The organism is Mesorhizobium tamadayense, from assembly GCF_003863365.1.
Taxonomy (GTDB): Bacteria; Pseudomonadota; Alphaproteobacteria; order Rhizobiales; family Rhizobiaceae; genus Mesorhizobium; species Mesorhizobium tamadayense.
In genome coordinates this window covers 55,719-286,404 of record NZ_RQXT01000002.1, presented here as the reverse complement: position 1 = coordinate 286,404, position 230,686 = coordinate 55,719, and the positions used below count along the sequence as shown (strand labels likewise).

At 64.3% G+C, this 230,686-nt stretch carries 202 protein-coding genes, 2 other RNA genes and 4 pseudogenes (2 of these 208 only partly in view); 131 read left to right on the top strand and 77 right to left on the bottom strand.

The window, feature by feature from the left end; genetic code table 11:
* The 8 genes from EH240_RS03010 to EH240_RS02975 all read left to right on the top strand — a co-directional run.
* Positions 1-659, top strand: partial view of a sugar phosphate isomerase/epimerase family protein gene (locus EH240_RS03010; protein WP_124995926.1) — the 3' portion only. 256 nt of this gene lie to the left of the window's left edge; only the last 659 of its 915 coding nucleotides appear in the window; its start codon lies beyond the left edge, outside the window; it ends in the stop codon at positions 657-659.
* A gap of 61 nt (positions 660-720) precedes the next feature.
* Positions 721-1,665: a sugar ABC transporter substrate-binding protein gene (locus EH240_RS03005; RefSeq protein WP_124995925.1), complete on the top strand. Its 945-nt coding sequence runs from the start codon at positions 721-723 to the stop codon at positions 1,663-1,665.
* A gap of 43 nt (positions 1,666-1,708) precedes the next feature.
* The gene (locus EH240_RS03000; RefSeq protein WP_167483898.1) at positions 1,709-2,728 is read left to right on the top strand and encodes an ABC transporter permease; all 1,020 of its coding nucleotides are present in this window, start codon (positions 1,709-1,711) and stop codon (positions 2,726-2,728) included.
* 2 nt (positions 2,729-2,730) lie between these two features.
* Positions 2,731-3,507 (top strand): ATP-binding cassette domain-containing protein, encoded by a 777-nt coding sequence (locus tag EH240_RS02995; RefSeq protein WP_124995924.1) that lies wholly within the window; start codon positions 2,731-2,733, stop codon positions 3,505-3,507.
* 4 nt (positions 3,508-3,511) lie between these two features.
* A complete protein-coding gene (locus EH240_RS02990) occupies positions 3,512-4,693 on the top strand; it encodes an aldose 1-epimerase family protein (protein ID WP_124995923.1) in 1,182 nt (393 codons plus the stop codon).
* 76 nt (positions 4,694-4,769) lie between these two features.
* A complete protein-coding gene (locus EH240_RS02985) occupies positions 4,770-5,864 on the top strand; it encodes a fatty acid desaturase family protein (protein ID WP_167483897.1) in 1,095 nt (364 codons plus the stop codon).
* Between the two features lie 48 nt (positions 5,865-5,912).
* Positions 5,913-6,227: a MocE family 2Fe-2S type ferredoxin gene (locus EH240_RS02980; protein WP_124995921.1), complete on the top strand. Its 315-nt coding sequence runs from the start codon at positions 5,913-5,915 to the stop codon at positions 6,225-6,227.
* Between the two features lie 32 nt (positions 6,228-6,259).
* Entirely contained in the window at positions 6,260-7,063 is an 804-nt protein-coding gene (locus EH240_RS02975; protein WP_124995920.1) for a 3-methyl-2-oxobutanoate hydroxymethyltransferase, read from the top strand.
* 21 nt (positions 7,064-7,084) lie between these two features.
* On the opposite strand, the pseudogene EH240_RS02970 reads toward EH240_RS02975, so the two are convergent.
* The 13 genes and pseudogenes from EH240_RS02970 to EH240_RS02910 all read right to left on the bottom strand — a co-directional run bounded on the left by EH240_RS02970 (position 7,085) and on the right by EH240_RS02910 (position 20,062).
* Positions 7,085-8,561: pseudogene (locus EH240_RS02970) on the bottom strand (HAL/PAL/TAL family ammonia-lyase).
* Entirely contained in the window at positions 8,558-9,559 is a 1,002-nt protein-coding gene (locus EH240_RS02965; RefSeq protein WP_124995919.1) for an ornithine cyclodeaminase family protein, read from the bottom strand. The pseudogene EH240_RS02970 and the gene EH240_RS02965 overlap by 4 nt, the downstream one beginning before the upstream one ends.
* Before the next feature lie 284 nt (positions 9,560-9,843).
* Entirely contained in the window at positions 9,844-10,731 is an 888-nt protein-coding gene (locus EH240_RS02960; protein WP_167483902.1) for an amidohydrolase family protein, read from the bottom strand.
* On the bottom strand, positions 10,731-11,849 hold the full coding sequence (locus tag EH240_RS02955; RefSeq protein WP_245435809.1) for a vWA domain-containing protein: 1,119 nt from the start codon (positions 11,847-11,849) through the stop codon (positions 10,731-10,733). The genes EH240_RS02960 and EH240_RS02955 overlap by 1 nt, the downstream gene beginning before the upstream one ends.
* 143 nt (positions 11,850-11,992) lie before the next feature.
* On the bottom strand, positions 11,993-12,874 hold the full coding sequence (locus EH240_RS02950; RefSeq protein WP_124995917.1) for an AAA family ATPase: 882 nt from the start codon (positions 12,872-12,874) through the stop codon (positions 11,993-11,995).
* A 7-nt stretch (positions 12,875-12,881) separates the two neighbouring features.
* Entirely contained in the window at positions 12,882-13,886 is a 1,005-nt protein-coding gene (locus EH240_RS39605; protein ID WP_124995916.1) for a xanthine dehydrogenase family protein molybdopterin-binding subunit, read from the bottom strand.
* Between the two features lies 1 nt (position 13,887).
* The gene (locus EH240_RS39600) at positions 13,888-15,255 is read right to left on the bottom strand and encodes a xanthine dehydrogenase family protein molybdopterin-binding subunit (RefSeq protein ID WP_124995915.1); all 1,368 of its coding nucleotides are present in this window, start codon (positions 15,253-15,255) and stop codon (positions 13,888-13,890) included.
* A gap of 10 nt (positions 15,256-15,265) precedes the next feature.
* The gene (locus EH240_RS02935) at positions 15,266-15,748 is read right to left on the bottom strand and encodes a (2Fe-2S)-binding protein (RefSeq protein ID WP_124995914.1); all 483 of its coding nucleotides are present in this window, start codon (positions 15,746-15,748) and stop codon (positions 15,266-15,268) included.
* Between the two features lie 113 nt (positions 15,749-15,861).
* A complete protein-coding gene (locus EH240_RS02930; RefSeq protein WP_124995913.1) occupies positions 15,862-16,656 on the bottom strand; it encodes an FAD binding domain-containing protein in 795 nt (264 codons plus the stop codon).
* Complete coding sequence (locus EH240_RS02925; RefSeq protein ID WP_124995912.1) at positions 16,653-17,117, bottom strand: SRPBCC family protein; 465 nt, start codon at positions 17,115-17,117, stop codon at positions 16,653-16,655. Before EH240_RS02925 ends, EH240_RS02930 begins: the two co-directional genes overlap by 4 nt.
* A gap of 124 nt (positions 17,118-17,241) precedes the next feature.
* Positions 17,242-18,069: an AraC family transcriptional regulator gene (locus EH240_RS02920; protein WP_124995911.1), complete on the bottom strand. Its 828-nt coding sequence runs from the start codon at positions 18,067-18,069 to the stop codon at positions 17,242-17,244.
* A 174-nt stretch (positions 18,070-18,243) separates the two neighbouring features.
* The gene (locus EH240_RS02915; protein ID WP_124995910.1) at positions 18,244-19,242 is read right to left on the bottom strand and encodes an ABC transporter permease; all 999 of its coding nucleotides are present in this window, start codon (positions 19,240-19,242) and stop codon (positions 18,244-18,246) included.
* A gap of 76 nt (positions 19,243-19,318) precedes the next feature.
* A complete protein-coding gene (locus tag EH240_RS02910) occupies positions 19,319-20,062 on the bottom strand; it encodes an ATP-binding cassette domain-containing protein (protein WP_124995909.1) in 744 nt (247 codons plus the stop codon).
* 451 nt (positions 20,063-20,513) lie between these two features.
* Here EH240_RS02910 and EH240_RS02905 point away from each other — a divergent pair, with 451 nt between their 5' ends.
* Together EH240_RS02905 and EH240_RS02900 are read left to right on the top strand one after the other, a co-directional pair.
* Positions 20,514-21,503 carry a sugar-binding protein gene (locus EH240_RS02905; RefSeq protein ID WP_124995908.1) on the top strand — a complete coding sequence of 330 codons (990 nt, stop codon included), beginning with the start codon at positions 20,514-20,516 and terminating at the stop codon, positions 21,501-21,503.
* A 191-nt stretch (positions 21,504-21,694) separates the two neighbouring features.
* A complete protein-coding gene (locus tag EH240_RS02900) occupies positions 21,695-22,477 on the top strand; it encodes a FadR/GntR family transcriptional regulator (protein WP_124995907.1) in 783 nt (260 codons plus the stop codon).
* Between the two features lie 24 nt (positions 22,478-22,501).
* Here the strand turns inward: EH240_RS02900 and EH240_RS02895 are convergent, their stop codons facing one another.
* Positions 22,502-23,611 (bottom strand): NAD(P)-dependent oxidoreductase, encoded by a 1,110-nt coding sequence (locus tag EH240_RS02895; RefSeq protein ID WP_281035099.1) that lies wholly within the window; start codon positions 23,609-23,611, stop codon positions 22,502-22,504.
* Between EH240_RS02895 and EH240_RS02890 the strand changes: the two genes are divergently transcribed.
* Together EH240_RS02890 and EH240_RS02885 are read left to right on the top strand one after the other, a co-directional pair.
* Entirely contained in the window at positions 23,598-24,494 is an 897-nt protein-coding gene (locus tag EH240_RS02890) for an NAD-dependent epimerase/dehydratase family protein (protein WP_124995905.1), read from the top strand. The two genes, EH240_RS02895 and EH240_RS02890, sit on opposite strands and share 14 nt — an antisense overlap.
* Before the next feature lie 98 nt (positions 24,495-24,592).
* Positions 24,593-25,369, top strand: coding sequence for a FadR/GntR family transcriptional regulator (locus EH240_RS02885; protein WP_124995904.1), 777 nt, complete (start codon positions 24,593-24,595; stop codon positions 25,367-25,369).
* 74 nt (positions 25,370-25,443) lie between these two features.
* On the opposite strand, the gene EH240_RS02880 is transcribed toward EH240_RS02885, so the two are convergent.
* Entirely contained in the window at positions 25,444-25,734 is a 291-nt protein-coding gene (locus EH240_RS02880) for a DUF3175 domain-containing protein (RefSeq protein ID WP_124995903.1), read from the bottom strand.
* Positions 25,735-25,995: 261 nt separating this feature from the next.
* Here EH240_RS02880 and EH240_RS02875 point away from each other — a divergent pair, with 261 nt between their 5' ends.
* From EH240_RS02875 to EH240_RS02845, 7 genes are all read left to right on the top strand, one after another.
* Complete coding sequence (locus EH240_RS02875; RefSeq protein WP_167483896.1) at positions 25,996-27,228, top strand: MFS transporter; 1,233 nt, start codon at positions 25,996-25,998, stop codon at positions 27,226-27,228.
* Between the two features lie 123 nt (positions 27,229-27,351).
* Complete coding sequence (gene gntR, locus EH240_RS02870; RefSeq protein ID WP_124995973.1) at positions 27,352-28,380, top strand: HTH-type transcriptional regulator GntR; 1,029 nt, start codon at positions 27,352-27,354, stop codon at positions 28,378-28,380.
* A 295-nt stretch (positions 28,381-28,675) separates the two neighbouring features.
* A complete protein-coding gene (locus tag EH240_RS02865; protein ID WP_124995902.1) occupies positions 28,676-29,800 on the top strand; it encodes a sugar ABC transporter substrate-binding protein in 1,125 nt (374 codons plus the stop codon).
* Positions 29,801-29,875: 75 nt separating this feature from the next.
* A complete protein-coding gene (locus tag EH240_RS02860) occupies positions 29,876-31,423 on the top strand; it encodes a sugar ABC transporter ATP-binding protein (protein ID WP_124995901.1) in 1,548 nt (515 codons plus the stop codon).
* Complete coding sequence (locus EH240_RS02855; protein ID WP_124995900.1) at positions 31,420-32,400, top strand: ABC transporter permease; 981 nt, start codon at positions 31,420-31,422, stop codon at positions 32,398-32,400. The genes EH240_RS02860 and EH240_RS02855 overlap by 4 nt, the downstream gene beginning before the upstream one ends.
* On the top strand, positions 32,397-33,383 hold the full coding sequence (locus tag EH240_RS02850) for an ABC transporter permease (protein WP_124995899.1): 987 nt from the start codon (positions 32,397-32,399) through the stop codon (positions 33,381-33,383). Before EH240_RS02855 ends, EH240_RS02850 begins: the two co-directional genes overlap by 4 nt.
* Positions 33,384-33,436: 53 nt before the next feature.
* Positions 33,437-33,931, top strand: a complete 495-nt coding sequence (locus EH240_RS02845; protein ID WP_124995972.1) for a gluconokinase — start codon at positions 33,437-33,439, stop codon at positions 33,929-33,931.
* 100 nt (positions 33,932-34,031) lie between these two features.
* On the opposite strand, the gene EH240_RS02840 is transcribed toward EH240_RS02845, so the two are convergent.
* The 10 genes from EH240_RS02840 to EH240_RS02795 all read right to left on the bottom strand — a co-directional run bounded on the left by EH240_RS02840 (position 34,032) and on the right by EH240_RS02795 (position 50,343).
* Positions 34,032-35,198, bottom strand: coding sequence for a hypothetical protein (locus EH240_RS02840; protein ID WP_124995898.1), 1,167 nt, complete (start codon positions 35,196-35,198; stop codon positions 34,032-34,034).
* 199 nt (positions 35,199-35,397) lie between these two features.
* The gene (locus tag EH240_RS02835) at positions 35,398-35,847 is read right to left on the bottom strand and encodes an RrF2 family transcriptional regulator (RefSeq protein WP_027167615.1); all 450 of its coding nucleotides are present in this window, start codon (positions 35,845-35,847) and stop codon (positions 35,398-35,400) included.
* Positions 35,848-36,089: 242 nt separating this feature from the next.
* Positions 36,090-37,076, bottom strand: a complete 987-nt coding sequence (locus tag EH240_RS02830; RefSeq protein WP_124995897.1) for a sulfate ABC transporter substrate-binding protein — start codon at positions 37,074-37,076, stop codon at positions 36,090-36,092.
* Between the two features lie 286 nt (positions 37,077-37,362).
* Complete coding sequence (locus EH240_RS02825; RefSeq protein WP_124995896.1) at positions 37,363-38,406, bottom strand: sulfate/molybdate ABC transporter ATP-binding protein; 1,044 nt, start codon at positions 38,404-38,406, stop codon at positions 37,363-37,365.
* Positions 38,407-38,476: 70 nt separating this feature from the next.
* Entirely contained in the window at positions 38,477-39,361 is an 885-nt protein-coding gene (gene cysW, locus EH240_RS02820; protein WP_124995895.1) for a sulfate ABC transporter permease subunit CysW, read from the bottom strand.
* On the bottom strand, positions 39,354-40,205 hold the full coding sequence (cysT, locus tag EH240_RS02815; RefSeq protein WP_124995894.1) for a sulfate ABC transporter permease subunit CysT: 852 nt from the start codon (positions 40,203-40,205) through the stop codon (positions 39,354-39,356). Before cysT ends, cysW begins: the two co-directional genes overlap by 8 nt.
* 109 nt (positions 40,206-40,314) lie before the next feature.
* Positions 40,315-41,343, bottom strand: a complete 1,029-nt coding sequence (locus EH240_RS02810) for a sulfate ABC transporter substrate-binding protein (protein WP_124995893.1) — start codon at positions 41,341-41,343, stop codon at positions 40,315-40,317.
* 224 nt (positions 41,344-41,567) lie between these two features.
* A complete protein-coding gene (locus tag EH240_RS02805) occupies positions 41,568-42,320 on the bottom strand; it encodes a M15 family metallopeptidase (RefSeq protein ID WP_245435808.1) in 753 nt (250 codons plus the stop codon).
* 223 nt (positions 42,321-42,543) lie between these two features.
* A complete protein-coding gene (gene pbpC, locus EH240_RS02800) occupies positions 42,544-44,634 on the bottom strand; it encodes a penicillin-binding protein 1C (RefSeq protein WP_245435807.1) in 2,091 nt (696 codons plus the stop codon).
* Positions 44,635-44,847: 213 nt separating this feature from the next.
* Positions 44,848-50,343 (bottom strand): alpha-2-macroglobulin family protein, encoded by a 5,496-nt coding sequence (locus tag EH240_RS02795; protein WP_124995891.1) that lies wholly within the window; start codon positions 50,341-50,343, stop codon positions 44,848-44,850.
* A 277-nt stretch (positions 50,344-50,620) separates the two neighbouring features.
* Here EH240_RS02795 and EH240_RS02790 point away from each other — a divergent pair, with 277 nt between their 5' ends.
* The 6 genes from EH240_RS02790 (at position 50,621) to EH240_RS02765 (ending at position 65,155) form a co-directional block, all read left to right on the top strand.
* Positions 50,621-52,549 (top strand): autotransporter assembly complex protein TamA, encoded by a 1,929-nt coding sequence (locus EH240_RS02790; protein WP_124995890.1) that lies wholly within the window; start codon positions 50,621-50,623, stop codon positions 52,547-52,549.
* A 2-nt stretch (positions 52,550-52,551) separates the two neighbouring features.
* Entirely contained in the window at positions 52,552-58,605 is a 6,054-nt protein-coding gene (locus EH240_RS02785) for a translocation/assembly module TamB domain-containing protein (protein ID WP_124995889.1), read from the top strand.
* Between the two features lie 274 nt (positions 58,606-58,879).
* Positions 58,880-60,538, top strand: a complete 1,659-nt coding sequence (locus EH240_RS02780; RefSeq protein WP_124995888.1) for an ABC transporter substrate-binding protein — start codon at positions 58,880-58,882, stop codon at positions 60,536-60,538.
* Positions 60,539-60,687: 149 nt separating this feature from the next.
* Positions 60,688-61,722 (top strand): ABC transporter permease, encoded by a 1,035-nt coding sequence (locus tag EH240_RS02775; protein ID WP_124995887.1) that lies wholly within the window; start codon positions 60,688-60,690, stop codon positions 61,720-61,722.
* 12 nt (positions 61,723-61,734) lie between these two features.
* Entirely contained in the window at positions 61,735-62,892 is a 1,158-nt protein-coding gene (locus EH240_RS02770; RefSeq protein ID WP_124995886.1) for an ABC transporter permease, read from the top strand.
* A 52-nt stretch (positions 62,893-62,944) separates the two neighbouring features.
* On the top strand, positions 62,945-65,155 hold the full coding sequence (locus EH240_RS02765; RefSeq protein ID WP_124995885.1) for a dipeptide ABC transporter ATP-binding protein: 2,211 nt from the start codon (positions 62,945-62,947) through the stop codon (positions 65,153-65,155).
* Between the two features lie 25 nt (positions 65,156-65,180).
* Here the strand turns inward: EH240_RS02765 and EH240_RS02760 are convergent, their stop codons facing one another.
* Positions 65,181-65,771 (bottom strand): transglycosylase SLT domain-containing protein, encoded by a 591-nt coding sequence (locus EH240_RS02760; RefSeq protein WP_124995884.1) that lies wholly within the window; start codon positions 65,769-65,771, stop codon positions 65,181-65,183.
* 213 nt (positions 65,772-65,984) lie between these two features.
* On the opposite strand from EH240_RS02760, the gene EH240_RS02755 reads away from it, so the two are divergent.
* Both EH240_RS02755 and EH240_RS02750 read left to right on the top strand, forming a co-directional pair.
* A complete protein-coding gene (locus EH240_RS02755) occupies positions 65,985-67,523 on the top strand; it encodes a trimethylamine methyltransferase family protein (RefSeq protein ID WP_148101143.1) in 1,539 nt (512 codons plus the stop codon).
* Positions 67,524-67,590: 67 nt separating this feature from the next.
* Positions 67,591-70,017: a GcvT family protein gene (locus tag EH240_RS02750; protein WP_124995882.1), complete on the top strand. Its 2,427-nt coding sequence runs from the start codon at positions 67,591-67,593 to the stop codon at positions 70,015-70,017.
* Positions 70,018-70,042: 25 nt separating this feature from the next.
* On the opposite strand, the gene EH240_RS02745 is transcribed toward EH240_RS02750, so the two are convergent.
* Positions 70,043-70,435, bottom strand: a complete 393-nt coding sequence (locus EH240_RS02745) for a DoxX family protein (RefSeq protein ID WP_124995881.1) — start codon at positions 70,433-70,435, stop codon at positions 70,043-70,045.
* Between the two features lie 202 nt (positions 70,436-70,637).
* On the opposite strand from EH240_RS02745, the gene EH240_RS02740 reads away from it, so the two are divergent.
* Positions 70,638-71,126: a hypothetical protein gene (locus tag EH240_RS02740; protein WP_124995880.1), complete on the top strand. Its 489-nt coding sequence runs from the start codon at positions 70,638-70,640 to the stop codon at positions 71,124-71,126.
* Between the two features lie 146 nt (positions 71,127-71,272).
* Here the strand turns inward: EH240_RS02740 and EH240_RS02735 are convergent, their stop codons facing one another.
* The gene (locus tag EH240_RS02735) at positions 71,273-72,049 is read right to left on the bottom strand and encodes a VOC family protein (protein ID WP_124995879.1); all 777 of its coding nucleotides are present in this window, start codon (positions 72,047-72,049) and stop codon (positions 71,273-71,275) included.
* A 176-nt stretch (positions 72,050-72,225) separates the two neighbouring features.
* Between EH240_RS02735 and EH240_RS02730 the strand changes: the two genes are divergently transcribed.
* The 6 genes from EH240_RS02730 (at position 72,226) to EH240_RS02705 (ending at position 77,504) form a co-directional block, all read left to right on the top strand.
* Positions 72,226-72,948 carry a gamma-glutamylcyclotransferase gene (locus EH240_RS02730; RefSeq protein ID WP_124995878.1) on the top strand — a complete coding sequence of 241 codons (723 nt, stop codon included), beginning with the start codon at positions 72,226-72,228 and terminating at the stop codon, positions 72,946-72,948.
* A gap of 119 nt (positions 72,949-73,067) precedes the next feature.
* Positions 73,068-74,432, top strand: coding sequence for an NAD(P)-dependent oxidoreductase (locus EH240_RS02725; RefSeq protein WP_124995877.1), 1,365 nt, complete (start codon positions 73,068-73,070; stop codon positions 74,430-74,432).
* 2 nt (positions 74,433-74,434) lie between these two features.
* Positions 74,435-75,748: an NAD-dependent dihydropyrimidine dehydrogenase subunit PreA gene (preA, locus tag EH240_RS02720; protein WP_124995970.1), complete on the top strand. Its 1,314-nt coding sequence runs from the start codon at positions 74,435-74,437 to the stop codon at positions 75,746-75,748.
* Between the two features lie 114 nt (positions 75,749-75,862).
* On the top strand, positions 75,863-76,393 hold the full coding sequence (locus tag EH240_RS02715; RefSeq protein WP_124995876.1) for an RrF2 family transcriptional regulator: 531 nt from the start codon (positions 75,863-75,865) through the stop codon (positions 76,391-76,393).
* A 13-nt stretch (positions 76,394-76,406) separates the two neighbouring features.
* Positions 76,407-76,865: a carboxymuconolactone decarboxylase family protein gene (locus EH240_RS02710; protein WP_124995875.1), complete on the top strand. Its 459-nt coding sequence runs from the start codon at positions 76,407-76,409 to the stop codon at positions 76,863-76,865.
* 144 nt (positions 76,866-77,009) lie between these two features.
* Entirely contained in the window at positions 77,010-77,504 is a 495-nt protein-coding gene (locus EH240_RS02705) for a DUF3592 domain-containing protein (protein WP_124995874.1), read from the top strand.
* 27 nt (positions 77,505-77,531) lie between these two features.
* On the opposite strand, the gene EH240_RS02700 is transcribed toward EH240_RS02705, so the two are convergent.
* The gene (locus EH240_RS02700; RefSeq protein WP_124995873.1) at positions 77,532-78,254 is read right to left on the bottom strand and encodes an SDR family oxidoreductase; all 723 of its coding nucleotides are present in this window, start codon (positions 78,252-78,254) and stop codon (positions 77,532-77,534) included.
* Complete coding sequence (locus EH240_RS02695; RefSeq protein ID WP_124995872.1) at positions 78,251-79,096, bottom strand: SDR family NAD(P)-dependent oxidoreductase; 846 nt, start codon at positions 79,094-79,096, stop codon at positions 78,251-78,253. Before EH240_RS02695 ends, EH240_RS02700 begins: the two co-directional genes overlap by 4 nt.
* A gap of 102 nt (positions 79,097-79,198) precedes the next feature.
* Here EH240_RS02695 and EH240_RS02690 point away from each other — a divergent pair, with 102 nt between their 5' ends.
* Positions 79,199-80,071 (top strand): helix-turn-helix transcriptional regulator, encoded by an 873-nt coding sequence (locus EH240_RS02690; RefSeq protein WP_124995871.1) that lies wholly within the window; start codon positions 79,199-79,201, stop codon positions 80,069-80,071.
* Between the two features lie 340 nt (positions 80,072-80,411).
* Here the strand turns inward: EH240_RS02690 and EH240_RS02685 are convergent, their stop codons facing one another.
* Entirely contained in the window at positions 80,412-81,038 is a 627-nt protein-coding gene (locus EH240_RS02685) for a TetR family transcriptional regulator C-terminal domain-containing protein (protein WP_124995969.1), read from the bottom strand.
* Positions 81,039-81,292: 254 nt separating this feature from the next.
* On the opposite strand from EH240_RS02685, the gene aptA reads away from it, so the two are divergent.
* From aptA to EH240_RS38720, 4 genes are all read left to right on the top strand, one after another.
* Positions 81,293-82,621: an omega-aminotransferase AptA gene (aptA, locus tag EH240_RS02680; protein ID WP_124995870.1), complete on the top strand. Its 1,329-nt coding sequence runs from the start codon at positions 81,293-81,295 to the stop codon at positions 82,619-82,621.
* A gap of 70 nt (positions 82,622-82,691) precedes the next feature.
* Positions 82,692-83,942 carry a Zn-dependent hydrolase gene (locus EH240_RS02675; RefSeq protein ID WP_124995869.1) on the top strand — a complete coding sequence of 417 codons (1,251 nt, stop codon included), beginning with the start codon at positions 82,692-82,694 and terminating at the stop codon, positions 83,940-83,942.
* 58 nt (positions 83,943-84,000) lie between these two features.
* Entirely contained in the window at positions 84,001-85,452 is a 1,452-nt protein-coding gene (gene hydA / locus EH240_RS02670; RefSeq protein ID WP_124995868.1) for a dihydropyrimidinase, read from the top strand.
* A gap of 147 nt (positions 85,453-85,599) precedes the next feature.
* Positions 85,600-85,833, top strand: coding sequence for a hypothetical protein (locus EH240_RS38720; protein WP_245435806.1), 234 nt, complete (start codon positions 85,600-85,602; stop codon positions 85,831-85,833).
* Between the two features lie 23 nt (positions 85,834-85,856).
* On the opposite strand, the gene EH240_RS02660 is transcribed toward EH240_RS38720, so the two are convergent.
* A complete protein-coding gene (locus EH240_RS02660) occupies positions 85,857-86,261 on the bottom strand; it encodes a cupin domain-containing protein (RefSeq protein WP_124995866.1) in 405 nt (134 codons plus the stop codon).
* A gap of 117 nt (positions 86,262-86,378) precedes the next feature.
* On the opposite strand from EH240_RS02660, the gene EH240_RS02655 reads away from it, so the two are divergent.
* The 5 genes from EH240_RS02655 to EH240_RS02630 all read left to right on the top strand — a co-directional run bounded on the left by EH240_RS02655 (position 86,379) and on the right by EH240_RS02630 (position 91,191).
* A complete protein-coding gene (locus EH240_RS02655; protein ID WP_124995865.1) occupies positions 86,379-87,170 on the top strand; it encodes an ABC transporter ATP-binding protein in 792 nt (263 codons plus the stop codon).
* A gap of 353 nt (positions 87,171-87,523) precedes the next feature.
* Entirely contained in the window at positions 87,524-88,402 is an 879-nt protein-coding gene (locus EH240_RS02645; protein ID WP_124995863.1) for an ABC transporter permease, read from the top strand.
* Complete coding sequence (locus EH240_RS02640) at positions 88,399-89,553, top strand: ABC transporter permease (protein ID WP_124995862.1); 1,155 nt, start codon at positions 88,399-88,401, stop codon at positions 89,551-89,553. The genes EH240_RS02645 and EH240_RS02640 overlap by 4 nt, the downstream gene beginning before the upstream one ends.
* 40 nt (positions 89,554-89,593) lie before the next feature.
* Positions 89,594-90,565 carry an ABC transporter substrate-binding protein gene (locus EH240_RS02635; RefSeq protein WP_124995861.1) on the top strand — a complete coding sequence of 324 codons (972 nt, stop codon included), beginning with the start codon at positions 89,594-89,596 and terminating at the stop codon, positions 90,563-90,565.
* A 179-nt stretch (positions 90,566-90,744) separates the two neighbouring features.
* Positions 90,745-91,191 carry a CHRD domain-containing protein gene (locus EH240_RS02630; protein ID WP_124995860.1) on the top strand — a complete coding sequence of 149 codons (447 nt, stop codon included), beginning with the start codon at positions 90,745-90,747 and terminating at the stop codon, positions 91,189-91,191.
* A 49-nt stretch (positions 91,192-91,240) separates the two neighbouring features.
* Here EH240_RS02630 and EH240_RS02625 read toward each other — a convergent pair whose 3' ends face one another.
* The 3 genes from EH240_RS02625 to EH240_RS02615 all read right to left on the bottom strand — a co-directional run bounded on the left by EH240_RS02625 (position 91,241) and on the right by EH240_RS02615 (position 95,076).
* Positions 91,241-92,890 carry a thiamine pyrophosphate-binding protein gene (locus EH240_RS02625; protein ID WP_124995859.1) on the bottom strand — a complete coding sequence of 550 codons (1,650 nt, stop codon included), beginning with the start codon at positions 92,888-92,890 and terminating at the stop codon, positions 91,241-91,243.
* Positions 92,887-94,062: a CaiB/BaiF CoA transferase family protein gene (locus EH240_RS02620; RefSeq protein ID WP_124995858.1), complete on the bottom strand. Its 1,176-nt coding sequence runs from the start codon at positions 94,060-94,062 to the stop codon at positions 92,887-92,889. Before EH240_RS02620 ends, EH240_RS02625 begins: the two co-directional genes overlap by 4 nt.
* Before the next feature lie 81 nt (positions 94,063-94,143).
* The gene (locus tag EH240_RS02615) at positions 94,144-95,076 is read right to left on the bottom strand and encodes an alpha/beta fold hydrolase (RefSeq protein WP_124995857.1); all 933 of its coding nucleotides are present in this window, start codon (positions 95,074-95,076) and stop codon (positions 94,144-94,146) included.
* Positions 95,077-95,277: 201 nt separating this feature from the next.
* Between EH240_RS02615 and EH240_RS02610 the strand changes: the two genes are divergently transcribed.
* The 4 genes from EH240_RS02610 to EH240_RS02595 all read left to right on the top strand — a co-directional run bounded on the left by EH240_RS02610 (position 95,278) and on the right by EH240_RS02595 (position 100,132).
* Positions 95,278-96,279 (top strand): ribonuclease T2 family protein, encoded by a 1,002-nt coding sequence (locus EH240_RS02610; RefSeq protein ID WP_124995856.1) that lies wholly within the window; start codon positions 95,278-95,280, stop codon positions 96,277-96,279.
* A gap of 152 nt (positions 96,280-96,431) precedes the next feature.
* A complete protein-coding gene (ettA, locus tag EH240_RS02605; RefSeq protein ID WP_124995855.1) occupies positions 96,432-98,081 on the top strand; it encodes an energy-dependent translational throttle protein EttA in 1,650 nt (549 codons plus the stop codon).
* Between the two features lie 38 nt (positions 98,082-98,119).
* A complete protein-coding gene (gene tam / locus EH240_RS02600; protein WP_124995854.1) occupies positions 98,120-98,887 on the top strand; it encodes a trans-aconitate 2-methyltransferase in 768 nt (255 codons plus the stop codon).
* Positions 98,888-99,010: 123 nt separating this feature from the next.
* A complete protein-coding gene (locus EH240_RS02595) occupies positions 99,011-100,132 on the top strand; it encodes a beta-ketoacyl-ACP synthase III (RefSeq protein ID WP_124995853.1) in 1,122 nt (373 codons plus the stop codon).
* An 11-nt stretch (positions 100,133-100,143) separates the two neighbouring features.
* Here the strand turns inward: EH240_RS02595 and EH240_RS02590 are convergent, their stop codons facing one another.
* Entirely contained in the window at positions 100,144-100,710 is a 567-nt protein-coding gene (locus EH240_RS02590) for a methyltransferase family protein (protein ID WP_124995852.1), read from the bottom strand.
* A 307-nt stretch (positions 100,711-101,017) separates the two neighbouring features.
* On the opposite strand from EH240_RS02590, the gene EH240_RS02585 reads away from it, so the two are divergent.
* Positions 101,018-101,635 (top strand): MOSC domain-containing protein, encoded by a 618-nt coding sequence (locus EH240_RS02585; protein ID WP_124995851.1) that lies wholly within the window; start codon positions 101,018-101,020, stop codon positions 101,633-101,635.
* Between the two features lie 3 nt (positions 101,636-101,638).
* On the opposite strand, the gene EH240_RS02580 is transcribed toward EH240_RS02585, so the two are convergent.
* Entirely contained in the window at positions 101,639-101,953 is a 315-nt protein-coding gene (locus EH240_RS02580) for a DUF2293 domain-containing protein (protein WP_124995850.1), read from the bottom strand.
* The gene (tsaA, locus tag EH240_RS02575) at positions 101,950-102,456 is read right to left on the bottom strand and encodes a tRNA (N6-threonylcarbamoyladenosine(37)-N6)-methyltransferase TrmO (RefSeq protein ID WP_124995849.1); all 507 of its coding nucleotides are present in this window, start codon (positions 102,454-102,456) and stop codon (positions 101,950-101,952) included. Before tsaA ends, EH240_RS02580 begins: the two co-directional genes overlap by 4 nt.
* Before the next feature lie 136 nt (positions 102,457-102,592).
* On the opposite strand from tsaA, the gene EH240_RS02570 reads away from it, so the two are divergent.
* Complete coding sequence (locus EH240_RS02570) at positions 102,593-103,615, top strand: ArsR/SmtB family transcription factor (RefSeq protein ID WP_124995848.1); 1,023 nt, start codon at positions 102,593-102,595, stop codon at positions 103,613-103,615.
* Positions 103,615-104,532, top strand: a complete 918-nt coding sequence (gene metF, locus EH240_RS02565; RefSeq protein WP_124995847.1) for a methylenetetrahydrofolate reductase [NAD(P)H] — start codon at positions 103,615-103,617, stop codon at positions 104,530-104,532. The genes EH240_RS02570 and metF overlap by 1 nt, the downstream gene beginning before the upstream one ends.
* A gap of 360 nt (positions 104,533-104,892) precedes the next feature.
* On the opposite strand, the pseudogene EH240_RS02560 reads toward metF, so the two are convergent.
* Positions 104,893-105,812 (bottom strand): annotated as a pseudogene (locus EH240_RS02560) (DMT family transporter).
* A 213-nt stretch (positions 105,813-106,025) separates the two neighbouring features.
* On the opposite strand from EH240_RS02560, the gene EH240_RS02555 reads away from it, so the two are divergent.
* On the top strand, positions 106,026-107,243 hold the full coding sequence (locus tag EH240_RS02555; RefSeq protein WP_124995846.1) for an alanine racemase: 1,218 nt from the start codon (positions 106,026-106,028) through the stop codon (positions 107,241-107,243).
* Here the strand turns inward: EH240_RS02555 and EH240_RS02550 are convergent.
* Positions 107,240-107,971: an SDR family oxidoreductase gene (locus tag EH240_RS02550; protein WP_124995845.1), complete on the bottom strand. Its 732-nt coding sequence runs from the start codon at positions 107,969-107,971 to the stop codon at positions 107,240-107,242. The two genes, EH240_RS02555 and EH240_RS02550, sit on opposite strands and share 4 nt — an antisense overlap.
* Positions 107,972-108,092: 121 nt before the next feature.
* On the opposite strand from EH240_RS02550, the gene EH240_RS02545 reads away from it, so the two are divergent.
* A complete protein-coding gene (locus EH240_RS02545) occupies positions 108,093-108,989 on the top strand; it encodes a LysR family transcriptional regulator (protein ID WP_124995844.1) in 897 nt (298 codons plus the stop codon).
* A 17-nt stretch (positions 108,990-109,006) separates the two neighbouring features.
* On the opposite strand, the gene EH240_RS02540 is transcribed toward EH240_RS02545, so the two are convergent.
* Both EH240_RS02540 and EH240_RS02535 read right to left on the bottom strand, forming a co-directional pair.
* Positions 109,007-110,185, bottom strand: a complete 1,179-nt coding sequence (locus tag EH240_RS02540) for a lytic murein transglycosylase (protein WP_124995843.1) — start codon at positions 110,183-110,185, stop codon at positions 109,007-109,009.
* Positions 110,186-110,357: 172 nt separating this feature from the next.
* A complete protein-coding gene (locus EH240_RS02535; protein ID WP_124995842.1) occupies positions 110,358-111,149 on the bottom strand; it encodes a glycoside hydrolase family 25 protein in 792 nt (263 codons plus the stop codon).
* 282 nt (positions 111,150-111,431) lie between these two features.
* On the opposite strand from EH240_RS02535, the gene EH240_RS02530 reads away from it, so the two are divergent.
* Positions 111,432-112,817, top strand: coding sequence for a serine hydrolase domain-containing protein (locus EH240_RS02530; RefSeq protein ID WP_124995841.1), 1,386 nt, complete (start codon positions 111,432-111,434; stop codon positions 112,815-112,817).
* Positions 112,818-112,847: 30 nt separating this feature from the next.
* Here EH240_RS02530 and EH240_RS02525 read toward each other — a convergent pair whose 3' ends face one another.
* From EH240_RS02525 to EH240_RS02505, 5 genes are all read right to left on the bottom strand, one after another.
* On the bottom strand, positions 112,848-113,156 hold the full coding sequence (locus EH240_RS02525) for a HigA family addiction module antitoxin (RefSeq protein ID WP_124995840.1): 309 nt from the start codon (positions 113,154-113,156) through the stop codon (positions 112,848-112,850).
* Positions 113,157-113,164: 8 nt separating this feature from the next.
* Positions 113,165-113,461, bottom strand: coding sequence for a type II toxin-antitoxin system RelE/ParE family toxin (locus EH240_RS02520; protein WP_124995839.1), 297 nt, complete (start codon positions 113,459-113,461; stop codon positions 113,165-113,167).
* Positions 113,462-113,591: 130 nt separating this feature from the next.
* A complete protein-coding gene (locus EH240_RS02515) occupies positions 113,592-114,257 on the bottom strand; it encodes a class I SAM-dependent methyltransferase (protein WP_124995838.1) in 666 nt (221 codons plus the stop codon).
* Positions 114,254-115,501: a BtaA family protein gene (locus tag EH240_RS02510; protein WP_124995837.1), complete on the bottom strand. Its 1,248-nt coding sequence runs from the start codon at positions 115,499-115,501 to the stop codon at positions 114,254-114,256. Before EH240_RS02510 ends, EH240_RS02515 begins: the two co-directional genes overlap by 4 nt.
* An 84-nt stretch (positions 115,502-115,585) precedes the next feature.
* Positions 115,586-119,197, bottom strand: a complete 3,612-nt coding sequence (locus EH240_RS02505; RefSeq protein WP_124995968.1) for a hydantoinase B/oxoprolinase family protein — start codon at positions 119,195-119,197, stop codon at positions 115,586-115,588.
* A 189-nt stretch (positions 119,198-119,386) separates the two neighbouring features.
* On the opposite strand from EH240_RS02505, the gene EH240_RS02500 reads away from it, so the two are divergent.
* From EH240_RS02500 to EH240_RS38715, 7 genes are all read left to right on the top strand, one after another.
* A complete protein-coding gene (locus EH240_RS02500; RefSeq protein WP_124995836.1) occupies positions 119,387-119,593 on the top strand; it encodes a hypothetical protein in 207 nt (68 codons plus the stop codon).
* 126 nt (positions 119,594-119,719) lie between these two features.
* Positions 119,720-120,439 (top strand): J domain-containing protein, encoded by a 720-nt coding sequence (locus EH240_RS02495; protein WP_124995835.1) that lies wholly within the window; start codon positions 119,720-119,722, stop codon positions 120,437-120,439.
* The gene (locus tag EH240_RS02490; RefSeq protein WP_124995834.1) at positions 120,436-121,203 is read left to right on the top strand and encodes an N-acetylmuramoyl-L-alanine amidase; all 768 of its coding nucleotides are present in this window, start codon (positions 120,436-120,438) and stop codon (positions 121,201-121,203) included. Before EH240_RS02495 ends, EH240_RS02490 begins: the two co-directional genes overlap by 4 nt.
* Positions 121,204-121,390: 187 nt before the next feature.
* Positions 121,391-122,128 carry a lytic transglycosylase domain-containing protein gene (locus EH240_RS02485; RefSeq protein ID WP_124995833.1) on the top strand — a complete coding sequence of 246 codons (738 nt, stop codon included), beginning with the start codon at positions 121,391-121,393 and terminating at the stop codon, positions 122,126-122,128.
* Between the two features lie 58 nt (positions 122,129-122,186).
* Positions 122,187-122,587: RNase P RNA component class A (rnpB, locus tag EH240_RS02480), an RNA gene on the top strand.
* Positions 122,588-122,747: 160 nt separating this feature from the next.
* The gene (locus EH240_RS02475; RefSeq protein WP_124995832.1) at positions 122,748-123,032 is read left to right on the top strand and encodes a type II toxin-antitoxin system ParD family antitoxin; all 285 of its coding nucleotides are present in this window, start codon (positions 122,748-122,750) and stop codon (positions 123,030-123,032) included.
* Between the two features lie 72 nt (positions 123,033-123,104).
* Positions 123,105-123,314 (top strand): type II toxin-antitoxin system RelE/ParE family toxin, encoded by a 210-nt coding sequence (locus EH240_RS38715; protein ID WP_245435805.1) that lies wholly within the window; start codon positions 123,105-123,107, stop codon positions 123,312-123,314.
* Between the two features lie 28 nt (positions 123,315-123,342).
* Here EH240_RS38715 and EH240_RS02465 read toward each other — a convergent pair whose 3' ends face one another.
* On the bottom strand, positions 123,343-124,458 hold the full coding sequence (locus EH240_RS02465; RefSeq protein WP_124995831.1) for a cystathionine gamma-lyase: 1,116 nt from the start codon (positions 124,456-124,458) through the stop codon (positions 123,343-123,345).
* Between the two features lie 394 nt (positions 124,459-124,852).
* Here EH240_RS02465 and mraZ point away from each other — a divergent pair, with 394 nt between their 5' ends.
* From mraZ to EH240_RS02350, 23 genes are all read left to right on the top strand, one after another.
* Positions 124,853-125,311: a division/cell wall cluster transcriptional repressor MraZ gene (mraZ, locus tag EH240_RS02460; protein WP_124995830.1), complete on the top strand. Its 459-nt coding sequence runs from the start codon at positions 124,853-124,855 to the stop codon at positions 125,309-125,311.
* Entirely contained in the window at positions 125,308-126,324 is a 1,017-nt protein-coding gene (gene rsmH, locus EH240_RS02455; protein ID WP_124995829.1) for a 16S rRNA (cytosine(1402)-N(4))-methyltransferase RsmH, read from the top strand. The genes mraZ and rsmH overlap by 4 nt, the downstream gene beginning before the upstream one ends.
* A gap of 4 nt (positions 126,325-126,328) precedes the next feature.
* A complete protein-coding gene (ftsL, locus tag EH240_RS02450) occupies positions 126,329-126,724 on the top strand; it encodes a cell division protein FtsL (protein ID WP_124995828.1) in 396 nt (131 codons plus the stop codon).
* On the top strand, positions 126,721-128,448 hold the full coding sequence (locus EH240_RS02445) for a peptidoglycan D,D-transpeptidase FtsI family protein (protein ID WP_124995827.1): 1,728 nt from the start codon (positions 126,721-126,723) through the stop codon (positions 128,446-128,448). Before ftsL ends, EH240_RS02445 begins: the two co-directional genes overlap by 4 nt.
* 55 nt (positions 128,449-128,503) lie before the next feature.
* Positions 128,504-129,958 carry a UDP-N-acetylmuramoyl-L-alanyl-D-glutamate--2,6-diaminopimelate ligase gene (locus tag EH240_RS02440; protein WP_124995826.1) on the top strand — a complete coding sequence of 485 codons (1,455 nt, stop codon included), beginning with the start codon at positions 128,504-128,506 and terminating at the stop codon, positions 129,956-129,958.
* On the top strand, positions 129,955-131,388 hold the full coding sequence (locus EH240_RS02435; RefSeq protein WP_124995825.1) for a UDP-N-acetylmuramoylalanyl-D-glutamyl-2,6-diaminopimelate--D-alanyl-D-alanine ligase: 1,434 nt from the start codon (positions 129,955-129,957) through the stop codon (positions 131,386-131,388). The genes EH240_RS02440 and EH240_RS02435 overlap by 4 nt, the downstream gene beginning before the upstream one ends.
* A 26-nt stretch (positions 131,389-131,414) precedes the next feature.
* A complete protein-coding gene (gene mraY / locus EH240_RS02430; protein ID WP_095812511.1) occupies positions 131,415-132,497 on the top strand; it encodes a phospho-N-acetylmuramoyl-pentapeptide-transferase in 1,083 nt (360 codons plus the stop codon).
* 8 nt (positions 132,498-132,505) lie between these two features.
* Positions 132,506-133,906 carry a UDP-N-acetylmuramoyl-L-alanine--D-glutamate ligase gene (gene murD / locus EH240_RS02425; RefSeq protein ID WP_124995824.1) on the top strand — a complete coding sequence of 467 codons (1,401 nt, stop codon included), beginning with the start codon at positions 132,506-132,508 and terminating at the stop codon, positions 133,904-133,906.
* On the top strand, positions 133,906-135,057 hold the full coding sequence (gene ftsW, locus EH240_RS02420; protein ID WP_124995823.1) for a putative lipid II flippase FtsW: 1,152 nt from the start codon (positions 133,906-133,908) through the stop codon (positions 135,055-135,057). The genes murD and ftsW overlap by 1 nt, the downstream gene beginning before the upstream one ends.
* 6 nt (positions 135,058-135,063) lie before the next feature.
* Entirely contained in the window at positions 135,064-136,188 is a 1,125-nt protein-coding gene (gene murG, locus EH240_RS02415) for an undecaprenyldiphospho-muramoylpentapeptide beta-N-acetylglucosaminyltransferase (RefSeq protein WP_124995822.1), read from the top strand.
* Positions 136,185-137,588 carry a UDP-N-acetylmuramate--L-alanine ligase gene (murC, locus tag EH240_RS02410; RefSeq protein ID WP_124995821.1) on the top strand — a complete coding sequence of 468 codons (1,404 nt, stop codon included), beginning with the start codon at positions 136,185-136,187 and terminating at the stop codon, positions 137,586-137,588. Before murG ends, murC begins: the two co-directional genes overlap by 4 nt.
* On the top strand, positions 137,585-138,550 hold the full coding sequence (murB, locus tag EH240_RS02405; protein ID WP_124995820.1) for a UDP-N-acetylmuramate dehydrogenase: 966 nt from the start codon (positions 137,585-137,587) through the stop codon (positions 138,548-138,550). The genes murC and murB overlap by 4 nt, the downstream gene beginning before the upstream one ends.
* 311 nt (positions 138,551-138,861) lie before the next feature.
* Entirely contained in the window at positions 138,862-139,788 is a 927-nt protein-coding gene (locus tag EH240_RS02400; protein WP_124995819.1) for a D-alanine--D-alanine ligase, read from the top strand.
* Positions 139,776-140,714, top strand: coding sequence for a cell division protein FtsQ/DivIB (locus EH240_RS02395; RefSeq protein WP_124995818.1), 939 nt, complete (start codon positions 139,776-139,778; stop codon positions 140,712-140,714). The genes EH240_RS02400 and EH240_RS02395 overlap by 13 nt, the downstream gene beginning before the upstream one ends.
* Positions 140,711-142,018 (top strand): cell division protein FtsA, encoded by a 1,308-nt coding sequence (ftsA, locus tag EH240_RS02390; RefSeq protein ID WP_124995817.1) that lies wholly within the window; start codon positions 140,711-140,713, stop codon positions 142,016-142,018. The genes EH240_RS02395 and ftsA overlap by 4 nt, the downstream gene beginning before the upstream one ends.
* Before the next feature lie 67 nt (positions 142,019-142,085).
* Complete coding sequence (gene ftsZ / locus EH240_RS02385; RefSeq protein WP_124995816.1) at positions 142,086-143,741, top strand: cell division protein FtsZ; 1,656 nt, start codon at positions 142,086-142,088, stop codon at positions 143,739-143,741.
* Between the two features lie 332 nt (positions 143,742-144,073).
* On the top strand, positions 144,074-145,021 hold the full coding sequence (gene lpxC, locus EH240_RS02380) for a UDP-3-O-acyl-N-acetylglucosamine deacetylase (RefSeq protein WP_124995815.1): 948 nt from the start codon (positions 144,074-144,076) through the stop codon (positions 145,019-145,021).
* A 202-nt stretch (positions 145,022-145,223) separates the two neighbouring features.
* Positions 145,224-146,090: an outer membrane protein assembly factor BamD gene (locus EH240_RS02375; protein WP_124995814.1), complete on the top strand. Its 867-nt coding sequence runs from the start codon at positions 145,224-145,226 to the stop codon at positions 146,088-146,090.
* An 8-nt stretch (positions 146,091-146,098) separates the two neighbouring features.
* Complete coding sequence (gene recN / locus EH240_RS02370; protein WP_124995813.1) at positions 146,099-147,772, top strand: DNA repair protein RecN; 1,674 nt, start codon at positions 146,099-146,101, stop codon at positions 147,770-147,772.
* Between the two features lie 286 nt (positions 147,773-148,058).
* Positions 148,059-150,266, top strand: coding sequence for an NAD-dependent DNA ligase LigA (gene ligA, locus EH240_RS02365; RefSeq protein ID WP_124995812.1), 2,208 nt, complete (start codon positions 148,059-148,061; stop codon positions 150,264-150,266).
* On the top strand, positions 150,266-150,952 hold the full coding sequence (locus EH240_RS02360) for a DUF2461 domain-containing protein (RefSeq protein WP_124995811.1): 687 nt from the start codon (positions 150,266-150,268) through the stop codon (positions 150,950-150,952). The genes ligA and EH240_RS02360 overlap by 1 nt, the downstream gene beginning before the upstream one ends.
* A 108-nt stretch (positions 150,953-151,060) precedes the next feature.
* A complete protein-coding gene (locus tag EH240_RS02355; protein WP_124995810.1) occupies positions 151,061-151,789 on the top strand; it encodes an AzlC family ABC transporter permease in 729 nt (242 codons plus the stop codon).
* Entirely contained in the window at positions 151,786-152,082 is a 297-nt protein-coding gene (locus EH240_RS02350; RefSeq protein WP_124995809.1) for an AzlD family protein, read from the top strand. Before EH240_RS02355 ends, EH240_RS02350 begins: the two co-directional genes overlap by 4 nt.
* Before the next feature lie 3 nt (positions 152,083-152,085).
* On the opposite strand, the gene EH240_RS02345 is transcribed toward EH240_RS02350, so the two are convergent.
* From EH240_RS02345 to EH240_RS02330, 3 genes are all read right to left on the bottom strand, one after another.
* Positions 152,086-153,930, bottom strand: coding sequence for an aminopeptidase P family protein (locus EH240_RS02345; protein ID WP_124995808.1), 1,845 nt, complete (start codon positions 153,928-153,930; stop codon positions 152,086-152,088).
* Positions 153,931-154,129: 199 nt separating this feature from the next.
* Positions 154,130-155,002 (bottom strand): 50S ribosomal protein L11 methyltransferase, encoded by an 873-nt coding sequence (locus EH240_RS02335; RefSeq protein ID WP_124995807.1) that lies wholly within the window; start codon positions 155,000-155,002, stop codon positions 154,130-154,132.
* Between the two features lie 78 nt (positions 155,003-155,080).
* Complete coding sequence (locus tag EH240_RS02330; RefSeq protein ID WP_124995806.1) at positions 155,081-155,665, bottom strand: SCO family protein; 585 nt, start codon at positions 155,663-155,665, stop codon at positions 155,081-155,083.
* 236 nt (positions 155,666-155,901) lie between these two features.
* Here EH240_RS02330 and EH240_RS02325 point away from each other — a divergent pair, with 236 nt between their 5' ends.
* The 3 genes from EH240_RS02325 (at position 155,902) to EH240_RS02315 (ending at position 157,942) form a co-directional block, all read left to right on the top strand.
* Positions 155,902-156,387 (top strand): CreA family protein, encoded by a 486-nt coding sequence (locus EH240_RS02325; protein ID WP_124995805.1) that lies wholly within the window; start codon positions 155,902-155,904, stop codon positions 156,385-156,387.
* 176 nt (positions 156,388-156,563) lie between these two features.
* Positions 156,564-157,205: a DapH/DapD/GlmU-related protein gene (locus EH240_RS02320; RefSeq protein ID WP_124995804.1), complete on the top strand. Its 642-nt coding sequence runs from the start codon at positions 156,564-156,566 to the stop codon at positions 157,203-157,205.
* A gap of 311 nt (positions 157,206-157,516) precedes the next feature.
* The gene (locus EH240_RS02315) at positions 157,517-157,942 is read left to right on the top strand and encodes a low affinity iron permease family protein (protein WP_167483895.1); all 426 of its coding nucleotides are present in this window, start codon (positions 157,517-157,519) and stop codon (positions 157,940-157,942) included.
* 119 nt (positions 157,943-158,061) lie between these two features.
* Here EH240_RS02315 and EH240_RS02310 read toward each other — a convergent pair whose 3' ends face one another.
* Positions 158,062-158,928, bottom strand: a complete 867-nt coding sequence (locus tag EH240_RS02310) for an SDR family NAD(P)-dependent oxidoreductase (RefSeq protein WP_124995803.1) — start codon at positions 158,926-158,928, stop codon at positions 158,062-158,064.
* Positions 158,929-159,102: 174 nt separating this feature from the next.
* Here EH240_RS02310 and EH240_RS02305 point away from each other — a divergent pair, with 174 nt between their 5' ends.
* Complete coding sequence (locus EH240_RS02305) at positions 159,103-159,384, top strand: hypothetical protein (RefSeq protein ID WP_124995802.1); 282 nt, start codon at positions 159,103-159,105, stop codon at positions 159,382-159,384.
* Positions 159,385-159,390: 6 nt separating this feature from the next.
* Here EH240_RS02305 and EH240_RS02300 read toward each other — a convergent pair whose 3' ends face one another.
* The gene (locus EH240_RS02300) at positions 159,391-159,966 is read right to left on the bottom strand and encodes a TMEM175 family protein (protein WP_124995801.1); all 576 of its coding nucleotides are present in this window, start codon (positions 159,964-159,966) and stop codon (positions 159,391-159,393) included.
* Between the two features lie 147 nt (positions 159,967-160,113).
* Between EH240_RS02300 and EH240_RS02295 the strand changes: the two genes are divergently transcribed.
* The gene (locus tag EH240_RS02295; RefSeq protein WP_124995800.1) at positions 160,114-161,322 is read left to right on the top strand and encodes an MFS transporter; all 1,209 of its coding nucleotides are present in this window, start codon (positions 160,114-160,116) and stop codon (positions 161,320-161,322) included.
* Between the two features lie 24 nt (positions 161,323-161,346).
* Here the strand turns inward: EH240_RS02295 and EH240_RS02290 are convergent, their stop codons facing one another.
* From EH240_RS02290 to EH240_RS02280, 3 genes are all read right to left on the bottom strand, one after another.
* The gene (locus tag EH240_RS02290) at positions 161,347-162,819 is read right to left on the bottom strand and encodes an MATE family efflux transporter (protein WP_124995799.1); all 1,473 of its coding nucleotides are present in this window, start codon (positions 162,817-162,819) and stop codon (positions 161,347-161,349) included.
* A 104-nt stretch (positions 162,820-162,923) separates the two neighbouring features.
* Positions 162,924-164,405 (bottom strand): esterase-like activity of phytase family protein, encoded by a 1,482-nt coding sequence (locus EH240_RS02285; protein WP_124995798.1) that lies wholly within the window; start codon positions 164,403-164,405, stop codon positions 162,924-162,926.
* Between the two features lie 175 nt (positions 164,406-164,580).
* On the bottom strand, positions 164,581-165,606 hold the full coding sequence (locus EH240_RS02280; RefSeq protein WP_124995797.1) for a LacI family DNA-binding transcriptional regulator: 1,026 nt from the start codon (positions 165,604-165,606) through the stop codon (positions 164,581-164,583).
* Positions 165,607-165,802: 196 nt separating this feature from the next.
* Here EH240_RS02280 and EH240_RS02275 point away from each other — a divergent pair, with 196 nt between their 5' ends.
* The 5 genes from EH240_RS02275 to EH240_RS02255 all read left to right on the top strand — a co-directional run bounded on the left by EH240_RS02275 (position 165,803) and on the right by EH240_RS02255 (position 170,784).
* Positions 165,803-166,834: a Gfo/Idh/MocA family protein gene (locus tag EH240_RS02275; RefSeq protein ID WP_124995796.1), complete on the top strand. Its 1,032-nt coding sequence runs from the start codon at positions 165,803-165,805 to the stop codon at positions 166,832-166,834.
* On the top strand, positions 166,831-167,739 hold the full coding sequence (locus EH240_RS02270) for a sugar phosphate isomerase/epimerase family protein (RefSeq protein WP_124995795.1): 909 nt from the start codon (positions 166,831-166,833) through the stop codon (positions 167,737-167,739). Before EH240_RS02275 ends, EH240_RS02270 begins: the two co-directional genes overlap by 4 nt.
* 101 nt (positions 167,740-167,840) lie before the next feature.
* The gene (locus EH240_RS02265; protein ID WP_124995794.1) at positions 167,841-168,854 is read left to right on the top strand and encodes a substrate-binding domain-containing protein; all 1,014 of its coding nucleotides are present in this window, start codon (positions 167,841-167,843) and stop codon (positions 168,852-168,854) included.
* A gap of 86 nt (positions 168,855-168,940) precedes the next feature.
* Positions 168,941-169,735, top strand: a complete 795-nt coding sequence (locus EH240_RS02260) for an ATP-binding cassette domain-containing protein (RefSeq protein ID WP_124995793.1) — start codon at positions 168,941-168,943, stop codon at positions 169,733-169,735.
* On the top strand, positions 169,735-170,784 hold the full coding sequence (locus EH240_RS02255) for an ABC transporter permease (protein ID WP_124995792.1): 1,050 nt from the start codon (positions 169,735-169,737) through the stop codon (positions 170,782-170,784). The genes EH240_RS02260 and EH240_RS02255 overlap by 1 nt, the downstream gene beginning before the upstream one ends.
* A 9-nt stretch (positions 170,785-170,793) precedes the next feature.
* On the opposite strand, the gene EH240_RS02250 is transcribed toward EH240_RS02255, so the two are convergent.
* Positions 170,794-173,490: an ATP-dependent helicase gene (locus EH240_RS02250; protein WP_124995791.1), complete on the bottom strand. Its 2,697-nt coding sequence runs from the start codon at positions 173,488-173,490 to the stop codon at positions 170,794-170,796.
* A gap of 181 nt (positions 173,491-173,671) precedes the next feature.
* Between EH240_RS02250 and EH240_RS02245 the strand changes: the two genes are divergently transcribed.
* On the top strand, positions 173,672-175,990 hold the full coding sequence (locus tag EH240_RS02245; RefSeq protein WP_124995790.1) for a glucose/quinate/shikimate family membrane-bound PQQ-dependent dehydrogenase: 2,319 nt from the start codon (positions 173,672-173,674) through the stop codon (positions 175,988-175,990).
* A 465-nt stretch (positions 175,991-176,455) separates the two neighbouring features.
* Positions 176,456-177,343, top strand: coding sequence for a dienelactone hydrolase family protein (locus tag EH240_RS02240; protein WP_124995789.1), 888 nt, complete (start codon positions 176,456-176,458; stop codon positions 177,341-177,343).
* 317 nt (positions 177,344-177,660) lie between these two features.
* On the opposite strand, the gene EH240_RS02235 is transcribed toward EH240_RS02240, so the two are convergent.
* A complete protein-coding gene (locus EH240_RS02235; RefSeq protein ID WP_124995788.1) occupies positions 177,661-178,578 on the bottom strand; it encodes an EamA family transporter in 918 nt (305 codons plus the stop codon).
* A gap of 90 nt (positions 178,579-178,668) precedes the next feature.
* Here EH240_RS02235 and EH240_RS02230 point away from each other — a divergent pair, with 90 nt between their 5' ends.
* On the top strand, positions 178,669-179,145 hold the full coding sequence (locus tag EH240_RS02230; protein ID WP_124995787.1) for an Lrp/AsnC family transcriptional regulator: 477 nt from the start codon (positions 178,669-178,671) through the stop codon (positions 179,143-179,145).
* On the opposite strand, the gene EH240_RS02225 is transcribed toward EH240_RS02230, so the two are convergent.
* Entirely contained in the window at positions 179,142-179,339 is a 198-nt protein-coding gene (locus EH240_RS02225) for a hypothetical protein (protein ID WP_027168755.1), read from the bottom strand. The genes EH240_RS02230 and EH240_RS02225 overlap by 4 nt on opposite strands.
* A 143-nt stretch (positions 179,340-179,482) precedes the next feature.
* On the bottom strand, positions 179,483-179,968 hold the full coding sequence (locus EH240_RS02220) for a thioesterase family protein (RefSeq protein ID WP_124995786.1): 486 nt from the start codon (positions 179,966-179,968) through the stop codon (positions 179,483-179,485).
* 165 nt (positions 179,969-180,133) lie between these two features.
* Here EH240_RS02220 and EH240_RS02215 point away from each other — a divergent pair, with 165 nt between their 5' ends.
* Positions 180,134-181,549: an FAD-binding oxidoreductase gene (locus EH240_RS02215; protein WP_124995785.1), complete on the top strand. Its 1,416-nt coding sequence runs from the start codon at positions 180,134-180,136 to the stop codon at positions 181,547-181,549.
* Between the two features lie 16 nt (positions 181,550-181,565).
* Here the strand turns inward: EH240_RS02215 and EH240_RS02210 are convergent, their stop codons facing one another.
* A complete protein-coding gene (locus EH240_RS02210) occupies positions 181,566-182,534 on the bottom strand; it encodes a Dyp-type peroxidase (protein ID WP_124995784.1) in 969 nt (322 codons plus the stop codon).
* A gap of 211 nt (positions 182,535-182,745) precedes the next feature.
* Here EH240_RS02210 and tolA point away from each other — a divergent pair, with 211 nt between their 5' ends.
* Positions 182,746-186,705, top strand: a complete 3,960-nt coding sequence (gene tolA, locus EH240_RS02205) for a cell envelope integrity protein TolA (RefSeq protein ID WP_124995783.1) — start codon at positions 182,746-182,748, stop codon at positions 186,703-186,705.
* A gap of 108 nt (positions 186,706-186,813) precedes the next feature.
* On the opposite strand, the gene EH240_RS02200 is transcribed toward tolA, so the two are convergent.
* Positions 186,814-187,245, bottom strand: coding sequence for a MarR family winged helix-turn-helix transcriptional regulator (locus EH240_RS02200; RefSeq protein ID WP_124995782.1), 432 nt, complete (start codon positions 187,243-187,245; stop codon positions 186,814-186,816).
* 198 nt (positions 187,246-187,443) lie between these two features.
* On the opposite strand from EH240_RS02200, the gene EH240_RS02195 reads away from it, so the two are divergent.
* Entirely contained in the window at positions 187,444-189,246 is a 1,803-nt protein-coding gene (locus EH240_RS02195; protein ID WP_124995781.1) for a chloride channel protein, read from the top strand.
* Positions 189,247-189,252: 6 nt separating this feature from the next.
* Here EH240_RS02195 and EH240_RS02190 read toward each other — a convergent pair whose 3' ends face one another.
* The 4 genes from EH240_RS02190 to EH240_RS02175 all read right to left on the bottom strand — a co-directional run bounded on the left by EH240_RS02190 (position 189,253) and on the right by EH240_RS02175 (position 191,031).
* Positions 189,253-189,480, bottom strand: a complete 228-nt coding sequence (locus tag EH240_RS02190) for a ribbon-helix-helix domain-containing protein (RefSeq protein WP_124995780.1) — start codon at positions 189,478-189,480, stop codon at positions 189,253-189,255.
* 7 nt (positions 189,481-189,487) lie between these two features.
* Entirely contained in the window at positions 189,488-189,685 is a 198-nt protein-coding gene (locus tag EH240_RS02185; protein ID WP_124995779.1) for a DUF4169 family protein, read from the bottom strand.
* 9 nt (positions 189,686-189,694) lie between these two features.
* A complete protein-coding gene (locus tag EH240_RS02180) occupies positions 189,695-190,231 on the bottom strand; it encodes an SspB family protein (protein ID WP_124995778.1) in 537 nt (178 codons plus the stop codon).
* A gap of 116 nt (positions 190,232-190,347) precedes the next feature.
* Positions 190,348-191,031, bottom strand: coding sequence for a TetR/AcrR family transcriptional regulator (locus EH240_RS02175; RefSeq protein ID WP_124995777.1), 684 nt, complete (start codon positions 191,029-191,031; stop codon positions 190,348-190,350).
* Between the two features lie 207 nt (positions 191,032-191,238).
* On the opposite strand from EH240_RS02175, the gene EH240_RS02170 reads away from it, so the two are divergent.
* Positions 191,239-192,444, top strand: a complete 1,206-nt coding sequence (locus EH240_RS02170; RefSeq protein WP_124995776.1) for a multidrug effflux MFS transporter — start codon at positions 191,239-191,241, stop codon at positions 192,442-192,444.
* 46 nt (positions 192,445-192,490) lie between these two features.
* On the opposite strand, the pseudogene EH240_RS02165 reads toward EH240_RS02170, so the two are convergent.
* Positions 192,491-193,049: pseudogene (locus tag EH240_RS02165) on the bottom strand (AAA family ATPase).
* Positions 193,050-193,148: 99 nt separating this feature from the next.
* Positions 193,149-193,510, bottom strand: a transfer-messenger RNA (tmRNA) gene (gene ssrA, locus EH240_RS02160).
* Between the two features lie 169 nt (positions 193,511-193,679).
* Here ssrA and EH240_RS02155 point away from each other — a divergent pair.
* From EH240_RS02155 to EH240_RS02130, 6 genes are all read left to right on the top strand, one after another.
* On the top strand, positions 193,680-193,991 hold the full coding sequence (locus EH240_RS02155) for a DUF2853 family protein (RefSeq protein ID WP_124995775.1): 312 nt from the start codon (positions 193,680-193,682) through the stop codon (positions 193,989-193,991).
* Between the two features lie 272 nt (positions 193,992-194,263).
* Positions 194,264-195,058: a thymidylate synthase gene (locus EH240_RS02150; protein ID WP_124995774.1), complete on the top strand. Its 795-nt coding sequence runs from the start codon at positions 194,264-194,266 to the stop codon at positions 195,056-195,058.
* Positions 195,059-195,291: 233 nt separating this feature from the next.
* Positions 195,292-196,089: a molybdate ABC transporter substrate-binding protein gene (gene modA / locus EH240_RS02145; protein ID WP_124995773.1), complete on the top strand. Its 798-nt coding sequence runs from the start codon at positions 195,292-195,294 to the stop codon at positions 196,087-196,089.
* A 19-nt stretch (positions 196,090-196,108) separates the two neighbouring features.
* Positions 196,109-196,813, top strand: a complete 705-nt coding sequence (gene modB / locus EH240_RS02140; RefSeq protein ID WP_124995772.1) for a molybdate ABC transporter permease subunit — start codon at positions 196,109-196,111, stop codon at positions 196,811-196,813.
* Positions 196,810-197,922 (top strand): molybdenum ABC transporter ATP-binding protein, encoded by a 1,113-nt coding sequence (gene modC / locus EH240_RS02135; protein ID WP_124995771.1) that lies wholly within the window; start codon positions 196,810-196,812, stop codon positions 197,920-197,922. Before modB ends, modC begins: the two co-directional genes overlap by 4 nt.
* A gap of 85 nt (positions 197,923-198,007) precedes the next feature.
* Positions 198,008-198,349, top strand: coding sequence for a winged helix-turn-helix domain-containing protein (locus tag EH240_RS02130; protein ID WP_124995770.1), 342 nt, complete (start codon positions 198,008-198,010; stop codon positions 198,347-198,349).
* 111 nt (positions 198,350-198,460) lie between these two features.
* On the opposite strand, the gene cobF is transcribed toward EH240_RS02130, so the two are convergent.
* The gene (gene cobF, locus EH240_RS02125) at positions 198,461-199,225 is read right to left on the bottom strand and encodes a precorrin-6A synthase (deacetylating) (RefSeq protein ID WP_124995769.1); all 765 of its coding nucleotides are present in this window, start codon (positions 199,223-199,225) and stop codon (positions 198,461-198,463) included.
* 152 nt (positions 199,226-199,377) lie between these two features.
* Here cobF and EH240_RS02120 point away from each other — a divergent pair, with 152 nt between their 5' ends.
* From EH240_RS02120 to EH240_RS02095, 6 genes are all read left to right on the top strand, one after another.
* Positions 199,378-200,385, top strand: coding sequence for a DUF4424 domain-containing protein (locus EH240_RS02120; protein ID WP_124995768.1), 1,008 nt, complete (start codon positions 199,378-199,380; stop codon positions 200,383-200,385).
* Positions 200,385-200,903: a dihydrofolate reductase gene (locus EH240_RS02115; RefSeq protein ID WP_124995767.1), complete on the top strand. Its 519-nt coding sequence runs from the start codon at positions 200,385-200,387 to the stop codon at positions 200,901-200,903. The genes EH240_RS02120 and EH240_RS02115 overlap by 1 nt, the downstream gene beginning before the upstream one ends.
* 247 nt (positions 200,904-201,150) lie before the next feature.
* Positions 201,151-202,248, top strand: coding sequence for an FtsH protease activity modulator HflK (gene hflK / locus EH240_RS02110; protein WP_124995766.1), 1,098 nt, complete (start codon positions 201,151-201,153; stop codon positions 202,246-202,248).
* Positions 202,248-203,237, top strand: coding sequence for a protease modulator HflC (hflC, locus tag EH240_RS02105; protein ID WP_124995765.1), 990 nt, complete (start codon positions 202,248-202,250; stop codon positions 203,235-203,237). The genes hflK and hflC overlap by 1 nt, the downstream gene beginning before the upstream one ends.
* 6 nt (positions 203,238-203,243) lie before the next feature.
* Positions 203,244-203,429, top strand: a complete 186-nt coding sequence (locus tag EH240_RS02100; protein WP_124995764.1) for a DUF2065 domain-containing protein — start codon at positions 203,244-203,246, stop codon at positions 203,427-203,429.
* A gap of 143 nt (positions 203,430-203,572) precedes the next feature.
* Complete coding sequence (locus EH240_RS02095; protein WP_124995763.1) at positions 203,573-205,084, top strand: DegQ family serine endoprotease; 1,512 nt, start codon at positions 203,573-203,575, stop codon at positions 205,082-205,084.
* 44 nt (positions 205,085-205,128) lie between these two features.
* On the opposite strand, the gene EH240_RS02090 is transcribed toward EH240_RS02095, so the two are convergent.
* Together EH240_RS02090 and serB are read right to left on the bottom strand one after the other, a co-directional pair.
* Positions 205,129-205,701, bottom strand: a complete 573-nt coding sequence (locus EH240_RS02090; protein ID WP_124995762.1) for a GNAT family N-acetyltransferase — start codon at positions 205,699-205,701, stop codon at positions 205,129-205,131.
* Positions 205,698-206,585, bottom strand: coding sequence for a phosphoserine phosphatase SerB (gene serB, locus EH240_RS02085; RefSeq protein WP_124995761.1), 888 nt, complete (start codon positions 206,583-206,585; stop codon positions 205,698-205,700). The genes EH240_RS02090 and serB overlap by 4 nt, the downstream gene beginning before the upstream one ends.
* Here serB and miaA point away from each other — a divergent pair.
* On the top strand, positions 206,575-207,519 hold the full coding sequence (miaA, locus tag EH240_RS02080) for a tRNA (adenosine(37)-N6)-dimethylallyltransferase MiaA (protein WP_124995966.1): 945 nt from the start codon (positions 206,575-206,577) through the stop codon (positions 207,517-207,519). The genes serB and miaA overlap by 11 nt on opposite strands.
* Before the next feature lie 125 nt (positions 207,520-207,644).
* Positions 207,645-208,436, top strand: a complete 792-nt coding sequence (locus EH240_RS02075) for a GGDEF domain-containing protein (RefSeq protein WP_124995760.1) — start codon at positions 207,645-207,647, stop codon at positions 208,434-208,436.
* Between the two features lie 215 nt (positions 208,437-208,651).
* On the opposite strand, the gene EH240_RS02070 is transcribed toward EH240_RS02075, so the two are convergent.
* Positions 208,652-210,481: an ATP-binding protein gene (locus EH240_RS02070; protein ID WP_124995759.1), complete on the bottom strand. Its 1,830-nt coding sequence runs from the start codon at positions 210,479-210,481 to the stop codon at positions 208,652-208,654.
* A gap of 150 nt (positions 210,482-210,631) precedes the next feature.
* Between EH240_RS02070 and EH240_RS02065 the strand changes: the two genes are divergently transcribed.
* The 11 genes from EH240_RS02065 to EH240_RS02015 all read left to right on the top strand — a co-directional run bounded on the left by EH240_RS02065 (position 210,632) and on the right by EH240_RS02015 (position 221,914).
* Entirely contained in the window at positions 210,632-211,198 is a 567-nt protein-coding gene (locus EH240_RS02065) for a helix-turn-helix domain-containing protein (RefSeq protein ID WP_124995758.1), read from the top strand.
* Between the two features lie 4 nt (positions 211,199-211,202).
* Positions 211,203-211,511 (top strand): hypothetical protein, encoded by a 309-nt coding sequence (locus EH240_RS02060; RefSeq protein WP_124995757.1) that lies wholly within the window; start codon positions 211,203-211,205, stop codon positions 211,509-211,511.
* Positions 211,512-211,549: 38 nt separating this feature from the next.
* Positions 211,550-212,077, top strand: a complete 528-nt coding sequence (locus tag EH240_RS02055) for a GNAT family N-acetyltransferase (RefSeq protein WP_124995756.1) — start codon at positions 211,550-211,552, stop codon at positions 212,075-212,077.
* Positions 212,078-212,403: 326 nt separating this feature from the next.
* Entirely contained in the window at positions 212,404-214,185 is a 1,782-nt protein-coding gene (locus EH240_RS02050; protein ID WP_124995755.1) for an acetolactate synthase 3 large subunit, read from the top strand.
* Between the two features lie 133 nt (positions 214,186-214,318).
* Positions 214,319-214,891 (top strand): acetolactate synthase small subunit, encoded by a 573-nt coding sequence (gene ilvN, locus EH240_RS02045; protein WP_124995754.1) that lies wholly within the window; start codon positions 214,319-214,321, stop codon positions 214,889-214,891.
* 119 nt (positions 214,892-215,010) lie between these two features.
* Positions 215,011-215,607 (top strand): LysE family translocator, encoded by a 597-nt coding sequence (locus EH240_RS02040; protein ID WP_124995753.1) that lies wholly within the window; start codon positions 215,011-215,013, stop codon positions 215,605-215,607.
* A 213-nt stretch (positions 215,608-215,820) separates the two neighbouring features.
* Positions 215,821-217,056: an efflux RND transporter periplasmic adaptor subunit gene (locus tag EH240_RS02035; protein WP_124995752.1), complete on the top strand. Its 1,236-nt coding sequence runs from the start codon at positions 215,821-215,823 to the stop codon at positions 217,054-217,056.
* A complete protein-coding gene (locus EH240_RS02030; protein WP_124995751.1) occupies positions 217,053-220,217 on the top strand; it encodes an efflux RND transporter permease subunit in 3,165 nt (1,054 codons plus the stop codon). Before EH240_RS02035 ends, EH240_RS02030 begins: the two co-directional genes overlap by 4 nt.
* Before the next feature lie 64 nt (positions 220,218-220,281).
* Entirely contained in the window at positions 220,282-220,887 is a 606-nt protein-coding gene (gene nthA / locus EH240_RS02025) for a nitrile hydratase subunit alpha (protein ID WP_124995750.1), read from the top strand.
* A 30-nt stretch (positions 220,888-220,917) separates the two neighbouring features.
* Positions 220,918-221,577 (top strand): nitrile hydratase subunit beta, encoded by a 660-nt coding sequence (nthB, locus tag EH240_RS02020; protein ID WP_124995749.1) that lies wholly within the window; start codon positions 220,918-220,920, stop codon positions 221,575-221,577.
* A complete protein-coding gene (locus EH240_RS02015; protein WP_124995748.1) occupies positions 221,564-221,914 on the top strand; it encodes a nitrile hydratase accessory protein in 351 nt (116 codons plus the stop codon). Before nthB ends, EH240_RS02015 begins: the two co-directional genes overlap by 14 nt.
* Positions 221,915-221,935: 21 nt before the next feature.
* On the opposite strand, the gene EH240_RS02010 is transcribed toward EH240_RS02015, so the two are convergent.
* On the bottom strand, positions 221,936-222,265 hold the full coding sequence (locus EH240_RS02010) for a hypothetical protein (RefSeq protein WP_124995747.1): 330 nt from the start codon (positions 222,263-222,265) through the stop codon (positions 221,936-221,938).
* 261 nt (positions 222,266-222,526) lie between these two features.
* On the opposite strand from EH240_RS02010, the gene EH240_RS02005 reads away from it, so the two are divergent.
* Complete coding sequence (locus EH240_RS02005; protein ID WP_124995746.1) at positions 222,527-223,654, top strand: ATP-dependent DNA helicase; 1,128 nt, start codon at positions 222,527-222,529, stop codon at positions 223,652-223,654.
* Here the strand turns inward: EH240_RS02005 and EH240_RS02000 are convergent.
* Positions 223,617-224,054 (bottom strand): SpoIIAA family protein, encoded by a 438-nt coding sequence (locus tag EH240_RS02000; RefSeq protein ID WP_124995745.1) that lies wholly within the window; start codon positions 224,052-224,054, stop codon positions 223,617-223,619. The two genes, EH240_RS02005 and EH240_RS02000, sit on opposite strands and share 38 nt — an antisense overlap.
* Before the next feature lie 215 nt (positions 224,055-224,269).
* Between EH240_RS02000 and EH240_RS01995 the strand changes: the two genes are divergently transcribed.
* Both EH240_RS01995 and EH240_RS01990 read left to right on the top strand, forming a co-directional pair.
* Entirely contained in the window at positions 224,270-225,010 is a 741-nt protein-coding gene (locus EH240_RS01995; protein WP_124995744.1) for a pyridoxine 5'-phosphate synthase, read from the top strand.
* A gap of 103 nt (positions 225,011-225,113) precedes the next feature.
* Positions 225,114-227,033 (top strand): potassium transporter Kup, encoded by a 1,920-nt coding sequence (locus tag EH240_RS01990; RefSeq protein WP_124995743.1) that lies wholly within the window; start codon positions 225,114-225,116, stop codon positions 227,031-227,033.
* A 47-nt stretch (positions 227,034-227,080) separates the two neighbouring features.
* Here EH240_RS01990 and EH240_RS01985 read toward each other — a convergent pair whose 3' ends face one another.
* Positions 227,081-227,992, bottom strand: a complete 912-nt coding sequence (locus tag EH240_RS01985) for an SDR family oxidoreductase (protein ID WP_124995742.1) — start codon at positions 227,990-227,992, stop codon at positions 227,081-227,083.
* Between the two features lie 169 nt (positions 227,993-228,161).
* On the opposite strand from EH240_RS01985, the gene EH240_RS01980 reads away from it, so the two are divergent.
* Together EH240_RS01980 and EH240_RS01975 are read left to right on the top strand one after the other, a co-directional pair.
* A complete protein-coding gene (locus EH240_RS01980; RefSeq protein WP_124995741.1) occupies positions 228,162-228,572 on the top strand; it encodes a winged helix-turn-helix transcriptional regulator in 411 nt (136 codons plus the stop codon).
* Between the two features lie 92 nt (positions 228,573-228,664).
* Positions 228,665-229,959, top strand: a pseudogene (locus EH240_RS01975) (FAD-dependent oxidoreductase).
* On the opposite strand, the gene EH240_RS01970 reads toward EH240_RS01975, so the two are convergent.
* Positions 229,847-230,566 carry a glutathione S-transferase family protein gene (locus EH240_RS01970; RefSeq protein ID WP_167483894.1) on the bottom strand — a complete coding sequence of 240 codons (720 nt, stop codon included), beginning with the start codon at positions 230,564-230,566 and terminating at the stop codon, positions 229,847-229,849. The pseudogene EH240_RS01975 and the gene EH240_RS01970 sit on opposite strands and share 113 nt — an antisense overlap.
* A 1-nt stretch (position 230,567) precedes the next feature.
* Positions 230,568-230,686, bottom strand: partial view of a Rieske (2Fe-2S) protein gene (locus EH240_RS01965; RefSeq protein ID WP_124995739.1) — the 3' end only. The gene runs 187 nt beyond the window's last position; the window shows 119 of its 306 coding nt (coding positions 188-306); the start codon falls outside the window, past its right edge; it ends in the stop codon at positions 230,568-230,570.

Below are 230,686 nucleotides of genomic sequence, written 5' to 3'. Positions count from 1 at the left end.
TCGGCTACCTCAAGGAGATCATCCGCAATGCCCGCCATTTCGGCAGCCCTTACGTGATCTCGGAGACCGGCACCTACAACACCGAGTCCGACTGGGTGCATCACCCCAAGAACAAGACCGAGGAAGGTTTTGAGGAATGCCGCAAGGTGATCGCCGACCTTGCCCAGACGGCTTACGACCACGGCGCGGTCTTCCTGCTCGAGACCTATGTCAACAACGTCGTCGGCTCGGTCGAGGAGACGGTGAAGATGTTCGCGCAGGTCGACCATCCCGGCCTCGGTTTGCTGATGGATCCGACCAACTATTTCGAGACGCACAACATCGACCGGATGGACCAGATCCTGAACCAGGTATTCGACACGCTGACCGACAAGATCAAAATTGCGCATGCCAAGGACGTGAAGCGCTCGGGCGGCGACAAGTCGGAGAAGCACGCCGACATCGGCGACGAGGACGCACTGGAGAGCCACACTTTCCGCGGCGTCGGCGAGATCGAGCTGCCGGCGCCCGGCCTCGGCTCGCTGAACTACGACCTCTATCTGCGGCGGCTCGCTGAGAAGCACCCGAACATCCCCGTCATCATCGAGCATCTGTCAGAGGACGACGTGCCGCGCGCCAAGAAGTTCCTCGACGGGAAGTTCCGCGCCAACGGCCTTTGACGGTCGCCCTCGTGCCGCCGGTCCGCGGCGGCGCGACCCAAAATCCACGGGAGGAATGAAAATGCTGAAATTCGCAATGAAACTGGCGGCTGCCGCAACCTTGCTCGCCGGCGTCGCGCTAGGCTCGCCGGCATCCGCGCAAGACGGCCAGAAGATCTTTTATCTCCTGTCGCATGGCGGCCCGTCGGACGCATTCTGGATCGACTGGAATGCCGGCGCCACCAAGGCCTGCGACCAGCTCAAGGTCACCTGCAAGATCTCCTTCAGCGGCGGCGACATGGCGGCGCAGAAGGAAGCGTTCAATTCGGCGCTTGCCGCCAAGCCCGACGGCATCGCCACCACCTCGGCGCAGCCCGGCCTGTGGACGCAAGAGGTAAAGGCGGCGAAGGCGGCCGGCATTCCGATCGTGTTCTTCAACACGGACGATCCGCCGACCGGACGGCAGGCCTATGTCGGTGCCGACCTCAAGGAAGCCGGCGCCATCTGGGCCAAGTACCTCGTCGACCACAAGATGGTGAAGCACGGCGACAAGGTGTTCCTGCCGGTCGAGGTGCCCGGCGCCAGCTACCAGCAGTTGGAGACCGAAGGCATCGCCGGCGTCTTCGGTCCGCTCGGCATCAAATTTGACGTGGTCGACTGCGGCACCGATCCGGCCGGCATCATCGCCAAGATGACCGACTATATGGTCGCCAACAATCCGCCGGCGATCATCGCGCTGGGCGACTCGGTGGCGGCAAGCGTGAAGCGGGTCTTCGACGGCGCCGGCATTCCGGCCGGCAAGGTCCCGGTCGTCGGCTGGGGCAATTCGAAGGAGACCGCCGAAGCGGTCAAGGACGGGTTCGTCAATGCCGCCGCCTGGCAGTATCCGTCGGCGCAGGGCTTCATGCCGGTCGCGCTGCTCGGACTTGCGGCTTCGGGCGAGCCGATCGGCTACGACATCCACACTTTCGGGCTCTACGACGCCTCCAGCGTCGAACCGATCCTGAAGCTCTACGACAAGAAGTGAGAACTGGTGCCCGCCGTTCACGCGGCGGGCACCACGCAGAAGCATGGTTCAGCAAGTCATGGCGGTCACAGCGGAAGACGGCGTACGAAGCGCGAAAGGCAGGTCGAGCCTGATGCGCTCGCCGCAATTCTCCTCCTTTGTCATTCTTGTCGTCCTGCTCGCGGTGTTCGCGGTCGCCGACGGCAATTTTCTGTCGCCGCTCAACATCTCCAACATGATGGCGTTCCTGCCGGAGCTCGGCATCATCGCCCTCGGCATGACGCTGCTCTTGACCGCAGGCGAATTCGACCTGTCGGTCGGCGCGGTCTTCGCGTTGGCGCCGGTGGTGGTCATGCTGCTGGCGCAGAACGCCGGCGTCGATATCGGCGTCGCGCTGCTTGTAGGACTTCTGCTCTGCATCGCGATCGGCGCGATCAATGGCGTGATCGTCACCAAGATCGGCATCTCGTCCTTCCTGGTGACGCTGTCGATGCTTTTGATCGTGCGGGGCGCGGCGCTCTATATCACACAGGGGTTTCCGCTGAAGTCCTGGGACCAGCCGGGCTTCTTCGTCACGCTGCTTGCCGGCAGCGTCAACATCGGCTCGTTCCGCTTCTATACCTCGCTGTGGTGGTTCATCGCCCTGTCGCTGCTTGCGGTCTATGTGCTGCGCTACGCCAAACTCGGCAACTGGATCAGCGCCATCGGCTCCAACCGCAACGCGGCGGTGGCGCGCGGCGTGCCGGCCGACGCCGTCAAGATTTGGCTGTTCATCGCAACCTCGGTACTTGCCGGGCTCGCCGGCATGATCAGCGCCTTCCGCATCTCGGCGGCATCGCCCGTAGCGGGCACCGGCTACGAGCTTGAAGTGATCGCCATGGTGGTGGTCGGCGGCACGGCGCTGACCGGCGGGCGCGGCACGATCCTCGGCACCATCGTCGGGGCACTGATGCTGCGCACCATCCGCAACGGCATCGTGCTCGTCGGCGTGCCGGGGCTGGCCTACAACATCTTCGTCGGCGTGATCATCCTCGCCATGCTCATCCTGCACGCTTTGCTGCAGAAAAACGCCGCAAGGAGCTGACGATGATGCAGGAAGTGCTGCGGCTGCAGAATCTGCAAAAATCCTTCGGCAGCGTGCGGGCGCTGAAGAATGCCTCGCTGACGCTGAGCGAAGGCGAGGTGGTGGCGCTGCTCGGCGACAACGGCGCCGGCAAGTCGACGCTGATCAAGGCGATCTCAGGCGTCTTCCCGATCGATCGCGGCGACGTCTATGTGCGCGGCGAGAAGGTCTCGATCCGGTCGACGCGCGAGGCGATGGATCTCGGCATCGAGACCATCCACCAGGACACCTCGCTGGCGCCGGATCTCAGCATCGCGCGCAACCTGTTCCTTGGCCGCGAGCCGGTCAATCTCAAATGGCTCGGCGTCTTCGCGCCGCTCGACCTCGCCAAGCTGCGCGATGCCGCCTCGACGCTGCTGAAGCGGGTCGGCATCTCGAAGAAGCTCGACGCCGACGCGCTGGTCAGCACGCTGTCCGGCGGCGAGCGGCAGTCGATCGCCATCTCGCGCGCCATGCAGTTCGCCGCCAAAGTGATCATCCTCGACGAGCCGACCAACAATCTCGGCGTCGAGGAGACGCATGGCGTGCTGCGCTTCGTCAAGGAAATGCGCGAGGCCGGGCACTCGGTGCTTTTGATCACCCACAACATCCATCACGTGTTCGAGGTCGCCGACCGCATCGTCGTCATGCGCCGGGGCGAGATCGTCGCCGAGCAGACGGTTGCCGACACCGACCTTCTGACCGTCGAAAGCTTGATAACCGGCGCCGACATGTCGGCCCTGATGAAAAGGGCGCAGTGACGGCATGGTGAAGCTTTACGGCCAGACGCTTTCGCGACGACAGGTTTCCGAGCGGTCCGGCATGCTGTCGCAGTTCGGCGGGGTACGGCTGATGACGCTTGGCGACGGCGTCGAGCGCGGCATCCGCATGCTCGAGTTCCGCACCGGCTCGGGCTTGCGCTTCACCGCGCTGGTCGACCGCGCTCTCGACATCGCCGATTGCGAATACAAGGGGCAGGCGATCGGCTGGCATTCGCCGAGCGGCTTCCGCCATCCGGGGTTGCATGACTATGAGGGCGAGGATGGCTTTGCGTGGGGGCGGTCCTTCTCGGGCCTGCTCGTCACCTGCGGCCTCGACCATATACTCGGCCGCAACGTGGTGCCAGCCGAGAACTACAACTATCCGGGCCGCAAGACGGTGACGCATTCGCTGCATGGGCGCATCGGCACCATTCCGGCGCGGCTCACCGGCTATGGCGAGAGCTGGGACGGCGACCGCTGCGTCCTGTGGGCCGAAGGCATCGTCCAGCAGGCAACCGTGTTCGGCGAGGATTTGCATCTCATCCGCCGGATCGAGGCCGATGTCGGGGGCAGCGAGATCCGGGTTTCGGACCGCGTCGTCAATCACGGTTTCCACCGCACCCCGCATATGTATTTCTACCACGTCAATGTCGGGCATCCTTTGCTCGACGAGGGCTCGCGCTATCTGGCGCCGATCCGTGACGTGGTGTGGGCCGCGCATGCCGGCGAGCACTACGAGGCGCAGAAGGTCGGTTATCGCAGCGTTCCGGCGCCGCGGCTCGGCTTCAGCGAGCAGGTCTGGCAGCACGAGCTCGGCGCCGACGACAAGGGCGAGGTGCCGGTGGCCATCGTCAATGACCGCCTTGGTCTCGGCTTCGAGGTCGTCACCCGCAAGGATCAGTTGCCCTGCTGCTACCAGTGGCAGAATTTCCAGGCCGGCCAGTACGCGCTCGGCATCGAGCCCTCGACGCACCATGTGCTCGGCGACCTTGCGGCGCGCGAGCGCGGCGAGATGATCTGGCTGGAGCATGGCGAAGCCCGTGCATATGACGCGGTGTTCCGCATTCTCGACGGCAGGGAGGCGATCGCCGACGCCGAAGACAGGATCGCGGCCATCGCCCGCCAACCCGAGCAGGATTATCCTCAGCCGTCCGGCAAGTTTCCAAGACTGGCGGGCAGGGCATGAGCGCGACAATTATCCATAGCGAGCCCTCCGGCCGGCGGACCGGATTGCCAGCGGTGCGCGAAGATTGGAGGCAAATGTGACGACGACGGCAAAGAAGCGCGATTACAGCCTTGTCGGCGAAAGCACTCGGCTCGCGATCGAGACCGGGCTTGCCTCGGCCGAGTGGTATCACACCGACGTGCCGCGCAAGACCATGAAAGAACTGATGCAGCGTTCCGACGGGCCGGCGATCCGCGACACCATCATCTGGATCGTCGCGATCCTGGGCTCAGCTGCCGGCATCATCTGGTTCTGGGGCACGTGGTGGGTCGTGCCGTTCCTGTTCGTCTATGGCGTGCTCTACGGCTCGTCGAGCGACTCGCGCTGGCACGAATGCGGCCACGGCACGGCGTTTCGCACACGCTGGATGAGCGATGTCGTCTACCACATCGCCTCCTTCATGCTGATGCGCAATCCCGTGCAATGGCGCTGGAGCCATGCGCGCCACCACACCGACACCATCATCGTCGGCCGCGATGCCGAGATCGCCGTCATGCGGCCGCCGGACCTCATCAAGGCGGCATTGGCCTTCACCGGCATCCTCGACTTCCGCTATTCGCTGCCGACGCTGGTGCGCCAGGCCTTCGGCAAGCTGTCAGACGACGAGAAGAGCTATATCCCGGAGATGGAGTACGGGAAGGCGGTTGTGGCGGCGCGCTGGCACATGGTCGTGTATGCCGCGACGATCGCTGTCGCGATCGCGCTTGGGTCATGGATACCGCTGGTGCTGATCGGCCTGCCGCGTCTCTACGGCACCTGGCACATGGTGATGACCGGCCTGCTGCAGCATATCGGGCTCGCCGACAACGTCACCGACCACCGGCTCAACACGCGCACTGTCTACATGAACCCGATCAGCCGGTTCATCTACTGGAACATGAACTACCACGTGGAGCACCACATGTTCCCGATGGTGCCCTATCACGCGCTGCCGAAGCTGCATGAGTTGATCAAGCATGACCTGCCGGAACCGAATCCGTCGATATGGCATGCCTATCGCGAAGTCTGGCCGGTGCTGCTCAGGCAGCTGAAATATGAGGACTACTACCTCAAGCGGGAACTGCCGCCGACGGCCAAGCCTTATCGCGGCGAGTTCCACGAGGTCGACATGACGGCGGCTGCCGCGGAATAGGGTTTGTGCGCCGCGTAGCAGCGGCACGAACCGGTCAGGAGAAAGCAGATGGCGGATTGGGTCGAAGCGTGCGCTGTGGACGATGTGGATGAGGAGGATGTGATCCGCTTCGACCATGGCGGCCGCACCTTCGCGATCTACCGCTCGCCGGACGACGAGTTCTTCGCCACGGACGGGTTCTGCACGCATGAGCAGGCGCATCTGGCCGATGGGCTGGTCATGGACGACATCATCGAATGCCCCAAGCACAATGGCCGCTTCAACTACAAGACCGGCCAGGCCAAGGGCGCGCCGGTCTGTGTCAACCTCAAGACCTATCCGGTCAAGGTCGAAGCCGGCAAGGTGATGATCGATATCGGCTGAAAGCGCTCAGCCAAAACCACAGGGATGTACCGATGAGCCGAAAGAGACCGACCGTAGCCGATCTGCGCGCCATGAAGGGCAAGCGGCAGCTGACCATGCTGCGCGTGCTGACGCTGGAAGAAGCGGAAGCCGCCGAGCGCGCCGGCATCGACATCGTCTCGGTGCCGCCGGAACTGGTGCTCAATCCGCAATACCGCGATGCAGCACCCAGCCTCTTCACCATGCCGGGCGACAATTTCTTCGAGATCGGCACCGCGGACGATTTTGTCCGCTGGTCGTTCCGGCTCTACAAGGCCGGCGCCGACGCGGTCTATTGCAGCGCCGGCTATGCCACCATCAAGCGCATGGCCGATGATGCTATTCCCGTCATCGGTCATGTCGGGCTCATTCCTTCCCGCGCGACCTGGACCGGCGGTTTCAAGGCTGTCGGCAAGACCGCCGACACTGCCATGCAAGTGTTCGAGGCGGTGAAGCAGCTGGAGTCGGCAGGCGCGATCGGCGCCGAGATAGAGGTGGTGCCGGTCGAGGTGGCGAAGGCGATCTCCGAGCGCACCTCGCTGATCATGCTGTCGATGGGCGCGGGCACGGGCTGCGATGCCCAATATCTGTTTGCCGAAGATATCCTCGGCACCAATCGCGGTCACATGCCTCGGCATTCAAAAGTCTATCGCAACTTCGCCGCCGAATACGACCGGCTGCAGCAGGAACGCATCGCGGCGTTTTCCGAATACGTCGCCGACGTCAACAGCGGCGCCTATCCGGAAGACAGGCATGTCGTGCATATGGATCCCGACGAGCTCACCCTCTTCATGAAGAAGGTGGACGGAAAGGTCTGAAAGAGCAGCGTTGGCCCGCCGTTAGGCCCGCCAGGTCCCATCGGCGAGCACGGCGTGGAGCGCGTCGGCATTGGGGCCGAGCGGCCGGTCTTCCTTGAGCGTCGGCACATGCGTGCGCACAGCCGCGTGAATCACGCCGGTCGCCGGCGCCAGCGTGAGGCCTTCGCGCAAATCGACGGCCTGTGCCGCCGCCATCAGCTCGAAAGCGATCAGGCGCCGCCACAGCGCGATCATCTCGGCGCATTTGGCGACGGCAAGCGGCGTCTGTGTGGCGTGATCCTCGACGCCCTCGGACACGGGCAGGAAGTCGAGCATCACAGGATTGGCCTTGTGGCGGATGGCGGCCAGCATCGCCGTCACCGTCTTCTGCAGCGGCACGAAGCCGGCGGAGGCGCCGCCGATCGGTGACAGATATTTCGGCAGGCCGTGGCGGGTTGAACCGGTGAGCTGGATGAAGCGGGCGGCGGAGGCCGCCGCGCATTGAGCGATCGCCAGGCCCAGCGTCTCGAAGGCCAGAGCCAGCGAGGCGGTGTGGAAATTGCCGGTCGACAAAACCTGCACGTCATCAACGAGCACCAGCGGGTTGTCGGCGGCGGCGTTGAGCTCGATCTCGACGGCGAGCCGCGCATGGTCGATCGCCTGGATCAGCGCGCCGTGGATCGAGGGCATGCAGCGGATCGACAGCGGATCCTGGATGGTGGTCGGCGCAAGCTGGTTGTCACGGGCGAGCAACTCGCGCAGCGCCTTGGCCGCAACCTGCTGGCAGGCCGCGGGCCGCGCCTGGTGTTGGCGCGGATCGAGGATGGCGCGGTTGGCGCCGAGGGCCTCCATAGTCAATGCACCGGCCTGCTGCTGCTGTTCGAGCGCTGACAGCGCGTCAACCAGCGCCAGCGCACCCGCCCCGGTGGAAACAGCCGAGGCGTTGATCAGCGACAGGCCGTCCTTCGGCGCCAGGCGGACCGGGGCGAGGCGCGCCATCGTCAGCGCCCGAAGGCATGCGCCTGCTCTGATAGTCGGCGTCGCCTTCGCCGATCAGCGTATGGGCGATCGCCGTCATCAGCACCAGGTCGCCGGCGCCGATCGAGCCGAGCGAAGGCATGACCGGATGGACGCCGGCGTTGAGCAGATCGACGAGCGCGGCGAAGACATGCGGCGACAGGCCGGAGCCGCCGGCTGAAAGCATGGCGATGCGGGCGAACATTGCCGCGCGCACGAGCTGGGCAGGCAATGCGTTTCCCACCGCGGCGCCGCGGCCGTCGAGAAGCTGGCGCTGGAAGGCGCCGGCATCGCCTTCGACAGCCGTGCCGAGATTGGCGCCCAAGCCGGTGTTCAGCCCGTAGATCTGCTGGCCGCCAGCGGCAGCCTCGTCGAGCACCTTGCGCGCCTTGCCCAGCCGCTCGACGACCGTGGGCGTGACCTCGATCTTGCATGCATCGCGCGCGACGGCCGCCACATCCTCGATGCTGACGCCGGCGCCGGTGAGAACGAGCGGGCTCATGCGAAGCGCAGCCTCTGGCCGACGCCTTGTTCCGCGGCCTTGGCCAGCATCGCCGTGCCCAGCGCGATATCGGAAAGCGAGAGGCCGCGGTGCCAGAACAGGATCGTCTCGCCGTCGCTTTGCCGGCCCGCTTTGACGCCGGCCGCGATCTGGCCGAGCTCGGCATGCAGCGTCGCCTCGCTCAGCCGTCCTGTCTCGACATGGGCGCGCAGCGAGCCGAACTTGCCGCCCTTGCACTGCCCCCAGTCGTCGACGACGATCTTTTGCATGATGTCGGTGAGCGAAAGCTCCACCGCGCTCATCGTGCCATAAGGCACCACCAGCGCGCCCCGCTTGATCCATTCGGTCTTGAGCAGCGGCTGCGGTTCCGGCAGCCGCGAGGCCTCGACGACGATGTCGGCGCCTTCGACGCAGCTCTTCCAGTCGGCCGCGGCCATGACCGGCTTGCCGAGGTCGGCAGCCAGCTTCGCGGCGAAAGCGTTGCGGCTTTCCGGCCGGCGCGAATGGACGCGGATCTCGTCGAAGTCGAAGAGGTGATCGAGGAGGCGCACGTTCCAGTAGGCGGTGCCGCGCGTGCCGATATGGCCGAGCACCTTCGACGATTTTTTCGCCAGATGTTTCGCGCCGATGGCGGTCACCGCGCCGGTGCGCATGTCGGTGATGACGGTGGCGTCGAGGATGGCGCGCGGCGTCCCGGTGCGCGGATCGAAGAGGTTGAGGATGCCGAATTCGGACGGCAGGCCGTGCAGGTAGTTGTCGACGTAGTCGCCGACGATCTTCACGCCGGCCGCATCGAGCGGCGCCACATAGCCGCGTAGCACGTTGAAGTGGCCGTGGAAGGACGGGTCGGGCTCAAGATGGACGCGCGGCTCGATCACCGTCTGGCCGTTGCCTTGCGCGATAAGCCCAGCCTCGACGGCGCCGATGATCTCGGCGTCGGTCATCGCCAGCGCCTCGATATCGAGGGCGTTGAGGTAGTCGATATAGATGGGCTTCATGCATTTCCCTCGGCCGGCCCGCGCTCATCCATAACAGGCGGCGAGGCGACACGGAAGTTTGTTGGATAAGCTCTAGACTGGTTCCGCCTTATGCTGTTCAACCAGCGCGTCATGACCAGAATTTCCGACAACGAGGCCGTGTCCCAGCCCATGCCGATAGCGGCGCGCCAGGCTCGGCGCTGATCGTCCGTTAGGGTATTTGGAAATCAAGCGGTATTCCGCTCTAATGGTCAATATGAGCGGAATATCGCACTCTGATGAGGCGGCTTGTTGGCGAGCGCCCGTCAAACCGGCCGGTAAACACGCTCTGCGGTATTCCAGAGGATGTCCGCCTCCGCCGCAGGTCCGTGCCTCGCCACCGCCGCGCGGTGCGCCTTGATCAGCTCGGCGTGGCTGGTCCAGAGCTTCTCGATCGGGAAGTTCGAGCCGAACATCAGATGGTCGCTGCCGAGGATATCGATCGCGTTGTCGATGATGTAGGCGATCAATGCCGGGTCGTTGCGGTGCACGAAAGTGCCGAGCCCCGACAGCTTGGCGTAGAAATTGGGCGCCGCCGAGAGCGTGCGCAGGCCGGCCTTCCATGCCTCGGTCGTTTCCGGTTCCATGCCGGTCAGCATGCCGGCGTGGGTGAGGATGAAATTGGTTTCGGGGTTCTCGCCGACCAGCGTCAGGCCGTCCTTCATCTGCGCCGGGAAGAGCTGCAGGTCGAAGGACAGGCCGTAATCCCTCAGCCGCGCCACATTGGCCCGCACCTTGGGATCGATCACCTGGTCGGCCGAAGCGGCGAAGCGGAAGGCGGGGGTCTCATGCCAGTGCAGCTGCACGCGCACGCCGCGCAGCAGCTTGTATTTCATCAGCCGGTCGATCTGCGGCCGGACGTCGTCGACCGTCATGTCGGCATAGCCGACGATGGCGTGCGGCCAGCCGGTCTCTTCCGCCGTCTTCTGCAGGAAAGCGACTTCCTTCTCGAAATCCTCCTTGGCCCAGTTGGTCTGGACATAGACCGCCTTCTCGACGCCGGAGCCTTTCTGGTCGTCGAGAAACTCGCCGATCGGATAGTCGCGGCGGATCGGCTCGTAGTGGCCGAAGATGCGCGGCACCATCGGCCCGACCAGCCAGGGCTGGTCCTGCTGGCGCCAGATGTGGAAATGCGCGTCGATCACTTTCTGCATCACGCTACCCTTTTCCAGATGGTTTCGGCCGCCGGAGCGGGGCGGGCGAGCGACAGAATGAAATCAGAGAGACTCCTCGCCGACGAACCGTCGACCAGGTCGTCGAGCACCGGCAGGATGGCACGCAGTGCCGTCGTTGCCGGCCGGAAGCGCGGGTCGCCGGCGAGCGGCGTCGCCAGCGACAGCCGGAAGGCGCGGGCGCTGAGGCGGCGCATCGCGGTTTCGAGGTCGGAATGGTCGCCGCGTTCCAGCGCATCCGACAGGATCACCACCGCCGCGCCGCGCGCGAAGGCCGAGAAGCGCGGCACCGAGAGAAAGGCAAGCAGCGCCGGCCCCATGCGGGTGCCGCCGTCCCAGTCGTCGACCAGGGCTGCCGCGCGGGCCAGCGCCTGGTCGCGATTACGGACGCGCAGCGCCGAGGTGATGCGGGTGAGCCGGGTGCCGAAGGTGAAGATTTCGGCACGGTCGGCGCCTTGCACTGCAGCATGCGCCAGCTTGAGGTAGTCGGCAGTGTGCAGCTTCATAGAGCCGGAAACATCGATGAGCAGCAGGAGCTTGCGCGGCACGGTCTGCCGGCGGCGCAGCAGCGGCGAGGGAATGTCGCCATCGGCGCTGACGATTTCGCTGAGCGAGCGCCTGAGGTCGAGCGTGCCTCGCGAGCGGGTGCGCGCGGTGCGGAAGGAGCGGCGGGCGGGCAGGGCGGACGCCAGCCGGCGGCGGAATGAACTAAGGCCATCGGTGTCTTGCCGGAAATCGCGACTGCTCAGTTGCTCGAGCGCCGAGGACAGCTCGCCGCCTTTCTCCTGGCGAACGGCCTGGCTTTCTTCTTCACGCGTCCCGCGATCATCCTTGACGCGGATCTCATCATCCTCTTCGCCTTCGACCGAAGGCTTGGCGCCGCCATAGAAAAAGCCTTGGAAATGCGCCTCGAATTCGCCGCGGCGATCCGGCGGGGGCGCGAGCGTCGCAAGCGCCGCTTCGCGGATGTCGTTCATCGAGCGCGGCCCAAGCAGCGTCACCGCCTGCATGAAGGCGGTCACTTGCTCCGGCGCGATGGCAAAGCCGTGCCGGCGCAGCAGCCTGGCGAAGGCGAGAAAGGGCGCGGCGGCGCGGGGCAAGCTCTCCTCTCCCCGTCCACGGGGAGAGGATGCCGGGAGGCGGGGCGGCGCCAAGCTTTGCCCAGTATGGCGCTGCCCCTCATCCGCCCCTTCGGGGCACCTTCTCCCCGTGAACGGGGAGAAGGGATTGTTGAGATCACGCATCACGCCAATGCCTCCTCGACAATCCTCCCCAGCTCCGGCGCGATCGAGGACAGGTCCTCCTCGTCCTTGATCAGCACGCCGATGGCGCGGCGGAAGGCTTCCGGCCATGGGCTGCCTCCCTTTTCGAGGATGGTCGCGGCATTCGCCCATTCGACGGCTTCGGCGATGCCCGGCGGCTTCGCCAGCGGGCGGGCGCGGATTTCCTGCACGGCATTCGCCACCGCGCGCGCGGTGGCTTCCGCCACGTCGCCCGCGCGCAGCATGATGATCTCGGCCTCGCGCGCGGCATCGGGATAGCCGATCCAGTGGTAGACGCAGCGCCGGCGCAGCGCCTCGGCCAGCTCGCGGGTGCGGTTCGAGGTCAGGATGACGATGGGCTGCGTTGCGGCGCGGATCGTGCCGCGTTCCGGAATGCTGATCTGGAAGTCGGAGAGGAATTCGAGCAGCAGCGCTTCGAACTCATGGTCGGAACGGTCGATCTCGTCGACCAGAAGCACGCGCCGGTCCGGCGCGCGCAAAACCTGTAGCAGCGGACGGGCGATCAAAAAACGGTCGTCATAGATGTCGATCTCGTGCTCGCCGGCATGGCGGATGGCTAGCAGCTGGCGCTGGTAGTTCCACTCGTAGAGCGCATGCGCGGCGTCGATGCCCTCGTAGCATTGCAGCCGCACCAACTCGCGGCCGAGCAATTCGGCGACCGCCTTGGCGGCTTCGGTCTTGCCGACGCCCGGCGCGCCTTCGAGCAGCAGCGGCTTGCCCAATCGTATCGCCAGGAAGATCGCGGTGGCGAGGCTGTCGTCCGCCAGGTAGCGCGAGGCGGCAAGGCTCGCGGCCACCGCCTCCGGTGAGGCGGCGATCTGTTCTGTGTTGACGCGGGTCATCTTCCGCTCAGCCCGCGGCCTGCGCCTTCAGCGCGCGCAGGATGCGCTCCGGCGTGATCGGCAGCGCGTCGATGCGCACGCCGACGGCGTCGAAGACGGCGTTGGCGATCGCCGGGATCTGCGGGTTGGCGCACATCTCGCCCGGCCCCTTGGCGCCGAACGGGCCGTCGGCGGAGGGACGCTCCAGCACGATGATCTCGGTCTCGGCAAGATCGCCTAGCCCCGGCATCAGATACTGGTTGAAGTCGGTGCCGCCATGGTCGCGGTTCGGATAGTAGGGCTCGGTCGTCTCATAGAGCGCGTGGCTGATGCCCATCCAGGAGCCGCCGACGAGCTGCTGCTCGACCATCTTCGGGTTCAGCGCGCGGCCGATCTCGAAGACGTTTTTCACTGTCAACACCGTCACCTCGCCGGTCTCGTCGTCGACCTCGACCTCGGCCACCGTGCAGGCATGGGCGTAGCAGGTCGAGGGCTTCATCGCGCCGGTCTCTTTCTCCGGATAGGAGCGCGGAATCAAGAACATGCCGCGCCCCGAGATCGAGCGGCCGCGCTTGAAGTGGGCCGACAGCGCGACATCGAAGATCGACATCGATTTCTGCGGCGCGCCCTTCACCAATATGTTGCCCTGGCCGTCGGTCTCAAGGTCCGAGGCGTTCACCTCCAGCTCCTCTGCCGCGACTTCCAGCATCACCTGGCGGGCTTCCCTAGCCGCCTGGATGACGGCGTTGCCGGCGCGGTGCGTGCCGCGCGAGGCGAAGGTGCCCATGCAGTGCGGGCCGGTATCGGTGTCGGCGGTGTCGACGACGACGCGGTCGGTCGGCACGCCGATCGTCTCGGCGCAGATCTGCGCCATGATCTGCTTCATGCCCTGGCCGAGATCGACGCTGGACAGCGTCACCATGAAATTGCCGGTCGGCGTCGAATGGACCAGCGCCTGGGTCGGGTCGCCGCCAAGGTTCATGCCGGTCGGATAGTTGATAGCGGCGACGCCGCGTCCGCGCCGTATCGCCATCTCACTCTCCCTTTCCGTAGGAGGATATCGCCATGTATTTTTCCGCCACCGGCCAGTTGGCGGCGCGCGAGGCTTCCTGCATGCACTCGATCAGCGCGGCACCCTCGGTCGGCTGGCGATGCGCCTTCATGTCGCCGTCGCGGTAGGCGTTGATGAAGTGGAATTCGAGCGGGTCCATGCCGATCAGCCGCGCCAGCTTGTCCATCTGCACCTCCAGCGCGAAATCGCCGATGGTTACGCCGAAGCCGCGCATGGCGGAGGAGGGGGTGCGGTTGGTGTAGACGCAGTAGGTGTCGATCCAGACATTGGGGATCGTGTAGGGCCCGGGATAATGCGCGGCACCCTTCTGCGCGCCGTAGGGCGAGTGGCGCGAATACGCGCCGGCGTCGGTGTAGCCCGTCACCTTGCGGGCAACGATGCGGCCGTCCTTCATGACGCCGTCCTTGATGACGACCTTCTCGGCCGCACGGGGTGACGAAACCTGCATCTCCTCCTCGCGGCTATAGATAAAACAGACCGGGCGTCCGGTTAGCTTCGCAGCGAGGATGGCGATCGGCTCGACGATGACGTCGACCTTGCCGCCGAATCCGCCGCCGACCGTGCCGCCGACGAAATGCAGCTTGCTGCCCGGCATCTGCAGGATGATCGAGGCGTTGTCGAGGGTGAAGAACATCGCCTGCGTGTTGGTGTAGCAGGTGAAGCGGTCATTGCCCTCGGGCGCGACCACGCAACCCGTCGTCTCGGTCGGCGCGTGCTCGATCGGCGAGGACTGGTAGCTCTGTTCGAGGATGTGGTCCGCCTGAGCGAAGCCTGCCTCGACGTCGCCGAAGCGCACCTTGCGGCACTCACCGCTGTCATAGAGGTAATAGTTCTGGCCGTGATATTCGTTGACGATCGGGGCGCCGGGCTTCAGCGCTTCCTCCATGTCGAAGACGGCCGGCAGCACCTCGTAGTCGACCTTGACCTTGGCGGCGGCTTCCTGCGCCGCCCGCTCGGTCTCGGCCAGCACGGCAACAACCGCCTCGCCCTTCCAGCGCACCTTGCCGTCGGCAAGTACCGTCTCGTCCTCGGGGCCGATCTGGATCAGGATCAGGATGGTGTAGACGTTGTGCGGTACGTCCTTGGCGGTCAACACCCTGACCACACCCGGATGCTTTTCCGCCTCGGAGGTGTCGATCGAGCGGATGCGGGCATGGTGATGCGGGCTGCGCACCATCTTCAGATGCAGCATGCCGGGAAAATTGCGGTCGGCGAAATAGGCGGTCTTGCCGGTGACATGTCCAGGGGAATCGAGCCGCGGCCGCGGCTGGCCGATCTCGTTGAGGCCGTCTTTGCGGACATCGGCGAAATAGCTCTTGCGCAGTTCCATGGCTTTGTCCTCAGGCGGCGTTCTGCGAATTGGCGCGCGCGGCAGTCAGCACCGCCTGGATGATCGGCTCGTAGCCGGTGCAGCGGCAGACGTTGCCGGAGAGCGCTTCGACCACATCCTCGCGGCTGGGGTTCGGCATGCGGTCGAGCAGCACCTTGGCGGCCATGATCATGCCGGGCGTGCAGAAACCGCATTGCGTTGCGAAGGCATCGAGAAAGGCGCGCTGCAGCGGATGCAGCATGCCGCCTTCGGCAAGTCCTGCGGTCGTTTTGATGTCGGCGCCGTTGCAGGTCTCGGCCAGCGTCAGGCAGGAGAGCCTCAACTCGCCGTCGATGATGACCGAGCAGGCGCCGCAGGTGCCCTGATGGCAGCCGCCTTTCGGCGAGGTGTCGCCGATCTTGTCCCTGAGCGCATGGAGCAGCGTCGTGCCGCTCTCGACAAATTCGGCCTTTTCCGAGCCGTTGAGCGTGAATTGGACAGGTACCTTCGCCATTCTTCCTCCTTGCGCGCCTGCCCGGATGAACCGGATAGACGCGCGTCCCCCACGGACTTGCTTTCGTGCTTGTCGTTATCCCAAAAGCGCTGCGCACTTTTGGGCGACAAGCATCAACCGAGGAGCAGCCGGCCGAGATGGACCGGCAGCACCTCCGCGCGATACCAGGCGCTGGCGATCGGGTCGGTGACCGGTGTGATGCCTTCGCCGGCAACGGCAAGCGCCGGCGCGATCTCCTCGGGCGTGAGCTTGCATCCGAGCAGCGCCTTCTCCGCCGCCTTGGCCCGTATCGGCCGATCGGCCATGCAGCCAAGCGCGATGCGTGCGGCGGTCACGGCGCCGTCCGCCGTGCGCTGCAGGAGCGCTGCGATGCTCAGCACCGAGACGCCTTTCGGCTTGACCCGCGACACTTTGAGGAAGCGGAAGGTTTCTGCCTTGGGCAACGAAAAGCCCACAGCGGTGACGACAGCGCGGCCGGTGTCACGGCCCGCCAGGAAAGTCTCGATCGGCATTTCGCCGTCCTCGGTCGCAACCGAGGCATCCAGCGCGAGCAGCGCCACGGCGAAGTCGCCGTAGGGGGCGGGGGCAAACAGATTGCCGCCGACGGTCGCCATGTTGCGGATCGCCGGGCCGCCGACGGCTCGCGCGGCAGGCGCGATCATGCCAAGCTCGGGATGGCGGGCGATCGCCGCCATGGTGACCGAGGCGCCGATCCGCGCCTTGCCGCCAGAAATGGTGATTTGCGACAGGCTCGGCTCGGTGACGCGCACGAGGCTGGAAACAGAGACGTCACCCTCGTTGGCGGCGCGAACGACCAACGTGCCGCCGCCGAGATAGCGCGTACCCGACGCCTGCAGAGCCGAATTGGCGTCTTTCACCGTCGAGAAGGTCTGCAGCGCAAGGCTCATGACGCGCTCCTCCGATCCTCAGTCTGACCGGCAAAATGGCTCTTCAGGGCATTGAAGCCGCCCTGGAAGACATTGGCGCCCATGCCTTCGGCCAGCTTGTCGGCTTCCTCGGGAGCTGCGTCGAAGCTCGCGGTCCATTCGGCATAGGTGCGGTTGCCGTCGGTCACGCGGCGCAATTGCAGCGTTGCCTTGTGGTTGGTGATCGGCTGAGGCGTCTCGAGGATCGCGTAGCTGACCAGGAAATTCTCGTCGGAGAAGTCGAGCAGTTTCTCGCGCAGCCGCGCACCGCTGACCAATTGGAAGTTGCGCACGCAGCCGATCGTGGCGGCGTCCTTGCCGTCCTCGATGTGGCTTTCCACCATGCGCGGATGCCAGCTCGGCAGGCCGTTGAAGTCGCGGATACGCGCCCAGACCTGCTCGACCGGCGCGTCGATGACGCTGGAGATGCTGACTTTCGCCATAAGCTCGTTCCCTCGCAAAAGATGGGACAAGGCTAGGACGGCCGGTGATCCGGCGCTTATCAATGCGTCTAGCGGGCCTATCAATCAGTCGGAAAAACAGCTGGCTGCTCGGCCCTCGAGGCGCTCAGGACACTGCGCGAGCCGCTTCGCGGTAGAGCGTCGGCGGCACGCCGACATGGTCGCGGAAGAAACGCGAGAAATTGCCCTGGGTGGTGAAGCCGAGATTGCAGGCGACGGAGATCAGCGGCTCCTGCGACCATTGCAGCTGGCGCACGGCTTCCTCCATGCGCAGCGTGTTCCAGTAGACGTTCGGCGTCAGGTTGGTCTGTTCCTTGAACAGCGCGAAGAAATGCGGACGGGACAAGCCGACACTGCGCGCCACGTCGTCGAAGGAGATGCGCTCGCAGACATTGGCCTTCATCAACTGGATCGCCTTGCGGACACGGAAATCGAGCATCGTGTTCACGCGGGCACGCGCTGCGTGGGGCGCCGACGCATCGGCCGCATCGAGCACGCTGTCGATGAAACGCTCGATCTCATAATTGGCGACGTCGTCGATGCTCTCATTGTCGGTCAGGTGATCGAGCAGGTTCGCCGCAGCCTGATGCAGCCACGGCTCCAGCGTGATTGCCGCTTGCGCGAACAGCGGCGCCGACGAGGGCAGATCGCGGCGCCGGCGCGCCCAGTCGGGATCGATGTAGAAGGCGAGGAAAAGGCCCGGTCTGCCGTCATGCGATAGGGCATGGCTGTGCGGTTGAAAGGAGTTGATACCGGCGGCGGTCCCCGGTCCCAACCGCACCGTCTCGCGGCCGATGGTCATTTCGCCGGCCGTGCCTTCCAGCCAGATGATGAGATGCGCCTCGCCATGGGCATGGGTGACGAAGTCGTTGGCGACATTCAGGACAGAAACATGTCCGAACCGGCCCCAGTAGAGCCTGATCGCTTCCGTCATCGGTATCCTCCCGCAAGCGACTGGCCACCCTTCGCCTGCCCGGGGATTGTGCGGTCGGGGTCTGGTCCCGTCAAGGCGTGCAGGAAAGACGGGTGCTTCGCACCGACTGTCCGGGCGGATTTTCAGACTGAGCGATAGGCACCAATCGGGCCAGAGCCAAATCGCAATCCGTTCTCAGTCACTGCGCCGGAAGTTGCGGATGCGGTCGAACAGCACGGCCAGAAGGATGGCGCCGCCGATGAAGGTGCCTTGCCAGAAAGCATTGATGCCGAGCAGGCCGAGACTGTTGCGGATCACCTCGATGAGAGCAGCACCCACGATGGCGCCGAAGGCGGTGCCGACGCCGCCGGCGAGATTGGCGCCGCCGATGACGGTGGCGGCGATCACCTGCAGTTCCATGCCGTTGCCGAGATTGGTGGTGACGGCCCCGAGCCAGCCGGTCTGGATGATGCCGGCGAGACCAGCCGACAGCGCCGAGATCATGTAGACCGCGACCTTGATCTGGCGCACCGGAACACCGGTCAGCGTCGCCGCATGTTCGTTGCCGCCGATAGCGAAGATGTGGCGGCCGAATTTCGTCCAGCGCAGGATGAAGCCGGTGATCAGCGCCAGCAGGATCATGTAGAGCACCGGATTGGCGATGCCGAACACCCAGGCGCCGCCGCCGAGCGCGAGCAGCTTGTCGTGATCGGGTCCGAACTGGAAGACGACGGTGTTGTTGGAGGCGACCATGGCGAGGCTGCGGGCGACCGACAGCATGCCGAGCGTCACCACAAAGGGCGGAAAGCCGAGATAGGCGATGAGAATCCCGTTGAAGGCGCCGATGATCAGCGCCGTCGCGACCGCGGCGGCAATACCGATCTCGATGCTGTAACCGGCATGCATGGTGACGGCCAATATCATCGAACACAGGCAAAGCACCGAGCCGACCGAAAGGTCGATGCCGCCGGTGATGATGACGAAGGTCATGCCGAGCGCGATGATGGCGACGAAGGTGACGTTGCGAGTGATGTTGTAGAGGTTCTTCGGGGTGGCGAAGGAATCGGTGGCAAACGACAGGAACAGGCAGGCGAGGATGACCGCAATCACCACCCAGAAGGTCTGGGTGGCAAACAGCCGCGACATAAAGGTGTGCTGCTTCTGCGCGATCGTCTGGTCAAGGGTGACTGCCATTATCGACCTCTCACGCCGGTGGCCAAAAGCGCCGGCACGGCGAATTCAAAGCTTCGAAATTCCGGACCCGCCACTCTCATGATACCTGCTCGATGGCGCCGGTGATCAGGCCCGTGACCTCCTCGGGCGAGCTCGAGGCGATCGCCTTGTCGGCGACCTTCCTGCCGCGCCGCATGACGATGACGCGATCGGCGACGTCGAAGACGTCCGGCATGCGGTGGCTGATGAGCACCACGGCGATGCCCTGGTCCCGCAAGTGGCGGATCAGGTTGAGCACTTCGGCGACCTGCCTGACCGAGATAGCCGCCGTCGGCTCGTCCATCAGCACGATCTTGGCCTGCGACAGCATGGTGCGGGCAATTGCCACCGCCTGGCGCTGGCCGCCCGACATCTGCTTGACGAGGTCGCGCGGCCGCGTCTCGGATTTCAGCTCGGCAAAGATCTGGCCGGCGCGCTTGTACATGGCGGCATAGTCGAGAATGCGGAAAGGGCCGACGCCGCGGCGCAGCTCGCGGCCGAGATAGACATTGGCGGCGGCCGTCAGATTGTTGCAGAGCGCCAGATCCTGATGGACGATCTCGATGCCGTGCTGGCGGGCTTCCACTGGTTTGTGAAGGATCAGATCCTTGCCATCCATGTGCATGGTGCCGTGGCTCGGTCGGAAATTGCCGGCGATCATCTTGACCAGCGTCGACTTGCCGGCGCCGTTGTCGCCCATCAGCCCGACGACCTGGCCGGCCTCCAGCGTGAACGAAACATCGTTCACCGCCTGGATGGCGCCGAAATGCTTCGAGATGTTGGTGAGTTCGAGAACCGCCACCAGCCTTCATGCCTCCCCGTTTTCGAGCCTGCGGCGCTGCCGCGGCCTCGCTCTCCCGGCTCCTCCCGGGACACAGCGATGTTCATGCCATTTACGCAATGGCCGTCCGGGCGTCAATCAATTGTCGGATGAATTGAAAAGGATTTTATCCAAAAATCTGTTTTGTAGGACAAATAGGATTGACGTTGGCGGCCCGCCGAGATTAGCTAAGTATCGGAGGAAGATTAAGCCGATCCCTCGATCCCGGTTCGCCGGGCGGTGTCGGCGAAGGTTAATCGGTCGAGGGCCTGGCGGCGGCTGTGTCCGCCTCACCGGCTCGGGCCGCATCTGGAAATGCTTATCGGCCTGGCCTGGCGGCACGAGCGCTCGCGAAGCGATCCTCTGTCATCCGGCACCGGGCTGATCTGTGTGGCGGGCACGTCGTGCCCGTCTGTTTCAAGGGAGGACTGAAATGAGGAAATCACTTTTGCTCGCCGCTGCCGCCGTCATGGCGTTTGGCGCCGGGCCGGCTTTGGCCAAGAAACAGCTCGTCATCGTCGTGAAAGGTCTCGACAATCCGTTCTTCGAGGCTATCCACCAGGGCTGCGAGAAGTGGAACAAGGAAAACGCCAGCTCGGAATATGAGTGCTTCTACACCGGCCCGGCATCGACCTCGGACGAAGCCGGCGAGGCCCAGATCGTGCAGGACATGCTGAGCAAGCCGGATACGGTCGCCATGGCGATCTCGCCGTCCAACGCTCCGCTGATCGCGCAGACGATCAAGAGCGCCAATCCGTCGATCCCGATCATGACCGTCGACGCCGACCTTGCCAAGGAAGATGCAGCGCTGCGCAAGACCTATCTCGGCACCGACAACTATCTGATGGGTCACAAGATCGGTGAGTACATCAAGAAGGCCAAGCCGAACGGCGGCACGGTCTGCCTGATCGAAGGCAACCCCGCAGCCGACAACATCCTGCGCCGCGCCCAAGGCACGCGCGACGCGCTCAGCGGCAAGGAAGGACTTGCGGCGCTGGCCGGCGAAGGCGGCTGGACCGAGGTGGCGGGATGCCCGGTGTTCACCAATGACGATGGCGCCAAGGGCGTGCAGGCGATGACCGACATCCTTGCCGCCAATCCCAAGCTCGATGCTTTCGCAATCGAGGGTGGTTGGCCGCTGTTCGGCGCGCCGCAGCCTTACCGCGACCTGTTCAAGCCGATGGCCGACAAGATCGCCAGCAACGAGTTCGTCATCGGCGCCGCCGACACGATCGGCGACGAAGTGGCTATCGCCAAGGATGGCCTGGTGACGGCTCTGGTCGGCCAGCGCCCGTTCGAGATGGGCTACAAGGCGCCGTCGGTGATGATTGACCTGGTCGAGGGCAAGAAGGTCGACGACCCGGTCTTCACCGGCCTTGACGAATGCACCAAGGATACGGTCGACACCTGCATCCAGAAGTAGGCTTCGATCGCGGGGTGCTCGCTTGTGGGCGCCCCGCCTCATCGTTTCAAGATAACGGATGAAGCAGCATTGTCGGGGCGTGAGGCTCCGGCTTTGACGCGCCCATGGCGTGTATTTTTCGGCGAAGCGACCGGCGGGCACGAAAGCAACAGACGGTTCCCCGCACAGTTTATCGCCACATTGGAACGTCGATGTCGGACGAGAAAGCAAGGAAGCGATCCGCCAGGGCAGGGGCGCCAGCCGCCAGCCCGGCCGCAACTGTTCGCCGGCCTGACATGGCATGGGTTCCAGGTTCAAGCGTCCATGCCTCGCTGGCCGGCGAAATCGGGCTGCGGATCGTGCGCGGCGATTATCCGCCTGGAACCATTCTGCCCAACGAAGCCAAATGGTCGGAAACCTTCAATGTCAGCCGCTCGGCGGTGCGCGAGGCGATCAAGATGCTGATGGCGAAAAGCCTTCTGGCATCACGCCCGAAGATCGGCAGCTGGGTCGAGCCGAAGGAACGCTGGAACCTGCTCGACCGCGACGTGCTTGCCTGGTACGCGACGTCGCCCGATCGCGAGGTTTTCCTCAAGACCGTGCAGGAATTCCGTCACATCATCGAGCCGGAGGCCAGCGCCTTCGCCGCCTTGCGGCGGAGCGAGGAGCAGATGGCCGAGATCAGCCAGGCCTGCCGGGAGATGGGCCAAGCCACGAGCCTGCAGGAGCGCACCCGGGCCGACACACGCTTCCACCTCGCCATCCTGAGAGCTTCGGGCAACGACCTCCTGGTACCGCTCGGCGTGCTGATCGAATCGGCGCTCGATCACCTATTCATCTTCGTCACGCGCGAGCACAGCGACCAGCGGCGGGCTCAGTCACTGCACGAAGCAATCGAGCGGAACATCCGACTGCAGCGCCCGGCAGCCGCCAGGAGCGCGGTGCACAAGCTGCTCGCCAACACCGACGAGGTGATCGAGCTGTCGCGGCGGTAAGGCCAGGCCGGCCTTTCGGGGCCTTCAGATCTTCTGCTTCACGCCGTCCTTGGTCGGCATCAGGTCGACGCCGTTGAGCTTGCCGATATGGGTGGCCAGCATCGGCACATACTGCTCGGCCGGCCCGGCGGCGAAGGCAGTCGCGAATGAGTTCTTGGTGGCGTTGCCCAGCGGGTTGGCAATGCCGGCAGCACCAGCCATCGACTCCAGATAGGTCAAATCCTTGAAGGCATTGGCGATGGAGAATTTGTGCGCGTCGCGGTCGCCCTCCAGCGTCCAGCGCATGAAGGTCTGGTAGAAGCCGCAATCCATGCGCCCGTTGCGGATTACGCTGTCGAAGCGCGGCGGCGAGATGCCGACCTTCTCAGCCAGCGCCAGCGCCTCCGAATAGATCGCCGCGTAGCCAAGCGAAATGAAGTTGTTGAGCAGCTTCATGCGATGGCCGTCGCCGGTATCGCCGATATGGACGATGCGGCCGGCCCAGGTTTCGAGGACCGGCTTCAGCCGTGCGAACACCGCGTCGGGCGCGCCGACCATGGCGTCCAACGTGCCTTCCCACGCCTCCTTCGGCGTGCGGCTGAGCGGCGCGTCGACATAGTCGACGCCGAGTGCCTTGAGCTCGGCTGCGAGCGCTACTGTGGAGACCGGATCGGATGTCGAGCAATCGACGACAACCGAGCCTTTCTTCAGGCCTTCCTTCAGCCCGCCGGGACCGCGGATGATCGCCTCCACCTCGCGCGAGCCGGTGACGCAGATGAAGACGATGTCGGAGGCAGCCGCCACCTCGCGCGACGTTGATGCTTCCTTGGCGCCGCGGCCCAACAGGTCTTCCGCCGGCTTGCGGTTCTTGCGGCCGAGGAAGGTGAGCGGATAGCCTTTGTCGACAATGTTCTTGGCAATGCCGTGTCCCATGAGGCCAAGACCGATGAAACCGATGTTTTCGCGGGCAGCGGTGGTGGTCATGTCGTTTCGTCCCTGTCTTTCTTGATGATTGGCGCCGGCGCGGCCGGCCGGTGGCCGATTGCCGGAAAAGGTTTTCGCGGATCGCGGTTGGCAGGCGATTGTGGAATGCCATATTGTCTGACAATACACATAGTTTCCGAGCAATGTGGAGAGCAAAATGACGAAGCGCATCATGTTCACCGGCGGCAGCGGCAAGGCCGGCCGCCACGTCGTTCAGTATCTGGTCGAGCATGGCTGTCAGGTGCTCAACATCGACACCAAGCCGCTCGACAACCCGAAGGTGCGCACGCTGATCACCGACATCACCGACAGCGGCCAGGTGTTCAACGCGCTGTCGAGCTATGCGGGGCTGCACGAATTCGACCCGTCGCTGCGGGCGCAGCCGGTCGACGCGGTGGTGCATTTCGCCGCCATCCCGCGCATCATGATCACGCCCGACAACGAGGTGTTCCGCATCAATGCGATGGGCACCTACAACGTCATCGAGGCGGCGGTGAAGCTCGGTATCCGCAAGGTGATCATCGCTTCCAGCGAGACGACCTACGGCCTGGTCTTCGCCAACGAGCCGCGCAACCCGACGCATTTTCCGCTCGACGAGGACTATGACGTCGATCCGATGGACAGCTATGCGCTGTCGAAGATCGTCAACGAGAAGACGGCGCGCGCTTTCGCGCTGCGCAGCGGATTCGACATCTACGCGCTGCGCATCGGCAACGTCATCGAGCCGCATGAATATGCGCTGTTTCCGAAATGGTTCGCCGATCCGGGTTTCCGCAAGCGCATCGCCTGGAGCTACATCGACGCCCGCGATCTCGGCCAGATCACCTTGCGCGCCATCGAGAAGGATGGGCTGGGCTATCAGGTGTTCAACGCCGCCAACGACGACACCTCATCCGACCTGCCGACGGCAGAGCTCTTGAAGCGCTTCTATGCCGGCGTGCCGGTCAAAGCCGAGCTCGGTGAATTCGAGACGCTGCTGTCGAACCGCAAGGCGCGTGACGTGCTGGGCTTCCGGCCCGAGCACAGTTGGCGCAAATACGTCAAGGCGGCGTGAGGGGCCAAATCCCGGCTGAGCTGTGCACATCCACGCGCGTTGCGGCAAAGCTGGCTTGCCGTGCTTGACAGCTTCCGAAAACCGGACTTTCTGGACATATGCGGGATGCAAAGCCGAACAGCGAACAAAGGCCGACGAAAACGGCATCCGCCGAGCGTTCGGCCGGCGTTCGGCGACCCAACGCGCCGCGCATCCCGGGCTCCAGCGTGCACGCGTCGCTGGCGAGCGAGATCGGCCTTAGGATCGTGCGTGGCGATTATCCGCCTGGAACCATCCTGCCCAACGAAGCGAAATGGTCGGAAACGTTCAGTGTCAGCCGCTCGGCGGTGCGCGAGGCGATCAAGATGCTGATGGCCAAGAGCCTTCTGGCATCGCGCCCGAAGATCGGCAGCTGGGTCGAGCCGAAGGAACGCTGGAACCTGCTCGATCGCGACGTGCTCGCCTGGTACGCGACCTCGCCGGATCGCGAGGTGTTTCTGAGGACGGTGCAGGAATTCCGCCACATCATCGAGCCGGAGGCGACGGCCTTCGCGGCGATGCGGCGCACCGACGAGCAGATGGCCGAGATCAGCCAGGCCTGCCGCGAGATGGGCGAGGCGACCAGCCTGCAGGAGCGTACCCGCGCCGACACGCGCTTCCACCTCGCCATCCTCCGGGCCTCAGGCAACGACCTGCTGGTGCCGCTCGGCGTCCTGATCGAGTCCGCCTTCGACCATCTCTTCGCCTACACAACGCGCGAGCTGGACGACCTGCAGCACGCCCAGAAGCTGCACGAGGCGATCGAGAAGAACATCCGGCTGCAACGGCCGGATGCCGCGCGCAATGCCGTGCGCAAGCTGCTCGCCAATACCGACGACGTCATAAAGTCGCGCTAGGGCGGAATTCGCCCGGTTTGGTCGCTTCGCGCCCGCCTGCGGCTCGGCTGGCCTGACGTAAATCTCGTCACGCCTTAGCTGTTTTCTCTCTCGCGCCCGAAGGCGACGCGCAATTCGTCCTTGGCCTTTTCCAGGATCCTCTTGCGCGATTCCGGCAGGTTTCTGCCGGCGCGGTTGATGTAGAAATTCAGCATCGACATTGCGGACCGGAACGGCTCTGCCTTGCGGCGGTCGCTGTGCTCGGCCGAGCGCTTCAGCGAGGCGGCGATCTTCTTCGCATCGTCGGATTCGAAGACGTGCTCCTCGAGATCCAGCGCATCGCTGTGCTTGGTCACTTCGGCCGACCATTTTTTCCTGGCGGTCATGGCGTAACTCCTTCCTGATGCGTGTCGCCCAAAAGCGCGCAGCGGCTTTGGGGCAATGACATGCGTCAAAACAGGGACTTAACGGGCATCGCTTAAACACGTTTCTGCGCGACGCGCCTTAAGTTCACAACTCCAGACAGCATGACCGGTTCCCGATTGCTGGAGCCACGGATTTGTACCTTGTGGCGCTGCTCGGCACAGGAAATGCGCCGATAGTGGGTGAAACCGCCCGATCTTAGAGAATCGCGGACTGGAAACGCCTTGACAACAACCGTCTCCAGCCGGGCGAGTGGCCCCGGCGTCGACAGCACCTACGCATGGACGCGGCTCGGCATCTCGATGCTTTTGTCGACGATCGGCGGCGCCGGCATGTGGGCGGTGGTCGTTGTTCTGCCCGCCGTGCAGGCTGAATTCGGCCTCGACCGCGCCGCGGCTTCGATGCCCTATACCGCGACCATGGTCGGCTTCGCCGCCGGCAATGTGCTGGTCGGACGCGCTATCGACCGCATGGGCTACTGGATCCCGGCGCTCGTCTCGGCGATGGCGCTCGGCGCGGGCTTCCTGCTCGCCTCGCTGACGACCTCGATCCTTGCGTTCACCCTTGTCCAAGGGCTGCTGATCGGCGTCGGCACCTCGGCGATCTTCGGCCCGTTGATCGCCGACATCTCGCACTGGTTCAACCGCCGCCGCGGCGTCGCGGTGACGGCGGCTGCATCCGGCAGCTACCTTGCTGGAGCGGTCTGGCCGACGGTGATGCCCTATGTCATGCAAGGCGAAGGCTGGCGCTTCACCTATGCCGCGATCGGCATCTTCTGCCTCGCCACAATGGTGCCGCTGGTGCTTTTGCTCAAGCGCGGCGCGCCGCGCGAGGCCGCCCAAGGCTCGCCGGGAGGCCGGCCGGCGCAGCCGATCTCGCTGTCGCCGGCGGCGCTGCAGATGCTGCTGGTCGTTGCCGGCTTCGGCTGCTGCATGGCGATGTCGATGCCGCAGGTGCATATCGTCGCCTATTGCATGGATCTCGGCTACGGCGTGGCGCGCGGCGCCGACATGCTGTCGATCATGCTGGCGGCGGGCGTTGTCAGCCGCATTGGCTCAGGCTTCCTCGCCGATCGCATCGGCGCGGTGAAAACCTTGATCATCGGCTCGGCGCTGCAATGCCTGTCGCTGTTGTTCTACATTCCCTTTGACGGGCTGGCCTCGCTCTATGTGGTCTCGCTGGTGTTCGGCCTGTCGCAAGGCGGCATCGTGCCCTGCTATGCCATCATCGTGCGCGACTACATGCCGGCCAAGGAAGCCGGCCAACGGGTCGGCATCGTCTTGATGGCGACGATCTTCGGCATGGCGGTCGGCGGCTGGATGTCGGGCTGGATCTACGATCTCACCGGCTCCTATGCCGCCGCATTCCTCAACGGCATCGCGTGGAACCTGGTCAATCTCGCGGCGATCATGCTGCTCCAGTGGAAGGCCAGCCGTAGCGCGGCCGCCGCGGCCTGACTGCTTGACAATGGCGGACACGTGCGCGACCCCAGGGCCGAGGCAGAACGGGCCGGGTGGCGCAATGACAAGGGTGCCGATCTTCTTTCCGCGGCGGCGCGCCGAACGTGCGGGGGCAAGGTGGTGACGGGGCCGCGATCGCGACGCGGCGGCGGCCGTCCCACCATTGCAGACGTGGCGCGCAAAGCCGGCGTCGGCGCGATCACCGTGTCGCGCGCGCTGCGCGAGCCTGGGCGGGTTTCGCAGGATCTGCGCCGGCAGATACAGGACGCTGTCGACGAACTCGGCTATGTGCCGGATCCCAACGCGCGCGCATTGGCTTCGGCGCGGGCGGAGGTCTTCGGCGTGCTGGTGCCGTCGCTCACCAACAGCGTCTTTGCCGAAGTGGTGCGCGGCATCTATGACAGCCTTTCGGACAGCCCGTTCCGCATCCAACTCGGCAACACGCATTACTCGGGCCTGGAGGAAGAGCGGCTACTGCAGGTTTTTGCCCCGCAGCGGCCGGCGGCGCTGATCGTGGCCGGGATCGACCAGACGCCGTTGTCGCGAAAGCTGCTGGAGACGGCCGGCTGCCCGGTGGTGCAGGTGATGGAAACCGGACCGGATCCGGTCGACATGCTGGTCGGCTTCTCGCATTTCGACGGTGGCCGAACGGCGACCGAGCACCTGATCGAGGTCGGCTGCCGGCGGATCGGCTTCATCGGCGCGCGCATGGATCCACGCTCGCAACGGCGCCTTGCCGGCTATCGCGCGGCAATGGAGGCGGCGGGCCTGTTCGATCCCCGCCTGGTCACCACCACGCCGCTGCTGTCCAGCGTGACGCTCGGCCGCGAGCTTTTCCGCGATGCGCTGGCGAAGATGCCGTCGCTCGACGGCGTCTTCTGCAACAATGACGATATCGCGCTTGGCGTTCTGTTCGAGTGCCACCGCGCGGCGATCGCGGTGCCGAAGACCATCGGAATCGCCGGCTTCAACGACCTCGACATGATGCAGACGGCTTTCCCGTCGGTCACCAGCGTTCGCACGCATCGCTACGAAATCGGCAGGCGCGCCGTCGCCATGGCATTGGCCGCGATTGCCGGAAACCGCCCTGAGCAGCGGATCGTCGATCTCGGTTTCGAGCTCATGCGCCGGGAGAGCACCGCGCGTTGAAACACGCAGAGGCGACTGTGCGAATGCCGGTTTACACTACGGAATGGTAGCGCTACCATTCCACCTGTGGGGTTTTCCGGGGCGCAGTGTAGACCTGTTTATTATACATAAGTAACAGTTCATACTTGTTTATTATGTATAATATGATAGTTCTTTAAGCCGCCTGCAGGGGCGAGGGGAGGACGAAAAGGGGGACGGCGCAGTCGCCCCGGAAGCGCATCGGACTGGCAGGAGGTGCCGGCCGACAGCGCCAGGAAGCCATCAACAAGCAGAACTGCAACTGGGAGGAATACCGATGATCAAGTCACTCGTTGGCGGCGTCATTGCCGCCACTGCATTCGTCATGCTGAGCTCTTCGGCGATCGCCGATCCGGAAATCGTGAAGGGGCCGGCGGCCGAGCCGGACTGCTTCGCGCCCTGGTCGGCCGACACCCAATTTTTCAAATTCCCCAAGAAGGATGGACCGTACCGCATCGCGCTCGCCAACGGCTATATCGCCAATACCTGGCGCATCCAGATGATCCAGACGGCCAAGGCCTATGCCGCGCAGCCGGACGTCGCCAAGAAGCTCAAGGAATTCAAGGTGGTGTCGACCGGCGAGGATGTGCCGGCGCAGATTTCGGCGATCAACAACTTCATCGATTCCGGCTTTGACGCGATCGTCGTCAACGCCCAGAACCCGACCGCGTTCGGGCCGGTGATCAAGCGCGCCAAGGAAGCCGGCGTCGTTCTCGTCGCCTTCGACAATATCCTCGACACCAAGGACGCCATCAACGTCAATGTCGACCAGAAGGGCCTCGGCGAATTGTGGGGCAAGTGGCTGGTCGCGCATGTGCCGAACGGCGGCAAGGTGCTCGAGGTGCGCGGCGTCGCCGGTACCTCCGTCGATACCGACCGCCATAACGGCATCCACGAGGTGCTCGACGCGTCTGGCAAGAAATGGAGCGTCACCGAGGTCGTCGGCAAGTGGGACGACGGCGTGGCGCAGAAGGCCACGGCCGACGCCATCGCCACCAGCGGGCCGTTCGACGGCATCACCGGACAGGGCGGCGACACCGGCATCGTGCAAGCGATGATGGACGCCAAGCATCCGTTCGTGCCGTTCGGCGGCGAGACGGAAAACGGCTTCCGCAAGTTCTGCGCGGCCCATGCCGGTGATGGGCTGAAGTGCTCGTCGGCCGGCACCGGCCCGGCGCAGGTCGCGGTCGCCATCAAGACGGCGATCGCAGCCCTCGAAGGCAATGTCGTGCCGCAGTCGGTCAAGCTGCCGCTGGCGATCGTCGAGGATCCGAACTTCAAGGCGGGCCAAGACTACTTCCCCGACCAGTCCGACAATTTCTTCGTCGGCAATTCCTTCCCCACCTGTGGCATCAATTTCACCGCCCAGGAAATCATGGGCCAGACCAAGGAAAACAAGTAGCCTGATCTTCCGGCGCCGCGGCTTCCGCGGCGCCGGCCGCATGATGCCAATCGCGAACTGGCCTGGGGAGGGCTGATGGACGGCGCGGCTCCGCTCTTCCGCATGGAAGGCATATCCAAACGCTATGGCGGCGTTCGGGCCTTGGAAAAGGCCGATCTCACGGTCACGGCCGGCAGCATCCACGCCATCCTCGGCGAAAACGGCGCCGGCAAATCGACACTGATCAAGGTGATGGCGGGCGTCGTCGCGCCGGACGAGGGCCGCATGATGCTCGATGGCAGTGAGGTGAGCTTCGCATCGCCGGCAGCGGCAAATCAGGCCGGCATTGTCTGCATCTTCCAGGAACTCTCGCTCATCCCGGAGCTGAGCGTCGCCGACAACATCGTCATTTCCGATCCGCCGAAGCGCTTCGGCATGATCGACCGCAAGGCGCAGCGGCGCATGGCGGAAGAGGCGCTCGCCCGCGCCGGCGCCTCCGACATCCATCCGCTGGCGCTGGTCAAGGACCTGCCGCTGTCGCGCCGGCAGATGGTCGAGATCGCCAAGGCGCTGGCCAGGAAGCCGCGCATCCTGATCCTCGACGAAGCGACCTCGGCGCTGACGGCGGCGGATGTCGCCAAGATATTCGGGGTGCTGAAGCGGCTGCGCGAGGAAGGGCTGGCGCTGCTCTACATCTCGCACCGCATGAACGAGATCGCCGAGCTTGCCGACCACTGCACGGTGTTCCGCAACGGGCGCAATGTCGCCAGTTACGCAGCGGGTTCGAAGAGCGACAACGAAGTCGTCGAACTGATGATCGGCCGCGAATACAGCCACATTTTCCCGCCGAGGCCGGTCCGGCCCGAATCCGTGGCGGCACCGGTTCTGGAAGCGCGCAACCTATCCTGGAGCGGCCGGCTGCACAATATCTCGTTGTCGATCGCGGCGGGCGAGGTTGTCGGGCTGGGTGGGCTGGACGGCCAGGGCCAGCGCGAATTGCTGCTGGCGTTCTTCGGCGTGCTGCGCGGTCTTTCCGGGCAGATCCTGGTCGACGGCAAGCCGGTCTCGATCGCAAGCCCGGCGGCCGCGAGCCACGATCGCGTCGGCATGGCGCTGATCCCGGAAGATCGCAAGACCGAAGGGTTGATGCTGCCGATGACCGTGCGCGAGAACCTGTCCTTCGCGGCGCTCGACAGGCTGTCGAGAGCCGGCTTCATCGACCGCGGCGCCGAGCAGCGGCTGATCGACGACATGGTCGGGCTGCTCGCCATCAAGACGGCAGGCCTCGACATTCCGGTCGGCGCGCTTTCCGGCGGCAACCAGCAGAAAGTGGTGATCGCCAAATGGCTGATGCGGCAGCCGCGCATCATCCTGCTCAACGATCCGACGCGCGGCATCGATGTCGGCACCAAGCAGGAACTTTATCAGCTGATGCGCAAGCTGGCCGACGCGGGGGCCGCCATCCTGTTCTATTCGACGGACTATGACGAGCTGATCGGCTGCTGCGACCGCGTGCTGGTGCTTTATGACGGCGCGGTCAAGCGCCAGCTGGTCGGCGCCGAGATCACCGAGCATGCGCTGATCGCAAGCGCGCTAAACATCCACCCCCGGGGCGAAGGCGCGGCGAAGGGAGGCGAAGCGTGAAGGAATGGCGCTACTGGCTGGCCGAGCAGCGCGGGACCTTGCTGGCTTTCGCCATCTTCATCGTCATGTTCGCAATCTACAGCGCGAACCATCCGGCCGGCTTCACCGCCAATGTCGTGCAGACGGCGGCGAACAAGGGCGTGCTGCTGGCTTTCGTCGCCATGGCGCAAACGCTGGTGGTGATCACCGCCGGCATCGACCTGTCGATCGGCATGATCTTCACGCTGACCAACTGCATGGCTTCCTGGCTGGTGATCGGCACGGGGCTCGAAACCGCATTCGGTGTGGTCGCGGTGCTCGGTACCGGGCTGCTGTGCGGCGCGGTCAACGGCGCTATCGTGATTTATGGACGGCTGCAGCCGATCGTGGCCACCATCGCCACGGGCGCCGTCTATTTCGGCCTTGCGCTGCTTCTGCGCCCGGTTCCCGGCGGATCGGTCAATGAGGACCTCGCCGACTTTCTGACCGGGCGTTTCTTCGGCGTCGTGCCGGCGAGCCTTGCGGCGCTGCTCGTCGTCGTGCTGATCGTCTGGGTGCCGTTCCGCCGCTCCGAGCTCGGCCGCGCGGCCTATGCGGCGGGTTCGTCGGAGACGGCGGCCTACATGTCCGGCGTGCCGATCCGCAGGGGCAAATTCCTTGCCTACACCCTGGCAGGGCTGCTTGCCGCGATCGGCGGCCTGTTCCTGACGTTCTTCACCTATACGGGCGAAGCCGCCTATGCCAGCGGCAATGCCTATACGCTGTTCTCGATCGCGGCGGTCGTGCTCGGCGGTGTTTCCCTGTTCGGCGGCAAGGGCAGCGCCATCGGCGCGATCTTCGGCGCGCTCGCCTTCCGCACCATCGGCGACCTCCTGTTCGTCTTCGATTTCGATCCGCTCTGGCAGCCGCTGTTCCAGGGCGTTATCCTGTTGATCGCGGTCAGCCTCGGCGCTTTCGCGCTGTTTCGGGTGCGCAACCGGCTGGAGTGGTTCCTGTGAGCGAAACGACGTTTGGCGGTATCGCCGGCCGCATGCCGAAATTCATCCGCTGCGCCGATCCGGCGGTGGCGACCGCCTTTGCCTGCATCGTGGTGCTGCTTCTGCTCGGCAGCCTCTATTCGCGCAGCTTCCTGTCGCCGGAATATCTGTTGCAGCAACTGAAGGTCGCCTCGTTCCTCGGCGTGATCGCCACCGGCATGATGCTGGTCGTCCTGCTCGGGCAGATCGACCTGTCCGTGCCATGGGCCGTGGCGGCTGGCGCGATGATGGCCTGCGCCGCGGCGGCCTATGGTCCGGTGGGGGTCGCTCTTGCCATCCCGTTCGGCGTCCTGTGCGGGGTCGCGATCGGCATCGTCAACGGCATCGGCGTCGCCTACCTACGCATCCCCTCGATGATCATCACTTTGGCCACCAACGCCGTCGCGCAAGGGCTGATGGTGGTCTACACGGGCGGGTTCTCACCGCAGGATTCGGCGACTTCGGCGATGCGCTACCTTGCGACCGGTTTTACCGTTCCGGGGGTGCCGAACGCCGTGATCATCTGGGCGCTGATAGGGGCGGCAATGGTTTTCGTGCTGACACGCACCACCTTCGGCCGCGCCGTCTACGGCATCGGCAATCGCGAGCGTGCCGCCTATCTTTCCGGCATCGACACACGCCGCGTGGTGATGATTGCCTTTGCCGTGTCCGGCGGGCTCTCGGCCTTTGGGGGTGTCCTGCTTGCGGGCTATGCGTCGAAGGCAGCACAGTCGATGGGCGATGCCTATCTGCTGCCGTCGATCGCCGCGGTGGTGCTCGGCGGCACCTCGATCCTCGGCGGGCGCGGCTCCTACCTCGGCACCGTCGCCGGCGTGATCCTGATCACGCTGCTGCAGTCGATCCTGTCGGTCATGCAGATGCCGGAGGCGGGACGGCAGATTATCTACGGCGTCGTCATCGTCGCCATGCTTTTGCTCTATGGCCGCGCGCCGGCAAGTCGCTGACCGTGGATGAAGGATCGGCAAGGGCACAGCCATCGGAGGCTCGATTGAACGGCATGCGGTCAGCGCCGGCCATCGTCGTGATGGGGGTCGCCGGCTGCGGCAAGACGGTCGTCGGCGAAGCGCTGGCCAAAGAGCTGAGCGCGGTCTTCATCGAAGGCGACCGACTGCATCCGCCCGAAAACGTGGCGCGCATGGCGCGCGGCGAGCCGCTGACGGATGCGTTGCGCGAAGGCTGGCTCGACGCCATCGGCGAGCGCATCGCGGCCTCCGTCGCCGACGGACAGAAAGCCGTTGCGGCTTGCTCGGCGCTGAAGCGCAGCTATCGCGACCGGCTGCGCGGCTTTTGCCCGGGCATCGTCTTCCTTTATCTCAAGATCGATCGCGAGACCGCCTGGCGGCGGGTCGCGGGCCGCAAAGGCCATTTCATGCCGGCAAGCCTGGTCGACAGCCAGTTCGCGACCCTGGAAGAGCCGGGCCCGGACGAGCTCGCGGTAACGGTGGACGCGGCGCGGACCGTAGCCGCGATCGCGAAGGAAGTGCTCGGCTAGAGCATGTCTCCCGAAAGTGTGCAGCGGTTTCGGGACAAAGACATGCTTAAAATCAAAGGCCTAAAGCAGGTCGCGTAAATCCTTTTTCACGCGACCTGCTTTAGCCTGTATCGCCACCGATCGCGGGTTGGTCCTGTCGCCCGGTGAGCCGGTTGGCGCCAGACCAGGCCATCATCTGGTCCGGGTATGATTTCACCGCTTCCAGCAGGCGGTCCCGCTTGAGCAGGATGTAGCCGGCTTGCAGGACGAGGTTCTTTGCCGCCACGTCCTTTGCCGCCACGTCTTTTGCCGGCTGGGATGCCGGCTGGGCAGCGTTGGGCTTCAGTTCCGGGCTGACGATCGCCCGGTATTCGCGAAAGGGCACAGCCTCCAAGGTCGACATGGCAAACAGCGCAGCACCTGCGCGCGCCGCGAAATTCGCCGGCGCCGAGGCGAGGTGGGTCCAGCCACGCTCGCCCATGGCGATCTCGGTGAAGGTGGAGCCCGCGTGGACGGTGTTGGTCATCAGCACGACGCCGTTCTCCTTCAGCGTCTTCTGGATCCGCACCGTGACCTGGTAGGCGTCGGCGCGCTCGAAGACGATGCGGCTTTTCAGGAAGCGGTTCTCGACCTCGACCAGCGGCCTGTTGATCACATGCAGGCCGAATTTGCTTTCCGAAAAGCCGTGGAAGTTGACGCTCACCTGGTGTGCTTCGATGCCGGCTTCAAAGAGGGCGCGCTTGCCCATGATCGTCTGGGCGATGAACTGATCGCACCAGACAATGGCGCCGCGGCCGCGCTGCAGGGCCTCGCGCAAGCCGTCGATGCCTTCCAGCGGGATTGCCGGCGACCAGCGCCTGCCGGGCACCAGATGAGCGGCAAGCATCAGGCGGCGGCGATGCGCGGCGGCGAGATGGCCCTTGAAAAGGGCTCGCGTGTCGGCGTCATCGCCAAGCACTGCTTTGATCGCGACGTCATAGCGCGCGAATTCCTTGCGAAAATGGCGCTTGCGCCGAAGCGTCGAGACCCAATCGCAGATCGGCGCCCACCAGGCGACCGGCAAGACCGCCGCCACGCTGAGATAGAACAAGGAGAGCAGGCTTTCGCGCAGATCCTTGTTGGAGACGCTGCGCAATTTGCCGGGGCGGACGAGCTTGCGGCTGAAGAAGCGGACGGTTTCGCCCCGCTCCGGCACCGGCACGTCGGCGATGATCTCGGTATGATAGACATTGGGGGATGACGGTTGCGTGTCGGCCCTGCGCGAATTGCCAAGCCAAGGCAGCCTCATGCGTCAGATACCCCCAAACCTTGTTCCATGCGTCAGCCGATTTACTGCGTCTGCCGCGGACAGACAACCAACGGCGTGGCGCGCGGCCGGGCAGCTAAAGCGCGTCGCGTCGAGACGGAATCAGGCGACGCGCTTTAAATCTTTGTTTTGATGCATGTCGTTCTCCCCAAAACCGCTGCGCACTTTTGGGCGACATGCATTAGATCTGTGAGGTCAGCTCGGCCGGGAAATCGTCGTTGTCGGCGTCGCGCATGGCGGCGAGGCTGCGATTGTCGAGCACCTCGGCGATCGCCTGCCGCACTTCCAGCATCATGTGGCGGACCTGGCATGTCGCCTCGTCGCAGTCCTCGCAGCGCTGATATTGCGTCCGGCTGGCGCAAGGGATCGGCGCCAGCGGTCCGTCGAGCACGCGCACGACATGGCCGATCTTGATCTCGGAGGCGGGCCTAGCGAGGCGATAGCCGCCTTCCTTGCCCTTGCGGCTCTGCACGAAACCGGCATTGCGCAATTCGCCCAGGATGGCATCCAGGAATTTCTTCGGGATGTTGTTGGCGACCGCTATGTCGTTGACGAATGCAAGCTGGCCAGCCGGCAGGCTGGAAAGATGCACGAGGGCTTTGAGGCCGTATTTGCCTTTTTTGGTCAGCATGCCCGATTCAGTTCATCAAACCCCAATTGCCCTGCATCTGGCGGTTGTTTGTGTGCAAATCATGACAGTTCGGCCGCGCAGCGCCAATTGGCACAACAATTCGTCAACACAGGTTTAGGCACAAACGCGTTGATTCTTCGTAACGTTTTTCACATTGGGCGCGGTGATTTCCCCGACAAAACGATGCCGGCACCGGATAACGAAGAAAGCCGGCTTTCCTGCTCTCTTTCCGATCGAGTGGGCTAGCGGCTGCCGTAGACCTGGTCGAGCAGGCCGCCTGCCGCGAAATGCTCTTTCTGCACCTTGTCCCAGCCGCCGAAGACCTCATCCACCGTCAACAGGCGGACGTCGGGAAAATCGGCCTTGTATTTGGCGGCGACTGCAGCGTCGCGCGCCCGCAGGCCATCGCGGGCGGCAATGTCCTGGCCTTGGGGCGAATAAAGGAAGTCGAGATAGGTCTTGGCAAGATCGCGGCTGCCGTGCTCGTCGGCGACCTTGTCGACGATCGCCACTGGGAATTCTGCCAGCAGGCTGACCGAAGGCGTGACCTGCTCGAACTTGTCGTCGCCATATTCCTTGCGGATGCCGCGCGTTTCGGATTCGAAGGTGATCAGCACGTCGCCGATCTCGCGCTGCACGAAGGTGGTGGTGGCGGCGCGGCCGCCGGTGTCGAAGATCGGCACGTTGTTGAACAGCTTGGTGATGAACTCCTTCACCTTGGCGTCGTCGCCCTTGAAGGCCTCCTTGGCGTAAGCGGTGGCGGCGAGATAGGTATAGCGCGCATTGCCTGATGTCTTCGGGTTGGGGAAGATCACCTGGACGTCGTCGCGCGCCAGATCGCTCCAGTCCTTGATATGCTTGGGGTTGCCAGCGCGCACCAGGAAGGACGGCAGCGAATAGAAGGGCGAGGCGTTGTCCGGAAAATCCTTCTGCCAGTCGGCCGAGACAAGACCCTTCTTGACCAGGAAATCGACGTCGGTGACTTGGTTGAAGGTGACGACATCGGCAGCCAGGCCTTCGGCGATGGCACGCGCCTGCGCCGAGGTTCCGGCGTGGGACTGATCGACGGTCACGCCGGGATGCTGCGCGATGAAAGCCTTGTTGATGTCGGCAAACAATTCGCGGCCAACGTCGTAGGAGGCATTCAATAGCCTGTCGGCCGACCAGGCTTGGGAGGGCGCCAGGACGAGGCCGGCAAAAGTGACGATGCCAAGCAATAAGCGCTTCATGAAACGATTCTCCTCTCGAATAATGCGGAACTATGGTGCGACCATAAAAAGGAAAGCCTGGCCCGACCAGGCACGGGGTCCGAGGGGCGGGCAGGCGGCTGAAAAATACCTCGCCGAAACAGCTGTTTGGTAGGTTTTTCTTCCAAGCAGATTCAGCGCGGCGCTGCTAGATCCCGATAAAATCGGGATCGCTCTATCTCTTTTGTTTGAGCATGATCTTTTCCGAAAACCGAATTCCGGGATCATGCTCTAGGGTGCCGCAGCAAGCGCCGGGCAGAAAGATGCGTCAGGAGGCGGGGAAGAGCTTCCAGCGCCTCGGCCTGAAGGCCACCCGGCTCTTCTGTGCCGCGGGATGGTCGACCGGCAGCTCGATCTCGACGCGCTGGCGCTCGCCGCCGACCTCGAGCTCGACCCGCCTGGTGCTGGCGACGCGGCGGCTGGCGGCGACCGTGCCGGCGATGCAGCCGCTGCAGCCGTCGAGCAACTCGACATCATGCGGACGGAAGCAGAGCAGCGCCTCGCCGGATGGCGCGTGCGGCGGCGCCTGCAGGCCGATCGGCCGGTCGGCGAGCCAGACCTCGCCATTGTCGACCTTGACCGGCAGCGAGCTCGATTCACCGATGAAGCTGTAGACGAAAGGCGAGTTCGGCGTGTCGTAGATTTCGTCGGCGGTGCCGACCTGCTCGATGCGGCCCTGGCTCATCACCACGACGCGGTCGGCGAGCTCGAGCGCCTCCTCCTGGTCATGGGTGACGAAGACCGTGGTGTGGCCGGTCTGATCGTGGATCTCGCGCAGCCAGCGGCGCAGCTCGCGACGCACCTGCGCGTCGAGGGCGCCGAACGGCTCGTCGAGCAGCAGCACCCTGGGCTCGATCGCCATGGCGCGGGCCAAAGCGACGCGCTGGCGCTGGCCGCCGGAGAGTTGTGCCGGATAGCGCTTTTCCAGCCCCGACAGTTGGACGAGGTCGAGGAGCTCGGAGGCGCGGCGGCGGATTTCCTGCGCCGATGGTCTGGTGGCGCCGTGCCGGACCTTCAGGCCAAAGCCGATATTGTCGGCAACCGTCATGTGGCGGAACAGCGCGTAATGCTGGAACACGAAGCCGACATTGCGCTCCTGGATCGACTTCTGCGAGGCGTCCTCGTCGCCGAAGAAGATGGCGCCCCTGGTCGGCCGCTCCAGGCCGGCGATCAGCCTGAGCAGCGTCGTCTTGCCGGAACCGGACGGCCCAAGCAACGCGATGAGTTCACCCGACCTGATGTCGAGAGACACGTCGTGGAGCGCCGGAAACCGCTCAAACTCCTTGCGCACGTTGGTAACGCGAACTTCCATACAGATCCCTCAGTTAGTTGATGCACGTCGTTGCCCTAAAACCGCTATGCAGTTTTGGGCGACATGCATCTTAGTGTCCGCGCGCTGCGGCGATCTCGGCGCCGTAGCGCATCTCGAGAAGTGTTTTCAAGACCAGCGTCACCAGCGCCAGGCCGGCAAGCAGCGAAGCGACCGCGAAGGCGCCGACGGCGTTGTACTCATTGTAGAGAATTTCCACATGCAGCGGCATGGTGTTGGTGAGGCCGCGAATGTGGCCCGAGACCACCGACACCGCGCCGAACTCGCCCATGGCGCGCGCGTTGCAGAGAAGCACGCCGTAGAGCAGCCCCCATTTGACGTTGGGCAGCGTCACGTACCAGAAGGTCTGCCAGCCATTGGCGCCCAGCGAAAGGGCCGCCTCCTCGTCTCCATTGCCCTGTTCCTGCATCAGCGGGATCAGCTCGCGCGCAACGAAGGGGAAGGTGACGAAGATGGTGGCGAGCACGATACCGGGCACGGCGAAGAGGATGACGAGGCCGTGCGCCTTCATCCATTCGCCGAGCAGTCCCTGAGCGCCGAAGAGGAGCACGTAGACCAGGCCCGAAATGACGGGCGACACCGAGAAGGGCAGGTCGATCAGGGTGGTCAGAAACGCCTTGCCCTTGAATTCGAACTTGGCGATCGCCCAAGCGGCCGAGATGCCGAAGACGATATTGAGCGGCACCGAGATCGCCGCCACCAGCAGCGTCAGGCGGATCGCCGAACGCGTGTCGGGGCTGGAAAGGGCCTCCGTGTAGGCGCCGATGCCCTTGGCAAGCGCCTCATGGAAGACGACGATCAGCGGCAGAAGCAAGAAGACGGCGAGGAAGGCGAAGGCTGTTCCCATCGCCACCCAGCGCACCGGCCGGCTTTCGGTAACTGCCGCCGACTGGCTCTCGTGGTGCGGTTCGTAGGTTTTGATCTCGGGGTCAGCCATAGCGCTTGCGGCTCCATGTCTGCGCGAGATTGACGACCAGGAGCATCACGAAGGACAGTGCCAGCATGATCGCTGCGATCGCGGTCGCCGCCTCGTAATTGTATTCCTCGAGTCGGATCACGATCAGCAGCGGCGCGATCTCCGACTTGAACGGCAGGTTTCCGGCGATGAAGATGACCGAGCCGTATTCGCCGACACCGCGCGCGAAAGCGAGCGAGAAGCCGGTGATGATGGCCGGCGCCAGGCCGGGAAACAACACGCGGGTGATGATCTGGAAGCGGTTGGCGCCAAGCGTGGCAGCGGCCTCCTCAACCTCCTTGTCGATCTCCTCCATGATCGGCTGGACGGTGCGCACGACGAAGGGAAGGCCGATGAACACCAGCGCGATGACGATGCCGAGCGGGGTGTAGGCGACCTTGATGCCGAGCGGCATCAGAAGCTGGCCGATCCAGCCATTCGGCGCATAGAGCGACGTGAGCGCGATACCGGCGACTGCAGTGGGCAAGGCGAAGGGCAGGTCTACCATCGCGTCGGCGATGCGGCGGCCGGGGAAACGGTAGCGGACCAGCACCCAGGCGACGATCGTGCCGAACACGACATTGACCGCGGCGGCGATGAAGGCGGTGCCGAAGCTGATCTTCAGCGCGTTGAGGGTGCGCCGATCGACGGCGATCGCCCAGAAATCGGTCCAGCCGAGCGCGGCCGAACGCCAGACCAGACCCGAGAGCGGGATAAGGATGATGAGCGTGAGGTAGGCAAGCGAGAAGCCGAGCGTCAATCCGAAGCCCGGAATGACGCTCGGCTGTCTGAATCGCCACCCCGCCTTAGCGGGTCCTGTGTTCATGCTGTTCTGGATCGTCCCTTCTTATTCAGACCAGATTGCCCTTCGCCTCGGCCCGGGCATTCGTACAATAGACCCAATCAGGTTTCATCCGGCCTATGGCCACCATGCTTCATTGGGCGGGCTTGTAAATCTGGTCGAATATACCACCGTCGCCGAAATGATAAGGCTGCGCCTTCTTCCAACCGCCGAATTGCGGATCGTCGATGGTAACCAGCTTGATCGCCGGCAGCTTGGCGAGATCCTCGGCAGGCACCAGATCGGGCTTGGCCGGTCGGTAGTGGTTCTTGGCGATGATTGTCTGGGCTTCCTTGGAATAGAGCCAGCCCAGATAAGCCTCGGCGACCTTGCGCGTGCCCTTGGCGTCGACATTGGCGTCGACCACGGCGACCGGCGGCTCCGCCAGGATCGAGGTCGGCGGGTAGACGATATCGAAATTGTCGGCGCCGAATTCGTCCAGCGCGAGATAGGCCTCGTTCTCCCAGGCGATCAGCACGTCGCCCAGCCCCTTCTGCGCGAAGGTCACCGTCGAGCCACGGGCGCCGGTATCGAGCACCGGGACGTTCGCATAGAGCTTGCCGACGAATTCCTTGGTCTTGGCTTCGTCGTTGCCGTCATTGGCGTTGGCATAGGCCCAGGCGGCGAGGTAGTTCCAGCGCGCGCCGCCCGAAGTCTTTGGATTCGGCGTGATCACCTGGACGCCGTCCTTCACCAGATCGCTCCAGACGTGGATGCCCTTGGGGTTGCCCTTGCGCACCAGGAAGATGATGGTCGAGGTGTAGGGTGCCGAGTTGTTCTCGAACTTCGTGCGCCAGTCCGGGTTGATTTTCTTCGTCTTCGAGACGATGGCGTTGATGTCGCCTTCAAGCGCGAGCGTCACGACATCGGCGTCGAGTCCGTCGATGACCGCTCTGGCCTGCGCGCCCGATCCGCCATGCGACTGCTGGATGGTGACCGTCTCGCCGGTCTCTGCCTTCCAGTGGGTGGCGAAAGCCTCGTCATAGGCCTTGTAGAGCTCACGTGTCGGATCGTAGGACACATTCAGAATGGTCGTGTCGGCAAACGCGAAACCGAGCGTGCCGAACTGGACAGATGTGGCGACCAGCGCGCCGAGCAGTTTCCTGAAATGAGGGTTGGTCATTTCCGCCTCCGTTGAACTGCTGCGAACTCTAGCGAGTTTATAGAAATTAGATGCATTGAATGTTGCCTTTTTCACCTCTTCGAAGCAATTTTTCGCCGAACGGCGGCTATTCGAGGAAATGATTTCCTCAACCGCGGCAGCGTGGCTTCCTCATCAGCCGGCCTAATTAGAACTCATCAGCCGGCCTAATTAGAAACTGTCGCGGCCAAGGCAAGTCCTACGGCCTAGTTGGCGGTGACCGGAAAATCGAAACGCTGTTTTGGAAACGGCTCGTCGGCAAGCGTGAAATGCCACCATTCGCGTGCATAGTTGCGGAAGCCGGCGGCGCGCATGGCGGCAAGCAGCATCTTGCGGTTCGCCGCTGCGTCGGCGGCGAGCGGGCGGTGAGCCGTCTCGCTCGCCCGATCGAAACAGTCGAAGCCGGTGCCGAAGTCGAGCGTGCCGGTGTCAGGCGCGCCGCAAGCGGGACGAGCCGCCCTCTTCTTGTCCGCCTCGGCAATTGCAAGGTCGACGGTCGAGCCGCGCGAATGGCTGGACAGTTCGCCGACATAGCCCTTGGCGATGAGATCGCCACGCTCGACCTTCGGGTACCATTGCGGGTCGGGCGGGCCGCCTTGCCGCGTCCATTCACCCATATCGGCGACGGCGCGCGCCGGGCGGTAGCAGTCGAAGACGACCAGGGTCAGGTCCTTGGCGGCGATTGTCTTCTGAACGCCGGAAAGCGCCTTGGCCGCCTGCCCGGTCAGGATGCAGACCGGTGCTTCGTAGCCGTCGGCCTTGCGGTGCAGGAAGTTTTCGAGGCCGGCATAGCGGATGTCCTGGCGAATGGTGGGATCGACATCGGCGAGTCGGACGAAGCCGGCAGGGAGGGGATCGGCGCGGGCGAGGAGGGGGGCTGCGGTCAGGAAAGCCAGCGTCGCGAGGATTGTAGCCAGCGAAGGATGGCGCGAGGCACCCCCCTCTGCCCTGCCGGGCATCTGCCCTGCCGGGCATCTCCCCCGCAAGGGGGAGATCGGATGTCGCGCCGCCTTCGCCAGTCGCCAACGTTGCAGAAAGGACGGCGCCGTCGAAGCTGCCAATCTCCCCCCTTGCGGGGGAGATGGCCGGCAGGCCAGGGGGGTGCCTCGCACCATGCATCAGGCGAGGGTTCCTTCAGGTCTAGCCTTGAGAAGCGCAACGCGCTGAATCGCTTGCCGCATTCTATTCAACGAAAACCTTCACGCTGGCCGCGCGGCCGGCGGCGTCGATCACCGTCAGCGTCGAATAGCCGGCGCCGTCAGGCTGCCAGGTCGCGGTGCGGCGGCGGTCGATGCCGGCGAGCGGCTTGCCGTTGGCAAGCCAACGGAACGGCGCGCGGCCGCCCTGCAGCTTCAATACCAGCGGCGTGGCATCCGCCGAATTGGCGCCGAGATCGACGCGTGCGCCGTCCGGTGGGAAGATGATGGTGGGCGCCGGCTCGGTCGGCGTTGCCTGCACCAGCCCGTCCGATCCGGCGCCGAAGCGGGCGAGCGTCACCGGCAGTTCCTCGCGTTTGGGGGTGAAGACGCCCGGCGGCCGGCCTGGCAACGGCATGATGGTGAGCCCCGAGCGGACAAAACCCTCGAACAGGATCGGCGCCGCCGAGACATAGCCGGAGAGGCCTGGGATGGGACCGGCGTCGGCGCGGCCGACCCAGACGCCCAGCACGTAGCGGCCGTCGAAGCCGACCGACCAGGCATCGCGATAGCCATAGGACGTGCCGGTCTTGTAGGCGATGCCGCGCTGCATCGCGCCCTCCGGCGGCTTCATGCCGGAGAGGATATCGGTGATCTGCCAGGCGGCCTGGTCGTCGAGGATGGTGGCCGTGACGCGCTCGGCATTGGCCGGCTCGGTGCCGTCATGCAGCGTGTGCATCTTCCCACCATTGGCGAGCCCCGTATAGAGTTGCACCAGATCGCGCAACGTCACGCCGGCGCCGCCGAGGCCGATCGCCAGGCCGGGCGCCTCGTTGAGCGGCAGGACCAGGTTGACGCCGGCCTGGCGGAAGCGCGCCGTGAGCCGCGCGGGACCGACGGCGTCCAGCACCCGGATCGCCGGCACGTTGAGCGACAGCTGCAGCGCCTGCCTGATGCTGACGTCGCCCTGGTAGCCCATGTCGAAATTCTTCGGCCGGTAGCCGCCGAAATCGGCCGGACTGTCCTCGATGATCGTCTCCTGCGCCACCAGCCCTTGCTCGAAGGCGAGCCCGTAGATGAACGGTTTCAGCGTCGAGCCGGGCGAGCGCACGACCTTGGTCATGTCGATCCAGCCGGAGCGGCTGGCGTCGAAGAAATCGGCCGAGCCGACTTCGCCAAGAATGTCGCCGGTGCGCGCATCGGCCATCACCATGGCGACGGAAAGTTTTGGCCCGAGCTTCCTGGCGGCCTCTTTCGCCACCTGCTCCAGCCCTTGCTGCACGCTTCTGCGGATGGTGAGCTGCAGCGGCTTGCCGGGCTCCGCCCTGGGCAGCACGGCATAGGAAGCGTGCGCGGCCAGCGCCGGCAGCTTGCGGCGCAGGCCTGAAACATCGTCGAGGGCGGCCCGCGCGGCCTCGCGTTCGCCGAGCAGGCCAGCGGAAACCATGCGGTTGAGCACGCGGTCGCGAGCGGCATGCGCGACGTCGAGATTGCGGTCGGGCCGGCGTTTTTCCGGCAGTTGCGGCAATGCGACCAAGAGGGCTGCCTCAGATACGGTCAGCCGCTTCGGCTCCTTGCCGAAATAGGCGAGCGAGGCGGCGCGCACGCCTTCGAGATTGCCGCCATAAGGCGCCAGTGTCAGGTAGCGTTCGAGGATTTCGCGCTTGGACAGACGCCGCTCGATCTGGATGGCGCGCAGGATCTGCTTGGCTTTGGAGGCGAGGCTGCGGCTGTCGCGCGGCTCGATCAGCCGGGCAAGCTGCATCGACAGCGTCGAGCCGCCGGAAATGATATGGCCGCTGGTGGCGAACTGGCCTGCCGCGCGGCAAAGCGCCAGAACGTCAACGCCACGGTGGTCCCAGAAGCGCTTGTCTTCATAGGCGACCAGCATGTCGACGAACTGCTTGTCGACCTGGTCCAGCCGGGTCCCGAGCCGCCAATAGCCGTCCGGCGTAGCGAAGGCGCGCAGGAGCTGGCCGTCGCGGTCCTGAGCTTCGGTCGACACCGTCAACGTCGCCGGCAGCGGCGGCGGGAAGGCGCGGTCGAGTTGCCAGAGGGCGGCGACGGAAAGGGCAAGAAAGCCGGCGAGGCACCCGCCCGCGATGGCGGTCCGCCTAAGGAACTTTTTGGAGAGCATGGCGCTGCCCCTCATTGCCCTGTCGGGCATTTCTCCCCGTCTAGAGACGGGGAGAAAGGAGCCTGCGCCGCGGCTTTCGCCAATTTCCAACGTTGCAGAACAGGTGCCGACGATCGCGACTGTTCCCTTCTCCCCGTCTCTATACGGAGAGAAGGAGCCGGCAGGCGGATGAGGGGCAGCGCCATCGCTATGGTCATGGTTCCCATCCTTGCCTTACTCCGCCTTGACCTCCATGACGCCGGTCGCCGTGCGGGCCGAATATTGCGGCCGGTACATGTCCTCCACCGTCGCCGCCGGATGGGCATAAGTGCCCGGCGTCACGGCGCGCACGACGTAAGCCAGCGTGATGTTGCGGTCGCCGTCGCCTTCGTTGGGGTTGAAGGCGGCGACGAAGCGGTCGTTGCGGAACTCCAGATGCGCGGCATCGGTTTGCGCCAGCCAGGAGAAGTTCGACAATTGCGCGCTGGAGACCAGGCCCGGATTGTCGATCTCGAAGCCTGCCGGCAACAGGTCGGTGATCAGCAAGCGCGAGGGCCACTTGTTCTGCTCATAGACCTTGAGCACGACGACATAGCGTTCGTTCTGCCTGGCCTCGGTGACATTGGCTCCGGTGCCGTCGAGCTTGTAGTAGGTGCGATCGATGGTGAAGCCGTCGCCGCCGGCCGGCAGCGGCTCGACCGGTGCCGCCACCGCGGTGACGACGGCCTGCAGCGCCGTCGTGCCGGTGTTGGCGATGGTGAGCGGGCTGCCCTCGAGGTCGCTGCCGGAAACCCGGTCCGAATAGCCGCCGGCATGCGGTGCGCCGTTGACGGAAAGCGTGATGGAATCATTGCCTTCCTTCAGCGCCCTTGCCGCCAGCAGCATCCAGGATTCATCCTGCGTGCTCATCCAGCGGGCATCGGCACGTTCCCTCGCCACCAGCCTGATCAACTGCGGCACGATGCTCGGCACCGGCTTCGATTCGGCCGCAAGCGCCAGAATCGCAGCACCATCGCGGAGCTGCGAGCCGTAATCGGAGCGGTAGTAGTCATACTCGGTGCTCTCCTGCGCCAGCTGCAGCGCCGTCTGGAAGGTGGCTTCCGAACGCTGCGTGTCGCCATAGAGCGCCAGGCTTGCCGCCAGTTGCGCGACGGCCAACGGGCTGGAGAAGGCTTCGAGCTGCGTGTCCACATAGTAGCGCAGATCGCCGATCGAGGCCTTCTTGTTGCGGGCAAGCACGTAGAGCGCGTAGGCAATCTCGCTGCCGCGATCCTGGACGTCCTGGTCGTAGCCCAGCGAGTTCTGCAGGTTGTTCAGCGCCTGGTTCATCGCCAGGGCCGGGACGTCATACTTCTGCTCGCGCGCCCGGGTCAGGAACTCCGTGACATAAGCGTCGAGCCAGAGATCGCCGGAGCCCGGACCCCAAAGGCCGAAGCTGCCGCTGGAAGCCTGGTAGCTCAGCACCTTGTAGACGGCGTCCTGGATGCGGCCGTGCAGCTCCGGATCGCTCTCCATGCCGATGCTGGTCGCCATGTCGTTGACATAGAGCAGCGGCATGGCGCGGCTGGTGGTCTGCTCGGCGCAGCCATAGGGGTAACGGTCGAGCGTCATCAAAAGCGAAGGCACGTCGAAGGCCGCCGCCTGCGAGACGCCGACGCTGACCGAAGCGCCGTCGAGCACGCTTGAAGCAAGCAGCTCCTTGTCGACGCGCAAGGCGCCGCCATTGGGTTTCAGGTCGACCACCATGCGGTTGGTGACCGGAAGCTGCGCCGGGCGAACCGGCAGATAGAGCGTCTGCTCGACTTCCGTTCCACTGTCATGCGCGAGCTTGACGGTGACCGAAGCATCGCCCGCCGTCCGTGCAATCAACGGGAAGGAGAGCGACTGCCGCTTGCCCTGGGCGAGCGTCAGCTTCTCGGGCAGGGGCTTGTCGCCGGTCGAGAGATCGCCGGTCGTGGTGACCGAGAGCTTGTAATCGCCGGCCGGGCCGTCGGTGTCGGCGATGTCGAGGCGCATGGTCGCTGCATCGCCGGGCGCCAGGAAGCGCGGCAGGCCGGCGGTGATCACCACCGGATCGCGCACGATGACGTCGGTTTGGGCATGGCCGACCGCCTCCTTGGTCCAGGCGACAGCCATGAGGCGCACGGTACCGTTGAACTGCGGGATATCGAAATCGACCCGCGCGTTGCCGTTGGCATCGAGCTCAACCGGGCCGGAGAAGAAGGCGACCAGCTTTTCGGTCGGCGGGCTGCCTTGCGACTGCATGTTGGCGCCGTCGCCGCCGGTCCGCAGCTTGCCGGTGGTGCCGAGCGAGCCGTCGATCAGGCGGCCATAGAGGTCGCGGATCTCGAGCCCCAGCATGCGCTGGCCGAAGAACCAGTCCTCCGGATCGGGCGCCTTGTAGTTGGTGAGGTTGAGGATGCCGACATCGACGGCCGCGACCATCACATAGGCATTGCTGCCAGCCTGAGCGCCGTTGACGGCGACCGGGATCGACAGCTGCTGGCGCGGCGCGGTCTTTTCAGGCGGCGTCAGCGTGACGGCAAGCTTCTTCGAGCCGGGATTGACGGTCAGCCATTTGACGCCGATGGCGCGGGCCGGCATGCGCGATTCCTGCGCATCGCCAGGTCTGAACAAAGTCGCCGTGACATAGGCGCCGGCGCCCCAGTCGTCGCCGACCGGGATGTCGACGGTGCTGCCGCCGGCCGGCACCGAGTCGGTGACGGTCTTCAGAAGCTTCTCGGCGCCGATGGTGATGAGCAGCTCGCCGGCAAAATGCGGCGAGACTTTCAGCTTGGCGACCTCGCCGGCGGCGTAAGCGTCCTTATCGAGGGCGATCTCCAGGCCATCGGGCGTTTCCGTGGTGGTCGAGGCGACATACCAGCCGGCGTCGAACTCATAGCTGGTTGCCGGACCATCGGGGTCGGCCGTCTCGACCTCGAGCCGGTAGCGGCCCCAATCGACAGGCAGCGACACGGTCGCGTCGCCTTCGGCGTTCAGGTCGATCTGGCCGTTGGCGACGGCCTGTGTGAGGTTGACCGCTTCATAGTTCCAGGAATTGTTGGAGCGATACCATTGGTAGTTGCGCTCGACCTTGACCAGCGACCACTGGGCGCCTTTCAGTTCCTCGCGCTTGCCGTTCGGATCGACGGCGATGATGCTGAACTTCGCCGTTCCGCCTTGCGGCACCTCGCCGCCTTCGAAATCCGGGCGAATGCCGATCATTTCCTTCTCCGGATGCGCTGCGATATCGAGCGAGCGCTCGACGGCGCGGCCGCCGGCTTCGCGCATGCGGACAGTGACCTTGGCGTTGACCAGCTTGGTGGTCGAAGGCAGTTGGTCGATCGAAACCGGGAAGGTCGCCTTGCCGTCATCGCCGACGACGGGAAGGTTGGCTAAAGGCGTCACCGAAGGCTCGGCCGACTGCTCGTCGGAGAGACCGAAGGTGAAGCCCTTGAACCGGTCCCAACTGCTCGTGGTCGACAGCGTCATCTCGCCTTCGAGCGCGAGACCGGCGGCCGGCGCGCCGTAGAGGAAGCGACCGTCGACGCTGACATTGGCGATCTCGCCCTGGGCGATCTCCTTCTTGTCGGCCGTCAAGTCGAACTCGATGCGATCCGGCACGAAGTCTTCGACCAGGAACATCTGGCTCGCCACCGGCGCCTGCTTGGGATCGGTATAGATCGACACCGTCCACGTGCCGCGCATGGCGTTGGGCTCCAGCGGCAGATCGACCGCATGGCCGCCGGCTGAGACGCCGTCGCTGACGATGCGGCGGTTCTCGACGCCGTCGGGGCGGGTGAAAATGAAGGTCAGCGGCAGGTTCTCGACCGCCTTGGCGGCGCCGTCGCGGGCAAGGGCCGCGACATGGACATCCTCGCCGGCGCGGTAGATGCCGCGCTCGGTCCAGGCATAGACGTCGAGCGCGCCGGGCGCGGCACGCCCGGCAACGCCGCGATCCGACAGATCGAAGCCTGCGCGGCCCATGTCGAGGAAGACAAAGTCGTTGCCGCCCTGCTTGGCCATCAGCACGGCCGGCACCATGCCGCCTTCGCCGCGGGTCAGGCCCGGGTTGAAGACGGCGTGGCCTTCGGCGTCGGATGTCGCCGTGCCGAGGATTTCATTGTTCCTGGCAAGCAGCGTCAGCTCGGCGCCGGCAATCGGCTTGGCGGAGCCGAGCGAACGGGCAAAGACATTGAGGCCGTCCTGCCCGGTATAAGTAGAGAGGCCGATGTCGGAAACGACGAACCACTGCGTGGCGAGCGAACCATAATCGTCGCTCTTGTCGTCGACCGCCTGCGCGGTCAGCACATAGACGCCCGGCTTGCGCTGCGGGATCGCCTGATCCACCGGGAACGAGGTGGTGACCTCCTTGTTGAGGTCGTTGGCGATGTCGAGCGTGCCTTCCCAGACGGGCTCGCCCATCTGGTCCGAAATGGTGGAAATGTCGTAGCCGTCGAGCTGACGCAGGAACTGATAGCCGGACAGAAGCTGCGCCAGCGAACGGTCGCCGATGCGGTAGAGCTTCATCTTGGCGGCGTTCATGTTGACGGTGACCACCGGAATGCCGCGGCGGGCGCCAGCCGGCAGCACGAAGCTGTCGCCGGTGAAGCGGGTCGAGGGGGCGCGGTCCTGGACATAGATCGACAGCACGACCGGGGCTGCGATCGTCTCGCCGATCGCCGCCGGCAGGCCGGCGCGGAAGGTCACGTCGTAGTGCTGGCCGTGTTCCAGCCCCTCGACGCAGATCTGCTTGTCTTTGGCCTCGACGGCCTTGGGAGGCGCGTTGTCGACGGTGACGAACTGTGAATAATCGACGCCGGTCTTGACCAGCTCCTCGGAAAACTGCGCGCAGATGCGCGGCGAGCTGGAGTCGGCGTCGACAGTGTGCTCGACAACGCGAAACCCCTTGCGCGCCTTGAGGTCGGCGTAGTCGGCCTGAACGGCGGGCGAGCTCACCAGCGCAAGGCTCGCCTCATAGGCCTGAATGGCCGGCCGGAAGAGGTCGCGCTTGTCGAGGCCGGCGCCAAGCAGCGCAAGCGCTTCGGCGCGGGTCTTTGCGGTACGCACGAGCTTATAGGCGTTGAAAGCGGCCGACGTGACATTGGCCGGCAAGGTCGAGGGTTCGGAGGTGTTGGAAGCCGGCTGCACGCCGAGCGTCTCGCGCGCCAGCGCCAGCCAGAGCGCGCCGTCGTCCGGTAGGATGGAAAGCGCGGCCTGGTATTTCTGCATGGCGAGACGATGATCGCCGGTCAGCGCCGCCTGCTCGGCCGCGGCCTGAAGCGCTGCCAACCCTTCGGTCGGCTTGTCATAGGCCGGATCGGTCAGCTTGTTGCGGAACTGCTGGGCCTGGTCGGCCATCCAGTTGGGGAAGAAGGCAAGTGCCGGCGGCGCGCCGATATCGGGGTCGCTGTCGACATTGGCGATCTTGCCGGCGACGGCGCCGCTGAAGGGTTTGAGCTGATTATAGTCGGATTTGAGAAAGCACCATTTGGCCTTCGTGTTGTAGGTGAAGGCACGGCAAACAGGGTCGCCGAGACATGTGGTCTTGCATTGGTCGAGGCTGACATTCTGGTCGGACCTGAGGTCGAAACCGAAATAGTCGGAATTGTCGGTGGTTACGATTCGCCGGGCTTCGGCCGCAAGTGCCGCCCCGCTCGATGCGAGGAAGATAGGGGCGAAGAAGATCAGAAGAAGGAAAGAGAGACCACGAGCCGCGCGCATTGCCACATCACCCTCCAGACGCTGCTAACGTTCGGGCATGATCAAGCTTCGCTCAGGCTTGTCAACGCCGGAACGCGGCAGGTTTTCAACCTGCCAACGGTTTCCATGCCGGCCAAAGGCCGGTATTTCGACAGAACCTCTGTGAGACGGATCACACATTCTTGCGAAAATGCAAAAGGTGTGAATTCCAAGCCCCGTCTATTTCAGACAATTGGATTGTGGCCCCTTTACGAGCGTTTCAGAACTTCATTCCAATTTTAGTTTTGTCGACTAGGTTGTCTTAATGCCGGCGCATGAAACGCAGATGTCAGGAGGGATCGCGCCAGGGCGCGGGCTTCCGCGCGCCCTGCTTTTGGCGCTCGTCTGCTCGACCATGCTGGCCGGCGAAGCGCGCCAGGCGGCCGCCTTCGAGATATTCGGCATCAAGCTCTGGGGCTCATCCAGCGACGAGGACGCCGATATCGTCGATCCGCTGCGCTATTCCGTGACCATCGATGCGCCGGATGCAGACAAAGACCTGGTCGAGAGGCTTGAAAATGCCTCAACGCTGAAGAGCGATGAGGAACACCCGGTTTCCGGATCGCTCGGCCTGATGGCCAAGGCGCGCAGCGACCGGGAACAGCTCGTTGCCGCCCTTTACGCCGATGCCCGCTACGAAGGCGTGGTCACCATTACCATAGAGGGCAAGTCCATAGACGAACTGCCGCCGGACGCCGAATTCAAGGGGCCGCAGCCCATTCCGGTGGTGGTCAGCATTGCCGCCGGGCCGAAATTCACGCTCGGCGACATCAGGCTGAAAGGCGATGCTGCGGGGTTGGCGAGCGCCGATTTCGGCTTGATCGCGGGCGGCGATGCAGGATCGGGCGCCGTGCTCAAGGCCGAAGCCGCGATCGTGCGCGCCCTGAAGGACGAGGGCAGGCCGCTCGCCAAGGTGACGGATCGCGAGATCGTCGCCGACCATGCGACCTCGACGCTCGACGTCACGCTGACGGTGGCGGCTGGCCCGGTCGCCGGCTATGACGGCACGATAGTAGAGGGCACCGACAAGGTCGATCGCGACTTCACCGAATACATGACCGGACTGAAGCGGGGTCAGCAATATTCGCCGCAAGAGATTGATGATGCACGCGATCGCCTGCTCGGGCTGGAAGTCTTCAACAGCGTGACCATCAAGGAACGCGACAGCCTCGACTCCGAAGGCAACATCCCGATCGACGTCCAGGTGAGCGAGCGCAAGCCGCGCTTTTTCGGCGTCGGCGGCACGTTTTCGAATACGGAAGGGCTGGGGCTGGAAGGCTATTGGGGCCACCGCAACCTGTTCGGCCAGGCGGAGAAGCTGCGCATCGACGGTTCCATCAGCGGCATCGGCAGCAACAGCATTTCCGCGCTCAACTACAACGCCGGCATCATGTTCGAGAAGCCGGGCGTGCTCGGGCCGACCTCGAAATTCTTCACCGGCATCAAGACCGTGTTCGAGCACCCCGACGCCTACGACCATTTCTCGGTCAAGGGCAACATCGGCGTCTCCTACGATCTCGACAAGAGGCAAAGGGTTTCGGCGGAATTCGCCCTCGACTATTCGCGGATCACCGACACGTTCGGCAAGCACACCTATCTGATCGCCAGCGTTCCGCTGCAATATGTCTATGACAGCCGCGACGACAAGCTCAACCCGACCAGGGGTTTCAGGGCGCTCGCCTATGCAGAGCCCAGCTACGACACCCTGAACGGCGCGGCCTTCCTCAAGCTGAAGGGCGAAGGCTCCGCCTACCAGTCGCTCGATACGGCAAGCAAATTCGTCCTCGCCGAGCGCGCCGTGCTCGGCTCGATCGTCGGCACCGGCCTGCAGAACGTGCCGGCCGACCGGCGCTTCTATTCCGGCGGCGGCGGCTCGGTGCGCGGCTATGCCTATCAGGGTATCGGCCCGAAGGACATCGACGGCCAGCCGATCGGCGGCCTGTCCTTCTTCGAGACCTCGGTCGAGATGCGCATCGGCGTCACCGACACGATCGGCATCGTGCCCTTCGTCGATGCCGGCACGGTCTCGACGAAGTCCTTCCCCGATTTCTCGGACGTCAAGGTCGGCGCCGGCGTCGGCTTGCGCTATCTTACGCCATTCGGGCCGCTGCGCATCGATGCCGCCGTGCCGCTCAACCGGGATCCGGGCGATCCGCATTTCGGCATCTATGCCGGCATCGGTCAGGCGTTCTGACGATGAAGATATTCTGGCGCATCCTTCGCATCTTCCTTTACGCGCTGCTGCTGTTGCTCGTGGTGGCGATCGGCGCGCTCGTCGTGCTGACCGGTACGGAAGGCGGCCGGCAAAATCTCGCCGGCATGATCTCAAAGATGACCTCGACAGAAGATCGGAAGGTGACGGTCAGCGGCATCGAAGGCATCTGGTCCGGCGCGTTGCGGGTCGATCATGTCGTGCTGGAGGATCGCGCCGGGCCCTGGCTGGTGGCGCGCAGGGTGGCGCTCGACTGGTCGCCGACGGGGCTCTTGTCGCGCAATTTCAACGCCGAGCGCATAGCAGCCGAGCGCATCGAGCTGGCGCGGTTGCCGCAGGCCAGCCAACAGCCGTCGCAAGGCGGATCGACGAGCCTGCCGGTCTCGATCGACGTCAGAGAGATCGACCTGCCGGAAATCGCGCTCGGGCAGGAGCTTGCCGGCAGCGGCATTGCCGAACTTGCCGCCAAGGGCTCGCTCAAGGCCGATCCGTCGCCGCTGGCGATCGAGACGGTGCTCAACGTCGCCCGCCACGACGGCAAGCAAGGCAATGTAGACGCCAAGGTCCATTTCGCGCCGGCCGACAACAAGCTCGACCTCGACCTCAAGGCCTCGGAGCCGGCTGGCGGCATCATCGCCAATTTGCTCAAGCTGCAGGATGCGCCGCCGGTCGATATCATCGTTTCCGGCACCGGGCCGCTCGCCAATTGGAGCGGCATCGGCACCTTCGTCGTCGACCACCAGATCGTCACCCAGCTCACCGGCCGCCACCAATTGAGCGACAAGGGCCACTACATCGAGGCCAAGGGCGACGGCCAATTCGAGCGCTTCCTGCCGGAGAAGTTTAAGTCGCTCTTTGCCGGCAAGACGAGCTTCGACATGGCGGGCACGGCGACCACGACAGGCGGGATCGATATCGAGCGCGCAAATATAGAGAGCGACGCGGTTCACGGCACTGCCACCGGCAATGTCGATCCGAAGGGCGCCAGCGACCTTGCCGTCGAGCTCTTCGCCAAGGACAAGCCCGTCACCATCGATGTCGGCACGAGCGCCGTGCCGATCCTGGTCGCGGTCGAGAAGGCGACCGCACGCGTCTTTGGCGACGGCAAGGCGCCGATGGTCGATGTCGGCACGTCGCTGGCCTCGGTCGCCGTCGGCGGCACGCAGTTCAACAACCTCACGGGCGAGATCCATTCGGACGGCTTCGATGTCGAGAACCGCAGCGGGCCTGTCACCATCAAGCTTGCCGCCGCCGGCTTGAAGACCGACGTGGCGACGCTGGCGCCGCTGGTGACGGGCAAGCTCGCCGCCGATCTCGCCGGCTCGATCAGCCGTGACACCATAACCGTCGACCAGGGCACGCTGCGCAGCGATGCGCTGAATGCGGCGCTGACGGCCGGCGTTTCGCTCGCCGATCTGTCGATGACGCTGAAGATGAACGCCGACGCCGTATCGAAGGCGCTGCCGCCGCAGATCAGCTCGCTGCTTGGCGAACGGGTGAGATTCTCGGCTACCGCCACCCGCGATCCGGAAGGCGCCTTCGCGGCCAATGAGCTGGAGCTCACCTCCGGCTCGCTCAGCGCCAGCGGCACCGCCAGCGCGCAAGGCTCGGACATCCAGGCCAACGTCAAGGGAACGCTGGGCGATGTATCGGCGCTGTCGTCGCTGGCGGGCACGCCGCTCGCCGGCGGGATCAATTTCGCGCTGAGCGCCAGCGGTCCGCGCTGGGCTCCGGACTTCTCGGTCTCGGCCGACAGCGCCAGCCTGACTGCGGCCGGCCGCACGGTGAAGGACATCAAGCTCTCGGCAAAGGGCAAGGCCGACATCGCCAACCCCTCTGCCGACGTTTCATTGACCGGCAGCGTCGAGGAGCAGCCGCTCGACATCAGGGCCTCGCTGGTGACCGCCGCCGGCAAGCGCTCGGTCAGGGAGCTGAGCCTGGCGCTCGGCGACAACAAGGTTTCAGGCGACCTCGCGCTTGACGATCAGCTCCTGCCGCTCGGCACGCTAACGCTCGCCGTGCCCGATATCGGGCCGTTGGCGGCGCTTGGCGGCCAGACTGCGACCGGCGATATCAACGGCACGATAGCCTTCGCCAAGGACGGCACGGCGCCGAGCGTCACCATCAACGCGGCCAGCGGATCGATCGCGCGCGGCGCGCTGGCGGCGAAGACCATCACCGTCAACGCGCTGATCGCCAACTATCTCGAGGGACCGGCGATCTTCGGCACGATCAAGGCCGACAGCGTCACCACCGGCAGCACGGTGATCAGCGGCATCGGCATCGATCTGAAGCGCGATGGCGACTGGACCAATTTTTCCGGCGGCGCGACGGCATCCGGCATTCCGGCCACCGTCAGCGGGCGCGTGAAGATCGCGGACGGCAAGACGAGTGTCGAGATCGCGTCCGGCGAAGCTACCGTCCGCGGCATCAAGGCGGCGATCGCAGAGCCTTCGAGCCTCTCGATCGCCAATGGCGTCGCCACTGTCGAGAAGCTCGCGCTCAACCTCGGCGGCGGCACGGCGACGGTTTCCGGCAGCGCCGGCCAGACCCTCGACCTGACGGCCAATTTCGCCAGCCTGCCTGCGGCGCTCGCCAATGATTTCGTGCCCGGCCTCGATGCAGCCGGAACGCTGGAAGGCGCGGCACATGTCACGGGTCCTTCGGCCAACCCTGATGTTCAGTTCAACGCCAAGCTCGCGGGCGTCGAGACCAGTCAGACCCGCCAGGCCGGGCTGGGGCCGCTCAATCTCGACGCCGCCGGCAGCGTCTCGACCGGCGCCGGCCTGACAATCGACCAAGCGACGCTTTCCGGCGACAGGATCTCGGGCAAAGCCGCCGGCACCATCAATCCGAACGGCGCCAGCGATTTATCGCTCGATCTCACCTCGAACGGGCCGAGCCTGCCGCTCAAATTCGGTACCGCCGAAAGTCCCGTCGAACTGGAAATGCAGGCTTTGTCGATGAAGGCCGTGGGACAGGGCGCGACGCCGCGGCTCGACATCTCCGCCACGCTGCCCTCCGCCACGGCCAACCATGTCAAGGTGGAAGGCCTGGCGCTGGCGCTGCATTCCGACCGATTCGATGTCAAGAGCCGGACCGGTCCTGTCTCCGGCACGGTCGCAGCCGACAAGATCGATCTCGACAATCCGACGGTCGCGCCGCTGGTCGCCGGCAAGGTCACGGCGAAAGTCGCCGGCAGCCTTGCTCCGGACGCGATCACCATCGACGGCGGCTCGGCGACCAGCGGCGCCGTGGACGGCGCCTTCAACGGCCGGGTGTCGTTTGCCGACGGCTCCGTCGACTTCACCGTCAAGGCGGACGTGCTCTCGGCCGCCTTGCCGGCAGCGGTGCGCGGCGTGCTTGCCGCGCGCACGCAACTCAGCGCCACGACGCAGCGCGACGCCAAGGGCAATGTCAGCGTCGGGCCGGTCAAAGTAGTCTCCGGCGCGTTCACCGCCGACGGGCAGGCGAGCATCGCCGACAACACGCTGAGCGCCGCCGTCAAAGGCGCGCTGGCGGACATTTCGCTGCTGTCGAAGGACGCCAAGGGCGCCATCACCTTCGCCCTCGACGCGCAAGGTGCCGCCACGGCGCCGGACCTTTCGCTGACGGTGAACAGTGACAGGCTGTCGGTGGCGGCGCGCGAGATCACCGGGCTTAAGCTAACGGCCACCGGCAAGGCGGATGCGGCCAATCCGGCTGCCAATGTGCAACTGACCGGCAATGTCGCCGAACAGCCGCTGCAGGGCAGCGCGGTGCTCGCGACCACCAACGGCAACCGCGCGATCAATGGGCTTTTGCTGTCGCTGGGATCGAACAAGATTTCCGGCGATCTCGCCCTCGACGAGGCCTTCGTGCCGCAAGGCAGCGTCTCGCTCGATCTTCCCGATATCGGCCCGTTGGCGGCCCTTGCCCTGGAAAAGGCCGAGGGCGACGTGCGCGGCACGATCGCCTTCTCGAAAGCCGGCAACGGACCGAACGTCACCGTCAAGGCGAGCACGGCGGCGATCAGGCGCGGCGACCTTTCGGCCAAGAACGTCGCCATCGACGCGCAGATCGCCAACTACCTTGCCGCACCTGTCATCTCCGGCAAGATTCGCGCCGGCGACGTGACCTCCGGCGGCACAGCCGTCACCGGCATCGATGTCGACCTGAAGCGCGACGGCGACTGGACCGGCTTTTCCGGCGGCGCCACCGTCAAGAACATTCCGGCGAAGGCGGCCGGCCGGGTGAAAGTGGCGAACGGCACGACGACGGTCGAGCTCGCGTCGGGCCAGGCGACGGTGCAGGGCATCAAGGCGGCGATCGCGCAGGCCTCAACCCTGACTATCGCCAATGGCGCGACGACGCTCGATAAGCTGGTGCTCAATCTTGGCGGCGGCACGGCGACGGTGACGGGCAAGGTCGCACAGACGCTCGACATCAACGCCAATCTCGCCAGGGTGCCGGTCTCGCTCGCCAACAGTTTCTCGCCCGGCCTCGACGCGGCAGGTTCGATCTCGGGCACGGTGAAAGTGTCCGGCGCGCCAGCCTCTCCGGCGGTCGCCTTCAAGGTCAATGCTTCCAGCGTGCAGACGTCGCAGACGCGGGGCGCCGGGCTCAGCGGCATGAACGTATCGTCGTCGGGAACCTTTGCCGGCAACAAGCTCGCCTTCGACGCCAGCATCAGCGACGGCGCCGGGCTCGGCCTCAAGGGCGGCGGCACGGTGACGACGGCCGGCACGCCGACATTGGCGCTCGATTTCAAGGGCAAGGTGCCGTTCTCCTTCCTTGCCGCCAAGCTGGCCGCGCAAGGCCTGGCGCTCAACGGCACAGCCAATGTCGACGTGCAGGTGCGCGGTCCGGCATCCGCGCCGGTGATCAGCGGCAAAGTCACGACATCCGGCGCACGCCTTATCGACGCGCGTTCCGGGCTTGCGGTCAACGACGTCGCCGCCGACGTCTCGATCGGCGGCGGCGTCGCCAGGATCAACCGACTGACCGGCACGTTGTCGACGCGCGGCAGCCTTTCGGCGAGCGGTACCGTCGGCATCACACCGGCGCAAGGCTTCCCGGCCGACCTGTCGATCAAGCTCACCGACGGCCGCTATACCGACGGCAGGGTGGTGACCGCCAATCTCGGCGGCGATCTGACGATCAAGGGGCCGCTCGTTTCGGCGCCTGTGATCGCCGGCACCATCAATCTGACGAAGATGGTCATCACCGTGCCGGAAAAGCTGCCGGGGTCGCTCTCGGCGCTTGACGTCAAGCACAAGAATGCGCCGCGCGCGGTGCGCGCGCAGGACAGGGCGCTGAACCCGCCGACATCCAGCGGCAGAGGCAATAGCGGCAGCGGCCTTACCCTCGACGTGACGGTCAACGCGCCGAACCAGATATTTATCCAGGGCAGGGGCGTCGACGGCGAGCTCGGCGGCTCGCTCAAGCTGACCGGATCTGCATCCTCGCCGCAGGCCGTCGGCACCTTCACTTTGCAGCGCGGCCGGCTGACGATCCTCGCCAAGCGGCTGACCTTTACCGACGGCACAGTCGGGTTCCAGGGTTCGCTGGTGCCCTACCTCAACCTGACGGCGACAACGACGACCAGCAGCGCCACCGTCACCATTGTCGTCTCAGGCGAGGCGACCAATCCCAAGTTCAATTTCTCCTCCGTGCCGGCGCTGCCCGAAGACGAGGTGCTGGCGCAACTGATCTTCGGCCGCTCGATGTCGAATCTGTCGCCACTGCAAATCGCCCAGCTCGCCGACGCCGCCGCGCAACTGGCCGGCGCCGGCGGCTCGACCTCGCTGCTCGACAACCTGCGCAATGCTATCGGCTTCGACGATCTCGACGTGACGACGGACGAGAAGGGCGGCACCGCCGTTTCGGCCGGCAAATACCTCAACGACCGCACCTATGTGACGATCCAGAAGGGCGACAAACCAGGCTCCGGCAAGGCGGCGATCGACCTCGATGTCGGGCGCGGGGTGAAGCTTCGCGGCGAAGCCAATGACGCGGGCGAAGCAAAAGGCGGCGTCTTTTACGAACGCGAATATTGAGGGGCGCTGCTCGCCCACGGCAGGACTGAGAGGACTTTTGCCCCGCCGGCAAGGCCCTTATCCGCCTATAATGTCTTGATTTAATCGACCTGTCGATTTTTCGGGAAATGTGCGGTGCACTAGCAAATTTGCGTCAAGACTGTCGCTATCACGCGAACCGGCCTCATTCCAAAGTTGCACATTCCCCAACAAGTTCCCACTCCACACCGCCTTTTGACATCGCGGTCTGGATACGGAATGTTAAAAGGCAGAAAGCCAACAATGGGAGATAGTCATGGCAATCTACAAAAGTAATAGCGACCGCGTTCCGGACCATATCCTGGCGATGGCCGAAGAGGCCAAGTCGGGCAAGGTGGACCGCCGCGAATTCCTGGCATTGGCCAGCGTCTTTGGCGCATCGACGGCAATGGCTTACGGCATGCTTGGCCTCGCTGCGCCGACCCCGGCCAAGGCCGAGGACGTGCAGGGCAAGAAGGGCGGCGTGCTGAAGGTCGCGATGTCGATCAAGGATCCCAAGGATCCGCGCACCGCCGACTGGTCGGAAATCGCCAATGCGCAACGCCAGGCGCTCGAGCCGTTGGTGAAGTACACGAAAGAGTACACCTTCCAGCCGTACCTGCTGGAAAGCTGGGACATCAACGACGACGCCACCGAGTACACGCTGCATGTGCGGCCGGGCGTCGAATGGAACAACGGCGACAAGTTCACCGCCGCCGACGTGGTCAACAATTTCACCCGCTGGGCCGACAAGGCAGCAGAAGGCAATTCCATGCCTGGACGCCTCGGCAGCCTGGTTGACGACACCACCAAGAAGCTGCGCGAAGGCTCCGTCGTCAAAGTGGACGACATGACGGTCAAGCTCAAGCTGACCAAGCCCGACATCGCCATCATCCCGAACCTGTGCGACTATCCGGCGCTGGTCGTGCACAAGACCTTCGACGAGAAGGGCGCCAACTTCAAGAACTGCCCCATCGGCACCGGTCCGTTCGAGCTCGTCTCCTACGATGTCGGCCAGAAGGTGGTCTACAAGCGCCGCGAGACCGGCAAGTGGTGGCAGGGCGAGGCTTTCCTCGACGGTGTCGAGTTCATCGATTACGGCACCGATCCGGCAGCGACGGTCTCGGCCTTCGAATCCGGCGAAGTCCAGACCAACCACGAAACGACCGCCGACTACATCAAGATAATCGCCGACGTCGGCGCTCCGGTTTCGGAAGTCGTAACCGCTGCCACCGTGGTGTCGCGCTTCAACGTCAGCCACAAGCCTTATGACAACCAGAAGGTTCGTCAGGCGATGTTGCTTGCCGTCGATAACGCCACCGTGCTGCAGCTCGGCTACGGCAATGCCGGCACGCCGGCCGAAAACCACCATGTCGCCCCGATCCATCCGGAATATGTGAAGCTGCCGGAGATCAAGCGCGATATCGCCAAAGCCAAGCAGATGCTGACGGAAGCTGGCGTGATCGATTTCGAGCACGAGCTGATCAGCAACGACGAGGACTATCACAAGAACACCACGGACGCGATCGCGGCGCAGCTGCGCGAAGCCGGCATCAAGGTGAAGCGCACCGTGCTGCCGAGCTCGACCTTCTGGAACGACTGGACGAAGTATCCGTTCTCGGAAACCAACTGGAACATGCGCCCCTTGGGCATCCAGGTCATCGCCATCGCCTATCGCTCCGGCGAAGCCTGGAACGAAACGGCCTACTCCAATCCCGACTTCGACAAGAAGGTCAACGAGGCGCTCGGGATCGCCGATGCGGAGAAGCGCAAGGTGGTGATGAAGGATATCGAGCAGATCCTGCAGGATTCCGGCATCATCATCCAGCCTTACTGGCGCAAGCTCTACATCAACATCAAGCCCGAGGTGAAGAACCACTCGATGCACCCAACCTACGAGCACGACTTCGGCAAGGTCTGGCTCGAGCAGGCGTGATCCTTCGCGCGGCAAATACGAGGGGCGCCAGCCTCTCGTATTTGCAGCTTCGTCGCCGTCGCGTATTGTGCAGCGGTGGCGGGGCCTCACAAGGTTTCCGACACAGGGTTGAACGTATCTGACCCCAACCCGGCCGGCAGGGGGCACGCATGTTCTCATTCATCGCCAGACGCATCGGCACGATACTGCTCACGATGCTGTGCCTGACGCTGGTCGTCTTCTTTCTCGTGAATCTCGAGCCCAACCTGAAGAAGCTGGCGATCAGCCAGACCGAGATGCACACATCGGCCGAGCAGCTTGAAAGCTGGCTGGTCGGCCATGGCTACCGGCAGAACTTCTTTATGCGCTACGGCCAGTGGCTGGGCATTCTGCCCAAGCAGCCGATCACGGATCCGGCAACCGGCAAGACGACGCAACGCTTCTCTTTCTGCAATGACCCGACCGTGCCGACGTTCTCCGGTGTCCTCGAAGGCGATTTCGGGTGCTCGACCAAGTTCAAGACGACGGTCGCGGCCAAGTTGTTCCCGGCGCTCGGCGCCACCGGCGTATTGATGTTCTGGGTGCTGGCGCTGATGGTGCCGGTCGCGCTGCTGATCGGCATCCTTGCTGGCATGCGCGAAGGCTCGCGCACCGACCGGACGCTCTCGGTCGCCTCGATCGCCTCGACGGCGACGCCCGAATATGTGTCGGGCGTCATCTTCACCGTCATCTTCGCGTCATGGCTCGGCTGGCTGAACGGCTCGGCCGCGTCCGCCAGCCAGGGCATCACCTTCTACAATTTCACCCTGCCGGTGATCACGCTGGCGATCTACGGCACCGGCTATATCGCCCGCATGACGCGCGCCTCGATGGTCGAGGTGATGACGCAGCAATATATCCGCACCGCCCGCCTGAAGGGCCTGTCCTTCAGCAGCGTGGTGATCAAGCATGCGCTGCGCAACGCGCTCATTGCACCGTTCACCGTCATCATGCTGCAGTTCCCGTGGTTGCTCACCGGCGTCGTCATCGTCGAGGTGATGTTCCGCTACCAGGGCTTCGGCTACACGCTGGTCGAGGCCGCGGGCAACAACGACATCGACCTTCTGCTCGGCTGCTCGCTGGTTTCGGTGTTCATCGTGCTGATCACGCAGCTCATCTCGGATGTCGGCTACGCGTTTCTCAATCCGCGTATTAGGGTTCAGTAGGGGGCAGGGCGGATGCAGACCGAATATATCAACGCCTTCGACGTCGTGGTCGGCGTGCTTTGGCGCTTCTGGCCGGTGTGGGTCGGGCTCGTCCTGGTGATGGGCGTGAGCTTCGCCTATAAGAAGAGGCTCGGCCTCTACGGCCAGCTTTTCGACAGCGGCGTCGGCATTGCCGGTGTCGGCATCTGCCTGTTCTGGCTGTTCACGGCGATCTTCGCCTCGACAGTTTCGCCCTTCGATCCGCTGGCGCAGGTGTCGATCATGAAGGACACGCTGCCCGGGGCGATCGAGCCGACTTCGAAGCTCATCTACTATTTCGGCGGCGACAAGCTTGCGCGCGACGTGTTCTCGCGCATGGTCTATGGCAGCCAGATCGTACTGATCATCGCGCCGGCGGCAACCGGCTTCGCGCTGATGGTCGGCATCACGCTCGGCCTGCCGGCCGGCTATTACGGCGGCAAGATCGACACGCTGCTGTCGTTCCTCGCCAACCTGGTGCTGGCCTTCCCGGTGATCCTTTTGTTCTACCTGCTGGTGACGCCGGGCATCATGGACACGCCGATCCCCTATGCGATGGCCGGGCTGTTCTTCCTGTTCCCGATCATCTTCTTCAGCGTGCTCTTCTGGACGCGCTACAAGAACCGGCCGGACCGCCTCTATATCCTGCTCGGTGTGACGCTCGTCGTCGGCGGCTGGATCTATTCCGGCCTGGTGTTCGACAAGGACCCGCTGAAGATCGTCCACATCGATCCCAACCAGCTCAACATCTTCGTGGCGGTGGTGTTCGCTTCCAGCCCCGGCGTGTTCCGCATCGTGCGCGGGCTGACCATGGACATCAAGACGCGCGACTATGTGGCGGCGGCGCAGACGCGCGGTGAATCGCCCTGGTACATCATGCTGTGGGAGATCCTGCCCAACGCGCGCGGACCGCTGATCGTCGATGCCTGCCTGCGCATCGGCTACACGACGATCCTGCTCGGCACGCTCGGCTATTTCGGCCTCGGCCTGGCGCCCGAAAGTCCCGACTGGGGCACTGCGATCAAGGACGCGAGCCGGTTGCTGCGCTCCTTCATCCATCCGGCGCTGCCGCCGACGATCGCGCTGATGTCGTTCGTGCTTGGGCTGAACCTATTGGCGGATTCGCTGCGCGAGCAGTCGATGAAGGATTGATGGCGGGGTCTTCGACCCGATATGCTAAAAAGAACAAGGATTGGAGCGACCCATGAATGAGGCAGTTCGAAATCCCGCCAAGCCGACCAATGGGCCGATCATCGAGATCGAGAACCTCTCGATCTCTTTCTTCACCCGCAAGGGCGAGATCCCGGCGGTGATGGACTTTTCCTGTACCGTCATGCCTGGCGAGGCGATGGGCATCGTCGGCGAATCCGGCTGCGGCAAGTCGACCGTGTCGCTCGGCATTATGCGCGACCTCTCCAACATCGGAAAGATCGTCGGCGGCAAGATCAAGTTCCAAGGCAAGGACATGGGCGAATTGTCCGAGGAGGAGCTTCGCGCCATCCGCGGCAACAAGATCGCCATGATCTACCAGGAGCCGATGGCGAGCCTCAACCCGGCCATGAAGGTCGGCCAGCAATTGATGGAAGTGCCGCTGATCCACGACAAGGTGTCGAAGGACGAAGCTTACAAGCGCGCCCTCGAAATGGTGCGCGCTGTGAGGCTGCCCGACCCCGAGCGCATGATGCGCTCCTATCCGCACCAGCTTTCCGGCGGCCAGCAGCAGCGCATCGTCATCGCCATGGCGCTGCTGTCGAAGCCGGCGCTGCTCCTGCTCGACGAGCCGACGACGGCGCTCGACGTCACTGTCGAGGCCGGCATCGTCGAACTGGTCAAGGGGCTGGGCGAGAAGTTCGGCACCTCGATGATCTTCGTGTCGCACAATCTCGGCCTCATCCTCGAGACCTGCGACAAGATCACGGTGATGTATTCCGGCGAGGCGGTGGAGACCGGCAAGATCGAGGACGTGTTCGACCGGATGCGCCATCCCTATACGCAAGGGCTGTTCCGCTCGATCCCGCTGCCCGGCGCCGACAAGAACTCGCGGCCGCTGATTTCCATTCCCGGGCAGTTGCCGCTTCCGCATGAGCGGCCGAGGGGATGCAATTTCGGCCCGCGCTGCCACCATTTCGTCGAGGGCGTCTGCAACGCGGCGGAAATCCCGATGATCGCCGTCGAAGGGCACGAGGGCCATTTCTCGCGCTGCGTGCGCTTCAACGAGATCGACTGGGAAGCGCTGCCGCCCGGCGCCAAGAAGGTCAGCGAGCGCGTCGTGCCCGGCGCGCCGGTGCTTAAGATCGAGGACCTCAGGAAGTATTACAAGGTCGGCGGCAGCGAGGTGTTCGGCTCAAGCGAAGGCCGCGTCGTCAAGGCCAACGAGACGATCTCGTTCACCGCGCGCGAGTCCGAGACGGTCGCGATCGTCGGCGAGTCCGGCTGCGGGAAGTCGACGCTCGCCAAGGTGCTCCTGGGGCTCGAGATCGCAAGCTCCGGCAAGGTGACGCTCGGCAACAAGGAGATCCAGTCGACCGGCATCGAGAGCCGCAATGTCGAGACCGTGTCTTCGATCCAGATGGTGTTCCAGAACCCGTTCGACACGCTGAACCCCAGCCACACGGTCGGCTCGCAGATCATCCGCACGCTGGAGAAGTTCAATGTCGGCAAGACGGTCGCCGAGCGGCGCAAGCGCATGCTGGAGCTGCTCGACCTGGTGAAGCTGCCCAGGGCCTTCGAGACCCGCAAGCCGCGCCAGCTCTCGGGCGGCCAGAAGCAGCGCATCGGCGTGGCGCGCGCCTTTGCCGGCGATGCCAAGGTGGTGGTGGCCGACGAGCCGGTCTCGGCGCTCGACGTCTCGGTGCAGGCGGCGGTGACCGAGCTGTTGATGGACATCCAGCGCAAGAACAAGACGACGATGCTGTTCATCAGCCACGACCTGTCGGTTGTGCGCTACATCGCCGACCGCGTCGTCGTCATGTATCTCGGCTATATCGTCGAGCAGGGCACGACGGACCAGATCTTCTCGCCGCCCTATCATCCCTACACCGAAGCGCTGCTGTCGGCGATCCCGATCGCCGACACCAGCGTGGTCAAGAAGCACATCGTGCTCGAAGGCGACATCCCGTCGGCGATGAACCCGCCGACCGGCTGCCCGTTCCAGACGCGCTGCGGCTACAAGAAGCTGGTGCCGGACAATCTGTGCGAGACCAAGGTGCCGCCGGTGAAGAACCTTGGCGACGGCCATATGAGCCTGTGCTGGCTGGCCGACGACGTGCTGGCGAAGATGGAGCCGGTCATCAAGTTCGACAAGGAGCACGCCGCCCATGAGGGCGTGCCGGATGATGCGCCGCATGGCGCTGGCCCGGGCTTTGTCGGCACGCCGCCAAAGCGTCCGCGCGGCAAGAAGCCGAAGCCGAACTAAGGGGCAGCGCGGTTCCGCGCCGCCGTCAGCTGCCGCACTGCCGTAGCTGCGTGGCGTAGTCGCGCGCCATCTGGTCGGTGGCGCGCGCGTAGCTTTGCACGCCGGCGTCGCCGCGATTGCCGCGGCCGTAGGCCGACCAGCCGAGATAATAGGCGAGATAGAGGTTGTAGGTGTCATTGCGGGCGACGCCGAAGGTGTCGACGGTCTTGGAGTGGTACCAACCGACGAAATCGATGGCGTCGGCGAAACGGCTGCGCCGCGCCGCCCAGCTGCCGGTCTCCATCTGATACTGCGACCAGGTGCCGTCGAGCGCCTGGGAGTAGCCCGCGGCGCTCGAGATGTGCGTCCAGGGAATGAAGCCGAGCAGCTTGGTGCGCGGCGGTCGGGCATTGCTCTTGAAGCCGGACTCCTTGCGCACCGTCGCCATCAGCACCGGAACGGGAATGCCGTATTTCTGCTCGGTGCGCTCGGCGGCGGACTGCCAGTTGTCGAACCAGCCGTCATTCTGGTCGAAGACGGCGCAGACATTGTTGATATGGCTGGGCGCCGTCGCGCAGGCCGAAAGCGCCAGCAGCACAGAGACAGCGACAATTTTACTAAAACTCGACCTACGCATTGGGAAACGAATAGGCCGAAATAATAAAAGGAGTCTTTCGTGCTTCCTTAACGCCGGTGCCCAGCGGGCATAAAGCTCTGTTATCGATATTTCGACTGAACGCGTCGCTTTTGTTTCCATCAGTTTAGAAATGTGCCGCCTTGGCTAAAATCACGCCGGCAAATGACGAATTCCTGACAGCCGCCGTTTCGTGCCGGCGCTCTGATGCGCGGCATGACCGAACCAAGACGAAAGCGCGGCGCCGAGCGAACCAGCAACCGGGGACCTGCCGCCATTCCCCAACTGCCGCTGCGGCGCGTGGTCAATCCTTACCCGCCGATGGCGATGCTTTCGGCCGACCAGGTCGAGGCCATCCATCAAGCCTCGATGTATATCCTGGAAAATTTCGGCATCGAGGTGATGAGCCCGCGGGCGCTTTCGCTGTTCGAGCGCGCCGGCGCCAAGGTCGATCACGGCTCGATGAATGTGCGCGTCGACCGCGGCATGGTCGACGACGCGCTGAAGACGACGCGCGCCAGCTACACGCTTACCCCACGCAACCCGGCCCGCGCCATCCATCTCGGTGGCAACACGATCAACTTCACTCTGGTCGCCGGGCCGCCCAATGTGCACGACATGGAGCGCGGCCGGCGCGCCGGCAATCTCGCCGACTACTCGGACCTCGTCCGCCTGGCGCAGCATTTCAACTGCATCCATATGCTCGGCAACCAGGTCTGCGCGCCGGTTGAGCTGCCGGCGAACTCGCGCCATCTCGACACCTATTTCGCCAATATCGCGCTGACCGACAAATGCTTCCATGTCTCGGCGATAGGCCGCGGCAGGGCGCTGGACGGCATCGAGATGATGGCGATCTCGCGAGGACTGACGCTGGAGCAGATGTCCGAGGATCCCGGCGTCACCACCATCATCTCGGTCAACTCGCCGCGCCGCTTCGACGAGATGATGTCCGAGGGACTGATGACCATGGCCGAGTTCGGCCAGTCGGTGGCGGTGACGCCGTTCACGCTGATGGGGGCGATGAGCCCGGTGACGCTGGCCGGCGCGCTGGCGCAGCAGAACGCCGAGGCGCTGTTCGGCGTGGTGCTGACGCAACTCGTGCGGCAGGGCGCGCCGGTGATGTATGGCGCTTTCACCTCCAATGTCGACATGAAGTCGGGCGCGCCGGCCTTCGGCACGCCCGAGAACACCAAGGCCAACATCGCCTCCGGACAGTTGGCGCGGCGCTATAATCTGCCGTACCGCACGACGCCGGGCTCGGCCTCCAATGCCGCCGACGCGCAAGGCGCCTATGAGACGCTGATGGCGCTGTGGGGCGCGGTGCTCGGCCACGGCAACCTCGTCTATCACGCCGCCGGCTGGCAGGAGGGCGGGCTGACGGCGTCATTCGAGAAGCTCATCATCGATGTCGAGATGATGCAGCACATGATGGAATTCCTGCGGCCGATCGTGGTCGATGAGGCAGAGCTTGCGGTCGAGGCGCTGGGCGCGGTGCCGACCGGGGGCCATTTCTTCGGCGAGCCGCACACGCTGGAGCGCTACGCCACCGCCTTCTACCAGCCCATGCTTTCCAACTGGCAAAATTACGAGGCATGGCAGGAGGCCGGCGCGCTGGATGCGACGGCGCGTGCGACGCGGCTCTGGAAGAAAGCGCTGGAGGAGTACGTCCAGCCGGCCATGGATCCCGCCGCTCGCGAGGCGCTCGAAGCCTATATCGCGCGCCGCAAGGAAGCGATCGGGCAGGGTGAGCCGTGAGTTCCTTGGCGCTGCCCTTTCCGATTCACTCTATCTCTCCAACTCACTGAAATAACGAGAAGAACTCATGAAGTCGCATGCAAAGGTCGTGGTCATCGGCGGCGGTGTCGTCGGATGCTCGGTGCTGTTCCATCTTGCCCGCCACGGCTGGACCGACGTCGTGCTTCTGGAGCGCGATGAGCTGACCTCGGGCTCGACCTGGCATGCGGCGGGCGGCATGCATACCATCAATGGCGATCCCAACGTCGCCAAGCTGCAGAAATACACGATCTCGCTCTACAAGGAGATCGAGGAGCTTTCCGGCCAGGCGACCGGCGTGCATCTGACCGGTGGCGTGCTTTTGGCGGCGACCGAGGCGCGGCTCGACTGGCTGCGCGGTGTCGTCTCCAAGGGCCGCTATCTCGGCATCGACCTCGAGGTGATCTCCGCGAAGGAAGCGGCCGAGCTGATGCCGCTCATCGATCCAAGGCAATTCGTCGGCGCTGTGCGCAACAAGGAGGACGGTCATCTCGACCCGTCCGGCGTCACGCATGCCTATGCAAAGGCGGCCCGGAAGCTGGGCGCCGAGGTCGAGCGCTTCACCAAGGTCGAGGACATCGTGCGCCGTCCGGACGGACTGTGGCGCGTCATCACCAACAAGGGCGAGGTGGTGGCCGAGCATGTCGTCAATGCCGGCGGGCTGTGGGCACGCGAGGTCGGCCGCATGGTCGGGCTGGAACTGCCGGTGCTGGCGATGGAGCACATGTACCTGATCACCGAGGACATGCCGGAGGTCGCCGACTGGAACAAGAAGACCGGCACCGAGATCATCCATGCCGTCGATTTCGACGGCGAGCTGTATCTCCGCCAGGAGCGCGGCGGCATGCTGATGGGCACCTATGAGAAAGCCAACAAGCCATGGTCCGAATTTTCCACGCCGTGGAATTTCGGCCACGAGCTGCTGGAGCCGGACATAGACCGCATCGCGCCGTCGCTGGAGGTCGGCTTCCGCCATTTCCCGGCCTTCCAGAACACCGGCATCAAGCAGATCATCAACGGCCCCTTCACCTTCGCGCCGGACGGCAATCCGCTGGTTGGGCCGGTGCGCGGCCTGCCGGGCTTCTGGGTCGCCTGCGGCGTCATGGCGGGTTTTTCGCAGGGCGGCGGCGTTGGCCTCGCGCTTTCCAACTGGATGATCGAGGGCGATCCCGGCGCCGATATCTGGGCGATGGACGTGGCGCGTTACGGCGACTGGGCGACGATGGCCTACACCAACGCCAAGGTGCGCGAGAATTATTCGCGTCGCTTCTCGATCCGTTTCCCCAACGAGGAACTGCCGGCCGGGCGCCCGCTCAAGACGACGCCGGTCTACGACGCGCTGTCCGCCAAAGGCGCGCAGTGGGGCGTGGCCTACGGGCTGGAGGTGCCGCTGTGGTACGCGCCGGAAGGCGTCAGGGACGAGTTCTCGTGGCGGCGCTCGAGCGACTTCGACCATGTTGCGAAGGAGGTCGCCGCCGTTCGGGACGGCGTCGGCCTGTCGGAGATTTCGAGCTTTGCCAAATACAGGGTGACGGGCCAGGGCGCCGCGGCATGGCTCGATCAGATGCTCGCCTGCAAGCTGCCCAAGCCCGGCCGCTTGACGCTGGCGCCGATGCTGAAAGAGGACGGCAAGTTGATCGGCGACTTCACGCTGGCCAACATCGGTGACGAGGAGTGGTTCATCGCCGGCTCCGGCGTTGCGGAGCAGTACCATATGCGCTGGTTCGAGGCGCATCTGCCGAAGGACGGCTCGGTGCGCATCGAGGCGCTGGGCCAGAGGCTCACCGGCCTCGCCATCGCCGGGCCGAAGGCGAGGGAGATGCTGGCGAAGGTAACCCGGGCGGATGTCTCCAACGCCGCGTTCCCGTTCATGGCCGTCGCCAGGATGGATATCGGCATGGCGCCGTGTCTGGTCGGCCGCGTGAGCTACACCGGCGATCTCGGCTATGAAATCTGGGTGGCGCCTGAATATCAGCGCGCCGCTTACCAGGCGCTGATGGCGGCCGGCGAGGAATTCGGCATCGGCCTGTTCGGGTCGCGCGCGCTCAATGCGCTCAGGCTGGAGAAGAATTACGGCTCATGGGCGCGCGAATACAGGCCGATCTATGGGCCGCTGGAGGCCGGGCTCGACCGCTTCGTCGCCTATGGCAAGGAGGCCGATTTCATCGGCAAACAGGCGGCGCTTGCCGAGCGCATGCACGGCGGCAAGCTCAGGTTGCGCGCCTTTATCGTCGACGCGGACGATGCAGACGTCATCGGCGACGAGGCGATCTGGCATGACGGCGTCGTGCGCGGCTGGGTCACCTCGGGCGGCTATGCGCACAATTCAAGAAAACCGGTCGCCATGGGTTATGTGCCGAAGGAAATCGCCGACGAGGTCGACGGCTTCGAGATCGAGCTTCTGGGCAAGCGCCATGCGGCGCGCGTTCAGGCGGCGCCGCTGTTCGATGCCAACTTCGAGCGGATGCGCGCCTGACATAGGCGCGCATCGCCCGAAAGCTTCAGGCGCTGCGGCGGTTGTCCAGCGCGAAAGTGCCGGCGCCCGCGAACACCAGATAGAGGAAGATGAAGCAGAAGGAGATCGCCGAATCGCCGCCATTGTTGACCGGAAAGAAGTCGCGCGGCATGTGCGCCATGAAATAGGCGATCGCCATCTCGCCGCAAAGCAGGAACGCCACGGGACGGGTGAAGAGCCCCAGCGCCAGCAGGACGCCGCCGGCAAATTCGAGGATACCGGACGTCAACGCAAGTCCGGTCAACGATTCAGCATGGGCGCCGGCAGGAAAATTGAACAGTTTCTGGGTGCCGTGCTCGGTGAACTGCAACGCGGTCATGATGCGCAGCACGCCCAACGCCTGGGGACGGTATTGGGCAAGGCTTTCGAAAAGCTTCATCTAAGACTCCATTTTACCCCTTCAGAACCGGCCATAAATTATCGCCCGACAATGGACCACTCACTTCCGATGGCCTGCCGTCAAAAATCGGTGATGGGATGGTCCCGGTTCACCACCAAATTTGTTCTCTTTCTGGTTGCATTGGTATCGCCATGGTTGTATTGGTGTGTAGATACTCCAAACCATCTGGGTCACCTTTGCCATGAAGAAAGCCGTCATCAGCCTATTCGCATTGCTTGCAGGCACGGGCTTCGCCATCGCCGGCGACGCCGGTTGTGACGCCTTCAAATGGCCGGTGACGCGCGAGCAGGCCCTGTTTCCGGCAGCCCCCGCCGCGCAGTCCGGCGCTGCCCTGACAGTCGGGCAAGCGACAAATTTCGCACTTGCGGCGGTCGACACGATCAGCTTTGAAGTGCCGCCGGGACATACGCAGGCAGCCGGCACGTTCGGCGCGACGGCAAGCGTGACCGTACCATCTGAAGGCGAGCTCCAGTTCAGCCTGTCCGACGAGGCCTGGATCGATGTCGTCCAAGGCGGCCATGCAGTGAAGTCGGCGGGCTTCAGCCGCGCCAAGACCTGCCCGGACATTCGCAAGAGCGTGCGTTTCAAGCTGTCCGCCGGTCCGGCCACCGTTCAGCTCAGCGGCGCCAGGAAAGCCGACCTCAAAATGGCGGTGCTGACGCCGGAGTAAAGGTGTGATGTCGGCGGGAAAGCGCCCTCACTGTCCTGCCAGTCCTCCGCAGCAACTGCGGAGGCTGGCCGACATCTCCCCGCGAGGGGCGCCACGAGGGGAGATCGGCTGTGGCTGCCGGTTTCGCCAATCGCGACGCGATGTTGTTACCGCACCGGGGCCAGCAGCGCGAAATGCGCGCCTTGCGGGTCTTGGCACTGGACGACCCACTGCGCGCTCGGCACCTCCATCGGACCCATCAGGATCTTGCCGCCATTGTCGGCGACGCGCTTGGCGGCGGCATCGATGGCGTCGACATTGAAGTAGAACAGCCAGACCGGGACCGGGATCTGCGGCGGCTTGTTCATCATGCCGCCGCCCGATTCCGGGCCGGCGCCGAAGGTCTGGTAGATGCCCATCTCGCCCATGTCGAACTGGCCAGCGCTCTCCCAGCCGAACTGGCCGGAATAGAACTCGAAAGCCGCTTTCCAGTCCGAGGTGTAGAGCTCGTGCCACCCGACATGGCCGGGCGTGGTCGCGGGCACCGGCGGCTGCTCGGGCTGGTTGGGCTGCAGGAACATGAAGGTCGCCCCTTGAGGATCGGCAACCACGGCGAAGCGGCCGACGCCCGGAATATCATCGGGCGCGCGGTGAACGGCGCCGCCAGCCTCCTTGAGCGCCTTCGTCGAGGCGTCGACGTCCTTGGTGTAGATATAGCCCAGCCAGGCCGGCGACATGCCCATCTTGGCGGCGTCTTCCGGGAGGGTCATCAGCCCGCCGACCCCGCGCACGCTGGAATTCATCACGATGTAGCGGGGCATGCCCGGCGTCTTGTCGAAGGGCTCGGCCCTCCAGCCGACAACGGCGGCGTAGAAGGCCTCGGCGGCGTCGAGGTCGGTGGTCATCAGCTCGTACCAGAAGAAAGGTTGGGGGGAATTCGGCATGGTCGGTCTCCTCACCGGTTCAGGCAGCGATCGCGGTTCGATCCATCTCAGGACGATCCCGGCGACAGAAATCCGACATCTGGGCCAGAAATCGAGGACGGCAAGGCGCGCAGGCCATCGATCTTGCGCGTCCCGCGGTTTTCGACTTTGCTGCCGTCAAAGAGGGGCTGCCTTCCATGCGTCGAATGTCGCTCTCGCCTGAGCTTGTCGCGCTGTGCCATCGGGAGGAGGTCGACCCCGGTCCGAGCGGAGATTGGACGCAACTGAACGACGACGATTTCCGATCTCTCGCCTCGCGCCTGTCGTGCGAAGCCGACGAAGGCCCGCTGTGGGTGTTCGCCTATGGCTCGCTGATCTGGAAGCCGGCCTTCGATTCCGTCGAGCAACGGCGTGCGGCGGCGCATGGCTGGCATCGCTCATTCTGCCTCGACATAAACCGCTGGCGCGGCAGCCGCGAGCAACCTGGACTGATGATGGCGCTGGAACGGGGCGGGCGATGCGATGGCGTCATCTACCGCCTTCCCGAAGGTGAAAAGACCGCCCAGATCGAAAGGCTGCTGCGACGTGAGATCGACGATCACGAGAGCATCCGCTCAGTCAGGTGGGTTCCGGTGCGCACGGCGCAAGGGTCTCTGCGGGCGCTTGGTTTCTGGGTCGGCGTGACCGGCAGGGGCACGTCGCTCAAGCAGCCGCTGGAAAGGGTGGCAAGGATACTGGCGCGCGCCTGCGGCCATGTCGGTTCGGGTGCGGAGTATCTCTACAACACCGTCAGCCACCTCGAGACATTCGGCATCCATGACCGCAATCTGTGGCGATTGCAGGAACTGGTCGCGGACGAGATCAGTTCGATCCACAGGTCACAAGCGGTGAACCGCCGGAGATTGGTGCGGCGTTTATAATATGACTGCAATTATCATGTTTTTGTCGAGCCATTACAGGGACTTGGTCGAAAATTGACCAATTGATAAAAAAACAAAACGTGCTAGCCTTCCCCAAAACGACAACAAGGGGAATTGGAATGGCGACTGGTCATTTCATCGAAGGCGTTGCCGGCGGCCGGCTGTCGGCCGAGCAATATGCCGACAATTTTTCCGACCTGCATCCGCCGCTCGATCATCACGAGGCGCTGGTCGAGGCCGACCGCTGTTATTTCTGCTACGACGCTCCGTGCATGAATGCGTGCCCGACCTCGATCGACATCCCGCTGTTCATCCGGCAAATCGCCACCGGCAATCCGCTGGGCTCGGCCAAGACGATCTTCGACCAGAACATCCTTGGCGGCATGTGCGCTCGCGTCTGCCCGACCGAGACGCTGTGCGAAGAGGTCTGCGTGCGCGAAGTGGCGGAGGGCAAGCCGGTGCAGATCGGCCGGCTGCAGCGTTACGCGACCGACGTCGCGATGGGCGAGAACAAGCAGTTCTACAAGCGCGCCGAACCGTCCGGAAAAACGGTTGCCGTGGTCGGCGCCGGGCCGGCGGGGCTGGCGACGGCGCATCGCCTTGCCCGTCACGGCCATGACGTCACCATCCTCGAAGCCCGGCCGAAGGCGGGCGGCCTCAACGAATATGGCATAGCGGCCTATAAGAGTGTCGACGATTTCGCCCAGGCGGAAGTCGACTATGTCACCGCGATCGGCGGCATCGACATCCAGAACGGCAAGGCGCTCGGCCGCGACTTCCAGCTTTCCGACCTGATGCGCAACTACGATGCCGTGTTCCTCGGCCTCGGGCTTGGCGGCGTCAACGCGCTGCACGCCGACGGCGAGGATGTGGACGGCGTCGCCAACGCCGTCGAGTTCATCGCTGAGCTCAGGCAAGCGAGCGATCTTTCCAGCCTGCCGGTCGGCCGGCGCGTCGTCGTCATCGGCGGCGGCATGACGGCGATCGACGCCGCGGTGCAGTCGAAGCTGCTCGGGGCCGAGGAGGTGACGGTCTGCTACCGGCGCGGCCAGGAGCACATGAACGCCTCCGGCTTCGAGCAGGATCTGGCCGCCGCTAACGGCGTCGCCATCCGCCACTGGCTGCAGCCGAAGCGCGTCATTGCCGAGAACGGCAAGGTGTCGGCGATCGAGCTCGAATACACCGCGATGAACGGCGATAAGCTCGCGGGCACCGGCGAAACGCTCAGACTCAACGCCGACCAGGTGTTCAAGGCGATCGGCCAGAGCTTCGTGCCGGCTGTGCTCAACGGCAGCGTCGCCTCGATCGAGCTCGAAGGCGGGCGCATCAAGGTGGATGCCGAAGGCCGCACCTCGCTGGCGAAAGTCTGGGCCGGCGGCGACTGCATCTTCGGCGGCGACGATCTCACCGTCTCGGCCGTGGCGCAGGGCCGCGACGCTGCCGAATCGATCCACCGGGCACTGACCTCTAACGGGAGGGCATGAGCATGGCAGACATCCGCAACAATTTCGTCGGCATCAAATCGCCCAATCCGTTCTGGCTGGCGTCGGCGCCGCCGACCGACAAGGCCTATAATGTCGAGCGCGCCTTCAAGGCCGGCTGGGGCGGCGTGGTCTGGAAGACGCTGGGCGAAGAGGGGCCGCCGGTCGTCAACGTCAACGGCCCGCGCTACGGCGCGATCTGGGGCGCCGACCGCCGCCTGCTCGGCTTGAACAACATCGAGCTCATCACCGACCGTGACCTGCAGACCAACCTGCGCGAGATGAAGCAGGTGAAGATGAACTGGCCGGATCGGGCGCTTGTCGCCTCAATCATGGTGCCTTGCGACGAAGAAAGCTGGAAGGCGATCCTGCCGCTGGTCGAGGAGACCGGCGCCGACGGCATCGAGCTCAATTTCGGCTGCCCGCACGGCATGAGCGAGCGCGGCATGGGCTCGGCGGTCGGCCAGGTGCCGGAATATATCGAAATGGTGGTGCGCTGGTGCAAGCAGTACACGCGCATGCCCGTTATCACCAAGCTGACGCCCAACATCACCGACATCCGCAAGCCCGCGCGGGCGGCGCATGCCGGTGGCACCGACGCGGTGTCGCTGATCAACACGATCAACTCGATCACCGGCGTCGATCTCGACAGTTTCGCGCCGCAGCCGACCATCGACGGCAAGGGCTCGCATGGCGGCTATTGCGGCCCGGCAGTGAAGCCGATCGCGATGAACATGGTGGCCGAGATCGCGCGCGATCCCGAAACCCGCGGCCTGCCGATCTCCGGCATCGGCGGCATCACCACCTGGCGCGACGCCGCCGAATTCATGGCGCTCGGGGCCGGTAACGTGCAGGTCTGCACGGCGGCGATGACCTACGGCTTCAAGATCGTGCAGGAGATGATCGCGGGGCTGGAGAACTGGATGGACGAGAAGGGCCACGCCTCGCTCTCCGACATCGTCGGCCGCGCCACGCCCAACGTCACCGACTGGCAGTATCTCAACCTCAACTATGTCGCCAAGGCGCATATCGACCAGGACGCCTGCATCAAATGCGGCCGCTGCCATATCGCCTGCGAGGACACCTCGCACCAGGCGATCACCAGCATGGTCGACGGCTTGAGGCATTTCGAGGTGATCGAGGCCGAATGCGTCGGCTGCAATCTCTGCGTCAATGTCTGCCCAGTGGAAGGCTGCATCACGATGGAGCCGCTGGCGGCCGGCGCGATGGACCAGCGCACCGGCAAGCCGGTGTCGCCGATCTACGCCAACTGGACGACGCACCCGAACAACCCGATGGCCAAAGTGGCGGCGGAGTAAGGGGCAGGCGTTCGAGCCAAAAAAGCGGCGTCCTCGGGCGCCGTTTTTTTATTCTGGTATTGCAGATAAGAAATATCCATGATACAAAATATCTACGAATAGGAGTGACGAGCCATGAAGCTTGGAGAGGGCGTCGAAGCGGCGATCCACTGCGCCGCCATGCTTGCCGGCGTCGACGGCAACAGCACCATATCGGGCGCCGCCATGGCAGAGGCCTTCGGCCTGTCGCCGAGCTATCTCTTGAAACATCTCAATCAGCTTACGACGGCACGCATCCTGGAATCGGTGCCGGGACCTGCCGGCGGCTACCGGCTGGCGCGGCCGGCCGAGCGCATCACGCTGCTCGACATCGTGCTTGCGGTCGAGGGCAGAGAGCCTGCCTTCCGCTGTGGTGAGATCCGCCAGCGCGGCCCGGTCAAGCTCGATGCCTCGGCCTATGTGCAGCCGTGCGGCATCAATGTCGCAATGCTGAAGGCGGAGCGCGCCTATCGTGCGGCGCTCGCCGAAGCAAAGCTCTCCGACATCGTCGCTGCCTATCAGAGCGACGCCGATCCTCGCTCGATCGCCGTGAACTGCGCCTTCGTCGAACGCCACCAGCGGCCACAGAAAGTTCAACCGAGCCCCGCTCAACCTAGCAAAGCGTGAAAGGGAAAAGATGATGAAACAGAGGCTGCAGTTCTTCGCGAAGGCGCCGGAGATCATGAAGGCGGTGTCGGCGCTCAACAAGACGGTGGAGGAGTGCGGGTTGGAGGAAGGCCTGATGCACCTCGTCAAGCTCAGGGCCTCGCAGATCAATGGCTGCTCCTATTGCGTCGAGATGCACAGCCGTGAGGCGCGGCGCGACGGCGAGACCGAGACCCGGCTCTATCTGGTCGCCGCCTGGAAGGAATCGCCGCTGTTTTCCGAGCGCGAGCGCGCCGCGCTCGGCTGGACCGAGAAGGTGACGAACATCTCCGATAACGGCGTTACGGACGATCTCTATGCCAGGACACTGGAGCATTTCTCGGAAGAGGAGCTGGTCAAGCTGACGGTGGCGATCGGCATGATCAACACCTGGAACCGGCTCTGCGTGTCCTTCCACGCCATCCACCCGATGCCGGCCGCCAAGGCTGCGTGATCGTTCATCGGGCGGCGCGGGTCTGCCAGAGGCCCGCGCCGTCTGACGCAGTCCGCGGATTCCGCGCAATTGACGGCCGCGCGTTAATCGCTCCGTCGCGATTGTCCCGTATTAGCAAATGCAGGTTCGCCCGTCGGAGCGTTCATGGGGCAAAGCTGGACTGCATTCTGGGTACGCAATTCGGAAGCCTTCCATCAGGCGCTGTTTCCGTTCCGGGCTGTTGCCCAAGCCCTTGGCGGCCATCCGAGCGACATTCAGATATGGTGCTTCCTGTGTGGCGTCTTCTTCCTGGCGCTCGTCGCGATGCAGACCTATGGCGACATCGTGCTCAGGCGACGCGGCGTCCTTGCCACCGGCAAGGTGGTCCGCATCGACAAGTCGAGCGACGGACCCGATACGCCGATCATCGAGTTCGCTGATAGGCTGGGCAAGACGTGGAGCTTCGAGTCGCATCTGCCGGTCAACAGAACGACCAGGAACGTCGGCGCACCGGTCGAGGTGATGTATGATCCCTTTCGCCCGAAGCGGGCACGCGAAGTGGGCCGCCCGCTGATGAAGGCGGTCCACCTTCTTGTCTGGTATGCCGTTGTCGCCGGGCTGATGGTACTCGCCTTCTTGCCCGGCCTCATTTCCAGTTGATCTATTCGCTGCAGATCTATTCGCCGCTCAGGCGGCAAAGCGCAGGCCGCCGTCGCAGGTCAGCACCTGGCCGGTCATGAAGCCGTTGGCGACCAGGAAGGCGATCGCGTCGGCGACGTCCTCGGCGCGGCCGATGCGGCCGACAGGCGTCTTGCCGGCATATTCGGCAAAGACCGCCTGCCGCTGCTCGTCCGGCAAGAAGTCCCACCAGGGCGTATCGATGATGCCGGGCGCCACGACGTTGATGCGCAGCGGCTTCAATTCGACGGCCAGGATCGGCGCCACGGTGAGAAGCATGCCGTTGATGGCGCCGATGCCGGCAATGCCGGGCGCGGCGATCTGCGCTGACACGGCCGAAATGAACGTGACCGATCCGCTCCGGTTCAAGGTCGGCAGGGCCGCCTGCAGGCAGGCCAACTGCGGCCGGACCTTCTCGTCGACGCCGCCGCCGATGTCGGCGAGGTCGAGGGTCGCGAACGGTCCCAATCCCTTGCCGCCGCTTGCCGCCAGAACGAGGTGATCGAACGGCCCGAGGCTGTCGAAGAAATGCCTCGCCTCCTCCGGCTTGGCCGCATCGAATGCGGCCTTGCCGACGGTGCCGCCAAGGCTTTTCCAGGCGCCTTTGAGCTTCTCCTCGTTGCGGCCGGTGATCGTCACTTTCATCGTGGGGCTGACCAGCCGTTTGGCCGTGGCAAGGCCGATGCCCGACGAGCCGCCGATGATCACGCAGTGTTCGATATTCTCGCTCATGAATGCTGTTCCCTGGATGTCGAGGATGGATGGCCGGTCAGTTCGAGACTGAGATCCCGCAACCGGCTGCGGGCGCTTTCGTCATAGGCTTGGGCGTCGGCGCGCGATTCACGCTGGCCGTCGAAATAGAGACCGCTGCGGCCTTCAAGCGCCGGCGATGCCGCGAGGTTGAGAGTGGCGTCGGCGCCGGTCTCGACCGAACTCCATGGCGTGACGCCGGCCTGCCTGACCATGGTCGTGTCCATGTAGCTCGCCGGATGGAGCGCATTGACGGTGACGCCGGTGCCTTTGAGCTGTTCGGCCAGATCGATGGTGAACAGGATCTGCGCCAGCTTGCTCTGGCAGTAAGCGCGCACGCCGCTATAGCCGCTGGTCAGCATGACATCGTCGAAGTCGATCGCCTGCTGGCCGGCCGAGGCTACATTGACGATGCGCGCCGGCGCGCTTGCCTTGAGCAGGGGCAGCAGCTCCGACGTCAGCAGGAAGCCGGCCAGATAGTTGACGGCGAAGCGCAGCTCATAGCCGTCGGCGCTGACTTGCCGTTTCGCGCCCTGGCCGCCGGTGCCGACACCGGCATTATTGATCAATATGTCGAGCCGGTCGGTCCTTGCGCGGACGGTTTCGGCGAGGCGGCGCACTTCAGCGAGCGAAGCGAGGTCGGCGATGAGAAATTCGGCCTTGCCGACCGTTGCTTCGATGGCGGCGACTGTTGCTTTGGTGCGCCCTTCGTCGCGGCCATGCACCAGCACGCGGGCGCCAGCGGCGCCGAGTCTCTCGGCGACCACGCGGCCGACGCCGTCGGTCGAGCCGGTGACGAGAACGGTCTTGTTCTTGAGTTCCATGTTCAGAGCCTCCTTATGCTGCTCTGGACGCAAGATGGGGCACGACGCGCGCCGCAAACAGTTCTAACTTTATCCTGGTATCGATACTGCTATAATAGATTTATGGATGCAGTGACCCATTCCCCCGACGACAGCCGCCGCCGCGAGCTCGGTGCCTTCCTGCGCTCGCGCCGCGAAAGGCTGTCGCCTGCGGACATCGGCATTGCGACCGGTGCCAGGCGGCGCACGCCGGGCCTCAGGCGCGAGGAGGTGGCGATGATCGCCGGCGTCGGCACCACCTGGTACACCTGGCTGGAGCAGGGCAGGGACGTGCGGCCTTCGGTGGAAGTGCTTTCGGCGCTCTGCGAAGCGTTGCGCCTCGACGCGGTCGAAAAGCGGCATCTGTTCATCCTCGCCGGCCGACAGCAGCCCGAGCGGCGCGCGGCGGCACCCGAAAAGGTCGATGGAACGCTGTTGCATATGCTTGAGAGCCTCGTCCTGCAGCCGGCCTATGTGGTCGGCCGGCGCTGGGACGTGTTGGCCTGGAACGATGCGGCGGCGGCCGTGTTCGGCGATTATGGCCTGCTGGAGGGCGATGCCCGCAACATCGTCCATCTGGTGTTCACCAGCCCACACCACCGCCGGCTACTGGTCGACTGGGAAGAGTTGGCCCGCGTGGTGCTCGCGTCGTTTCGCGCCGAGAGCGCCAGATATGTCGGCGATCCGGATTTCGAGCGATTGATCGCGCTCATGATGCGTTCAAGCCCGGAGTTCCGCGATTGGTGGCCGCGGCGGGACGTGGCGCGAAGGCTGACGGGGGTGAAGCACGTCCGGCATCCCACCGCCGGCGCGATGGCCTTCGAGCATATGAGCCTGTCGATCGACGACGGCTCGGACATGCGGCTGATCGTCTACACGCCGTTGCCTGAGCAGAACTCGATCGCCAAGCTGCGGAAGCTGCTCGAAGCGCAGCCGACCGCGCGGCGCAGCGCGTGAGGATGGTTGGTGGCCCTTGTAGGGTTGACAGGTCGGAGGCCTTTGCGCTGGCAGATCGCGCCGCTGTGGAGATTGGCTGAAGCGCCGGTCACTTCGTCATCCCGGGGCGGAGCAAGGAGCGAAGCGACGCGGCGCAGACCCCAGGATCCATGCCGTGACTTCGACGCGCTGCAACGGTGCAGAATTCTGCTCCGCTGCATTCCTCGGCCGGCGACACGGCATGGATCCTCGGGTCTTCGCTCCGCTTCGCGTCGCTACGCCTAAGGATGACGACATTGGGGAGGCCTCGGCCAATCTCCAACGAACGACGAATGTCGGCTACCAGCTTTCGCTGCTGTCGCTATTCCTTGGGCTTCAACCCTTCAAGGAACAGTTGCTCGAGGAAACGCGCCGCATCCTCGAAGCGGCCGTCGCCGCCGCGGTCGGGGCCGAGCACGGCGCGGACCTGGACGTCGAAATCGGCGTAGTGCTGCGTCGTCGCCCAGATCGAGAAGATCAGGTGCCAGGGGTCGGTGCGGGCGATTTTGCCGGCGCGCATCCAGCCCTTGACGACGTTAGCCTTCTCGTCGACCAGCGTTTTCAATTCGCCTTCCAGCATCGGCATGATGCGTGGCGCCCCCTGGAGGATCTCGTTGGCGAACAGCCGGCTCTCGCGCGGAAAATCGCGCGCCATTTCGAGCTTGCGGCGGATGTAGCTCCTGAGCTCGGTCAGCGGGTCGCCGATATCGTCCAGTTCCCGGAGCGGCGCCAGCCAGGTGTCCAGCAGCCGCTGCATCAACGTCTCGTGAATGTCTTCCTTGCGGCGGAAGTAATAGAGAAGGTTCGGCTTCGACATGCCGGCGGCTTCGGCGATCTGGTCGATCGTCGAGCCGCGAAAACCGTTGGCGGAGAAGACTTCGAGCGCGGCTTCCAGGATCAGCTCGCGCTTTTCCTGCTGGATGCGGGTACGGCGAGGGGAGCCTTCCATCGTGTCCGTCATCCCTGCCGGCCGCAGTTGCGCGGGCTTTCTGGACCAATCCTCTGGACCAGTTTTTCTCCGAGCCGTGGAGCGCGCTTTCGATGCCGCATTTCCGTTAGTAGTCCCTTGACCGCCGACAGGGCGGTGCTAACGTTTGTCCAACCGGTCAAAATTTTGCGTAGCACGAAAACGCAACGAAGACCAAGCCTTGGGAAGACCAAGCGTTAGCGCACCGAAACAGGTTACAAGGGGAAATCTTGGTCATGTCCAACCGGCTGAAAGTCACGCCGAACGATCTCAGCGCATTCTGGATGCCGTTCACGGCAAACCGGCAGTTCAAGCAGGCGCCGCGCATGTTCGTATCCGCCAAGGACATGCACTACACGACGAGCGACGGCCGCAAGGTGCTGGACGGCACCGCCGGCCTCTGGTGCGTGAACGCCGGCCACTGCCGGCCGAAGATCACCGAGGCGATCCAGAGCCAGGCAGCCGAACTCGACTATGCGCCGGCCTTCCAGATGGGCCATCCAATCGTGTTCGAGCTGGCGAACCGCTTGGTCGATATCGCGCCCAAGGGCATGGATCATGTGTTCTTCACCAATTCCGGTTCGGAATCGGTCGAGACCGCGCTCAAGATGGCGATCGCCTATCACCGTGTTCGCGGCGAGGGCTCGCGCACCCGCCTGATCGGCCGCGAGCGCGGCTATCATGGCGTCAATTTCGGCGGCATCTCGGTCGGCGGCATCGTCAGCAATCGTAAGATGTTCGGCACGCTGCTCGGCGGCGTCGACCATCTGCCGCACACGCACCTGCCGGAGAAGAACGCCTTCACCAAGGGCGTGCCGGAGCATGGCGCGGAACTGGCGAACGATCTCGAACGCCTCGTCACCCTGCATGATGCATCGACCATCGCGGCCGTCATCGTCGAGCCTGTCGCGGGCTCGACCGGCGTCATCCTGCCGCCGAAGGGCTATCTCGAGAGGCTGCGCGAGATCTGCACCAAGCACGGCATCCTTTTGATCTTCGACGAGGTCATCACCGGCTTCGGCCGCCTCGGCGCGCCGTTCGCGGCGGACTATTTCGGCGTCACGCCGGATATCATGACGACGGCCAAGGGCGTCTCCAACGGCGTTATCCCGATGGGCGCGGTGTTCGTCAAGAAGGAGATCCACGACGCCTTCATGACCGGCCCGGAGCACATGATCGAGTTCTTCCACGGCTATACCTATTCGGGCAATCCGATCGCCTGCGCGGCGGCGCTGGGCACGCTCGACACCTACAGGGACGAGGGCCTGCTCACGCGCGGCGAGGAGCTTGCGCCTTACTGGGAAGACGCGCTCCACTCGCTGAAGGGCGAGCCGCATGTCATCGACATCCGCAATATCGGCCTTATCGGCGCGATCGAGCTGTCGCCGATTGCCGGTCAGCCGACCAAGCGGGCCTTCTCGGCCTTCGTCAAGGCGTTCGAGCGCGGCGCGCTGATCCGCACCACCGGCGACATCATCGCGCTGTCGCCGCCGCTGATCATCACCAAGGGCCAGATCAACGAACTGATCGACCATGTGCGGGATGTCCTGCGCTCGATAGACTAACTCTGGTACAACCGGTCGGGCGGCGTCGGGAACCGCCGCCCGACCGGACTTTGAATGGAAGGACTTTTGAATGGCCGCCCCCGGCGAGAATCTGCGAGTGAATTCAGATCGTTTGTGGGATTCCATCATGGAGATGGCGAAGATCGGCCCCGGTATTGCCGGCGGCAACAATCGCCAGACGCTGACCGATTCCGACAAGCAAGGCCGCGAGCTGTTCAAGTCCTGGTGCGACGAGGCCGGGCTCACCATGGGCGTGGACCAGATGGGCACCATGTTCATGACGCGGCCCGGCACCGATCCGGATGCGCTGCCGGTCTATGTCGGCTCCCACCTCGACACCCAGCCCACCGGCGGCAAATATGACGGCGTGCTCGGCGTGCTCTCCGGCCTCGAGGTCGTGCGCTCGCTCAACGATCTCGGCATCAAGACCAAGCATCCGATCGTCGTCACCAACTGGACGAACGAGGAGGGCGCGCGTTTCGCGCCGGCCATGCTCGCCTCCGGCGTGTTCGCGGGAATCCATACGCTCGACTATGCCTACGCCCGCAAGGATTTGGACGGCGCGACCTTCGGCGATGAGCTGAAGCGGATCGGCTGGGTAGGCGACGAGAAGGTCGGCGCGCGTAAGATGCACGCCTATTTCGAATACCATATCGAGCAGGGACCGATCCTCGAGGCCGAGAACAAGCAGATCGGCGTGGTCACCCACTGCCAGGGCCTGTGGTGGCTGGAGTTCACACTGACCGGCAGGGAGGCGCATACCGGATCGACGCCGATGAACATGCGCGTCAACGCCGGCCTCGCCATGGCCCGTATCCTGGAGATGGTGCAGACGGTCGCCATGGAGAGCCAGCCGGGCGCCGTCGGCGGCGTCGGCCAGGTGAAGTTCTCGCCCAATTCCCGCAACGTGCTGCCGGGCACGGTGGTCTTCACCGTCGACATCCGCTCACCGGACCAGGCGAAGCTCGACGGCATGCGTGCCCGCATCGAGAAGGAAGCGCCGCAGATCTGCGAGGCGCTCGGCGTCAAATGCTCGGTCGAGGCGGTCGGCCATTTCGATCCGGTGACCTTCGATCCGATGCTTGTCGGCCGCGTGCGCACGGCCGCCGAAAAGCTGGGCTACAGCCACATGAACCTCATTTCCGGCGCCGGCCACGATGCCTGCTGGGCGGCCAAGGTCGCGCCGGCGACCATGGTCATGTGTCCCTGCGTCGGCGGGCTCAGCCACAACGAGGCCGAGGACATCTCCAAGGAATGGGCGGCGGCGGGCGCCGACGTTTTGTTCCACGCGGTGGTCGAGACGGCGGGAATCGTCGAATGATCGGATAGGTCCACGCACCGCTCGCAAAAGAAGCGCGAAAGATCAGGGGAACAAGAGAATGACCAAAGTCATCAAGAACGGCACCATCGTGACCGCCGACCGCACGTGGAAGGCCGACGTGGTGTTCAGCCATGGCAAGATCATCGCCATCGGCTCGGATCTGCATGGCGACCACGAGTTCGACGCCACCGGCTGCTACGTCATGCCGGGCGGCATCGATCCGCACACCCATCTCGAAATGCCTTTCATGGGTACGTATTCCGCCGACGATTTCGAATCCGGTACACGGGCGGCGCTCTCGGGCGGCACGACCATGGTTGTCGATTTCTGCCTGCCGGCGCCGCAGCAGTCGCTGCTGGAGGCCCTGCAGATGTGGGACAACAAGACCTCGAAGGCGGCGTGCGACTATTCCTTCCATATGGCGATCACCTGGTGGGGCAAGCAGGTGTTCGACGAGATGGCGACTGTCGTCGACAGGGGCATCACCTCGTTCAAGCACTTCATGGCCTACAAGGGCGCGCTGATGGTCGACGACGACGAGATGTATGCCTCGTTCCAGCGCTGCGCCGATCTCGGCGCGCTGCCGCTGGTGCACGCAGAGAACGGCGACGTGGTCGCGGCTCTTTCCCAAAAGCTGCTTGCCGCCGGCAACAACGGGCCTGAGGGACACGCCTATTCGAGGCCGCCGGAGGTGGAAGGCGAGGCGACAAATCGCGCCATCATGATCGCGGACATGGCCGGCGTGCCGCTCTATGTCGTGCATGTCTCCTGCGAGCAGAGCCATGAAGCGATCCGCCGGGCGCGGCAGAAGGGCATGCGGGTATTCGGCGAGCCGCTGATCCAGCACCTGACGCTCGACGAGAGCGAATACTTCAACAAGGATTGGGACCATGCGGCGCGCCGTGTGATGAGCCCGCCCTTCCGCAGCAAGTGGCACCAGGATTCGCTGTGGGCCGGCCTGCAGGCCGGCTCGCTGCAGGTGGTGGCGACCGACCATTGCTCCTTCACCACCAAGCAGAAGCGCAACGGCATCGGCGATTTCACCAAGATCCCGAACGGCACCGGCGGCCTCGAGGACCGGTTGCCCGTGCTTTGGACCACCGGCGTCAACACGGGCCGGCTGACGATGAACGAGTTCGTCGCGGTGACCTCGACCAACATCGCCAAGATCCTCAACATGTATCCGAAGAAGGGCGCGATCGTCGAAGGCGCCGACGCCGACATCGTGGTCTGGGATCCGAAGCGCAAGAAGACGATCTCGGCCAAGAAGCAGCAGTCGGTGATCGACTACAACGTCTTCGAAGGTTTTGAGGTGACAGGCCTGCCGCGCTTCGTCTTCTCGCGTGGCGAGCTGTCTATCGAGGAGGCGGACGTCAAGGCAAAGATCGGCCATGGCGAGTTCGTCGCCCGCGAGCCGAACGCGGCGGTGAACCGGGCGCTGTCGACCTGGAAGGAGATCAGCGCGCCGCGCAAGGTGGAGCGCTCAGGCATTCCGGCGACTGGAGTTTGAGCGTGCGCGCAGCTCACCTCTTGATCGCGGCGGCCGCGATAACTGGCAGCCAGCCAGGCCTTCGCAGCCGGCATCGACCTCTCCAAGCCTTATGGCAACAAATCAGGCTGTATCAACAAGAACGGCCAGGAAGTCTATGCCGAGGACATGCTGCTTTTGACCAGCGAGGCATTTGTCACGGTGGCGAGCGCCTGCACCTTCACCGACAAGAAACCCCAGGCGGACGGTTCCCTCTTGGTAAAGGCGCAGTGCGAGGCGGAAGGCGAGGAGGGGCAGTCGCCCGCCCAGTTCACCATCAAGCGCAGCGCCAAGAGCCCGAAGAAGCTGGTGATCGCCGACGAGGACGGCACCGTCTACGGGGAAGTCGCCCGGTGCCGATGACGGCGAGAGCTTTTTCCTCCACCTCAGGCGACCAGCGCATCCAGTTCCGGCAGCAGGACGACGCTTTCCTGCTCGTTGGGATCGGTGCGGGCAATGACCGCCGAGGAGGGCGCGCCGCTCAGATTGGCGGGCAGATGCGGCACGCCGGCCGGAATGTAGAAGAGGTCGCCGGCCTTGACGACGATGTGCTGCCCGAGCCGGTCGCCATACCAGGTGTGGACCTCGCCGGAGAGCACATAAATCGCCGTCTCGTGGTTCTCATGCATGTGTGCCTTGGCGCGGGCGCCGGGCGGCATGATGAGCAGATGCATGCAGATGCCGGAAGAGCCGACGGTTTCGGCGGCGATGCCGGCGAAATAGCTCAGCCCCTGCTTGCCTTCATAAGTGCTTTCAGGGCGAATAAGATGACAAGTTGGTTTGGGCGACATCGGGCAAACTCCGGGCGTCGAACGAGTGGGACATAGTCGAGTGGAAAACAACATCAAGGCAAAAGCAACCGGATTCCGGCCGGCGCGGCGGCGGCTCGCCAAGGCAGGCGCCAGCCAATGAGCGGACAGTCGCCAGCCGTCGTTTCGGCAAGCAAGCTCGACCTCACCTTCCAGACCAATGACGGTCCGGTGCAGGCGCTGTCCAATGTCGATCTCACCATCGGCAAGGGCGAGTTCGTCTCCTTCATCGGCCCGTCCGGCTGCGGCAAGACGACGTTGCTCAGGGTCATCGCCGATCTGGAGAAGCCGACGTCGGGGAGCATCTCGGTCAACGGCATGACGCCGGAGCAGGCGCGCGAGAAGCGCGCCTATGGCTATGTCTTCCAGGCGGCGGCGCTTTTTCCCTGGCGCACGATCGAGCGCAATGTGGGGCTGCCGCTGGAAATCATCGGGCTCAGCCAGGCCGAGCAGGCGGAGCGCATCAGGCGCACGCTGGAACTCGTCAATCTCGCCGGCTTCGAGAAGAAATATCCCTGGCAGCTTTCCGGCGGCATGCAGCAGCGCGCCTCGATCGCGCGCGCGCTCGCCTTCGATGCCGACCTGCTTCTGATGGACGAGCCGTTCGGCGCGCTCGACGAGATCGTGCGCGACCATCTGAACGAGCAGCTGCTGGAATTGTGGGAGCGGACCAACAAGACGATCTGCTTCGTCACCCATTCCATCCCCGAGGCAGTCTATCTGTCGACGCGCATCGTCGTGATGTCGCCGCGGCCCGGCCGCGTCAGCGACGTCATCGAATCGACGCTGCCCCGGCAGCGGCCGCTCGACATCCGCGAGACGCCGGAATTCCTGGCGATCGCCGCGCGCGTGCGCGACGGCTTGAGGGCAGGGCACAGCTATGAGGATTGAGCGGGGGAAGGATGAACTCCCTCCTCTCCCCCACGGGGAGAGGGTGGCCGCGCAGCGGCCGGGTGAGGGGGCGGCCAAACACGCCTTCGTCATCCTAGGGCGAAGCAAGGAGCGAAGCGACGCGGCGCAGACCCTAGGATCCATGCCGTTACGCATCCGCTCGGCAGCGGTGCGGAACATGGCTCCCTTCGCCGCGCCCTGCCGGGAGGACATTCTCGACCGTTCACGCCCCTCGGCCGATGTCACGGCATGGATCCTAGGGTCTACGCAGGCCGCTTCGCGCCTGCTCCGCCCTAGGATGACGAAGAACAACCGCCGTCGTCCTCTGGCGTCCGTCCGGCGGAGATCGCTAAATGGATAGCTTCCGTTCCAAGATCGTCCCGGTCTCCTCCATCCTCGCCGGCGTGGTGGTCCTCTGGTATGTCTTTGCGGTCATCCTCAACACGCCGTTCCAGCGCGATCTCGACCGCAGGGCAAACGAAAATCCAGGCGCCGTCGAGTTCATCGGCAAGACGCTGTCGCAGCCGAAGCCGACGCTGCCGGCGCCGCACCAGGTGGCGGTGAACTTCTTCGAAAACACTTTCCTGCGCAGCATCACGTCGAGCCGCAGCCTCGTCTACAATGCCTGGGTGACGCTGTCATCGACCCTGCTCGGCTTCGCCTTCGGCACCGCGCTCGGCATCGTCATCGCTGTTGGCATCGTGCATGTGGCGACGCTCGACCGCAGCCTGATGCCGTGGATCATCGCCTCGCAGACGATTCCCATCCTGGCGGTGGCGCCGATGATCATCGTGGTGTTGGCGGCGGTCGGCATCACCGGCCTGATCCCCAAGGCGCTGATCTCGACCTATCTGTCCTTCTTCCCGGTCGCCGTCGGCATGGTGAAGGGCCTGCGCTCGCCCGAGATCACGCATCTCGACCTGATGCATACCTACAATGCCAGCGCCTCGCAGACCTTCTGGAAGCTGAGGGTGCCGGCATCGGTGCCGTTCCTGTTCACGTCGATGAAGGTCGCGGTGGCGGCGAGCCTGGTCGGCGCCATCGTCGGTGAGCTGCCGACGGGTGCTGTCGCCGGCATCGGCGCCAAGCTGCTCTCCGGCGCGTATTATAGCCAGACCATCGACATATGGTCGGCGCTGGTTGCGGGCTCGGTGGTTGCGGCACTTCTGGTCATGGTGGTCGGCATCGCCGGCCGCCTGGTCGACCGCGCCATGGGCGGGAGGCCGGCATGACCTGGCTGAAACCGTCCTGGCAATCGGTGCTGGCGATCCTCTTTTGCCTTGTCGCCTTTGCGCTTGGCGCGATGTCGAAGCCGGAAGCGGCCGCGCTCGCGCAACCCGCGGCGACGATCGCCTACCCGTATATGGGCACCAAGGCTCTGATCTTGGGCCTGCTGCTGATCGCGACGCTGGTCTCGACAGTATGGCTCGCGCCGCTTGCCGAAGCCATCGTGCTGTTCATCGGCGCACATATTGCCGCCTGGCTTCTGATCAGAGGCATCGCCGGTTTCGAGGGCACGGCGCTGGCACCATATTTCTTGGCACTCGCGGCCGCCTGGCTGCTGGCCTGGCGCTGCGTCGCCCTGTTGTCCTCGCTACGGCCTGCAGCCAGCGGAGGCAAGACGGCGCTACGCCTGATCATCCCGGCGATCTTCGGCGCCTGGATCCTGATCATCTGGGAAGCGGTGACGCGCGGCGCCGGCATCCCGTTCATCCTTTTGCCGCCGCCTAGCGCAATCGGCGCGCGCATCGCCAACTCGCTGCCGATACTCGGCGCCGATGTGCGGCAGACGATCTTCAAGGCGGTGATCTTCGGCTACATCGTCGGCAACCTCGCCGGCTTCGTCGCCGCCATTCTTGCGGACCGGGTGTCGTTCCTGCGGCGCGGGCTGCTGCCGATCGGCAACATGGTTTCGGCGCTGCCGATCATCGGCGTCGCGCCGATCATGGTGATGTGGTTCGGCTTCGACTGGCAGTCCAAGGCCGCGGTGGTCATCATCATGACCTTCTTCCCGATGCTGGTGAACACGGTTGCCGGGCTTGCCGCGTCGGGCCATATGGAGCGCGACCTGATGCGCACCTATGCCTCGGGTTATTGGCCGACATTGCTGAAGCTCAGGCTGCCGGCGGCCGCTCCCTTCATCTTCAACGCGCTGAAGATCAACTCGACGCTGGCACTGATCGGCGCCATCGTCGCGGAGTTCTTCGGCACGCCCGTCGTCGGCATGGGATTCCGCATTTCGACCGAGGTCGGACGGATGAACATCGACATGGTCTGGGCCGAAATCGCAGTTGCAGCACTTGCGGGTTCGGTCTTTTATGGCGTGGTCGCTCTTTTCGAGAGAGCCGTCACGTTTTGGCATCCCTCTGTCCGTGGTGGATAGGGGCGGTGGGTTTAGGGCACTAACTTCAGAGGGTAAAAACATGAAAAGACTGATTATTCCTGTCCTGGCCGGGGCGATGTCGCTGGCGGCTTTCCAGGCGATGGCCGCCGACAAGCTGACGCTGCAGCTGAAATGGGTCACGCAGGCCCAGTTCGCCGGCTACTATGTCGCCAAGGCCAAGGGATTCTATGATGCCGAAGGCCTCGACGTCGACATCAAGCCGGGCGGTCCCGACATCGCGCCGGAGCAGGTGATCGCCGGCGGCGGCGCCGACGTCATCGTCGACTGGATGGGCGGCGCGCTCGCGGCGCGCGAAAAGGGCGTGCCGCTGGTCAACATCGCACAGCCGTTTAAGAAGGCCGGTATGGAGCTGGTCTGCCCGAAGGACGGCCCGATCAAGACGGAAGCCGACTTCAAGGGCCACACCCTCGGCGTCTGGTTCTTCGGCAACGAATATCCGTTCTACGCCTGGATGAACAAGCTCGGCCTCAAGACCGAGGGCGGACCGGACGGCGTCACCGTGCTGAAGCAGAGCTTTGACGTGCAGCCGCTGATACAGAAGCAGGCGGACTGCATCTCGGTCATGACCTATAACGAGTACTGGCAGCTGATCGACGCCGGCTACAAGCCGGAGCAGCTCACCGTCTTCAACTATTCGGCCATGGGCAACGACCTGCTCGAGGACGGGCTCTACGCGCTCGAGGACAAGCTCAAGGACCCGGCCTTCGAGGACAAGATGGTGCGCTTCGTGCGCGCCTCGATGAAGGGCTGGAAATACGCCGTCGACAATTCGGACGAGGCGGCCGGGATCGTCATGGACAATGGCGGCCAGGACGAGAACCACCAGAAGCGCATGATGGGCGAAGTCGCCAAGCTGATCGACAATGCCGACGGCAAGCTCGATCCGGCGACCTATGAGCGCACCGCCAAGGCGCTGCTCGACCAGAAGATCATCGCCAAGGAGCCGACCGGCGCCTACACGACGGCGATCACCGACAAAGCGATCAAGTAAGAGGCGATCAAGTAAGATCGGGCCTTGATGGCAGGTATCGAAAGGGGCGGGCGACCGCCCCTTTTTGTTGGTGCCGGTAAAATATGCGTGTCCGGGGATACTTCGCGCCGCCTGGCCGTTTCAGTGAAGCATCCACGCGGGGAGCCGCGGCGGATGCGTCAGCCAAACGGAGGTTCTTCATGCGCATCCAATTACTGCCGCTGCTTTCGGCGCTCGCCGTTTCGACCGCCTTCCTGCTCGCATCGCCGGCCATGGCCGAGACGATGAAGTTCAAGGCGACGCTCGATGGTGGCCAGCAGAGCCCGCCCGTCACCACCAAGGGCAAGGGAACTGCCACATTCACGTTCAACACCACCAGCAAGAAGCTCACCTGGAACGTCAAATATTCCGGCCTCAGCGGGCCGGCGGCAGCCGCTCACATCCATGGCCCGGCCGCGATGGGTCAAAGTGCGGACCCGGTAATCCCGTTCAAGAAGCTGAAGAGCCCGATCAAGGGTTCGGCGACACTAACCGATGCGCAGGCCACCGACCTCGAGGCCGGCAAATACTACGTCAACATCCACACCAAGGCGAATCCTGACGGCGAGATTCGCGGGCAGATCGAGAAGGCTGCGGGTACGATGTAGCAGGTTCCTGCCGGCAGAAGAGAGGCGGCCAACCGCCTCTTTCTGTGGATCAGGACTTGTTGCGTATCTGCGTCAGCGTGCGGGTCGGCGTGATCGCTTCGGGATCGAGCCTGATCTCGACGATCGCCGGCCTGCCGCTGGCGCGCGCGCGTTCGAACGCGGCAGCGAAGTCTTCGGTCTTTTCGACCGTCTCGCCATGGCCGCCATAGGCGCGGGCAAGGGCGGCGAAGTCCGGGTTCTTGAGGTCGGTGGCGACGACGCGGCCAGGATATTCGCGTTCCTGGTGCATGCGGATCGTGCCGTAGATGCCGTTGTTGACGACGATGACGATGATCGGGAGATTGTACTGCACGGCGGTGGCGAACTCCTGGCCGTTCATCAGGAAGCAGCCGTCGCCGGCAAAAGCGATGACTTCGCGATCTGGAAACAGCGCCTTGGCGGCGACAGCGGCCGGCGTGCCGTAGCCCATCGAGCCTGAGGTGGGAGCCGCCTGCGTGGCGAAGCGGCGGGAGCGGTGGAAGCGATGCACCCAGGTGGCGTAGTTCCCCGCGCCGTTGGTGAGGATGGCGTCCTCCGGCAGCGCCTTTTCCAGATAGTTCATGATCGGTCCCATCTGGACGGCGCCTGGCCCGGTCTGGGGCGGCGTCGACCATTCGAGATAGGCGGCGTGAGCTTTCGCCGTCTCATTTGCCCAGGACGGCGTGCCGGCCGGCTTGCGCTTAGCGAAAGCCTCGACGAAAGCCGATGGTGAGGCGTTGATCGCCAGCGTCGGCCGATAGACGCGGCCGAGCTCGCCGGCATCGGCTTGGACATGCACCAGCGCCTGGTCGGGGTAGGGGCTCTTCAGCAGCGTGTAGTCGGAGGACGGCATCTCGCCCATGCGGCCGCCTATCAGCAGCACGACGTCGGCCGCCTTGATCTGCGCCGCTAGCTTTGGATTGATGCCGATGCCGACATCGCCGGCGTAGCTCGCATGAAGATGATCGAAAAGCATCTGGCGGCGGAAAGAGCATCCCACGGGCAGCGACCATGCCTCGGCGATCACGCGCATCCGCGCCACCGCTTCCTCGTCCCAGCGTGTGCCGCCGAGGATGACGAACGGGCGCTTTGCACTGCTCAGCAGCATTTCCAGCGCGTCGAGCTCAGCCTCACCGGGGCGCGTCTCGACCGGCGTGTGCGGAAGCGCTTCCGGCGCCTCAACCTCGCTGGTCAGCATGTCCTCCGGCAGCGAGATGACCACGGGGCCGGGCCTGCCCGACGTCGCGACCGCGAAGGCGCGGGTGACGAATTCCGGAATGCGCGAGGCATCGTCGATCTCAACAACCCATTTGGCGATGTCGCCGAAGAAGCGCTTGTAGTCGACCTCCTGGAAGGCCTCGCGCTCCTTGGCGTGGCTGGCGACCTGGCCGATGAACAGGATCAGCGGCACCGAATCCTGCATGGCGATATGGATGCCGGCCGAGGCGTTGGTGGCGCCGGGGCCGCGGGTGACGAAGCAGATGCCGGGCTTGCCGGTCAGCCGCCCCTGGCAGTCGGCCATCATGGCGGCACCGCCCTCCTGTCGGCAGACGATGGTGCGAATGGATGAATCATGCAGCGCGTCGAGCACCGCGAGATAGGATTCGCCTGGCACGCAGAAGATGCGGTCGGTGCCGTTCGCTTCCAGCGCCTCGACGATCAGTTGTCCGCCGGTCTTCATTTCGCTGACCTCTCCAGTTCGGCAAGAATTTCCTCTGTGTGCTCGCCGAGACGCGGCGAGGGGCGCGCATAGACGAGCGGGGTGCCGGACATCACCATCGGCGCGCGCACCGAGGGCAGGAGGTTGCCGTGGCCGTCGTCGAGGTCGAGCCGCATGCCGCGCGCGATCGTTTGCGGATCGGCAAACATCTGGCCGATCGTGTTGATCGGGCTTGCCGGCACGCTTGCGGCTTCCAGCTTCGCCAGCAGCGGGTCGCGATCCCACGTCTTCAGCGTCTCGATGAGCCGCTTGCGCAGCTCCGCCCTGTTGGCGACGCGGGCGGGATTGGTGGCGAAATCCGGATTGGCGGGCAACTCGGCGAGGCCGACGACGGCGCAGAACTTGCTGAACTGGCTGTCATTGCCGACCGCAAGGATGATGTGGCCGTCCTTTACCGGCAGCACCTCGTAGGGCGCTATGTTCATATGGGCGTTGCCCATCTGCACCGGCGACTTGCCGGAGACGAGATAGTTGAGGTTCTGGTTGCCGAGCGCCGAGACCTGGCTGTCGAAGAGCGCCATGTCGATGTGCTGGCCTTCGCCGGTGTTCTCGGCGTGGCGCAGCGCGGCCTGGATCGCGATCACCGAATAGAGGCCGGTGAACAGATCGGAGATGGCGACGCCCGCCTTCTGCGGCTCGCGGCCGGCCTCGCCGGTGATCGACATCATCCCGGCCATGGCCTGGATGATGAAGTCGTAGCCCGCGCGCGGCGCGTATGGGCCGGTCTGGCCGAAACCGGTGATCGAGCAATAGACGAGGCGCGGGTTGATCTTCCCCAGGCTTTCATAATCGAGGCCGTATTTCTTCAGGCCGCCGAGCTTGAAGTTCTCGATCAGCACATCGGCGGTGGCGATGAGGCGGCGCAGCGTGTCGGCGCCCTCGGGCTTGGAGAAATCGATGGCGATCGAGCGCTTGCCGCGATTGCAGGAGTGATAATAAGCCGCCGAGAGGTTCTCGCCGTCATGGCTCATGACGAAGGGCGGGCCCCATCTGCGGGTATCATCGCCGCCGTCCGGGCTCTCGACCTTGATGACATCGGCGCCGAGATCGGCGAGCAACTGCCCGGCCCAAGGGCCTGCCAGGATGCGGGCGAGCTCGACAACGCGGATGCCTTTCAGCGGAGGCTCAGTCATGGATCACCGTGGTTTAATGAAGCGCAGCCTCTATCAATAGCAGCCGCCCCTGTCACGGCCCTTGCAATGGGCCAAGGCGGATCAGGATTTGAGCACGCTGTGGGCCCACGCGGCGAAATCGTTCATGACGATGTCCCGATTGACCTCGTTCAGGCTTTCGTGGCGGGTCTCGGCGTAAACCTTTGAAACCAGATTCGAAAAGCCCATTGTGTCCATGCGCCGCGCGAGATGGTTGACCGCCTTGCCGTAGTCGGAAGCGGGGTCTCTCTCTCCGCCTACGAGGTTGACGAATAGGTCGCGGCGCACGGCTGCGAAGCTCGAATCCTTGCCGACGTGGAGCGCCATCTTGACCACATCGCGCCACATCGACACCGAGGCGTCCCAGCCGCAGAGCGGATCGGCGATGTATTTGTCGACCTCGGCCGGGTCGCGGGACAGCCAGTCGAACAAGGTCCGGCGGTTGGGCACGGCCTTGCCCCAGGCCTGGAAGGTGAGCTTCGGCAGCAGCCGCGACGGCACGTCGGAGCCCAGCCGCATCCGCTCCCAGCCGAGAATGCCCAGCGCAAGCTGCCCGAGCAGGCCCTGCGAGAAATTGCCGTTCCAGATCGCGGCGGCATGGACGCGCCCGGAATGGCTGAGCACGAAGTTCAGCGCGATCGAGGCGCCGAGCGAATGGCCGAAGACAATGACCGGCAGTCCCGGATGCTCGGCGGCGATCAGATCGTGGACCGCGCCGACATCGGCGATCACCTTGGCGATGCCGTCGACGTCGGCGAACCTGCCGAGCGGCGCGTCGGGCGCCTTTGTCGTGCCATGGCCGCGATGGTCATGGGCGTAGATATGGAAGCCGCGCGGGGCGAGGAAATCGGCAAAGCGGGCATAACGCGCAGCATGCTCGCCTAGGCCGTGATTGATCTGGATCACGGCACGTGGGGTCGTCTGCGCATGTCTCACATAGAGGTTTAGGTCGGCCCCGGTCGGTGAAGCCAGCCTGGTCTGCTTGTCGAATGGCATGTCTCGCTCCCTTCACGACTGATGGGCGAGGGTTTCAGCGGCGTCAAGAGAGCGCGATCGTTTCGACCGTATCGAGAGAGGATGCGCCCATCGCTCTGCTGGGGATTATTTTCGCGCGGTGAAAAAGATCGCAATTCTGACACGTCGCCTGTTCTATTGTGACGAATCCAATACGGTTCGATGATCGCCGGGAGAGCGCGAATGCGGGTTTGGGCACTATGGGGTTCGATCTTGTTGGCTGTGGCCGGCGCCGGCGCGGCGCAGGCCGATGTCAAGATGAGCGGCACCTTCGTGGCCGACAGCGCCTGTCCGGCGACGCAGGCCATCAAGAGCGGCAAGAACCCCGGCAACGTGTCCACGCAAGCAGGACACAGCTACCAGCTTCTCGCCGGCAACAAGGACGACCCCACGCACTATCTCATCCAGGTTCCTGGCGCCGATCCGGAGCGGCGTTGGGTGAAGATCAGTTGCGGCCACGTCACCGGCGGCAGCGCGTCGGCTCCCGCCGGCCAGACCAAGCCGTCGCAGCCTGGTTCCGGCAAGCCTGAATATGTCTTCGCGCTGAGCTGGCAGCCGGCCTTCTGCGAGACCAAGGCCAGCAAGCCTGAATGCAAGGCGCAGAACCCCAACGAGTTCGACGCTTCGCACTTCACGCTGCATGGGCTGTGGCCGCAGCCGAACGGCAATTTCTATTGCCAAGTGTCGGCGGGCGACAAGGCCAACGACAACCCCGCGCATTGGGGCGATCTGCCGCCCGTCGATCTCGATGCCAACACGCGCGCCGAGCTCGACCAGGTGATGCCGGGCACGGCTTCCAAGCTGGAGCGTCACGAGTGGATCAAGCACGGCACCTGCTACGGCAAGGGCCAGCAGGAGTATTTCTCCGACGCGCTCAATTTGATGCGGGCGGTGAACGCTTCGCCGGTGCGCGATCTCTTCACCAAGAACATCGGCAAGCAGCTGACATCGGACCAGATCCGTGATGCTTTCGACCAAGCCTTTGGCAAGGGTGCCGGCGACCGCGTGCGCGTCTCGTGCCTGGTCGATCCGTCGAGCGGCCGGCGGCTGATCGGCGAGCTGACGCTCGGTCTCTCCGGTCCGGTCGGCCCTGACACCAAGCTCGCCGACCTGCTCACAGCCTCGGCGCCGACAGGCAAGGCCGGTTGCCCGAAGGGCACGGTCGACGCGATCGGGTTCCAGTAGGGCGCCACGCCAGGCTTGGCCGCCAAACCGGACGGGACTCCCGGTTGGTGAAAGATCGCGATGTGCCGAAAGCGATTGCCGTTCGGCGCTTCATCGCCTACATACCGCGCAACCCCATCCAACCTGACACCTCAGTTCCAGGGAAAGCACGCGTGGCTCGCCAGTTCATCTATCACATGTCCGGCCTGTCGAAGGCCTACGGCACCAAGAAGGTGCTCGATAACGTTCACCTGTCGTTCTATCCGGACGCCAAGATCGGCATTCTCGGCCCCAACGGCTCGGGCAAGTCGACCATCCTGCGCATCATGGCCGGGCTCGACAAGGAATATCAGGGCGAGGCGTGGCTGGCCGAGGGCGCGACCGTGGGCTACCTGGCGCAGGAGCCGCAGCTCGACCCCAACAAGACCGTGCTCGAAAACGTCATGGTCGGCGTTGCCAGGAAGACCGCCATCATCGAGCGCTACAACGAGCTGATGATGAACTATTCCGACGAGACGGCCGACGAGTCGGCCAAGCTCCAGGACGAGATGGACCGGCTGAACCTGTGGGACCTCGAGCAGCAGATCGAGATGGCGATGGACGCGCTGCAGTGCCCGCCGGCCGATTCCGAGGTGACGAACCTGTCGGGCGGCGAGCGTCGCCGCGTCGCGCTCTGCCGGCTGCTGCTCGAGCAACCCGATCTGCTGCTGCTCGACGAGCCGACCAACCATCTCGACGCCGAGACCACGCAGTGGCTGGAAAAGCACCTGCGCGACTATCCGGGCTCGGTGCTGATCATCACCCACGACCGCTACTTCCTCGACAACGTTACCGGCTGGATCCTCGAGCTCGACCGCGGCCGCGGCATCCCCTACGAGGGCAACTACACCAAATATCTCGACGCCAAGGCCAAGCGCTTGATCCAGGAAGGCCGCGAGGACGACTCCCGCCAGAAGGCGATCTGGCGCGAGCGCGAGTGGATCCAGTCCTCGCCTAAGGCGCGCCAGACCAAGTCCAAGGCGCGTATCAAGGCCTATGAGGAACTGGTCGAGCAGTCGCAGAACCGCAAACCGACCGACACCCAGATCGTCATCCCGGCGAGCGAGCGCCTCGGCAACGTCGTTATCGAGGTCGAGAGCCTCAACAAGGGTTTTGGCGATGAGCTTTTGATCGAGAACCTGTCGTTCAAGCTGCCGCCGGGCGGCATCGTCGGCGTAATCGGCCCGAACGGCGCCGGCAAGACGACGCTGTTCAAGATGTTCACCGGCCAGGAAAAACCGGATGCCGGATCGATCCGCATCGGCGAGACGGCGAGGTTGGGCTATGTCGACCAGAGCCGCGACGCGCTCGACCCGAACAAGACCGTGTGGGAAGAAGTCTCCGGCGGCGCCGAAGTCATCAAGCTCGGCAAGCACGAGGTCAACAGCCGCGCCTACTGCTCGTCCTTCAACTTCCGTGGCGGCGACCAGCAGCAGAAGGTCGGCAACCTTTCGGGCGGCCAGCGCAACCGCGTGCACCTGGCCAAGATGCTGAAGGGCGGCGGCAATGTGCTGCTGCTCGACGAACCGACCAACGACCTCGACACCGAAACGCTGAGCGCGCTGGAAGACGCGCTGGAAGCCTATGCCGGCTGCGCGGTCATCATCAGCCACGACCGCATGTTCCTTGACCGCATGGCGACCCACATGCTCGCCTTCGAGGGCGACGCCCATGTCGAATGGTTCGAAGGCAACTTCGAGGAATATGAGAAGGACAAGCTTCGCCGGCTGGGTGCCGAAGCGGCCGCCCCGCACCGCATGACGCACAAGCGGCTGACAAGGTAGGGTCAAGGTAGGGGCGACGAGGCAGGTGAGGAGGTCAAATGGCTGACTGGTCCGCCGCCCAATATCTCAAGTTCGAGGACGAGCGCACGCGGCCCGCGCGGGATTTGGTTGCGCAAGTCCCGGTCGACTTCCCGCGACGGGTCGTCGACATCGGCTGCGGTCCAGGCAATTCGACCGAGCTTCTGGTCGATCGCTGGCCGGATGCCGAGGTCAGCGGCTTCGACACCTCGCCCGATATGATCGAGAAGGCGAAGGTTCGGCTGCCCAACGTCAATTTCGCACTCGCGGATGCTGCCGCCTGGCAGCCCGAGCTTCCGGTGGACGTCATCTTCGCCAACGCGGTCTTCCAGTGGCTGCCGGAGCATCCGGCGGTGTTCCAGCGGCTGATGGGATTGCTGGCACCCGGCGGCGCCTTGGCCATTCAGATGCCCGACAATCTCGGCGAGCCCTCGCATCAGCTGATGCGTGATACGGCGGCCGAGATGCCGTTCTCGGCCAAGCTCAAGGGTGCCGCTCGCGCGCCGCTGCCGCCGGTTTCCTTCTACTACGATCTTCTGTCGCCGCTCGCCGACCGCGTGGATATCTGGCACACGATCTACAACCATCCGCTGGCCGACGCGGAAGCGATCGTCGAATGGGTCAAGGCGACGGGGCTGAAGCCGTTTCTCGATCTGCTCGATGCGGATGAGAAGAGGATATTCCTCGAAAGCTATACCGCCAAGATCGCACAGGCCTACCCGAAGACGGCGACCGGCAAGGTGCTGCTGCGTTTCCCTCGCATCTTCATCATCGCCAAGCGGGCCTGACCGCCTTCCGGTCAATTCATCGCGATAGCCGCGCGCAACTGAGGTTTAAGCTGGCATAAACCGGCCAAATGCGACAAGGGTAGCCCGCTTCGGCACCAAGGCCGCACGTCGGACGGATTGGACATGCATCGCGTCATCATCAGCGGCATCGGCGCCGAAATCCCCGAACCTGTCATCACCAATGAAGAGCTGGTCGAGAGCTTCAACCGCTGGGTCGACATCGAGAATGCGCGCCGCGCCGCCACCGGCAAGACGCCGCTGCAGAAATCGGACAGTGAGTTCATCGTCCATGCGTCGGGCGTGCGGACGCGCCATGTGGTCGAGCGCGAGGGCATCCTCGACCCGACCCGCATGGCGCCGCGCATTCCGGCGCGGCCGGACGATGCGCTGTCGCTGGAGGCGGAGTTCGGCGTCGCTTCGGCGAGAAAGGCGATCGCCCATGCCGGCGTCGAACCGTCGGACATCGATCTGGTGATCTGCTCGGCCTCGCACCATCAGCGGCCTTATCCGGCGATCGCCATCGAGATGCAGCAGGCGCTGGGCACCAAGGGCGCCGGCTTCGACATGGGGCTCGGTTGCTCATCGGCCGCAGCCGCGCTGCACATCGCGGTCAACCTGGTCAGGGCAGGGGCGCACAAGCGCATCCTGGTGTCGACGCCCGAGATCATCACCGGCCATCTCAACTTTCGCGACCGGCAGACGCATTTCATCTTCGGTGACGCTTCGGTGGCCATGATCGTCGAAGGGCTCAACCAAGGCGAGAAGCGGCCGGGGCGCTTCGAGGTGCTCGACACGCGCACCTGGACGCAATTGTCGAACAACATCCGCACGAATCTCGGCTACCACACCCGCACCGCCCAGGACGATCCCTACATGATCAACCTGGAGGGCAACCTGATCAAGCAGGTCGGCAACAAGGTGTTCAAGGAAGTCACTGTCGCCGGCCACAAATTCATCGTCGAGTTCCTGGCCGAGCATGGGCTGACGCCGCAAGGCATCCGCCGCTTCTGGCTGCATCAGGCCAATGCGCGCATGAATGCGATGATCCTGAAACTTGCCTTCGGCCACGATGTCGATCATGACCGCGCGCCGATGGTGCTGGAGCGGCTCGGCAACACGGCCGGCGCCGGCGCCATCGTGGCGCTCGAGGAGAACCATGCCGACATGAAGGCCGGCGATTTCGGCCTGCTCTGTGCTTTCGGCGCTGGTTATTCGATCGGTGGCGCGCTTCTCAAGATGCTGTAGCCCAATCCGGCTCAGGCCGGCGCGAAGGGCACCAGCATCGGAACGCGCTTCATATAATCGTCATAGGCTGCTCCGAGCTCGCCGCGCAGGAAGCGCTCTTCCAGCCTTGCCTTCATGACGATGCCGATGGTGAGCAGGGCGGCGCTGGCGATGCCCCAGACAGTGCCCTTCGCCGCCATGGTGGCGAAGATCGCCAGCAGCAGGCCGGTATAGATCGGATGACGGACCAGCCCGTAGGGGCCGGTGTCGACGACGCGGTGCTCGGCCTTGGCCGTCACCGTCCCCGACCACAGCCGGCCGAGATGCAGGCGGGCCCACCAGGTGAAGGCCAGACCGACGGCAATCAGCGCGGCGCAGATCCAGGCTCCCGCAAGGCTCGGGATCCACAGCCGGAGCCTGCCGGCATAGCCGTGCGCCGGTATGAACAAAAGGATCGTGCCGACCACCAGCACGGCCCGGTAAGGGAATTCGGCCAGGAAACCGGCGCGTTTTTGCACAGGGTCGGCCCAGAAGGCGGCCGCGGCCCATGACACGATCCAGATCAGCCAAATCGCTGCAATCGCCGGTGCGGGATGCATCGGTAACCCCTTGTCTTTGGCATGATTATCACCGGTCGTCGCGCGGCGGCAAAACCGTATAGGAGAAAAGAGGCTCGATCCGAGGTAAGAAGCTCGTGATCGGCTGTGATGTTCATCAAGACGGTTGATCGGATCATCACCGCTTTCGACTGGACCTTACGATTTTCCTTTGCTCTAAAGCGCGTCGCGTTGAACGGATTCAGGCGACGCTCTTTAGGTCTTCGTTTTGATGCATGTCGTTCTCCCAAAACCGCTGCGCACTTTGGGCGACCTGCATCTAGAGCCGAGGCGTAGAAGGAATGAAGCCATGTCGGACCTCCTCCCCGAGGCTGAGAGCGCTATTGAAATTACCCCGGCGCGCAAACTCGTGGCGCGGGTTGCGGCGCTTTACGTCGCCCCTTTCGACCATTTCCAGACGCGGGCAGTGGATGAATTGCGGCTCGGCTTCGACGGCATCGAAGGCGATTTCCACGCCGGCGCGACACGGCGCTCGGGCGGGCGCGAGCCCTGGTATCCACGCGGCACCGAGATGCGCAACGAAAGGCAATTGTCGCTGGTGGCGGCGGACGAGATTGCCGTCGTCGCCGATCGCATGGGCATCGCGGAGATCAAGCCCGAGTGGATCGGCGCTAATCTACTGATCGAAGGCGTGCCGCGTCTTTCCATGCTGCCGGCAGGTTCGATCTTGTTCTTCCAGTGTGGAGTGACCATCAAGGTCGATGCGCAGAACGGGCCTTGCCGCATCGCCGGCCGCTCGATCGCCGAGAATGCCGGCATGGCCGACCATGAGGCGGGAGCGCTGCTGTTTCCGAAAGCGGCGAAGCGGCTGCGCGGCCTGGTCGCCTGGGTCGAGAAGCCAGGCACCATCAGGGCAGGCGAGGAGATCTCGGTGCGGGTGCCGGAACAGTGGATCTACCGCGCCTGACGCTCACTCGTCCTCGTCGTCTTCCTCCAACAGGCGCGTCGCGCGCCAGCGCGTCAGCACCTCATTGGTCTGCTCGATGACGAAGAAGCGCGCCGCGTCCCGGTCATAGCCTTCGGCGAGCAATTTCTCGTAGTCGGTATGGGCATGGCGGATGTGAGCGATGGTCGCCAGCCACACCGCGATTGTCGGCGGCAAGGTTTTCATATGGACGGCGCCGGCCTCCGCACGGATCTTTTCCATGTCGGCGTAAGGGGCGAGCGGCAAGAGCGCGGTCAGCGCCTTGGCAATGGCGCGGCGACGGGCTGTGGGAGCGCTCATTTCTCGTCGCGTCCGGCAATGGTCGCTTCGGGGAAAGCATCGGTCGAAGCGTGGTAAGGTTTGATGTCGATGACGGGCGTGCCGTCGAGCAGGTCGATGGCGTCGATCTCGATCCGGCCAGCCTCGATGTCGAGCATGACGAGCTTCGCGACATGCAGACCGACAGGGTTCGGCCGGGCCGGAGAGCGCAGGGAGAAAACGCCTTTCGGTTCAGCCGCATGGCGCGGTTTCTGCACAATCAGGTGGCGCGGCGCGTGATTGAGCCAGGATAGGATGACGATGTGGCTGGCGCGGTCGAGGTTTTGCAGTCCTGGGCGATAGGGTTCGTCGATCAGGACGGTCGCTGCCCGGCCGGTCTCGCGGGCGGCGCGCATGTTCTTGGGACAATCCTCGCGGCTCGCCCAGGGCGAGACGATGTGGCCGATGAAGACGACATGGCCGTCCGGCGGCATATCTGCCGGGTCGGTCTCCAGGAGCTTCTCACCCTCGCGCCTCTCGAACATCGCTTCCCGTCCCTCAACCGTTTCCGGCGCGCGGATCACGGCTGCGCCATTTTCTTGTCCGGAAGCGACATAGTGCTTGCCAGGGTTTCAAATTCGACATAAACATATCTTTATATCTTTTAGCGAGAGCCCGCTCATGCATGTCACGCTCGACACGATGGTAGATACATTGAAGGCGGCGGCCGAATCCAGCCGCCTTCGCATTCTGGTATTGCTGTCACGCGGGGACCTCACGGTCTCCGACCTTACCGAAATCCTCGGCCAGTCGCAGCCGCGCGTCTCGCGGCACCTGAAGCTGCTGCTCGATGCCGGGCTGATCGGCCGCTACCAGGAAGGGTCGTGGGCCTTCTTCAGGCTGTCGGACACCGACAGCTCGCGCGATTTCGTGCAGCGTCTGGTCGCTGGCGTGCGCGAGGCCGATCCGCAGGTGGTGCGCGATCTGGAGCGGCTGGCCGCGGTCAAGCGCAAGCGGCAGGACCGCGCCGCCGAATATTTCTCGGAAAACGCCGCAAGCTGGGATCGCATCCGCTCGCTGCATGTGCCGGACCGCGCGGTGGAGGCGGCGCTGCTCAAGCTCGTCGGCAAACGGCCGTTCCAGTCGATGCTCGACCTCGGCACAGGCACCGGCAGGCTGCTGGAGATCTTTGCGCCGCTCTACCGGCGCGGCGTCGGCATCGACATGTCGCGCGAGATGCTAACGGTGGCACGCGCCAATCTCGACAGGGCGGGCATCGCTAATGCGCAGGTGCGCCAGGGCGACATCTTCTCGCCGCCCGTCGAGCGCAGCGCATTCGATCTCGTCACCATCCACCAGGTGCTGCATTATCTCGACGATCCGGCCCGCGCCATCGGCGAGGCGGCGAGGCTGCTGCGTCCCGCAGGCCGGCTGGTCATCGTCGACTTCGCGCCCCATAATCTGGAGTTCCTGCGCGACCAGCACGCGCATATGCGGCTCGGCTTTTCAGACCGCCAGATCGCCGACTGGTTCGAGGAGGCCGGGCTCGACCTCGAGGACAGCCAGGAGTTCGAGCCGCGCGGCCAGGCCGAGGCCAGGCTCACCGTCAAGCTCTGGCTCGGCCGCGACCGCCGGCTGCTGATCGCCGATCCGTCCAATGACCCGCTGCCGGCCAAAGCATATCCAATGGGGGAAACAGCCTGATGAACCAGTTCCGTTTTTCCCGCCACCCCGACATTGGCGACAAGGTCCGGGTCTCGTTCGAGTTCTTTCCGCCGAAGACGGAAGATATGGAGGCAAGGCTCTGGGACACCGTCACCCGGCTGGAACCGCTGAAGCCGAGATTCGTCTCGGTGACCTACGGCGCCGGCGGCTCGACCCGCGAGCGCACCGCCCGCACGGTGAAGCGTATCTTGAACCAAACGACGCTAACGCCGGCGGCGCATATGACCTGCGTCGACGCGGCCCGTCATCAGGTCGACGGTGTCATCCAGGAATTCGCCGGCATGGGCGTCACCCGTTTCGTCGCCTTGCGCGGCGATCCGGCAGCGGGCGTGGGTACGGCGTACCGTCCGCATCCCGACGGCTATGCCAACGGCGCCGAGCTGGTCGGAGCGCTGAAGAGCGCCGGCGATTTCGACATTTCGGTTTCGGCCTATCCGGAAAAGCATCCGGAAAGCCCGGATTTCGCCACCGACATCGACATGCTGAAGCGCAAGGTCGACAATGGCGCCACGCGGGCGATCACCCAGTTCTTCTTCGACAACGATCTCTACGAGCGCTATGTCGAGCGGGCGCGCCGTGCCGGCATCTACATCCCCATCGTGCCGGGCATCCTGCCGGTGCATAACTTCACCCAGGTCGCCAATTTCTCATCGCGCTGCGGCGCGCTGGTGCCGGCATGGCTGGCCGAACGCTTCGAGGGGCTGGAGAACGACCCGCAGACGCATGCGCTGGTGGCGTCGGCGGTAGCGGCAGAGCAGGTGCACGATCTCGTCGAGCGCGGCGTCGGCGATTTCCACTTCTACACGATGAACCGGGCCGATCTTGTCTTTGCCGTCTGCCACATGATCGGCATCCGCTCGCGTGAAGCGGAGGCGGCCGGCTCGGCCGCGGCCTGAAACGGAAAAGGCCGGGTTCTACCCGGCCTTTTCGAATTGGTTGGACTATTTTCGGTGCTGGTCTTCCCGGCTTCGGCGGGTCAGGGAAGAACGCCTATGATAAGGGCGCCGATGAATGCAAACGCAGCACAAATCATCAATGCGTTGATTGGCCTCGTCAGTCCCATGCCATAGCCTCCTCTTCAGAGCTATGGCCGGAATCTAGAGTCATTTGGGTCACAGGCAAGCGGAAAATGTGCTGCAATGCGACGTGATTGTGGAATTTGCGACTTCCGATTTGCCGTTAGCCGTTGAAATTCTTCGGCAAAAATCGATCCAAGAGTTGTGAATAAATTGTGGCGACGCCGTGGCATGACACCGCTACCATCGGCCGAACAGGCGCCCGTCGATGGTGATCAGGCCGAGTCCGATCAGCGCCATGCCGCCCATTTCGAAAAGCTGCAGCCGTTCGCCGAGGAACAGGATTCCGAGCAGCACGGCGCTGACCGGCACGATCAAAGTGACCAGCGAGGCATTGGTGGCGCCGGCCGAGGCGACGAGGTTGAAATAGAGGATATAGGCGAAGGCGGTGGAAAGCAGCGCCAGCCCCAGCACCGCGGCCCAGACCGGCGGCGAGACCGAAAACAGTCCGGCCGGGCCGTAGGCGATCAGCACGACGGGGATCATGATGATGGTCGAGGCGGTTAGTTGCCCGGTGGCGATGACCGGCGACGGCACGCCCTTGAAACGTCGCGCAATCATCAGAGCGACCGCGTAGGAGAGCGAAGCGCCGATCAGCGCGAACTTGGCCCAGACCGGCCCGCCAAGGCCGGCAACCAGCCGGGACCGATCATGACGGCCGTTCCGGCAACGCCGAGCGCGATGCCGGCCAGTTTGTTCCAGGACAGCTTTTCGTCCGTGGTGAGCGCATTGGCGAGGATCAGCGTCCAGAACGGCGTGGTGGCATTGAGCACAGACGCAATGCCGGCGCCGAGCTCGGTCTGGCCGGCGAAGATCAGCGAGAAGGGCACGACGTTGTTCGCGAGCGCCAGCAGCAAGAACAGGCTGGCGTGCGGAAAGGCGAGGCGGAAGGACGGGCCGCGGATCGCCAGATAGAGATGAAGCGCCGCCGCGGCGATGGCGACGCGAAACAGCACGAGCGCCAGCGGATGGATCTCGGACACGGCGATACGGGCAAAGAAGAACGAGCCGCCCCAGATCGCGCCGAGCAGCAGCAGTTGCGCCCAGTCCTTGAGCGACATCGGTCCGCGCATCGCCGCGGCGCTAGCCGTGATCGTCATGTCGTCAACCCTCCCCAGGCCGATCGCAATCTCAGCCCGCCGAACAGTTCCAACCAATATACGGTCCGGCGGCAAGGGCCACCCGAAACCTGACTGGTGGTTTAGCGTCGGCGGAAAAGGTGCGCTAGGCCGCACGCGAAGGCGAGACACAGAACTGTTTTCTTTGGCGGCTAGCTAGGATTAATTGTGCGCGCCTAGATCAAGGATTCGTCCATGCAGCGATTCGAAAATGCCCGCGAGGCGGCACTGGCGCTTCGTCCGGACGATCCGGTCTACTGTTTCCGCCCGCAGGTGCTGAGGGCCGATGCCCTGCAGTTCATGGGCATGTTCCCCGGCAAGACCGCCTATGCGGTCAAGACCAATGGCGAGCAGATCGTGCTGAAGACGCTGGTCGAGGCCGGCGTCGGCGCCTTCGACGTCGCCTCGCCCGGCGAATTTGCCGCCGTGCGCGCCGTCTCGCCCGATGCCGAGATGCTCTACATGCATCCGGTCAAGGCGCAGTCGGACATCAAGCTGGCGCTGGAGAAATACGGCATCCGGGTTATCTCGCTCGACCATGAGGACGAGATCACCAAACTGACGCGCGTGGTGCGGGCACTCGATATCGACCCGGGCGCGCTGACGGTGTTCGTGCGCATCCAGACCAAGGGGCATGCCGCCTACGAGCTGTCGAAGAAGTTCGGCGCCGGCCCTGCCAATGCGGTCGAGCTTGCCGAGCGGCTCAACCGCACCGGCTACAGGGTTGGCCTATGCTTTCATGTCGGCAGTCAGATAGAGGATCCCGACACCTATGAGCGGGCGTTGGCCTCGGCCGACTGGGTGCGCAACCGGCTGACCTTCGACATTGCCGGGCTCGACGTGGGCGGCGGCTTTCCCGCCGAGTACGGCCACGATCCCAATCGCAAGCACATCGAGATGCCGTCGCTAGGCCAGCTCATGTCGCGGCTGGCCGGCGACCTCAAGGAATACCAGTTTGATGAGATGCTGGTCGCCGAGCCCGGCCGCGTGATCGTGGCGCGCTGCCTGTCGCTGATCGTGCGCGTGCTGCTGCGCAAGGGCAAAAGGCTCTACATCAATGACGGCATCTGGGCGTCGCTGTCGGATTCATGGACCGGCAAGATCACGCTGCCGGCGCGCTTCATCCCGGATCCCGCCATCCGCGCCCGCAATGGCAGCGAGAAAACCATCGTGCCGTTCAAGGTCTGCGGCGCGACCTGCGATTCTGTCGACATATTGTCCAGGCCGTTCTGGCTGCCGGAAACGGTCGACACCGGCGACTGGATCGAAATCGGCCATATCGGCGCCTACTCGCTATCGCTGCGGACGCGCTTCAACGGCTTCTATCCCGATACGTTCGTCGAATTGACGACGCCATTCGACGAAGGCGACGCGCCGGAAGGGTTCGCGAGTTTGGAGACGATGGCGGACTAAGCCACGCCACCGCCTGCCTGGATATTCTCGCCAGTCAGCCAGCGGGCCTCGTCGCTAGCCAGGAAAACAGCAACATCGGCAACATCGCGCGGCGCGCCTATCCGGCCAAACGGCGACATGCCGGCAGCCACGGCGCGATCCCGCTCCGGCAATAGTTCGGTGTCGGTGAAGCCTGGCGACAGCGCATTCACGGTGACGCCGCGCGGGCCGAGCTCGCGCGAAAGCACGCGAACGAACTGTTCGACAGCGCCCTTGCTGCCGAGATAGAGCGCCGTCTGGGTGAAGAACATCTTGGTGCCGCCGGTCGAGACGGCGATGATGCGGCCGCCGTCGCGAACACGCTTGGCCGCTTCCTGAAGCGTGAAGAACGTCCCCTTGGCGTTGGTGCCGAAGACAAGGTCGAAATCGGCCTCGCTTGCTTCGACGAGCGGCTTGATGACGGCGATGCCGACATTGGCAACGACAATGTCGATGGCGCCTAGGCGGCTCTCGGTTTCGTCGAACAGCCTGCGGACATCGGCCGGCATGGAAATATCCGCTTGTATGGCCAACGCTTTTCCGCCGTTGGCCGAAATGGCAGCTACCACGTCATCGGCGGCTTTCCTGTTGCCGACATAGTTGACAACGACGGACGCGCCGTCGGCGGCGAGAACTTCGGCTATGGCACGGCCGATGCCGCGTGAACTGCCGGTGACGATTGCGGTTTTGCCCCGTAGCGGCTGAGACATGATCGATTTCCTTCAACTCTTCACGGCCGCGCCGATGTGGCGACTGGTTGAGAAATAGCGGCATGTAATTGATCGGATAATCGCCTATTATCTGACTATCTTGTTAATCCAGGAATACATAATGCGCGGGTCCGAATTCACCGAACTCAAAGCGTTCGCGGCTATCGTGGAAGAGGGCAGCTTCGTTCGTGCGGCTGCGCGGTTGCGGTTGTCGCCGCCGGCGCTCAGCCAGTCGATCCGACAGTTGGAGACGCGTGTCGGCGTACGATTGCTCAACCGCACGACGCGCAGCGTCGCGACGACCGCGGCCGGCGAGACGCTGTTCAGGCGCCTTGGCGTTGCGTTCGGAGAGCTGGAAGAGGCTGTCGCCGAGGTTCAGGCCGCTCGTGACAGCCCCGCCGGTTCGCTGCGCATCAATGTTCCGCGCGTTGCTGCAATGCGGTTCATCGCGCCGATCCTCGGTGATTTCCAGCGCGTCTATCCCGACGTCGCGCTGACAGTCATCGTCGACGACCTGCTGACCGACATTGTCGAGGGGCGTTTCGACGCCGGAATCCGCCTCGGTGAGCGGCTGGAAAAAGACATGGTGGCGGTGAAGCTGAGTGACGATCTGCAAATGGCAGCGGTGGCTGCTCCGGCCTATCTGGAGGGCCGCGCAATCCCTCGTCATCCACAGGACCTGCACCAGCACCGCTGCATCAACTTCCAATGGCCCGGCGGAGGAAACATCTACCGATGGGAGTTTTCGCGCGGCAAGCGATCGCTGGAAATCGGGGTCAAGGGAAGTCTCACCGTCAACGATACGGAGCTGATGCTCAACGCGGCGCTGGAAGGGGCAGGCGTGGCCTACATGATTGACTATCAAGTCCAGCCGTGGATCGAAAAGGGCAGGCTCGTCCGGTTTCTCGAAGCCTGGTCGCCCGGCTTTCCGGGCTTCTATCTATACCATCCGAGCCGCCGGCTTGTGCCGCCGGCGCTGCGCGCGTTCATCGATTTCGTGCGGTCGAGACGAGGGTAGCAGACTCTCGCTACTATTCACAATTTCGCCAACAGCTCCGGCGTAGGCCAGCCATCCACCGGAAGACCAAGCCGCATCTGTTCCTTGCGGATCGCTTCGCGCGTGTTGGTTCCCAGGATGCCGTCGACGGTGCCTACGTCGTAGCCCTTGGCTTCGAGCTTGGTCTGCAGCGCCTTCATCTGATCGCCGTTGAGCCCTTGCTCCGGCGTGCGCGGGTCGAATTGCGGCGCTCCGGCCAGACGGGTGGCGAGCACCGCAGCGGTGAGCGCGTAGGTGAAAGACTGGTTCCACTCCAGGTAAACGTCGAAATTGTCGTAGGTCAGGAAGGCTGGACCCTTGCGACCCATAGGCAAGGCAAGCCCGGCTTTGAGACCGTTGTCGACCAGCGGTGTGCTGTTCGAGTTGGTGACGCCCCACTGAGCCCATTGCGAGATCGGCAGCTTGTTGGTGCGGCCAGTCTGGTCCCACGGCATGTCGTCGGGAACGCGCACTTCCTCGACCCAGGGCTGGTCGCGCTTCCAGCCGCGCGACAGGATCTTGTCGGCCGTGGTCATGATCACGTCCGGCACGCTGTTCCTGAGATCGACCTTGCCGTCGCCGTCGCCGTCGACGCCGCGGGCGAGGTAGTCGGTCGGCAGGATCTGCGTCTGGCCGATCTCGCCGGCCCAGGCGCCCTTGACGTCGGCCGGCAGCACGCCGCGGTCGATCAAGGTCAGCAGTGGCACCAGTTGCGGCCGGAAGAGCTGAGGGCGGCGGCAGTCATGCGAGAGGGTGACCAGCGCGTCCAGAGTATGGAAATCGCCCTGCACGGCGCCGAAATCGGTCTCCAGTCCCCAGAATGCGGTAATGACGGCCGGTTGCACGCCGAATTCCTTGTCGGCGCGCGCGAAGACATCGGCATATTTCTCGAGGTTGGCCGAGCCCTGCTTCAGCCGATAGGCCGAGATCATGCGGTTCGAGAATTGGATGAAGGTCTGGGCGAACACCCCTTGAGCGCGGTCGCGCGCCAGCACCTTCTCGTCGATCGCGGCATTTTCCAGCGCGTCCAGGCCAACGGCGCCGACACCGGCTGCCTTGGCTTCCACTGCCACGCCCTGTTTCCAGGCTTCGAAATCGCCGCCGCATTGCTGCGCCGCCACAGGCCAGGCGAAAGCGCCGACCAGCAGCGCCGCCAGGATTTCAACGCGCAATCGCATCGCTTCCCTTTCGAGACCGCCGCATGATCCGCGGCCGGTGCGGACACGATCATGCGTAGATTTCAAAGTTCAGGAGCACATTCGGCACCCCGGTGGGGTGCGCCGCTCCGCATCACCAGCGGTTGCATATATCGCCGCCCGCCGTGTCGAAAAGCAGGCACGGGGGCCGATGTCAACGGGTGTTCTGCCGCAGCCACTTGTTCCAGGCGGCTTCCGAGCCATTGAAAACATTGATGTCGGACTTGCCGGTCATGCCGGGCACGATGCCGGTGCCGGTGTACTGCCAGAAGGCGAAAGGATGGCTGCCATACTTCTGGCGCGGATGGCCGGCGACCGAGCGCAACCAGTAGGGATAGCCGCGGAACGTCGCCAACTGGTTGTCGTCGAAGAAGTCGAGCGACGTGTAGATGATCGGCTTCTTGCCGTAATGGCGCTCGACGATCTCGAGGAAGGTGCTCATTTCGCCGCGCACCATCGCTGGATCGGGGCGCAGCCTGCAGGTCGGCGACTTCGGATTCCATTCCATGTCCAGCACCGGCGGCATAGCCGACGGGTCTCTCGGGACATTGGCGATGAACCAGCGCGCCTGAGTGGCGGCCGGCGTGCAGAAATAGAAGAAATGATAGGCCGCGCGCGGGATTCCGGCGGCCCTGGTGCGTGCCCAGTGCTCGCTGAAATAGTCATCGAAGCGGTCGCCGCCCTCCGTCGCCTTGATGAAGGCGAAGGAGATGCCGCTGGCCTTGGCCGTCGGCCAATCGACCGAGGTCTGGTATTTGGAGACGTCGGTGCCGTGGATGGCATAATTCCATGGCGTGCCGCTGTCCCATTCATGCGGCTTGGAATCTTCGAAACGGGGAGCGCGCACCGCGACCGTCTGCGATGACGGCGCCAGCGGCGAAAGATCGTCGACGGTCGAGCAGGCGCCCAACAGCGTAAGCATCAGGATGGCCGCAAGACGGCGCATGGCATCCCCCGAGCCGGGAGTCAGCCGGCCGCTGATGGGTCCTTCACTAATGGTGGTCGCTTACGCGGGCCCCCTCCGGACGGCCGCCCCACAGTACCGCCCGTTCTTCATACTTGTCGTTGTCCCAAAGCAAGTTGGCACTTTTGGACGACATCCCTCCGTCATCGCCGAACATGGTTGATAATCCATTGACGGCGCTCGACATCGGTTGTGATTTTGCGGAAGCAATGGCGGCAAATCGATGACATAAATCGAGCCGGAAAATCCATAGGGCGGGAAAAGATGCGGGCGGTCGTGAAGTTCATCAAATGGCTGCTGGGTCTCGTGGTGGCGGCGGTGGCCGCGCTCTTCGCCTGGCTTTATCTTGCGCCGCCCGAACTGATCCGTGTCGGCTCAGGCTATTCGGCCAAGATCGTCTGCTCCAACGTGTTCATCGCCGGCCGCGATGCGAATGAAGTGCTGGCCGTCGACGTGCAGGCGCCAGGCCATCCGCTGCTCAAGCTGATGAAGGTATCCGTCGACAAGGAAAGGGGCCTTGTTTCGGCGGGCCTGCTTTGGGTTCTGGGCAAGAGCGTCGCCGTCGATCGCGACGGGGTCGGCTGCGCGTCGGTTCCGGATGGCGACACCGGCAAGGCGCGGCAGACGTCTGTTCGCGCAGCGGCGCCGACGGCAGCCGCGCAGCCGGAAGCGCTGTGGCCCGAGGGCGAAAGGGTGGGTGCGTGGCAGAATCCGGAGGTTTCAAAGATCATCGACGATCCCGCGATGGCCGGCGCCGGCCTGCGCGCGGTCGTGGTGGTGAAGAACGGCCGCATCGTCGCGGAGCGTTATGGCGACGGCTTTTCGGCCAAGACACCGCTGCTCGGCTGGTCGATGACCAAGACGGTGAATGCGGCGATCGTCGGCACGCTGGTGAAGGACGGCAAGATGGCGCTCGACAACAATGGCCTGTTCGCGCCGTGGAAGGCCGACGGGCGGGCGGCGATCAGCCTTGCCGACATGATGGCGATGTCGAGCGGGCTGGAATTCAACGAGGACTATGGCAACGTCGCCGATGTGACGCGCATGCTCTACCTCGAGTCGGACATGGCGGGCTTCGGCGAGGCCAAGCCGCTCACCGGCGAGGCCGGCAAGGTGTTTTCCTATTCGAGCGGCACGGCCGTCATGCTGTCGCGCCTGTGGCAGGACGCGATCGGCGACAAGGCGAAGGCGCTGGCATGGCCGCGGACGGCGCTGTTCGAGCCGCTTGGCATGCACAGCGCGGTGCTCGAAACCGACGAGCAGGGGACTTTTGTCGGCTCGTCCTATCTCTACGCAACGGCGCATGACTGGGCGCGCTTCGGCCAATTCCTGCTGCAGGGCGGCGTCTGGAATGGTGCGCAGGTTCTGCCTGCGGGCTTCGTCGACTGGATGCGGCAGTTGGCGCCGGCCTCGAAGGTCTACGGCAAGGGCCAGGTTTGGATCGAGGGTCCGGGTGATGAGGAGAGCCCAGGTGCCGGCGTCGCGGCGGGGCTACCCAACGACACTTACTGGATGGAAGGCCATGACGGGCAGACGGTCGCCATCATTCCCTCGGAGCAGTTGGTGGTGGTGCGGCTCGGCCTGACGCCAGCCAAGCTCGGCTATCGGCCGCAGACGATGGTGGCGGCATTGGTGAAGGCGCTGCACTAGCTACGATGGTCGATCGCCGCAAACTTCTTTCTATGCAGCGGTCGGCAAGGGTTTGGCGCGATTGACACGCGCCCGCTCATCAGGCGAGTTCATGACTTGCCAAAGATCGCTGCGGCGTTGGACGTTCAGCCAGAAATCGGGGCTGTTGCCAAACACTCGCGCCAAAATGAGCGCGGTCGCTGCTGTCACGTTGCGGCGGTCGTTGCACAATTCGTTCACATGTTTGCGCTGAACCCCCATTGCCTCAGCCAAAGCGGCCTGTGTCAGGCCGAGCGGCTGCATGAATTCTTCCGTGAGGATTTCGCCGACCGTTGCGGGCTTGCGCGTGGTCATCAACATGTCTCACCTCACTTATAGCTGTGGCCGTCCAGATAGATATCCGACGCCTCGCCGCGGCCGCCATCCCAGCGGAAGACGAGCCGCCATTGCTTGTTGACGCGGATCGAATGCAAACCTTCGAGATTGCCGCGCAACTTCTCGAAATGATTGCTGGGCGGCACACGCAAATCCTGATCGGTCGTCGCATCGTCAATCATCTGGAGCTTGCGGAACAAGCGGCTTTCGAGATCAAATGGAATATTGCGAGAGTGGGTGTCGTCAACGAAGAAGGCCCGCAGCCATCCGTCTCTAAATCCGACGATCATCGCATTTTCCAGAGTGGAGATAATGTACCACCCGGTGGGTCATTTTGCAATGGGCAGTCTATTGCAATGTGCAATCTATTGATCGTGTTTGCCGCCTTCTCAGGGTAACAGGCCCTACAAACTGCGAAATTCAAATAGCGATCTCGATCACCGCCAGCCAGGCATAGCCGCGATAAAGCGTTCTGAAATGGAAGGTTGCGCCGGTTCGCTCGGATTCCGATTCAAGGACGTCGCGCAATGATGCACGCGGCTCGACATGGAATTTCCGCAGCCAGCCGCGAAGCAAGGCCCGAAACCAGCGCGGCAGGCCTTCCTGCTGGCCGAAATCGACTACATGCAGCGAGCCGCCGGGCGCAAGCGCGGCGAGCGCCGCCGATACGGTCTTCTCCCAGCCAGGGATCATCGACAGCGAATAGGATACGAAGATGCGGTCGAAGCGCGCGGTGCCGAAAAGGGCTTTGGCGTCGAAATCGGTGGCATCGCCGCGCGCCAGTTTGACCTTGCGCGAGAGACCTTCACGGGCGATGGATGCGTTTGCCGTTTCCAGCATCTCGGCCGAGATGTCGAGGCCGAAGAAGCGGGCGTTCGGATAGCGGCGTGCGGCAAGCACGATGTTGCGGCCGGTGCCGCAGCCGAGCTCGAGCACGGTGCCGCCTTGCGGCACGTCGAGCCCGGCGATCAGCCGGTCGCGGCCGAGCAGGTAATATTTGCGGGTAAGATCGTAAAAGCGGCGCTGCCAGCGATAGACACCGTCCATCAGCTCGGCATGGCTGGCCGGCAGCTCCGTAGTGCTCATGCGGCGCGCTTCACATAGAGATGGAAGCCGCCATAGATTGCCGAGCGGTCCCTGGCCGAGAATTCGCGCGAGGCTTCGGTCTCATAGTGCCATTGGTCCAGCAGGGAATTGGAGACGCGGCCCGGCAGCAGGCTGGGCTCGGCCGCGGTGCGGAAGATCACGCGCGCGCCGACCGAGGCCGTGCGGGTGATCTCGGTCCACAAATCGTTGAGCAGGTCGTCGGTCATCCAGTCTTGCGCGTCGAGCAGTACGAAGCGGTCGACCGAGCCCGCATCCTTGCCGGCCAGGAACTTGATCAGGTTGGCATGGTGGATGGCGACACGATCGATGTTGCCGCGGATCGTCTGGTAGTTGCTCTGTTCGAGGTAAGCAGGAAGCGCGGCCTCGCCCGGCTCCGGATAGCGGCGGGCAAAGGCCTGCCAGGCGAAATAGTTGTTCTTCAGCGGAAAGTCGCAGGCGAGCTTTTCCAGCCGCGCCTTCAAGACGCTCGCCATCGAGCCGTCGCCGGAGGTGATCAGCGAATCGTACTGCGCCGGCGGGATGCCGAGACCGAACAGCGAGGCCTTGCGCGACGTCGCCCAGCGCAACAGTTTCTTGTCGAAGACCGGCGCCAGTTCCTCGTCGAAGAAGCGGCGCTGCTCGCCGATATTCTCGGCCTGCATGATGCCGGCCGGATCGACACCGAACAGTTTTGCCACCCGATGGCCCATGGCGATGAAGAGCCCAAGCAGCCCGGTCTGATAGAAGTTGCGATCGAACACCGCGATGCGGCGGCGGCCGCGCCAGTTGCGGCGCTCCCAGTAGTGTCGGCTGACCGGATCGAGATGCGGCGCGATGAAGCGGTCGTAGGCTTCCGAATTGTGGCTGGTGCCCGCGGCGCCGAAGAAACGGAACAGGTCGCCCTGCGAGGGCAGGTGGCGCACCGCTTCCAGCTTCATGCGGTTCAGCGCGACGTGCGCGGTGTTGAGGTCGACGGCATCGATCCGTGCCGGCGAGCGGGTGAGGTAGGCCAGAATGTTGCAGCCGCCCGACGCGATCGTGACGACGCGATGGCCGGCGCCGAGTTGCATGGCCTCCATGTCGACATCCGGGTCTTCCCAAATCTGCGGATAGACAAGGCCGGAGAACAGGAAGGCGAAAAGCCGCTCGGAAATGCCGTCCTTCGACAGCGCGCGGTTCTGATAGACCGCTTTTCCAACTTCCTTGCCGCGCCGAAAAACGAGTTCTCCCGAAACATCCGACATGGCAAGGTGATTCCCCGTTTGCTTTGGCGCAAGCGGGTAGCGCAGCGTTGTGACACGCGGGTGACAGGCTGTTGACGTAGTATCTTACGCCTTGCCGAACCCGCCGGGCGTCGGCGTGACGACGATGACGGCCTCGCCGGCATCGAGCGTCGTCTGGTCGCAGGCCTTCAGCACGTCGATCGACCCGTCGTTGCGCCTGACGTTGGTCGTTCCCGCCTCGCCGTCACCGCCGCCGTTGAGGCCCAGGGGCGGGCGGTTGCGATGCGAGGAGAGGATGGCGCATTCCATCCTTTCCAGGAAGCGGATGGTGCGCTTGGTGCCGTCGCCGGCCTTCCACTTGCCCTGGCCGCCGGAGCCCTCGCGGATGTGGAAGTCCTCCAGCACGACCGGGAAACGCAATTCCAGCACCTCGGGATCGGTAAGCCGCGAATTGGTCATGTGGGTGTGGACGCCGGAGGTGCCGGCAAAGGCGCGGCCCGAATTCATCCGGCCGGCCGGCGAGCCGGAGCAGATCGTCTCGTAATACTGGTATTGCTTGTTGCCGAAGGTGAGGTTGTTCATCGTGCCCTGCGCGTTGGCCATCGAGCCCATGGCGCCGAAAAGCGCATTGGTGACATGCTGCGATGTCTCGACATTGCCGGCGACGACGGCTGCAGGGTAGGTCGGCTTCAGCATGCAGCCGTCGGGGATGACGATGTTGATCGGCCGCAGACATCCGGCGTTCATCGGGATCATGTCCTCGACCATGACGCGGAAGGCATAGAGCACTGCGGCTCGCGCTACCGGCTCCGGCGCGTTGAAATTGTTCTTCATCACCGGCGAGGTGCCGGTGAAATCGACCGTCGCCTGGTGCTTTTGCCGGTCGACAGTGATCTTCACCTTGATCACCTGACCGGTGTCGGTGGGATACTCGTATTCCGAAGCGTCAGGCAGGCGTTCCAGCACGCGGCGCACGCTCTCGGCGGCATTGTCCTGGACATGGCCCATATAAGCCTCGACGACTTCGAGGCCGAAATGCGCGACCATCTTGCGCAATTCTGCCACGCCCTTTTCGTTGGCGGCGATCTGAGCCTTGAGGTCGGCGATGTTCTGCGTGGGATTGCGGGCAGGGTAGGGATGGTCGGTAAGGAGCGCCTCGAGTTCCTCCTCACGAAAGCGGCCGCGATCCACGATGCGGAAATTGTCGAACAGCACACCTTCCTCGTCGACGGTGGTGGCTAAAGGCGTCATTGAGCCGGGTGCCGTGCCGCCGACATCGGCATGGTGGCCGCGCGAGGCTGCCCAGAACAGGATTTCCTTGCGCGCATCGTCGAACACCGGCGTCACCGCGGTGATGTCGGGCAAATGCGTGCCGCCATTGTAAGGCGCATTCAGCGCGAAGACGTCACCCGGATGGATATCGCCAGAGTTCAAGCGGATGATGGTTTCGACCGAGCGATCCATGGAGCCGAGATGCACCGGCATGTGCGGCGCGTTGGCGACCAGCGCGCCATGACGGTCGAACACCGCGCAGGAAAAGTCGAGCCGCTCCTTGATGTTGACCGAATAGGCGGTGTTCTGCAGCGTCACGCCCATCTGCTCGGCGATCGACATGAAGAGGTTGTTGAACACCTCCAGCATCACCGGGTCGGCTTCGGTGCCGAGCGCCGCCTGCCGGCGCTTCTTTTCGATCCGACGCAGGAGCACATGATTCCTGGCCGTGATCTCGGCCTGCCAGCCGGGCTCGACGACGATGGTCTGGTTCGGCTCGATGACGAGGGCTGGGCCTGCTATCCTGTGGCCGGGCTTCAGATCGCCGCGCCGGAAGATGCCGGCATCACACCAGCCGCCGTCGGCGAAGAATTTCCGGGTCTGCCAAGGGTTTGCCGGCTTGTCTTCGAGACTTGATTCAATTTCCTCACGTCCGCCGGTCCCGACATCGGTGCCTTCGACGCCGATCGCCTCGACGATCATCGGCTTATCTTCATAGACGAAGCCGAACTGTGCCTTATGGGCGGTCTCGAAATCGCTTCTCGCGCGAAAGATCGAGCCATGCTCGAAGTTCACCGGCAGCGCCGTGTCGGTACCGTCATAGCGGATCTGCAGGACCGGCTTCGAGGCGACGGCGGCCTCCGCAATGCCTTGCGCGGCAAGCTCAGCGATGACGCCTTCGCGCAATGCCGCAATCAGCTCCTCGATCGACGAGCGGGACTCTTCGGCGAGCGGTTTCAGCAGCGCCTGCTGGCGCGAGGCAAAAACCGTCGACAGCCCGATGCCGTAGGCCGAAAGCAAGCCGGAGAAGGGGTGGATGAGCACGGCTTCCATGCCGAGCGCATCGGCGACCAGGCAGGCGTGCTGGCCGCCGGCGCCGCCGAAGCAGTTCAAGAGATATTCGGTGACATCGTAACCGCGCTGCACCGAAATCTTCTTGATGGCGTTGGCCATGTTTTCGACGGCGATGGTGACGAAGCCTTCGGCCACCGCTTCCGGCGATCGACCATCGCCGATCTCGGCGGCCAAAGCCGCGAATTTTTGGCGCACGGTGCCGACATCGAGTGGCTGGTCCTGGCCGGGACCGAAGATCGCCGGGAAGACATCCGGCTGCAGCTTGCCGAGCATGACATTGGCGTCGGTGACGGCGAGCGGCCCGCCGCGCCTGTACGCGGCCGGACCGGGATTGGCGCCGGCGGAGTCCGGGCCGACGCGGAAGCGGCCGGCCTCGTAATGCAGGATCGAGCCGCCGCCGGCGGCGACCGTGTGGATGCGCATCATCGGCGCGCGGATGCGCACGCCGGCGACCTCGGTGTCGAAGGCACGCTCGTACTCGCCGTCATAGTGGGCGACGTCGGTCGAGGTGCCGCCCATGTCGAAGCCGATGACCTTGTCGAAGCCGGCGAGCCTAGCCGTCTCGACCATGCCGACGACGCCGCCGGCCGGGCCGGACAGCAGCGCGTCCTTGCCTTGGAACATATTGGCTGCGGTCAGCCCGCCCGATGACATCATGAACATCAGGCGGGGCCCGGCGCCCACCTCCCCCGCCACCCTCTGCACGTAGCGCGACAGGATCGGCGACAGATAGGCGTCCACCACCGTGGTGTCGCCGCGGCCGACCAGCTTGATGAGCGGCGAGACCTCGTGGCTGACCGAGATCTGGCTGAAGCCGATCTTGCGGCAGACCTTGGCCACCGCCTTCTCGTGGTCCGGATGTTTCCAGGCATGCATGAAGACGATGGCGACCGCGTCGATGCCATCCGCCTTGGCCTGCTCTATCGCAGGGCGGCAGGCGGCGATGTCGAGTAGCCGCTCGACGCAACCGTCGGCGCGGACGCGCTCGTCGATCTCGATAACCCTCTCGTAGAGTTGCTCCGGAAGGACGATTTCCTTGGCAAAAATGTCCGGACGCGCCTGATAGGCGATGCGCAGCGCGTCGCGAAAACCCTTGGTGATGAGCAGGAGCACCCGGTCGCCCTTGCGTTCCAGCAGCGCATTGGTGGCGACCGTGGTCCCCATCTTGACGTCGCCGATCCGGTCCGCGGGAACGGCAGCGCCGGTTTTCAGTCCAAGCAGATCGCGGATGCCCTGGATGGCGGCATCGGCATAGGCCTCGGGGTTCTCCGACAATAGCTTTCGGGGATGCAATTGCCCTTGCGGGTCACGGCCGATGATGTCGGTGAAGGTGCCTCCACGGTCGATCCAGAAATCCCATTTTTTGTTCACCGCGGCTTCCGCCATTCTGCTTATCCAATCTGTGCGAGCGTGTGCTCTGTTAGTTCGCGGTTTCGGCCGCGGCAATCGCAAGTTGATGTTACATTTGGAAACGGAACGTTACGAAACCTGCGAGCCGCTTGATGCATTTCTCCTGCGACCGTTCACCGAAATGTGAACGTTTTCTGAAGGAGAGATAGCATGAAGAAGCTCATTCTGGCGTCTGTTTCGGCGCTCGCCCTGCTGGGGGTCGCGGCTTGCAGCGAGAGCGGCACGGGTACGGACAACACGACCACCCAGAGCACCAACCCGCCGGCCAACGAGCAGCCGATGAAGCCAGCCTCGCCTGACGCTTCGAAGCCTGCTGAACCGGCTCCGGCAACACCTCCTGCTGCACCCGCGCAGTAGAAGTCAATCCAATGAAATCCGGAAGGCCGGCCTCGTGCCGGCCTTCCCTTTTTGTGGGACTGCCATCAACACCTGCGGCATCGTCCCGGCTTGATAGCGATGCCCGGTTCGCACTAAGAAGCCGGCATGTCGATTTGGGACCGCCTTGGCGACTTCATCGCTCGTGTTTCGTCGTCGGCGTCCTCGGGCGTCGGCGATGTCGTCGAGGCCGTGCGGACCGTGTTCTCCGGCGACCCGGACCTGCGCCGGCGTGTTGCCTTTTCGGTGGCGATGATCGCGCTTTCGGCCAAGATGGCCAAGGCCGATGGCATCGTCACGCAGGACGAGGTGCGTGCCTTCCAGGAAATCTTCGAGGTGCCGCCGAGTGAAACGCGCAATGTGGCGCGGCTCTACGACCTTGCCAAGCGCGACGTTGCCGGGTTTGAAACCTATGCCCAGCGCATGGCGCAGCTTTGCGGTTCCGGCCATGCGAACTGCATGATGCTGGAAGACATACTTGACGGGCTATTCCATATCGCCAAGGCGGACGGCCTGATCCACGAGCGGGAAGGGCAATTCCTGCATCGCATCGCCGAGATTTTTCGGATCGACGAGGCGCACTACCAGGCGATCCTGTCGCGGCACGTCAATCTCGGCTCCGCCGATCCCTATGTTATTCTCGGCATCGAGCGGGGGAAGCCGTTCGAGGAGATCAGGAAGCGCTACCGCAAGCTGATCTCTGACAATCACCCCGACAGGCTGATCGCACGCGGCCTGCCGCAGGAATTCATCAAGATCGCCACGACAAGGGTCGCCGCGATCAATGCAGCCTATGAGATGATCGAACGAGGCCTCAGGCACGTATGAGCGGTTTCCTGCCCGACCAGCCGGATGCCGAAGTCAGGGTGTCGCCTAATTTCAGTCCGCGACGCGAGACGCTCAGGCCCGACATGATCGTGTTGCACTATACCGGCATGGCGACGGGCGCCGGCGCCGAGGCGTGGCTGTGCGATCCGGCGAGCGAGGTGTCCTCGCACTATCTTATCCATGAGGACGGCCGCATCGTGCAGATGGTGCGCGAGAGCGACCGCGCCTGGCATGCCGGCAAGAGTTCATGGTTCGGGCGCACCGACATCAACTCCTGCTCTGTCGGCATCGAAATCGTCAATCCGGGGCATTCGCTGGGCTACAAGGCCTTCCCCAAGCGGCAGATCGACGCCGTGATCGGCTTATGCGCGGGGATCACCGGCCGGCATTCCATTCCGCCGCAAAGGGTGCTTGCGCATTCCGACGTGGCGCCGGGACGCAAGGTCGACCCAGGCGAGAAGTTTCCCTGGAAGGCGCTTTTTGCGGCCGGCATTGGCCATCTTGTTCCCGCGACCCCGATCAGGCAGGGCGCGGCGCTGCAGGCGGGCGACACGGGTGCCGACGTGGAGGCGCTGCAGTCGATGCTGGCGCTCTACGGCTACGGCGTCGAGATATCGGGCGTCTTGGACCGCCAAACAGAAATCGTGGTGGCGGCGTTTCAGCGGCATTTCCGGCGGCGACTCGTCGATGGCGTGGCGGACGGTTCGACTCTCCGCACACTGCAAAGGCTGTTGGCTTCCGTTAAGGCAGCCTCACCCAAATAGGTCTGGGCCAGGCCACCTAAATTACAATTTGTCATACAAAGTGAATTGCCTCGCCTTTATTGGCGCCAATTCCCTCTCCAAACGCGTCCCTCGCAAGTTGTCGGACGTTTATCTCCCGAGATGCTCCGGTGTTGAATTGGCCTAGCTGTGCGAAGTTCTTCGCACGGTTCTAACAGAACAGGACTACATGAAAAATTTGACCGTCGTAGCGGCAGCCGTTGCTGCCGGAGTGATGACTTTTGCCTTCAGTCCGGCGAACGGCGCGCCGCTGAGCCTGCGGGCAGACAATGGCTTTGCCGCCGCTCCCGCAACGCAAAAGGTCGCCCCGGATCCCAAACCTGCAAAAGCCAGGAAAGTCGCCCAGACAAAAGTGCAGAAAGCAGCCGCAGCGCGGCCGGCGAAATCAACGGTCAAGCGCTATTCGAAGCGCGGCAGGCAGGCCATCGATCTGACGGCGACGGCGTCCATCCATCCCGGAAAGCCCGTCCCCGGAAAGCCCGCCCCCGAAAAGCCCGGCTTGTCGTCCTCGGCGACCGGCAGCGGCCAATATTCGGCGATCATCGCCCGCTATGCGGCAAGCTATGGCGTGCCGATGTCGCTCGCCAATGCCGTTATCAAGATCGAGAGCAATTACCGCCCGAACATGGTCGGCGGTGCCGGCGAGATCGGCTTGATGCAGATCAAGCCGGCCACGGCGCGGATGATGGGCTATACGGGTTCAGTCAAGGGGCTGTTCGATCCCGACACCAACATCAAATACGGCATGAAGTACCTCGCCATGGCGCAGGGCCTTGGCGGCGGCACGACCTGCGGCACGATCCTCAAATACAATGCCGGCCATGGCGCAAGGCGGATGAATCCGGTGTCGGCCGCCTATTGCAGCAAGGTGAAGGTGCAGATGGCGGCGCTCGGCTCACCCGCCTAAGGGCGAGTTCGCCTTTTTCATTTGCGTTTTCAGGCGCGAACCCCTTTATACGCGCTTGTCAGCTGGCCGGGCGGCCGCGCGCGCAAGAGCCGAAAGGCTGCGGGTGAGGAAAGTCCGGGCTCCATGGAGACACGGTGCCGGCTAATGGCCGGCGGGGGCGACCCCAGGGAAAGTGCCACAGAAAGCAAACCGCCGCGGCATTCGCCGCGGCAAGGGTGAAAGGGTGGGGTAAGAGCCCACCGCGCGACTGGCGACAGGAGCGGCACGGCAAACCCCACCGGGAGCAAGACCGAATAGGGGCGGTGCGAAGGGAAACCTTCGAGGGCTGTTTCCGGCTCACCGCTCGGGTAGGTTGCGTGAGGTGCATGGCAACATGCGCTCAAGACGAATGGCCGCCACGTTCCCGCGCCGCAAGGCGCGGGGGCCATACAGAACCCGGCTTACAGGCCAGCTGGCATTTTCCGAGGTTTGATAACCGAATGATATCAGAAGCTTGCGCCAGACGGCGCAGCTTTCGATTCAATTTTTGGGCGCGGTCTCATCTAACACTGTCGCGGCCATGTTTTCTTGAAAGCGGTACGATTAAATCGTACCTTGCTCGGAAAGATAGGAGCGCATCATGGGCCAGGTAGACAAACGCAGCATCACGCTTTCGCCGGAACTGGCGCAGGCGGTCGACGACGTGGTCGCCGCCGGTGAGTATGCTTCGGCGAGCGAGGTGATCCGCGATGCGCTCAGGCAATGGAAGGATCGGCGCGACCTGCTCGGCTATACGGTCGAGGAGCTGCGCAAGCTGGTGCGGGAGGGGATCGACAGCGGGCCTGCCCAGGACGGCCAGCCAATCATGGAACGTTTGCGCGCCAAATACGCAAAGATGGCCGCGGCCCGAGGCTTCGAGGAGTGAAATGCCGGCTGCTTCCCCGGGCAGAATCCGACGTTGAGGCTATCGGTGACTATATCGCCGAACGAAATCCGAATGCTGCGATCCGCCCTCGTCGACGCGCTGGAGAGGCGATGGGATTTGTTGACCTTGCATCCCTTCTCCGGCGCGCCGCGTGACGATATCGCTCCCGGTATCCGCCACCTCATCGTCGGCGAATATCTTACTCTTTATCGCGTTGGCGAGGACGCGATCGAAATCATCCGCGTCCTGCACGGGCGGCGCAACATCGAAGCAGGCGCGTGAATTCGTGATCGACCCGGTCGGGCGAGGCTCAATCGCCAAGCCGGTCCAGAGACGCCTCGATCGCCTGCCAGAGTTCCTCCACCGGTTCGCAGCCGATGGACAGTCGCACGAAGCCGGGCGGCACCGCATCACCGCGCTTCGATCGCCGTTCGGCCGAGCTGTGCACGCCGCCAAAGGAGGTCGCCGATTCAATCAATGGGCAATTGTTGATGAAATCCTCGGCCTTGTCCTCCGAGGCCAATTCGAACGAGATCAAGAAGCCGAAGCGTTCCATCTGGGCGCGCGCCAGATTGTGCGAGACATCGCCCTCAAGGCCTGGAAAGCGCAGGCCGCTCACGGCGCGATGCCCCTTCAGACGACGGGCGATCGTTTCGGCCGAAGAGCACATGCGGTCTAACCGCACCTCCAGCGTTTCGAGGCCGCGATGCACGAGCCAGGCCTCGAACGGTCCCGGAATGCCGCCGGCCGTCTCGCGCCAGTCCCTGACCTTTGCGACAATATCCGGATTGCGGCTGGCGACATGGCCGAACAGCACATCCGAGTGCCCATTGATCGCTTTGGTGTCGGCCGACACCACGACATCGGCGCCGAGATCGAGCGGGCGCTGGCCGAAGGGCGTCATCGTCGTGTTGTCGACGATAAGGATCGCGCCTTGCTCGTGAGCCGCGTTGGCGACGGCGGCGATGTCGCAGATATCAAGCCGTGGATTGGATGGGGTTTCGGCGAAGACCAGCCGGAAGCCGGCGAAACCGCCGTCCAGCATGCTCGATGTGGGCCTGACGTCATAGGCGACCCCGAGCGGCTTCAGGAAGCGTTCCGCCAGCGCGCGTGTCGTGTGATAGCCGTCCGAAGGCAGGAGAATGCGGTCGCCCGACTTGACGAGCGCGAAAAACACCGCCGAGATCGCGGCCATTCCCGACGGAAAGGCGACGCATTGCGCATCTTCCAGATGACCGAGCACATGCTCGACGGCATGCCATGTCGGATTGCCGAAACGGCCGTATTGATCGAAGCCCGTCGCGTCGCCCGGTGAATGAAAGATCGAGGCCATGGTCAGCGGCAGGGGGATCGGATCGCCCTTGGCGAAATCGCGGCTGCGCAGATGGGCAAGTGCGGCGGCGCGTGATTTCGCGGTTTCGGACATGGGCTCATTCCTCGCTGAACAGAGGTTCGACGCTAGGCGCGCCGGCTGTTCGCAGCAAGCTTCGTCTTTTTGGGCCAGAGCCTTCTAAACGCTTCGTTAGGCTTAATGGACGATAAAGACGAGACACGCCGTCAGCCTGCTCTTTCTGGTTGTGGCGCGCGCGTTTGTGATGCCTCTTCCCGTTGACGCCCATAATACCCCATGATATCCCATTCGCATCATCAAGCCTTCGTTCCGCGTCAGGGTGAAGCGTACGCCAATCGGGCAGTCGCGGCGGCTGCGCGTTTGCCGGTTCTCGCCTTGGTGAATGAAGCGATTTGTCGCGAGGCGATGCGCGGCGGCGCGGAGAAAAGCATGGGAAGGGGTGCGGCGGCGGAAGCGGCTGTAACGTGTAGTGGACCGATTTCTGTCAAACGCAGTGAACAGGATCGATGCGAAGGGACGGGTATCCGTTCCAGCGCATTTCCGCGCGGTCGTGCAGAAACGTGGCTATGCGGAGCTCTACGCGCTACGATGCCTGGATCGCCCGGCGATGGATGTCGGCGGGCTCGACCTGCTCGACCGCTACGAGCAGCGGATCGCGATCGAGGATCCCTTCCTGCAGACGGCGGACGACATGTCGTTCTTCTGCCATGGCGACGGGACATTCCTGAAACTCGACCAGGACGGCCGCATCACAATGACCGATTTCATCCGCGAGCACACGGGCATCTCTATGGAGGTGGCCTTTGTCGGCCGCGGCAATTTCTTTCAGATCTGGGAGCCGGGTCGGCTTGCCGCCTATGGGGCGCAGGCGCGGGCCAGGCTCTTGCAGCTTCGGCAGGGGACGAAGCCCGGGGAGCGACCGGAATGATGGCTGGCCACGGCGATGACCCTCACGCCGTTGGCGGACCGGCCCGCCATATTCCGGTCCTCCTTGCCGAAGTGCTGGAGGCGCTTGAACCCAAGGCGGGCGAGACAATCGTCGACGGAACATTCGGCGCCGGCGGCTACACCGGCGCCATTCTCGAGCGAGGCGCCTCGGTCGTGGCCATCGACCGCGATCCGGATGCGATCGCCGCGGGCAGGGCTCTGGAACAGCAGGCCGGCGGCAGGCTGAAGCTCGTTCAGGCGCCGTTCTCGACGCTGGATGAATATGTCGGGAGCGCCGACGGCGTTGTGCTCGACATCGGCGTGTCTTCCATGCAGCTCGACCAGGCCCAGCGCGGCTTTTCCTTTCGCGCCGACGGGCCGCTCGACATGCGCATGGCGCAGGCTGGCCTGAGCGCCGCCGACGTCGTCAACACCTTCAAGGCGGGCGACCTTGCCCGCATCTTCGGCTTCCTCGGTGAAGAGCGGCATGCCGGCCGCATCGCCCGCATGATCGAGGCCCGGCGCGAGAAACGGCCCTTCGAGCGCACGCTCGATCTTGCGGACGCCATCGCCACCCATATCGGCCGCGCGCCGAAGGACAAGATCCATCCGGCGACGCGTGTCTTCCAGGCGCTACGCATCTTCGTCAACGACGAGCTCGGCGAACTGGCCGGCGCGCTGTTTGCCGCGGAGCGGGTGCTCAAGCCCGGCGGACGGCTTGCCGTCGTGACCTTCCATTCGCTGGAGGACCGCATCGTCAAGCGCTTCATCGCCGATCGCGCCGATGCGGCCAGCGGATCGCGTCATATGCCAGACGCGCCGGCGCGGCTGGCGACCTTCCGCAAGTCCGGCGGCGGGGTGACGCCGGGCGAGACCGAGATCGCCGCCAATCCGCGCGCGCGTTCGGCCAGGCTGCGCGCGGCAATCCGCACCGATGCACCGGCACGCGCCGGCGACTTTTCGATTTTCGGCCTTCCAAAGCTTCCCGCCGTCGAGCGGCCGGGGGAGAGGTAAGCACGTGTTTCGCACCAGCGACATAGTCCTGATCGCCGTCATGGTCTCGGCGGCGGCGTTGACCTACAAGACTAAGCGCGAAGCCGAGGACCAGCTGGCGGCGGTGCAGAAGCTGCAGGCGCAAATCCGCTACGAGGAAGACACGATCGATCTTCTGAAGGCCGACTGGAGCCTGCTCACCCAGCCGGCGCGGCTGCAGAAGCTTGCCGAAATCTACAAGTCGCAGCTCGGGCTCGAACCTGTCAACGCCCGCCAGATCGGCGGGCTCGACGACGTGCCCATGAAGCCTGTCAACATCGAGGATCTGTCGTCGCAGCGGCTTGGCGGCATGGCCGACAATGCCGGCAAGGGAGCCTCGGGCGGCAAGGATCCGGTGGTCACCGGGAGCACCGTGCAATGATCAGCAGGCTTCCAAGGATCGGTGACTTGCTGAGGCGCCGCAAGAAGCCCGCGGAGGACGGCTCGATCATCGTCGACGCCGCCCGCAAGGCGACCGGCGGCAAGGCCAGGACCCGCATCGTCATGACGATGGCGGTGTTCTTCACCATCTATTCGACGATTGCCGGACGGCTGGTCTATCTCGGCCTGCAGAACCCCGACAATTCGGGCGGCCCGCAAAGCCGCGTCACGGCCTCGCGGCCGGATATCGTCGACCGCAACGGCGAGGTGCTGGCGACCGACATCAAGACGGCGTCGCTGTTCGCCGAGCCGCGCCGGATCGTCGACGCCGACGAGGCGATCGAGAAGCTTTCGACCGTGCTTCCCGAGATCGACTATGAGCAGACCTACCACAAGCTGAAAAGCGGCACCGGCTTCGTCTGGCTGCAGCGGCAGCTGACGCCGAAACAGCAGGCCGATATCATGGCGCTGGGCATTCCCGGTCTCGGCTTCCGCACCGAAAAGCGCCGCTTCTATCCGAGCGGCGAGACGTCCTCTTACATTGTCGGTCTCACCAACATCGACAACCAGGGCATCTCCGGCATGGAGAAATACATCGATGACCAGGGCCTCACCGACCTGCAGGCGTCGGGGCTGGCGGTGGCCAGGGACCTGAAGCCGGTGAAGCTGTCGATCGACCTGCGCGTCCAGCACATCGTCCGCGACGAGGTCGCGACCGGCATGGAGCGGTTCCATGCGATCGCGGCCGGCGCGGTCGTCCTCAACGTCAAGACCGGCGAAGTGCTCGCCATGGCTTCGGTGCCGGATTTCGACCCCAACAATCCCTACAACGCCCAGGACAAGGACCGGCTGAACCGCATGTCGGCCGGCCTCTACGAGATGGGCTCGACCTTCAAGAGCTTCACCACCGCGATGGCGCTCGATTCCGGCAAGGTGACGCTGGAAAGCCGCTTCGATGCGTCGCGACCCATCCGGATCGGCCGTCAGACCATCCATGACTTCCATGCCAAGGGCCGTGTGCTGTCGGTGCCGGAAGTGTTCATCTATTCGTCCAACATCGGTTCGGCCAGGGAGGCCGAGGCTGTCGGCATCGAAGGACATCGCGAATTCCTGCATCGCCTGGGCGTGCTCGAAAAAATGCAGACGGAATTGCCGGAAGTCGCGCGTCCGACCGAGCCCAAGGTCTGGAAGCAGGTCAACTCGATCACCATCGCCTTCGGCCATGGTGTGTCGACGACGCCGCTGCAGACGGCCGTCGGCTGCGCCGCGCTGATGAATGGCGGCTTTCTGATCCAGCCGACCTTCCTGCCACGCACGGCGGAACAGGCGATGGCTGTGGCCAAGAAGGTAGTCAAAGAAAAAACCGTCGAGGGCATGCGCTATCTTTACGCGCTCAACGCCGAGAAGGGCTCGGGCAAGAATGCCAGAGTTCCGGGCTTCCGGGTCGGGGGCAAGACCGGCACGGCGGAGAAAGTGGTCAACGGCCGCTATTCAAAAGACAAGAATTTCAACGCCTTCGTCGCCGCTTTTCCGATGGACGATCCACAATATATCGTGCTCACAATCGCCGACGAGCCGAAGCCGGAAAAGCCCGGCATGGGCGCCACCGCCGCCTCGAACGCGGGCGTCATGGCGGCTAACATCATCAGGCGTGCGGCTTCCATGCTTGGCGTGAAGCCAGATTTCAGCCATGAAAATGGTGCAACGCTGGTTTCCTATCAGTGATTCTTGGGGCGCGCCGGTAACTGCGCGCTTATTTTGTTGCGGTGAACGGGACTCAATGCATCTGAAAGATCTAACCGGCATCCTGCCTGTCGAGGGAACAGCTTCCCCCGATCTGGAGGTTACCGGTCTCTCCTCCGATTCCCGCCAGGCAGGACCTGGCGTCGTCTTTTTCGCGCTCGCCGGTAGCAAGGCCGATGGCTCGGCCTACGCAGCCGACGCCGCGAGCCAAGGTGCGGCTGCAGTTGTCGCCGCCAAAGGGAACACCATTTCCGGACTGTCGATCCCCGTCCTTGCCGTCGATGATCCTCGTCTGGCGCTGGCGTTGAGCGCGTCGCGCTTCTTCGGCAAGCAGCCGGAGACGATGGTCGCCGTCACCGGCACGAGCGGCAAGACGTCGGTTGCCGCTTTCACCCGCCAGATATGGGAGCACGCCGGCCTTGCCGCCGCCTCGATCGGCACGACAGGCGTCGTGGCGCCCGGCCGCAACGAGTATGGTTCGTTGACCACGCCGGATCCGGTGGCGCTGCACAAGCTGCTGAAGGAACTTGCGCAGGCCGGCGTCACCCACGCCTCGATGGAAGCCTCCAGCCACGGCCTCGACCAGCGCCGTCTAGACGGCGTCAAGCTCGCCGCCGGCGGCTTCACCAATCTCGGCCGCGACCACATGGATTACCATCCGACGGTCGAGGACTATCATCGCGCCAAGCTGCGCCTGTTCGATACCCTGCTGCCGAAGGGGGCGCCGGCGGTCATCTTCGCCGATGATCCCTGGTCGGAGCCGACGGTTCACGCCGCGCGGGCGGCGGGTCTCAACGTGCTCACGGTCGGCCGCCACGGCGAATTCCTGACGCTGAAGCGCGTCGAGCATGAGCGGCGGCGCCAGCGCGCCGAGGTCGAGGCCGACGGCGTGCTTTACGAGATAGACCTGCCGCTGGCAGGCGATTTCCAGATCGCCAATGCGCTGGTCTCGGCCGGCCTCGCCATCTCGACTGGAACATCCGTCGGCAAGGCCTTGGCCGCATTGGAGAAACTGAAGGGCGCGCCGGGCCGCCTCGACCTTGTCGGCACGACAGCGGCCGGCGCTCCGGTCTATGTCGATTACGCGCACAAGCCCGATGCGCTGGAAAATGTGCTGACCTCGGTTCGCCCGTTCACCACGGGCCGAGTCGTTGTCTTGTTCGGCTGCGGCGGCGATCGCGACCGCGGCAAGCGGCCGATCATGGGCGAGATCGCGACCCGGCTTGCCGACATCGTCATAGTCACTGACGATAATCCGCGCACGGAAATCCCCGAAACCATCCGCGCGGCCATCCTTGCCGCGGCGCCCGGCGCCATCGAGATCGGCGACCGTCGCAAGGCGATCCATGAGGCGGTGGCGATGCTCCATGCCGGCGATACGCTGATCGTCGCCGGCAAGGGGCACGAGGAAGGCCAGACGATCGGCACCGAAACCTTCCACTTCTCCGACCATGAGGAAGTGCGCGAAGCGCTCCAGGAGCGCGTCACATGAGCTTGCTCTGGACATCGGAAGCGCTCGTCGAAGCCATGGGCGGCAGGCCGGTCGGCTCTCTGCCGGAAGGCATTACCGGCATTTCGATCGACAGCCGCAGTCTCGAGCCCGGAAACGCCTTCTTCGCCATCAAGGGCGAGACGATGGACGGTCATGATTTCGCGACCGCAGCCGTCAAGGCTGGAGCGGCGGTGCTGGTGGTGGCAGAAGGCAAGCTGCCGTCGCTCGGTAGGCTGACGGCGCCGATGATCGTGGTGCAGGACGTGCTTGCGGCGCTTGAGAAGCTCGGCATTGCATCGCGCGCCCGCTCAAGGGCGAAAATCATCGCGGTGACAGGTTCCGCGGGCAAGACGACCACCAAGGAAGCGCTGCGCCACGTGCTGTCGGCGGTCGGCAAGGTGCATGCCTCGGCGCAGTCGTTCAACAACCACTGGGGCGTGCCGCTGACCTTGGCGCGCATGCCCGAAGACTGCGACTACGCGGTCTTCGAGATCGGCATGAACCATCCCGGCGAGATCAGGCCGCTGGTCAAGATGGTCAGGCCGCATGTCGCGATCGTCACGCTGATTGCCGCCGCCCATCTCGGCTTCTTCAAGAATCTCGACGAGATCGCCATGGCCAAGGCCGAGATTTGCGAGGGGGTGGAGCCCGGCGGCGCCGCGCTGCTCAACCGAGACGATCCGCGCTGGAAGCTGCTCGGGAAAATGGCGAAAGAGGCCGGTGTCGAGCATGTCTTCGGCTTCGGCGAAAACGCCCGTTCGGCCTTCCGCCTTGCTGGCTGCGAGCTTTATGCCGATCATTCCGACATCGCCGTCAAGATCGGCAAAAGGGACGTGGCGGCTCGTGTCGGGGCGCCTGGCCGCCACATCGTGCAGAATGTGCTGGCCGTTCTGGGCGCCGCGCAACTGGTCGGCGCCGATCTCGACAAGGTCGCGGCGGCGCTCGCCGATCTTTCGGCCGAGCGCGGGCGCGGCAGGCGCCACATATTGCACCACCCCAACGGCCCGATCACGCTGATCGACGAGAGTTACAACGCCAACCCCGCGTCGATGGCGGCAGCCATGGCGCTGCTCAACGCCACGCCGGTATCGGGCGAGGGCAGGCGCATCGCCGTGCTTGGCGACATGTTGGAGCTGGGCAGCCACTCTGCAAAACTCCATGCCGCGCTTGCCGAACTCATCGTCGGCACCGGGACGCGCAACGTTTTTCTCGGCGGCCCGGAGATGCGGGCGCTGGCCGACGTCTTGCCTGCCGATGTCGAAACCGAGTACCGCGCTGGAGCGGCAGAGCTGAAGCCGATCGTGATGTCGGCAATCAGGCCCGGCGACGTGGTCATGGTCAAGTCGTCGAAAGGGATCGGATTTTCGAAGCTGGTCGAGGCATTGCTCGGCAGATTTCCGGCGGAAGCCACAACCATTGAACCGACCTGAAGTCGGGCTCCGGGGGACGGAAGCGCATGCTCACTTTACTCGTTGATTTCGCGGACAAGATCTCGGCCTTCAATGTCTTCCGCTACATCACCTTTCGCACCGGCGGCGCGCTGATCACCTCTGCGCTGATCGTCTTCATCTTCGGACCGACCATCATCAATTCGCTGCGGCTTCGCCAGGGCAAGGGCCAGCCGATCCGCGCCGACGGCCCGCAGACGCATTTCAAGAAGGCCGGAACGCCGACCATGGGCGGGCTGATGATCCTTTGCGGCATCATCGGCTCATCGCTTTTGTGGGCGAACCTTTCCAGCATCTATGTCTGGGTTGTGATGTTGGTGACGCTCGGCTTCGGCTCGATCGGTTTCTACGACGACTATCTCAAGGTGACGAAACAGTCGCATCTCGGCTTTTCCGGCAAGGCGCGGCTGGCGATCGAATTCGTCGTCGCCGGCATCGCCGCCTGGGTGATCATGCACAACGGCCAGGCGCCGTTCTCGTCATCGCTGACCTTTCCGTTCGCCAAGGAATTCCTCATCAATCTCGGCTGGTTCTTCGTGCCGTTCTCCTGCTTCGTCATCGTCGGCGCGGGCAATGCGGTGAACCTGACCGACGGCCTCGACGGGCTGGCGATCGTGCCGATCATGATCGCGGCGGCGTCCTTCGGCGTCATCGCCTATCTTTCGGGCAACGCGGTCTTTGCCGAATACCTGCAGATCCACTTCGTCCCCGGCACCGGCGAACTGGCGGTCGTGCTCGGCGCGGTGATCGGCGCCGGCCTCGGCTTCCTCTGGTTCAACGCGCCGCCGGCTGCAATCTTCATGGGCGACACCGGCTCGCTGGCGATGGGCGGCCTGATCGGCACCATCGCCGTCGCCACCAAGCACGAGATCGTGCTGGTCATCGTCGGTGGCCTGTTCGTGGTTGAGATCCTGTCTGTCATCATCCAGGTCGGCTATTTCAAGATGACCGGCAAGCGCGTCTTCCTGATGGCGCCGATCCATCACCATTTCGAAAAGCTGGGTTGGACCGAGAGCCAGGTGGTGATCCGCTTCTGGATCATTGCCGTCATCCTGGCGCTGGTCGGCCTCTCCACCCTCAAGCTCAGATAGGACACCGCTTGATCCCCGCCGCTTCCTTCGCAGGCAAACGCGTTTCGCTCTTCGGGCTTGGCGGCTCGGGGATCGCGACTGCGCATGCGCTAATTGCCGGCGGCGCCGAGATCCTGACCTGGGACGACAATCCCGACAGCGTCGCCAAGGCGGCCGCCGCCGGCATTGCGACCGGCGACCTGCGCGGCGCCGACTGGTCGCGTTTCGCGGCCTTCGTCCTGTCGCCGGGTGTGCCACTCACGCATCCGAAGCCGCATTGGACGGTGGAGCTGGCGCGCGGCGCCGGCGTCGAGGTGATCGGCGACGTCGAGCTGTTCTGCCGCGAGCGGATCCAGCGCGCGCCGGCCGCGCCCTTCATCGCGATCACCGGCACCAACGGCAAATCAACGACGACGGCGCTGGCGGCGCATATCCTGAAGTCCGCCGAACGCGACACCCAGATGGGCGGCAATATCGGCCGCGCCATCATGACGCTCGATCCGCCCGAGCCCAAACGGCACTATGTGGTGGAGTGCTCGTCCTACCAGATCGATCTCGCGCCCTCGATCAATCCGACCGCCGGCATCCTGCTCAACCTGACGCCCGACCATCTCGACCGTCACGGCACGATGGCGCATTACGCCTCGATCAAGGAAAGGCTGGTGGCCGGCAGCGACACCGCGATCATCGGCGTCGACGATTCCTGGTGCGCCCAGATCGCCGACAGGCTGGAGCGGGCAGGCCGGCAGGTCATCCGCATTTCCAAGCGCCTGCCGCTCACCGACGGCTATTTCGCCGACGGCACCAATCTGATGGAAGCCGTGCACGGCCGCTACAGTCGTATTGCCTTCCTCGAGGGCATCGGCTCGCTGCGCGGCCAGCACAATGCGCAGAACGCACTGGCCGCCGTTGCCGCCTGCCTGAGGGTCGGCCTCGAGCTTGGCGAGATCCAGGCGGGTCTGGAAAGCTTCCCAGGGCTGGCGCATCGCATGGAGCAGGTCGGCCGCAAGGATCATGTGCTGTTCGTCAACGATTCCAAGGCGACCAATGCCGATGCGGCAGCACCCGCTTTGTCGAGCTTCAACCGCATCTACTGGATCGCCGGCGGCTTGCCCAAGGAAGGCGGCATCGAGCCGCTGCGGGGCTTCTTCCCGCGCATCGCCAAGGCCTATCTGATCGGCGAGGCGGCGCCCGCCTTTTCCGCCACGCTCGGCGAAGCGGTGCCTTACGAGATATCGGGAACGCTGGCTGCCGCGGTCGAGCACGCTGCCCATGACGCGGCGAGCGACAGCGGCGGCGAGGCGGTCGTGCTGCTTTCGCCGGCCTGCGCCAGTTTCGACCAGTTCAAGAATTTCGAGGTACGCGGCGAAGCCTTCAGGCAAGCTGCGACTGCTATTGATGGTGTGAAACCCATCGGAGGACCACGTTGATGCAAAGCCGTCTCGACAAAAGTCCAGTCGCAACATGGTGGTGGACGATCGATCGCTGGTTCCTGGCGGCATTCCTGTCGCTAATGGGGCTGGGCATCGTCCTGTCCTTCGCGGCGAGCCCGGCGGTCGCCGAGCGCATCGGTCTCGACAGCTTCCACTTCGCCACAAGGCAGATCATCTTCACCATCCCGGCTCTCATCGTGATGCTGGCCGTCTCCTTCCTGGAGGCCCGGCAAATAAGGCGCATGTCGCTGGTGATGCTCTGCATCATGCTGGTGCTGATGGTGGCGGTGCTCTACATCGGCGTCGAGGTGAAGGGCGCGCGGCGCTGGGTGTCGCTCGCCGGGCTTTCGATCCAGCCGTCCGAGTTCCTGAAGCCTGCCTTCGTCATCATCTGCGCCTGGCTTTTTGCCGAGCATAAGCGCCAGCCCGACATTCCCGGCAATCTCTTCGCCATGCTGTTGCTGGCCCTGGTGATCTCGCTGCTTGTGGCGCAGCCTGATCTCGGCCAGACCATGCTGGTGCTGGGTACCTGGGGCGTGATGTTCTTCATGGCCGGCCTGCCCTGGTTCTGGATCGTCGCGCTTGGCGCCGCCGGCGTCGGCGGCGTGTTCGCGGCCTATACGGTGTTTCCGCACGTCGCCGCCCGCATCGATAAGTTCCTCACCGGCGAAGGCGACACCTTCCAGGTCGACATGGGCCGCGAAGCGCTGATCAATGGCGGCTGGTTCGGTGTCGGCCCGGGCGAGGGAACGGTGAAGCGGGTCATTCCGGACAGCCACGCCGACTTCGTGTTTTCGGTCGCGGGCGAGGAATTCGGCCTGATCATGTGCTTCTTCATCATGTCGATTTTCGCCTTCATCGTGCTGCGCGGCTTGAGCATCGCGCTCAAGGAGCATGACGATTTCACCCGTTACGCCGTCGGCGGGCTGGTCACCGTTTTCGGCCTGCAGTCGGCCATCAACATGTGCGTGAACCTGCAGCTGATGCCTGCCAAGGGCATGACGCTACCCTTCATCTCCTATGGCGGCTCCTCGCAGATTGCGATCGCCGTCTCGATGGGCATGGTGTTGGCGCTGACGCGCAGGCATCCCGAAAAGCGCAAGCAGATCGGCTATACCTTCTCGCAGCGCGCCATGCCGGCGGAATGAGGCGGGATGTCGAAGGGTGTCATCCTGCTGGCGGCTGGCGGAACGGGCGGACATCTGTTCCCTGCCGAGGCGCTTGCGCATGAGCTGATCGAGCGCGGCTGGGAGGTGCATCTTGCCACCGACCGTCGCGCCGAGCGCTACTCCGGCCATTTTCCCGCCGCCGACATCCACTCGATTCCTTCGGCTACGCTGGGCTCGAAGAACCCGATCGCCGTGCTCTCGGCCTTCTGGACGATCTGGCAGGGCGTCCGCAGGGCCGGGCGTGTCATTGCCAGGATCAAGCCCGAGGCCGTCGTCGGCTTCGGCGGCTATCCGACGCTGCCGCCGCTCTATGCGGCGACCCGGCGCAAGGTGCCGACGCTGATCCATGAGCAGAACGCTGTCATGGGTCGCGCCAACAAGGCCCTGGCCGCCCGGGTCGACGCCATTGCCGGCGGCTTCTTGCCGGAAGGCGCAAGTGCCGAAGGCGCCAAGACGGTGACCACCGGCAACCCGGTGAGGCCGCGGATACTGGAAGCGGCAAAGACCCCTTACCTGGCATCCAACGACGCCGAGCCGTTCCGCTTCCTGGTGTTCGGCGGCAGCCAGGGCGCGCAGTTCTTTTCCGATGCCGTGCCGGCGGCGATCGCGCTTCTGCCCGAGGCACAGCGCAAACGGCTGGAGATTACCCAGCAGGCGCGGGCGGAAGACGTGGCGCGGGTGAGGGCCGCCTATGCCAACCTTGGCGTCGATGCGCAGGTCTCGCCCTTCTTCACCGACATGGCGGCGCGCATGGCGGCGGCGCATCTGGTGATGTCGCGTTCCGGCGCATCGACCGTATCGGAGATCGCCGTCATCGGCCGTCCCGCGCTGTTCGTGCCTTATCCGCATGCCCTCGATCATGACCAGGCGGCGAATGCCGCGGCGCTCGCCGCCGCCGGTGGAGCCGAGGTGCATCCGCAATCCACGCTGTCGGCCGAGCGGATCGCCGCGCTGGTCGGCGGGCTGATGCAGGAGCCCGGCAGGCTGAAGGCGATGGCCGCGGCCGCCCGCTCGGCCGGAAAACCCGACGCTGCGCGGTTGCTCGCCGACCTGACAGAGGCTATTGCGTCCGGCAAAACGGTTTCGGACTATAGGAGGACGCGCGCATGAAGATGCCGCAGACGATTGGCCTCGTGCATTTCATCGGCATCGGCGGCATTGGCATGAGCGGCATCGCCGAGGTGCTGCACAATCTCGGCTACAAGGTGCAGGGCTCCGACCAGGCGGACGGCGCCAATGTGCAGCGTCTGCGCGACAAAGGCATCGAGTGCTTCGTCGGCCACAGGGCCGAGAACGTCGGCGACGCCGAAGTGGTGGTGGTGTCGACGGCGATCAAGAAATCCAATCCCGAGCTCAAGGCTGCGCGGGAGAAGCTGCTGCCTGTCGTGCGCCGCGCCGAGATGCTTGCCGAGTTGATGCGCTTCCGCCAGGCGGTCGCCATCGGCGGCACGCACGGCAAGACGACGACAACCTCGATGGTGGCGACGCTCCTCGAAGCCGGCGGGCTCGATCCGACCGTCATCAATGGCGGCATCATCAACGCCTACGGCACCAATGCCCGCATGGGCGACGGCGAGTGGATGGTGGTCGAGGCCGACGAGAGCGACGGCACGTTCCTAAAGCTGCCGGCCGACATCGCCGTCGTCACCAACATCGATCCTGAGCACCTCGACCACTATGGCAGTTTCGACAAGGTGCGCGAGGCGTTTCGCCAGTTCGTCGAGAACGTGCCGTTCTACGGCTTCGGCGTGATGTGCACGGACCATCCGGAGGTGCAGGCGCTGGTCGGCCGCATCGAAGACCGGCGCGTCATCACCTACGGCGAGAACGCCCAGGCCGACGTGCGCTTCACCAACCATCGCATGGAAGGAGCCGTATCCGAATTCGACGTGGTGATCCGCGACCGCAAGGGGCGGGGCACAACGACGATCGCCGGTCTGCGGCTGCCCATGCCTGGCCACCACAATGTGTCCAACGCAACGGCGGCGATCGCGGTCGCGCATGAGCTCGGCCTGTCGGCCGAGGCGATCAAGAAAGGCCTGTCGTCCTTCGCCGGCGTCAAGCGGCGCTTCACCCACACCGGCTCCTGGAACGGGGTCGAGGTGTTCGACGATTACGGTCACCACCCGGTCGAGATCGCGGCGGTGCTGAAGGCCGCGCGCAGCGCTACCAAGGGCCGCGTCATCGCGATCGCGCAGCCGCACCGCTTCACCCGGCTGCACGACCTGTTCGAAGAGTTCTCCGTCTGCTTCAACGATGCCGACACGGTGATGGTGGCGCCGGTCTATGCGGCCGGCGAGGAGCCGATCGATGGCGTGACCTCGGACACGCTGGTGTCGCGCATCCGCGCTGGCGGCCACCGCGACGCGCGCTATATCGAAGGTCCGGCGGCGGTCGCGCCGGCCATTCGCGAGCTTGCCAAGCCCGGCGACTTCGTCGTCTTCCTCGGCGCCGGCAACATCACGCAATGGGCCTACGCGCTGCCCAAGGAACTCGGGGCCCCCTCATGATGCGCGGCCAAGACCTGATCGATAAACTCGGCGACAAGCTCGCCGGCCTGCGCGGCCGCGTCACGCCCAATGCCGAGATGGACAAGATCACCTGGTTTCGTGCCGGCGGCCTGGCGGAAGCATTGTTCCAGCCGGCCGACGAGGAGGACCTCGCTGCCTTCCTGCGCGCGGTGCCGGAGGAAATCCCGATCACGGTCGTCGGTGTCGGCTCGAACCTTTTGGTGCGCGACGGCGGCATTTCGGGTTTCGTGGTCAGGTTGTCGGCCAAGGGCTTTGGCGAGGCCGAAGTTACCGGATCGACCTCCATTAGGGCGGGCGCCGCGACGCCGGACAAGCGCCTCGCAGCGGTTGCCTATGAGGCTGGGATCGGCGGTTTCCATTTCTTACACGGTATTCCCGGCGCTATCGGCGGAGCGCTGCTGATGAATGCTGGCGCCAATGGCGTCGAGACGCGTGAGCGGGTCGTCGAGGTGCGGGCGCTCGACCGTGCCGGCAATGTCCATACGCTAAGCAACCCCGCCATGGGTTATTCCTATCGCCACTCATCGGCACCCGCCGGATTGATCTTCACCTCCGCCATTTTCGAAGGCGTTCCGGAAGACAAGGCGGCGATCAAGGCGGCGATGGATGCTGTGCAGAACCATCGCGAGACGGTGCAGCCGATCCGCGAGAAGACCGGCGGCTCGACCTTCAAGAATCCCGAAGGCACGTCGGCCTGGAAAGAGATCGACAAGGCCGGCTGCCGCGGGCTGATGATCGGTGGCGCGCAGATGTCGCCCATGCACTGCAACTTCATGATCAATACCGGCACCGCGACCGGCTACGACCTCGAATATCTCGGCGAGACGGTACGGGCGCGGGTGCTGGAACATTCGGGCATCCGTTTGCACTGGGAAATCAAGCGGCTGGGCAATTTTCGCCCCGGCCACGCGGTGCAGGAGTTCCTGGGGCAGCTTCTCTAGCCCGCAGCGATGTTCACGTAGTGCTTGAACTTGCGTGGTCGGCGAGCCCGTCCAGCGTTGCCACAAAGACTCAACAACACGCTTTTCTGACCCGTTTTCGCGGAAAGTGAATCTCTCGGAATCATAGACACTTGCCAGGGAATCAACTCTCTGATTCTCTGCCCTGAAGCGTTTCCTGATTTGAGTCGTTTGACGCGTTACTCGCGTTTTCCGTCTGGGGGTCAACCTGCCGGAAGACTCGGACTCACTGTGCGGGAATGTTGCGTGCGGAAAATATCGGTTGCAGGCCCGGCGTGAGAGGGGGTGACGGGATGAAGAAGAAGCATGTGGCTGTTCTCCTGGGTGGATTCTCCTCGGAGCGGCCCGTGTCTCTGTCCTCGGGGAAGGCATGTGCGGATGCGCTCGAGAATGAAGGCTATCAGGTCACCCGCGTCGACGTTTCGCGCGATATCGGGTCCGTGCTTGCCGAGCTCAAGCCCGATGTCGCCTTCAATGCGCTGCATGGCCCGTTCGGCGAGGACGGCACGATCCAGGGAATTCTCGAATATCTCGCAATTCCCTACACCCATTCGGGTGTGCTCGCTTCGGCGCTCGCCATGAACAAGGAACAAGCCAAGAAGGTCGCCAAGGCGTCCGGCATTCCGGTCGCGGAATCGAAGGTGGTCAACCGCTTCGCCATTCGGAATAAGCATCCGATGAAGCCGCCTTATGTGGTGAAGCCGGTCAATGAAGGCTCGAGCTTCGGCGTCGTCATCGTGCATGAGGGGCAGTCGCATCCGCCGCAGGTGATCGGCTCGTCCGAGTGGCAATATGGCGAGATCGTCATGGTCGAGCGTTACATCCACGGGCGCGAATTGACCTGCGCGGTGATGGGCGACGTGGCGCTCGGGGTCTGCGAGATCATCCCGACCGGCCATTCCTTCTACGACTACGATTCAAAGTACGTGCCTGGCGGATCAAAACACGAAACCCCTGCAAAAATTTCACCGAATATTTACCAAAAAATACAGACACTGGCCCTCAAGGCTCATCTTGCTATCGGCTGCCGGGGCGTTTCCCGGTCGGACTTCCGTTACGACGACCGTCACTCCGAAAACGGCGAGGTTGTCTGGCTCGAGATCAACACCCAGCCGGGCATGACGCCGACGTCTCTGGTGCCTGAAATCGCCGCGCAAGCGGGGCATTCGTTCGGCGATCTGTTGAGTTGGATGGTGGAGGACGCTTCGTGTCTGCGTTGAGGTGGGGACAGGGCAAAGGCGGCGGGGTTGGGCCTGCGCTGTTCGGCGTGCCGCTGTCGTTCGACCATTTCGTGTTGCCGCGCCAGCTTCGGCGACCGGTGCGTCTGCTTGCACGTCTCTGCGGTGGCGAGTACGAGGCGCCGCGCTTTTCGGCCGCAATCCTCTCGGCTGCCTTGTTGGCATCTGCCGGAGCCTACGGCGCCTATCTCGGCGGCTATGCCGACAGCATCGTGCAGGGCGTTACGGCCCGAACCGGTTTTGCCGTCGACCAGATCAAGGTCGTCGGCAACCGCCAGACTTCAGAGATCGACATACTGGACCGGCTTGGCCTCGACGGCTGGACATCGCTGATCGGCTTCGACGCCGAGGCCGCGCGCGAGCGCATCGCGACGTTGCCCTGGGTCGAGGTGTCGGCGGTGCGCAAGATCTATCCGCATACGCTGGAAGTGCGCGTCGAGGAGCGCGAACCTTTCGCGCTCTGGCAGCAGGGCAGTTCGCTTTCGGTCATCGAGCGGTCGGGCGAGGTGATCGCACCGTTCTCGGGCGGCAAGCAGGCTTTGCTGCCGCTGATCATCGGCACGGGGGCGCCGGCCAAGGCCCCGGAGTTCCTCGACAAGATAAAGCGCTATCCCGAGCTCGCTGCGCGGGTCAAAGGCTACATCCGGGTCGGCGAGCGCCGCTGGGATATCAAGCTCGAGAATGGCATCACGGTGAAGCTGCCGGAAGATGGAGAGGACCAGGCAATCGCCGATCTGGTCAAGCTCGATCATGACAACGGGCTTTTGACGCGCGACATCGCCGCCGTCGACATGCGCTTGCCGGATCGGCTGGTCGTGGAGCTGTCGCCGGAAGCCGCGACGCAGCGGCAGGCGGCGCTCAATGAAAAGCCGAAGAACCTAAAGCGCAAGCCGGAGACGAAGATATGAGCTGGCTTGGCGGCAGCGGTGATGCTTCCTCGCGCCGGTCGGGCACGCTGACCGTGCTCGACGTCGGCTCGAGCAAGGTTTGCTGCGTGGTGGCGAAGCTGAAACCGCGCGAGGACGGCAAGCTCTTGCGCGGGCGCTCGCATCGCATCCAGGTGATCGGCATCGGCCACCAGAAATCGCAGGGCGTGAAGTCGGGCGTCGTGGTCGATCTCGACCGCGCCGAGCACGCAATCCGGCTTGCCGTCGATGCGGCGGAGCGCATGGCGGGGCTCACCGTCGATTCCCTCATCGTCAACATGACGGCCGGCCGGCTGAAGAGCGAGGCCTTCTCGGCAACCATCAATCTCGGTGGCCACCAGGTCGAGGAAGCCGACATCAAACGCGTGCTTGGCGCCGGCGCAAAGCAGGCATTGCGGACCGAGCGGGAGGTGGTTCATTCGCTTCCCGTGGGCTTCTCGCTCGATGCCGAACGCGGCGTGCGCGATCCGCGCGGCATGGTCGGCGACGCGCTCGGCGTCGACATGCATGTGCTGACCGGCGACGCCGCGCCCATGCGCAACCTGGAACTCTGCATCAACCGCTCGCATCTGTCGGTCGAGCGCATGGTGGCGACGCCCTATGCAAGCGGTCTCGCGGCGCTGGTCGACGACGAGCTTGAAATGGGCGCCGCCTGCATCGACATGGGCGGCGGCACCACGACGATTTCGGTGTTCTCGGAAGGCAAGTTCGTGCATGGCGACGCCATCGCCATCGGCGGCAACCATGTGACGCTCGACATGGCCAAGGGTCTGTCGACCTCGCTCGACGCCGCCGAACGGCTGAAGGTGATGCATGGCTCGGCTCTGCCCGGCAGCGCCGACGACCGCGACCTGGTCTCGATCCAGCCGATCGGCGAGGAAGGCGAGTTGCCCTTGCAGATACCGCGTTCGGTGATGACGCGCATCATCCGCGCGCGCATCGACGAGACGCTGGAACTCTTGCGCGACCGGCTGAACAAGTCGGGCTACGGCAACGCCGTCGGCAAGCGCGTCGTTCTCACCGGCGGCGCCAGCCAACTGGCCGGCCTGCCGGAAGCGGCGCGCCGCATCCTCGGACGCAATGTGCGCATCGGCCGGCCGCTCGGCGTGGCGGGCCTGCCCGAAGCGGCCAAGGGGCCGGCGTTCTCGGCCCCGGTCGGGCTTCTGATCTATCCGCAGATGGCGAGCTTCGAAAGCCATTCGGCGAAAGGACTTTCCGGTTTCAGAATGACCGGAACGGGCGGAAAACTGCATCGCATGAGTCAGTGGTTGAGAGACAGTTTTTAATTTGACGGGGACAGCCCCATAGGCGGCCGCAGCGGCGAGGCGGCGGGAAAGGCAAAGGACGGAGACAATGACCATCAATCTGCAAAAGCCGGACATCACCGAGCTGAAGCCGCGCATCACCGTGTTCGGGGTCGGCGGCGGCGGCGGCAATGCCGTCAACAACATGATCACCGCCGGCTTGCGCGGCGTCGAGTTCGTGGTGGCCAACACCGACGCGCAGGCGCTGACGATGTCGAAGGCCGAGCGGCTGATCCAGCTCGGCGCGCATGTCACCGAGGGCCTCGGCGCCGGCTCGCAGCCGGAAGTCGGCCGCGCTGCGGCGGAAGAATGCATCGACGAGATCATCGATCATCTGTCCAACACGCATATGTGCTTCGTCACCGCCGGCATGGGCGGCGGCACCGGCACGGGTGCGGCGCCGGTCGTGGCCCGCGCCGCCCGCGAGAAGGGCATCCTCACCGTCGGCGTCGTCACCAAGCCGTTCCATTTCGAAGGCCAGCGGCGCATGAAGACGGCCGACATGGGCATCGAGGAACTGCAGAAATGCGTCGATACGCTCATCGTCATCCCCAACCAGAACCTGTTCCGGCTTGCCAATGACAAGACCACCTTTGCCGATGCCTTCGCCATGGCCGACCAGGTGCTCTACTCGGGCGTTGCCTGCATCACCGACCTGATGGTCAAGGAAGGCCTGATCAACCTCGACTTCGCCGACGTCCGTTCGGTGATGCGCGAGATGGGCAAGGCGATGATGGGCACCGGCGAGGCTTCGGGCGAGGGCCGCGCCATGGCCGCCGCCGAAGCGGCGATCGCCAACCCGCTGCTCGACGAAACCTCGATGAAGGGCGCCAAGGGCCTGCTGATCTCGATCACCGGCGGTCGCGACCTCACCCTGTTCGAGGTCGACGAAGCCGCGACCCGCATCCGCGAGGAGGTCGACCAGGACGCCAACATCATCCTGGGCGCCACTTTCGACGAGGAACTGGAAGGCGTGATCCGCGTCTCCGTGGTCGCCACCGGCATCGACAAGTCAGCGGCCGAGATCGCAGCAGCGCCGATCTCGATCCGCGCGCCGCAGAAGCCGGTCGCCCGTCCAGCGGCGCCTGCCCAGGAAAGCCGTCCGGCACCGGTTGAGCAGCAGGCTTACGAGCCCCGCGCGGTCGATCCGGTCGCCGAAGCGATCCAGCTTGCCGAGGCGAACGCCGCCGCGATGGCGCAGCCGCGCCCCGCGCCGGTCGACGACTTCCGTCCGCAGAGCAAGATCTTCCAGGCCCCGCCGGCGCAGCCGCAGCCTCAGCCGGTCGTGCAGCAGCAGGTCGGGCAGCCCGCGCCGCAGCGCGAGATGCCGCAGCCGATGGCGGCGGCGCCGCAACGCATGCCGCGCGTCGAGGACTTTCCGCCGGTCGTGAGGGCGGAAGTGGAAGCCAAGACCCGTCCCGCGGATCATGAGAACAGCGGACCGATGGGGCTGATCAAGCGGCTGACGAACGGCCTGACCCGCCGCGAGGAGGAGCCTGCCCGGCTCCAGCCGGCGCAGCCACGCGAGCCGAAACTGCGCCAGGCGGCACCGGAAATGCGCCGCCTCGCCAGCCAGGATCCGCAGCTCTACGCGCCGCGCCGCGGCCAACTCGACGACCAGGGGCGCCTCACACCGCAGAGCCGCACGGTCCAGGAAGACGACCAGCTTGAGATCCCGGCGTTCCTGCGCCGCCAGGCCAACTGATTGTTAACGATATATAACGGTTGTTAACAGGCAGACGAGGAATCGTCTGCCTGTTTCATCAAAATCTCTTCTAAAACAAAGCCTTACAGGTGCTTTTTCGCTCAAGGTCGCGGTTACAGAGGGTAAGAAACCGTGATTTGGAGTCTCCCAGGCGGGCCATTATCTTCGCGTCGGACTTAAGTCGGTTTGCCGGGATTCGGGGAGTTGGCCCGGCCTGCCGACCATATAGAGCCGCATGCCCTGCTCATTTTCCGTATTGCGCGGACGCCAGATGATCCATCTGGCTGAAAATGCCCAGAGGCTGACAAAGCGGACGCCGGCAGTTAGGGCTTATGGGGTTTGTCTTGCACGACTATCAGACGACAGTTAAAGCGCGCGTGACGTTGACCGGCACGGGTGTCCACAGCGGCAAGCCCGTCACCGTTCATTTCCTGCCCGCCGACGCCGATAGCGGCATCATGTTCCACCTTTCGAATGGCGGCGAGGGCCGCGAGTTTCGCGCGCTGGTCTCCGAGGTCGGCGCCACCGATCTCTGCACCATGCTCGGCGATCCGGACGGCGAGCATATCGGCACCGTCGAGCACCTGATGGCGACGGTGTTCGGACTCGGCATCGACAATCTCATCATCGAGATCGACGGTCCGGAAGTTCCCATTCTCGATGGCAGCGCGGTGGCCTTTGTTGAGGCCTTCGACCAGGCCGGCATCGAAACGCTGGCGGTCAGGCGCCGCTATATTCGCGTGGTCAAGCCGGTTCGTATCGAAGCCGGCGCCTCCTGGGCGGAGTTCCGCCCCTATGACGGCACGCGATTCGAGGTGGAGATCGATTTCGAGAGCCCGGCCATCGGCCGGCAGCTCTTTGCCTCCGACATCAACCCCGACATCTTCCGCCGCGACATCGCGCGGGCGCGCACCTTCGGTTTCATGAAGGATGTCGAGCGGCTGTGGGCCGCCGGCTACGCGCTCGGCTCGTCGCTGGAGAACTCGCTGGTCATTGGTGACGACAACCGCGTCATCAATGTCGGCGGACTGCGCTATCCCAACGAATTCGCCCGCCACAAGACGCTCGATGCCATGGGCGATCTGGCGCTTGCCGGCGCACGCTTCATCGGCTGCTTCCGCTCCTATCGCGGCGGCCACCGGATGAACGCGGCGGCGCTGCGCCGCCTGCTGTCCGACCGCACGGCCTTCGAGATTGTCGAGACGCGGCGCCGCGAGCGCGGCCGCGTCGCCGAGATGATCGCTGTCAGCGGACCGGTCTACGCGCCCTGGGTCATCTGATTCTTAACGATTTTCTGGCTTTGTGGGCGGAGCGTGTGTTGCGCGATTGCATCACAGGCCTGTGAAATTATGCAGCTTTGGGCACTGCGCCAATCCGCCACAAAAATGTGCGATTGGCCGGACATAGCGTTGCCGGGCAAGGGGATAATGGTTTATGGCTGCGGCCCGGACCGAAACGACGCCGAAAGGGCGGAATTCAAACATGTTGTTTTCGCGAGTTGGTCAATCGAAGGCGCCGCATTGGGCTGTTTTCCTGGCGTTTTCGTTGGTCGCCCCGTCGCTGCTGTCGGCCTGTATGTCGTCCGAGAAGGATGTCAATCTGGCGACCTATGTCGACCAGACCGAACCCGCGGACGTTCTCTACAATCAGGGCCTCGCCAATCTCAATGCCGGCCGTCTCGATGAGGCGAGCAAGAAGTTCGACGCCGTCGACCGCCAGCATCCCTATTCGGAATTCGCCCGCAAATCCATGGTGATGGGCGCTTTCGCCGATTATCGCGCCGGCAATTACGACGAGGCGATCGGTTCCGCCAAGCGCTACCTGACGCTGTATCCGTCGACCGACGATGCCGCCTATGCGCAGTACATCATCGGCTTGAGCTACTACCGGCAGATCAAGGACGTCACCCAGGACCAGAAGGAGGCGCGCCAGACCGTGCAGACCATGCAGGACCTGGTGACGCGCTGGCCGACCTCCGAATATGTGGACGACGCCAAGGACAAGATCCGCTTCGCCACCGACCAACTCGCCGGCAAGGAGATGCAGATCGGCCGCTACTATCTCGAACGCCGCGAGTATATCGCCGCCGTCAAGCGCTTCCGCACCGTGGTCGAGAATTACTCCAACACGCGCCATGTCGAGGAAGCGCTCGCGCGCCTGACCGAAGCCTACTACGCGATGGGCCTGACCTCGGAAGCGCAGACCGCCGCGGCGGTGCTTGGTCATAATTATCCCGACAGCCAGTGGTACAAGGATTCCTACAAGCTCCTGCAGAGCAACGGGCTTCAGCCGCGTGAAAATGCCGGATCGTGGATCTCCAAGGCCGGGAAGCTGATCACCGGCGCCTGACACTCCTGATGCTGTCCAGACTGTCGATCCGCGATATCGTCCTGATCGAGAAGCTGGACATCGACTTCTTGCCCGGACTTTCGGTGCTGACCGGCGAGACCGGCGCCGGCAAATCCATCCTGCTCGATGCGCTGTCGCTGGCGCTCGGCGCGCGCGGCGACGCCTCGCTTGTCCGCCACGGCGCGCCACAGGGGCAGGTCATCGCGGTGTTCGACGTGCCGCGCAACCATCCGGCGCGCGCGCTCCTTGCCGACAACGACATCGAGGATGACGGCGACATCATCCTGCGCCGGGTGCAGACGGCCGACGGCCGCACGCGCGTCTTCGTCAACGACCAGCCATCCAGCGTCACCCTGATGCGCGACGTCGGCCGCGCGCTGGTCGAGATTCACGGCCAGCATGACGAGCGCGCGCTCGTCGATCCCGGCGCCCATCGCGAATTGCTGGACAGTTTCGGCGGCCATCTCGGCACCGTGCGCGGCACGGGCGAGGCCTGGCGCTACTGGCGGAACTGCGAGCAGGAGCTTTCGCGGCACCGCGCCAAGGTCGAGGCGGCGGCGCGCGAGGCCGATTATCTGCGCGCCTCCGTCGCCGACCTGGCGAAGCTCGACCCGCAACCGGGCGAGGAGACCGAGCTTGCCGACTTGCGCGCCCAGATGATGCGCGTCGAAAAGATCGCATCCGAGATCCACGACGCGCAGGACGTGCTGTCGGGGCCTTCGTCGCCCCTGCCGCAGCTCGCCAGCCTTTTGCGGCGGCTGCAACGCAAGGCGGGTGAGGTGCCGGGCCTGCTCGACGACGTCGTGAAATCGCTCGACGAGGCGATGCTCTCGCTCGACGCGGCCCAGTCCGGGGTCGAAACGGCGCTTCGCGCCACCGAATACGATCCGCAGCGCCTGGAGAAAGCGGAAGAGCGGCTGTTTTCGTTGCGCGCAGCCTCGCGCAAGCACAATATCGCGGTCGACGACCTGGCGCAGCTGCGCGACACGATGGCGGCCGACCTCGCCGACCTCGACGCCGGCGAGGAGCGGCTGCACGGGCTGCAGAAACAAGCCGCCGCCGCGCGCGAGGCTTACGACATTTCGGCGGCACAGCTCTCGTCGCTGCGTCATGCGGCTGCGGCCGGGCTTACCAAGGCGGTGATGGCCGAACTGCCGGCATTGAAGCTCGAACGGGCCGAGTTCGTCGTCGAGATAGTGAGCAACGCCGAAAGCCGCATGGAAGATGGCATCGACCAGGTCGAGTTCTGGGTGCGCACCAATCCGGGCACCAGGCCGGGACCGATGATGAAAGTGGCATCCGGCGGCGAGCTGTCACGTTTCCTGCTGGCGCTGAAGGTGGCGCTGGCCGACCGCGGTTCGGCGCCGACGCTGGTCTTCGACGAGATCGACACCGGCGTTGGCGGCGCGGTAGCCGACGCCATCGGCCAGCGATTGGCGCGGCTGTCGAAGCGGGTGCAGGTGCTTTCGGTCACCCACGCGCCGCAAGTGGCAGCGCGCGCCGCCACGCATTTCCTGATCTCGAAGTCCGGCGGCAAGGATCGCGTCGCCACCGGCATTGCCGAGATAGACCGTGCGGCGCGCCAGGAAGAGATCGCGCGTATGCTGGCCGGCGCCACCATCACCGACGAGGCGCGCGCCGCCGCTGAACGATTGCTGCGCGAGAACACGACGGCGGCGTAGGCTGTGTTGATATTCAGGTGATGCCGGCCTGCGAACGGTGGAATCCTGCGCTTCCGGTGCTCACGTATTGGAAGTACGCTCCGCTCCGGTTCTCGGAAACCACCATTCTCAGCTCGGCCTGACCTGAATCTCAACGCACCCTGGAAAGCCTGATTTCTCCGGCTCGGAGGATGAGTCAGCAGATGGCTGCATCCTGCTGTTCAGCAATGATTTATTCGCAAGCCGACTCCCCCGTGCCGATTCCTGATTTATATAGTGGCGCGCCATAATTCAGGGATTGCGAAGCATGTCTGAAAGACCAGTCGAATCGCTGAGCGAAAGCGAAGCCGCGGAGGAGCTGAAGCGGCTGGCGGCGGAGATCGCCGAACACGACCGGCGCTACCACACCGAGGACGCGCCGACGATCTCGGACGCGGAGTACGACGCGCTGGCACGGCGCAACCTTGCCATCGAAGAGCGTTTTCCCGATCTCGTTCGCGAGGATTCGCCGTCGCGCCGGGTCGGCGCGCCGCCGGCGGAGGGCTTTGCCAAGGTGCGCCACGCCGTGCCGATGCTGAGCCTCGCCAAGGCTTATACCGACCAGGACGTCGCCGATTTCATCGAGCGCGGCCGGCGCTTCTTCGACCGCGATAGGGATCTCGATATCGCTTTCACAGCAGAGCCGAAGATCGACGGGCTGTCGGCCTCGCTGCGCTATGAGAACGGCGTGCTCGTGCAGGGCGCAACGCGCGGCGACGGCGCCGTTGGCGAAGACATCACCGCCAATCTGAAGACCATCGCCGATATACCGAAGACGCTGAAGGGCTCGGGCTGGCCGGAGGTCATCGAGATCCGCGGGGAGGTCTATATGACCTATGCGGAGTTCGAGGCGCTGAAGGCGCGCTCGGCGGCCATCGGCGGCCTGGACTATGTCAATCCGCGCAACACGGCGGCCGGGTCGCTGCGCCAGAAGGACCCGGCGGTCACCGCCAGCCGCAACCTCAAATTCTTCGCCTATGCCTGGGGCTACACGACGGCCGATCCGGCTCCGACACAGTACGATTCGGTGCAGAGATTCGCCGAGTGGGGCTTCAAGGTCAGCCCGCTGATGGTGCGGGCGAAGTCCATAGACGAGCTCATTGCCCACTACCATCGCATCGAGGAGCAGCGCTCTTCGCTCGGCTACGACATCGACGGCGTCGTCTACAAGATCGACCAGCTCGAACTGCAGCGCCGCTGGGGTTTTGTGACCGGTGAGCCGCGCTGGGCGGTCGCCCATAAATTCCCGGCCGAACAGGCGATGACGACGGTGCAGAAGATCGATATCCAGGTCGGGCGCACCGGCACGCTGGCGCCTGTGGCGCGGCTGGCGCCGGTCACGGTCGGCGGCGTGGTGGTCGAGAACGTCACGCTGCACAACGAAGACTACATCAAAGGCTTCGACAGCAACGGCCAGCCGATCCGCGACGGCATCGACGTCCGTATCGGCGATACGGTCGTTATCCAGCGGGCAGGGGACGTCATCCCGCAGATCGTCAGCGTCGTCATCGACATGCGCCCGGCCGATGCCGTGCCTTACGAATTCCCGCACACCTGCCCGGTCTGCGGTTCGCCGGCGACGCGCGAGATCAACGAGAAGACCGGCAAGGAGGATTCGCGCCGCCGCTGCACAGGCGAGCTGATCTGCGCCGCGCAGGCCGTGGAGGGATTGCGCCACTTCGTGTCGCGCGGCGCGCTCGATATCGAGGGCCTGGGCGCCGAAAACATCGACCTCTTCTTCAATGCCGGGCTGGTCAAGACCGCGGCCGACATCTTCACGCTGAAGGATCGCCGGCCGGCCGTCACCAAGGCGCTGGCCGAGCGGCGCGAGGAGCAGGCGAGATTGCGCGAGGCCGCGTCGGGCAAGACGCGCAAGAATGTGCGCAGCGTCGAGGAGCGCAACTATGAGGGCCTCGACAAGCTGTTCGCGGCCATCGACGCGCGCCGCGAGCCGGAGCTCGATCGCTTCATCTTCGCGCTCGGCATCCGCCATATCGGCGAGACGACGGCGGCGGTGCTTGCCCGCCAGTTCTCGACCATCGAGGAACTCATCCGTGTCGGCAAGGAGACAGCGAAGGCGGAGGATCCGCATGACGTGTTCCCGTCCATCAACGGCATCGGCGACACGGTGATCAACGCGCTGCGCGATTTCTTCGGCAACGAGCGCAATGACGCCGTGCTCGATGCGCTGCTGGCGCAAGTTCATCCGAAGCCGTATGTCGTCGAGATCTCGGCCGGCAGCGAGGTCTCCGGCAAGACGGTGGTGTTCACCGGCACGCTGGAAAAGATGACGCGCTCCGAGGCCAAGGCGATGGCGGAGCGTCTCGGCGCTAAGGTCGCGGGCTCGGTTTCGGCCAAGACCGATCTTGTCGTGGCGGGTCCCGGCGCCGGCTCCAAGCTCAAAACGGCGACCGACCTCGGCATCGAGGTGATCGACGAGGACACCTGGCTGCAGCGCATCGGCAGGGGCGGCTGATGGCGGGCGCGTTCAAGGGCTTTGGCGAGAAGGCCATCCCGTTCCTGAAGGCGCTCGACTTCCACCAGAGCCGGGAATGGTTCCAGGAAAACCGCGACCTTTACGAGAGCGAGCTGCACGGGCCGTTCTGCTATCTCGTCGAGACGCTCAGCGAGCGTTTCGCAACGGCGGGCCTCGGCCTGCGCGGCGATCGCAAGAAGTCGCTGTTCCGCATCAATCGCGACGTGCGCTTCTCCAAGGACAAGCGGCCCTACAACCGGCATCTGTCGGCGATCCTGTCGCCTGACGGCACCAAGATGGAGCAGGGCGTCTTCTATGTGCATATCGGGCTCGAGCGCTGCTTTGCCGGCGTCGCCTGGTGGCAGCCGGACCCGGAACTGCTGCAGGCGATGCGCAAGGCGATCGTGACGAAGCCGGCTGCCTTCCGCGCCATGGTGACGGCGCTGAAGAAGGGCGGTCTGGCGCTCGATCCGGAAGACTGCCTAAAGCGCGCGCCGCGAGGTTTTGAAGAGGTCGGCGAAGCCGATCTTGCCCAAGCGGTCCGCAACCGTCATTTCGTGGTCAGGCACGACATCGATCCCGCAACCATCCACACGGCGGCGCTGGTCGACGATCTCGTCGACTTCACCTCGCGCGCCAGGCCGCTGCTCGATTGGGGCAGGGCAATCCAGGGCACTGCCAAATAACCGGAGAAATCCGTTTTGCGATCAGTTCCGCTGATCGTCGGCTCAAGCGAATTGGTGTGACAAGGAGCGCGACGCTCCCTACATCAAGCCGCTCAAGGGAGCAGATGGATGTCGGCGGAAGCTATTTCCGAAAGCGGTGCGAGGAACGAATTCTGGGACGGCGTGCGGCTGTCGATGCCGGTTGTCGTCGCTTCGGCGCCGTTCGCCCTGTTGTTCGGCGCGATCGCCGTCGACAACGGTTTTTCGGTGCTTGAGGCCTTCCTGATGAGCGCGCTGATCTTCGGCGGCGCCAGCCAGATGGTCGGCATCGAATTGTTCGGCCAGCACGTCGCGCCGTGGCTGATCGTGCTCTCCATCTTCGCGGTGAATTTCCGCCACGTGCTCTACTCCGCCGGCATCGGGCGGCGCATCGCGCACTGGCCGGTGTTGCAGCAGGCGCTCGGCTATTTCATCCTGACCGATCCGCAATATGCCGTGGCCGAGGCGCGGGCGGCCTCCGGCCAATCGGTCGGATTCGTCTGGTATCTCGGGCTCGGCCTGCCGGTCTATGTGTTCTGGGTGGCCGAAAGCGCGCTGGGCGCGGTGTTCGGCAAGCTCATCCCGGACACCCATGCGCTTGGCATCGACTTCCTGCTGCCGATCTATTTCCTCGGCCTGGTCCTCGGTTTCCGCAAGCGGCCGCTGTGGCTGCCGGTGGTCGCCGCAAGCGCGGCCGCCTCGATCATCGCCTACAGGACGGTCGGCTCGCCCTGGCATGTCTCGATCGGCGCTATTGCCGGCGTGCTGCTGGCGGTGATCCTGCCGCCGCATCACAGCGGCGTGGGGAAGCGGCCATGAGCACGACCTTCTGGATCATCCTTGCCGGCGCCGTCGCCACCTATCTCACCCGCGTCGGCGGCCACCTCGTCATCTCACGCTTCGACAATATCCATCCGCGTGTCGAGGCGGGCTTGAACGCCGTGCCGGCCGCGGTGCTGACGACGCTGGTCGCGCCAGCCGCGCTCGGCGCCGGACCGGCCGAATGGGCGGCGCTGATCGTCACCGCCGTGGTATCGCTGCGCGGGGGGCTGATGGCGATGTTCCTGGCCGGCGCTGCGGTGTTGATTCTGGCCAGGCAGTTCGTCGGATAGAAATCAGATCTTGGCGTCGTGCGGCAGCGGCGCGGTGGCTTTCTCCAGCCAGGCCAGCGTCTCGCCGTCCACCATCGGGCCGATCTCGGCCAGGACCCATGCGTGATACTGGTCGAGCCAGTGGAGCTCGTCGCGCGTCAGAAGGTCGCTGCGGATGAGGCGCTTGTCGATCGGCGCCAGCGTCAGCGTCTCGAAGCCGTGCATGGCGATGTCGCCGCCTTCGATCGGCTCGGCCGGCGTCACCAGCACGAGATTCTCGATGCGGATGCCGTAGGCACCTTCCTTGTAGTAGCCGGGCTCGTTGGAGAGCATCATGCCGGCGAGCAGTTTTTCGGTGCCGGTGCGGGCGATGCGCTGCGGGCCTTCATGCACGGCGAGGTAGGAGCCGACGCCGTGGCCGGTGCCATGGGCGAAGTCGCAGCCATGCTTCCACAGCGCCATGCGGGCGACCGCATCGATCTCCGAGCCGCGCGTGCCGACTGGAAAGCGCAGCATCGAGATGCCGATCATGCCCTTCAGCACCAGCGTGAAGCGCTCGCGCATCTCCTCGGTCGGCTGGCCGATCGGCACGGTGCGCGTGATGTCGGTGGTGCCGTCCTGGTACTGTCCGCCGGAATCGAGCAGGAACAGCTCGCCGCTCTGAAGCTTGCGGCTGGTGGCGCGCGAGACGCGGTAATGCATGATCGCGCCGTTCGGGCCGGCGCCGGAAATCGTGTCGAAGGAGACGTCGCGCAGCGGCATCTGCGTTTCCTCGCCGGTTTGCCGGCGTACCTCCTCGAGCCTGGTGACGACGTCGATTTCGTCGAGCGTGTCCGGCTTCTGCCGGTCGAGCCAGCAGAGCAGCTTGGCGACCGCGGCGCCGTCGCGACGATGCGCGGCGCGGCTGCCGGCGATCTCGGCCTGGTTCTTGGTGGCGCGCGGGATGCGGGCGGGGTCTGCGGCTGACACAACCTTGCCGCCATTATCCTCGACCAACATCTTCAGCTTTTCCGCCGCCAAGACGGGATCGAGCGCGATTTTTGCGCCGCCCTTGGCGAGGTCGGCAACGGCCGTCTCGAACTCGCCCGGATCGTGCAGATCGGCAAGCTGGGTGAGGTAGGCCGCGACCTGGCGCGAGAATTTGCGCTGGTCCATGAAGAGCTGGTGCTTGCCGTCGGCGGCGAGGATGGCGAAGCCGAGCGCCAGGGGCGTGTGCGCAACGTCGCCGCCGCGGATGTTGAAGGCCCAGGCTATTGAAGAGGGATCGGTCAGCACGGCGTGGGTTGCGCCGTCCTTTTCGATCGCGCCCGCCAGCCGCGCCAGCTTGTTCTTGGCGAGCTCGCCGGCAAAGGCGATCGGATGGAGCTCCACTTGCGCGCGCGGCGGCTCGGGCTGATCCTTCCAGATGACGTCGACCGGGTTCCTGTCGAGCGGCACCAATGTCGCGCCGGACTGCTCGGCCGAAGCTTTCAGCGCCTTGACCTCGCCGATCGTATGCAGCCACGGATCGAAGCCGAGCCTTGCCCCCTTGCCGAGATTGTCCTTGATCCAGGTGGGCGGCGGATTGTCGATAAGGCTCTCGACGGTGAAGATCGAAAGGTCGACCTCGCCCCGCACCTGCAGCGTGTAGCGGCCGTCGACGAAGACAAAGGCGCGGTCGCGCAGGATGATGGCGACGCCGGCCGAGCCGGAAAACCCGGTCAGCCATTTCAGCCGCGCCGAGCGGTCGGCGACATACTCGCCCTGATGCTCGTCGGCGCGCGGCACCATGAAGCCGTCCAGGCCGTTCCCAGTCAGCCATTGGCGCAGCATCGCCACACGCGGCTTGCCGACAGCGGGATCCCCGGCGGAATCGAAAGTCTGGAACATCGCAGCATCTCCCTCGCATGGCTTGCGGCGACCCTAGAGCGGTTCGCCGTTTCATGGAAACGGCAAACCGCTCCATCTCCTTGTTTCGACGCAATTCCGGACGGAAAACCGCTTCACACTTTTCCTGGAATTGCTCTAGCGCATGCCCTTGGAAACCGGAATCGATTTCGGCAGGGCCAGACGGTCGGATCAGACAGGTTCAGCGCTTGAGGTGGATTGTCACCCAGCCTTCGCGATGCAAGGTGCGGACATGGCGGAAGTCTTGGCCGACATAGGCCGAGATCACCGCGTCGCGCTGCCGGTCGAGGATGCCGGAGAGCACCAGCGAGCCACCCAGACTGATGTGCCTGGCCATCTGTGGCGCCAGCCGCATCAGCGGCCGCGCCAGGATGTTGGCGACGATGAGGTCGAAGGGTGCGTGCCTGGCGAAGATCGGGTGATGGAAGCCTGGCGCCGTCACCGTCTCGACGAGCGTCTTCACATGGTTGAGGCGCGCGTTGGCGGCGGCAACCCTGACCGCCACCGGATCGATGTCGGTCGCCAGCACCGGGATATGCGCCAGCTTCGCCAGCGCGATCGCCAGCACCGCGCTTCCTGTTCCGAGGTCGAGCGCGTTGCGCGGGCGTTCGCGCTGCACCACCTGTTCCAGCATTTCGAGGCACCCGGCCGTGGTGCCGTGGTGGCCGGTGCCGAAGGCAAGGCCCGCCTCGATCTCGATGGCGAGATCGCCGCTGCGACGCTTGCCGCGATCATGCGCGCCGTGAACAAAGAAACGCCCGGCGCGGACCGGCTTCAGTCCTTCAAGCGAGCGCGCCACCCAGTCGATGTCGGGGAGCGTTTCGTGCTCGATCGGCTTAGGCAGGGCGAGACCCGCGAGGACGTCGTTGACCCGGGCTTGGACTGCATCGACGTCGCCATCGGCGTAGACCGATACCTCGTGGATATCGTTGGCCTCGTCCACCTCCAGCAAGGCGAGCGGCAGGCCGTCTTCCTCGAAGGCTGCCTCAAGCGCGGCGAAGATGCGGTCGGCCTCGGCCTTGCCCGCGGTAAAATGGAGCCTGGTCTGCCCCATCAGTGCGACTCTTGTTCAAGCATGATCATTTCCGCGAACCGATTCCCACTTCTTGCCACGCTAACCTTCGGTTCGGGATCATGCTTGGCCGCCCGCCGCAAGCCGCTTCAGCTTGGCAATGGCGGTGTCGGCTCTTTCGCCATAGGCGATGGTGCCGGCGAACTCGCCCTTGGCGTTGAGCAGCAGCACGGAGGCCGTATGGTCCATCGTGTAGTCGCCGTCGCCGGTGTCGACCTTCTTCCAGTAGATGCCGAAGGCCTTCGCCATCGCATGCACCTTTTCCGGATCGCCGGTGATGCCGGTGATGCGGTCTGAGAAGTTGCTGACGTAGGAATTCATGATCTGCGGCGTGTCGCGCTCCGGGTCCACCGTGACGAAATAGGCGTTGAGGTTCTTGCCGCTGTCGCCCATCGTCTTCAGCCAGCCGGCCAGTTCGAACAGCGTGGTCGGGCAGACTTCCGGGCAATGGGTGAAGCCGAAGAAGACAACGCTCGGATGCCCCTTTAGCGCTGCCTCGGTGATGGGCGCGCCTTTTTGGTCGATCAGCGTGAACGGCGCGCCGTAGGGCTCGCCGCCATAATGGCCCCGATACCAGTCGAAAGTGAGCCAGCCGATGCCCGCCGCCATCAGGACGAGAATGCCGACCAGAATTGAGCGCATCATCAGAGCTATCCGTCGTGATCGTCGCAGCGCGCCGGATCGGGCGTGCGATTGTTTCGGCGACAGTCTTACCGGTTTGGCGGCGGGCGCGCAAAGATGTCGCGTTGCCGCAAGCATGATGACCAGCCGTCTCTGAACGCTGCGCCGGGCCTGGCGTCACTACCATCACCGAACGGCTTGCAAATGCCATGGTCTTATCCCACCTGACATCGGCTAAACGTGAACCCGAGGAGGCTTCCTTGCGAAAAGTGATCGGCTTATTCGCCGCATGCCTTGCCCTGAGCGGTGGCGCTGCGGTGGCGGACGAAGTCGGCAAGGTCGGCGTCGACTGGGTCGGCAACGACATCATGGTCGACGCGATCAAGGACCCGAAAGTCGACGGCGTCACCTGCCACGTCGCCTATTTCGATCGCAGCATCATCGATCGGCTGCACAAGGGCAACTGGTTCGAGGATCCGTCCGATTCCTCGATCTCCTGCCGCCAGACTGGGCCGATCACCGTCGGCGACATCGATATGAGCGAGGGCGGCGAAGAGGTGTTTAAGCAAGGCCTCAGCCTGATCTGGAAGAAGCAGGTGGTGAACCGCATCTACGACAAGAAGAACGAGACCCTGATCTATCTCTCGCATTCGCGCCAGGTGCAGAACGGCTCGGCGAAGATGTCGGTGACCACCGTGCCGCTCTACGGCCAGAACGTCGTTTGGACGAAGGGCAAGCCGCAATAGGCCCCGATAGGCCTAGAGCGCGTCGCGATCTTTCAGATTCGCTCCATGCGCTTTAGGCTTTTTGATCTTACGCATGTCTTTGTCCCGAAACCGGTTCCCACTTTCGGGAGACATGCTTTTAAGCAGACGATTGGCCCCCGCTTGCGGTACCGATCGCTCGGGCGTAAAGCCGCGCCATGGACCGCCCTGAACACCTTGTCCCGAAGGATGCCGAGCCGCGCATTCATCCGACCGCGGAGCTGAAGGGGTGCAAGCTCGGCCGCTACGCCTCGATAGGCGAGCGGGTGATCCTGCGCGACGTGACGGTCGGCGACTTTTCCTATTTCGAGCGGCATTCGGAAGCGATCTACACGACGATCGGCAAGTTCTGCTCCATCGCCGCCAACAGCCGCATCAACGCGCTCGAGCATCCTGTCGAGCGGTTGACCCAGCACAAGGTCAGCTACCGGCCGAACGAGTATTTCCGCTGGCTTGGCGTCGACGCGGCATTTCGCGAGCGGCGGCAGGCAAAGGCGGTCAGCATCGGCCACGATGTCTGGATCGGCCATGGCGCCGTCGTCATGCCTGGTGTGGCGATCGGCAATGGCGCCGTCATCGGCGCCAACGCGGTGGTGACGCATGACGTGCCGCCTTACGCGATCGTCGCCGGCGTTCCGGCCAGACCCCTGCGTCAGAGGTTCGCCGCCGCCACAGCGGCGCGCATCGAGAACCTCGCCTGGTGGGACTGGGCGCCGGAAAAACTCGCCAGGGCGATCCCGGACATGCAATCGATGCCGATCGAGGCCTTTCTCGATCGTTGGGACAACGAAGCGCCCTGATTCTCCACGATTTTCCGGAAGACGGTACCCCTTCCGCCATGCGGGGGTGGCGCAGCGGAAGGGGCTGGAGGTAAACCGCCGTGAAGCGGAAGGAACAGGCTTTTTGACCTGCACCGGCACTATGGCAACAAACCCATAAGGTGTTTTTTCCGGGAGCTGCCCTTCTGGCGTGTGTTCAATTGTACCGGGTGCAGTCGCGAAAATACTGTCGCCGGGGAACCGGGAGCGGCCGCCACTTGTTTTTGATCAGGATTTGAATTCAGTCTTCGGCCGAACCTTGGGGCCGAAACCTTGGCCGTTCAGGGATTTCGATGATCGAGAAGTTTTTCACCAGGATCGCCAATGCCGTAGCGCATCTCGCCGGCATGCCGCCGACATTTGCCCTGTGCTGCTTGGTCATCGTCGTTTGGGCAATGAGCGGCCCGATCTTCGGGTTCTCGGATACCTGGCAACTCGTCATCAACACCGGGACTACGATCGTCACCTTTTTGATGGTGTTCCTGATCCAGAACACCCAAAACCGTGACAGCGCGGCCATCCAGACCAAGCTGGACGAATTGATCCGGGTCAGCCGGGCCCACAACACTTTCATCGGCATCGAACATCTGACCGAATCCGAGGTCGAGGAGATCCGCGAAAAATGCGAAAAGGCCGCAAAGCGGCATGACCGGGAGGTAGCCGCGGCGGCCGTCAAGAAGGCCGCGCAAAAACACTCCTCCAAAAAACACGCCGCTTGAGTGCAGCCTTGTCGTTCGGGAACGACTTGTCGTTCGGGCACGACCTTTGCGAACGAAAGATTGTCGCAGTAAGAACCGGACCTGTTTAGCCTATGGGCCTTCGGCTCGTGCGGGGTTCTCTAGCGGTTCATAAAGGCCGCGAACGCGTCCTTGTGATCCGGATGCCAGCGCGACAGGGCGGGGCGGTTTTCGATGATGTCGCCGATCGCCCAGGCCATGCGCTTTTCATCCATCGGCCGCGCAACCTCGTTGTCCGGGCAAAGGATGTAAAAGTCGTCCTGCCTGAGCGATGCCGGCATGAAATCGATCACCTGCTCGCCGGTCCAGGCGCCGGCCGGCTTTTCCGTCGCGCCTTCGGTCAGGCCGGTGTAGGTGAAGCCCGGTATCAAGAGGTGCGCCGTGATCGTCGATCCAGGCTCGTTGCGCAGTGCGTGCGCCAAACCCTCGGTGAATGTCTTCACGCCGGCCTTGGAGACATTGTAGGCGAGATTGCCGGGCGGCGTGGTGATGCCTTGCTTGGAGCCTGTGTTGATGATCAGGCCGGGCCTGCCCGCGGCCAGCATGCGCGGCGCGAAGGCCTCGACGCCATGCACGACGCCCCAGAAATTGATGTCGAGCAGACGCTTCCATGCGTCACGGTTTTCCCACGGCTTGCCCGGATTGTTGCCGACGCCGGCGTTGTTCATGAGCACCGAGACCGCGCCGAATGCGCCATAGGTGAGCTCCGCCAGGCGGTCGACTTCGCCGGCCTCGGAAACGTCGGTAGGAATTGGGAGAACGGCATCATCCCCGGCGATAGCGGCCACAGCCTGCCGGGCCTGGTCGAGGCGCACGCCGCCCATATCGGCGATCACCGTCTTCATGCCCATGGCCGCGAATCGTTTCGCAGCGGCAAGGCCGATACCGCTGGCGCCACCGGTGATGACGGCGACATTGCCGGAGGCGAAAGCGGGCAGGGCGGTCTGGATTTCGGCGTCGCTGGTCATGATCCGTGTCCTTGTTCTGGGTCGAGCCGAACTTAACGCCGGTCAGGGCCGAGACAAGCCTTGCTAGCGGCAACGGGTTGACCGCAAGAGCGGCAACGGGTTGACCGCAAGAGCGGCAACGGGTTGACCGCGACAGCGTCCCCCGCGCATGCTGCAAGGAAAAGGAGCTCGGCATTGACCGATTGGATCGGAATCCTGAAAGAGCAGACCGCCACCGGCGAGCAGATGGGCCAAGATGTGCCGAAGATGCTTGCCGACCCCGATATCAGCGAGATGCAGGTCAAAACGCTGTTTTCGGCGCTGGAACAACAGGCGGATTTCGCCGAAAAGCTGCGCCTGGCGCTGGAGAAGTTCGGCCATGACTTTCCCATCATCAAGGCCGCGGAGCGGCTGGAAGAGCGCTATGCCGACCTTGCCGCCTCGGCGGCCGAGAAGCTGAAGGCGATGCGGAAGTAAGAGCCGCTACTTTTCGATGAGCCGTTCGAAGCGCCTATCCGGCACGAACCATATCATCGCCACAGCCACATAGAGCGCGACGCCGATCCACTGGTTGACGAACGTGAGCAGCACGCCTGCGATGTAGATCGCCAGCGAGATCTTGCCTTTGCGGTCACGGCCTACTGCCTTGGCAAAGGTCGTGCCCGCGCCATGCAGACGGCGCAGCTCGATGACGAGAATGTAGTAGGCGAACGCGCAGAGCGCTAGGCCGACGCCATAAACGGCGACGGGCACCGGCGCGAAATGGTTCTCGCCCATGAAGGCGGTCGTCGCCGGCGTCAGCGACAGCCAGAACAGCAAATGCAAGTTCGCCCATAGCACGCGGCCATCGACGCGCTGCACGGTGTGGAACATGTTGTGCAGATTGTTCCAGTAGATGCCGACATAGATGAAGGACAGCACGTAGCTGAAGAAGATCGGCCACAAGGGCGCCAGCGCCGAAAAGTCCTCGCCGTGCGGCACTTTCAGCTCCAGCACCATGATGGTGATGATGATGGCGACGACGCCATCGGTGAATGCCTCGACCCTTCCCTTGCCCATGGTTCCTCCACTGTCGATGGGCCAACGTTAGAAGAGGAAATCATCGAGCGCCATACTGCCAGACTTGTCAGGAGTGGATTTGGGGAGGGAATAGCCTCGCTAAATAAACGCATGGGCGGGCGTTCGCCGAAAGAAAAAGAGGTCGACATGACCATCCACGCTCAAGCCATGACGCGCGACAATGAACTCGACGGCAAAGCCGCGATGGCTGCCGTCGCCGCTATGATCGCGGCGCTCTTTGCCGGCAGCACCGCGCTGACGCCGCTTTACGTGATCTACAAGCAAGCCTTCGGCTTCTCGCAGATCACGCTGACGCTGGTCTACGCCGTCTATGTGGTCGGCAACCTGGCGGCGCTGCTGTTTTTCGGCCGATTGTCGGACATCATCGGCCGCCGTCCGGCTGCGCTCGCGGCAATGGGCGTCGCCGTGATCAGCGCGCTGTTTTTCCTGTTCGCCGAAAACCTGGCGTGGCTCGACATCGCCCGCATCCTCAGCGGGCTTGGCATCGGGATTGGCGCGGGTACCGGCACAGCCTGGCTGGCCGAATTGATCGAAGGCGAGGACAAGTCGCGCGCCGCCATCGTTGCAACCAGCACCAACTTCGTCGGTCTTGGCCTAGGCGCTCTGACATCGGGACTGCTTGCCGAATATGCACCGTGGCCGCTCAGGCTGACATTCGCCGTCCATCTCGCTCTGCTGGTGCTGGTCACGCTGCTGATCTGGCGCACGCGCGAGACGGTGTCGGAGCGGAGGCGGCTCTCCGACGTCCCAATGCGGCCGCGGCTTTCGGTTCCCGACAGCATTCGCGCTGGGTTCGTGGCGCCGGCGGTGACCGGCTTCGGCGCTATGGCTCTCGTCGGCTTCTATGCCGCGCTGGCACCGAGCGTTCTGGCCCAGCAGCTGCACGTCACCGATCATGCCGAGGCCGGCGCACTGTTCTTCGAGCTGGCGGTCGTGACCGCCGCGACGATCCTGGCGACGGCGCGACTGTCTAGCCGCTTCACGATGCTCGCTGCGCTTGTCTTGATGATCCCGACCGTGGCGCTGATCGTTGTGGCACAAGTCTTCGCCTCGATGACCATCATGATCGGAGGCACCGCCTTATGCGGGGCGGCGGCTGCCTTCGGCTATCGCGGCGGCCTGCAAGTGGTGAACCAGATCGCGCCGGCCGACCGCCGCGCCGAGGTGGTGTCGGCCTTCTTCGTCTGCTGCTTCTGCGGCAACGCGCTGCCGGTGATCGGCATCGGCGTCCTGTCGAGTTGGACGAGCGCGACCGTTGCAAGCCTGGCCTTTGCCGGCATGATCACGATTTTCTCGCTGGTGGCATTGGGGTTCGGCGCACGCTACGCGAGGTGATTTCAGACAGCCAACGGTGCGTCCTCAGCCGTTCGGCGTCTCGGGCGAGAGGTGGGCGCGCTGGCGCGGCACACCGAGGCCGGTGTCCGGCGGCTCGCCCGCAGCCGGCCTGCCCTCGGTCATATGCATGGTCCGCCAGCGGCCGAAACGATAGTACGCGGCCGCCAGCACCAGCGAGGCGATCGAGCCCGCCGGAAAACTCCACCACAGCGCCTCCTGGCCGATGACGCTTCGCATGGAATAGGCAAAGCCGGTGCGCACGAAGAGCACCGAGATGATCAGGATGATCAGCGGCGGCATGACCGCACCAGTGGCGCGCACCGTGGCGAACAGCACGATGGTGATGCCGAACAGGATGAAGGACCAGGACGCCGCCTTGTTGATGTGGGCGGCGATGTCGATCGCCGTGCTGTCGCCGCTCAGGAAAAGGCCGAGCACGGGTCTGTCGAAGGCCAACAGCAGCGCCACTAGCGCGCCGGTGAGCACGAGGTTGAAGCCGATCCCCGAAGCGGCGACCGTGCCGATGCGGTCCCAGCGTCCGGCGCCGACATTCTGCGCCGCCATCGAGGAGACGGCGGCGCCGATGGCCAAAGCCGGCATCTGGATGTAGGTCCAGAGCTGCGCCGCGATGCCGTAGGCGGCGGCGACCCGCGAGCCGTAGGAATTGACGATGCCCATCACGGTCAATGCCGCGGCCGAGATGACGATCATCTGCAGGCCCATCGGAATGCCCTTGAAGACGACGATGCGCAAAAGCGCCGGATCGGGCTTGAGCAAAGCGAGGTCGCTGCCCGCCAGCCGCAGCGGATGCCTGCGCGCATAAAGCACGATCAGGATGGCGATCACGCTCACCGTCTGGCCGATCAGCGTCGAGGTGGCTGATCCTGCGATGCCGAGCTCGGGGAAGGGGCCGATGCCGCGGATCAAGAGCGGGTTCAAGACGACGTCGAGCACGACCGCCAGCGCCATGAAGACAAACGGCGTGCGCGAATCGCCGGCGCCGCGCAGCACCGTCATGACGAAGGACAAAAGGTTCATCATCGGCACGGCGACGAAGATGATGCGCAGATAGGAGCGCGCCAGCGGCAAGGCGTCCGCCGGCGTGCCGAGGCCGGTGAGGATGGCGTCGACCCAGATCCAGCCGCAGACCGCGAACACCACGGAGACGAGGAAGAAGAAGGTGGCGCTGGTGCCGACGATGCGCCGCGCCTCGGGCAGGTCGCGGGCACCGACCGACTGGGCGACCAGGATGGTCGCCGCCATGCCGATGCCGAACACTGTGCCGAGGATCAGGAACAGCACCAGATTGGCGTTGGAGGTCGCCGTCAGCGCCGCTTCGCCGAGGAAGCGGCCGACCCAGACGGCGTTGATCGAGGCGTTGAGCGACTGCAGCACGTTGGAGCCCAGCACCGGCAAGGCGAACAACAGCAGCGTGCGCGGAATGGGGCCGCTGGTCAGGTCGCCGGTCCGCCGGCGGGCGGGCTTGTCGTCATCCATGGCGGACACCGAAAATGAATCAGGCCCGCGATGGTATCGCAGGCCTGATGGCGATGCATCCCTTCCGGACTGGATGCCTCGCGGCATCCGACCCGATGGTGGTGCTAGTTCGCGGCGAGGCTGTTCCCCGACAGGCCGGGGAGCGTGACCTGATAGACGAGGAAGGTGGTGTCGACATCGGCGCCGTCGTCGGCCTTGTAGGGCGCGCCGACCTGGAAACCGTCCTGGGTCAGAAAATCGTTGTCGTTGGCGACGAACAGGAAATAGTCGTCGGGGAGCTTCGGATCGAGCACGCTCGCCAGCGACATCGCCTCCCACTTCTCCGAGAGGTTGTTCCTGTCGTTCGGCGCGCCATTGTGCAGGCCGAAGCGGCCGAGCACGCCCTTGTCGTTGATGTCGATGAATGTGGTGAGCTTGGCCGGCGTCACCGACGGGTCGAGCACGCCCTTCGGCGCAACCGGCCTGTCGGCGGCGTCGAACGGGCCGCTGGCGATATCGGTTGCGGCGGACAAGTCGACGGTCTCGATCTTGCGGTAGAGCGACTCGTCGCCCTTCACGCCTTGGCCGTTGCCGCTGTCGCGCGCCAGCATCAGGAAGCTCTTGTCGGACAGCGCCACGATTTCGCTCTGCGCGGCCACCTTGGTCTTGCCCTTGGCGTCCTTGAACATCGGCAGCGGCACGACATATTCATGCGCCAGCTTGAGGTGGGCGAGGTCGGAGGCGTCATAGACCAATGCCCTGGTGTTCTGGCGCGTCGCACCGGAATCGCCGCCATCCTGGCGGGGCGCCGACTGCAGCACGGCGATCAGGAACTTACCGTCTGGCGTCATCGACATGCCTTCGAGACCCTGGTTGTTCTGGCGACCGGTCTCGGGATCCTTCGGATCGGGCTCGGCGGCGCCCCGGCCGGGGTTGTCGGACGCGAAGTTCGGCTCGCCATGGCGCATCGGCACGAGAGCCGTCGGCGGCTGCGTCGCCGACATCAGGCGGCCGGCGGCCGAGAAGCGGTAGATGTTCGGGCCATATTCGTCGGAGATGAACATGGTGCCGTCCGGCAGGCGCGCGATCGCCTCGTCGTCCAGCGCCAGCTTGCCGTTGTCGGCCTGCGGCAGGATCGGCAGGTCGCCGGCGGCGGGGCGCACGCCGTTGAGCGGATCGAGGCCGGTGGCATCGGCGCCCTTGTCGTCGGTGAGCAGCATGGTGTCGGCGAGCGTCGCCTTGACACCCGACTGCTCCTGTCCGGCGGCGGGTGCGGCGCCCGGCGCGATCGGAGTCAGCTCGATCGAGATGGTATTGAGGCGCGGGCGGTAGTCGGTGGTGCCGGCGACGTTGTAGCCGCGATCCGGCAGCAGCCAGAGCGAGCCCTTGTAGCCCGCGCCGTCACGGGTCCAGCCCTTGGTGTCGATCGCCATGCCGGAGCCCGAGCCGAAGGTCTCGCCGAACTTGTCCTTCTGGCCGGCCGGAATGCGGCCGACGCCCACCAGGCCTTTGTTGACGTACGCGACGCCATCGGCGAGCGCCGGAGTCATGGCGGTGAACAGTGCGAGTGCTGCGCCGAGCGCGACGGTTCGGTTCAGATGCTTCATGGAATATCCCCTTCTTGACGAGCATGCAGGAAAAGCCTGAAAGGGCGCCGCATCGACGATGCCGCGAGCGCCTTCCTACAAAGCGGTCTAGAGCGTGAACGTGATGGTTGCGTGACAGGAGGGGTGCACTTTCCTTCTCCTACAAGGGGCCTGCAACGGGAGAAGGGAAGAGCGCTCAATCACTCTCCCGTGCGACCAACTCCAGTGGCCACACCTCGCGCATGATCCTCGTGCCTTCGGGGCCGGCATAGGCGGGGAGTGAGGCCAGCAGCATCTCGGCCAGCCGCTGGCCCATCGGCTCCAGCGCGGGGCGGAAGCCGGTCAGCGCAGGCGAGAAATAGCGGCAGAGCGGGGTGTCGACGATGACGATCACCGCGATGTCATGGCCGGGCCTGATGCCCATCTCGGCCAGCGCCTTGCAGCCGCCGAGCGCCATGGCGTCGTTGTTGAAGATGACGGCCGTCGGCCGGTCCTTCGACAGCATCACGCGCGGCATCACCTGGTAGCCGCCGGCCTCGTTGATGAAGCCTTCCGCAATCAGGCCGGGGTCGACCTCGATGCCATGCCGACGCAGGGCCTTGCGATAACCGGTCATGAACAGGTGACCGAAATTCAGATCGAGGGAAGGGCGGATGGCGGCGATGCGGCGGTGGCCGCGCGAGACCAGGCGGTCGACCGCGTCGCTGCCCGCCTTCTCGAAATCGAGGTCGAGCGAAGGGTAGGATTTGCCGCCCGAGCGGCTGCGGCCGAGGGTGGCGAAGGGAAACCCTCTCTCGGTCAGGTAGTCGATGCGCTCGTCGTCGCGCCGTGTCCAGGCCAGCACGACCGCGTCGGCCCGGCGCGTCTCGACGACACGGCGCAGGCGTTCCTGCTGATAGTCGCCCGGCGCGCCCATCACCACGATCAGGTCGAGGCCGCTTTCGGCGAGGCGCGCCTGCAGCCCGGTCAGGAACGGAATGAAGAAGGGCTCGCCATATTGCTGGTCGCCCGGATGCGGCTGCAGCATGAAGGCGATCGAACGGGTGGCGCCTTGCCGGAGACTCCGGCCTGACTGGTTTGGCGAATAGTTGAGCGTCCTGGCCGCATCGAGCACGCGCTGGCGTGTCTCGGCGTTGACGTCGGCACGGCCGTTCAGAGCGCGCGATACCGTGCCGATCGAGATGTTCAGGTGACGCGCGAGATCGTGGATGCTGGACGCCAAGGCCGGTTCTCCCCCTGTCTTCGCTAGCACTGGCCGCTACTCAGGCCAAGGTATTTGATGACGATTTTCGCGAGCGGGTGATTGACATTCTAGGCCATCGGGTGTGTTCTCGTAAACGTTTACGGTAGAACATTTACGGCGATGCCGTGAATGCCGTGGCGACCGGTCTGGAGGGATTGGTCGGGAGGAGCGCTGGATGATGAAGGCCGTCCTGGTCGGGTGCGGAGCCATGAGCAAGGCCTGGCTCGATGCCGCGAGGCAGGTAGATGGGCTGGCAATTGCCGGCCTTGTCGACCTTGATGCCGAGCGGGCGCAGGCGAGGGCGCGCGAATACGGGCTTTCCGGCGCCGTCATCGGCACCAGCCTCGATGCCGTTCTCGAGCAAACCAAGCCTGACGCCGTGTTCGACGTCGTGGTTCCTGCAGCGCGCCGCGAGGTCGCCTTTTCCGCCTTCGCCCATCATTGCCATCTGCTCACCGAAAAGCCGCTCGCCGACAGCCCTGAGAATGCACGCGCCATAATCGAGGCGGCGCGCCGGGCAGGGCGCGTCCATGCCGTTGTCCAGAACCGTCGCTATATCGGCAATGTCCGGCGCATCCGGCGTTTCCTGGACTCCGGCGCCATCGGCGCGCCGACCAGCATCCACGCCGACTTCTTCGTCGGGCCGCATTTCGGCGGTTTTCGCGAGGAGATGGCGCATGTGCTGCTGCTCGACATGGCGATCCACACTTTCGACGCCGCCCGCTACATGGTCGGCGGCGAGCCGGCCAGCGTCTACTGCCAGGAATGGGAGCCGGCCAATTCCTGGTACAGGCAAGGATCGTCGGCCAGCGCCGTCTTCGATCTCGGCGGCGGCAAGGTCTTCACCTATGCCGGCTCATGGTGCGCGGCCGGTTTCCGCACCAGTTGGGAGGGCAGTTGGCGCATCGTAGCCGAGCGCGGCAGCCTCATCTGGGACGGTCATGACGGGCTGAAGGCAGAGGTGGTGCTGCCGGAGCGTGAAGGGCTGCTGGACAAGGCCGGCCCGATAGATGTGCCGCCGCTTGATCCTGCCGACCGGATCGACGGCCATCTCGGCATCATCAAGGATTTCATGCACGCGATCGAAACCGGAACCGAGCCGGAAACGCGCGGCGCCGACAACATCAAGAGCCTGGCCATGGTCTTCGGCGCCATCGAAAGCGCCGAGACCGGCTGCCGCGTAGCGATCGCACAGGAAACGCAATGATGCCAAACCCGCTGCTCGACATCAGGATCGGCACGATGGTGCGGGCCAATCTCGATGACCCGGCCGCCTACATAAAGCAGATCCTGCCGCTGGGCTTCGAGAGCATCCAGCCCTTCTTCTGGCAGACGCTGGACGGCAAGGACCTGCCGCGGCTCGCCGGAGAGATCCGCGACGCGATCGGCGATGCCGATGTCACCGTGTCGGCGATCGGCGTGTTCGGCAATCCGCTGGAAAGCGGCGATGGCGATCGCGGCGTGCTCGCGGCCTGGGAGACGGTCATCGACAATGCGCATCTGTTCGGCGCCTCGACGGTGAGCGGCTTCACCGGCCGCATCCGCGGCAAGCCGCTGACCGACAGCCTGCCGCGCTTTCGCGAGGTCTGGGGGCCGCTGGCGAAACGTGCCGCCGACAAGGGTGTGCGCATCGCCTTCGAGAACTGCGCGATGGACGGCAATTGGGCGAGCGGCGACTGGAACATCGCCCACAATCCCGATGCCTGGGAGCTGATGTTCAACGAATTGCCTGACGACAATCTCGGCCTCGAATGGGAACCCTGCCACCAGCTCGTCTATCTGATCGATCCGATCCCGCAGATCCGCAAATGGGCGCCGCGCATCTTCCACGTCCACGGCAAGGACGCCACCGTGCGCTGGGACGTGATCCGCGAGCACGGCGTGTTCGGCCGCCTGCCTTTCGTGCAGATGCGCACGCCGGGCTTCGGCGACAGCGACTGGACGCGGGTGATCAGCGAGTTGCGGCTGGCTGGCTACAAGGGCGCCATCGACATCGAAGGCTGGCACGACCCGGTCTATCGCGGCGACTTGGAGATCACCGGTCAGGCGCGGGCGCTCGACTATCTGAAGCAATGCCGGGGAGGGGCCAGCTACTTGCCAAATCCGGTGTAGGGACCCGGCTGGCGGAGGAGCCGGCCGGCCAGGAACTGTGGTCACACCGATCTATTGTCGAAAACCCTCCGTTGCGAGGGGCCAAAAAGGGAGGAACGTGCATGAGCAATACGACCAGAAGGACCGTTCTGCGCTCGACCGTCGTGGCTGTCGCCGCGGCGCTCTGCGCCCCAATCTCCACCTTGCCGGCGCAGGCGCTCGACGCGCAGTGGTGCAAGGACGTTCACATCCGCTTCTTCGTCGGCGGCGCCGAGGGCGACGCCTTCGGCACCATCGTCTACAATGGCGCCAAGCAGGCGGCCGCCGATCTCGGGCCGAAGGTCGACTACATCTTCTCGGGCTGGGACGTCGAGAAGATGGTGCAGCAGTTGCGCGAGGCGGTCGCGGTCAAGCCCCAGGGCATCGCCATGATGGGTCATCCGGGCGACGCCGCGATCATGGCCCTGGCCGAGCAGGCGCATAAGGACGGCATCAAGATGATGTACCAGAACGTGCCGGTGCCGAAGGTGGTGGCGGCGTTCGGCGGCGGCTATGTCGGCGCGCAGCAGGAGCAGCAGGGTCGCGCGCTCGGCGCCGAGGCGTTCAAGCTCGCCGGGCTCAAGGCCGGCGACAAGGCGATCATGATCGGCCCGTTCGAGAACGAAAACCGCGGCGCGCGCGAGCGCGGCACGGTCGCGGCCTTGAAGGAGGCCGGCGTCGAGGTGATCCAGCTCTCCTCGCCGCCGAGCGGCGAATGGGCCTCCGACCCGAATCTCGCCATTCCGGTGATCACGGCAGCACTCCTCAACCATCCTGACGTCAAGGCGGTCGGCTATCCTGGCGGGCAGATGCTCGGCAATGTGCCCACCTACATGCAGGCGGCCGGACGCAAGCCCGGCGACATCTTCAACTTCGGCTTCGACACCAGCCCGCAGATCGTCGAGGGCTTCAAGGGCGGCTGGGTGCAGCTCACGGCCGACCAGCAGCCGTTCCTGCAGGGCTATCTGCCGATCCTCAGCCTTTGCCAGCAGGCGGTGCTGGGTCTGGCGCCGATGAATGTCGACACCGGCGCTGGCTTCGTCACGCCGCAGAATTACGAGATCGTCGCCGAGCTGGCCAAGCAGGCGCTGCGCTGACCTCCCAAGCTGCCGGCCGGGGATAGGCCCGGCCGGCAGGATCGTCGGCAAGCGGCCGGCAGACAGACAATTCAAGCGAGGATCGCATGGGCGAACGCATCATCGAACTGCGCGATATCAAGAAATCCTATGGCCAGGTTTATGCGCTTGGCGGCGTCAATCTCAGCGTCGACCGCGGCGAGGTGGTCGGCCTGATCGGCGACAACGGCGCCGGCAAGTCGACGCTGATCAAGATCCTGTCCGGCGTCGTCAAGCCGACCAGCGGCGAGATCCTGGTGCGCGGCAAGCCGGTGAGCGGATGGAGCGCGGCGCGCTCGCGCGATGCCGGCATCGAGACGGTGTTCCAGGACCGGGCTTTGGCCGTGCAGCAGACGATCGTGCGCAACATCTTCATGGGCCGCGAGCTGACCGGCTTTCTCGGCTGGCTGAAGGTCGGCAAGGAGATCGAGGAGGCAAGCCGGCTGATGCGCGAGATCGGCTTCACCTCGAAAGTGTTCACGCCACAGTCGATCGTCGGCCAGCTCTCGGGCGGCGAACGCCAGGGCGTGGCGATCGCGCGCGCCATCTACAAGCAGGCGGAGCTGATCATCCTCGACGAGCCGACGACGGCGCTGTCGCTGACCGAGACCGCCAAGGTCTTCCATTTCGTGCGCCAGGTGCGGGCGAGCGGCCGCTCGATCCTGTTCATCGGCCACAACATCCACCACGTCTTCGACATCGCCGACCGCTTCGTCGTGCTCGACCGCGGCAAGGTGGCGCTTACCGCCGACCGCAGCGAGATCAAATCGGCCGACGAGCTCATCAACTTCATGGAGGATATCGCGCATCCCGGCGGCTTGCCGGGGCTGCACGAGGCAAGCGGAGCGGAGCAGAGAGCGTGATGAGCAAGGCCATGGAACCCGATCTGCACAACCCCCTCGGGGGCGCACGCGGTCAAGCGGCGGACAAGGAATGGAACCATCCTTCCAACCACTGGCTGCGCGGCTTCGTCCTCGACAACCGCGCCGCGCTCGGCACGCTTGGCGTGTTCATCGTCATGATGGCGGTGTTCATGTTCGCCAACCCGACCGTCTTCACCACCTGGTACCTCTATAGCTCCGTGCTCACCACGCTGCCGGTCGCGCTGTTTGTGGTGGTGCCGCTGGTCTTCGTCGTCACCTGCGGCGAGATCGACCTGTCGTTCCCGGCGACGATGGGCTTCGCCTCCTGGGTCTTCGCGCTTGTCGTACAGGCCGGCTACGATCCATTCCTCGGCATTGCCGCGGCGATCGTCACCGGCACGCTACTCGGCTTCCTCGTTGGATCGCTGGTGGTCTATGGCGGGCTGTCGTCGCTGATCGCCACTCTTGGCATGAATTTCCTGCTGCGCGGCCTGATCCAGATCATCAACGAGGGCAAGTCGACGGCGCTGACCGGCCTGGCCGACAGCTGGGCTTACAAGATATTCTCCAGCCAGATCTACGGCATCCCGGTGCAGATCTTCTGGGCCATCGCCTTCGTCGTGTTCTCGGCCCTGCTCTACAACCGCCACCGCTTCGGCGCGCAGGTGAAGGTGGTCGGCGACAATCCGGACAGCGCCAAGCAGATGGGCATCGACGTCAAGCGCGTCAGGGTCAAGGTGTTTGTCTTCGTCGGCATAGGCGCTGCGATCGCCGGCACTTTCTCGGTGATGATCAACTTCACCTGGTGGCCGACGGCGGGCGACGGCTACCTCCTGCCGGTGCTGGCCTCGGTGTTCGTCGGCGGCACGCCGACCTGGGGCGGCATCGGCACCGTGGTCGGCGGCGCGATCGGCGCCGTCACGGTCTCCTTCATCCAGACCGGCGTCGTGGCGGCCGGCTTAAGCGGCTTCTACGTGCAGTTCTTCAACGGGCTGATCATCATCCTGTCGCTGCTCGGCCACAAGTGGAACCAGGCAAGGTACCGGTGAGGGGGCCGATCAAACGCCGGTGACGAACCCGTCCAGCACGCGCTTCTGGCCGGCCTTGTCGAAGTCGATGGTCAGCTTGTTGCCGTCGATGGCCGCGATGTTGCCGTTGCCGAATTTCTGGTGGAAGACGCGGTCGCCGGGCTTGAAGGCGGAAGGCGTGTCGGCCACCGATTTAGCGACCAACTCGCCATCGATGGTGCGGCCCTTCACACTGGTGCGACCGGCGCCGTAGCCGCTGTCGGTCTCGCCATAGCCGATGCGCTCGACCTGATGGCCGGAGCGGGTGCCCCAGTTGCGGTCGGTCGCCTCGGTGCGGTTCGCCTGAGCGCGCTGCCAGCCGGGGGTCGCATAGGTGTTGGAGAAGCTGCCCGAATTCTCCGCGCCGATGTTGTCGAAGCGAGACGCGCCATACGGGTTCTTGCGTCCGCCGCCGCGGCCCGAGGCGAATGAGCCGCCACCATAAGGATTGCCGTAGCCGCCGTAAGAGTTGCCGCTGTCGGCGACGTCGACATGGGTCTCCGGCAGTTCGTCGAGGAAGCGCGACGGGATCGTCGATTGCCACAGCCCATGGATGAGGCGGTTGGAGACGAACCAGATGTGCAGGTTCTTCTTCGCCCGCGTCAGACCGACATAGGCAAGCCGGCGCTCTTCCTCGAGGCCCGAACGGCCGCCTTCGTCCAGCGCGCGCTGATGCGGAAACAGGCCTTCCTCCCAGCCGGGGAGGAAGACGGTCTCGAATTCGAGGCCCTTGGCCGAATGCAGCGTCATGATCGAGACCGCATCGAGCGACTCGCCTTGCTCGGCCTCCATGACCAGCGCGACATGCTCGAGGAAGGAACGCAGCGATTCATACTCCTCCATGGAGCGGATCAGTTCCTTGAGGTTCTCCAGCCGTCCGGGCGAGTCCGCCGAACGGTCGTTCTTCCACATGTCGGTGTAGCCGCTCTCCTCGAGGATGGTCTCGGCGAGTTCGGTGTGCGGCGTGGTTTCCAGCGCCTTCTGCCAGCGCTCGAAATTGGCGGCGACCTCGCGCAGCGCCGCGCGCGGCTTCGGCTTCAGCTCGTCGCTTTCGGCAAGTGTCGCAGCTGCTTCCAGCATCGGGATGCGCAAGGCGCGCGCCGTATCGTGGATCTGGCGGATGGTGGCTTCGCCGAGCCCGCGCTTCGGCACGTTGACGATGCGCTCAAAGGCGAGGTCGTCGCCGCTGTTGGCAACGACGCGGAAGAAGGCGAGCGCGTCGCGGATTTCCAGCCGCTCGTAGAAACGCGGGCCGCCGATGACGCGGTAGCTGAGGCCGAGCGTGATGAAACGGTCTTCGAAGGCGCGCATCTGGAAGGAGGCGCGGACCAGGATCGCCATGTCGTTGAGGTTGTGCTTCTGGCGCTGGTAGGCCTCGATCGCCTCGCCGATGGCGCGCGCCTCTTCCTCCGAGTCCCAGGCGGCATGGACATGGACCTTGTCGTCCTCGGGGTCGTTGCGGTCGGTGAACAGCGTCTTGCCGAAGCGGCCTTCATTGTAGGCGATGAGATGCGAGGCAGCGCCTAGAATATGCGCGGTAGAACGGTAGTTGCGCTCCAGCCGGATGATGGTGGCGCCCGGGAAATCCTTGTCGAAGCGCAGGATGTTGTCGACCTCGGCGCCGCGCCAGCCGTAAATCGACTGGTCGTCGTCGCCGACACAGCAAATGTTCACAGGGGCCGGGCGCCGGTTTCCCTCCCCCTTGAGGGGAGGGTGGCCGGGCGAAGCCCGGTCGGGTGGGGTCCTCGGGGCAGTGCTCGACGCGCTGGTGTTTGATGACCGGGCGGTGCCTTCTGCGGCGACCCCCTCCGCCCGCTTCGCGGGCACCTCCCCCTCAAGGGGGGAGGACTGCGGCCGCTGCGCCAGCAGCCGCAGCCACACATATTGCGCGGTGTTGGTGTCCTGATATTCGTCGACGAGGATGTATTTGAACTTGCGGTGATACTCCTTCAGCACGTCCGGATAGGCGCGGAAGATGCGGATCGGATGACAGAGCAGATCGCCGAAGTCGCAGGAATTCAGCGTCTGCAACCGTTCCTGATAGGCCTTGTAGAGCTGGCGGCCCTTGCCGTTGCCGAAGCTGCGCGCATCGCCTTCCGCAATCTCGTCAGGCCCAAGGCCCTTGTTCTTCCAGTTGTCGATCATCTGCGCGAACTGTTTGGCCGGCCAGCGCTTGTCGTCCAGCCCTTCGGCCTGGATCAGCTGCTTGATCAGCCGCACCACGTCGTCGGTGTCGAGGATGGTGAAATCGGATTTCAGCCCGGCAAGCTCGGCGTGCCGGCGCAGAAGCTTGACGCCGATCGAGTGGAAGGTGCCGAGCCAGGGCATACCCTCGACATTGCCTTCGCCGATCAGCAGGCCGATGCGCTGCTTCATCTCGCGCGCGGCCTTGTTGGTGAAGGTGACGGCGAGGATCTGCGAAGGGAAAGCCTTGCCCGTGGCAAGGATGTGGGCGATGCGCGTGGTCAAGACCCGCGTCTTGCCGGTGCCGGCGCCGGCCAGCACCAGGACCGGTCCCTCCGTCGTTTCAACGGCTAGCCGCTGCTCGGGGTTCAGCCCCTTCAGATAGTCGGGCGTGCTGTGCTGGCCGCTGCGGGCGGCCATGGCGCGCGCGGCAATGCCGGACGGGGCCGCGGGCCGCGCATTCGGTTCGTCAAAGAAGGGCATGTCTTCGGAAAAGCCGGACATCACCCCGAATGTAGTGATTCGGCAGCGAAAGGCCAGAAGTGTCTACGTTTTGTTCCATATTTGCACCGCCCCGGTTCGCTTGACAGGCGCGGCCGGCCGGGGAAAGCTGCCGGCAGGGCAGGGACGGCACGCCGTTGCCTGAGATGCGCCGCAAGCGCGCAGCAGTCGAAGGAGTATCATCTTGGCTGTCACGATCACCTCCCTCGTCCTCCTCCTCATCGGTCTGGCGCTTGGCGGTGGCGGCATCTGGCTCGTCACGTTGGGCGGCAGCTGGTACTACCTGATTGCCGGTCTCGCTTTCCTGGTCGCCGCCTGGCTCATTTTCCGCCGCAAATCGACGGGGCTTTGGCTCTACGCCGGGGTCGTGCTCGCCACGCTTTGCTGGGCGGTGTGGGAAATCGGCTTCGACTGGTGGCAGCTCGGCCCGCGCGGCGGCATCATCGTCCTCATCGCGCTGTGGCTGCTGACCCCATGGGCAAGGCGGGGATTCAGCGGCCCGGACGGGCGCGCCCCGCTCATCCTGGCGGTTCTGGCCTCGCTTGCGGTGGCAGGCTATTCGATGACCGCCGACCCCAAGGACATCGGCGGCACGCTCGGCACCGACAAGGTGACGCCGACGGCCAATCTCGGCGGCGACGTGCCGGCGGGCGAATGGCACTTTTACGGCCGCACGCCGTTCGGCCAGCGCTATTCGCCGCTCGACCAGATCACGCCGGACAATGTCGCCAAGCTGCAGCCGGCCTGGACCTATCGCACCGGCGACGTGAAGGGTCCCGACGACATCGGCGAGACGACCTATCAGGTGACGCCGCTGAAAGTGGGCGATGCGCTGTTCATCTGCACGCCGCACAACTTCGCCATCGCCGTCGACGCCGCGAGCGGCAAGGAAAAATGGCGCTACGATCCGAAGGTCAAGCTGGACCCCAACCGCCAGCACCAGACCTGCCGCGGTGTTTCCTACTATGCCGCCAAGATCGCGGCCGGGCAGCCTTGCGCCACTCGTGTCTATCTGCCGACATCCGACGCCAGGCTGATCGCGCTCGATGCGGCCAACGGCCAGGTGTGTCCGTCCTTCGCCGAGGGCGGCACGCTCAACCTGTTGGCCAACATGCCGTATCCGAAGTCGGGCTATTATTATTATTCGACCTCGGCGCCGCTGATCGTCGCCGGCAAGATCATCGTCGGCGGCGCGGTCAACGACAATTATTCGACCGAGGAGCCATCGGGCGTCATCCGCGCCTATGACGCCGGCACAGGAGCGCTGCTGTGGAACTGGGATTCCGGCAATCCGGACCAGACCACGCCGCTGCCGGCCGGGCAAAACTACACCAACAACTCTCCCAACATGTGGTCGACGGCGAGCGCCGACGAGAAGCTTGGGCTGCTCTATGTGCCGCTCGGCAACCAGACGCCCGACCAGCTCGGCATGGGCCGCAGCGCCAATGTCGAGAAATTCTCCTCCTCGATCACGGCGCTCGACCTCAACACCGGGCAATTGCGCTGGGTGCGGCAGACCGTACATCACGACCTGTGGGATATGGACGTGCCGGCGCAGCCGACGCTCGTCGACATTACCTCGGCCGGCGGCGCGATCGTGCCGGCGCTGGTCGGGCCGACCAAGCAGGGCGACCTCTATGTGCTAGACCGGCGCAGCGGCGAGCCGATCATCCCGGTGAAGGAAGCGCCGGCACCGGGCGGCGCGATCGAAGGGGATCATGCCTCGCCGACGCAGCCAGCCTCGGACCTCTCCTTCAATTCCAAGCCCCTGACCGGCGCGGACATGTGGGGCATCACCATGTTCGACCAGCTGGCATGCCGGATCGCGCTCAGGAAATTGCACTACGAGGGGCGCTACACGCCGCCTTCGCTGCAGGGCTCGCTGATCTATCCCGGCAATTTCGGCGTCTTCAACTGGGGCGGCGTCGCTGTAGACCCGGTGCGGCAGGTGATGTTCGGCATGCCGACCTATCTCGCCTTCACGTCGAAGCTCATCCCGCGCGCGGACGTGCCTCCGCCCGGCGACAACAGCAAAGGCAGCGAGCAGGGGCTCAACCGCAACGAGGGCGCGCCCTATGCCGTGGTGATGGGGCCGTTCCTGTCGCCGCTCGGCATCCCATGCCAGGCGCCGCCCTGGGGCTATGTCGCCGGCGTCGATCTCAGGACCGGAAATATCGCCTACAGGCATCGCAACGGCACCGTCCACGACATGACGCCGCTGCCGCTGCCGTTCAAGGTCGGCGTTCCGGGCATTGGCGGGCCGATGATCACCGCCGGCGGCGTTGCCTTCCTGGGGGCGGCGGTCGACGACTATCTGCGCGCCTACGACCTCACCACCGGCAGGCAGCTCTGGCAGGCGAGGCTGCCGGCCGGCGGGCAGTCGACGCCGATGACCTACACGGTCGCCGATGGCCGCCAGTTCGTGGTCATCGTCGCCGGCGGCCACGGCTCGGTCGGCACCAAGCCGGGCGACTATGTGATGGCCTATACGCTGCCGAAATAGGTGCGCTGATATTCAGGTGATGCCGGCCTGCGAATGGCTCGTTCCTGTGCTTGCCTACAGCGCCGCGCGCCCTCTTGGGCGTGCAAAGGACGCTGTAGCAGTTTTGATTTTGCGCATGATCCTTTCCGAAATCGCAATCGATGTCGGGGTCATGCGCGTGCTCACGTATTTTAGTACGCTCCGCTCCGGTTCTCGGACCGAACCATTCTCGACCCGCCCTAACCTGAATCTCAGCACACCTAGTGACGTTGCGCTTGTCCCGACGTCGCTGCGGTGGGCCGGCGCGAAGGTCTCGCCGAAGGGCGCGCTTTGGAATGCCCAAAATGTGAAGGCATGTCATGCGGCAGCCGCCGCGACGGGAACGATCCCGGCGGACGAACGATCCTGCCAAATCGTCATCCATCGTGACTGGACCGCGCGGGCTCCAACTCTATCTTGCGCATCGAACAGCCGTCGAGGAGAGCCATGACCGAACCTGTTGCCAAGCCCGTCATCACCCAGGCGATGATCGATGCCTATGACGAATATACCCACCTGACGCTCGACCGCCGCCGCTTCATGGAGCAACTGACCAGGCTTGCCGGATCGGGGGCCGCGGCTGCGGCAATCGCGCCGATGCTGGCGGCGAATTCGGCCAAGGCGGCGATCGTCGCGGAGAACGATCCGCGCGTGAGGGGCGAAGACATCACCTACCCCGGCAGCGGCGGCGAGATGAAGGGCTATCTGGTCGGGCCGGCCAATCGGTCGGGCAAACTCGGCGCCGTCATCGTCGTGCACGAGAACAGGGGACTAAACCCACACATACGCGATGTCGCGCGGCGCGTGGCGCTGGAAGGTTTCGTGGCGCTGGCGCCCGATTTCCTGTCGCCGCTCGGCGGCACGCCGAGCGACGAGGACAAGGCACGCGACATGTTCACCAAGCTCGACGCTGCCCAAGTCACGGCCGACGGCGTCGCGACGGTCGCCTACCTCAAGGGCTACAAGGACGGCAACGGCAAGGTCGGCGCGGTCGGCTTCTGCTGGGGCGGCGGCACGGTGAACGCGCTTGCCGTCAATGCGCCGGACCTCAGCGCGGCGGTTGCCTATTACGGCATGCAGCCGAAGGCCGAGGATGTGCCGAAGATCAAGGCGGCGCTGCTGTTGCATTATGCCGGGCTGGACGAACGCATCGACGCCGGCATCGATGCCTACAAGAAGGCGCTGGACGCCGCCCATGTCGAGCACACGGTCTATGTCTATGACGGCGTCAACCACGCCTTCAACAACGACACCTCGGCCGCGCGCTACGACAAGAAGGCGGCCGATCTCGCCTGGGGGAGGACGGTCGCCTTCCTGAAGGAGAAGCTGGGTTAGTCGAGGCGTTGGAGGTTAGCCGGAACGTCCATCGCATCGTCATCCTGGGGCGGAGCAAGGAGCGACGCGACGCGGCGCAGACCCCAGGATCCTGTGACATCAAAGCGCTGCGGCGGTGCAGAATTCTGCTCCGCTGCGCTCCTCGGCTGAGGTTACGGCATGGATCCTTGGGTCTTCGCTCCGCTTCGCGTCGCTACGCCCAAGGATGACGACGTTCGTAGGCTTCAGCCAATTGCGAACGTCTGCGGTGGTTCACTGAAACGAGCGGTTAGATCTTGCCTGCCTGCAAGTCTGCAACCTGTCACTGCGTCGGGGAGTTAGACGTTGGTCGCCGGCTTGTGCATGGCGACGCCGGCGATCACCAGCGCGATACCAAGACAATCGGTGAGGCTGGGGACCTGCCGCAGTACGATGACGCCGATCAGTGTCGCGGTCAGCGGCAGGAGCGAGAGCATCAAAGCGAAGCTCGCGCGCGGCAGCCGCGCCATGGCGAGCTGGTCGCAGATGTAGGGGATGACCGAGGAGCAGATGCCGACGCCGATGGCGGCGATCAGCAACTGTGGCGCCGAAAAGGCCGGCAACGCCTCGCTGAAGCCTATAGGCAACACGATGAGGAAAGCGATCGCCATGGCGGTGCCGAGGCCGGCAATGCCTATTCCAGTCTGGGCGATGCGGTGGCCCAATACGATGTAGCCGACGAACAGCGCGCCGTTGAGGAAGGCCCAGAACAGGCCGATCGGATCGCTCGACCATTTGATATCGATCAACAGCAAGGTGCCGGCGACAGCGATGGCGAGCGCCATGACGTTGCGCCGGCTTCTGAGGCCGACGAGGGCGACGCCGATGGTGCCGACAAACTCGATCGCGGCGACCAGCGAGATCGGTAGGTGGTCTAGAGCCAGATAGAACGCGCAGTTCATCACCGCCAGGCAGGCGCCGAAGGCCAACAGAAGCAGGCGGACCGAGCGGTCGGCTCGCGCGAAGACCGTCCATGGCCTGGTGAGCGCCGCGAAAACGAGCGCGGCCGTGGCGATGCGCAGCCAGGCCATGCCGAGCACCCCGACCTGAGAAAACAGCAGCACGGCGAAGGCCGGCCCTAGATAGTGGAAGATCGCGCTGACGCAGAACCAGACATGCGGCGGCAGTGTGTTGGCCAGCCCAGCGAGCCCGGGCCGCGCAGCGTCGGTGTTGCCCGTGGCCGGGTTTGCTGCACGAACTTGCACTTCAGAATTCATGCGAATCATTATCGCAGGCGAACTTCGTGATTTACATGGACGATGAACGGGCCTTAATAGCCGTTGACGCTCTAAAGAAAGAGGATTCTCTTGAAACGCCTTCGAAATGAAAATGCCGATCTGGATGCGGCGGACCTGAAGCTCCTGCGGCTTTTGGAAAAGGATGCGCGCACCAGCACGGCTGAGCTGGCGCGGGCCGTCGGGCTCTCGGCACCAAGCGTGGCCGAGCGCATCCGCAAGCTGCAGGAGAACGGCGTGATCGAGGCCTATACGGTGAGGATCAGTCCGGCGGCGCTCGGCATGAAGCTGTCGGCATGGCTGCGGATCCGGCCCGTGCCCGGGCAGCTCGCCGTCGTGGCCGAGATCATCCGCGAGCTGCCGGAAATCGCGCAATGCGACCGGGTGACCGGCGAGGATTGCTTCATTGCGCTGGCGCATGTCGGCTCGGTTGCCGAGCTGGAGCGGGTGATCGACAAGATCATTCCCTATGCGATGACCAACACCGCCATCATCCAGTCGTCGCCGGTCGAGCCGCGCTCGCCGCTCGGTATTCTGAAAGAGCGTTAGGCGTGGCCGCGCTTCATGCGCGCCTGCTTGAGGATCGCGCGCCAGCGGATCATGTCGAAGGGAATAGGCTCGTTGTTGTTGGCGATGTGGAAAATCTCGTTGTTGACGTTCTTCAGCGATCGCCAGAAATCATAGTCGGTAATGCGTGGATCGGCCGCCAACCGCTCCACTTCGACCTTGATGTCGGTTTTCATGCACTGTCCTCGCACCGCATTCCGCCTGCCGCCCGCGCAAACCCGGTACGGCGGTTTTCGAACACGCCACCGAGTCGTTCAACGGACTCAAGTGGCTTGTTCACGTTAAAACCTCGGTAAGGTTAACGCCGGTAGCGGGGTTTTCAAGCGCTCTTGCGTTTGATGCCGATCGAACGGCCGGCACGCTCCGGCATCGGCAGCGCGGCGTGGGCGGCGCGCATGGCCTCCACCTTGGCCATCACATCGGCCGGGAAGGGGGCGACCTTCGGCCCGGCCATGTCGACATGCAGCGAGAGCGATTCGGACGTCGCGGCCAGCCAGCCATCGACGTGACGGATTTCCTGATAGGCCCTCAGCCGCTTCTCGTCATGGTCGATGAGCTGGAACGAGACGTTCACCTTGTGGTCGAGGTGAAGCTCCTGCACGTAGCAGACATGGACTTCCGCCGTGTAGATGGTGAGGCGGCGTTCCTTGGCATAGTTTGGCCCCATGCCCATCAGCTCGAACGCTTCGTCCGAGCAGCGGTCGAACAAGACGTTGTAGTAGGCCATGTTGAGATGGCCGTTATAGTCGATCCAGTCCTTCTCGATCGCCATCGGGTTGGAAATGATCGGCGCGGGCATCGTCATCTGGTTTTCCTCGATCGTCGCTGGACAGGACGTGGCTGGTGAGGTTCTCATTGTTCTGGCGCAATACCGGACGGAAAACCGCTTCACACTTTTCCTGGAATTGCTTTAGGCATCATCCATAGCTGCATAACAAGAGTTGCCGCTGGTCCATTCGCGGAGGAATTCATGGCTTTGAGCGACCTCAACCCCGTCGAGCGCAACGAGGAAGGCATCGCTGCCGTGCTCGGCATCCTCAAGCAACAGTTCGGCGAGCGTTTTCAGACCGGCGAGGCGATACGCGGCCAGCACGCGCACACCACCACCTACATCCCGACCCAGGCTCCCGATGGCGTCACCTTCGTGGAGAGCACGGCCGAGGTGCAGGAGGTCGTGCGCGCCTGCGCGGCGCACCGTGTGCCCGTCATCGCCTTCGGCGTCGGCTCCTCGCTGGAAGGCCACACTAATGCGCCGGGCGGCGGCATCTCGATCGATACCTCGCGCATGAACCGCATCCTTTCGGTCAATCCGCAGGATCTCGACTGCACGGTCGAGCCCGGGGTGACGCGCGAGGACCTCAACCGGCATTTGCGCGACACCGGCCTGTTCTTCCCGATCGATCCCGGCGCCAATGCCTCGCTCGGCGGCATGGCGGCGACGCGCGCCTCCGGCACCAACGCCGTGCGCTACGGCACGATGCGCGAGAATGTGCTGTCGCTGACCGCGGTGATGGCCGACGGCGAGGCGGTGACGACCGGCAAGCGGGCGAAGAAGAGCTCGGCCGGCTACGACCTGACGCGGCTTCTGGTCGGCTCGGAAGGCACGCTCGGCATCATCACGGCGCTGACGCTCCGCCTGCAGGGCATTCCGCAGGCGATCTCCGGCGGTGTCTGCCCGTTCCCCAGCCTGGAGGCGGCCTGCAACACGGTGATCGCGACCATCCAGATGGGCATTCCGGTGGCGCGCATCGAGCTGGTCAACGCGCTGCAGATGCGGGCGATGAAGAATTATTCCAAGCTCGACTATCCCGAAAGCCCGTGCCTGTTCGTCGAATTCCACGGTAGCGACGCCGGCGTTGCCGAGCAGGCCGAGACTTTCGGCATGATTGCCGAGGAAAATGACGGCGGGCCGTTCCTGTGGACCAGCGTCGCCGAGGAACGGACGAAGCTCTGGAAGGCGCGGCACGACGCCTACTGGTCGTCGCTGACGCTGCGTCCCGGCGCCAAGGGGCTTTCGACCGATGTCTGCGTGCCGATCTCGCGGCTTGCCGAATGCGTCACCGAGACAGAGACCGACATCGCCGAGATGGGCCTGATCGCGCCGATCGTCGGCCATGCCGGCGACGGCAATTTCCACGTGCTGGTGCTGATGGATGTCGAGAATCCGGACGAGATCGCGCTGGCGGAAAAGTTTGTCGCCAGGCTCAACATGCGCGCTATCGCCATGGAAGGAACCTGCACCGGCGAGCACGGGATCGGCCAGGGCAAGGTCGGCTTCCTGCGCCATGAGCTCGGCCACGGCGTCGACGTCATGCGCACGATCAAGCAGGCGCTCGATCCGCTGAACATCATGAATCCGGGCAAGATATTGCCGGCTGCGGGATGAGGGAGCCGCCCGCGAGCTAGTTCCGCGCTGCCTCGGCAAGCTGCTGCAGCGTGGGGCGGGTCGGAGCGAAGAAGGTCGTGCCGGTATGCGGCGTCGAGAAGTCGAGCAGGCGGTCGTAGGCGCCCGGCGGCTCGCCGACATACATGCGCTGCAGCATTTTTTCGATCACCCACAGATAGCGGGTGTAGCCGATAAAGTAGGTTCCGAATTCCTTCTGGCCCGGCCGGCCGAAAGGCATGTTGTCGCGCAGGATGTCGTATTCGTTGCCGGCGTCGTCCTCGATCGTGGCCAGAGACTTGTGCGACTTGCGCGGCTTGTCGTCATCATCGATCTCGATGTTGTCGATCTTGGTGCGGCCGATGATCTCTTCCTGGAGGTTCGTCGGCGTTTCCGCCCAGGCGTTGAGGTCGTGCAGGTATTTCTGGACGACGACATAGCTGCCGCCGGCAAACTCGGCATCCTCGTTGCCGACGAGGGCCGAAGCAGGCAAATCGAGGCCGGTCGGGTTGGCGGTGCCGTCGACAAAGCCGAGAAGGTCGCGCGCGTCGAAATAGCGAAAGCCGGCGACCTCGTCGACGACCGTGACGCTGCCGCCCAGGCTGTCCAGCAGGATGCGCTCGAGCTCAAAGCACATGTCGGAGCGATCTGCGCGGATATGGAAGAGGAGGTCGCCCGGCGTCGAGGGCGCCGAATGGACCGGTCCCGCGATCGAGGCAAAGGCTTTCAGCTCGCGCGGCCGCCGGTCCGGGGAAAGACGCGCCCAGAACTCGGCGCCGATGCCGGCGATGCAGGACAGCCGGCCGGACAGGTCACGGAAGCCGACATTCTTGACCAGATCGTCAAGCGCGCCGAGCACCGAGGCCACCTTCGAGAGGGCCGCGTTGTCGCTGCCGACCGTGACGACGAGGAAAAGCGCGGCGAGCGACAGCGGAGCATCGACGCTCTGCGCGTCGATCGGCACTCTGTCCCAGTTCTTGCCTGACATCGGGAATGCTCCGCGTTTGACGATTTGGTTCAGATGATCGCGGCCGGGCATGGCCGCTTGAGATAGGATGCACCGCAAAACGATATCGCGGCCGCGAGCCGTCGCGCAACAGCGGACTCAGCCCTGGATTGCGCGCCGGCACCGCCGAATTGCCTCTTTATCGACACGCGGATGCGGGTAGAGTGCGGCTGACTTTCAATCCGGGGAGAAAATGCTCGCACGCCTGTTCGTGATCTTCGGTGGGCTGTTCGTGCTGGTGCTGTGCGCGGCGCTGGTGGTGCCGTATTTCATCGACTGGACCGGCTACCGCGCCGATTTCGAGCGCGAGGCGAGCACCGTCCTCGGCCGCAAGGTGATCGTAAAAGGCGATGCGACCGCGCGGCTTCTGCCGTTCCCCTCGGTGACCTTCTCCAATGTCGAAGTCGCCGGCGGCCCTGGCGGCCAGCCAGCAATGACGGTCGAGACCTTCTCCATGGATGCGGAGCTTGCGCCTTTCCTGCGCGGCGAGCTGCTGATCTTCGACATGCGGCTGGTGCATCCCGAGGCGACCATCGACGTCGCCGGCGACGGCACGGTCGACTGGGCCATCCGGCCGTCGGCACCCTTCGATCCGGGTCAGATCGCGATCGAGAAGCTGACGGTGACCGAAGGGCAGATCGAGCTGCGCCATGCCGCCGGCGGACGCAGCCACCTGATCTCCGAAATCAACTCGACCGTTTCGGCCAAATCGCTCGCCGGCCCGTGGCGGATGGACGGCTCGCTGCGCTTCGACGGCCTGCGCACGGAAGTCTCGGCCTCCACCGGCAGGGTGGAAGCGGACGGCCGGATGCGGCTCAGGTTGAAGGCCGATCCGGATGCCTATCCGCTGATCGTCGAGACAGACGGCAATGCCGGCATCGTCAAGGGCGCTGCGGTCTATGCCGGTCAGTTCAAGGTTTCGGCCCCTGACGAGAATGGAGCCGACAGGAACTCAGCCGAATTGCGTGGCGCCGACGGCGAGCCTGTGAAGGTCAGCACCGGCAAGCCCGATCCTGGCTTCCGGCTGAACGGCAAATTCGCGCTAGACCACCAGAAGCTCGGCGTCGACGAATTCCGCTTCGAGACCGGGCCGCTCGACAATCCCTATACCGCCGACGGCAAGGCCTCGGTCGATCTCGGCCTTAAGCCGCATTTCTCGATCGAGGCGAGCGGCGCGCAGGTGCAGTTCGACGAGGCGGTGGGCGCGTCCGCGGGAGCCGGGCTGACGCTTGATCAGCGCATCGCGGCCTTCAAGCAGACGCTGCTGCACATGCCGAAGCCGACGATACCGGGCACGGTCGAGGTCAGGCTGCCGGCGGTGGTGGCGGGCGACACGACGGTGCGCGACGTGCGGCTGTCGGCCGAGCCGGTCGAGGGCGGCTGGTCGGTGAAGTCCCTTGCGGCGACGCTGCCGGGCCGCGCGACGCTCGAGGCCGACGGCATGCTGAGCGTCGAGGACCGATTCGGCTTCACGGGCTCGCTGCTGCTTGCCGTCGGACAGCCCTCCGGTTTCGCCGCTTGGCTGTCGAAGGATGTCGACGACGCCATCCGCCGTCTGCCGGCGGCGGGTTTCAAGGCCAAAGTCGATCTCAGCGCGAACCGCCAGTCCTTCAGCGATCTCGAGCTCATCCTCGGCAAGGCCAAGTTTTCGGGCCGCATCGATTCCAGCCAGCCCGACGGCGCCAGGCCCTCGGTGCTGATGCGGCTGGAGGGCGGCGAGCTCGATGTCGACGGGTTGGCTGCCTTCGCCTCGATCTTCGTCAGCGACAAGGGCGCCAACCGTTTCTCCGACCGCGACCTCGATTTCCAGATCAAGGCGGGTCCGGTCAGCGCCGGCGGGCTGAGCGCCGACACGGTGGATACGGCGTTGAGGCTCCGGCAGGGACTGCTCGAAATCGACCGGCTCTCGGTCGGCGGGCTTGCCGGCGCCTCGATCAGCGCCACAGGGCGTATCAAGGACTTTCCGGAAAGTCCGACAGGCAAGCTCGACGCATCCGTCGTGGCCGTGGATCTCAAGCCGCTCGTCGACGTCGCGGCGCAACATTATCCGGACAATCAGGTTCTCAAGGGGCTGGCGACCCGCGCTGCTGCTTATCCCGAATTGTTCCAGGACGCCCGCATCGACCTGGTGACAAGCGCGGCCGACAATGGCGACGGCAGCACGGGGCTCGCGCTCTCCGCGCAAGGCAAGGCCGGCGGCTCCGCCTTCTCGGCCTCGCTCTCGGGCAAGGGCACCGCGGATCGGCTTCTCGATGCGCCGGTAGCGCTGACCTTCAACGCCCGCAACCAGAACGCGGCCACGCTGCTTGCGTTCTACGGCCTGCCGGCACTGCCGCTCGGCATGCTTGGAGAGGCGACGACGGACGTCTCGGCGAAAGGCTCGCTGGGAGGCGGTCTGGCGACCAGCTTCAACCTGACGGCCGACGATTTCAGGGCCAGCTTTGACGGGACCGTCGCCGCGACACAGCAAGGCGCCACCGCCAAGGGCAAGGTCAATCTCGACGCCGCCGATATCGAGCCGTGGCTGATGACGACAGGTGTCGGGCTGCCCGGCATGGGGACCGGCACTTCGGCATCGCTCGCCGCCGATGCCGATTTCGGCAATGGCCTTCTGGTGCTGAGCGGGCTGACCGGCGCGATCAACGAGGCGGCTGTGTCCGGCGACGTCAATGTCGATAGCAAGGATGGGCTGCCGCATCTTGCCGGCGCGCTGGCGCTCGATGAGCTCGACCTCGATCCGCTGGCGGTGTCGCTATTCGGCGACCAGTCCTTCGCTTCCGCCAAGGGCGGCTGGCCGACCGCGCCGTTCAGCCAGAAATCGACCCTACCGTTCAGCGCCGATCTCGACCTCAACACGGCGGCGCTTGGCGCTGGGCCGTTCGCCACGGCGTATGACGCGGCGCTGTCGCTGAAGCTCGACCGCGAAGGCATCCATGTCTCGGACCTCAAGGCCAAGCTCTATGGCGGCAGGCTGACCGGCCTGTTCGAGCTCAGGAACACCGACGGCACCGGCCTGTTCTCGGGGCAGTTGAAGCTGGTGGGCAGCGATCTTTCCGCGGTGCTGCAGGGCTCCGGCGTCAGCGGCGGCGGCGACATCTCGGCGGCGCTGTCGACCAGCGGCAAGTCTGTGGATGCGATGATTGCCGCCTTGTCCGGATCCGGCACCGCGGCGCTGAAGGGATTGACCATCGCCGGCGTCAATCCCGATGCCTTTGCCCCTATCATCGCCAAGGCCGATGCAATCGGGCGCGACATCGATGCCGCCAAGACCGCCGGCTTCGCGCCTCAGATCGCCGGGCGGGGCAGTTTCGCGGCCGGCGACACCGATATCGCATTCACTATTGCCAACGGCAGGCTGCGGGCACCGCCGATCAGGCTCGACAATCCGGCGGCGACGCTGTCGGCGGACGTCACCGCCGACCTCGCTGCGAGCACCGTGACCGCCAGGGGCGCGATCACCTATCGTCCGGGCGACGAGGCGCTGGTCGGCTCCGCACCGGCGGTGAACTTCAGCCTCGCCGGCCCGGTCGGAGCGACGGCACCCCAGTTCGACAGCGAGCCGCTGGCGCAGTTCCTGACGCAGCGCGCGCTGGAGAAGGAGCAGCAGCGCGTCGAGGCGATGCAGGCGGCGCTGCTCGAGAAGCAGAGACTGCGGCGCGAGGTGCGCTACTACGCGGCGCTCCAGACGGAGCGCGACCGCGCTGCCGAGGAACTGCGCCGGCAAGAGGAAGAGGCGCGGCAGAAAGCCGAGGCTGAAGCCCAGGCCAAAGCCGAGGCGGAGGCGCAGGCAAAAGCAGAAGCGGAAGCCAAAGCCAAAGCGGAAGAAGAGGCGAGAGCCAAGGCGGAGGCCGACGCCAAGGCTCAGGCCGAGGCTGAGGCACGCGCCAAGGCGGAGGCTGATGCGAAGGCAGAGGCGGAAGCCGACGCCAAGGCAAAGGCCGAACAACGGGCTGCCGCCGAGGCGAGGGCCCTGGCGGATCGCAAGCGTGCCGAGCAGGCGAGGCTGGAAGCCGAACGCAAGGCGGCTGAGCAAGCGCCAAAAGTCGACCGGTCGCTTCCCGGCGTCAACGACAATTCCGGTCCAGAGCCGACGAAACCGAAGGCCAATCCGTTCACGATCGACAATCTCTTGAAGTCGCTCGACGGTGGCTGAGACTCATTCGATGAGAGCTATTCCAGGAAAAGTGCGCTGCGATTTTGCGCCCGGAATTGCTTGAACAAACACCTAAGACACCGCGAGTTCGGCGCCATGCATCAGCGCTCAAACCGGCTCCTGCCGCGAAAGCAGGCGCCGCAGCATAGGCTCGATGCGCGAAAGCTCATCGAGATGAGCGGCGGACAATTCGGCGAGACGACCGTCGGCGAGAGGGGTGAGCTGTAGCAGGACGCGGCGGTTGTCGGTCTTGTCTTGATCCCGAACGACCAATCCGGCCTCGCTTAGTCGATTCACCAGCTCGACGGCACTGTGGTGGCGGATGCGCAACCGCTCCGCCAGATCGCCCACCGCCACCGGCCCACCGCCCGGATAACCCTTGATCGCCAGCAGCGCCTGGTGCTGGCGCGGTGTCAGTCCGGCCTCATTCGCCTGCAACTGGCTGAATTCGAGGAAGCGGCGGATCAGGTAGCGGAACTCCGACAGCCGCTGATAGTCGGCCTGGCTGATGGCGGGACGTGGTTTCTTCGGATGCGTCATTCCACGACTTATGGCCCTTTCCGGCCAAAGCTCAACTCCTGTGAAAGCTCGGGGTGAAAGCTCGGAGCTGGCGCAGTCCATGACCAAAATGACGCGGAGCGGCGACCGAAAACGGTCTTGAAGAATTATATCGTGTTACGATATGTATCCGCCCGACAACCGGACGGTATCGCGCCGCCAGAAAGCTCAGGCTCCCCAATGAAATCCGCTCGTGCAGGAAACGGCCACCTTCGCGACTTCACCACCGATCCGCGGGTGCTCGTCATCGCCGCCATCGCGGTCGTTGTCGCGACCGCCGGGCTGTTTGCTGGCATCGTGCTGTTGAAGCTGATAAGGCTCGCCACCAACGTCGCCTATTCCGGCCAGTTCACGCTGGCCGAGCTCAGGCTCGAGGACACGCCACTCGGCTATGCCGCCGTAATCGTGCCTGTGATCGGCGCGCTGATCATCGGGCTGATGGCCCGCTTCGGCAGCGAGAAGATCCGCGGCCACGGGATCCCCGAAGCGATCGAGGCAATCCTGCTCGGGCGCTCGCGGCTCGACGCCAAGGTGGCGGTATTGAAGCCATTGTCGTCGGCGATCTCGATCGGTTCGGGCGGACCGTTCGGCGCGGAGGGCCCGATCATCATGACCGGCGGCGCGATCGGCTCGCTGATCGCGCAGATGCTGCCGGTCAGCGACAATGAACGCAAGACGCTGCTAGTTGCGGGTGCTGCGGCCGGCATGACGACAGTTTTCGGCACGCCGATCGCCGCCATCATGCTCGCCGTCGAGCTGCTCCTGTTCGAATGGACGCCGCGCAGCTTCATTCCCGTCGCGGTTGCCGCAATCGTCGCCGAGGTCGAACGCACCTTGCTGCATCTGCCGGGTCCGATCTTTCCGTTCTCGGGCAGCATGGAAGCATCGATCGCCGGATTGGGCGGCTGGGTGCTGGTCGGCATTGCCTCCGGCCTTCTTTCGGGCCTGCTGACGCAGATGGTCTATGCCTGCGAGGACGCCTTCCAGAAGCTGCCGATACACTGGATGTGGTGGCCGATGATAGGCGGCCTCGTGGTCGGCATCGGCGGACTGATCGAGCCGCAGGCGCTCGGCGTCGGCTACGACAACATCGCCAACATGTTGGATGGCCGTGTGCTTGCGGCGGCCGCGCTGACGCTTTTGGTGGTTAAGGCCATCATCTGGTCGGTGGCGCTGGGTTCGGGAACGTCGGGCGGCGTGCTGGCGCCGCTCTTGATCATGGGCGGCGCGATGGGCGCGGTGCTGGCCGGCATCCTACCCGAGGCGACCCCAGGCTTCTGGCCGCTGCTGGCGATGGCCGCGACCATGGGCGGCACCATGCGTGCGCCGCTGACAGCGACCTTCTTTGCAGTCGAGCTCACCGGCAACACCCATATGCTGGTGCCGCTGATCGCCGCCTGCGCCACCGCCCATGCCGTCACCGTGCTGTTGATGAAGCGCTCGATCCTGACCGAAAAGGTGGCGCGGCGGGGGCATCACCTCGTTCGCGAGTATCGCGTCGATCCCTTCGCACTGACCAGGGTGGGCGAAGTGATGACGACCAAGGTCGAGAGCGTGCCGGCAACGATGACGCTGCACGGCGCGGCGGCATTCCTGACCGCTCCAGACACGCGGCATCCGAGCTTTCCCGTGACCGACGAAGACGGACATGTGCTCGGCCTCATCGATCCGCCGGCGATCCTGCGCTGGCGCCGCGCCGGCAAGCACCGCAAGACGACACTCGGCGAGCTGTTGACCGGCAGCAAGGTCACGCTCGCCTATCCGGACGAGTATCTGGAAGGGCTGTCGGACAAGCTGCTCTTGGCCAACGTCTCGCATCTGCCGGTCGTCTCGCGCGAGGACGCACGGCTCGTCGGCTATATCGGCTGGAAGGACCTGATGCGGGTGCGGTCGAAAAAGCAGGCGGAGGAGCGCGACCGCTCGGCCTTGCTCAGCTTCGGCGCCAAGCGCAAGACGCAGCAAAGCATCGGCGACCCGGTCTGAGGCCGGTCAGGACGCCTTGCCGTCGCGCTTTGCCCAGGCGAGCACATAGAGCCTGAGCGCCGAGGAGAGGTTGGCATCGCGAGTCCGCGTGTCGTCGATCTCGGCGACGAGGGCTGCGAGCGAGATCGAGCGCTCCGCCGCGATCGCGACGAGGTCATCGTAAAAGGGTTGCTCCAGGGAGAAGCTGGTGCGGTGGCCACGGATCGTCACCGAGCGCTTTTCGACCGCGGCCATAGGGGGCTCAGCGCCGGTCCGGATCGCCGGGCTCTTCGCGGCGATGGCCATCCATGAATTTTTCCGTCCTGTCGGACGTCAACCGGTCACGCTCGCGCTCGGCCTTGGAGCGGCCGTGCAAAGCCCGGTTTTCACTGGCCAGGCGTTCCTTCTCGATGCGCGCGTTGTGCTTGCGGGCCTGGCGGAGATTGACGACCTCGCCCATTTCCGCGGCTCACTTCTTGCGAAAAGCGTCGAGCGAAACCACGTCGGCGCCCTTGCCGCCAGTATCGGCGACGGACGGCTTCTTCTCGGCCTCGGCGGCCTTCTTCTTCGATTCCGGTTTCTTTTCGGCCACGACGGCAATCGGCAGCTCCGGGGCTGGCGCGGCGTCGTCGTCTTCGGCGGCATTGTCGGCCTTGACATCGAATTCGAGCTCGAAATTCACCGAAGGGTCGTAGAAACCACGCACGGCGGAGAAGGGGATCTCGAGCTTTTCAGGCACGTCGGAGAAGGAGAGCCCCACCTCGAAACCGGTGTCGGTCACCTTCAGGTCCCAGTACTGGAACTGGATGACGATGGTCATCTGCTCAGGATAACGCTCGCGCAGCCGCGAGGAAATGCGCACGCCCGGCGCGCCGGTCAGGAAGGTGATGAAGAAATGATGGTTGCCCGGAAGGCCGGTGCGCGCGACTTCGGCCAGGACCTTGCGCATGACGCCGCGCAATGCCTCCTGGGCCAGAATGTCGTAGCGGATGTGGTCGTCGGCCATGTGACGGTCGGGTTCCGTTGAATCGTCCGCATAGCTGTAATCAAGCTTGAGCGCGGCGTAAACCGCATATAGGCGCCTAACGCCGAGGCCAAGAGGGATGGCGGCGATTTGATCGCTCAGGCGTGGGCGAGGGCGGCCTGCCTGGCGGGTGCGGCTTTGCGCCGGCCGAAGGCGGCCAGGAACGTCCGCACGCCGTTGGTCGCGGACCGCAGCACCTCCTCTTCGGTGGGCATGCCGCCCAGCATGAAGGTTATCTGCAGCTCGGCGTTGACGAGAGCGAGGAACTGGCGCGCCGCCACGTCCGGATCGTCGATCGAGAGGTGCCCGGCATAGGCAAGCCGCGCGAAGCGGGCGGCAAGCGCCGACCAGGTACGGCCCGGCCCCTGTTCGCGCCACTCGGCAAAAAGCTCCGGATAGCGCTCGCCTTCGGCCTGGATCAGCTTGCGCAGGAAGCGGCCGTCGCGGTTGCAGATACAGTTGCGGTTCATGCGCACCGCAAAGGCGACAAGATCGGATTCGACATCGGCGGGCTGGTCGGGGAAGGTGGCAATGGTGGCGAAGATGCCGGCGTTGCAGCGCTCCGTCAGGTCGCGCACGACGGCCATGAAGAGCTTTTCCTTGTCGCCGTGGTGATTGTAGACGGTCTGGCGCGACACGCCGGCTTCCGCGGCGATCAGATCGATATTGGCGCCGGCATAGCCTTCCCGGCAGAAAACAGAAGCGGCAGCCTCAACAACCGATATGCGCTTGGCCTCGTGGCTGCGTGGCGGGAAAGTGTCAGAAGAAACGCCGGGCTTCATAAAAATCTATATAGCGGTGATTGACGAATTGGACAAGCCTGTCTAAATTTGTGGACACAATAAAGGAAGTCCGCTCCAGCGAGACGAATGCAATTCGCTCTAAAGAGACGAATGAATTCGACCTCGGATGTCGGATTTCCGCGGGATGGAACGTCCTTGGGTAGACGCCGGACCACGGCGGCAACCAAATCCGAAAGAAGCCCTATCATGAGTCCCAAATTCCTCCGCATCGCGGTCGTGCTCGGCTTGTTGTCCGCAATCGGCCCGTTCGCCATCGATATGTATCTTCCCGCGCTGCCCTCGATCGGCGAGGATCTGCATGCCGGCACCGCCGCCGTGCAGATGAGCCTGTTGATTTTCTTCCTGTCGATGGGCTTCGGTCAGATCGTCGTCGGACCGATCTCAGACATGGTCGGGCGCAAGCTGCCGCTTTATGCCGGTCTCGCGCTGTTCATGGTCGGCGGCGTCGGCTCGGCCATGGCGCCGACCATCGAATGGCTGATCGCCTTCCGCTTCCTGCAAGGGCTCGGCGCCAGCGCCGGCATGGCCATTCCGCGGGCCATCGTGCGCGACCTGCACACCGGCAACGAGGCCGCAAAGTTGATGTCGCTGCTGATGCTGGTGTTCTCAGTGTCGCCGATCCTCGCGCCACTCACCGGCAGCCAGATCATCGAGAGCTTCGGCTGGCGCGCCGTGTTCTGGACCGTAACGGGCGCTGCGGCTTTAGCCACCATCCTGCTCGCCACCTCGCTCAAGGAGACGCGGTCGGTCGAGGAGCGCGCCAGCTCGTCCTTCGGCACGGCGCTCGCCGGCTATCGTTACCTCATGGGTGACCGCAACTTCCTCGGCCTGGTGGCGATCGCCGGCTTCGGCATTGCGAGCTTCTTCGTCTATCTGTCGAGCTCGTCCTTCATCCTGATCGACCACTACGGCCTGTCGCCGTCGGTCTACAGCGTGTTCTTCTCGATCAATGCGGTCGCCTTCATCGGCATGTCGCAGCTGACCGGATTGCTGGCGGACCGCTTTGGCTTGAAGCGGGTCGTGTGGGTCGCGGTGACCGGATATGCCACGGTAATGGTTGCGCTGTTCGCGATCATGGCTTCGGGCGTCGACCGGCTCGACGTGATGGCGGCGCTGCTCTTTGTCGGCTACGGCTTCCTCGGGCTGGTCATCCCGACCACTTCTGTGCTGGCCATGGAAGAGCATGGCGAGATCGCGGGCACCGCCTCGGCGCTGATGGGCACGCTGCACTTCGCCATCGGCGCATTGGCCATGGGTGTCGCGGGCATCTTCTTCGACGGCACGCCTTTGCCGATGGTTGCCGGCATCACGCTTTGCGCGGTGATTTCGTTCACCCTGGCCAAGGTGACACTCGGCCGCGTGCGGGAAGCGATCGAAGCGCCGGCGGAGTGAGAGAACTCGCGAAAGATCGGAAAAGGCCGGGCTTGCCCGGCCTTTTTCATGTCCGCGACAATCCGGCCGCGTCGAGGAAGAAGCGCGCGCGCTCCTCGACCGGTGCGAGCGGCAAGGGCACAAGGTCGTAGCCGAGATCGGCGTGGGCCCCGGCCACCGATTGGAAGGTGCGCTCGGCCTCGTCGAGCGTCTGTTTCCTCTCCTCGTCAGGGGTGAAGATTTCGGGCCATGGCGGCGCGATGAAAACGCGGCGGGCATAACGGAATTCGGTCGCCGCGTTTTTGATGTGATCAGGCGCCGGCGGGCCGCAGAGCCTCAGGTAGCCGATCACGTCCGGCACGCCGCGATCGAAGAAAACGGGGCCGGGCTCACCATGCGCGGCGTGCCAGGAGCGTAGCTCCCATGACAGCATCAGCTCGGCAAAGAGCGCCCGGTCCTGCCAGGGAAGGGGCAGGGCCGCCGATCGCCATCTGGTCGCGGATGATGCCGCGCCCTGCCTCGGGCGCCGTCGCGAAGCCCATGGCCTTCAGCGCTTCGATGAGCGTGGTCTTGCCGGACCCGGGACCGCCGGTCAGCACGAAGAATCGATCGAAATCGTTTCGCATTGCTTGTCCATGGATGATGAACGGCAAGGCAGGAACGACGCATGCGCGCCGGACGCACCTTGGCCGTTCAATTGATTTGGAAAGAAGAGAGGAGGGAGAAGTGGAGGTTTCTGTTGCCAGGTACCTCCGAACCCCGCCTAGAAGTGCGAACCTCTAGGGCTTGATTTGAAGCGTTCGCGCCGCATTAAGCAGCGAGACGAGCTTCCGCATAGTTGTCGTTGGCAACTATAAGTTTAGCCCGATAACGGTGGTACAATGCCGGGCGAAAGTACGATCTTTACACCTTCGTCGATCCTATTTCGCCCCCAGCAAAAGCCGCTCCCTTTCGGGAGAGCGGTTTTTGGTGGAGGCGCCGGGTACCGCCCCCGGGTCCGAACGGCTTATTTCATCGCCTGTTTATCGCCATAGTCGGTCAAGCCGACGAAGCGTATATAAGGACCGATCATCGAAAAAGAAAGGGCAAACGGGCCGCTTGTCCCCTGTTCCAAACTGCGCAGCCGAGGGTTGACTTGCGCGCGCACTCAATCGAAGCTCCGCCGGCGATGAGGTGTCTCTGACCTAGCGCTCAAGTTGCGCAGCGCGCCACAAGCCTCATCCATCGGATCCGTGGCGCCGACGAGGGGAAGTTTGATGGCCGACTATCTTGCGGATGTGAAGAAATACGATGCCGGCGCCAGCGCCGATGCGGTGGAGAAGATCGTCAAGCATCTGGGCATCGCGCTCAGGAATCGCGATTCCTCGCTCGTCTCCTGCACGGACCCGAAGGAGCTCGAGCGCGTCCGGGAGAACTGGGTCGCCAAGAAGCTCGGCATCGCAGATGCCGCCAAGGCCGACGCCTCGATCGAGAAGGCCTGCAAGGCGATGGCCGCCGACAACACCAAGAGCCGCGTGACCTTCTACTATCTGGTCGCCAAGGATCTGGGCAAACTGGGTTCTCTCTGAGGCCTTCTGACAATTCTACTCCGGCGGCCGACTACAGCGCATGAACCTCTTCCGAAAATCGATTTCGATTTTCGGGGTCATGCGCGGGCGGTTTTCTGCGCTTCCGGTGCTCACGTACCTTAAGTACGCTCCGCTTCGGTTCTCGAAAACTCGCCAGAGCGAATTCTGAAAAGGCCCCCGCTCCCTGCGAGGAAGGGGAGGATCTCGGACAGACGTGGCGCCGGCGGCCGCATGCGCTATGATTGTTCAAACCCCGAATCGAGGTGAAGCCGATGCGTCAATATCTCGACCTGCTGAAGCATGTGATAGAGAACGGCGCCGATCGTGGCGACCGCACCGGCACCGGCACACGCTCGGTGTTCGGCCACCAGATGCGCTTCGACCTTTCGCGCGGCTTCCCGGTCACCACCACCAAGAAGCTGCATCTAAAGTCGATCATCCATGAGCTGCTGTGGTTCCTGGCCGGCGACACCAACATCAAATATCTCAACGATAACGGCGTCACCATTTGGGACGAATGGGCCGACGAGAATGGCGATCTCGGTCCCGTCTACGGCAAGCAGTGGCGCTCGTGGCCGGACGGACATGGCGGCGAGATCGACCAGATCGCGGGCCTTCTCAAGGAGATACGCAAGAATCCCAATTCGCGCCGGCTGATCGTTTCGGCCTGGAATCCGGCCGAAGTGGAGGCGATGGCGTTGCCGCCCTGCCACTGCCTGTTCCAGTTCTACGTCTCGGAAGGCCGGCTCTCGTGCCAGCTCTACCAGCGCTCCGGCGATATCTTCCTCGGTGTGCCGTTCAACATCGCGTCCTACGCGTTGCTGACGCTGATGGTCGCGCAGGTGACCGGGCTGAAGCCGGGCGACTTCGTCCACACGCTCGGCGACGCGCATCTCTACTCGAACCATTTCGAGCAGGCGCGCGAGCAGATGCGGCGCACGCCGAAGGCGTTGCCGACGATGTGGATCAACCCGGACGTGAAGGACCTTTTTGCCTTCCGTTTCGAGGATTTCCGCCTCGAGAACTATTTTTCCGACGCCAGCATCAAGGCGCCGATCGCGGTGTAATCCGCGAAATCTGCTCAAGCATCCCCAGATAAAGTCGCCGTCAGTTGGTGCCGACCATGGCGTCGGATGCGCCGATCTTCACGCGACGTCTGCGCTGTGTCCGGGATGTTCATTGCAGGGCGATTCACCACCAACAATCGTGACCGTCTCCCGGCAAGGGCCTTTCCTTGTTATATTCATTTGGATATATCGATCGAGAGGCTTTGAGCCGAATGGAGCCTGGGGATAGTTTCATGCCGACACGCAAAGGTTCTGGGTTGAAGGCGATCGCCATCGGTGGACTGACGGCGGTATTGATCGCGGCCGTGCCGGCTGCTCACGCCGACGACAAGCTGATCGTGTTCGCCGCGGCGAGCCTCAAGGACGCGCTCGATGCGGTCAACAAGGCTTGCGAGCCGGAGGTCGGCGAAGCCGCGATTATATCCTACGCGGCAAGCTCGGCGCTGGCCAAGCAGATCGAAGGCGGCGCGCCGGCCGATGTTTTCGTCTCGGCCGACCTCGACTGGATGAAATACCTCTCCGACAAGAAGCTGATCAAGCCGGATACCGAAGTGAAGCTGCTCGGCAACCAGATCGTGCTGGTGGCGCCGAAGGATTCTAAGGTCGAGGCCAAGGTCGAAAAGGGTTTTGACCTCGCCGAGCTCATCGGCGACGACAGGCTCGCCATAGGCGACGTGAAGGCGGTGCCGGCCGGCAAATACGGCAAGGCGGCGCTGGAATCGCTGGGTGTCTGGTCCTCCGTCGAAGGCAAGGTCGCGCAGGCCGAGAATGTGCGCGCTGCGCTGAAGCTGGTGTCGACGGGCGAGGCCGCGCTCGGCATCGTCTACGCCACCGACGCGCATGCCGAGAAGGGCGTCAAGGTCGTCGGAACCTTCCCCGAGGATTCGCACCCGCCGATCATCTATCCGATTGCCCAGACGGCGGATTCGAAGGACAAGCATTCGGCTGCCTTCCTGAAGTGCGTCGAGTCGGCCAAGGCCGCCGCGCTCTTCAGGGAGCAGGGTTTCACGGTGCTCGCGCCGAGCAACTGAGAAAGACCTTACACCGCGTATGAACTGGCTGCTGGACCTCACTCCCGACGAATGGAATGCGGTCCGGCTGTCGATCAAGGTGGCGACGGTGGCGATGCTCGCCAGCCTGCCGCCGGGCATTCTGATCGCGCTCCTGCTGGCGCGGGGGCGGTTCTGGGGCAAGACCCTGCTCAACGGGCTGGTGCATCTGCCGCTGATCCTGCCGCCGGTGGTGACCGGCTATCTGCTGCTGCTCACCTTCGGCCGGCGCGGGCCGGCCGGTGCGTTCCTGGCCGAGTATTTCGGCATCGTCTTTTCGTTCCGCTGGACGGGTGCTGCGCTCGCCTGCGGCGTCATGGGCTTTCCGCTGATGGTGCGGGCGATCCGGCTGTCGATCGAGGCGGTCGATCGCAAGATCGAGGCAGCCGCCGGCACGCTCGGCGCCAACCCACTCTGGGTGTTCGCCACCATCACGCTGCCGCTGATCCTGCCCGGGCTGATCGCTGGCGCGATCCTCTCCTTCGCCAAGGCGATGGGCGAGTTCGGCGCCACCATCACCTTCGTCTCCAACATCCCCAACGAGACGCAAACGCTGCCCTCGGCGATCTACACCTTCACGCAGGTGCCTGGCGGCGATGCCGGGGCGCTGAGGCTGACACTGATCTCTGTCGTCATCTCCATGGTGGCGCTGGTCGCCTCCGAGGTCCTTGCGCGGCGGGTCGGCCGGCGGATGGACATAGAATGACGCTCGCGGTCGACATCAGCCACCGTCTCGGCGACTTTGCCATCGAGGCGAATTTCGAGAGCGCCGGCCGGCTGACGGCGCTGTTCGGGCCTTCGGGTTCGGGCAAGTCGACGCTGATCAACCTGATTGCCGGGCTGATCCGGCCGCAGAAGGGGCGCATCGCGGTCGACGGGCGCGTGCTGGCCGACAGCGCTGCGGGTATCTTCGTGCCGATGCACAAGCGGCGGATCGGCATGGTGTTCCAGGATGCGCGGCTCTTCCCGCATATGAGCGTCGCCGGCAATCTGCGCTATGGCCGCTGGTTCACGCCGTGGTCCGAGCGCTACGCCAATATGGACGCGGTGGTCGATCTCCTCGGCATCGGCCACCTGCTCGACCGGCGGCCGGCCAAACTGTCCGGTGGCGAAAAGCAGCGCGTGGCGATCGGCCGCGCCCTGCTCGCCAGCCCGAAACTGCTGTTGATGGACGAGCCGCTGGCCTCGCTCGACGAGGCGCGCAAGGCCGAGATCCTGCCCTATATCGAGCGACTGCGCGACGAGACGAAGATCCCGATCGCCTATGTCAGCCACTCCATCGCCGAGGTGGCTCGGCTGGCGAGCGACGTGGTGGTGCTTTCGCAAGGCAAGGTCGCGGCTTTCGGTCCGGCCGAGGCAATCATGCAGCGGCTGGACCTCTTGCCGGCGGAGGAGCGCGGCGAGGGCGGCGCGGTGCTCGACGCCAGGGTGCTGCGTCATGACGAGGCTTTCGGCATGACGGTTCTTGGCTCGCCGGCCGGCGAGATCCGCATATCGCGCCTTGCACGGCCGGCGGGAACTCCCGTGCGGCTCCGCATCCGGGCCCGCGATGTGATGATCGCGACCGAGCAACCGGCGGGCCTCAGCGCGCTCAATATCTTGGCGGGAACGATCGCCGCGGTCAGGCCAGGCGTCGGGCCTACAGTGGAGATCGCCATCGACTGCAACGGCGCAATCGTGCTGGCGCGCATCACCGAACAGTCGAAGCAAACCTTGCGCCTCGCGCTCGGCCGCAAGGTCTTTGCGGTGATCAAGACGGTGAGCTTCGACAGCGCGACGACCGGGACAGGGCTGCCGGTCGAGGCCGATGGTTGACGAAAGGGCAATATCGCTATGTCGCTTTGGAATAGCGATATTGCGGCGGAGGGGGTAATCTCAGGATGATCGCAGAGGACAAGAGATGCCATCGCTGAGCCTGCGGATAAATCTCGACCCCGACGGACGAATTGGTCCGGGCAAGATCGAGTTGCTGGAGCAGATCGCCGCCTTCGGCTCGATCTCGGCCGCGGCGCGCGGCATGGAGATGTCCTACAAGCACGCCTGGGACCTGGTCGAGGACATGAACCGGGTGTTCGGCAAGCCGCTGGTTGCTGCGCAGACCGGCGGCAGGAAAGGCGGCGGCGCGCAATTGACGTCGGTCGGTCTTGCCGTGGTTAGCCGGTTTCGTGCCATCGAGCGGGCCGCCGCTTCCGCAGCCGCTGTCCATATGCACGCTTTGCAAGCCGAGATCGACGCCGGATAGGCAGTATTGCAGTATTGCAGTAGGGCAGTAGGGCAGTAGGGCAGTAGTATGGCAGTAGGATGGATGTCCTAGAGTTGCTCAACGCGCACGAAATCGACGACGCCTATTGCCTTACTGCCCTGGTTTTCGCAGCAGATAGATGTCCATGATCCAGCCCTTTTTCCGCCTGGCTTCCTCGCGGACCCTTTCGATCTCGGCACCGACATCGCCGAGCCGGCCGGATAGGATGATCTCGTCCGGCGTGCCGAGATAGGCGCCCCACTGGATGAAGACATCCTGGTCGGCCAGCGTGTTGAAGGCGCATTTGCCGTCGAGCATGACAACCGTGCTTCCGGCGTTTGCCGGCAGCCCCTCTTCGGTCAGCCGGCGGCCTGTGGTGACCAGGATCGCATCGCCGATGCGGTTGAGCGCCGTCGCGTGGCTCGCGGCCAGTGCCTGGATGGCGGTGATGCCCGGAATGACCTCGAACTCGAAACCGACATTGCCTCTGTGGCGCACGCGCTCCAGGATGCGCAGCGCGCTGTCGTAGAGCGAAGGGTCGCCCCAGATCAGGAAGGCGCCGCAGCCGTCTTCGGCCAGCTCGTCGCGGATCAGGGCCTCATAGATTTCGGCGATCGCTTCGTGCCAGTCGTCGACCGTCACGCGATAGGACGATGTCGGCTCGGCGCGAACCGGCACGTCGAACTCGACGCGGCGCGATTCAGGGTTGGTGACGAAGCGGTCGCAGATCTGCCGGCGCAGCTCCGCGAGATCGCTCTTCCCGGCGCCCTTGTCGGGAATGAACAGCACATCGGCCCGGTTCAGGCCGTTGATGGCCTGCACGGTCATATGTTCGGGATTGCCGGCGCCGATGCCGATGACGAGAAGCTTGCGCATAAAGCGATCTCCTGCCCGATCGGGCGGCCGGTGTCTAGACAGGCGTGGGCGACTGTGCGCGCGAACGCAAAGGCTTTGAAACGCCACATTGAAACGGCTAGATGGAAATGCGCGTCCGGCTGATCCCGGGATCGCAGTCGAGAGGGGGAGCCATGTTCCGCACTATCCTCACCGCAGCGCTGGCATTCCTGGCCGCGCCGGCCTTCGCCAACGATTCCGTCGCCGAGCTCGGCACCGGCGGGTTGATCCTGTCGCGCAGCGATGCCGTCGCCATGGAAAGCGAGGACCTTTTCATCTCGCCGGAGAAGGTGACCGTCGACTACGTCTTTCGCAACAACACCGACAAGGACGTCGACGCCATCGTTGCCTTCCCGATGCCCGACATCGAGGGCGATCCGAACGAGATGCCGGCGATCCCGGAAGCGCAGAGCGACAATTTCCTCGGATTCGAGGTGGCGATCGACGGCGTCGACGTAAAGCCGCAGCTCGAGCAAAAGGCGTTCGCGCTCGGCATCGACATCACCGCCGACCTCAAGGCGCAGAATGTGCCGCTCTATCCGTTCGGCGATGCCGTCAAGGCGGCGCTGGCGAAACTGCCGAAGGCCGTCGCCGAGGATTGGGAAAACCGCGGCATCATCATCGAGGATACCGCCGATGACGGCTCGGGCATGCAAACCGTCTACGCGCCGTTCTGGCAATTGCGGTCGACCTATTGGTGGCGCTCGACCTTCCCGGCCAACAAGGCCGTCCATGTCTCGCACCGCTATAAGCCGAGCGTCGGCGGCACGTCCTCGGTCAGCTTCTATTACGACGGCAAGTTCCAGGGGCAGTACGACACCTACAAGACCCGTTACTGCATGGACGACGCGTTCGAGAACGCGGTGCGGAAGGCGGCGAAGGCAAATCCCGACGGCTATCCGAAATATTTCGAAAGCCGCATCGCCTATATCCTGACCACGGGCGGCAACTGGGCGTCCGGCAGTATCGGCAATTTCAAGCTCACCATCGACAAGGGCAGCGCCAAAAATCTGGTTTCGTTCTGCGGCGACAATGTCCGCAAGGTCGGTGCGACGACATTCGAGGTGACGGCCAAGGATTTTTATCCGGAGCACGACATCGACATCCTGCTGCTCGAGCCGTCGGACGGGAACGGCGGCTGATGGACATCGCGATCTACGTTGCTATTGCCGAGAACGGCGTGATCGGACGCGGAGGCGGGTTGCCCTGGCGGCTGTCCAGCGACCTGAAGCGCTTCAAGGCCGACACGATGGGCAAGCCGATCATCATGGGCCGCAAGACCTATGAGGGCATCGGCCGGCCGCTGCCCGGCAGGCTCAACATCGCGGTGACGCGCGACAAGGGCTGGCGCGCCGATGGCATCGAAGTCGCGCATTCGCTCGACGAAGCGATCACGCTGGCCAAGGTGCGCGGCCGTTGCATGGCAGGTGCCGAGGAGATCTGCGTGGTTGGCGGTGGCGAGATCTACGCCCAGGCCCTGCCGCTCGCCGACCGTTTGCATGTCACGCATGTGCTGGCCGCTGTCGACGGCGATGCGCATTTCCCGCCGATCGACCCGGCTGTCTGGCGGATCGTGCGTTCCGAGGATTTTCCGGCAGGCGAAAAGGACAGCCACGCGACGCGCTACACGGTCTACGAGCGCCGCCGCGGCGGTCACTGACGACGACAAAGGGTCGCTGCCGGCGCAAATCGGAGGGCGCGCGTGGCAGACCGCGTTGAAAGCGCGTCACGGCGTCCCTATAGAAAGAACGACAGTACGGCGCCGCGTGTCCAACCGGACCCGCAAAAGGTCGCCGTAAAACTTTGATTTGGCGCATGATTCCTTTCCGAAAACCGATATCGGTTTTCGGGGTCATGCGCTAGAATTGCGCCGCAAGGCCCGAGGGAAGCGTAGCGAAAGGACATTCATGCCCTGGAACGACAAGAGCGGCGGCGGCGGCCCATGGGGCGGCGGCGGCAATCAGGGGCCCTGGGGGCAGGGACCGAGGGGCCCGAGCGGCCCGCCCGGGTCGCCTCCCGATCTCGAGGACATTATCCGCCGCGGCCAGGACAGGCTGCGGCGCGCGCTTCCGGGCGGCGGCGGCGGCAGCCCGGCGGTCCTCGGGCTGATTGCGCTCGCGCTCGTCGTGCTTTGGGCCTTCAAGGCAATCTATACCGTGCAGCCTGATGAGGTTGCGGTCGAATTGCGCTTCGGCAAGCCGAAGACAGAGCTTTCGCAGCCCGGCCTCCATTTCCACTGGTGGCCGATCGAGACGGTCGAGACGGCCAAGATCTCCGAGCAGCTTGTCAGCATCGGCGGCGGATCGAGCAGCGGCTCCGGGCTGATGCTTTCCGGCGACCAGAACATCGTGAATGTGCAATTCTCGGTCGCCTACCAGGTTTCCGATCCCAAAGCCTATCTGTTCGACGTTTCCGATCCCGACGGCATGGTGACGCAAGTGGCCGAAAGCGCCATGCGCGAGGTCGTCGGCCGGCGCCCGGCCCAGGATATTTTCCGCGATGACCGCCAAGGCATCGCCACCTCGGTGCGCGAGATCATCCAGAACACGCTCGACGGTTACAAGACTGGCCTCCAGGTCAACGCAATCTCCATCGAGGACGCGGCGCCGCCGCGCGAGGTCGCCGATGCCTTCGACGAGGTGCAGCGCGCCGAGCAGGACGAGGACAAGTTCGTCGAGCAGGCCAACCAATATTCCAACCAGAAGCTCGGCCAGGCGCGCGGCCAGGCAGCGCAGATCCGCGAGGACGCCGCCGCCTACAAGAACCGCGTCGTGCAGGAGGCTGATGGCGAGGCGCAGCGCTTCATCTCCGTCTACAACGAATACGCCAAGGCGCCCGACGTGACGCGCAGGCGCCTTTATCTGGAAACGATGGAGAGGATCCTGAAGGACTCGAACAAGGTGGTCATCGAGCCGGGAAACGGGCAGGGCGTGCTTCCGTACCTGCCGCTGCCGGCACTGCAGCCGAAGGCGCCGCCGGCGCCGGTGCTGGGAGGTAACCAGTGATGGCCAACCGTCTTCCCATCATCGCCGTCATCGCGGCCGTTCTCCTGTTCCTCCTCTATTCCTCGATCTTCGTGGTCAGCGCGGGCCAACAGGCGATCGTGCTGAGATTCGGTGAGATCATCGACGTCAAGAGCGAGCCGGGCGTCTACTTCAAGGCACCGTTCGCCTTCTTCGACGCCGACAGCGTGCAAATGGTCGAGAAGAGAGTGATGCGCTTCGATCTCGACAACATCCGCGTCCAGGTCTCCGGCGGCAAGTTCTACGAGGTCGACGCCTTTATCGCCTACCGCATCTCGGATCCGCGCACCTTCCGCGCGGCCGTGTCCGGGCAGGTGGAACTCGCCGAAGCCCGGTTGAGGACGCGCCTCGATGCGGCGCTTCGCCGTGTATACGGCCTTCGCGACTTCGAGGCCGCCCTCTCCGAGGAACGTGGCGTCATGATGCGGGAGGTGCGCGACCAGCTCCGCCCTGACGCGACCTCGCTCGGCCTCGACATCGAGGATGTGCGCATCCGCCGGACGGATCTGACGGTGGAGGTCTCGCAGCAGACCTACGATCGCATGAAGGCCGAGCGCCTGGCGGAAGCCGAGCGGCTGAGAGCTCGCGGCAACGAGGCGGCGCAACGCATCAAGGCCAGGGCCGACCGCGAGGTCGTCGAGATCATCGCCGAGGCGCAGAAGGAATCGGAAATCCTCCGCGGTGAAGGCGAGGCGCAGCGCAGCGCCACCTTTGCTGAAGCCTACAAGCGGGACCCCGCCTTCTTCGATTTCTACCGCTCGATGAATGCTTACGGCACGGCGTTGGACAACACCGGAACGACCATGGTGCTGTCGCCCGAGTCCGAGTTCTTCCGCTACTTCCGCGATCCGGGCAGCAAGCCCGCCCCCGGACCGGCACCGCAACCGGCGCCGGCTGCGCCGGCGACGGCACCTGCCGCGCCTGCGACGGCACCTGCCGCGCCTGCGACACAACCTAGCACCGCCCAGTAGTGGGCGGTGCGGGATTTCCTCGCCGCGATCGGCCTGGTCCTCGTCATCGAGGGCCTGGTCTATGGCGGGTTTCCGGCCTTGGCCCGGAAACTCGCGGCGGAAGTGCTGTCGGTGCCTGAGAATGTGCTGCGGATCGGCGGATTGGTTGCGATCGCCGTGGGTGTCGGCATCGTCTGGTTGGTCCGCGGCTGACGAATTTCCTTGGTGCTGAAGCGATTGACGATTTATCTTCCGCCGATAGCTATTAGCCGCAAACGTGCCTTATTTCTTGCCAACATGAATTGGACAGCCGCCTTGCGGATGCGCTTTTCCTTTTCAGAAACCGGGAGGCCCCGATGATATCCGACACCCTGTTGCGCGCGGCGCGGCGCACGCTTTTCGCCGGCGCCACAGCATTCGTCGTCGGCATGATTGCCGCCCCGTCTTTCGTCACGCCCACGATCGCTTCCGACGGGCCGCCTTCCGTCGCCGATCTTGCCAACCGCCTGCTCGGCGCGGTGGTCAACATCTCGACATCGCAAACGGTGAAAGGCACGGAAGGGCCGGGCGCGGTGCCGATGCCGCAACTCCCCGAAGGTTCGCCCTTCCAGGATTTTTTCGACGACTTCTTCAAGAACCGCGGCGGCGACAAGGGCGGCGGGCAAAAGGTGCAGTCGCTGGGCTCCGGCTTCGTCATCGACGCCGAGCAGGGCATCGTGGTGACCAACAACCATGTGATCGCCGACGCTGACGACATCGAGGTCAATTTCTCCGACGGCGTGACGCTGAAGGCGACGCTTGTCGGCACCGATACCAAAACCGACGTCGCGGTGCTGAAGGTCGATCCGAAGGGCCACAAGCTGACGGCGGTGAAATTCGGCGATTCCACCAAGATGCGGGTCGGCGACTGGGTGATGGCGATCGGCAATCCGTTCGGCCTCGGCGGCACGGTCACGGTCGGCATCGTCTCGGCGCGCAACCGCGACATCAATTCCGGCCCCTATGACGACTTCATCCAGACGGACGCCGCCATCAATCGCGGCAATTCCGGCGGCCCGCTGTTCAACGCGGACGGCGAGGTCATCGGCATCAACACGGCGATCATCTCGCCGTCGGGCGGCTCGATCGGCATCGGCTTCTCCATCCCCTCGCAGCTTGCGGCGGGCGTGGTCGACCAGCTTCGCCAGTTCGGCGAGACGCGGCGCGGCTGGCTCGGCGTGCGCATCCAGCCGGTGACCGACGACATCGCCGAAAGCCTCGGCATGGCGACCGCCAAGGGCGCGCTGGTGGCCGGCGTCATCAAGGGCGGTCCGGTCGACAACGGTTCGGTCCAGGCCGGCGACGTGATCATCAAGTTCGACGGCAAGGACATTCACGAAATGCGCGACCTGCCGCGCGTCGTCGCCGAAAGCCCCGTCGGCAAGGCGGTCGACGTCGTGATCGTGCGCAAGGGCGTCGAGCAGACGGTGAAGGTGACGCTTGGCCGGCTCGAGGACGGCGAGAAGCTGGCTAAAGGCGAGGACGGCAACACCGACCAGGACAAAGGCGACAAGGCGCCCCCGGTGTCCACGGCTGCGGTGCTCGGCATGACCATCGGCGAGCTCAACGACCAGACGCGGCAGAAGTTCGGCATCGCGGCCGATGTGTCGGGTGTGGTCGTCACCGACGTCGCCAAGGATTCGGCGGCCGCCGAGCGCGGCATCCAGCCGGGCGAGGTGATCACCGAGATCGCGCAGGAATCGGTGGGAACGCCGAAGGACGTGATGGACCGGATCGGCGCGCTCAAGGAGCAGGGACGCAAGAACGCGCTGCTGATGCTGGCGTCAAAGACCGGCGAGCTGCGGTTCGTGACGATCCGGATGGACTGAAGCCGGAAAGCCCGGTAACCAGTTGATTTGCAATAAGAGGGCGGCTAGCGAGCCGCCCTTTTTTGTGCACGCCAATCCTCGCGCGACAGCCTGTAGAAGACATGCCGCTTGAGATGCGGATGGCTGTCGGGGACGGCGGGATGGTCGAAGTCGCCGGCCGGATCGGCACACATGCCGAGGCGTTTCATGACGGCGATCGAGCGACGGTTGTCGTGGACTGCAAAAGACACGATCTCGTCAAGGCCGAGCGGCTCGAAGCCAAAGGCTAGCCAGGCTTCGGCCGCCTCGGTGACATAGCCTTTGCCCCAGAATTCGGGCGCCAGCCGCCAGCCGATCTCGATCACCGTGGCCGGCAGGAGGTCGAGATGATCGGCTCCCGTTATACCGACGAAGCCGATGCATTCGCCGGTAGCGGCGATCTCGGCGGCGGCGAAGCCATAGTCGTCTTTCTCGATCCAACCTCGCAGTTCGTCCATCTTGGCATCCGCGGCGGCGCGGTCGCGGCGGAACGGGAAGAATTCCATCACGCGCTCGTCGGAGTTGATGCGGTGGAAGAGCGCGCGGTCGCGTTCTTCCCAATTGCGCAGGATGAGCCGCTCGGTGCGGATCGGCTTCATTGCACGAACTCCTCCTGACGATAGCCCTGGAGATAGAGCAGCGCGGTCAGGTCGCCATGATCGATGCGGATCGTTGCCTGTTCCGCCACCGACGGCTTGGCGTGGAGCGCGATGCCGGTGCCGGCAAGGCGGATCATGTCGAGGTCGTTGGCGCCGTCGCCCACGGCAATCGCGTCGGCCGTCGTCAGGCCGAGCCTTGCCGCAATGTCGAGCAGCGCCTCGGCCTTGGCTGCGCGGCCGAGGATCGGTTCGGCGACCCTGCCGGTGAACTTGCCGTGTTCCTCGATCAGCCGGTTGGCGCGGTTTTCCTGGAAGCCGAGCAGCATGGCGATGCGGCTGGTGAAGACGTCGAAGCCGCCGGAGACGAGTGCCGTCCAGGCGCCGCTGGCGCGCATCGTCTGCACCAGCGCGCGGCCGCCGGCGGCCAGCGTCAGCCGGTTGGCGATGATGCGGTCGACCACTGCCGTGTCGAGGCCTTTCAGCAAGGCGACGCGCTCGCGCAAGGCGGGCTCGAATGCGATCTCGCCATTCATCGACCGCGCCGTGATCGCGGCGACATGCTGCTTGACGCCGATCTCGTCGGCAAGCTCGTCGATGCATTCCTGGTCGATCATCGTCGAATCCATATCGGCAAGCAGGATCTGCTTCTTCCTGCCTTCGGCCGGCTGGACGATGATGTCGACCGGTTCGGAGGCCAATGCCGCGCGCAGATTGGCCGTCAACTCGCCGACATCGGGCGTCTCCGGCAAAACCAGATCGCAGGCGACATCTTCGGCCAGCCAATGAAGGGTGCTTGCGCCGGCCGCCCGTGAGGCCATATTCGCAAGCGAGGCCGACACAGCGCGGTCTTCGGGACGGGATACAAGCGTGGCGATCAGCGGCATCGATAAATCCGGCAGACAGGCGGGCGAAGGCCGCGTGAAGGACGCGATCCTGATAGCCGGGCCGACCGCCAGCGGCAAGTCGGCGCTGGCGCTCGATCTTGCCGAACGCCAAGGCGGCGTCATCGTCAACACCGATTCCATGCAAGGCTATTCGGTGCTCGACGTGCTGACGGCGCGCCCAAGCGCCGACGACATGGCGCGCGTGCCGCACTTCCTCTACGGCCATGTGCATCCTTCGAAGGCCTACTCCACCGGCGCCTGGCTGCGCGACGTCACCCGGCTGATCGCGGAAGGCAGCTTGTCCGGGCGGCCGTCCGTCTTCGTCGGCGGCACGGGGCTCTATTTCCGCGCTTTAGCCGAAGGCATCTCGGACATGCCCGACATTCCGCCGTCGGTGCGCGAGCGCTGGCGCTACGAGCTCAAGGAACAAGGGGCCGAACGGCTGCATCGCATCCTGATGCATGAAGACTCGGCCGTCGCCATGCAGCTCCGGCCGACCGACGGCCAGCGCATCGTGCGGGCGCTCGAGGTGCTCGACGCTTCGGGTCGGTCGATCCTTGACTGGCAGGCGGCGCGCGGCAAGCCGCTTATCGACCGCGCCAGCGCACGTTTCCTGGTGATCGAGCCGGACCGCGGCGAGCTCGTCGCGCGTATCGGGGCCCGGTTCGATCAGATGCTCGACAAGGGCGCGCTGGACGAAGTCAGGCAGCTGATGGCGCTCGACCTCGATCCGGATCTGCCGGCGATGAAGGCGATCGGGGTTCGTGAGTTGCAGGCCGCGTTGGCTGGACAGATGGACTTCGCGGAAGCGATCGAGCGCGCCAAGATCGCCACGCGCCAATATGCCAAGCGCCAGGCGACCTGGTTCAGACACCAGCTGGGACCGGAGTGGCAGAGGCTCCGCCCGGGTGAGGAACCGGCAATCCCGGACTGATGGATTTCGATTTCCATCGGAAGCCTGGAGTCGCGGACATGGCTTCCCGCAACGGTTGTTCGGGTTAACCGTCCGTAAGGCCGGACATGCCATAACGACGATGGGTCGCAGTACCGCGGGGAGTTATGCGTTTTCACAAGGCGGAATCCGCATTTTTCGTCTTTATTTTCGTGATCCTGGCCGCCGGCCTGGTGACCTTCCACGCCTATGGCCAGTTGCAGGACATCGCGACCGATCTCGACACCGCGTCGCGTTTCCACAGAATCGTCTATCTCAACACATTGCTGTTCGTGACCGGCGCGCTGCTGGCCGCCGCCTTGTTCTTCGGAACCTTCTTCATCTACCCGCTGATCCGCGGCCAGGTGAGGGAAGAGGGCAAGCTGCGCGCCATGACGGTGTCACTGAGCGCTCGTTCCCAAACGCTGGAGCAGGCGGCGCTCACCGATGGCCTGACCGGCATGCAGAACCGCCGCTACTTCGACGACGCGCTGCGGGAATATCTCGACGAGTTCGGCCGCATCGACAAGCCGGTGGGGCTGATGATCCTCGACCTCGATCATTTCAAGCAGGTCAACGACACGCATGGTCATGATGTCGGCGATGAGGTGCTAAGGGCCGTTGCCACCTGCCTGAGGAACATGACGCGCTATCACGACGTGGTCGCGCGGCTGGGCGGCGAGGAGTTCGCCGTCGTCACGCCAAACATGGACGCGGAACTGCTCGCCCGGTTCGCCGAACGCATTCGCAAGGCGATCGCCAACATGTCGATCCTGTCGGGCAATGTGCGGCTGAAGGTCACCACCAGCGTCGGCCTTGCCGTGTGGGACCGCAAGGAGAGCGCAGAGGATTTCTACCGCCGCGCGGACCGCCAACTCTATGAGGCGAAGAAGCAAGGCCGCAATCGCGTCTGTGCCTAAAATCCCATCATCAAATTCGTGATGCCGGTCGCCTGAAGCCGTTTTCTGCGCTTCCGGTGCTCACGGACTTTACGTCCGCTCCGCTCCGGTTCTCGAAAACGACTCCAGTCGACTTGGCCTGACGAATTTCCTGATGGGATTTACCCATGACGGTCGGCGACGCAGAGCACTGGTAACCAACTAGAACTCTTGTCAGATGACGGAAGGACGTAAGCTCAATCGTTCTGCTGGCGCATGCCGAAGGTCGAGGGCTTGAGGCCGTAGCGCAGGTCGAAATCGTCGTCCGGCTGCACGCGCGGCCCGGTTGGCTTGCGGTAGTCGGGATCACCGGCCTGGCGGCTGCTGTCGACCGCCTCGGCGAAGGCTATCGACTGTTGCGGGTTCGGCACGTTGCGCAGCCGCTCGACAATTCCGGCGAGGTCGACATCGTCGCCGGCTTCCGCAGGCAGGGTCTGCTCGCGCTTGGCCGTGCCGGGGATGAATTCGCGGGACAATTTCTCGAATTTGAGCCGCATCGTCGTCGCCACGCCTTCGCCGAAGGCGATGGCTTCGCGCTGGCCCATCGAGGACAGGAAGGCGAGCGTCGAGGCCGAGGAATCGGCGATCGCCGAGCGGATGATCGCCTGGTCCTGCTCGTTGGCGAGCCGCATGGCGAAGAAGGTCGAGCATTGCGACAGGATGGTCGGATCGAGCTCGCCCGGACGCTGGGTGACGACGCCGAGGTAGCAGCCATATTTGCGGCCTTCCTTGGCGATGCGCGACAAAGCGTGCCTGGTCGGCGCGAAGCCGAGGCGCGGATCGGCGGGCATGTAGCGGTGCGCCTCCTCGCACAGCAAGAGCAGCCGTAGCCGGCCCTCGCTCCAAAGCGCAAGGTCGAAGGCGAGGCGCGCCAGAACCGAGCAGACGGAGTTGACGACCTCGGACGGCATGCCCGCCATCTCGAAGCAGGTCACCGGACGCCCGTGGTTCGGCACCCGAAAGATGTTGCCGATCGTCTCGTGGATGGTGTCCTCGATCAGCCGGGAGTTGAACATGAAACGGTAGCGCGGATCGCCCGCAGCCGATTCGATGCGTGTCCTCAGCGACTTCAGTGTCGGCCGATCGTTCTTGCTTTCCAGGAGGCCCATGCGCTCGTCGATCTGCTTGAGGAGATCGGCGACGCGGTAAGGCACCGGCGTGTCCGCCGTCAGCGCATCGCTGCCGCGTCTGATGTAGGTGCCGGAACTGGGATTGCGGTAGAGGTTCTTAGCGGCCGGGATGAGATCGCGCAGGGCGTCGACTTCCTCCGGCACGGTCTCGCGCCCGCGAAACAGGACCTCGGCGAATTCCTCCAGCCGGAACATCCAGAACGGCAAGTCGAGCGTCTTGGAATCGACCTTCACGCAATATTCCGGAAGCGAAGCGGCAAACTCGTTGTGGGGGTCGAGGATCAGTACGCGCAAATCGGGCCGCGCCTCGATCGACTTGCGCAAAAGCAGCGAGACGGCCGTGGATTTGCCGACGCCGGTCGTGCCGACAATGGCGAAATGGCGCGCCAGCGTATCGTCGATGGCGATGTTGGCGTCGATCGCCTCGTCCTGGGACAGCGTGCCGATGGTGATCGAATGGCGGCCGGCGAGATCGTAGACGGCCTGCAGGTCACGGCTGCGGATGCGGTGGGCGACGGCCCCGATGTGCGGATAGGTGGTGATGCCGCGGTCGAAGACCGGCTTGGCGCCAGGCTCGGCACCGTCGCGCACCTCGCCGATCAGCTCGATGCTGACCTCGATTGCGTTCTGGCCCTCGTTGCTCCAGACGCGGTCAGACTTGCCGATCGCATAGACAAGGCCAACGGTGCGCGTCGCGCCAAGGTTGATGGAAATCATCTTGCCGACGGTCCACAGGCCGGTGACCGTGCCTTCGGCATCCTCGGCATAGGCGCTGATTGTGGCGCGCGCACCGTCGCACTGCACGACGTTGCCGAGAATGCGCTTGTCGTTCTGGTCGGTGTTGCGGCGCTCCTGCGAGGTCGGTTCCCCAACGGAGGCTTCGCGTTCAACAAACATCGTGACCTGTCCCATTCCCCTCGAGCGGCAACCTATCCAATCGGGGTTAAAGTCGCGTGAGGTCGGATGGTGTAGGGCCTGTTAAACCAGTCGCGAAAATTCGATCGAACCGCCTCTTCCTTTACCTCGAAATTTCGATATATTGGACGAATGACTGATATATCGAACGACATCACGTCCACGATCGGTAGGCGGATACGCTCCGAGCGGGATCTGCGAGGCTGGTCGCTGACCGAGCTGGCCGAGCGGTCGGTGGTTTCCAAGGCGATGCTGAGCGCCATGGAGCGCGGCATGACAAGCCCGACCGCGGCGCTGCTGGTGCGCATCGCGTCGGCATTCGGCATGACGCTCTCGACGCTGATTGCCCGGGCCGAAATGCAGGGCGGCGGCGTCTCCCGCAAGGACGAGCAGCCGGTCTGGCAGGACCCTGCCACCGGCTATGTCAGGCGGCACCTGTCGCCGGCCTCGCAAATGCCGCTCGAGCTGATCCGGGTCAGTCTGCCGGCAGGCGCCAAGGTCAACTTCCCGGCAGCGTCCTATGCCTTCATCAAGCAGCAGATATGGCTCATTGGCGGCCGCCTGGACTTCACCGAAGGCGATGTCGTGCACAGGCTCGAGCCCGGCGACTGCCTGGCGCTCGGCGCCCCTTCGGACTGCGCCTTCCATGCTCCCGGCCCGGAAGCCGCCGAGTATCTGGTGGCGCTGGTCAGGGGCTGATCGCATGGCGCGCCGACTGAGACGCTCGCACAATGGCGGGCCGCCTCTCGACGATTATGACGGCCCGCCCTGGGGCAAGGGCGACGCTTACATCTTCCTCGCCTGGCGCGACGCTCACGACAAAGCCTGGAAGGCGCCGAGCCATAGCATCATGTTGATGAGGCTCGAAAGGGCCGAGCGGCTTGGCCTCACCTACGAGGAGTACACGCTCGAGATCCTGGAGCGCGGGCGGCACCTCAGCGAGGACGACGCCGAGCGCATCGCGGAAATCCGCCGGGCGCGCCGCCGAAGACGGAACAGTCATTTCGAATGAGCGCGGCCCGACACCTCATCACCTTGGAGAGCACCGACATGAACTCCCTTGAAATCAGGGCGTTGTACGACGACGCGACAACCAGCGGAATGCTGGCCGAGCTGCTGGTCGAGACGGTCGCCGCCGGCGGATCGGTGAGCTTCATGCACCCGCTGTCTCCCGATGCGGCCCTTGAGTTCTGGCGCAAGTCGCTCGCTGCCGCGGCTCGCGGAGAAAGGGCGGTGCTGGGCGCATGGGACGGCGAGACGCTCGCCGGCACCGTCACGCTGCTTCTCGACTACCCGCCCAACCAGCCGCACCGCGCCGAGATCGCCAAGCTTATGACCCGCCTCGACCGTCGCGGCAAAGGCATCGCGACGCTGCTGATGCGAGCTGCCGAGCAACTGGCCGTCGAAAGGGGGCGCACGCTGCTCGTACTGGACACCGCAAGCGAGGACGGGGCCGCCGGCCTTTACGAGAAACTCGGCTTCACGCTGACGGGCGAGATTCCGGACTATGCGCTCAAGCCGCATGGCGGGCTGACCGGCACGCTCATTTACTGGAAGCGGATCGGGCGGGATCGATAGCCATCAAGTTGCGCCAATATGAGCCTACTCGTAACGGGCGGGGTAGATGGAAGCCCGCGGCGTGGTAGCGCGCGACTGCGCCGATTTCACGGGCGGGTGAATTCGCGCGGACCCCATTGACGAGCCTGCGCTTTGGCCCTTATTGTCCGCGGCCATGAAAACAGCACTCATTCTCGTAGGCTGGCGCGTGGGCAAGGCGGTGTAACCGCCGGGCGAAAACCTCCCATGCGCATCCCACAGGCTCCCTCGGGGGCCTTTTTTATTGCCCAAAACCCAACTAAACGACCAGCAAATCGCCAGACGGCGAGCAGTACGGGACCAGACCGATGAGCAACGGACAGAACGAACGGCGCGAAATGACGGGCGCTGAAATGGTGGTGCAGGCGCTGAAGGACAATGGCGTCAAGCATGTCTTCGGCTATCCGGGCGGCGCGGTCCTTCCGATCTATGACGAGATTTTCCAGCAGGACGAGGTCGAGCACATCCTGGTCAGGCACGAGCAGGGCGCCGGCCACGCTGCCGAAGGCTATGCGCGTTCGACCGGCAAGGCCGGCGTGCTCCTGGTGACGTCCGGCCCCGGCGCCACCAACGCGGTGACGCCGCTGCAGGACGCGCTGATGGATTCCATTCCGCTGGTCTGCCTGACCGGCCAGGTGCCGACATCGCTGATCGGCTCCGACGCCTTCCAGGAGTGCGACACGGTCGGCATCACGCGCCCCTGCACCAAGCACAACTGGCTGGTGAAGGACGTCAACGAGCTCGCAGCCACGATCCACGAGGCCTTCCATGTGGCGACCACCGGGCGCCCCGGCCCGGTCGTCGTCGACATTCCGAAGGACGTGCAGTTCGCCAAAGGCATGTACGTGCCGCCGCAGACCGCGCCGCGCACCAGCTACCAGCCGAAGGTCCAGGGCGATCTGGAGAAGGTGAAGGCAGCGGTCGAGCTGATGGCCGGCGCCAAGAAGCCGATCATCTATTCGGGCGGCGGCGTGGTCAATTCCGGCCCGGAAGCCAGCCATCTGCTGCGCGAGCTGGTCGACCTCACCGGCTTTCCGATCACCTCGACGCTGATGGGCCTCGGCGCCTATCCGGCGTCGGGGAAGAACTGGGTCGGCATGCTCGGCATGCACGGCACCTATGAAGCCAACATGGCCATGCACGACTGCGACGTGATGGTCTGTATCGGCGCGCGGTTCGACGACCGCATCACCGGCAGGCTCAATGCCTTTTCGCCGAACTCGAAGAAGATCCACATCGACATCGACCCGTCCTCGATCAACAAGAACGTGCATACGGACGTGCCGATCCTGGGCGATGTCGGCCGGGTGCTGGAGGATCTGGTGCGACTGTGGCGGGCGACCGCCAAGGCCGACAAGAAGGCGCTCTATCCGTGGTGGGAGCAGATCGCGAAATGGCGGGCGCGGGACTCGCTCGCCTACAAGATGAACAACGACGTGATCATGCCGCAATATGCGATCCAGCGTCTTTATGCGCTGACCAAGGACATGGACACCTACATCACCACCGAGGTCGGCCAGCACCAGATGTGGGCAGCGCAGCACTACCATTTCGAAAAGCCCAACCGCTGGATGACCTCGGGCGGGCTTGGCACGATGGGCTACGGCCTGCCGGCGGCGCTCGGCGTGCAGATCGCACATCCGGATGCACTGGTCGTCGACATCGCAGGCGACGCCTCGGTGCAGATGACGATGCAGGAGATGAGCACGGCAGTGCAGTATGAGGCGCCGATCAAGATCTTCATCCTCAACAACCAGTATATGGGCATGGTGCGCCAGTGGCAGCAGCTGCTGCACGGCAACCGGCTGTCGCATTCCTACACCGAGGCGATGCCGGATTTCGTCAAGCTGGCAGAAGCCTATGGGGGCCACGGCATCCGCTGCGACAAGCCTGACGAGCTGGACGACGCGATCCGGGAAATGATCTCGGTGAAGAAGCCGGTGCTGTTCGACTGCCGCGTGGCGACTTTAGCCAACTGCTTCCCGATGATCCCGTCGGGCAAGGCGCACAATGAGATGCTCCTGCCCGACGAGGCGACCGACGAGGCGGTGGCCAACGCCATCGACGCCAAGGGCAGGGAACTGGTGTAGCCGCAGGCTCCTACGTTTCACGCAATTCCAGGAAAACCCGCGGGGCACTTTTCCTGGAATTGCTGAAGCCTGCGGCGGGAAGCCGTGTGGAAACAGAGAATTAGCGCAAAGGTTTGAAATCGAGATTCATGTCATGAACGCACAGCTCCAGCCGACAGGCTCCGCCTATTTCATCGCCAAGGAAACCGAGAAGCCGGAAAACCATACGCTTTCCGTGCTGGTCGACAACGAACCGGGCGTGCTCGCCCGCGTCATCGGCCTGTTCTCGGGGCGCGGCTACAACATCGAAAGCCTCACCGTCTCCGAGACCGAGCACGAAAAGCATCTGTCGCGCATCACCATCGTGACGCGCGGCACGCCGCATGTGCTGGAGCAGATCAAGCACCAGCTCGAGCGCATCGTGCCGGTGCACCGGGTGGTCGACCTTACCGTTCGCTCGCAGGAACTCGGCCAGGAGCGGCCGCTAGAGCGGGAACTCGCGCTGGTCAAGGTCGCCGGCACCGGCGAGGCCCGCGTCGAGGCGCTGCGGCTCGCCGACGCCTTCCGCGCCAGCGTCATCGACGCCAATACCGAGCATTTCATCTTCGAGATCACCGGCAAGGGTTCGAAGCTCGATCAGTTCATCGCCATCATGAAGCCGCTCGGCCTGGTCGAGATCTGCCGCACCGGCGTGGCGGCGATGAACCGCGGCCCGCAGGGCATGTGAGCGCGGCGAGCATCGCTCGCACCAGGTCAATCTTCCCTCTGGTCCGGCAGTCGCCGGTCGGTGGCTTTTGCACGTCTGCTTAAAAAGGACAATAAGACTGACGTATCTGGGAGGATATCATGTCCCTCGACGCATTCCTTGCCCTTTTGGTCTATGCCCTCGTGACCTCGATCACGCCGGGCCCGAACAATCTCATGCTGCTGGCCTCCGGCGTCAATTTCGGCATCGTCAGGACCGTTCCGCATATGCTGGGCGTCAGCATCGGCTTTCTGGTCCTGCTGCTGGCCGTCGGCTTCGGGCTCGGCGCGGTGCTGACGGCGTTTCCGGCGCTGCACACGGCGCTGAAGATCGCGGGTGCCGCCTACCTGCTCTATCTCGCCTGGAAGATCGCCATGTCGCGCTCGATGAGCGGCAGAAAAGGGGCGGAGGGGCGGCCGATGCGCTTCATCGACGCCGCCGCGTTCCAGTGGGTCAACCCCAAGGCGTGGGTGATGGCGATCACCGCCATGGCCGTCTACACCAACCCCGACCACCCGTTCGTCTCGGTAGCGCTGATCTCGATCGCCTTCACCATCGTCAACCTGCCCAGCGTCTCCGTCTGGGCCGGATTCGGTACCGCGCTGCGCAGCTTCCTATCGAATCCCGTGCGCCTGAAATGGTTCAACATCGCCATGGGCGTGCTGCTGGCGGCGACGCTTTGGCCAATGCTCCGCTGAGGTCATTTTCAGTCTGATGCGAGGGCCGCCTTGGCAGGTTAGCCGCTGCACAGTGATTGTGCACTGCACATTAAATCTTCGTAATGCCGGGTTTTGGCCCTTTTTCGCCTTCGGCATGTTCTATCTAATCGGCGAAGCGCGGCAGGAAGCCGTGAATTGAGGTATAGTGTGACCACCGGCTGACGGCGTGTCGAAGGAGAGGCCTTTTTGACGATGCGCGGAAAAGTCCTGACCATTGCCGCTGGCATTGCCTGCGTTGCCGGGGTCGGCCTCTATCTGTCGCCGACCGCCATGAGCAAGGTCCAGCAGATGCTGGCGGGAGAGCAGGCCGCTGCCCAGGACAGGCCGGCTGCGAACGCCCCACGTTCGACTTCCGTGGTTTCGGCGACAGCTTCGACGGCCGATTTTCCGATCCGGCGCTATGCCATCGGGTTCGTCGCCTCGCCCGCGGTGGTCAGCGTGAACACACGGATCTCCAGTCAGGTCGTCAACATCGCCGTCAAGGACGGGCAGATGGTGAACGCCGGTGATCTTCTGTTTTCGCTGGACGACCGCGCGCTGAAGGCGCAACTGGCGCGCGACCAGGCGACGCTCGCCAAGGATCAGGCGCTGCTTGCCAGCGCGGAAGCGGACCTTGTCCGGGCCAAGAGTCTGGTCGCCAGACAGGCCGGCACCCAGCAAACCTACGACCAGGCCGTCGCGGCGCAAAAGTCGGCCGCTGCCACGGTCGATGCCGATAGGGCAACGATCGATGCCGATAACGTCCAGCTTGGATTTGCCACGATCACGGCGCCGATTTCTGGTCGGCTTGGCGCGGTCAGCGTCTCCATCGGCGATCTTGTCACCACCAGCAATGGCGGCAGCACCTCGACGCCGCTCGTCACCATCACGCAGATGGATCCGCTGCGCGTAACCTTCAACCTCCCCGAGGGCAACCTTGCCTTGCTGCACAAGGCGCTGGCTTCGCCGCAAGAGGGTGCGGTTACGCTTACAAACGATGGCGACCCGACGCCGATCGGCAAGGGGACCCTCGATTTCGTCGATTCCAGCGTTGACACCGCCTCCGGCACAATTACGGCACGAGCCAGCGTGCCGAACTCCGACCTATCGCTGTGGCCCGGCCAGTATGTGAATGTGGTGCTCAACGCAGGCACGATGCAGAAGATGACGTCCGTCCCCACGGTCGCAGTGCAGCCCAGCCAGAAGGGTCCGTTCGTCTATGTGATCAAGCCGGACAACACGGTCGAGATGCGGCCGGTCGAGGTGGCGCTGGCCGACGGCGACAACAGCGCCATCAGCAAGGGGCTGAAGGCAGGCGAGCGCGTCGTCGTCGAGGGGCAGACTCGCTTGAAGAACGGTGCCGCAGTGCGCGAAGGCAAGCCCGAGTCCGGCGGTCAGGCGCCCCCGAAGGTTGCCGAGGCCGACAAGGCGGGCGGGGCACGTCCATGATCCCCGAATTCTGCATCCGCCGGCCTGTCGCCACCTTGCTCATGTCCTTCGCGCTCGTGCTCGGAGGAATGTTCGCCTACAAATTCCTGCCGGTGGCGGCATTGCCAAACGCAGAATTTCCGGTGGTCAATGTCTCGGCCCAACTGCCCGGCGCTTCGCCGGAGACGATGGCGACCTCGGTGGCGACGCCGCTGATCAAGCAGTTTTCGACCATCGCCGGCATCGATTCGATCACGACGACCAACTCGCTCGGCCAGACATCGATCGCCATTCAGTTCGTGCTCGACCGCGACATCGACGCCGCGGCGGCCGATGTGCAGGCGGCGATCGCGCGCACACAGCGGCAACTGCCGCCCGAAATGACTTCGCCGCCGAGCTATCGCAAGGTCAATCCGGCCGACGCGCCGATCCTTTTGATGTCGCTGGTCAGCGGCACTGTTCCACTGACCGATCTCGATGCCTTTGCCGAGAACGTGATCTCGCCGTCGCTGTCGACGATCGATGGCGTGGCGCAAGTCTCGATCTTCGGCCAGCAGAAATATGCAGTCCGCGTCCAGATCGACCCGACCGCGCTCGCCGCACGCGGCATCTCGATCGACCAGTTGCAGGCGGCCATCGCCTCGGCCAACAGCAACACGCCTCTCGGCGTGTTGAGGAACAGCAAGCAGCAACTGACGATCACCGCCAACACGCAACTGAACAATGCCGCAGGCTTCTCCAACATCATCATCGCCACCAAGAATGGTCATCCGGTGCGCCTTGGCGAGGTGACCCGCGTCATCGATTCGGTTGAGACCACGACGACGGCGAGCTGGTATGACGGCACCCGTGCGATCATAATGGCCGTGCAGCGGCAGCCCGACGCCAACACCGTCGATGTGGTCGACCGCGTCAAGGCGATGTTGCCGTCCTTCGAGGACCAGATGCCGGCGGCGGCCAGCATCAAGCTGCTCAACGACCGTTCGACCTCGATCCGTCACGCCGTCGATGACGTGCAGTTCACGCTGCTGCTCACCATCGCCCTTGTGGTGATGGTGATCTTCCTGTTCCTGCGCCGGGTGACGGCGACAGTCATCCCCGCGGTGGCGGTGCCGATCTCCCTTATCGCCACGCTCGGCGTCATGTTCCTGTTCGGTTTCTCGATCGACAATATCTCGCTGATGGGACTGACGCTGGCGGTCGGCCTTGTCGTCGACGATGCGATCGTCATGCTGGAAAATATCTTCCGCCACATGGAGGAGGACGGGCTTTCGGCCTTCGAAGCATCGCTCAAGGGTTCCCGCGAGATCGGCTTCACCATCATCTCGATCTCGGTATCGCTGGTGGCCGTGTTCATCCCTGTGCTTTTGATGGGCGGTGTGATCGGACGCATCTTCAACGAATTCGCCGTGGTGGTGACGGTCGCCATCCTGGCGTCCATGTTCGTGTCGCTGACGCTCACGCCAATGCTGTGCTCGCGGCTCTTGACGGTCTCGAGGGCCGAGATGGAGGCGGCGCAGGAGGCCGAGGGCCGCAAGCACAATGCCTTCCTGAGAGGCTATGACTGGCTGCTGACGTTCTGCCTGCGCCACACCTTCCTGGTTTTCCTCGTGTTCATCGGGACGGCGGCGCTGTCGGTCTGGCTGATCCAGGTCTCGCCGAAGGGCTTCTTCCCGCAGGAGGATATCGGCCAGATCTCGGTGACGACCATCGCGCGCCAGGATATTTCGTTCGACGCCATGGTGAAGTTGCAGGGACAGGTGGCAAACGTCTTCTCGCGTTCGCCCTATGTATCGCATGTCGGATGGTCAGCGGGCAGCGGCAACAATGCGCTGAACCAGGGCCAGCTCTATGTGCAGCTGAAGGACAAAGACCAGCGGCCGAACATTGAGAAGGTGCTTTCCGACCTGCGGCGGCAACTCGCCGCTGTTCCGGGCATCGAGACCTATATGCAGCCGGTGCAGAACCTGCGCCTGGGCACGCGGCAGTCGGCCAGCGCCTACCAGCTTGTCGTGCAGGGCCTCGACACCGGCGCGACCAACAGTTGGGCGCAAAAGCTTACCGACGCGATGACTGCCGATCACGGCGCCTTCACCGACGTCACCAACGATCTGCAGAACACCGCTCTGCAGGCGACGCTGGTGGTCAACCGCGACAAGGCGGCCCAACTCGGCATCGACACCGATACGCTGCGCTCCAGCCTCTATGGCGGGTTCGGCACTCAGCAGGTTTCCACCATCTTCGGGTCGGCCGACAGCTATGACGTCATCATGGAGCTCGATCCGAAGATCGCCTGGTCACCCGAAAGGATGCTGGCGATCCAGGTGCGGACGGCCAGCGGCAGCCTGGTACCGCTGGGCGCCTTTGCCCGTGTCGACCGGACCGCCGGGTCGCTGACGGTCAACCAGCTCGGCCAGCTTCCGGCCGTGACCATTTCCTACAATTTGCCGCAGGGGGTCGCGCTCGGCGATAGCGTGGCGCACATCAATGCGCTGAAGGAAAAGATCGGCATGCCGCCAACGATCTCGACCACTTACTCAGGCACGGCGAAGACCTTCCAGGATTCGCTTGCCAACCAGGGCCTGCTGATCGGCGGCGCGATCCTCACCATCTATATCGTTCTGGGCATTCTTTACGAGAGCTTCATCCATCCGCTCACCATCCTGACGGGCCTTCCGTCCGCCGTGCTCGGGGCGCTGGTCGCGCTGCAACTTGCGGGGATGGACCTTTCGGTGATCGCGGTGATCGGCATCCTGATGCTGGTCGGCATCGTCAAGAAGAACGGCATCATGATGATCGATGTCGCGCTCGAGCTCAGGCGCGAAGGCATGTCGGCGGTGGAGTCCATCCACAAGGCGTGCCTGATGCGCTTCCGCCCGATCATGATGACGACGCTGGCGGCGCTGATGGGCACGATCCCGATCGCGCTCGGCACCGGCGCCAGCGCCGAATTGCGGCAGCCGCTCGGTGTCGCCGTGGTCGGCGGCCTGCTCGCCTCGCAGGCGCTCACGCTGTTCGTCACGCCGGTCATCTATGTCTACATGGAACACTTCTCCGGCTGGCTTCTCAGCTTCTCCTCGAAGAAAAGCCGGCCGGCGCCGCATGCGGTGGAGACAGAGGCACAACCCTCGCTGTTCGACTCCGAGGAAGAAGCCGAACCGAAAAAGATAGCGGCCGAATAGGCGGCTGCTTCTGGCCCAAGGCGCAGCGCTTGCGAGGGCAGGCCGGCAATCGTAACCTTGCGCCATGTCCCATGATCATGACCACGACAACGAGCTCGATCCGTTTGCAGCGCGCGTGCGCGCGCTGGAAACGATCCTCACCCAAAAGGGCCTGATCGACCCGGCGGCCATCGACGTCATCGTCGACACCTACGAGACGAAAGTCGGCCCGCGCAACGGTGCCAGGGTGGTTGCCAGGGCCTGGAGCGATCCGGCTTACGCCGACTGGCTGAAGCGCGACGCGACGGCGGCAATCGCCTCGCTGGGCTATACCGGCCGCCAAGGCGAGCATATGCAGGCGGTCTTCAACACCGAGGAGACGCATAACCTCGTCGTCTGCACGCTCTGCTCCTGCTATCCGTGGTCGGTGCTCGGCCTGCCGCCGGTCTGGTATAAGGCGCCGCCCTACCGGTCGCGGGCGGTGATCGATCCGCGCGGCGTGCTGGAAGAATTCGGGCTGACGCTGCCCAAGGACAAAAAGATCCGCGTCTGGGATTCAACCACCGAGCTTCGCTACCTGGTCGTGCCGATGCGGCCGAAGGGCACCGAAGGCTGGAGCGAGGAACAGCTTGCCGACCTGGTCAGCCGCGATGCGATGATCGGCACGGCGCTGGCCAAGCAGCCGGAATGAACGGGGAGCCGGAGTGAACGGGGAGCTGGCATGAACGGGCCGCAGGATCTCGGCGGACAGATGGGTTTCGGGCCGGTCGCGCCCGAGATGGACGAGCCTTATTTCCACGCCGAATGGGAGAAACGCGCGCTAGGCGTGACGCTCACCGCCGGCGCCATGGGCGCCTGGAACATCGACGAAAGCCGGCATGCGCGGGAATCGCTGCATCCAGCCGACTACTATGCGTCCAGCTACTATCAGATCTGGATCAAGGCGCTGGAGGTGCTGCTGCAGCGCCATGGCTTCATCACGCAAAGCGATCTCGCCGCCGGCAAGGCGGTCGATCCGGCGGCGACACCCAAGCGCGTGCTGAAGGCGGCGGACGTGCCTGCCGTGCTCGCCAAGGGCGGACCATGCGATCGTCCGGTTGCCACGCCGGCGAGCTTTCAGGCCGGCGACCGGGTACGGACGAAGAACTTCAATCCCACCGGCCATACGCGCCTGCCGCGTTACGCGCGCGGCAAGAACGGGACGATCGAGGCCGTGCGCGACGGCTTCGTCTTTCCCGACAGCAATGCGCATGGCAAGGGTGAGAACCCGCAATGGGTCTATACGGTGGTTTTCGATGGGGGCGAGATCTGGGGCGAGGGCGCCGACCCGACGCTTGTTGTCTCGATCGATGCCTGGGAGAGCTATCTTGAGCCGGCATGAGGCCAAGCTGCCGGACGGTTTCGAAGATCCGGTTTTCGCCGAGCCATGGCAGGCGGAAGCCTTCGCCATGACAGTGGCGCTGCACGACAAGGGATTGTTTTCGTGGAGCGAGTGGGCGGACGCCCTGTCCGGTGAGGTGAAGAAGCCGGACGCCGCGAGCGACGGGCACGACTATTACGAGCACTGGCTGGTGGCCCTAGAAAAGCTGCTGTCGGCAAAGGGTGTCGCCGGCAAGGGCGAGGTCGATGCGCTCGCGGCCGCCTGGGAGCGCGCCGCGCATGCCACGCCGCACGGCAAGCCGATCTTGTTGGAAAACGATCCTGGACTCGGTCGGTAGCCCACACAGTCCGGGCAGTGGTCAGTTTGAATTTTCCCCCGGCTTTCTCAAGAACCAGTTGGCTGCGATCACCGTCCCGAATCCCAATGCGGCTATGACGGCAGCGAAAGGCGTCATGCCAATCGTCACATAGGCGAATGCCCCAATCGCAAGGCCGAGAGATGTAACCCAATTGGGCAATGATTGGCCCAGGTGATTTTGGAGGATGATTTCACCGACGAATAAAACGCTGGCTTGAAACACAAACAGCCAGAAAATAGCGGCAAATAACCTAAATATTCTCCCAAAATAGAATCGTTCAAGGCCATATAAGATGGCGACTGCAACAAAGGAGAAGACCAGAAAAACCATCCAACTAAATTAGCATGGCGCGCTAATATGTCCAATGCCGCTACGATTCACGACGATTGGGCGAATAACCGGATTGGCATAGCCCTATTCTCCAAGGCGTCTTTTGCAGGGGCCACGCACCATCGCCAGATTTGTTCCCTTTACGTTCATGTTTGCGCCTGATAGCGTGCCAGGCCTGTAGCAAATGAGATCGTCACCGGCGATGGCGGTGATGGAACGGCCAATCTTGTATTTCGCTCGCGAATCCGGTCTGTCGCGCTGATGGAATTCTCTCCCCAACAGGACGAGGCCTTGAAGGCGGTCGCCCGCTGGCTGAAGGACGGCGGGCCGCAGATCTTCCGCCTGTTCGGCTATGCCGGCACCGGCAAGACGACGCTGGCGCGCTATTTTGCCGAGCACGTCGACGGACAGGTGCAGTTCGCCGCCTTCACCGGCAAGGCCGCCCAGGTGCTGCGCTCCAAGGGAGCGATCAACGCCCGCACCATCCATTCGCTGATCTACAGGCCGAAAGGCGAGGAATCGGTTTCGGACGAAGTGACCGGCAAGACCTCGATCTCGCCGACTTTCGCGCTCAATCGGCAAAGCCCGATCGCGCGCGCCAAGCTGGTCGTCATCGACGAATGCTCGATGGTCGACGAGCAGCTCGGCCGCGACCTGATGAGCTTCGGCACGCCGATCCTGGTGCTTGGCGATCCCGCCCAGCTGCCGCCGATCTCGGGCGGCGGCTTCTTCACCGAGCACGAGCCGGACGTGCTCTTGACCGAAATCCATCGCCAGGCGCGCGACAATCCCATCATCCGGCTGGCGCTCGACGTGCGCGAAGGCCGCGAGTTCATGCATGGCGACTACGGCGCGGCACAGGTGATCGGCAGGGAAGGGGTCACCCAGGATCTGGTGATGAAAGCCGATCAGGTGCTGGTCGGTACCAACCGCACGCGGCGGCGCTATAACCAGCGGCTGCGCGAATTGAAGGGCTTTTCCGCCGATTTTCCCCAGGCCGGCGACAAGCTGGTTTGCCTGCGCAACGATCCGGCCAAGGGGCTGCTCAACGGCTCGCTGTGGAAGGTGATGACCTCGTCGCGCGAGACGGTGAAGCCCGGCATCAACCTGCTGGTCTCACCGGAAGAGGACGATCCCGACCGCGGCGTCGCCAAGATCAAGCTGCTGAAGGCAGCGTTCGAGGATCCGGACGCCGAGATCCCCTGGCAGCAGAAGAAACGCTTCGACGATTTCGACTATGGCTATGCGCTGACCGTGCACAAGGCCCAAGGCTCGCAATGGAACGACGTCGTGCTGTTCGACGAGAGCTGGGCGTTCAAGGAGACCAGGCAGCGCTGGCTTTATACCGCCATCACCCGCGCCGCCGAGCGGCTGACGATCGTGCGCTAGTTACGCTCATAGGCCTCGCGTCGAGCCACTGCCAGGCAGCGGCTTCGTCGTCACTGTCGAAACGCTTGAACTCGAACGGCAAGGCCTTCGGAAAGAAACCCGCGACAAGGGACGCCCAGCGCGGTTGCCCGATGGCCGCGCAGCGCACGACATGCTCCAGCGCGCCGGCCACACCTTGTCGGATCGTGTTTTCCGAAATGTTGGTCCAATCGACGCTCTCCTCGTCGGTCAGTCTCACAAGCACGTCGATCCTCGGGTGCAGGGCATAGGCTGCTTCGAGCAGGCCGAACAAGTTTTCCGCGTCCGCCGGCGAAACGTCGCCGACGACGTCGATGGCAAAGAGCGCGTCGCGGTTGGTGTCGAGGCGGCGTATCGCCGGCACGGCTTCGAGGGATTTCACTGGCAAATCCTTGTGTTGGCCACCATCTCGTCCCCTGGAACACTGGAAACCCTCTATCTGTTCCCTGCAAAGGCGCTATAGATGCCCGCCAAACGCAGAGCGGTTCAGCGTTTGACAGAACCGCCGAGCCGCCCTGCGTATTTGTTTCTTACGCAATTCCGGACGGAAAACCGCTACGCACTTTTCCTGGAATTGCTCCAACTGGACGCCGGATCATGCCCGCAAAGCTTTCGGTCAACCTCAATGCTGTCGCCATGCTGCGCAACCGCCGCGACCTGCCGTGGCCAAGCGTCACGGGGCTCGGGCGCATCGCGCTTGCCGCCGGCGCCCATGGGCTGACGGTCCATCCGCGTCCCGATGAGCGGCATACGAGACATGCCGACCTGCCGGAGATCAGGGCGCTTATCGACGATGAGTTCCCAAAGGCGGAATTCAACATCGAAGGCTACCCGAGCGAGGATTTCCTGGCGCTTGTCGAGAAGAACCAGCCGGAGCAGGTGACGCTGGTGCCCGACGACCCGGCGCAGGCGACGTCGGACCATGGCTGGAACTTCGTCGCCCAGGCGGCGTTCCTGACGCCGATCGTCAAGCGGCTGAAGAAGGGCGGTTTGCGCGTGTCGCTGTTTTCCGACGCCGATCCGGCCGGCGTGAACGCCGCGCGCGATACCGGCGCCGACCGGATCGAGCTCTATACCGGCCCGTATGGCAGTTGCCATTCCGATTCCGCGAAGGCGGCCAAGGAATTGGAAAGACTGGGAAAGACCGCGGATGCCGCATTCGCGGCCGGGCTCGGGGTCAATGCCGGTCACGATCTGACCGTGAAGAACCTGCCGGCATTGGCCAAACGCATCCCGGCATTGGCCGAAGTATCGATCGGACACGGGTTGACAGCGGATGCGCTGGAGTATGGCATGGCCGGCACGGTTGGGCGGTTCTTGAAGGCCTGCGGATGGTAGCTCCAGGAGCTGCGCGTGACGGGCATGGGAGCCATCACGTTGGGGCACTTGATATTGCATCGCAGCAAGCGTAGAGCACCGCGCGTTTATCGGAGTGTCGTTTATGGCCCTTACCAATAGTGGTAGTGAGGCAGAATCCGTCGACCAATCGAGCCATTCTGAAGTCGAGCAGCACAGCACCAAGATGCTGATGCTTGGCGCGCTCGGGGTGGTCTATGGCGACATCGGGACCAGCCCGATCTATGCGTTGCGCGAGGCATTGCACGCTTCGTCCGGCGGCGAAGTGGCGACCCGTGGCGATATCCTCGGTGTGCTGTCGCTGATCATCTGGTCGCTGACCATTACCGTCACGATAAAATATATCATGTTCGTGCTTCGTGCCGACAACCGCGGAGAGGGCGGCGTGCTGTCGCTGATGGCGCTGGCGCGCGGCAGCTTTCCGACTCGTTCGGCGATCATTCTCGGCATCGGCATCATAGGCGCCTCGCTGTTCTTCGGCGATGCCGTGATCACGCCGGCGATCTCGGTGCTGTCGGCGGTCGAAGGCATGAACGTCGTTACGCCCACCTTCCAGCCCTATGTGGTGCCGCTGACATTGGTCATTCTGGCGATACTGTTTGCGGTGCAGCGCTTCGGCACCGGCGGCGTCGGATTGGTGTTCGGCCCGGTGACCGCCGCGTGGTTCCTGGCCATCGGCCTATCCGGTCTCAACCACATCATCGACGATCCGGAAATCCTTTGGGCAATCAGCCCACACCATATCGTCGCCTTCCTGATCAATTCGCCTGACGTTTCCTTCGTGACCATAGGCGCCGTCTTCCTGGCCGTCACCGGCGCCGAGGCGCTCTATGCCGACCTCGGACATTTCGGCCGCAAGCCGATCGTGCTGGCGTGGCTGGCGATCGTGTTTCCCTGCCTGCTGCTGAACTATGCCGGGCAGGGTGCCTTCATACTGGCAAACAAAGGCGTGGTCGGCCATCCGTTCTTCGAGATGAACCAAGGCTGGGCACTGATCCCGATGGTGGTGCTGGCGACCGCGGCGACGGTCATTGCCAGCCAGGCGGTGATCTCCGGCGCCTATTCGCTGACCAGGCAAGCGGTGCAGCTCAACATGCTGCCGCGCCTCGAGATCCTGCACACGTCGGAAAGGCAGTCCGGCCAGATCTTCATGCCGCGCGTCAATCTGCTGCTGGCGCTGGTGGTGATGCTCCTGGTGGTCGGCTTCGGCGAATCCAGCAGGCTGGCCTCGGCCTACGGCATTTCCGTCACCGGCAACATGCTGGTGACGACGACGCTGCTGTTCGTCGTCATGACGCGCATCTGGAAGTGGCAGCTCTGGCTCGCCGCGTCGCTGACTGCGCTGTTCGCCTTCATCGACATCGGCTTCTTCGCTTCCAACATCGTCAAGGTATTCGAAGGCGGCTGGTCGTCACTGGCAGTGGCCTTCGCCATCATCATGACCATGTGGACCTGGATACGCGGCACCCGCTATCTCTTCGACAAGACCCGCCGCAACGAGATCCCGCTCGACTTCCTGGCGGCGAACCTTCTGAAGAAGAAACCCCAAGTGGTGTCGGGCACCGCCGTGTTCCTGACCAGCGATCCGCTGAGCGCGCCGACGGCGCTGATGCACAGTCTCAAGCACTACAAAGTGCTGCACGAGAAGAACGTCATCCTTTCCGTGGTGACGGCGCCGCAACCTGTCGTGCCGGACAGCGAGCGGGTGAAGCTGGAGACCGTCAACGAGTTGTTCATGCGGGTGACGCTGACTTTCGGCTACATGGAGCAGCCGAACATTCCGCGGGCGCTCGCGATCTGCCGCAAGCAGGGCTGGAAGTTCGATATCATGACGACGTCCTTCTTCCTGTCGCGGCGCTCGCTGAAAGCCTCGCCCAATTCCGGCATGCCGGTCTGGCAGGACAGGCTGTTCATCGGCCTTGCGAAAACAGCGGCGGATGCGACGGAGTACTTCCAGATTCCCACGGGGCGCGTCGTCGAGATCGGCACGCAGGTGGCCATCTAATTAGAAGGCCGTGCCTGAAGACACGGCCTTCCTGGCGCAGCCAACTGTCAATGATGCGGCTGGTCCGGATTGGCGAGCGCTGCCTTGTTCGCTTCGAGGAACTGCTTCAGCGTTTGCGGCTTGCGGCCGGACAACGTCTCGATCGCATCGGTCACCATGCCGATGCGGCCGGAGCGCGTGTTGGCGTCGAAGGAGACGATGATGCGAGCAAAGTCCTCAGGCAAGCCGGCCGCCTTGACGCCCTCGGTCAGAGCCTGGTCAGGCACCTGGATAACCTCCAGCGGCTTGCCGGTGACTTCGGTTACCAAGGCGGCGATTTCGTTGGTCGTGTAAGCATGCGGACCGGTGAGCGTGTAGATGCGGCTCTCCGTCGAGCCGGAAGCGAGGCTGGCGGCGATCGCGGCGGCCATGTCGTCGCGCGCGCCGTGCGCGATGCGCCCGTCGCCGGCCGACGTGTACCACTTGCCCGACGAGATGGCGTGCGGCAGCGCCATGAACAGGTTCTCCTGATACCAGCCGTTGCGGAAGACGGTGTAGGCAATGCCGCTCGCCTCGATCGCCTGCTCGGTGCCGTAGTGGTCGCCGGCAAACAGCACCGGCGAGACCGGCTCGGGATTGGGCATCGAGGTGTAGAGCAGGCGCGAGACACCGGCTGCCTTGGCCGCTGCCACCGCTGCCTGATGCTGCTTGAGGCGCCGGTCGCTCTTCAGGTCGAGCTCGCCGGTCGAAATGATCAGCACCCGGTCGGCGCCCTTGAATGCCTTCTCCAGCGAGGCTTGGTTGTCGAAATCGGCCGCGCTGACGGTGATCCCCAAAGCCGCCAGATCGGCGAGGTTTTCAGGATTGCGCGTGGTGGCGATGATGCTGGCCGGCGCGACCTTTTGCGCGTCCAGCAGATAGTTGACGACGGCGCGGCCGAGATGGCCGGAAACGCCGGTAACGAGAAGGGTTTCGGTCATGGGGAGGTTCCTGAAAATTGCGTCGAAGGGCGGGTATGGTTATGGTCTCAAAAAGAGACCAGCGCTAAAATAGGAATTGACCAGAGGCCGTAAAGAAGGCAGTTTTTCGGGAGGTAGGCACAGCCCGGGAACCACCGGCCGGCCGTCATTCGCCCAACGGAACGTCGCGATGGACAGCAAGATCTTCAACCTGAAATCGAAGCTCGAGGTCTACAAGGCCATGACCGGCGGCGGCAATTTCGGCGATTGCCCGGTTCGCGACGTGATCCAGGGCATCAGCGGCAAATGGAGCTCGCTGCTGGTCATGGCTTTGGCCGAGAAGCCTTACCGGTTCGGGGAGTTGCGCCGCCTGGTGCCCGATATCTCGCAGCGTATGCTGACGCAGACGCTCTACGACCTGCAGCGCGACGGCTATGTGCATCGCGAGGTCTTTCCGACCAAGCCGCCGAGCGTCGAATACAGCCTCACCGATCTCGGCCGCTCGATGTTCGCGCCGCTGCAACTGCTCATCCAATGGGCCGAGCTCAACCATGATGCGGTGCGCGAGGCACGCGCCGCCTTCGATGCCGCGCAGGCCTGAGCTTTTCCTCCCTTTGGATAAGCGTCAAAGCGCCGCTTGATCTGGCGCTTTCGGTGCGGGATTGTTCCCCGCGCCGGTTCGGGTTGGGGGCAATGAGCAAGTCTTACGAGATCGCGATTGCCGGCGCCGGTCCGGCTGGACTGGCCGCGGCGCTCTATCTCAAGCGGGCAGGGCACAGGGTCACCGTCTTCGAGCGCTTCGACGAGCCGAAGCCTGTCGGTTCGGGTCTGATGCTGCAGCCGACCGGGCTGACGGTGCTCGGCGACCTGGGCCTGCTCGACGAGATCCTTTCGCTGGGAAGCCGCATCGAGCGGCTGCATGGCACCGACGCCAAAAGCGGGCGAACGGTGCTCGACGTTCGCTACGATGTGCGGCGCGGCCGCCGATTCGGTCTTGCGGTGCACCGTGCGGCGCTGTTCGGCGCGCTTTATCGTGCCTCCCGGCGCGCCGAAATTCCCATCGAAACCAATGTCGAGATCGAGACGCTTGAGCAAGGTGAGCGCGCAACGCTCGCTTGCGTCAATGGAAGACGGCTGGGTCTGTTCGACCTTGTGGTCGATGCCAGCGGCACGAAATCGAGTTGCGGCAAAGCCTCGGCGACTTGGCCATGCCGCGCTCGCTTGCCTACGGAGCCTTCTGGGCCTCACTCGGTTGGCGCGACGGCTTCGACGAAAAGGCGCTGCTGCAGCGCTACGACAAGGCAAGCATCATGGTCGGCGTGCTGCCGATCGGCCGGCCGGACCCTGGCGCGGGAGCCATGGCAGCCTTCTTCTGGAGCCTGAAGCCGGCCGATGCGGAGCAGGTGAAGGCCGCAGGCCTCGATGCCTGGAAGGCGAGGGTGGTTTCGGTCTGGCCGCAATGCGAGGCCTTCACCAGCCAGATCGACAGTTTCGAGCAGCTCTCGCTCGCCCGCTACGGCCACCACACGATGACGTTGCCGGCCGGCCGGCGGCTGGCGGTTATCGGCGACGCCGCCCATTCGACCAGCCCGCAGCTCGGGCAAGGCGCGAACATGGCGCTGCTCGACGCGGCAGCACTCAGCCATGCGTTGGCGCGAACGGGCGACATCGACGAAGCGCTGGAAACTTATGCAAGGACACGCCGCTGGCACGTGCGGGTCTTCCAGGCGCTGTCGTTGTCGTTGACGCCGTTCTACCAGTCGGACTCCGCCGTGTTGCCGTTCCTGCGCGACCGGCTGGTGGCGGCGCTGGCGAAGGTCCCGCCGGGGCCGCAAATCCTCGCCGCCATGGTTGCCGGAACGGTGATTAACCCGTTCAGGCGGATCGGGCTTGCGGAGTTGCAATGGCCTGCAGCCGGATCATCTGCGACAGATAGGATGCCTTTGCCCGCAGGAAGGCGCGCAACCGCAGCGGATAGTCCGGACTGACGGCCTCCTTCACCGATTGCCGTTCGCTCAACGCCTTGCGCCAGGCCTGGACGAGAGGCTTTCCGTCCAGGACGCCGAAATCACCGATCCGGTCGAACGTGTCGAAATAGCGAAAGATCGGTCCGTAGACGGCGTCGACCAGCGAGAAGCGATTGCCGGCGAACCATGGGCCGCTCTGCCTTGCCGACAGTTCCGCCTCCACACGCGCGAACATCTCGGACAGAGCTTTGCATTCCTTGAGGAAGCCAGCCTCATCGTCAGCGGAATAGAAGCGGCCTACGGCGTTGAGGATGGCCGAGCCGAATTCGACCCAGGCGCGGTGCCTGGCCCGCATGAGCGGATCGGCCGGGTGCAACGGATTGGCCTCCGTCTCCTCGAGGAATTCGAGGATGACGGCCGATTCGAAGATGACTTCCTCCGCGTCATCTCGCCCGACACGAAGCAACGGCACCTTGCCGAGGGGCGAGACGGCTTTGAACCAGTCCGGCTTGTTGGCAAGATCGACGTTCGCCCGCTCGAACGGCACGCCTTTCTCGGCAAGCGCGATCGCCGCGCGCTGGACGTAGGGGCAAAGGTGATGGCTGACGAGGGTGAGCCTGGCCGTCATCTCACTCTCCCCAGACATAGTTCAGCGCGCCGTTCTCGACGCGGGTCGACAGGAACATCAGGCGCGAGCCCTTCGGCGCCGGGCCTTCGAGGCGCTCGCCGCTTTCCATGTCGAAGCGGG

Excerpts from the sequence above, each read along its gene's own strand:
- EH240_RS03005 (WP_124995925.1), top strand. The coding sequence starts at position 721 with ATGCTGAAATTCGCAATGAAACTGGCGGCTGCCGCAACCTTGCTCGCC.
- EH240_RS03000 (WP_167483898.1), top strand. The coding sequence starts at position 1,709 with ATGGTTCAGCAAGTCATGGCGGTCACAGCGGAAGACGGCGTACGAAGC.
- EH240_RS02995 (WP_124995924.1), top strand. The coding sequence starts at position 2,731 with ATGATGCAGGAAGTGCTGCGGCTGCAGAATCTGCAAAAATCCTTCGGC.
- EH240_RS02990 (WP_124995923.1), top strand. The coding sequence starts at position 3,512 with ATGGTGAAGCTTTACGGCCAGACGCTTTCGCGACGACAGGTTTCCGAG.
- EH240_RS02980 (WP_124995921.1), top strand. The coding sequence starts at position 5,913 with ATGGCGGATTGGGTCGAAGCGTGCGCTGTGGACGATGTGGATGAGGAG.
- EH240_RS02975 (WP_124995920.1), top strand. The coding sequence starts at position 6,260 with ATGAGCCGAAAGAGACCGACCGTAGCCGATCTGCGCGCCATGAAGGGC.
- EH240_RS02965 (WP_124995919.1), bottom strand. The coding sequence starts at position 9,559 with ATGAAGCCCATCTATATCGACTACCTCAACGCCCTCGATATCGAGGCG.
- EH240_RS02960 (WP_167483902.1), bottom strand. The coding sequence starts at position 10,731 with ATGCAGAAAGTGATCGACGCGCATTTCCACATCTGGCGCCAGCAGGAC.
- EH240_RS02950 (WP_124995917.1), bottom strand. The coding sequence starts at position 12,874 with ATGACCCGCGTCAACACAGAACAGATCGCCGCCTCACCGGAGGCGGTG.
- EH240_RS39605 (WP_124995916.1), bottom strand. The coding sequence starts at position 13,886 with ATGGCGATACGGCGCGGACGCGGCGTCGCCGCTATCAACTATCCGACC.
- EH240_RS39600 (WP_124995915.1), bottom strand. The coding sequence starts at position 15,255 with ATGGAACTGCGCAAGAGCTATTTCGCCGATGTCCGCAAAGACGGCCTC.
- EH240_RS02935 (WP_124995914.1), bottom strand. The coding sequence starts at position 15,748 with ATGGCGAAGGTACCTGTCCAATTCACGCTCAACGGCTCGGAAAAGGCC.
- EH240_RS02930 (WP_124995913.1), bottom strand. The coding sequence starts at position 16,656 with ATGAGCCTTGCGCTGCAGACCTTCTCGACGGTGAAAGACGCCAATTCG.
- EH240_RS02925 (WP_124995912.1), bottom strand. The coding sequence starts at position 17,117 with ATGGCGAAAGTCAGCATCTCCAGCGTCATCGACGCGCCGGTCGAGCAG.
- EH240_RS02920 (WP_124995911.1), bottom strand. The coding sequence starts at position 18,069 with ATGACGGAAGCGATCAGGCTCTACTGGGGCCGGTTCGGACATGTTTCT.
- EH240_RS02915 (WP_124995910.1), bottom strand. The coding sequence starts at position 19,242 with ATGGCAGTCACCCTTGACCAGACGATCGCGCAGAAGCAGCACACCTTT.
- EH240_RS02905 (WP_124995908.1), top strand. The coding sequence starts at position 20,514 with ATGAGGAAATCACTTTTGCTCGCCGCTGCCGCCGTCATGGCGTTTGGC.
- EH240_RS02900 (WP_124995907.1), top strand. The coding sequence starts at position 21,695 with ATGTCGGACGAGAAAGCAAGGAAGCGATCCGCCAGGGCAGGGGCGCCA.
- EH240_RS02890 (WP_124995905.1), top strand. The coding sequence starts at position 23,598 with ATGACGAAGCGCATCATGTTCACCGGCGGCAGCGGCAAGGCCGGCCGC.
- EH240_RS02895 (WP_281035099.1), bottom strand. The coding sequence starts at position 23,611 with ATGCGCTTCGTCATTTTGCTCTCCACATTGCTCGGAAACTATGTGTAT.
- EH240_RS02885 (WP_124995904.1), top strand. The coding sequence starts at position 24,593 with ATGCGGGATGCAAAGCCGAACAGCGAACAAAGGCCGACGAAAACGGCA.
- EH240_RS02880 (WP_124995903.1), bottom strand. The coding sequence starts at position 25,734 with ATGACCGCCAGGAAAAAATGGTCGGCCGAAGTGACCAAGCACAGCGAT.
- EH240_RS02865 (WP_124995902.1), top strand. The coding sequence starts at position 28,676 with ATGATCAAGTCACTCGTTGGCGGCGTCATTGCCGCCACTGCATTCGTC.
- EH240_RS02860 (WP_124995901.1), top strand. The coding sequence starts at position 29,876 with ATGGACGGCGCGGCTCCGCTCTTCCGCATGGAAGGCATATCCAAACGC.
- EH240_RS02845 (WP_124995972.1), top strand. The coding sequence starts at position 33,437 with ATGCGGTCAGCGCCGGCCATCGTCGTGATGGGGGTCGCCGGCTGCGGC.
- EH240_RS02840 (WP_124995898.1), bottom strand. The coding sequence starts at position 35,198 with ATGAGGCTGCCTTGGCTTGGCAATTCGCGCAGGGCCGACACGCAACCG.
- EH240_RS02835 (WP_027167615.1), bottom strand. The coding sequence starts at position 35,847 with ATGCTGACCAAAAAAGGCAAATACGGCCTCAAAGCCCTCGTGCATCTT.
- EH240_RS02830 (WP_124995897.1), bottom strand. The coding sequence starts at position 37,076 with ATGAAGCGCTTATTGCTTGGCATCGTCACTTTTGCCGGCCTCGTCCTG.
- EH240_RS02825 (WP_124995896.1), bottom strand. The coding sequence starts at position 38,406 with ATGGAAGTTCGCGTTACCAACGTGCGCAAGGAGTTTGAGCGGTTTCCG.
- cysW (WP_124995895.1), bottom strand. The coding sequence starts at position 39,361 with ATGGCTGACCCCGAGATCAAAACCTACGAACCGCACCACGAGAGCCAG.
- cysT (WP_124995894.1), bottom strand. The coding sequence starts at position 40,205 with ATGAACACAGGACCCGCTAAGGCGGGGTGGCGATTCAGACAGCCGAGC.
- EH240_RS02810 (WP_124995893.1), bottom strand. The coding sequence starts at position 41,343 with ATGACCAACCCTCATTTCAGGAAACTGCTCGGCGCGCTGGTCGCCACA.
- EH240_RS02805 (WP_245435808.1), bottom strand. The coding sequence starts at position 42,320 with ATGCCCGGCAGGGCAGAGGGGGGTGCCTCGCGCCATCCTTCGCTGGCT.
- pbpC (WP_245435807.1), bottom strand. The coding sequence starts at position 44,634 with ATGCTCTCCAAAAAGTTCCTTAGGCGGACCGCCATCGCGGGCGGGTGC.
- EH240_RS02790 (WP_124995890.1), top strand. The coding sequence starts at position 50,621 with ATGCCGGCGCATGAAACGCAGATGTCAGGAGGGATCGCGCCAGGGCGC.
- EH240_RS02785 (WP_124995889.1), top strand. The coding sequence starts at position 52,552 with ATGAAGATATTCTGGCGCATCCTTCGCATCTTCCTTTACGCGCTGCTG.
- EH240_RS02780 (WP_124995888.1), top strand. The coding sequence starts at position 58,880 with ATGGCAATCTACAAAAGTAATAGCGACCGCGTTCCGGACCATATCCTG.
- EH240_RS02775 (WP_124995887.1), top strand. The coding sequence starts at position 60,688 with ATGTTCTCATTCATCGCCAGACGCATCGGCACGATACTGCTCACGATG.
- EH240_RS02770 (WP_124995886.1), top strand. The coding sequence starts at position 61,735 with ATGCAGACCGAATATATCAACGCCTTCGACGTCGTGGTCGGCGTGCTT.
- EH240_RS02765 (WP_124995885.1), top strand. The coding sequence starts at position 62,945 with ATGAATGAGGCAGTTCGAAATCCCGCCAAGCCGACCAATGGGCCGATC.
- EH240_RS02760 (WP_124995884.1), bottom strand. The coding sequence starts at position 65,771 with ATGCGTAGGTCGAGTTTTAGTAAAATTGTCGCTGTCTCTGTGCTGCTG.
- EH240_RS02755 (WP_148101143.1), top strand. The coding sequence starts at position 65,985 with ATGACCGAACCAAGACGAAAGCGCGGCGCCGAGCGAACCAGCAACCGG.
- EH240_RS02750 (WP_124995882.1), top strand. The coding sequence starts at position 67,591 with ATGAAGTCGCATGCAAAGGTCGTGGTCATCGGCGGCGGTGTCGTCGGA.
- EH240_RS02745 (WP_124995881.1), bottom strand. The coding sequence starts at position 70,435 with ATGAAGCTTTTCGAAAGCCTTGCCCAATACCGTCCCCAGGCGTTGGGC.
- EH240_RS02740 (WP_124995880.1), top strand. The coding sequence starts at position 70,638 with ATGAAGAAAGCCGTCATCAGCCTATTCGCATTGCTTGCAGGCACGGGC.
- EH240_RS02735 (WP_124995879.1), bottom strand. The coding sequence starts at position 72,049 with ATGCCGAATTCCCCCCAACCTTTCTTCTGGTACGAGCTGATGACCACC.
- EH240_RS02730 (WP_124995878.1), top strand. The coding sequence starts at position 72,226 with ATGCGTCGAATGTCGCTCTCGCCTGAGCTTGTCGCGCTGTGCCATCGG.
- EH240_RS02725 (WP_124995877.1), top strand. The coding sequence starts at position 73,068 with ATGGCGACTGGTCATTTCATCGAAGGCGTTGCCGGCGGCCGGCTGTCG.
- preA (WP_124995970.1), top strand. The coding sequence starts at position 74,435 with ATGGCAGACATCCGCAACAATTTCGTCGGCATCAAATCGCCCAATCCG.
- EH240_RS02715 (WP_124995876.1), top strand. The coding sequence starts at position 75,863 with ATGAAGCTTGGAGAGGGCGTCGAAGCGGCGATCCACTGCGCCGCCATG.
- EH240_RS02710 (WP_124995875.1), top strand. The coding sequence starts at position 76,407 with ATGAAACAGAGGCTGCAGTTCTTCGCGAAGGCGCCGGAGATCATGAAG.
- EH240_RS02705 (WP_124995874.1), top strand. The coding sequence starts at position 77,010 with ATGGGGCAAAGCTGGACTGCATTCTGGGTACGCAATTCGGAAGCCTTC.
- EH240_RS02700 (WP_124995873.1), bottom strand. The coding sequence starts at position 78,254 with ATGAGCGAGAATATCGAACACTGCGTGATCATCGGCGGCTCGTCGGGC.
- EH240_RS02695 (WP_124995872.1), bottom strand. The coding sequence starts at position 79,096 with ATGGAACTCAAGAACAAGACCGTTCTCGTCACCGGCTCGACCGACGGC.
- EH240_RS02690 (WP_124995871.1), top strand. The coding sequence starts at position 79,199 with ATGGATGCAGTGACCCATTCCCCCGACGACAGCCGCCGCCGCGAGCTC.
- EH240_RS02685 (WP_124995969.1), bottom strand. The coding sequence starts at position 81,038 with ATGGAAGGCTCCCCTCGCCGTACCCGCATCCAGCAGGAAAAGCGCGAG.
- aptA (WP_124995870.1), top strand. The coding sequence starts at position 81,293 with ATGTCCAACCGGCTGAAAGTCACGCCGAACGATCTCAGCGCATTCTGG.
- EH240_RS02675 (WP_124995869.1), top strand. The coding sequence starts at position 82,692 with ATGGCCGCCCCCGGCGAGAATCTGCGAGTGAATTCAGATCGTTTGTGG.
- hydA (WP_124995868.1), top strand. The coding sequence starts at position 84,001 with ATGACCAAAGTCATCAAGAACGGCACCATCGTGACCGCCGACCGCACG.
- EH240_RS38720 (WP_245435806.1), top strand. The coding sequence starts at position 85,600 with ATGCTGCTTTTGACCAGCGAGGCATTTGTCACGGTGGCGAGCGCCTGC.
- EH240_RS02660 (WP_124995866.1), bottom strand. The coding sequence starts at position 86,261 with ATGTCGCCCAAACCAACTTGTCATCTTATTCGCCCTGAAAGCACTTAT.
- EH240_RS02655 (WP_124995865.1), top strand. The coding sequence starts at position 86,379 with ATGAGCGGACAGTCGCCAGCCGTCGTTTCGGCAAGCAAGCTCGACCTC.
- EH240_RS02645 (WP_124995863.1), top strand. The coding sequence starts at position 87,524 with ATGGATAGCTTCCGTTCCAAGATCGTCCCGGTCTCCTCCATCCTCGCC.
- EH240_RS02640 (WP_124995862.1), top strand. The coding sequence starts at position 88,399 with ATGACCTGGCTGAAACCGTCCTGGCAATCGGTGCTGGCGATCCTCTTT.
- EH240_RS02635 (WP_124995861.1), top strand. The coding sequence starts at position 89,594 with ATGAAAAGACTGATTATTCCTGTCCTGGCCGGGGCGATGTCGCTGGCG.
- EH240_RS02630 (WP_124995860.1), top strand. The coding sequence starts at position 90,745 with ATGCGCATCCAATTACTGCCGCTGCTTTCGGCGCTCGCCGTTTCGACC.
- EH240_RS02625 (WP_124995859.1), bottom strand. The coding sequence starts at position 92,890 with ATGAAGACCGGCGGACAACTGATCGTCGAGGCGCTGGAAGCGAACGGC.
- EH240_RS02620 (WP_124995858.1), bottom strand. The coding sequence starts at position 94,062 with ATGACTGAGCCTCCGCTGAAAGGCATCCGCGTTGTCGAGCTCGCCCGC.
- EH240_RS02615 (WP_124995857.1), bottom strand. The coding sequence starts at position 95,076 with ATGCCATTCGACAAGCAGACCAGGCTGGCTTCACCGACCGGGGCCGAC.
- EH240_RS02610 (WP_124995856.1), top strand. The coding sequence starts at position 95,278 with ATGCGGGTTTGGGCACTATGGGGTTCGATCTTGTTGGCTGTGGCCGGC.
- tam (WP_124995854.1), top strand. The coding sequence starts at position 98,120 with ATGGCTGACTGGTCCGCCGCCCAATATCTCAAGTTCGAGGACGAGCGC.
- EH240_RS02595 (WP_124995853.1), top strand. The coding sequence starts at position 99,011 with ATGCATCGCGTCATCATCAGCGGCATCGGCGCCGAAATCCCCGAACCT.
- EH240_RS02590 (WP_124995852.1), bottom strand. The coding sequence starts at position 100,710 with ATGCATCCCGCACCGGCGATTGCAGCGATTTGGCTGATCTGGATCGTG.
- EH240_RS02585 (WP_124995851.1), top strand. The coding sequence starts at position 101,018 with ATGTCGGACCTCCTCCCCGAGGCTGAGAGCGCTATTGAAATTACCCCG.
- EH240_RS02580 (WP_124995850.1), bottom strand. The coding sequence starts at position 101,953 with ATGAGCGCTCCCACAGCCCGTCGCCGCGCCATTGCCAAGGCGCTGACC.
- tsaA (WP_124995849.1), bottom strand. The coding sequence starts at position 102,456 with ATGTTCGAGAGGCGCGAGGGTGAGAAGCTCCTGGAGACCGACCCGGCA.
- EH240_RS02570 (WP_124995848.1), top strand. The coding sequence starts at position 102,593 with ATGCATGTCACGCTCGACACGATGGTAGATACATTGAAGGCGGCGGCC.
- metF (WP_124995847.1), top strand. The coding sequence starts at position 103,615 with ATGAACCAGTTCCGTTTTTCCCGCCACCCCGACATTGGCGACAAGGTC.
- EH240_RS02555 (WP_124995846.1), top strand. The coding sequence starts at position 106,026 with ATGCAGCGATTCGAAAATGCCCGCGAGGCGGCACTGGCGCTTCGTCCG.
- EH240_RS02550 (WP_124995845.1), bottom strand. The coding sequence starts at position 107,971 with ATGTCTCAGCCGCTACGGGGCAAAACCGCAATCGTCACCGGCAGTTCA.
- EH240_RS02545 (WP_124995844.1), top strand. The coding sequence starts at position 108,093 with ATGCGCGGGTCCGAATTCACCGAACTCAAAGCGTTCGCGGCTATCGTG.
- EH240_RS02540 (WP_124995843.1), bottom strand. The coding sequence starts at position 110,185 with ATGCGATTGCGCGTTGAAATCCTGGCGGCGCTGCTGGTCGGCGCTTTC.
- EH240_RS02535 (WP_124995842.1), bottom strand. The coding sequence starts at position 111,149 with ATGCGCCGTCTTGCGGCCATCCTGATGCTTACGCTGTTGGGCGCCTGC.
- EH240_RS02530 (WP_124995841.1), top strand. The coding sequence starts at position 111,432 with ATGCGGGCGGTCGTGAAGTTCATCAAATGGCTGCTGGGTCTCGTGGTG.
- EH240_RS02525 (WP_124995840.1), bottom strand. The coding sequence starts at position 113,156 with ATGTTGATGACCACGCGCAAGCCCGCAACGGTCGGCGAAATCCTCACG.
- EH240_RS02520 (WP_124995839.1), bottom strand. The coding sequence starts at position 113,461 with ATGATCGTCGGATTTAGAGACGGATGGCTGCGGGCCTTCTTCGTTGAC.
- EH240_RS02515 (WP_124995838.1), bottom strand. The coding sequence starts at position 114,257 with ATGAGCACTACGGAGCTGCCGGCCAGCCATGCCGAGCTGATGGACGGT.
- EH240_RS02510 (WP_124995837.1), bottom strand. The coding sequence starts at position 115,501 with ATGTCGGATGTTTCGGGAGAACTCGTTTTTCGGCGCGGCAAGGAAGTT.
- EH240_RS02500 (WP_124995836.1), top strand. The coding sequence starts at position 119,387 with ATGAAGAAGCTCATTCTGGCGTCTGTTTCGGCGCTCGCCCTGCTGGGG.
- EH240_RS02495 (WP_124995835.1), top strand. The coding sequence starts at position 119,720 with ATGTCGATTTGGGACCGCCTTGGCGACTTCATCGCTCGTGTTTCGTCG.
- EH240_RS02490 (WP_124995834.1), top strand. The coding sequence starts at position 120,436 with ATGAGCGGTTTCCTGCCCGACCAGCCGGATGCCGAAGTCAGGGTGTCG.
- EH240_RS02485 (WP_124995833.1), top strand. The coding sequence starts at position 121,391 with ATGAAAAATTTGACCGTCGTAGCGGCAGCCGTTGCTGCCGGAGTGATG.
- EH240_RS02475 (WP_124995832.1), top strand. The coding sequence starts at position 122,748 with ATGGGCCAGGTAGACAAACGCAGCATCACGCTTTCGCCGGAACTGGCG.
- EH240_RS38715 (WP_245435805.1), top strand. The coding sequence starts at position 123,105 with ATGCTGCGATCCGCCCTCGTCGACGCGCTGGAGAGGCGATGGGATTTG.
- EH240_RS02465 (WP_124995831.1), bottom strand. The coding sequence starts at position 124,458 with ATGTCCGAAACCGCGAAATCACGCGCCGCCGCACTTGCCCATCTGCGC.
- rsmH (WP_124995829.1), top strand. The coding sequence starts at position 125,308 with ATGATGGCTGGCCACGGCGATGACCCTCACGCCGTTGGCGGACCGGCC.
- EH240_RS02445 (WP_124995827.1), top strand. The coding sequence starts at position 126,721 with ATGATCAGCAGGCTTCCAAGGATCGGTGACTTGCTGAGGCGCCGCAAG.
- EH240_RS02440 (WP_124995826.1), top strand. The coding sequence starts at position 128,504 with ATGCATCTGAAAGATCTAACCGGCATCCTGCCTGTCGAGGGAACAGCT.
- EH240_RS02435 (WP_124995825.1), top strand. The coding sequence starts at position 129,955 with ATGAGCTTGCTCTGGACATCGGAAGCGCTCGTCGAAGCCATGGGCGGC.
- mraY (WP_095812511.1), top strand. The coding sequence starts at position 131,415 with ATGCTCACTTTACTCGTTGATTTCGCGGACAAGATCTCGGCCTTCAAT.
- ftsW (WP_124995823.1), top strand. The coding sequence starts at position 133,906 with ATGCAAAGCCGTCTCGACAAAAGTCCAGTCGCAACATGGTGGTGGACG.
- murG (WP_124995822.1), top strand. The coding sequence starts at position 135,064 with ATGTCGAAGGGTGTCATCCTGCTGGCGGCTGGCGGAACGGGCGGACAT.
- murC (WP_124995821.1), top strand. The coding sequence starts at position 136,185 with ATGAAGATGCCGCAGACGATTGGCCTCGTGCATTTCATCGGCATCGGC.
- murB (WP_124995820.1), top strand. The coding sequence starts at position 137,585 with ATGATGCGCGGCCAAGACCTGATCGATAAACTCGGCGACAAGCTCGCC.
- EH240_RS02400 (WP_124995819.1), top strand. The coding sequence starts at position 138,862 with ATGAAGAAGAAGCATGTGGCTGTTCTCCTGGGTGGATTCTCCTCGGAG.
- ftsA (WP_124995817.1), top strand. The coding sequence starts at position 140,711 with ATGAGCTGGCTTGGCGGCAGCGGTGATGCTTCCTCGCGCCGGTCGGGC.
- ftsZ (WP_124995816.1), top strand. The coding sequence starts at position 142,086 with ATGACCATCAATCTGCAAAAGCCGGACATCACCGAGCTGAAGCCGCGC.
- lpxC (WP_124995815.1), top strand. The coding sequence starts at position 144,074 with ATGGGGTTTGTCTTGCACGACTATCAGACGACAGTTAAAGCGCGCGTG.
- EH240_RS02375 (WP_124995814.1), top strand. The coding sequence starts at position 145,224 with ATGTTGTTTTCGCGAGTTGGTCAATCGAAGGCGCCGCATTGGGCTGTT.
- recN (WP_124995813.1), top strand. The coding sequence starts at position 146,099 with ATGCTGTCCAGACTGTCGATCCGCGATATCGTCCTGATCGAGAAGCTG.
- ligA (WP_124995812.1), top strand. The coding sequence starts at position 148,059 with ATGTCTGAAAGACCAGTCGAATCGCTGAGCGAAAGCGAAGCCGCGGAG.
- EH240_RS02360 (WP_124995811.1), top strand. The coding sequence starts at position 150,266 with ATGGCGGGCGCGTTCAAGGGCTTTGGCGAGAAGGCCATCCCGTTCCTG.
- EH240_RS02355 (WP_124995810.1), top strand. The coding sequence starts at position 151,061 with ATGTCGGCGGAAGCTATTTCCGAAAGCGGTGCGAGGAACGAATTCTGG.
- EH240_RS02350 (WP_124995809.1), top strand. The coding sequence starts at position 151,786 with ATGAGCACGACCTTCTGGATCATCCTTGCCGGCGCCGTCGCCACCTAT.
- EH240_RS02345 (WP_124995808.1), bottom strand. The coding sequence starts at position 153,930 with ATGTTCCAGACTTTCGATTCCGCCGGGGATCCCGCTGTCGGCAAGCCG.
- EH240_RS02335 (WP_124995807.1), bottom strand. The coding sequence starts at position 155,002 with ATGGGGCAGACCAGGCTCCATTTTACCGCGGGCAAGGCCGAGGCCGAC.
- EH240_RS02330 (WP_124995806.1), bottom strand. The coding sequence starts at position 155,665 with ATGATGCGCTCAATTCTGGTCGGCATTCTCGTCCTGATGGCGGCGGGC.
- EH240_RS02320 (WP_124995804.1), top strand. The coding sequence starts at position 156,564 with ATGGACCGCCCTGAACACCTTGTCCCGAAGGATGCCGAGCCGCGCATT.
- EH240_RS02315 (WP_167483895.1), top strand. The coding sequence starts at position 157,517 with ATGATCGAGAAGTTTTTCACCAGGATCGCCAATGCCGTAGCGCATCTC.
- EH240_RS02310 (WP_124995803.1), bottom strand. The coding sequence starts at position 158,928 with ATGACCAGCGACGCCGAAATCCAGACCGCCCTGCCCGCTTTCGCCTCC.
- EH240_RS02300 (WP_124995801.1), bottom strand. The coding sequence starts at position 159,966 with ATGGGCAAGGGAAGGGTCGAGGCATTCACCGATGGCGTCGTCGCCATC.
- EH240_RS02295 (WP_124995800.1), top strand. The coding sequence starts at position 160,114 with ATGACCATCCACGCTCAAGCCATGACGCGCGACAATGAACTCGACGGC.
- EH240_RS02290 (WP_124995799.1), bottom strand. The coding sequence starts at position 162,819 with ATGGATGACGACAAGCCCGCCCGCCGGCGGACCGGCGACCTGACCAGC.
- EH240_RS02285 (WP_124995798.1), bottom strand. The coding sequence starts at position 164,405 with ATGAAGCATCTGAACCGAACCGTCGCGCTCGGCGCAGCACTCGCACTG.
- EH240_RS02275 (WP_124995796.1), top strand. The coding sequence starts at position 165,803 with ATGATGAAGGCCGTCCTGGTCGGGTGCGGAGCCATGAGCAAGGCCTGG.
- EH240_RS02270 (WP_124995795.1), top strand. The coding sequence starts at position 166,831 with ATGATGCCAAACCCGCTGCTCGACATCAGGATCGGCACGATGGTGCGG.
- EH240_RS02265 (WP_124995794.1), top strand. The coding sequence starts at position 167,841 with ATGAGCAATACGACCAGAAGGACCGTTCTGCGCTCGACCGTCGTGGCT.
- EH240_RS02260 (WP_124995793.1), top strand. The coding sequence starts at position 168,941 with ATGGGCGAACGCATCATCGAACTGCGCGATATCAAGAAATCCTATGGC.
- EH240_RS02255 (WP_124995792.1), top strand. The coding sequence starts at position 169,735 with ATGAGCAAGGCCATGGAACCCGATCTGCACAACCCCCTCGGGGGCGCA.
- EH240_RS02250 (WP_124995791.1), bottom strand. The coding sequence starts at position 173,490 with ATGTCCGGCTTTTCCGAAGACATGCCCTTCTTTGACGAACCGAATGCG.
- EH240_RS02240 (WP_124995789.1), top strand. The coding sequence starts at position 176,456 with ATGACCGAACCTGTTGCCAAGCCCGTCATCACCCAGGCGATGATCGAT.
- EH240_RS02235 (WP_124995788.1), bottom strand. The coding sequence starts at position 178,578 with ATGAATTCTGAAGTGCAAGTTCGTGCAGCAAACCCGGCCACGGGCAAC.
- EH240_RS02225 (WP_027168755.1), bottom strand. The coding sequence starts at position 179,339 with ATGAAAACCGACATCAAGGTCGAAGTGGAGCGGTTGGCGGCCGATCCA.
- EH240_RS02220 (WP_124995786.1), bottom strand. The coding sequence starts at position 179,968 with ATGACGATGCCCGCGCCGATCATTTCCAACCCGATGGCGATCGAGAAG.
- EH240_RS02215 (WP_124995785.1), top strand. The coding sequence starts at position 180,134 with ATGGCTTTGAGCGACCTCAACCCCGTCGAGCGCAACGAGGAAGGCATC.
- EH240_RS02210 (WP_124995784.1), bottom strand. The coding sequence starts at position 182,534 with ATGTCAGGCAAGAACTGGGACAGAGTGCCGATCGACGCGCAGAGCGTC.
- tolA (WP_124995783.1), top strand. The coding sequence starts at position 182,746 with ATGCTCGCACGCCTGTTCGTGATCTTCGGTGGGCTGTTCGTGCTGGTG.
- EH240_RS02200 (WP_124995782.1), bottom strand. The coding sequence starts at position 187,245 with ATGACGCATCCGAAGAAACCACGTCCCGCCATCAGCCAGGCCGACTAT.
- EH240_RS02195 (WP_124995781.1), top strand. The coding sequence starts at position 187,444 with ATGAAATCCGCTCGTGCAGGAAACGGCCACCTTCGCGACTTCACCACC.
- EH240_RS02190 (WP_124995780.1), bottom strand. The coding sequence starts at position 189,480 with ATGGCCGCGGTCGAAAAGCGCTCGGTGACGATCCGTGGCCACCGCACC.
- EH240_RS02185 (WP_124995779.1), bottom strand. The coding sequence starts at position 189,685 with ATGGGCGAGGTCGTCAATCTCCGCCAGGCCCGCAAGCACAACGCGCGC.
- EH240_RS02180 (WP_124995778.1), bottom strand. The coding sequence starts at position 190,231 with ATGGCCGACGACCACATCCGCTACGACATTCTGGCCCAGGAGGCATTG.
- EH240_RS02175 (WP_124995777.1), bottom strand. The coding sequence starts at position 191,031 with ATGAAGCCCGGCGTTTCTTCTGACACTTTCCCGCCACGCAGCCACGAG.
- EH240_RS02170 (WP_124995776.1), top strand. The coding sequence starts at position 191,239 with ATGAGTCCCAAATTCCTCCGCATCGCGGTCGTGCTCGGCTTGTTGTCC.
- EH240_RS02155 (WP_124995775.1), top strand. The coding sequence starts at position 193,680 with ATGGCCGACTATCTTGCGGATGTGAAGAAATACGATGCCGGCGCCAGC.
- EH240_RS02150 (WP_124995774.1), top strand. The coding sequence starts at position 194,264 with ATGCGTCAATATCTCGACCTGCTGAAGCATGTGATAGAGAACGGCGCC.
- modA (WP_124995773.1), top strand. The coding sequence starts at position 195,292 with ATGCCGACACGCAAAGGTTCTGGGTTGAAGGCGATCGCCATCGGTGGA.
- modB (WP_124995772.1), top strand. The coding sequence starts at position 196,109 with ATGAACTGGCTGCTGGACCTCACTCCCGACGAATGGAATGCGGTCCGG.
- modC (WP_124995771.1), top strand. The coding sequence starts at position 196,810 with ATGACGCTCGCGGTCGACATCAGCCACCGTCTCGGCGACTTTGCCATC.
- EH240_RS02130 (WP_124995770.1), top strand. The coding sequence starts at position 198,008 with ATGCCATCGCTGAGCCTGCGGATAAATCTCGACCCCGACGGACGAATT.
- cobF (WP_124995769.1), bottom strand. The coding sequence starts at position 199,225 with ATGCGCAAGCTTCTCGTCATCGGCATCGGCGCCGGCAATCCCGAACAT.
- EH240_RS02120 (WP_124995768.1), top strand. The coding sequence starts at position 199,378 with ATGTTCCGCACTATCCTCACCGCAGCGCTGGCATTCCTGGCCGCGCCG.
- EH240_RS02115 (WP_124995767.1), top strand. The coding sequence starts at position 200,385 with ATGGACATCGCGATCTACGTTGCTATTGCCGAGAACGGCGTGATCGGA.
- hflK (WP_124995766.1), top strand. The coding sequence starts at position 201,151 with ATGCCCTGGAACGACAAGAGCGGCGGCGGCGGCCCATGGGGCGGCGGC.
- hflC (WP_124995765.1), top strand. The coding sequence starts at position 202,248 with ATGGCCAACCGTCTTCCCATCATCGCCGTCATCGCGGCCGTTCTCCTG.
- EH240_RS02095 (WP_124995763.1), top strand. The coding sequence starts at position 203,573 with ATGATATCCGACACCCTGTTGCGCGCGGCGCGGCGCACGCTTTTCGCC.
- EH240_RS02090 (WP_124995762.1), bottom strand. The coding sequence starts at position 205,701 with ATGAAGCCGATCCGCACCGAGCGGCTCATCCTGCGCAATTGGGAAGAA.
- serB (WP_124995761.1), bottom strand. The coding sequence starts at position 206,585 with ATGCCGCTGATCGCCACGCTTGTATCCCGTCCCGAAGACCGCGCTGTG.
- EH240_RS02075 (WP_124995760.1), top strand. The coding sequence starts at position 207,645 with ATGCGTTTTCACAAGGCGGAATCCGCATTTTTCGTCTTTATTTTCGTG.
- EH240_RS02070 (WP_124995759.1), bottom strand. The coding sequence starts at position 210,481 with ATGTTTGTTGAACGCGAAGCCTCCGTTGGGGAACCGACCTCGCAGGAG.
- EH240_RS02065 (WP_124995758.1), top strand. The coding sequence starts at position 210,632 with ATGACTGATATATCGAACGACATCACGTCCACGATCGGTAGGCGGATA.
- EH240_RS02060 (WP_124995757.1), top strand. The coding sequence starts at position 211,203 with ATGGCGCGCCGACTGAGACGCTCGCACAATGGCGGGCCGCCTCTCGAC.
- EH240_RS02055 (WP_124995756.1), top strand. The coding sequence starts at position 211,550 with ATGAACTCCCTTGAAATCAGGGCGTTGTACGACGACGCGACAACCAGC.
- EH240_RS02050 (WP_124995755.1), top strand. The coding sequence starts at position 212,404 with ATGAGCAACGGACAGAACGAACGGCGCGAAATGACGGGCGCTGAAATG.
- ilvN (WP_124995754.1), top strand. The coding sequence starts at position 214,319 with ATGAACGCACAGCTCCAGCCGACAGGCTCCGCCTATTTCATCGCCAAG.
- EH240_RS02040 (WP_124995753.1), top strand. The coding sequence starts at position 215,011 with ATGTCCCTCGACGCATTCCTTGCCCTTTTGGTCTATGCCCTCGTGACC.
- EH240_RS02035 (WP_124995752.1), top strand. The coding sequence starts at position 215,821 with ATGCGCGGAAAAGTCCTGACCATTGCCGCTGGCATTGCCTGCGTTGCC.
- EH240_RS02030 (WP_124995751.1), top strand. The coding sequence starts at position 217,053 with ATGATCCCCGAATTCTGCATCCGCCGGCCTGTCGCCACCTTGCTCATG.
- nthA (WP_124995750.1), top strand. The coding sequence starts at position 220,282 with ATGTCCCATGATCATGACCACGACAACGAGCTCGATCCGTTTGCAGCG.
- nthB (WP_124995749.1), top strand. The coding sequence starts at position 220,918 with ATGAACGGGCCGCAGGATCTCGGCGGACAGATGGGTTTCGGGCCGGTC.
- EH240_RS02010 (WP_124995747.1), bottom strand. The coding sequence starts at position 222,265 with ATGGTTTTTCTGGTCTTCTCCTTTGTTGCAGTCGCCATCTTATATGGC.
- EH240_RS02005 (WP_124995746.1), top strand. The coding sequence starts at position 222,527 with ATGGAATTCTCTCCCCAACAGGACGAGGCCTTGAAGGCGGTCGCCCGC.
- EH240_RS01995 (WP_124995744.1), top strand. The coding sequence starts at position 224,270 with ATGCCCGCAAAGCTTTCGGTCAACCTCAATGCTGTCGCCATGCTGCGC.
- EH240_RS01990 (WP_124995743.1), top strand. The coding sequence starts at position 225,114 with ATGGCCCTTACCAATAGTGGTAGTGAGGCAGAATCCGTCGACCAATCG.
- EH240_RS01985 (WP_124995742.1), bottom strand. The coding sequence starts at position 227,992 with ATGACCGAAACCCTTCTCGTTACCGGCGTTTCCGGCCATCTCGGCCGC.
- EH240_RS01980 (WP_124995741.1), top strand. The coding sequence starts at position 228,162 with ATGGACAGCAAGATCTTCAACCTGAAATCGAAGCTCGAGGTCTACAAG.
- EH240_RS01970 (WP_167483894.1), bottom strand. The coding sequence starts at position 230,566 with ATGACGGCCAGGCTCACCCTCGTCAGCCATCACCTTTGCCCCTACGTC.